Genomic DNA, 225,775 nt, shown 5'->3' on the forward strand with positions numbered 1-225,775 from the left:
CGTCACCTCGGCGATCGGCGCCGCCATGATCGGCATGTTCGGCACCGCCATGCTCTGCTACGTCACCCCGAAGGAGCACCTCGGCCTGCCCGACCGCGACGACGTGAAGGCGGGCGTGATCGCGTACAAGATCGCGGCCCACGCGGCGGACCTGGCCAAGGGGCACCCGGGCGCGCAGGCGTGGGACGACGCGCTGTCCAAGGCGCGGTTCGAGTTCCGCTGGGAGGACCAGTTCAACCTCTCGCTGGACCCGGAGACGGCGCGGTCGTACCACGACGCGACGCTGCCCGCCGAGCCCGCGAAGACGGCGCACTTCTGCTCGATGTGCGGCCCGAAGTTCTGCTCGATGAAGATCACGCAAGAGCTCAAGGAGTACGCGGCCCGCGGCATGAAGGACAAGTCGGCGGAGTTCGTCTCCGGCGGCGGGAAGGTCTATCTGCCGCTCGCCTGACCGGGCCGGCATGATCGACTCGGGTTCACTGAAATCGGGGTGTCCCAGCGCGGTGGACAGCCCGGATTCAGCGAACCCGAGTCGATCATCCTGGGTCGGCGTACCGACCTGACGTCAGGCGGTCAGTCGCGGTGGTGACGGCCGGTGGAGCGCAGCGAACGACGCCCGTTCTCCTGCTCCGGCTCGTTGTCCGCGATCGGCTTGCCGAGCCCGGCGACCCAGTCGACGAACTCCTCGTCCTGCGTGGCCAGCGGCTCCGTCGCATCCGCCGCGGACCGCTTCTCCTCGTCGGCCCGGGCCCGGTTGCGCCGGAACAGGCCACCGAGCCGTCCCCGCCGGGAGGGCTGCTCCGCGTCGTCGATGGACGTCGGCACGGCCCGCCGGGCGTCGCTGTCCGGCCCGTCACTGCCGGCGGTGCCGGACGCGTCACTGCCGGCGGTGCCGGACGTGCCGCCCTGCCCGGGTATGCCCGGGCCGGTCGACGGCGGCGCGACAGATCCCGCCGACGTGGGCGTACCGGTAGCCTCGCCGGCCCGGCCGCGCCTGCCGACGGCCCGGTCCGTCGTGCCGCCGCGCTGGTCCGTCGTGCCGCCGGGCTGGTCTGTCGTGCTGTTGGCCTGGCCCGTGGTGCTGGCAGCGCGGCCTGTCGGCAGGCCCCCGTCGAGCGTGGCGGCGGTCGGGCCGTCCTGGTCCGGGATGCTGGCGGTCGGGCTGCCCTGGCCGGGTGCGCCGGCGCTCTGGTCGGCCGTGCTGGTGGTCCGGTCCGACGCGGCGGTGCGTCGAGTGGTGTTGAAGGCGTCCCAGGTGCTGGCGCGGCTCAAATCCGGCAGCGGCGCCCGGTGCCGGAAGCGGGGCGTCCAGTCGGTCGACTCCTCCGCCGGGACGGGAGCATCCGAAGCGGACGGTTCGGGGTCGGCCGTCCCCGGTGCGGCGGTCCACGCCGAGGTGACCGGCCAGGCCGGTGCCGTCGGGGTCCACCGGTCGGCCTCCGGGCCGTCGGCGGTCGCCTCGCCGAACAACGAAGCGCCGCCGTCACCCTGCGCCGCGGACCGTTCGGCGCGACCCGTCGCGGACTCCTCAACGGGTGCGGGATCCCCAACCGGGGCGGTGGTGACCGTCGAATCGGTGCCGGCGGCCCGGTCGCGCCGGCTCTCTCCACCGGTCCCGTCGGTCTGCTCCCGCGAACCCTTTCCGCCGGTCAGACTCGCCTGGGCGGGCTCGATGTCGCCGGGCAGGGGAGCGTCCCGGTCGGGCCGGGGAGCGTCCTGGTCGGGCACGGGAGCAGCGTGGTCGACCGGCCCTGCGGAGTCGGTGCCGCTCACGTCGGTGGCCTTGCCGGACCGGGCCGGCCGCCTGGTACGCCCACCTGTCGACCCAGCGGCTGCCGCCGTGTCCTCGGCGGTCGTGCCCGGAGTGACCTCGGTCGGGGTGGACTTCGGCTTGCGCGTACGACGCGGCTTGGGTGCGGGTGCGTCGGCCGTGCCGTCGCCCGCGCTGCCCGCGCTCGGCGTGGCCGCGTTGCCCGCGCTCGGGGTTCCCGCGCTCGGGGTGGTCGCGTTGCTCGCGCTCGGGGTTCCCGCGCTCGTCGTGGCTGCGTTGCCCGCGACCGGCGTGGCCGCGTTGTCCGCGCTCGGCGTGCCCGCGTTGCCGGCGACCGTCGTGCCTGCGCCGTCCGCGACCGGCGTGGCTGCGTTGCCCGCGCTCGGCGTGCCTGCGTCGTCCGCCCTCGGTGTGCCCGTGACCGGCGGGACCGGGATGGCCGGGTCGCTGGTCGTCGTGTCGTCGCTGCTTCGCTCGTCCCCGGCGGTCGTGGCCGTCGTCGTCTTCCCGGTCGGGTCGTCGGCGTCCGCGCGGGGCGTCGGGCCGGCAGCCCCTGTGTCGCCGACCGCAGCGGTGGACGCCGGGACGGCGGGCATCGGGACGGCGACGCCGGTGGCGTCCCCGTCCCGGCCCGACGGGGTCGACTGTCGCCCGGCGGTGAACTCGCCGGTCGGGTCGGTCAGCCACGAGGCGGGGGCCGGCGGGTTGGTCGCGCGGTCGTGCTGCCCGCCCGTGGGAGGCGCGTCCTGGTTCGGGGTGCCCGCCGTCGCCGCGTCCGGGGTGGTGTCGGCGTGCTGGCGGCGGCCAACCGGTCGGGGCGCCGGCCCCGGGGGCGTCGCGTCGGCGGGGACGGTGCCGTGCTGGCCGCTCGCCGTGGTCGCCGGCCAGTCCCAGTGGGCGGGGACGGTGCGTACGCCTGCGGTGTCGTCGGCGGCGCGCGGACCCGGACCGGTGGTCGCCAGGTCCCCACCGCTGGGGGTCGCGTCGTCGGCCGGACCCGTCGACCTCGCCGCTTCGGCGCCCGGCAGGGACGGGCCGGCGGGCAGCGGGCGCAGGATGTCGGTCGGCGCGATCGCCTGGGGATCGGCGGTACGGGCGCCGATGGGCCAGCGCAGCAGTGCCGCGGCCGCGGCACCGAGGGCGCCGGCGAGGATCGCGATCAGCGCGCCGTAGTAGGGGGTGGTCTGGTAGCGGTCCACCGCGTCGCCGGGGCCAGCGGTCAGGTACGCGAATGCCACAAGCACCGGACCGGCCACCCCGGTCGCCCCGCTCACCAGCGGAACCTGGCCGCGCCAGCGGGCCAACCCGGCGGTGGCGGCGCCCGCGAGCAGCGCAACCACTGGCAGCAGGAGCAGCGCCAGACGCTGCGCGGCGGCGTCGTTCAGCCAGTTCGGTTCGAGGACGCCGAGTCGGACCGTGGGCAGCGGGCCGGCCGTGCCGAGCGACGGCAGGACGGAGATCAGCGCCAGCAGCCAGACCGCCCCGGCCACGGCCGCCATGTTCCAGCCCAGTTCGGGTCGGAACAGCACGGCGACGGCCGCGCCCGCTCCGATGACCGCCCCGAGGATGGCGCAGATGCCGACCGCCCAGACCGGGTCCACCGAGATCAACTCGGCGGCTCGGGCGGGCTGCATGCAGAGCGGGGCCACGGCGGTGGCGCCGAGGGCGGCCGCGCCGCCGATGGCCAGTTGCCGGCCGGTGCTGGCCGCCGGGGTGTCCCGGCGGGCCAGACGACCGGTCAGGACGGCGCCGGCGACAGCGGCGTTCGCGGCGAACCAGCCCACCCAGACGAGCTGGGCGGGCCACTGGTTGACGGTCGTGCCGGTGAAGGCACCGGTGAGTCGGACGATGCCGAAGCCGTACGCGACGCCGAGCTGGCCGGCTCCGGCCAGCACGCTCACCCCGAGCGCCGTGAGCAGTAGTCTGCCCCAGGTCCGAAAGGCCATGTCCGGCACGTTACGCACCTGGTACACCGGATCGCCACCGGCACGCCGCGCGGCGCGGCGAGGCACGCCCGGCGGGTCTACTTGAGTTCGACCAGTCGGGCCAGGTATGTCGTGTCCCCGACATTGGTGAGCATGTGTACCGCACCCGGGTCCCGGTAGACGACCCCGCCGGTGGGCTCGTCGGCGTCGATCCGGGTGCCGTCGATGGTCTGTACGACGTTCTTCGCGCCCTGGATCGCCACCACCAGGTAGGGGTGGTCGTGCCGGTGCAGGGGCTGCCGCTCGCCCGGTTCGAGGCGGATGTGCCAGACCCGGACCCGGTCGTTCTCGTACACGACCTCCTGGCCCACCGGCCCGAGTTCGGTGCCGTCGGTCACGTCCGTCATCGTCCACCGTCCAGTTGGGGGAGCACCTCGGCGGCGATCAGCTCGAGGTGGTCGAGGTCGTCGAGGTCGGTCATGCGCAGGTGCACCCGGGTGGCGCCGATCTCGGCGAACTCGCCGATCCGCTCCACGAGCTGCGCGGGCGAGCCGACCACCGGGTCCTCCGGCGGCAGCGCGCTCTTCTCGTGCAGTGGCGCGGCCCGCCGGGCGGCCTCCGCGTCGGTGCGGCCGATGGCCACCACGATCCCGGCCGAGAGGACCAGCGGGGCCCGGCCGGCCTCGGCCCGACCCACGCGGTCGCACGCCTCCCGAACGCGGTCGTACGCCCCGGCGGTCTCGGCCACGGACTTGAACGGCATGTTGAACTCGTCGGCGTAGCGGGCCGCCAGTTCGGGGGTGCGCTTCGGGCCGCGCCCGCCCACGATGATCGGCGGGCCGGGCACCTGCACCGGTTTCGGCAGCGCGGGCGCGTCCACCAGCCGGTAGTGGTCGCCGGTGAAGCTGTACGTCTCGCCCACCGGGGTGGCCCACAGCCCGGTGATCACCTCAAGCTGCTCGGCGAGCCGGTCGAAGCGCTCGCCGACGGCCGGGAACGGGATGCCGTACGAGATGTGTTCGCGCTCGTACCAGCCGGCGCCGATGCCGAGGTCGACCCGACCGCCACTCATCTGATCGACCTGGGCGACCAGCACGGCGAGAGGGCCGGGCAGCCGGAAGGTCGCCGACGTGACAAGGGTGCCGAGCCGGATCCGCTGGGTCTCGCGGGCCAGCGCGGCGAGGGTCAGCCAGGCGTCCGTCGGGCCGGGCAGGCCCGGGTCGGCGCCCATCGACTGGTAGTGGTCGGCGCGGAGGAAACCCTCGTAGCCGCCGGCCTCGACCAGCCGGGCGAACCGGAGCTGGGTGTCGTAGTCGGCGCCGCGGTGGGGCTCGGTGAAGACCGACACCCGCATGTTCATCGTCCCTCCACGCCGGCGGCGGCCGGCTGGTCGCGTTCCATCAACAGCTCGTGCAGGTCGGCGCTGACCCGGGCGACGTCGGCGAGATGGGCGTTGCGGCCCAGGGTGCGGGGTCGGGGGATGGCCACCTCGACCACCTTGCGGATCCGGCCGGGACGGGGGCTCAGCACCACCACCCGGTCGGCGAGCAGCACCGCCTCGTCGATCGAGTGGGTGACGAAGACGATGCTCGGCTTGTTCTCCATGTGCACGCGCTGGAGTTCGCCGGAGAGTTCCTCGCGGGTGAGCGCGTCGAGCGCGGAGAACGGCTCGTCCATCAGCATCACCCGGGGTTCGCCGATGAGCGACCGGCACAGCGACACCCGCTGCTGCATGCCACCGGAGAGTTCGTGCGGCAGCCGCTTCTCGAACCCGGAAAGCCCGGCCACGTCGAGCAGTTGCCGGGCCCGTTCGCGGTGCTTGGCGCGGCTCCAGCCGAAGATCTCCACCGGCAGCAGGACGTTGTCCAGCACGCTGCGCCACGGCAGGAGCGCCGGCTTCTGGAAGAGCATGGCGATGTCGCGGCGGGGCCGGGTGATCGGCGTACCGGCCACGGTGATCTCGCCGGAGGTCAGCGGGAGCAGCCCGGCGATCAGCCGCAGCAGGGTGGACTTCCCGCAGCCGGAGCGCCCGAGCACGGCCACGAACTCGCCCTCGGCCACGTCGAGGTCGATGCCGCGAAGGGCTTCGACCCGGCCGGATCGGCCCTCGAAGGTACGCGACACCCCGGACAGTCGGATCATCTGCGGCGTACCTCCGCTGAGTGGACGGTCAGGAATCCGACAAAGGCTAGCTGCCCCGTTGACATCTCGCACCGTCCGGGGTGGTCGTCATGTTGTATCCGTTCCGCAACCCGATACGCCTGGCGTCGCAACTGTGGGTTTCTCGTACGCTGTGCCCGCGAAGAGTCCCCTCACGATGGCGGTGCCCGGCTTCTACCCCTCCCGCCGGTACCGTCGCGACAACCCCCTCCGGTGGCCTGCGGCCCCGGTCGGAAAGGACATGGTGCACTGATGAGAAGGCTGACCCGTACGGTCGCTGCGGCCGCGCTGGCCACCGCCCTTGCCCTTGTTTCCGCCTGCAGCAGCGGGTCGGACTCGTCCGACGACGCCAAGGGCGGCAAGGACGGAGAGCTGACGAAGGTGACGTACCTCACCTCCTTCGGCAACTTCGGCCGTGACTCCTACGCCTGGGTGGCGAAGGACAAGGGCTTCTTCAAGGAGGCCGGCTTCGACGTCGACATCAAGGCCGGTCAGGGCACCGGTGGCGTGATCCAGACCGTCGTCGGTGGCCAGGCGGACTTCGGACCGATCGACCTCACCGGTGGTCTGCTCCAGCTCGGCAACGGACAGGCCAAGGACTTCACGGCGGTGGCCGCGATCCAGCAGCGCACGATGGCCGGCATCGCCACCGTCGAGGGCAAGAACATCAACTCGCCCAAGGACCTGGAGGGCAAGAAGCTCGCCGACACCCCCGGCTCCGTGGTCCGCAACCTGTTCCCGACGTACGCCCGGCTCGCCGGTGTGGACGCCAGCAAGGTGACCTGGGTCAACGGTGAGGCCCAGGCGCTGATCGGCACCCTGGCCAGTGGGTCGGTGGACGGCATCGGCCAGTTCGTCGTCGGCCAGCCGACGATCGAGGCGGTGGCCAAGAAGAAGGCAGTCATGCTGCCGTACAGCAACGTGATGCAGGACCTCTACGGCAACGTGCTGATCACCTCCTCGAAGATCGCCAAGGAGAAGCCGGAGATGGTGAAGAAGTTCACCGCGGCGCTGCTCAAGGGCCTGGAGTACAGCCTGGCGAACTCCAAGGAGGCCGGCGAGATCCTGAAGAAGAACGTCGACGCCGCCAACCCGGCCGCCGCCGCCGCCGAGCTGGACCTGATGGCCGCGTACGTGCGTTCCGGCAACTCCGGCACCGCGATCGGCACGTTGGACAGCGGCCGGGTCGCGAAGAGCATCGCGATCCTGCAGGGCGCGGGCGCGCTCAAGCAGAACATCACCCCCGAGCAGATCATCGACTTCAGCCTCGCGCCGAAGGCCTGATCGTCCGGTCGTCACCAGGGGGTACGTCCCACCGGATCCGGTGGGACGTACCCCCGTCGCTCGTCGGTCCCCGCGGCCGGCGAATTACGAGGAGGACAAGATGACCGACGTCCGCTCAGCCGAGTCGGCGGTGACGGTGCCCCCACCCCCGGGCACCGGACCGGAGGCACGTCGGGCGGGTCGGGGCGCCGGCCTGCGCGCGGGGACCGGGGCGGCGCTGCTGCCCGCGGCCGGTCTCGTGGTCGCCCTGGCCGCCTGGTGGCTGATCGCCCGGCTGGAACTGGTCCACCCGGCCGCCCTGCCGCCGCCGGGGGACGTGCTCAGCGCGTTCGTCGACAAGCCCGCCCAGATGCTGGAGCACACCGGGACCACCCTGCTGGAGATCCTGATCGGCTTCGTCCTGTCAGCCGCCGCGGGTGTCCTGATCGGACTGTCCCTGGCCAGCTCGCACACTGTCGAGCGGATGTTCACCCCGCTGCTGGTCGCGGTGAACGCCGTGCCGAAGATCACCCTCGGGCCACTGCTGGTGGTGGCGCTGGGCTGGGGCCAGAAGCCGATCCTGACCATGGTGTTCCTGCTCTGCTTCTTCCCCATCGTGCTGTCCACCGCGACGGGGTTGACCACCACGCCGGCCGACCTGGCCGAGCTGGTGCGGTCGTGGAACGCCTCCCGCTGGCAGGCGTTCCGCAAGGTGCGGTTCCCGGCGGCGCTGCCACAGATCTTCGTCGGGCTCAAGGTGGCCATGCCGCTGGCGGCCATCGGCGCGGTGATCGGTGAGTTCCAGGCCGGGGAGAGCGGCCTGGGCTACGTGATCACCCAGTACGCGGGCGTCGGCGACACCGCCACCGCCTGGGCGGCGATCATGCTCGTGGCGCTGGTCAGCATCCTGCTCTACTCCGCGCTCGTGCTCATCGAGCGGTTCGCGCTGCCCTGGGTACGGGAAACCACCAGCAGCCGCTGACCCCAAAGGCAAGACAAGACCAACAAGGAAACACGAAGGGCCGGCCCCGACAAGGAGGCCGGCCCTTTGCAGTAACCGTGACGCGGGAGGGTTGTGGCCTACCGTGCCCGGCGGAGGGATCAAGCCTGACGGCCCGGAGCCGGGGACGGTAGGCCACAACCCCAACGCCGAGCACGATGCACCAGGCACCGGCGGGCCCGAGCGTTACCCCGCCAGACGCCAGCGCCCGTTGCGGGCGACAAGCGTGGTGAGCGCCTGCGGCATGAGGCCGGAGTGGTTGTCGGGCGTCATGCGGATCGGGCCGGAGAGGCCGTCGATCTGGGACGTCTCCAGCACGTCGCGGATGCCGTCCCGGTCGACCTTCCCGGCCGGGCCGCCGGCCCGCAGTTCGGCGTCGGCGATCAGTTGGATCGCGTCGGCGGCGAAGGACGAGGACCCGTTGTAGCCGCCGAAGCGGGCCGTGTAGTCCTGGAACCACTGCCGCCGGGCCGCCTTCGCCGGAGTGGTGGCGATCACGTCGTCGATCACCATGGTCTGGGTGAAGATCAGCGTGGCTCGCTCGGTGGCTCGGGCCGCAGTGCCGAGGAAGAGATCGCCGGCCGCTCCCGCGTCGAAGAACAGCGACCCCCGGAACGCGGCCTGTTGGGCGCTTGTCGCGGCCAGCGCGGCCTGCTCCGGCGGGGTCCAGACGACAAGTGCGTCGGGCTTGAGCTTGGTGAGCTTGGTGACCTGCTGGCCGACCTCGGTGTCGGTGGTCTTCACCGACTCCTCACCGGCGACCTTGATGCTGGCCTTGGTCAGTTCGCGGCGTAGCGCGAGCACGCCCTCCCGGCCGTAGTCGTCGTTGCTGGCGAGCAGGCCCACCTTGCGGACGTTCTTGCGCCGCAGTTCGGTGGTGAGCGCCGCGGCGCTGTCCGCCGCGTTCGGACCGAGTTTGAACACGTAGCGCCGCTCGGCGACCGGGCTGGCGATCGCTCCGGAAGCGGCGAGCGCAATGGTGGGAATCCGCTTGTCGTTGATGACGCCGACCGCGCCGACCGCGCATTCGTTACAGCCGCCCATGACGATGGCGCTGACTTGGGAATCACTGCTGAAGTCGGCGATGTTGCGCAGTGACTCGGCGGCGTCGGAACGGTTGTCCTTGACCTTCAGATCGATCTTCCGGCCGTTGAGTGCTCCGGAGGAGTTCAACTGCTCGACCTTGAGTTTCAGGGCCCGCTGGTATGTCTGACCGATCGGGGCCGCAGCCCCGGAGAGTTCGAGATCGGCAGCGATCACGATCGGACTCGTGTCCTGCTCCGTTCCACCGAACTGGCAGCCGGTGAGCGTGGTGGCCACTACGGCCGATGCGAGCGCCGCGATGGTCGCGGAGCGGATGGGGCTCAACTCAGTCCTCCAGGTGCGGGCGCGGGCGCTGCCCGGTCACCGCCGCTAATCCGTCCTCAGTGGAGGACGGGATCTCCTCTGCCGTACGGTGTGCGCGAAGCCTGCAAAACCTTGCCAATGGCCGGCGCTGTGGTCAAGCGCGGACCCCGGTTGCATTTTCGGGACGGCCATCCCACATGCTGGGGTAACGCAATGTTTGCAAAAGCTCACTTTGCATACACGCGTGACCACTCTGGAGTTACATGCCCTGTTCAGGGGCTTGCGGAAATGAAGGTATCAGTTGACCGGATCACGGGTTCCGCGCCGTCCGACCGTTTCCTGCCTCACTGCGGCTTCCCAAACACGATCTTCTCTGATGAAATCGCGGCCGTGCCGCGCGTGGTCCCCTCCGCCCACGGCACGGTTCGGCGGGCCAGGCGGGGAAGAAACGACGGAGGCGATGTCGTGAGCACCGGACCGACGACCCTGCCCGCGCTCGGCGAGAATGCTCGTCGTACGCGCCGGCGCCTGCCGAGGCTGCGGGACGCCCGGATCCGGTCCAAGCTGGCGCTGATTCTGGTCGTTCCGGTGGCCGCCGTCATCGCGCTGGCCACCGTCCGGCTCATCTCGGTGGGCGAGGGCGCCTACGACGCCACCCGGGCCCGGTCCCTCACCGCGCTCTCCATCGACGTCAGCGCGCTCACCCAGGATCTCCAGGCCGAGCGGATGGCCGCCGCGGCCTACCTGGCCGCTCCCCGACAGTCCGCCGACGCGTACAACCTGCGGGTGCGCGAGACGCAGCAGCGCGTGGACCAGTACAACGCCGAGCGGGGCCGCATCGGCGACGTGCCGGCGGCGCTGCGGGACCGGCTGGCGGCTATCGACGACCACCTGTCCACCCTGGACGGCACCCGCCAGGAGGTGCTGGACCGCCGGCAGGATGACGCCATGGCGGTCGCCGAGGCGGTTCTGCGCTACGGCGTCATCCTCACCGACCTGGTCGCCTACGGCGACGGGCTGGCCCAGCTGCCCGGCGAGGAGAGCCTGTCGGACAGCCGCCGTGCGGTCGCCGCGTTCGCCCGCGCCAAGGCGGCCGTCGCCGAGGAGGAGGCGGTCGCCTTCACGGCGCTGACCGCCGGCCAGCTCGACCCGGAGCAGTTCTCCTCCTTCGTGGCCACGCTGACCAGCCAGCAGGAGTCCCTGGTCGCCTTCTCGCTCGCCGCTGACCCGGTGCAGCGGGCCCTCGTCGACAGCACCGTCTCCGGCGACGCCGTCGGCCTCTCCGACCGGGTCGCCACGGACATCACCCGCTCCGTCGGGCAGCGCCCGCTGGTCACCGCGCAGGACGCCACCGCCGCCATCGGCGCGGTCAACGACCTGATGCGCTGGGCCGAGGTTCAACTGCAGAACCGGCTGCTCGACCAGGCCGACCAGGCGCGTTCGGACGTCATCCGGCAGGCCGTGGTCGAGTCGATCCTGGTGCTGCTCACCCTGATCATCGCGGTGTCGCTGGCCGTGGTGCTGGCCCGGTCGCTGAACCACTCGCTGCGCCGACTGCGCGAGGGCGCGCTCTCGGTGGCCAACCACGACCTGCCGGACGCCGTGCAGCGCCTGCAGAACATGGGCAGCGTGGGCGACGGTGGCGTGGACGAGATCGTCCGCCAGGTCCGCGACCCGATCCAGCTGAACAGCCGGGACGAGGTCGGTCAGGTGGCGTTGGCCTTCAACGTCGTCCACCGGGAGGCGGTGCGGGTCGCCGCCGAGCAGGCAGCACTGCGCACCAGCGTCTCGGCGATGTTCCTCAACCTGGCCCGCCGTAGTCAGACCCTGGTCGACCGGATGATCGGCGAGCTGGACGCGATCGAGCGCGGCGAGGAGGACCCGAAGCGGCTGGCCCAGCTCTTCGAGTTGGACCACCTGGCCACCCGAATGCGCCGCAACGACGAGAACCTGCTGGTCCTCGCCGGCGCCGACTCGGCCGTACCGCGCCGCGACGACGCGCTGGTCGTGGACGTGCTGCGCGCCGCGCAGTCCGAGGTGGAGCTCTACAACCGCATCGAGTTCGGCACCGTCGACACCGACATCTCGGTTGCCGCGCACGCCGTCAACGACGTCGTACGCCTCGTCGCCGAGCTGCTGGACAACGCCACCCGGTTCTCGCCGCCGAACACGACCGTCGTCGCCGACGGTCGCCGCATCCGCGACTACGTCCTGATCCAGATCGAGGACCGCGGGCTCGGCCTCACCGACGAGCAGCTCGATTCGCTCAACCGCCGGCTGGCCGCCCCGCCGAGCGTGGACGTCGCCGCGTTCCGGCTGATGGGTCTGGCAGTGGTGAGCCGGCTCGCCTCCCGCTACGGCATCCGGGTGGAGCTGCGCCGCAACGTGGAGGGCGGCACCGTCGCCCAGGTGACGCTGCCCGCCGCCACCGTGGTCCTGCCGAGCAACCGGGGCCGCGAGCAGGTGCTCACCCGTCCGCGCCAGCCGATGGCTGTCGAGCAGACGCCGCTCACCCCGGTCAACCACGCCGAGTCGTACGCCGGGGCCAGCACCGCGGCGGCGACGCTGCCCGACCAGTGGCGGACCAACGCCCCGACGCCCGAGCAGTGGCAGTCTCCGGTCGACGCGCGGGACACCGCCCCGGCCGTGCAGGCCGGCGGCTACACCGGGGCCCGCCCGACGGTGCCGCCCGCCACCGCGCCGGCCACCCCGGTCCCGCCCGCCCGGCCGGCGTACAGCAACGGTGGGGGCACCTCGGTGGGCAGCCCGACCGTGGCGTACCCGACCATCGGCGCGCTGCCCCGACGCGGCTCGACGGCCGACACCACTGACGCTCGGAGCGCGCCGGGGCTGCCCGTCGGGCCGGTCGCCGGTCCCGGAGCGGTCGCCCCGCCCGCGACGCCGGCCCCGCCCGTGCAGCCCGCCGCGCCGGCCACGCCGCCGGCGCCCGCCGCACCGGTCAGCACCCGGCCGGAGTTCCCGGCCGAGGCGCCGATCTTCCGGGAGATGGAGGCGGTCTGGTTCCGGTCGCACGGCGACGACGCCACCGCGATCTTCACCCGGCCCCAGTTCGACACACCGCCCGCGCCCGCCGACGCCGGCCCGCGGGCGGCCAACGGCGGTCAAGCGGCCACCGCGTCGGCGCCGGCGGCCGCGCCGGCCCGACCGCCACTGCCCACCCGCACCCCGGGCAGTTCCGAGGGCACGGGAGCGCAGAGCGTGGGAAGCATGGACGGATTCGGTGGTGCGAGCACCGGTCGTGGCGGTGCGAGCACCGGCGGTCGTGGGGCCTCGACGCCGAAACCGCCGCCGTCGTACACCCCGCCGCCGGCCGCCCGGACGGCGCCGGCAGCGGCCCCGGCCCCCGCTGCCCCGCCGAGCACGCCCCCGCCGGCCACGGACCCGGACGCCTGGCGGACGGCGGCCGACGAGGGCTGGTCGCTGGCCAGCCGGGCCGCCGAGCCGGCCGCCGCCGGCACCACCCGCTCGGGTCTGCCCAAGCGGGTGCCGCAGGCGCAGCTCGTGCCGGGTGGCATCGAACCGAAGGGTGGCCGGGACCGCAGCCGGCGGACCCCCGATGAAGTACGCGGCCTGTTGTCGGCCTACCACCGCGGCGTGCAGCGTGGTCGGACGGCCGGCACGGACCTGAACAGCACCTCGACCAAGGAGAGCCGATGAACAGGCCAGCTGCCATGCAGGACATGGGTTGGCTGCTCACCAACTTCGCCGACAGCGTGGCGGGTATCGCCCACGTGGTGGCGGTGTCCGCCGACGGGCTGCTGCTCGCGTCCTCCCGGGACCTGCCGGGGGACCGGGCGGACCAGCTCGCCGCGATCACCTCCGGTGTGGTGAGCCTGACCGAGGGCGCGGCCCGGATGTTCAGCGCGGGCGGGGTGTTGCAGACAGTCATCGAGATGGACAGCGGATACCTCTTCCTCATGTCGATCAGCGACGGCTCGTCGATGGCCGTGCTGGCCGCGCGGAGCTGCGACGTGGGCCAGGTGGGCTACGAGATGGCACTGCTGGTGGAGCGGGTCGGCGCCGCGCTGGTGCCGCTGCCGAGGGACGCGGTGCGTTCGTAGCGCCGGAAGACCCGGCGCGGACCGCGCGCCGGAACAGGGATGGGAGGCGGTGTGGGCCGGCTCCGCTGGGGACGAGGAGGTGATCGTGGATGGACCAACGGCGCGCTGACCCGCGCGGCGCTCTGGTGCGTCCGTACGCGGTCACCCGTGGTCGTACCGAGCCCCGGCAGGACATCGCCCTGGAGGCGGTCCTCACGGCCTCTCCCACCCAGGTTGCCGAGTCCCGTTTCGCGGGGCACGACAAGCACCGCATCGCCACGGTCTGCGAGGGCCGTGCACAGTCGCTGGCGGAGATCGCCGCGTACACCCGGATGCCGCTGGGCGTCGCCCGGGTGCTGGTCGCCGACATGGTGGCCGAGAGCCTGCTGACGTTACACACTGCTGCTCCCGCCGAGGGGTTCGAGGAGCGGATGGAACTGCTTGGAAGGGTGCTAAGTGGACTTCGCAGGCTATGACCCCGCTGGGGGGCGGCCGAGCCGGGGAATCGTCTCCGCGAAGATCGTCGTCGCGGGCGGCTTCGGCGTCGGTAAGACGACCCTGGTCGGCTCGATCTCCGAGATCACGCCGCTGACGACCGAGGCGGTGATGACCGCCGCGGGTGTCGGTATCGACGATCCGTCCAAGGTGCCGGGCAAGGAGACCACCACGGTCGCCATGGACTTCGGCCGGATCACCATGGCCCAGGACCTGATCCTGTACCTGTTCGGTACACCGGGTCAGACCCGTTTCTGGTTCATGTGGGACGAGATCATCCGAGGTGCGGTGGGTGCCGCCGTCCTGGTGGACACCCGCCGGATCACCGACGCGTTCGCCCCGCTGGACTACTTCGAGAACCGCAACCTGCCGTACGTGGTGGCGCTCAACAACTTCGACGGCGCTCCCCAGTACGAGTTGGAGGAGATCCGCGAGGCGCTGGCCATCTCGCCGCAGGTGCCGCTGGTGATGACCGACGCCCGGCACCGGGATTCGGTCAAGCAGGTGCTGGTGACGGTGGTCGAGCACGCCATGCTCCGGCTCCAGGCCGAGCACGGTAGGGGCTTCCCCACGCCGGTCGGCTGAACCGCCGCGTCGTGGCCGGCACACCAGGGCCGGCCGCGACGCGTCAGTCGACCCGGAGCCGGTAGCCGCGCTTGACCACGGTCTGCACCACGCGCGGCGCGCGTAGGCCGGCCCGCAGGCGGGCCACCGCCATCTCCACCGCGTGCTCGTCGGCGCCCCGGGGGAGGGTCCGCAGCAGCGCCGTGCGCGACAGCACCCGGCCGGGGGCCTGGGCCAGCGCCCGCAGCACCGCCATCGGGGCGGGGGCGAGCGGGCGCAGCTCGCCGTCGATCACCGCCGCGTGTCCGCGCAGGGTGAGCAGGTGCCCGGCGGCCTTGAACGTCACGGTCCGGCGGGGCAGCTCGTCGACGATGGTCCGCACCAACGCGCCCAGCCGGGCCCGCCCGGGCGCACTCACCGGCACCCCGTGCCGCAGCAGCGGCTCGGCGGTCACCGCTCCGACGCAGCTGGCCAGCACGTCGCTGCGGAACGCGGACACCACCGCGTCGGTACGGTCCCCGGCGGCCCGCAGCAGCGCCTCGGCCGCCGGTGCCGAGGTGAACGTCACCGCGTCCACCAGCCGGCCGGCGATCAGGTCGATCAACCGGTGCAGCGGCGCCGGGTCGGTCGGCGGCGCCCAGCGGTAGACCGGCACCTCGATCACCGTGGCGCCGGCCGCCTCCAGCGCGAGCGTGCACTCGGGCTGCCGCTCACCGTGCAGCTGCATGGCGATCACCTGCCCGGCCACGCCACGGCGGCGCAGGTGATCGACCACCTCGTCGCAGCTCTCCGACGCCGGTGACCACTGGTCGTGCAGCCCGGCCGCACGGATCGCGCCGCGTGCCTTCGGGCCCCGGGCGACGACGTACGAGCTGGCGAGCACCGAACGCAGTGGTTCGGCCAGCCCCCAGCCCTCGGCCGCCTCCAGCCACCCGCGCATCCCGATGCCGGTGTTGGCCATCAGGATGTCGGGTGGCTGGTCCAGGCAGGCGCGGGTCGCCTCGCGCAGTTCCGTGTCGTCGGACAGCGGCACGATCCGCAGCGCCGGGGCGAGCACCACGCGGGCGCCCCGGCGTTCGAGCAGCGCGGCCAACTCGTCGCGCCGCCGGTCGGCGGTCACCCCGATGGTGAAGCCGGCCAGTTCTTCCCGCATCAGCCCTCCCGTCGCAACCGCACTTCGACGATCCCGTCGTGGCAGCGCGTGTCGTGCCGGGCCACGGCCATCCCGGGCAGGTCCAGGCACTCCCCGGTGCGCAGGTCGTACACCTGCTTGTGCAGCGGGGAGGCGACCGTCGGCACTCCGCCGCGGCTGCCCACGATGCCCCGCGACAGCACGTACGCCCCGGAGACCGGGTCGCGGTTGTCGATCGCGAACAGCCCGTCCACGGTGTGGAAGAGGGCGACCTGCACGCCGTCGACCAGGGCGGCGGCACCCCGGTTCGGTTCCAGCCGGTCGAGGGGGCAGACAGCGGTCCAGTCGAGCGTGCTCGTGTGGCTCATCGCCGTACCTCCGGAAGGCCGAGTGAGACGGGCTGCCGGCGGGTGTCGGCCGGCTCGGGACGGGTGGTCGTCAGGGCGCGTGCCGGCACCGGCTGGCCGCGTTCCACGGCGAAGGTGATCGACGGGTCGGGCACGTCGGGGGCGTTGACGAAGGAGGTGTAGCGGCGCAGCCGCTCCGGGTCGTCCAGCACGTCGCGCCACTCATCGGAGTACGACGCCACGTGCCGGGCCATCGCCGCGTCCAGGTCGGCGCAGAGCCCCAGCGAGTCGTCCACGATCACCGCGCGCAGGTGGTCCAGGCCGCCGTCCATGGCCTCGATCCACCCGGCCGTGCGTTGCAGCCGGTCGGCGGTGCGGATGTAATACATCAAGAATCTGTCGATCAGTCGAATCAGTGCTTCGGTCGACAGATCAGTGGCGAACAGGTCGGCGTGGCGGGGCCGGAAGCCGCCGTTGCCGCCGACGTAGAGGTTCCAGCCGGTCTCGGTGGCGATGATGCCGAAGTCCTTGCTGCGGGCCTCGGCGCACTCCCGGGCACAGCCGGAGACCGCCGACTTGAGCTTGTGCGGCGCGCGCAGCCCGCGGTAGCGCAGCTCCAGCGCCACGGCCAGCCCCACCGAGTCCTGCACCCCGTACCGGCACCAGGTCTCGCCGACGCAGGACTTCACCGTGCGCAGCGCCTTGCCGTACGCGTGGCCGGACTCGAAGCCGGCGTCCACCAGGCGTCGCCAGATCTGTGGCAGCTGCTCCACCCGGGCCCCGAACAGGTCGATCCGCTGCCCGCCGGTGATCTTGGTGTAGAGCTGGAAGTCGCGGGCGACCTCGCCGATGACGATCAGCTTCTCCGGGGTGATCTCGCCGCCGGGGATCCGGGGCACCACCGAGTAGCTGCCGTCGCGTTGCAGGTTGGCCAGGAAGTGGTCGTTGGTGTCCTGCAACGACGCCTGCTCACCGTCGAGCACGTGCCCGCTGCCCAGCGAGGCGAGGATCGACGCCACCACCGGCTTGCAGATGTCGCAGCCGCGCCCCCGCCCGTGCTCGGCGACCAGCCGGGAGAACGTGCGGATCCCGCGCACGCGGACGATCTCGAACAGCTCCCGCCGGCCGACGTCGAAGTGCTCGCAGAGCGCACTGGACTGCGCGACCCCGGCCGCGTCGAGGAGCTGCTTGAGCATCGGGACGCACGAGCCGCAGCTGGTGCCCGCCCGCGTGCACGCCTTCAACGCCGGCACGTCCGCGCAGCCGCCCGCGATGGCGTCGTCCACGTCGCCGCGGGTCACCGCGTTGCAGGAGCAGACCTGCGCGGTGGCGGGCAGTGCCCCGGCGTCCGCGCCGCCGCCGTCCGGCGCGAGCAGCGCCAGCGGCGCGGCCGGCAGCGGACCGCCCACACTGGCCCGCAACGTCGGGTACGCGCTGGCGTCGCCCACCAGCACCCCGCCGAGCAGGGTCTGCGCGTCGTCGGAGAGGACCAGCTTCGCGTAGACCCGGGTGGCCGGGTCGGTGAACGTGACGTCCAGGCAGCCCTCGGTGGTGCCGTGCGCGTCGCCGAACGACGCCACGTCGACACCGAGCAGTTTCAGCTTGGTGGCGGTGTCCGCGCCCGGGAAGGTCGCCGCGCCGCCGACCAGCCGGTCGGCCACCACCTCGGCCGTCGCGTACCCGGGGGCGACCAGGCCGTGGCAGGTGCCGTCGACCGCCGCGCACTCGCCGACGGCCCAGACGTGCTCGTCGGCGCTGCGGCAGGTCTCGTCGACCAGCACCCCGCCGCGCGGACCCAGCGGCAGGCCGGCAGCCCGCGCCAACTCGTCGCGGGGCCGGATGCCGGCGGCCACCACGACCAGCTCGGCGTCGACCACGCGGCCGTCGGACAGCTCCAGGGCGTCGACAGCGCCGTCGGCGCCGGCGCGGATCGCGGTGGTGGCCACCCCGAGGTGGGTACGCACACCCAGCTCCTCGACGTAGCGGCGCAGCATCGCGCCGCCGGCCTGGTCCACCTGCACCGGCATCAGCCGGGGCGCGAACTCCACCACGTCGGTGCTCAGGCCGAGCAGGCGCAGGGCGTTCGCCGCCTCCAGCCCGAGCAACCCGCCGCCGATCACCGCGCCGACCCGCCGTCCCCGCGCGTACGCCCGGATCGCCGCCAGGTCGTCCAGGGTCCGGTAGACGAACACGCCGGGCAGGTCGGCGCCGGGCACCGGCGGCACGAAGGGGTACGACCCGGTGGCCAGCACCAGCGCGTCGTAGCCGTACTCGCCGACGGCGGTGGTCACCACCCGCCGGGCGCGGTCGATGGCGGTGGCCGGCTCACCGAGGCGCAGCCGCACGCCGTCGTGCGGGGTGTGCACGTTGAGCTCGTCCTCGCTCACCCCGTCGAAGTACGCCGAGAGCCGCACCCGGTCGTACGCGGGACGCCCCTCCTCGGCCAGCACTGTCACCCGCCAGCGGCCCTGCGGGTCGCGGGCGCGCAGCGCGTCGACGAAGCGCTGCCCCACCATGCCGTTGCCGATGACGACCAGGTCCTGACCGCTCATCGCGTCACCTCCACCGATTCCGCTTCGGACAGCCAGTCGACGATGCCGCCGACCGCATCCCGGCATCCGCCGCATCCGGTGCCGGCCCGGGTCCCCGCCACCACCGCGTCGAGCGTTCGTGCACCGGAGCGCCAGCACCGCACCAGCGCTCCCTTGGTCACCGTGTTGCACTGGCAGACGACTGCCGCGTCCGGCATCAGCGCCGGTGACGCGCTCGGCGCCGCGCCGGCCCCGCCGAGCGCCCGGCCCAGCAGCAGGGCCCGCCGGTCGGCCGGCACCGGGTGACCCCGGTCGAAGAGTTGGATCACCGTGCCGACCGCCGGGTTGTCGCCGAGCAGGATCGCGCCGACCAGCCGTTCGTCGCGGATCCGCAGGCGCGCGTACGTGCCCCGGGCGGGGTCGGCGAAGGTCAGCTCCTCGCCCGGCCCGCCGCCGGCGGCGTCGCCCATCGCGGCCAGGTCGATCCCGGCCGCCTTGAGCCGGGTCACCACGGGTCGAGGTCGGTAGCGGGCCAGCGGGTCGGTGCCGGTCAGCACGTCGGCGAGCACCCGGGCCTGGGCCCAGGCGGGTGCGACAAGTCCGGTGAGCGCGCCGTCGTGCTCGGCGCAGTCGCCGATCGCCGAGATGCTCCGGTCGCTGGTGCGCAGCCGGTCGTCGACCACCACGCCGCGCCGCACGGTCAGCCCGGCGGCCTGCGCGAGGGCGGTGTCGGGGCGTACGCCGCAGGAGAGCACCAGCAGGTCGGCGTGCAGCGACCGCCCGTCGGCCAGGTCGAGGCGGACGCCGGTGTCGTCGGCGACGACTCCGGTCGCCGGGACCGCGAGCTGGATGGTGACGCCGAGCCCGGCGAGCGTGCCGGCGAGCACCGCGCTGGCCGCGGGGTCGAGCTGCCGCTCCATGAGGTGCCCGGTGTGGTGCACGACAGTGGTGGCGAGCCCGCGGGTGGCCAGACCGCGGGCGGCCTCCAGGCCGAGCAGCCCACCGCCGAGCACTATCGCGCTGCGGGCCCGGTCGGCGACGGCGAGGATCCGGCGGCAGTCGTCAAGGGTCCGGAAGGGAACGACCCGCTGCGGCAGGTCGGTCGGGTCGAGTCCGGGCAGCGGCGGCACCACCGCCCGCGCGCCGGTGGCCAGCACCAGGTGGTCGTAGGAGATCCGTTCGCCGTCGCCGGTACGGACCTCGCGGGCGGACCGGTCCACAGCGGTCACCGGTACGCCGGGGCGCAGATCGATGCCGTGCCCGGCGGCCTCGGTCAGCTCCACGTCCGGTTCGGCGATCCGGCCGGTCAGCAGCGTGGAGAGCATGATCCGGTTGTACGCGCGGTGCGGCTCCGCCCCGAGCACGGTGACCTTCCGGTCTCCCTCGCGGGCGTGCAGTTCGGCCGCGAGCCGGGCACCGGCCATCCCGTTGCCGACGATCACCACCCGGGCCGTCATGCCTTCTCCACCCGGACCGCGCAGATCTTGAACTCGGGCATCCCGGAGATCGGGTCCACCGCGTCGTTGGTCACCGAGTTGGCCCGGCCGGCGCCGGACCAGTGGAACGGTGCGAAGACCGTGTCCGGTCGGATGCCCGAACTGAGGCGGGCCGGCGCGCGCAGCTCGCCCCGGCGGGAGGTGACCCGCACCGGGTCGCCGTCGTCGATGCCCAGCCGGGCCGCCAGGTCGGGGTGCAGCTCGACGAACGCCTCGGGCGCGGCGCGGCGCAGCGCGGCCACCCGGCGGGTCTGGGTGCCGGACTGGTACTGGGCGAGCACCCGGCCGGTGGTGAAGTGCAGGGGATAGGTGGCGCAGACCTCCTCGGCCGCCGGCCGATGGTCCACGGCGTGGAACCGGGCCCGGCCGTCCGGGGTGCCGAACCGGTCGGCGAAGAGCCGTGGCGTGTCCGGCCCGTCCGAGCTGGGGCAGGGCCAGAAGACACCGTCGGCGTCGTCGATCCGGGCCCAGTCGATGCCCGCGTAGTCGGCGACCCCGCCGGCGGAGGCTCGGCGCAGCTCGGCGAACACGGTGGCCGGGTCGGTCGGGAACCGCGCCGCAGCCGTCTCGGCGTCGCCCAACCTCGCCGCCAGGTCGGCGAGGATGGCCAGGTCGGTCCGGACGCCCGGCGGAGGCGGGCGCAGGGCCCGTCGGCGCAGCACGCGGCCCTCCAGATTGGTCATCGAGCCGTCCTCCTCGGCCCACTGCGCGGTGGGCAGCACCACGTCGGCCAGCGCCGCCGTCTCGGAGAGCAGCAGGTCGGCGACGACCAGCAGGTCGAGGTCGCGCAGCCGGCCCTCGATCCGGGCCGCCCGGGGAGCGGAGACCACCGGGTTCGAGCCGAACACCAGCAACGCGCGGGGGCCGTCGGGGGTGCCGAGCGAGTCGAGCAGCTGGTAGGCCGGCACGCCCGGGCCGGGCAGGTCGTCGGCCGGCACACCCCAGACACCGGCGACGTGTTCCCGGGCCGCCGGGTCGTCGATCCTGCGGTAGCCGGGGAGCTGGTCGGCCTTCTGCCCGTGCTCCCGCCCGCCCTGACCGTTGCCCTGGCCGGTGAGGCAGCCGTACCCCGAGCCCGCGCGGCCGGGCAGGCCCAGAGCGAGAGCGAGATTGACGTACGCGGTGACGGTGTCGACGCCCTTGGCGTGCTGCTCGGCGCCGCGCGCGGTCAGGATGATCACGCGGCCGCCGGTGCCCAGCGCTCGGGCGGTCGCCTCCAGGTCGGCCACCGGCACGCCGGAGAGCTGCTCGGCGCGGGCCGGCCACCACGCGGCGACGCTGCGGCGGACCACGTCGAAGCCGCTGGTCCGCTCGGCCACGTACGCCTGGTCGACCCACCCTTCGGTGAGCGCGATGTGCAGCAACGCGTTGGCCACGGCGAGGTCGGTGCCGGGCAGCGGTTGCAGGTGCAGGTCGGCCTGGCGGGCGGTGGCGGTGACGCGGGGGTCGACGACGATGAGCCGGCCGCCACCCCGGCGCTGCTCGGTGAGCCAGCGCACCAGCGGCGGCATGGTCTCGGCCGGGTTGGCGCCGACCAGCAGCAGGGTGTCGGCCCGGCCGAGGTCGGCCAGCGGAAACGGCAGTCCCCGGTCGACACCGAAGGCGCGCAGGCCGGCGGCGGCCGCCGACGACATGCAGAACCGTCCGTTGTAGTCGATGTTGCGGGTGCGCAGCGCGACCCGGGCGAACTTCCCCAGCGCGTACGCCTTCTCGTTGGTCAGCCCGCCGCCGCCGAAGACGGCGACCGCGTCCCGACCTGAGCTGCCCTGGATGGCGCGCAGGCCGGTGGCGATCCGGTCCAGTGCGGCGTCCCAGGTCGCCGGGCGCAGCTTGCCGCTGACCGGGTCGCGCAGCAGCGGGGTGGTCAGCCGGTCCGGGTGGTCGAGCAGCTCGGCGGACGTCCAGCCCTTCTGGCAGAGCCCGCCCCGGTTGGTGGGGAACTGGCGGGGGAGCACGCTCACCCCGGTGTCGTCCTCGCGCAGCGTCATCCCGCACTGGAGGGCGCAGTACGGGCAGTGCGTCGCCACCTCCCGGGGGGTTCGCCCCGGTCGAGTTGCCGGCCGTGCACCGTCTGTCATGTCCCGAAAGCGTGCCGGCGGGCGGTTTCCGGTCCGGGTCTCTTCTGTTTCGGTCCTGTCAAGTGGGGCTCACACCGCACAGGGGCAGCGGACGTGACGGGTGGGTCGGTCCGCCGACCTGCCGTCCGCCGCCCGTGGCGAGCGCCGCCCGCGTCCCATCCAGCGGTCGGTGCTGTGCCGACCCCACGTCCGTCGCTTAACATGTGGGAAAGTTGTCTCATTAAATGGGAGTGGCGATGAGCGTGACGGACGTCTTCGACGCGGTGGCCGGCACCTACGACGAGGCGCGTCGGCGGCTGATTCCCTGCTTCGACACCTTCTACGGAGCAGCGGTCGAGGTGGCGGCGCCACCACTGCGCGCCGCGCTGGCCGCCGGTCGTACACCTGAGGTGTTGGATCTGGGCGCGGGCACCGGCCTGCTCTCGCTGCTGCTCGCCGCGGCGGTGCCCGGGGTCCGGCTGACCCTGGTGGACGGTGCGCCGGCCATGCTCGCCCGCGCCACCGAACAGTTGCGCGACCGGGGCGTGCCGCACCGGAGCGTGCGGGCCGACCTGTCCGACGAGCTGCCGCCCGGGCGGTACGACGCGGTGGTCAGCGCGCTGGCGATCCACCACCTGGACGACGACGGCAAGCGGGCGCTCTACCGGCGGGCCGCCGCCGCGCTGGCGCCGGGCGGGGTGTTCGTCAACGCCGAGCAGGTGGCCGGTCCGACGCCGGCTCTGGACCGGCGCTACGACGAGGTGTGGCTGGCGCGGATCACCGAGCTGGGCGCGTCCCCCGACGAGATCGCGGCCTCCCGGGAGCGGATGCGGCACGACCTGCCGGCGACAGTCGCCGACCAGTGCCGGTGGCTCGGCGAGGCCGGCCTGGTGGACGTCGACTGCTACGTCAAGGAGTGGCGCTTCGCCGTGTTCGGCGGCCGGGCCCGGTGACGGTATGTGCGTTTCGGCGGCCGGGGACGAGCCGGCCGGCGCGTGGATGACTGATGGTCATACCGCTGGGTAGTCTCAGCGGCATGACTGCCAAGGTGACGCTGTCGTTCACGGACGAGACGATCGAGGAGGCCCGACGCTTCGCCAAGCGCGAAGGGCTGTCCCTCTCGGCGTGGATGGACCAGGCCGCCCGCGAGAAGGCGCTGCGCGAGGTCTTCACCGCGCACGCCGCCGCCGTGGGCCGTGCCGGCCTCGACCTGGAGTCCGCCGCCCTCGCCGACGCCCGCGAGGTCGGCATGGTCAACGACCTCTTCTCCGGCGGACGGCCAAGTGCTGCGTAGGGGTGAGGTCTGGCGCATCGAGGGCGCCCGGGAACGCCTCGGGCTCGTGATCAGCTCGGACGTCTACAACTCCACCGACGTGCCCATCGTGATCGTCGTCGAGGTGGTCGAGGAGTCGCTCCTGCGCGACTCGCCCCTCGCCGTGCCGATGGGCCGGTACGTGGTGATGCCCGACCGGATCTCCGCACCGATGAAGAAGTGGTTCACCGACTGCGTGGACGTCGCCGACACCGACACCATGCTCCGGGTCGGCCGCGCCCTGCGCATCCTCCAGCAGCTCTGAGCCACCGGACCTCACCACCGCCGCCGGCCCGTGGTGCGGTAGGCGTATCCGGGCCGACCCGTGACGGGCACTGCCAGGTAACCCCGCCTTCCTAGCGTTCCTCCTCGTCGCATCGACGAGGAGGAGCCGCCGTGAGCACGCTCACCAGCACCGCAGTCACCGCCGAGCCACCTGCCGTCGCCGGGCGTCGGCGCCCGCTGGACGACTGGCGACCCGAGGACCCCGACTTCTGGCGTACGACAGGCGCACCCATCGCCCGCCGCAACCTCTGGGTGTCGATCTTCGCCGAGCACGTGGGTTTCTCCGTGTGGAGCCTCTGGTCGGTGACCGTGCTCTTCCTCGGCCCCGCGTACGGCATCGACCCGGCCGGGAAGTTCCTGCTCACCGCCGTGCCGGCCGCGCTGGGGGCGGTGCTACGGCTGCCGTACACCCTGGCGGTGGCCCGCTTCGGCGGGCGGCGCTGGACGACAATCAGCGCGCTGCTGCTGCTGGTCCCGACGGTGCCGATGACTGTGCTGCTGGAACCGGGGGTGTCCTACTCCACGCTGATGGTGCTCGCCTGCCTCACCGGCGTCGGCGGCGGCAACTTCGCCTCGTCGATGGCGAACATCAACCTGTTCTACCCGTCCCGGCTCAAGGGGCGGGCCCTCGGGCTCAACGCCGGTGGCGGCAATCTCGGGGTGCCCGCGGTGCAGCTGGTGGGGCTGGCGGTCCTGGCCACCGCCGGGGCCGCGTACCCCCGGCTGGTGCCCGCGGTCTACCTGCCGCTGATCGTGCTGGCCGCGCTGGCGGCGGCCCGCTGGCTGGACACCGTGCCCGGCGCGCGCAACGAGCCCGGGGCGCTGCGCGAGGCTGCCCGGGACCCGCACACCTGGGTCATGTCGCTGCTCTACATCGGCACCTTCGGCTCGTTCATCGGGTTCGGCTTCGCGTTCGGCCAGGTGCTCCAGCTCCAGTTCGCCGAGCGGTTCCCCACAGCCGTCGACGCCGCCTGGCTGACCTTCCTGGGGCCACTGGTGGGCTCGCTGATCCGGCCGCTGGGTGGCCATCTCGCCGACCGGCTCGGCGGGGCCCGGGTGACCTTCTGGAACTTCGTGGCGATGGCGATCGGCGCCGGCACGGTGCTGTACGCGGCCCGGGAGCGCTCGTTCGGGCTCTACCTGACCGGGTTCCTCGCCCTCTTCGTCTTCTCCGGCGTCGGCAACGGCTCCACGTACAAGATGATCCCGGCGATCTTCCGGGCCCGGGCGGCCGACGCCGTGGCCGCCGGCACGCGTGACCCGGAGGCCGCCGCGCGGTGGGCCCGGCGGATGACCGGCGCGTTGATCGGCATCGCCGGGGCGATCGGCGCCTCCGGCGGAGTGCTGGTCAACATCGCCTTCCGCCAGTCGTTCCTCGGCTCCGGCAACGCCGATGCCGCCTACCTGGCGTTCATCGGCTGGTACGCGCTGTGCTTCGCGGTGACCTGGTTCGTCTACCGTCGTCCGGGGTCCCACCGGCTCGCCGGGGTGTGATCCGGGTCATGGTCGGCGCGTCGCCGCACGGCATCCCACCCCCGTTTTGACCTGCCGATGGGGCGCCGGGTATCGTTGCCTGCTGTTGTACGACATCCAGAGGCGTGCCCTATCAGGTACGCTTGGTCGTTCGTGCGCGCTGGTCCGGCCTGCTAGATCTGGTCACCTCGGCGCGCGACCCCAGACCGACGACGAGACAAGGTAGACCTGTGCGTACGTACAGCCCGAAGCCGGGTGAGATCGAGCGTCAGTGGCACGTCATCGACGCCTCTGATGTCGTGCTGGGCCGCCTGGCCACCCACGCCGCCACGTTGCTGCGTGGTAAGCACAAGCCGACTTTCGCGCCGCACGTCGACACGGGCGACTTCGTCGTCATCGTGAACGCGGGCAAGGTTGCGCTGACCGGCAACAAGCGCCAGACCAAGGTCGCTTACCGCCACTCGGGTTACCCGGGTGGTCTGAAGCAGGTCGGCTACGACGAGCTGCTGACCAAGCGTCCCGAGCGGGCCATCGAGCTGGCCGTGAAGGGGATGCTCCCGCACAACAAGCTCGGCCGTCAGCTGATCAAGAAGCTGAAGGTCTACGCCGGTGCCGAGCACCCGCACCTCGCGCAGCAGCCGGTGCCGTTCGAGATCAAGCAGATCGCGCAGTGAGCGCGGGCGAAGGAAGCAGCATGACCGACATCACCACCGAGACCGAGGTTGCCCCGGAGGTTCCCGAGGCCACCGAGGCGCCGGCGCCCGTCGCCCGCGCGCCTCGTGGTGACCGGCCGATCCAGACCGTGGGCCGCCGCAAGGAGGCCATCGTCCGGGTCCGCATCGTCCCGGGCACCGGCAAGATCACCTGCAACGGCCAGGACCTCGAGGCCTACTTCCCGAGCAAGGTGCACCAGCAGCTCATCAAGGACCCGCTGGTCACCGCCGAGAAGCTCGAGCAGTTCGACGTCATCGCCAACCTGCGTGGCGGCGGCACCACCGGCCAGGCCGGTGCGCTCCGGCTGGGCATCGCCCGCGCGCTGATCATCAACGAGCCGGACGACCGCCCGGCCCTCAAGAAGGCCGGCTTCCTCACCCGGGACGCCCGGGTCAAGGAGAGCAAGAAGTACGGCCTCAAGAAGGCCCGTAAGGCTCCCCAGTACTCGAAGCGCTGATCTTTCCCAGCGCGTTGTACTTCTGACGGACGGCCGGTCCGCCTCCCCTCGACCGGGGAGGTGGTCCGGCCGTTCCGCTTTCTCCTTCTCGGTAGTGCTCATCGGAGGTTGGCGGGTATGGGTCGGTTGTTCGGCACGGACGGCGTACGCGGGCGGGCGAACGCGGATCTCACACCCGAATTGGCGCTCGCACTCGCCGTGGCCGCCGCGCACACACTCGCCGAGACGGACCGCAGCCACCCGCCGCTCGCCGTTGTCGGCAGGGACACCCGGGCCAGCGGCGAGATGCTGGAGGCCGCCGTCGTGGCCGGGCTCACCAGCGCGGGCGCCAACGTGGTCCGCGTCGGCGTGCTGCCCACCCCCGCCGTGGCGTTCCTCACCGCCGAGTCGAAGGCCGACCTCGGGGTGATGCTCTCCGCGTCGCACAACCCCATGCCGGACAACGGCATCAAGCTCTTCGCCGCCGGCGGCCACAAGCTGCCCGACGAGATCGAGATGCGGATCGAGGCGGCCGTCGAGACGAACGCCACCACTGCCTGGGACCGGCCGGTCGGCGCCGGCGTCGGCCGGGTGCACGACCTGCTCGACGGGGCGGACCACTACGTCCAGCACCTCGTCGGCACCGTGCCGCACCGGCTCGACGGGATCAAGGTCGTCGTCGACTGCGCCAACGGCGCCGCCGCCGAGGTCGCCCCCGTCGCGTACCGGGAGGCCGGGGCCGAGGTCATCGCGATCCACGCCGAGCCCGACGGGCTGAACATCAACGACGAGTGCGGCTCCAACCACATCGAGGCGCTGCGCGAGGCCGTCGTCGAGCACGGCGCCCACCTGGGCATCGCCCACGACGGTGACGCCGACCGCTGCCTGGCGGTCACCGCCGACGGCGACGAGGTCGACGGCGACCAGGTGATGGCGATCCTCGCGCTGGCCATGCGCGACGCCGGCACGCTCACCCAGGACACCCTGGTGGCCACCGTGATGAGCAACCTCGGCCTGCGGTTGGCGATGTCCGCGCAGGGCATCCGGCTGATCGAGACCAAGGTCGGCGACCGGTACGTGCTGGAGGAGCTGCGCGCCTCGGAGTTGGCGCTCGGCGGCGAGCAGAGCGGCCACATCGTCATGCCCGCGCACGCCACCACCGGCGACGGGGTCCTCACCGGCCTGCACCTGATGGCCCGGATGGCCGCGACCGGCAAGACCCTCGCCGAGCTGGCCTCGGTGGTCACCAAGCTGCCGCAGGTGCTGATCAACGTGCCGGTCGGCGACCGTACCGTCGGGGCGAACGCGCCGGCCGTCCGCGCCGAGGTCGAGCGGGCCGAGGCGGAGCTGGGCGAGACCGGCCGGGTGCTGCTGCGCCCGTCGGGCACCGAGCCCCTGGTCCGGGTGATGGTCGAGGCCGCCACCGAGGCGACCGCCCGCGAGGTCGCCGAGCGGATCGCCGCCCTGGTGCGTACGGCCAGCCCCGTCGGGTCGTAGTCGAGTGGACCGGGGCTCGCGCCCGGCGCGTCAGCGGGTCAGGGCGCGCAACCGGGTGACCGCCTCGGTCAACACCTCCGGGCGCTTGCAGAACGCGAACCGGACCAGTCGTCGGCCGGCCTCGGCATCGTCGTAGAAGACCTGGGTCGGCACGGCCACCACGCCGCAGCGCTCCGGCAGCGACCGGCAGAACTCGACCCCGTCGGAGCCGCCGAGCGGCGTGATGTCGGCGGTGACGAAGTACGTCGCCTCCGACGTCAGCACCTCGAACCCGGCGTCGGTGAGGCCGCCCACGAGCTGGTCGCGACGTTGCTGGAGCCCGTCGCGGAAACCCGTGTAGTAGTCGTCGGGCAGGGCCAGCGCCACGGCGACCGCCGGTTGCAGCGGGGCGGCGTTGACGTAGGTGAGGAACTGCTTCACGCGCAGCACCGCCGAGACCAGCGCCGCCGGGCCGCTCACCCAGCCGACCTTCCAGCCCGTGCAGGAGAACGTCTTGCCGGCCGACGAGATGCGCAGCGTCCGCTCCCGCATCCCGGGCAACGCGGCCAGCGGCACGTGTGGACCGGACGCGTCCGTGAACACCAGGTGCTCGTAGACCTCGTCGGTGACCGCGTACGCGCCGTACTCCTGGCACAGCTCGGCCACCAGCGCCAGCTCGGCCGGCGTGAACACCTTGCCCGTTGGATTGTGCGGTGAGTTGAGCAGCACCAGCCGGGTGCGCGGCCCGAACGCCGCCCGCAGCGCCGCCGGGTCGAACGCGTACCGACCGTCCGCGGCGGGACGCAGCGTGACCGGCCGCCGGACCGCGCCGGCAAGCGCGATCGAGGCGGCGTACGAGTCGTAGTACGGCTCGAAGCAGACCACCTCGTCGCCCGGCTCGCACAGCGCGAGGATGCTGGCCGCCACCGCCTCCGTCGCGCCCGCCGTGATCACGATCTCGCCGTCCGGGTCGTACGACAGGTCGTGGAACCGCCGCTGATGGGCCGCGACGGCCGCGCGCAGGGCGGGTATCCCCGGGCCGGGCGGGTACTGGTTGTGCCCGCCGCGCAGCGCCTCGGCGGCGGCGGCGAGCATCTCCGGCGGGCCGTCCGTGTCCGGGAAGCCCTGGCCCAGGTTGACCGCCCCGGTCCGGACGGCGAGGGCGGACATCTCGGCGAAGATCGTCGTGCCGAAGGGCCGCATCCGGGCCACCAGCGGGTCGACATCGGTGCTCGTCGTCACCTGCGCCAGCCTACGGGCACCCGGCGGCGCAACCCCAGCCTCACTCGGGCTCACAGCGGGTCATCCAGTACCCCTGGCTCTTGTCGATCACCGGCTTTCCGACGCCGGTGATCGTGATCGTGCAGTCGAGGGGCTTCTCGGCCACGCCGTCGGGCCAGGTCGCCTCCACCATGATCCGGCTCTGGCCGTTGGTGCGGATTGTCGTACGCCAGGGCAGCTTCGCGCTGTCGACGTGGATGAGGTCACTCTCGGCGTCGTAGTAGGCGATGTCCGCCTCACCCGCGCCTGACACCTGGTAGACCACTGTCACCGGCGCGGGCCCCGACGTGGGGCGCGTGATCGGTTTCTTGGTGGGCGTCGCGGTGGTGGTCTCGGGATCGGTGGGCGCGGTGGGCTCCGGCGCGGCGCTCGGCGGCCAGCCGTCGTCGTCGAAGGGGCCGGTGTCGTACGGGTCCTCGGCCACCGTGTCCGGGAGCAGTTGGCCGAGCAGGGGTCCGCCCACGCAGAAGCAGCCGCAGGCGCCGAGGACGAGCGCCGCGACGACAGCGGCGACGATCCCGACCACCCGACCGTTGCCGGAGGGCCGGCCGGGCGGCGGATAGCCCGGGTAGAGATAGCCCGGCGGCGGGTAGCCCGGCGGCGGATAGCCGGGGTAGAGATAGCCCGGCGGCGGGTAACCCGGCTGCGGATAGCCGGGCTGCGGATAGCCGGCCGGCGTGGGCTCCGGTGACGGGGGTGGTGGCCAGGGGGTCGCCGCGGTGGGCGTCCACCCGGTTCCGGCGGGATCGGGTGTCCACGGCGCCGAGGGCGACGCGGGTGTCCACGGCGCCGGCGGCGCCCAGGGCTGGCCCGGAGCCAGTGGATCGGGCATCGGGAAGGAGCCCGGCGCGGCCCACTCGGACGGCGGCGTCGGCGGCTGTCCCGCAGTCGGATCCGGCGGCGTAGGGGTTGGTTCCGGGGGTGGCGTCGGGGACGCCTCGGGCGGCGGCGCGTCGGACATGGCTGCTCCGGGCGGGAGTGGGTATGGGCCAACGGGCCGGGGGAGCGCGCGCCGAGCCCGCCGGAAGACTGTCGTACCCGCTGGCCGTCCGCAACCCCGTCGGGTCGGTGGCACCGCGACCGGTCCCGTGACACTCGTCCCATTACTGTCCGCCAGCCACCGATCGCTCAAATTCGGTGCTTGTTTAGCCGACTTTCGAGCACCCACACTGAGCGAAACTGGGTTAGGCTGCGGGCCATGTGTGGAATCGTGGGATACGCGGGCGCGCGCCCGGCACTGGGCATCGTGCTCGACGGGCTGCGGCGGCTGGAATACCGGGGCTACGACTCGGCGGGCGTGGCGATCGTCTGCGACGGCCAACTGCTGACCGAGAAGAAGGCCGGCAAGCTCTCCAACCTGGAGAAGGTGCTCTCCGAGCGCGCCGCCGACGACCCGACCTCCTGCGCGGCCAGCCCCATCGGCATCGGTGACGGCACCACCGGCATCGGGCACACCCGGTGGGCCACCCACGGCGGCCCGACCGACCGCAACGCGCACCCGCACCTGGCCCCCGACGGTCGCGTCGCGGTGATCCACAACGGCATCATCGAGAACTTCGCCAAGCTCCGCGCCGAGCTGGAGGCCGACGGCGTCCAGTTCACCAGCGACACCGACACCGAGTGCGCCGCGCACCTGCTCTCCGCCGCGCTCGCCGACCTGCGCGCCGCCGGCCAGCCGGACGGTCCGCAGCTGCTCGCCGCCGGCATGCGCGTCGTGTGCCAGCGGCTGGAGGGCGCGTTCACCCTGCTCGCGGTCGACGCCGGGGTGCCCGGTGCGGTCGTCGGCGCCCGGCGCAACTCGCCGCTGGTCGTCGGCCGTGGCGAGGGGGAGAACTACCTGGCCAGCGACGTGGCCGCGTTCATCGAGCACACCCGCGAGGCCGTGGAGCTGGGTCAGGACCAGATCGTCCTGATCACCGGCGACAGCATCGAGATCACCGACTTCGACGGTCAGCCCGCCAGCGGCAAGGACTTCCACATCGACTGGGACTCGTCGGCAGCCGAGAAGGGTGGCTACGACTGGTTCATGCTCAAGGAGATCGAGGAGCAGCCGCAGGCCATCGCCGACACGCTGCTCGGCCGGCTCACCGAGACCGGTGAGATCGCCCTCGACGAGGTCCGCCTCAGCGACCAGGATCTGCGCGACGTCGACAAGATCTTCATCGTGGCCTGCGGCACCGCGTACCACGCGGGCATGGTCGCCAAGTACGCCATCGAGCACTGGACGCGGATCCCCTGCGAGGTGGAGCTGGCCAGCGAGTTCCGCTACCGCGACCCGGTGCTCGACAGGTCCACGCTGATCGTGGTGATCTCGCAGTCCGGCGAGACGATGGACACGCTGATGGCGCTGCGCCACGCCAAGGAGCAGAAGGCCCGGGTGCTGGCGATCTGCAACACCAACGGCTCGACCATCCCCCGCGAGTCCGACGCCGTGCTCTACACCCACGGCGGGCCGGAGATCGCCGTCGCGTCCACCAAGGCGTTCCTCACCCAGGTCGTCGCCTGCTACCTGATCGGCCTGCACCTGGCGCAGGTGCGCGGGATCAAGTTCGCCGACGAGGTCGGCGCGGTCGTGGCCCAGCTCCAGGAGATCCCGGGCAAGCTGCGTGAGCTGCTGGACCGCATCGAGGGAGTCCGCGAGCTGGCCCGGGACCTGAAGTCCGAGCCGACAGTGCTGTTCATCGGCCGGCACGTCGGCTACCCGGTGGCCCTGGAGGGCGCGCTGAAGCTGAAGGAACTGGCGTACATGCACGCCGAGGGCTTCGCCGCCGGTGAGCTGAAGCACGGCCCGATCGCCCTGATCGACAAGGGCACTCCGGTGATCTGCGTGGTGCCGTCGCCGGTGGGCCGCGGCATGCTGCACGACAAGGTCGTCTCCAACATCCAGGAGGTCCGGGCTCGTGGCGCGCGGACCATCGTGATCGCCGAGGAGGGCGACGAGGCAGTCGTCCGGTACGCCGACCACCTGATCTACGTGCCGCGTACGCCGACCCTGCTGGCCCCCCTGGTCACCACGGTGCCGCTGCAGGTGCTCGCCGCCGAGATCGCCGCCGCCCGGGGGCACGACGTGGACCAGCCCCGCAACCTGGCCAAGTCGGTAACCGTCGAGTAGTCGCCGCCCACGTCCGGGGCCCCGGCGCACCGCACCCGCGGTGCCCGGGGCCCCGTCGTGTGCGCGGTGCCGACCCGGCGCGGCCCAGCGGTGTCCGGGGCTCCATGGTGTGAGCGGTGCCGAGCCGGCGCGGCCGAGCGTCGACGGCGCGTCGTCAGCGGCCCAGCACCACACGGGCCATCCCGTCGAGCGCCGGGTTGCCCGGCTCCCAGTAGCCGGTGTGCCCGCCACGACCGCTCGGGAACACCCGGCCGCCGAACCCGGAGTCCGCCGGGTCGTGACCGAACCACAGCTCGTGGTCCGTCCGATCCGGCCACCCCGGCACGGCCGCGAGCGGAGCGGCGCTCAGCAGGGCCCGGCGGCCCAGCTCGTCCACCGGCCGGGCCAGGCGGATCACGTCGTCCGGGGCGCTGCTGGCCCACACCTCGGTGGCCGGGACGCCAAGCTCGACCGCGTGCTCCGCACCGACCCCCGGTGAGCCGACGAACATCAACGCGTCGGCCGCCAACCCGTGCTCCCGGGCGGCGATGCCCACCACCAGCGACCCGTAGCTGTGCCCGAGCACGGTCTGCCGCGCCGGCGGCCCCTCGTGGGTGGCGCGCAGCCCCTCCTGGAAGCGGTGCAGCGCCCCGCCAGCGTCCCGGGCCTGGTCGGCCGACGCCGCCTCGGTCAGGAAGTCCGGTGCGTCGTAGTCCAGCCACAGCACCGCCGCGCTGCGTTCACCCGGCGCGAGCGTCGCGCAGCGCTCCAGCACCCGGGCCGCTCGCCCCAGCTCGCCGGGGGCGTCGTCCAGGCCGGCGGTCATTCCCGGCACGTACGTCAGCACCCGGTCGGCATGGTCCGGGTCGCCGAGCGCCACCACCACCCGACCCTCACCGGCCGGGTTCAGCCCCAGCAGGTACGCCCGCGGCTCCCCGGTCGCCAGGCGCTCGGCCAGCGCGTCCAGGCCGGCCAGCCGCGCCGCCACCCCGCGCAGCCGCAGCGAGGCGAGCGGCCCCGGCGGCACCCGGGCCAGCAGCCGTCGACGTTCGGCCAGCAACTCCGCGCGTCGCGCGCCGAGGAGCAGGCGGTTGGCCTGGTCGCGGGCGGCCACCGGCACCCCGTCCAGGCCGCCGACGAGGGACGGTTCGTGCCCGACCAGCCACCGTCGCTGTGCCGGGGTCAACCCGGACCACCAGGCTCGCACCAGCGCCGGCGTCGCTCCGGCGGCCGGTCGGCCGGGCGGCGGTGGGGACGCCCAACCGGTGCCGGCGGCCCCGGCCAGCTCGTCCAACCGGTCGGCGGCCTGCCGGTCCGCCGCGTCGGCCAACTCCAGCGCTCTCCGCAGAGCCGCCCCCGCGCCCGCTTGGGCCGCGCCGGCCCGCTCGGTCGGTCGCAGGCGAGTCGGATCGACGTGCACAGCACCGGACCGGTCCACCACCAGGCCGGCCGCGTCGGCCCGGGCGACCGCCTCGGCGAGCCGCGCCTTCGCCACCAGGAGGCACCCGGCCAGCTCGGACAGCACCTGATCGGCCTCGATCAGCGCGGGCGCCACCGAGGTCACCTCGCCTCGCAGACCGCCCAGCCGAGCATCTGCCGCCACCGCGGCCGCGCCGGACCAGCCGCCCCGCAACCGCCCGGCGGAACCGGTTAGCGCGTCGGCATGCCGCTCGACCGGACCTGTCAACCCGGCCCAGGCCGCCCCGGCCACCCGCCAGCCGCCCGGATCGGCGGCCCAGAGCTGGCGGTAGCCGACGCCGCTCACCGGGGCAGGACGGCGAACCGGCCGGCGGCCCGGTCGTCCACCGTCTCGTACGCCTCGGCGGCGGCCCGGACCCCACCGGCGGTCAGCGCCACGTCCGCCCCCAGCCGGCAGAACCACGCGTGCGCGGCCGATTCCAGCCCCGCGAGGGCCGTGGCGGCCCGCCAACCCGGCGCCGGCACCAGCAGGCCGGCCGCCCGGGCCAGGCCCCACGCCAACCGGTACGCCTCGTCGTCGAGCGCACCGGCCACGGCGCGCAGCTCCTGCGGCCGGACGGCGAACGGCTCCTCGGTCATGACCCCACCCCCGTGCACGATCGGCATCCACGCGCTGACGCTAGGCAGGGCCGGGCCGTGCCGGAGTGCCCTGTGGACAGCCGGCTGCTGTCGTACTCCGGTGTGTCCACAGGCGTTGCCCACGGCGGGCCCGACGGCTAATCTGCCGCCCCGGCCGCCGGTAGGGTGGTCTGGTGATCGTCGCTGTCGGCATCGACGTCGTCCTGGTCGACCGGTTCACCCGGTCCCTGGCGCGGACGCCGCTGCTTGCCGACCGGCTCTTCACCGCGGCCGAGCGGGCCACCCGCTCCGGCACCCCACGCTCGCCCGAGTCGCTCGCCGCCCGGTTCGCCGCGAAGGAGGCCGTCGCCAAGGCGCTCGGCGCCCCGGCCGGGCTGAGCTGGCACGACTGCGAGATCGTGCCCGATGACACCGGTCGACCCTGGCTGACCGTCTCGGGCACCGTCGCGACGGCGGCCGTCGAGCGGGGCATCAACCACTGGCACCTCTCGCTGTCGCACGACGGCGGGATCGCGTCGGCGATGGTGGTCGCGGAACGGTGACGTCGGCCGGGTGGCCGTGACGGCCCACTCGCGAGCGGAATGGGGCACGGTGACATGAGAGCGGTGTGGCGGGCGGCTGACGTACGGGCGGCCGAGGCGGGGCTGAAGGGCACCCTGCCGGAGGGCACGCTGATGCAGCGGGCCGCCGCCGGGTTGGCCCGCCGGGCCGCCCTGCTGCTCGCCGAGCGGGGCGGGGTGTACGGCGGCCGGGTGCTGCTGCTCGTCGGCTCGGGCGACAACGGCGGTGACGCCCTCTACGCCGGGGAACGGCTGGCCCGCCGGGGCGTCGAGGTGTCCGCCCTGCTGATCTCCCCGGGACGGGCGCACGCCGCGGGCCTGGCCGCGCTGCGCGCCGCCGGGGGCCGGGTCGTCGACCGCCCGACCGGCCCGGTCGACCTGGTCCTCGACGGCATCGTCGGCATCGGCGGCACGGGCGGACTGCGGGCGAACGCCGACGGGATGGTTCAGCGCCTCGACGACCTGCGCGGGCGCGACGGCGCTCGGGCCACCGTGCTGGCCGTGGACGTGCCGAGCGGGGTGGCGGTGGACACCGGGCACGTGCCGCTGGCCGCGTCCGGCCGGCCCACCGCGGTCCGCGCCGACGTGACGGTGGCCTTCGGCGCGTTGAAGCCCGCCCTGGTCGTCGGACCGGCAGCCGCCCTGGCCGGGCAGGTGGAGCTGGTCGACATCGGGCTGCGGCCCTGGCTGCGGGGCACCCCCGCGCTCCAGGTCACCGAGTGGTCCGACATCGTGCAGTGGTGGCCGGAGCTGGGCGCGGCGTCGGAGAAGTACACCCGGGGCGTGGTCGGGGTGGCGACCGGCTCGGCGACGTACCCGGGCGCGGCGGTGCTCTCCGTCGGTGGGGCGCTCGCCGGGCCGACGGGGCTGGTCCGCTACGCCGGTGGCGCACGGGCCGAGGTGCTGCACCAGCACCCCTCGGTGATCGCCACGCCGCGGGTCGCCGACGCCGGCCGGGTGCAGGCCTGGGTGTGCGGCTCGGGGCTGGGCACCGGCGACGACGCGGCTGCCGAACTGCGGGCCGTCCTGGCCGCCCCGGTGCCGGTGGTGCTCGACGCGGACGCGCTGACCCTGCTGGTGGACGGCTCGCTCGCCGACCGGCTGCGCGGCCGGGACGCGCCGATCGTGGTCACCCCGCACGACCGGGAGTTCACCCGGCTGTGCGGGGAGGAGCCCGGCGCCGATCGGGTCGGGGCCGCGCTGCGGCTGGCCGCCTGGATGAACGCGGTGGTGCTGCTCAAGGGGGACCGCACGGTGATCGGCACGCCGGACGGCCGGGCGTACGTCAACCCGACCGGGACCCCGGCGCTGGCCACCGGCGGCACCGGCGACGTGCTGGCCGGACTGCTCGGCTCGCTCCTGGCGGCCGGGGTGCCGGCGGACCGGGCGGCGGCCTCGGCCGCGTACCTGCACGGGCTCGCCGGTCGGGAGGCGGCCCGCGGCGGTCCGGTGACCGCGCCCGACGTGGCGACCGCGCTGCGCCCGGTCATCGCCCGGCTGGGCTGATCGTTGCTGTTCGGTGCCGGTTGGCCGGCTCGGCGGGCCGGGCCGTGCGTCGCCGCCCAACCGGATCGGGGCGGAAAGTAGGCTGGGCGTATGTGGCAGGCCGAGGTACGCGTCGATCTTGACGCGATCCGCGAGAACGTGAGCCGGCTCCGCTCCGGCACCACCGCCGAGCTGATGGCGGTGGTCAAGGGTGACGGGTACGGCCACGGCATGCTCCCGTCCGCCCGCGCGGCACTGGACGCGGGGGCCGACTGGCTCGGCGTGTGCACCCTCGACGAGGCGCTCACGCTGCGCCGGGCCGGGATCACCGCGCCGGTGCTGGCGTGGTTGCTCGCGCCGGGGTTGCCGTTGCACGAGGGGGTCGGCGCCGGGGTGGACCTCGCCGCCGCCAGCCTGCCGCAACTGGACGAGATGATCGAGGCGAGCCGGCGTGCCGGACGCCCGGCCCGACTGCACCTGAAGATCGACACGGGGTTGTCCCGGGGTGGCGCGACCGTCGACGAGTGGCCGGAGCTGCTCGACGCCGCCGCGAAGGCGCAGGCCGACGGCCTGGTCGAGGTGGTCGGTGTGTGGAGCCACTTCGTGTACGCGGACATGCCCGGCCACCCGACCACCGACCGGCAGCTCGCCGCCTTCCACGAGGGGCTGGCCATGGTCGAGCGGGCCGGGCTGCGCCCCCGCTGGCGGCACCTGGCCAACTCGGCGGCCACCCTGACCCGCCCGGACACCCACTTCGACCTGGTCCGCCCCGGGCTGGCCGTCTACGGCCTGTCCCCGGTGGCCGGCGACACCTACGGGCTGCGGCCGGCGATGACCGCGCGGGCCCGGGTGATGCTCACCAAACGGGTGCCCGCCGGCACCGGCGTCTCCTACGGGCACACCTACACGACCGAGGCCGACGCCAACCTGGCCGTGGTGCCCCTCGGGTACGCCGACGGTGTGCCCCGGCACGCGTCCAACACCGGGCCGGTGCAGCTCGCCGGTGCACGGCGGACGATCTCCGGGCGCGTCTGCATGGACCAGTTCGTGATCGACTGTGGCGACGACCCGGTGGCCGACGGCGACGTGGCGACCCTGTTCGGCAGCGGTGCCGACGGCGAGCCGACGGCCGACGACTGGGCCGAGGCGGTCGGCACGATCAACTACGAGATCGTCACCCGGTTCGGCAGCACGCGGGTGCCGCGCGTCTACGACGGCGAGCGCCCCTCGTGACGTACCGCATCCCGCGTCCGCGGACCGCCGTCGGCCGGGTCGCCGGCCTGGTCGGCGCCGCGGTCGGAGTGGCGGCGGCCGGCCTGGCCGCCGGCGTCGCGACCGAACGCACCCTGGTCCGCCGGCTCAAGGCCGACCCGGCCGACCCCTACGCGCACGAGAGGTTCGGCGAGCAGCGGTACGACGAGGCGTTCCGGCTGGAGCTGCCGGACGGCACCGACATCCACGTCGAGGTGGTCGAGCCGACCCGCCCGGTGCAGGGGCACCCGACGGTGGTGCTGGTGCACGGCTTCTGCCTGGACATGGGCACCTTCCACTTCCAGCGCCGGATGCTCGCCGCGCGCGGCGACTACCGTGTCGTCGCGTACGACCAGCCCGGTCACGGCCGGTCCGGCCGGTTGGAGACCGGGGAGTACGACCTGGCGGTGCTCGGCCGGACGCTGCGCCAAGTCATCGACCGGACCGCCCCCGAGGGGCCGCTGGTGCTGGTCGGCCACTCGATGGGCGGCATGACCATCATGGCGTTCGCCGAGCTGTTTCCCGAGCTGTTCGGTGACCGGGTGGTGGGCACGGTGCTGATGGCCACCTCGGGCGGGTTGATCGCGGAGACCAAGCTGGTCGCGCCGGCGCTGCTCGGCCGGGTCGGTGGCCCGATGCTCTTCATGGTCAGCAACGCCACCCGGTACGGCGGCCCGGTGATCGACAAGGCCCGCAAGTCCACGTCCAACGTGGCCTGGTTGCTGACCCGCAAATACGGCTTCGGCACCCGCAAGCCCAGCCCGGCGCTGGTGTCGTACGTGGAGACGATGAACTCCCGGACCTCCGCCGACACGGTGACCCGCTACCTGCGGACGCTGGCCACGCACTCGCGTTTCCCGGCGCTGGCCGCCTTGGCGAACGCGCCGGTGCTGGTGGTCGTCGGCGACAAGGACATGATCACTCCGGTGACACACTCGGAGGAGATCGTCCGGCGGTTGCCGCACGCCGAGTTCATCAAGATCAAAGACAGTGGTCACGTGGTGATGCTGGAGCACGCCGACGAGGTCAACGCCGCGCTGGCGCGGTTCCTCGAGTCACTGGAGAGCATGGAGGACCGGTGAGTTTCGTCGTCAAACTGCCGACCGTCGAGGACACTCGGGAGTTCGGCCGCCGGCTGGCCGGGCTGCTGCGGGCCGGTGACCTGGTGCTGTTGACCGGTCCGCTGGGGGCCGGCAAGACCGCGCTCACCCAGGGCGTCGGCGCGGGTCTCGGTGTTTCCGGTGACGTCACCTCGCCGACGTTCGTGATCGCCCGTGTGCATCGGCCCGACCCGGCGCGGGGTGGTCGGGTGGCCCTGGTGCACGCCGACGCGTACCGGCTGGGCGCCGCCAGCGACCCGCGTGCCGAGATCGACGACCTGGACCTGGACGCCTCGGTGGACGAGTCGGTGACCGTGGTGGAGTGGGGCGAGGGTCTGGTGGAGCAGTTGGTCGACGCGCATCTGCGGGTCCGTATCGACCGCCGCGACGACGACACCCGGATCGTCGAGCTGGACCCGGTCGGTGGCGACTGGGCCCGACGGATCGCCGAGCTGGGTTGAGGCCTGTCGGCGCGGGAGCTGTCGGACCCGGTGCCTAGAGTGCGGGGGACCGACCCGCGCTGGAAGAGGTTCCTGATGCCCGACGACGCCCCCGCCCTGGATCTGCTGGCCCTGCTGCCGGAGCAGTGGCGTGCCGTGCTCACCCCGCACCTCGATCCGGCTCGCACCGCCGCGCTTGCCGAGTTCGTCGCCCGGGAGTACGCGACGCAGACCGTCTTCCCGCCGTTGGAGGATCTCTTCTCGGCGTACCGGCTCTGCCCGCCGCAGAGCACCCGGGTGCTGATCCTCGGGCAGGATCCCTACCACCGCGCCGGACAGGCCCACGGGTTGAGCTTCAGCGTCCGCGAGGGGGTGGCGGTGCCGCCGTCGCTGCGCAACGTCTTCAAGGAGCTGGGCGAGGACGTGGGCGTGGCCAAGCCGCGCAGCGGCAACCTCGACGGCTGGGCCGCGCAGGGCGTCCTGCTGCTCAACGCGGTGCTGACGGTGCGCCAGGCCACGCCGGGTTCGCACGCCAACTCGGGCTGGGAGGAGTTCACCGACGCCACGATCCGGGCTCTGGACGCCGCGCCGGAGCGGGTGGTCTTCCTGCTCTGGGGCGGCTACGCGCGCAAGAAGGCGGCCCTGGTCACCAACCCGCAACACGTGGTCTTGGAGGCCGGTCACCCGAGCCCGATGAACCCGCGCGGCTTTCTCGGCAGTCGCCCGTTCAGCGCGGCCAACAAGGCGCTCGCCGACGCCGGCCGCCCCACCATCGACTGGGAACGCACCGCCGGCTGACCCTGCGGCGCAGGCCCTGGCCGACCGCTCATTGGCGTGGCCGTGCGGTCGGCTTGTTGTGGTGCGGGCCCTGGCCGCCGGCTTGTTGTTGTGGCGGGGGCGGTGCCGCCCGGCGGGACCGCGCGACCCTTAGCCACGCGGCGCGGTCAGCCTTCGGCAGCGAGTTGCCGCGCCCGGTAGCGGCGCAGCAGCTCGGCGGCCCGCGGCTCGGTCAGCTCCAGCTCGACCAGCGGCACCACCCGATAGTCGCGCCCACCGTGACGCACCTCGATCGTCTCGGGCAGCTCGTCGCACATGGTCGCCCTGATCTCGCCGTACCGGGTCGACCAACGGTGCTCGCCCGGCTCCTCCGGCTCCAGCCACACCCCGCCGAACTCGCCCCACCGGGCGTTCCACCGCTGGCCGTAGTTCGCCTCGAGCCAGCGGGTGAACCGTTTCGAGTCGTGCCAGCGCAGGGCGATCTCCACGGCGTCCACCGGGACCGGTGCGCCCTGCAACAGAGCCGCCGTGCTGCCGGTCAGCACCTGCGGAAAGTCGGTGAGTCGGTCCAGCGTCTCATCCAGGCTCAGCGCGTCGATGCGTTCCGCGATCGGCCGGGCAGCCAGTTCGTCAATGCGGGCGTCGAGGTGCGCGTCCAGCGGCTCGACCTCGACCACCATCTGCACGTCCATCGCTGCGAACAAGCGCTCCAGCACGGGAAAACTCGCGGCGCGGCTGCCGCTCTCGATCCGGGCAACAGCCGCCTGGGTGATCCCCGCCGCCTCGGCCAGCTGGGACTGGGTCAGGTCGCGCAGGTGCCGTTGCTGGCGGACAGCCCTGCCGAGCAGGGTGGCGAGGCGCGTGGGCGGCATGTCGACATGGTGGACCGCGAGCGGCCAAGGAGAAACCGCTCAGCCGAATTCACGACTGAGTGGCCTAGGTCCGAGATCCCGTCGAACCGGCCACCCCGCCACCCTGTCGACCGGCCGATCCGCCGCCCCGGCCCGGCGCGGCCGGGACGTCATTCCCTGAAAAGCGGTATACCTGTGAGTCATAAATATGACTCACAGGTATACCGCTCATCACGGCAAGTGGCCTCCGGCCGGTTGAGTGACGTCCCGCAAAGGTCGACTGAGAACAGCCGACGGGAGGATGGCCAAGACGGCCGAGGGGCCGGCCAGGGCAGCCGAGACGGCGATGCGGGTGATAGCGACCAGTCCCGCTCGATGGACTGGACGACCAGGACGGCCATGACGACGCCGTGGGAACGGCCAGGACGGCCCGGTCTAGAGCGGCCCAGGCAGCCGGGCCTGCGGCTGGGTCTGCTCAGCCGGGCTTGAGCGGCGGGGCTTGTGCGGCCGGGCCTGCAACTGCCAGCGCCCCGGGCATCAGGACGGTCAGGAGTGAGTGGCTGACCTGGGCGCAGGCAAGGGGACGGCCGCAGGCAAGGGGACGGGCGTAGGCAGGGGGACGGCCGCAGGCAAGGAGGGCGGGGCGCAGGCAGGGGGCGGGGCGTGGCCGGGCGGCGGTGGCGGGGCCGCTAGGCTGGCTAACCGTGCTCGTACTCGTGGTGGACAGCTCGACCCCCGCGGTGACCGCAGCGTTGGTGGAGATCTCGGCGGACGGCGTGACGTCCCGGGCGTACCGGTGCACGGTCGACGCCCGCGCGCACGGTGAACTGCTCGCGCCCCAGGTTGACGCGGTCCTCGCCGACGCCGGAGCGCGCCCGCGTGACCTGGGCGCCATCGTCGCCGGGCTCGGCCCGGGGCCGTTCACCGGGCTGCGGGTCGGCCTGGTCACCGCCGCCACGATGGGGCAGGTGCTCGGCGTCCCGACGTACGGTGTCTGTTCCCTGGACGGCATCGGCTACCCGGCGGTGGCCGGCGAGCCGGTGCTGGCCGCGAGCGACGCCCGCCGCAAGGAGCTGTACTGGGCCGTCTACGACGGCGCCGGTCAGCGAATCGTCGGGCCCGAGGTGTCCACCCCGGCGGTGGCCGCCGCGCGCGCCCGGGAACTGGGGGCGACGGTCGCTGTCGGCGACGGGGCGCACCGCTACGCCGAAGCCCTGGACCTGCCGGTCCGGGTCGAGCCGCGCTACCCGGAGGCCACCGTGCTGGCGCAACTCGCCGCCGAGCGGATCCGGGCGGGCGCACCCAGCGAGCGGCTCACCCCGCTCTACCTGCGCAGGCCGGACGCCGTGGCGGCGATCGGTCGCAAACCGGTCCTGCCGTGAGCACGACGGTACGGCTGGACCCGTTCCGCTGGTGGCACATCGATGAGGCGATGCCCATCGAGAAGGACCTCTTCGGCGCGGATCACTGGTCGCCGGCGATGTTCTGGAACGAGCTGGCCAACGGGCACCACTACCGGGTCGCCACCGACGCCGACGGCGCCCTGCTCGGCTACGCCGGGCTCGCCGGAGCCCCACCGGACGAGGTGTGGGTGCAGGTCATCGCGGTCCGCCGGGACGTCCAGCGCCGCGGCGTCGGGCGTGTCCTGTTGGAGGAACTGCTCGCCGAGGCGGCCCGGCGTCACGCCCGCAGCACCCTGCTGGAGGTCGCCGTGGACAACGTCGCCGCCCAGCGGCTCTACGCGATGTACGGGTTCGAACCGATCGGGGTGCGTCGCGGCTACTACCAATCGAGCAACACCGACGCGCTGGTCATGCGGCGCGACGCCGAGCCGACCGGGGACGGACCACACGACCATGGCTGACGAACCGCTGATCCTGGGCATCGAGACCTCGTGCGACGAGACCGGCGTCGGCATCGTACGCGGGCACACCCTGCTGGCCGACGCGCTCGCGTCCAGCGTCGAGGAGCACGCCCGCTTCGGGGGCGTGGTGCCCGAGGTGGCCAGCCGGGCCCACCTGGAAGCCATCGTGCCGACCATGCAGCGCGCGCTGACCGAGGCCGGTGTCACCCTGGCCGACATCGACGCCATCGCGGTCACCTCCGGGCCCGGTCTGGCCGGCGCGCTGCTCGTCGGCGTCGCCGCCGCCAAGGGGTACGCGCTGGCGGCCGAGAAGCCGGTGTACGGCGTCAACCACCTCGCCGCGCACGTCGCGGTGGACACCCTGGAGCACGGCCCGCTCCCGGAACCCGCGATCGCGCTGCTGGTCTCCGGCGGGCACTCGTCGCTGCTGCTGGTCGATGACCTGGCCCGGGGCGTCACCCCGCTCGGCGCCACCATCGACGACGCGGCAGGTGAGGCGTTCGACAAGGTCGCCCGACTGCTGGGTCTGCCGTTCCCGGGCGGCCCGCCCATCGATCGGGAGGCCCGCGCCGGGGACGCCGCCTCGATCGCGTTCCCGCGTGGCCTCACCGCCGCCAAGGATCTCGCCGCCCACCGGTACGACTTCTCGTTCTCCGGACTGAAGACGGCTGTGGCCCGCTGGGTCGAGGCGCGGCAGCGCGCCGGCGAGCCGGTGCCGGTCGCCGACGTGGCCGCGTCCTTCCAGGAGGCGGTCTGTGACGTGCTGACCAACAAGGCGATCGCCGCCTGCCGGGCGCAGGGGATCGAGACGCTGGTGATCGGTGGGGGAGTGGCCGCGAACTCCCGGCTGCGGGCGCTGGCCGAGCAGCGGGCCGAGAAGTACGGCATCCGGGTGCGGGTGCCCCGGCCGAAGCTGTGCACCGACAACGGGGCGATGGTGGCCGCGCTCGGATCGCACCTGGTCGCCGCCGGGGTCGCGCCGAGCCGGCTGGACCTGCCGGCCGACTCGGCGCTGCCGCTGACAACTGTCAGCGTGTGACGGGGGCACCGGAGATGATCGTGCGGATGTGGGAGGCGCGCGCCGAGGCGTACGGCGTCGCCGACCTGATCACCTGGGTGTGCGACACCGCCCTGCCGGAGTTGGAGCACGACCCTCTGCACGTTTCCAGCGAGGTCTTTTCCTCCACCGACCACCGTGTCGTGGTCATCTCCAAGTGGCGCAGCAGCCCGCGTCCGTTGCCCGATCCGCCCGCCCTGCTGGTGGCCCGCGCCCCGCACTCCTGGGACTTCACCCAGGTGGATCGCTGACGGGGCCACCAGAGGCGGTGGTTCAGCTGCGGCGCAGCATCCGGTAGGTGGCGATCCCGCCGGTGCCGAGCGCGGCGAGGAAGACCAGCCAGACGACTGTGCTGCTGACCCCGACCTGCGGGCCGGTGTTCGCCGCGGCGGCGGCCAGCAACCCGTCCTGGCCGGGGGCGGGCAGCGCCGCCGGGGGCAGCTCCGGCCAGCGGACCAGCCCGGTGGACTCCAGCATCTGCATGTGGTGCTGCACGAAGGCGTTGGCGTCCTCGCACAGCTTGCGGACGGTCGCGTCGCGGGTGCTGGCCCGGACCGCGCCGATCACCGGAAAGATCTTGCCGTGGGCCACCCGGAGCCGGGTGACGAAGATCTGGTCGAACCGGGCGCCGGAGGCCTTCTGCATCTCGGCCAGCCAGCCCTTCTGCTCGGCGGTCGGCTCGGTGGGGATGGTCGCGCCGAGCTTGTTGGCGGCGTCCACGACGAGCTGGTCGAGCTTCTGGTGCTCGTTGGCGATGCCCGCACCGATCTCCCGGACCTTCGCCGACTGCCCCTTCTCGGCGGCCATCTGACCGGCCGGCATCTCCCACAGCCCGGCCAACCGCACACCGTTGAGCAGTGTCATGTCGGCGGCGTTGAGCTGCTGTCCGCCGGCGGGGGCGGCGATGGCCACTCCGGGCAGGACACCGACCCCCGCGATGATCGCGATGAGCAACATCGCCGCGCGGTGCATCCGGTTGCCCGGCCGACGACGGGCGGATCTGAGCGGTGCCATGTCTGCGGTGCCTCCTCGGTCCGGACCGAAACGCGTTCGGACCGGGCAGCCGCATCCTGCCGACCGCCCGTCCGCCCACTGGTACGGACTGATCGCCCGATCAGTTCATCGGTACGTCCCGTGGAAATGCGTGCTGTGGACGAGCCGGAGCCCTCCGCGCGACGCCGGTCAGCGGGTGACGGCGAGGAAACCGCCGAGCAGCAGCAGGGTGAGTGCGGCCACGGCGAAGAGCACCAGCAGCTCCCGGCGGCCGTGCCCGATCTGGTCACCGGCGTCGGCCGTCGCGGCGGCGGGGTCGGGCAGGGCCGGCAGGTCCCGGGTCAGCGCGGCCAGGTCGCCGAGGGTGCGGGAGGCCCACACCGCGCCGGCCCGCTCGTCGAACTCGTCAAGCGTGAGCCGGCCCTCGGTGGTGTGCCGGTGCAGCTCGGCGACCACCCGGTGGCGGTCGTCGTCGGAGGCGCGCAGCTCGACATCCACGCCGGACAGGGTACGCGGATCAGCCCACGTCGAGGGGGTCGGCGAGGAGCCGTTCGAAGGCCAGTTCGGCGGCGCCGATCAGGGGCGCGTCCTCGCCCAGTTTGGGTGTGCGCAACCGGACGTGTTCCAGGCAGGCGCCGAGGGCGTTGGAGTTGAGTCGACTGCGGATCTGGGCGGCCGCGGCGAGGTAGAGGTCCCGCATGGTGCCGCCGAAGATGACCATTTCGGGGTTGAAGACGTTCACCAGGTTGGCCACCCCGAAGCCCAGCCAGTCACCGGCCTTGCGGACCGCCGTCTGGGCGCGGGCGTCCCCCCGGTCGGCGGCGTCGAAGACAGCAAGCAACGCGTCGCGGCCGCGGGCGTCGGACCGTCCGGCCGCGCGGAGCAGGCCGTGCTCACCGATCTCGGTCTCCCAGCAACCCCGGGCGCCGCACTCGCAGGGCATGCCGTCACGGACCACCTTCATGTGGCCGACCTCGCCGCCGTACCCGCCGTGTCCGGTGAGTCGCCGCCCACCGGCGATGATGCCGGCGCCGACGCCGACGTCCCCGTACAGGTAGATGACGTTGTCGCAGCCGGCCGCGACTCCCCGGGCGTGCTCGGCGAACGCCGCCACGTCGGCCACGTTGCCGACCGTCACCGGCACGTCGAGGCCCAGTTCGGCGCCGAGCGCGGCGCCGATCGGCTCGTCCACCCAACCCGTGGTGGGGCCGAGCCGGACGAGGCCGTCCTCGCGGCGGACCATCCCGCAGACCGCGACGCCAGTGCCGACGCAGATCGCGTCGGCGGGTACCGCCTGCTGCATCTCCTTGACCGCGCCGGCCAGCATCGGCGCGGCCTCCGCAGCCAGCAGCCCGCGTGGGCGGTCCAGCTCCCGGCGGTCCAGCACCGCGCCGCCCAGGCCGACCCTCGCGGCGCGCAGCCGGTCCACCTCGACGGAGTACGCGTACGCGTACACCCGGGCCGACTCGGGCCGGACGACAATGGACGGTCGTCCGGCCCGGCCGGTCTCCTTCGGCGTTCCCTCGCTGACCAGTCCGACGCTGGCCAGGTCGACGGTGAGCGCGCCGATGGTGCTCCGGTTCAGTCCCAGCGCGGTGGTGAGTTCGGCCCGGGTGGTCGCCCCGTGGACGTGCACGTGCCGCAGCAGGGCCCCGAGGTTCTGCCTCCGGACCTCCTCCTGGCTGGGTGCCGGGCGCATGCTGGTGCTACCTTCCGCGCGGTCAGCGGGTGCCGGTGGCTGCCGCGCGGCGACGGGAGAGCGCGTCGACGCTGGCGGCGAGCAGCAGCACGACGCCGGTGACCACGTACTTGACTCCCGCGCTGTACCCCATCAGGCCCATTCCGTTTTCGATGACCGCGACCACCGCGCCGCCGAGGATGGCGTCGAGGACGCGGCCCTTGCCGCCGAAGAGGCTGGTGCCGCCGATGACTGCCGCGCCGACCGCGTAGAGCAGTACGTTACTGCCCCCCGTGTTCGGGTCGACCGAGTTGGCCCGGCTGGCCGCCACGATGCCTCCGACGGCGGCCATCGACGAGCAGATCATGAAGACCGAGATCCGGATGCGGTCGACCCCGATGCCGGCCCGGCGGGCCGCTTCCCGGTTGCCGCCCACGGCGTAGATGTGCCGGCCGTAGCTGGTGCGCTGCAGGACGAAGGCCCAGATGACCAGCAGCACCGCGATGATCGGCACCACGATCGGCACGCCCTTGAGCGAGCTGATCAGGACGTTGCGGCTGCGCTCCAGGTTGAGGACGTACACGGCGGTGCCGAGGATGATGGCGAGCCCGGCGATCCGGAGCGCCACCACGGCGATCGGGTCGGTGATCAGGCCGCGGGCCACCCGGTTGCGGTGCCGCAGCAGTTGCACCGCCGCGTAGCCGGCGACCGCGAGGATGGCGAACGCCCAGCCCAGGGCGGGGCTGAGGTTGCGGTTCGCGATGGCGACCAGCACGTTGTCGCGGACGGAGATGTTGGTGCCCTCCTTCACCAGCAGCAGCACGATGCCCTGGAAGGCGAGGAAGCCGGCGAGGGTGACCACGAAGGACGGGATACCGACCTTCGCGACGAGCATGCCGAGGGTGGTGCCGATGACCAGGCCGGTGGCGATCGCGGCGAGCACCGCAACCCACCAGGGGTAGCCGAGCACGGTGACCACGTTGGCCAGTACCGCCGCGCAGACGCCGCTGGCGAAGCCGGCGGAGAGGTCGATCTCGCCGAGCAGCAGCACGAAGACCAGACCCATCGCGATGAGCGTGACCGCGGCGCCCTGGGTGAAGAGGTTGGCGAAGTTGCCGGCCGACAGGAACGACGACGGCCGCATGACCGCGAACACGGTGCAGAGCACGATCAGGCCGAGCACGGCCGGCAACGCGCCGACGTCGCCACCGCGTACCCGACTGATGTAGTTGCGGGCGTGTCTCCCGACGGTCGGCGGCGGTGTGACGGCCGCCGGGCCGTCCTTGCGCACGGCGGTGGTGGTCATCGGACGCCTCCTGAGATCGAGTCGGCCGCCTGCGGGCCGTCGCCGTTGCCGCCCGGGTCGGTGGCGAGGCCGAGCCCGCCCGAGCGGCCGGCGGTGATCAGCTCAACCACCTGGGCGTGAGTGATGTCGGTGGTCTTCACCTGGGCGACCATCTGGCCGAGGTACAGCGCGGCGATCCGGTCGGAGACGGCGAAGACGTCGTTCATGTTGTGCGAGATGAGGACCACGGCCAGGCCGTTGTCGGCGAGGCGGCGGACCAGTTCGAGGACCTGCGCGGTCTGTGCCACACCGAGCGCCGCGGTCGGCTCGTCCAGGATGACGAGCTTGCTGTTCCACAGCACCGCCTTGGCGATGGCCACGGTCTGGCGCTGACCGCCGGAGAGGCTGGACACGTGCTGGCGAAGCGAGGTGACGGTACGGATGGAGAGCCCCGCAAGGGTCTCGGCGGCAAGCTGTTCCATGGTCGGCTCGTCCAGGACGATGCCGCTGTGCTTCTCCCGGCCGAGGAACATGTTCTGCACGATGTCCAGGTTGTCGCAGAGCGCGAGGTCCTGGTAGACGACCTCGATGCCGAGGGCTGCGGCGTCGCGGGGGCTGCCGATGTGCACCTGTTCGCCGTTGAACAGGACCTCACCGGCGTCGGTGGGGTAGATGCCGCTGATGCACTTCACCAGGGTCGACTTGCCGGCGCCGTTGTCGCCGACCAGAGCGGTCACTTCGCCCGGGTGGACGGTCAGGGCGACGTCGCGGAGCACCTGGACGGGACCGAAACTCTTGTCGATCCCGCGGAGCTCCAGCAGGGGGGTCGCGGACACGGGGGTCTCCTTCTTAAGGGAGGGTCGGGGCCCGTCCGGCGGGCGCCGCCCGGCACGGGAGGGGTGCTCCCGTGCCGGGCGGCGGTGGTCGTCCCGGCGGGTACTGCGGCGTCGGTCAGCTGATGCCGGCGTCGGCGCAGGCCTTGGCGTACGCCGCGGTGCAGACCGTTTCCTTGGTCACGTAGCCGTCGGCGATGACGTCCTTGATGTTGTCCTTGTAGATGGCCTTCGGGGTGAGCAGCACCGAGGGGACGTCACGGCCACCCTCCGGGTCCTTCACCGTCTGGCCGGTGTCCTTCTTCTCGCCCTTGGCGAGCGCGATGGCCAGGTCGGAGGCGGCCTTCGCCTCTTCACGGACGGCCTTGTAGACGGTCATGCACTGGTCACCGGCGAGGATGTTCTGCAGGCCCTCGGTGCTGGCGTCCTGGCCGGTCACCGGCACCTTGCCGTTGAGCTTGTTCTTCTTGAGGATCGAGATGGCCGCGTTGCCGAGACCGTCGTTGGCGGCCAGCACGCCGTCGATCTTGCCGTTGGCCTTGGTGAGCTGCTGCTCGAAGATCGTCGTGGCCTGCGCGTTGTCCCAGGCCGGCACGGCGTCCTCGGGGCCCTTGACGTACTCCTTGGAGTCGAACTTCGGCTTGAGCACCGAGTCGTAGCCGGCCTTGAACAGGGTGGCGTTGTTGTCGGTGGGGGAGCCGTTCAGGTACGCCACGACGGGGTTCTTGACGTTCTTCTCAGTCAGGCACTTCGACAGGCCCTCGCCCTGGAGCTTGCCGACGGTCTCGTTGTCGAAGCTGACGTAGTACTGGGCGGAGCCGCCCAGGGTGAGCCGGTCGTAGTCGATGGTGGCGACGCCCTGCGACTTGGCCTTGTCGAGCACTGCCTTACCGGTGCCGGAGTCCAGGTTGACGATCATCAGGGCGGTGACGCCGCTGGTGATCATCTGGTCGGCGATGGTCTGGAAGGCGGTCTTATCGTTCTGGGCGTTCTGAATGTCGTACTTGACGCCGGCGGCCTTGAACGCCTCTTCCAGGAACCTGCGGTCCGCGGTCTCCCACCGGGCGGAGGACTTGCTGTCCGGGAGGATGACGCCGATCTTGGGGGTCTTGGCGGAGCTGGGCTTGTCGGAGCCGGAGTCGTCGCCGCAGGCGGTCAAACCGCCGGTCGCGAGCAGGCCCACGGCGGCGATGGTGAGGATCCCCTTACGCATGTGCAGGGTCCTTTCGGAGGTGGGGGAGGTGTTGTTTTGTTGTGTCCGGCAACGTATTTCGCGTCACACTGGTCCCACAAGACCGCGCAGGTGCCAAGTTTGTTGGAAGCGATAACAATTCAGCAACGCGACTGTTACTCCCCGGGTATCCCACGGGGAGCCGACGTAACGACTGTCGTCAGCGGGTCTGCAACGGCGCGGTGCGGGCCTCGGTCAGCGCCACCAGATCCGCCGCGGCCAGTTCGAGTTGCAGGCCGCGTCGACCAGCCGAGACGTAGATCGTCGGCAGATCCAGCGCGGATTCGTCAAGCACGGTGGGCAGGCGTCGGCGCTGCCCGAGCGGACTGATCCCGCCCCGTACGTAGCCGGTGGCCCGCTCGGCGACCGCCCGGTCGGCCATCGTCGCCCGCTTGCCGCCGACCGCCGCCGCGAGCGCCTTGAGGTCCAGCTCGCCGGTAACCGGGACGACCGCCACGGTCAGCGCGCCGTCGACCTCGGTCACCAGCGACTTGAACACCCGCTCGGGCGCCACGCCGAGCGCCTCGGCGACCAGCGCGCCGTAGTTCGGCGCGTCCGGGGAGACCCGGTACGGATGGGTGCGATACGCGATCCCACGCTTGCCCAGCAGCGCCGTCGCCGGAGTGCCCTGTCCCGCCACACCGACGACGCTAGTGGACCGGGTGGCCGACCAGCACGGTCGGTGCCCCGGCGGTCCGGGTGAGCACCAGGCTCGCCGCCTGGTCGCCGGCCAGCCGCAGATCCCGCCGCAACTGCTCCGGCGTGAGCGCGGAGCCCCGCTTGAGGATCTCCACCCGGCCCACCCGCCGCTCGCGCAGCAACGCCCGCAGGCGCTTGAGCGAGAACGGCAGCACGTCGGTGATCTCCAGACACCTGGCGTACGGGGTGCGGGTCGGCCGGTCGGCGTAGAGGTAGGCGATGCTCGGGTCGGCCAGCGTGGCGTCCAGCTGGTCGGCCAGCTCGGCGACGAGATGCGCGCGGACCACCGCCGGGTCCGGGTCGTACAGGTAGCGGCGCGGTGGCCCGACCGACGCCTCGGTGGCGCCCGAGCCGGTGAGCTGGAAACGGTGCGTCTCGGCGCCCACCTGTCGGTAGAGGGTCGCGCGGCGGGGCACCTGGGCCAGGTCGCCGCACCAGAGCGCGGCCTCGACCAGGTCGCCGTCCACGCCTACCCACTCCGCCTCCGCGCCCGCCGGGATGAGCGCGTGGTCCAGGCCCGGCGCCACCTTCACCACCGTGCGCGGCACTCGCTCGGCCAGCCCGGTGACGAAGTCCCACGGCGGCGAGTAGGCGCGCGGGTCGAAGATCCGCCGACCGGTGCCGCTCGTGCGTCGGGCCGGGTCACAGAAGACGCCGTCGACCCGCGAGACGTCGAACGCCGTGGCGTCGCCGCACTCGACAGTGAACAGCTCGGCCAGCCCCGCGGCGGCGGCGTTGGCGGCGGCCATCGCGGCGGTCACCGGGTCGGCCTCCACCCCGTACACCCGGATGCCGGAGCGGGCGGCGGCGAGCGCGTCGGCGCCGAGGCCGCAGCCGAGGTCGGCCAGCGTGCGTACGCCCGCCGCGCGCAGGCGCTCGGCGCGACGCTCGGCGACGACCCGGCGGGTGGCCTGCTCCAGCCCGGCCCGGGTGAGGAACATCCCGGCGGCGGCCGGGCCGAACTTGCCGACCGCCCGGTGACGCAGCTCGGCCTGGGTGAGCGCCGCCGCGGCCAGCGCGGGCGGCACCCCGGCGGCGCGCAACGCCGACGCCGCCGCCAGTGGATCACCGCCGGCCAGCCCGGCCGCCGCCGTGAGGGCGGCCGACCCCTCAGGGGTACGCAGCGCCGCCAGCTGTTCGAGATCCACCCGGCCATTGTCCCGGCCGAGGCGGAAATACCGGCTGGCGGGGCGCGACTCGCTGGCACTCTCCTTGACGGAGTGCTAGCCACGGAATAACCTGCGATTAGCACTCTCACCCTGAGGGTGCCAGCTTCCGGGTCTCGCGACCCGGGTGCGCACGCCAGGCGGACCGGCACCCGCGACGACGGCCCCGCCCGGTGGCATGAGGCAGATTGACGCTGGTCAGCCCCGCTGGCCGGCAACGAAACCAGTACCCCAGGAGGGTATGCCCGTGACTACCGCGACCAAGGTTGCGATCAAGCCGCTCGAGGACCGCATCGTGGTCCAGGCGAACGAGGCTGAGACCACCACGGCGTCGGGCATCGTGATCCCCGACACCGCCAAGGAGAAGCCGCAGGAGGGCACCGTCCTCGCTGTCGGCCCGGGGCGCGTCGACGACAACGGCAACCGGGTTCCGGTTGACGTGCAGGTCGGCGACACCGTCCTCTACTCGAAGTACGGCGGCACCGAGGTCAAGTACGCCGGCGAGGAGTACCTGGTGCTCTCCGCCCGCGACGTCCTCGCGGTCATCGAGAAGTAAGCAACCGATCAGTGTCGCTGCCCCGGTCCGGCTCGCCGGGCCGGGGCAGCGTCGCTTCGAAGGGACATTCATGGCGAAGATCCTGAGCTTCTCGGACGACGCCCGGCACCTGCTGGAGCACGGTGTCAACGCCCTCGCAGACGCGGTCAAGGTCACCCTCGGCCCGCGCGGGCGCAACGTCGTCCTGGACAAGAAATTCGGTGCGCCGACGATCACCAACGATGGTGTGACCATCGCCAAGGAGATCGAGCTCACCAACCCCTACGAGAACCTCGGCGCGCAGCTGGTCAAGGAGGTGGCGACCAAGACCAACGACGTCGCCGGCGACGGGACCACCACCGCGACCGTGCTGGCGCAGGCGATGGTCCGCGAGGGCCTGCGCAACGTGACCGCCGGGACCAACCCGGCCGGCCTCAAGCGGGGCATCGACGCGGCGGCCGCCAAGGTCTCCGAGGCGCTGCTCGGCCGGGCCGTCGAGGTCGCCGGCAAGGAGTCGATCGCGAACGTGGCGACGATCTCCGCGCAGGACGCCACCATCGGCGAGCTGATCGCCGAGGCGATGGAGCGGGTCGGCCGCGACGGTGTCATCACCGTCGAGGAGGGCTCGATGCTCACCACCGAGCTGGAAGTGACCGAGGGTCTCCAGTTCGACAAGGGCTTCATCTCGCCGAACTTCGTCACCGACCTGGAGGGTCAGGAGTCCGTCCTGGAGGACGCGTACATCCTGGTCACCACCCAGAAGATCTCGGCGATCGAGGAGCTGCTGCCGCTGCTGGAGAAGGTCCTGCAGAACAGCAAGCCCCTGCTGATCATCGCCGAGGACGTGGACGGTCAGGCGCTCTCCACCCTGGTGGTCAACTCGCTGCGCAAGACCCTCAAGGTCTGCGCGGTCAAGGCCCCGGGCTTCGGCGACCGGCGCAAGGCCATGCTCCAGGACATCGCGATCTCCACCGGCGCGGAGCTGGTCGCCCCGGAGCTGGGCTACAAGCTCGACCAGGTCGGCCTGGAGGTGCTCGGCAGCGCCCGGCGCGTCGTGGTCGACAAGGAGAACACCACGATCGTCGACGGCGGCGGCCAGAAGGCCGATGTCGACGACCGGGTCTCGCAGATCCGCAAGGAGATCGAGGCCTCCGACTCCGACTGGGACCGGGAGAAGCTGGCCGAGCGGCTGGCGAAGCTCTCCGGCGGCATCGCCGTGATCAAGGTGGGTGCGGCGACCGAGGTCGAGATGAAGGAGCGCAAGCACCGCATCGAGGACGCCATCGCGGCGACCAAGGCCGCGGTCGAGGAGGGCACCGTGCCCGGCGGTGGCGCCGCCCTGGTGCAGATCCTTCCGGTGCTCGACGACGACCTGGGCTTCACCGGTGACGAGAAGGTCGGCGTCTCGATCGTGCGCAAGTCGCTGGTCGAGCCGCTGCGCTGGATCGCGCAGAACGCCGGTCACGACGGTTACGTCGTGACGCAGAAGGTCGCCGGCATGGAGTGGGGCAACGGTCTCGACGCCGCCAAGGGCGAGTACGTCGACCTGGCCAAGTCCGGCATCATCGACCCGGTGAAGGTGACCCGCAACGCGGTCACCAACGCCGCCTCGATCGCCGGTCTGCTGCTCACCACCGAGAGCCTCGTGGTGGAGAAGCCGGAGCAGGCCGAGCCGGCCGCCGCCGGTGGGCACGGCCACGGCCACGGCCACCAGCACGGCCCGGGCTTCTGATCCGGTAGCGACACCCGTTGCGGGGCACACCGTCGTACGGCGGTGTGCCCCGGTTCGTCTCCGCGATCATTACCAAGCGCTGACGTGGTTGGCGACCCGGCGAGACGAACGCGCACACTGGGCCGATGAGCACCACGTCGCGGCGGTACGCCGCGCTGGCCGGAGTGACCGCCGCCGCCGTCGCGATCGGGATCGCGGAGCCGGTGGCGGTGCTGACCGGCCCCCGGTCGGCGCCACTGGTCGCGGTCGGCGGGGTGGTGGTCGACGCCGTCCCCGAGCCGCTCAAGCAGTTCGCCATCGACGTCTTCGGCACCGCCGACAAGATCGCCCTGCTGACCGGAACGGCACTGCTGCTGGGTGCCTTCGCCGCGCTGCTCGGGATGCTGGCGGTCCGCCGGCTGGCCCTGGGCCTGGCCGGCATCGCGGCGTTCGGCGTCGTCGGTGTGGCCGCCGCGCTGACCCGCTCCGGCGCGGACGTCTTCGACGCCCTGCCGTCGTTGGTCGGTGGCACGCTCGGCGCCCTGGTGCTCTGGCTGTTCATCGCCGGCCCGTTCGAGCTGGACCCCTGGCCCTGGGCACCACCCGCCGACCCCCGCTCGGCAACCACGCCGGTGTCGCCCGCCGGGCCGACTGAGAGCCTGCCGATCCCAGTGACCCCCGCCGCCCCGCCGGTGCCGGTGACCCCCGCCGCGCCGGCCCCGGCTGTCGATCCGGAGTCGCGCCGACGGTTCCTGACCGGCACCGGCGTACTGCTCGGCACGGCGGCCGTGGCCGGTCTCGGCGGGCGCTGGCTGTCCGGTCGACGCGGTGTGTCCGCCGCCCGGGACGCGATCCGGCTGCCCGCGCCGATCGCCCCGGCACCGGCGGTGCCGGCGGGCGCGGACCTGTCGCTGGCCCAGCTCGCGCCGTACGTCAGCCCGAATTCCGGGTTCTACCGGATCGACACCGCCCTGGTGGTGCCGCAGGTGAACCCGGACACCTGGCGGCTGCGCATCCACGGCCGGGTGGGCACCGAGCGCACCTACAGCTACGCCGATCTGCTGGCCCGGCCGTTGGTCGAGCGGTACGTCACACTGGCCTGCGTCTCGAACGAGGTCGGTGGCGATCTGATCGGCAACGCCCGCTGGCTGGGCGTACCCCTGCGGGAACTGCTGGACGAGGTGCAGCCGGAGCAGGACGCCGACCAGGTCGTCGGCCGCTCGGTCGACGGTTGGACCTGTGGCACCCCCACCGCAGCGCTCCGCGACGGACGGGACGCGCTGCTGGCGATCGGCATGAACGGCGAGCCGTTGCCGGTCGAGCACGGGTTCCCGGTCCGGATGGTGGTGCCGGGCCTCTACGGCTACGTGTCGGCCTGCAAGTGGGTGACCGAGCTGGAGCTGACCCGGTTCGCCGACTTCGACGCGTACTGGGTGCCGCGCGGTTGGTCCGCCCAGGGCCCGATCAAGACCCAGTCGCGCATCGACGCCCCGCGTCGGCGCAACCGGTTGACCGCCGGTCCGGTGACGGTGGCCGGTGTGGCCTGGGCGCAGCACCGGGGCATCAGCCGGGTCGAGGTACGCGTCGACGACGGCCCCTGGCAGGAGGCGGAGCTGGCCCCGACGGTCTCGGTGGACACCTGGGTGCAGTGGTCCTGGCGCTGGGACGCCACGCCTGGCGACCACCGGCTCCAGGTCCGGGCAACCGACGCGACGGGCGAAACCCAGACCGAGCGTACGCAGAGCGTCGCCCCGGACGGCGCTACCGGCTGGCACACAGTCCCCGTCAACGTCCGCTGATCTGGCTCACGCCGTGCACTGAGCCGGTCGGGGCCGCGCGCTGAGCCCGTCGGCGGCCAAGGGAGGACCTGCACCTTCGTTCTTCCTTTGCTCTGCTTCAACCCAGGAAACACGCCGTGTCCGTTATTCGGACAGGGGGTGTTTCCTCCGCTGAAGCAGAGCAAAGGACCGCAGGCATACCGCCGGCATCGCACCGGCAGAGCAAAGGACCGCAGGCAGAGCACCGGCAGAGCAAAGGACCGCCGGCATACCGCCGGCAGAGCAAAGGACCGCCGGCATACCGCCGGCATCGCAAAGGACGGCAGGCCTACCGGTGGGTGGGCAGAGCGAAAACGTTCAGCGCACGGCTGCGTGGGCCTGGCATGGCGGCGGAGCGAGCGGCGGCGCCGGTCCGCCGTCCGTCAGAAGTTGCCTCGCGGTCGTGGTGCCGTGACGCGAAACCGCGCTCCCCATCGGGAGCGCGGTTTCGGAGAGTGCTGGTGTGTCGGGTCAGGCGACGTTGCGCTGGGCCGGGACCGTCGACTTGTGCGGGCGGCCCAGTCGCGCCTCCAGGCGGGCGACGTCGACCCGGATCTGCCGCCGGTCGGCCAGGTCCTCCCAGCCGACGGCGAGCAGGCGCAGCCGCTCCGACTCGCTGAAGCCCCCCCAGACGCCGTACGGCTCGCGGACCGACAGGGCGTGCGCGGCGCATTCGGCGCGGACCGGGCAGGCGCGGCAGACCGACTTGGCGGCGGACTCCCTGCGCAGCCGGGAGGAGCCCCGCTCCCCGTCCGGGTGGAAGAACTGGGCGCTGTCCCGGCCCCGGCAGGCACCGAGCCGCTGCCAGTCCCAGAGATCGACGATGGGTCCGGGCAGTCTACGTACGTTCGACATCAGCACCCCTCCTCCCGCGCGGCACCGCGAGAATTCTTGTGGCCGGCTTCCGGGCGGCGGGCCGCGCAGGCGCACCGTTCCCGGCCTGGACCTCCCGGTACCCGGGCTGTCGTCGGCTCACACGTGTGTGATCCAAAACGTCTGACAACTTGCGGCTTTTGCCCCATCTGTCGGAAAAGTTCAGATGATTGCCGGGAACCCCCTCCCCAGCCGACGCCGTCATGGTCTGCTCGTGTGCGGAGAGGAGACCACCACAGTGCGTACCGTTCTTGTGTGCGTTCGGACACCGCTCGCGGCTCAGCACCTCACTTCTGCTGCCGCCCGGCTGGGGTTGTCCGCGATCGTCCGTACCGCCGTCTCCGATCCCGAGGTGATGCTGCGACTCGCCGAGCGGCCAGCCGACGTGGTCCTGGCCGACACGGCACTCACCCGGCCGGACAGCGCGGGCTTCGTCCGTCGGGTGCTGGCCCGCGCGCCGCAGGCCGCGGTCCTGCTGCTCGGCGCCGAGGAGTCCGAGGCCGCCGCCGCCACCATCAGCGCCGGCGCCCGGGGTCTCATCCAGAACGCCGACCATGACCTGACCAGCGCGGTCGCCAAGGCCCTGCTGCTGCTCACCGCGCCCGGACGGGCCTCCCGGCAGCGGGTCACCGACCCGGCGCGGGACACCGCGGCGGTCGGCGGCTCGGGCCGCTCCGCGCCATCGGTCCGCGGCTCTGCCGAACCCGGCTGGACGGCCGCGCCCGGCGACGGGTCGCCGGGCATGCCGTCGGTGCCGGTGCAGCGGGGCGACGACGAGGTCGAATCGGCGACCGACGGGTCGGCCGCCGGCCCGACCGACCCGAACCGGCCCGCCCCGAGCGCCCGCCCCAACCGGGCGGCGATCGGGCTCACCGAACGGGAACTCCAGGTGCTGCTCGGCATGGCCGAGGGCAAGAGCAACGCGGAGATCGGCCGGGAGCTGTTCGTGTCCGAGGACACCGTCAAGACACACGCGCGACGGCTGTTCCGCAAGCTCGGCGCCCGGGACCGTGCCCACGCCGTCGCCGCCGGTTTCCGCGCCGGCCTGGTCTCCTGACCCGCGCACCGGGGTCAGCCAGCGATCAGTCGGCCGTGGTGGCGGTGCCCGGTTCGTCCTCGGTGCCCTCGGTCAGGGTGTCGTGCACCCCGTCGGCGTATCCACGGGCGTAGTCCCAGGTCACGTAGTGGTCCGGGTCCGGGTCGTACGCCGGCTCGTGTACCCGGGGCCGCCCCGAGTTGAGCAGGTGCCGCAGGTTGCCCCGCAGCAGGTCCCAGTCGAAGTAGTGCGGTTCCCGGCAGTCCTCGCATTCGATGACCAGCCCGCGCACCCCGATGGGCGCCAGCAGGGCCTGGTAGATCTCCAGGTCGGCGAGGTCCTCCAGCACATCCTGCCGCTCGACGTCGGTCAGCGGATCCGGCGTCGCGTCGTCGCCCGGATCGTCCAGGCCCGCGGTCGGGTCGGCCGGGTCGCCGTTGAACGGGTCGATGGGCTCGTCGTGCACCCCCTCACCGTAGACCCAACGCGGCGCGAACGTCCGCCCCCCGGCACGGTGCCGACGCGGCCGCCGCCGACGGAGGTCGCCCAGGTCACTGGGTACGATAGGACGACGTGCCGGCACCGTGGCGTGTTCCGGTGCCCGCCCGCGCCACCTCGCTGAAGCCCATCCGAGCAGCTCAGGGGAGCAATCGTGGAAAATTCGCCCAGCACCGATCTTCCGGCCGGCGTCGAGCACGCCGACCTGGGCGGCCACCTGCCCGAGCTGCCCGCCGGCTCGGCCCGGGTCGTTCCGCTCGGGCTCACCTTCGATGACGTGCTGCTCCAGCCGGGCGAGTCGGACGTCGTCCCCAGCCGGGTCAACACCCGGACGAAGCTCACCCGCGGCATCGAACTGACCGTTCCGCTGCTCTCCAGCGCCATGGACACGGTCACCGAGGCGCGGATGGCGATCGCCATGGCCCGCCAGGGTGGCATCGGCGTGCTGCACCGCAACCTGAGCGTGGAGGACCAGGCCCTCCAGGTCGACCTGGTCAAGCGCTCCGAGTCCGGCATGATCACCAACCCGGTGACGGCCAGCCCGGACGACACCCTGCGCGAGGTCGATGAGCTGTGCGGGCGCTACCGCATCTCGGGTGTGCCGGTGGTGGACGGCGAAGGTCAGCTGGTCGGCATCGTCACCAACCGCGACATGCGTTTCGTCTCCGAACCGGAGACCCCGGTCCACGAGATCATGACCCGGACGCCGCTGGTCACCGCCACCGTCGGCGTGAGCAAGGACGACGCGCTGGCGCTGCTGCGTCGCCACAAGGTCGAGAAGCTGCCGATCGTGGACGACTCGGGTCGGCTGCGCGGGCTGATCACCGTGAAGGACTTCACCAAGAGCGAGCAGTACCCGAACGCCACCAAGGACGACGCGGGCCGGCTGCGCGTGGCCGCCGCCGTCGGCGTCGGCGAGGACTCGTACAAGCGGGCCCGCACGCTGGTCGACGCCGGCGTCGACGTGCTGATCGTGGACACGGCGCACGGGCACCAGCGGGCCGTGCTGGACATGGTCCGCCGGCTCAAGAAGGACGTCACGATCGACATCGTGGGCGGCAACGTGGCCACGTACGCAGGTGCGCGGGCGCTGGTCGAGGCCGGCGCCGACGGGATCAAGGTGGGTGTCGGCCCCGGCGCGATCTGCACGACCCGGATCGTCGCCGGAGTCGGCGTCCCGCAGATCACGGCGATCATGGAGGCGGCCCGTGCCGCCCGCCCGGCCGGCGTCCCGGTGATCGGCGACGGCGGTATCCAGTATTCGGGCGACATCGCCAAGGCCCTGGTCGCCGGCGCCGACACGGTGATGCTCGGCAGCCTGCTGGCCGGCTGCGAGGAGAGCCCCGGCGAGCTGATCTTCATCAACGGCAAGCAGTACAAGGCGTACCGCGGGATGGGCTCGCTCGGCGCGATGCAGTCCCGGGGGCAGGCCAAGTCGTACTCGAAGGATCGGTACTTCCAGCAGGACGTGCTCGCCGAGGACAAGCTGGTCCCCGAGGGTGTCGAGGGGCAGGTGCCCTACCGGGGCCCGCTGTCCGCGGTCGCCCACCAGCTCACCGGCGGGCTGCGGGCCGCGATGGGGTACGTCGGCGCGGAGAGCATCCCCGAGCTGCACCGGCGTGGCCAGCTGATCCGGATCACGGCGGCGGGGCTCAAGGAGAGCCACCCGCACGACATCCAGATGACCGTCGAGGCGCCCAACTACCACTCCCGCTGACCATCCCCCAACAACCTGGAGTCCCCCATGCGTGACGTGGTCGAGATCGGGCTGGGCAAGACCGCGCAGCGCGGTTACCACCTGGACGACATCGCCATCGTGCCGAGCCGCCGGACCCGGGACGTCGACGACGTCTCGACCGCGTGGCAGCTCGACGCGTACCCGTTCGGCATCCCCTGTGTCGGGCACCCCTCGGACGCCACGATGAGCCCGTCCTCGGCGGTCCGGCTCGGTCAGCTCGGCGGTCTCGGCGTGCTCAACGTCGAGGGGCTGTGGACCCGCTACGAGAACCCGACGAAGGTGCTGGAGGAGCTGGCCGGCCTCGACGAGGACGCCCGCGCCACCAAGCGGCTCCAGGAGGTGTACGCCGAGCCGATTCGCCCGGATCTGATCGCCGAGCGGGTCCGCGAGCTGCGCGCCGGCGGCGGCACGGTGGCGGTGCGGGTGTCCCCGCAGCACACCCTGGCGCTGGCCCCGGTCATCCTGGACGCCGGCGTGGACATCCTGGTCATCCAGGGCACCATCGTGTCGGCCGAGCACGTGTCGACTACCGACGAGCCGCTGAACCTCAAGGAGTTCATCGCCGACCTCGACCTGCCGGTCATCGTCGGCGGTTGCACCGACTACAAGACGGCGCTGCACCTGATGCGCACCGGCGCGGCCGGCGTGATCGTGGGCATCGGCGGCGACGACTGGTCGACGACCGAGTCGGTGCTGGGCATCCGGGTGCCGATGGCCACCGCGATCGCCGACGCCGCGGCGGCCCGTCGGGACTACCTCGACGAGACCGGCGGCCGGTACGTGCACCTGATCGCCGACGGCGACATCCAGACCTCCGGTGACATCGCCAAGGCCCTCGGCTGTGGCGCGGACGCGGTGATGCTCGGCGAGCCGTTGTCGCTCTGCGACGAGGCGCCCGCCGGCGGCGCCTGGTGGCACTCGGCGGCCAGCCACCCGTCGCTGCCCCGCGGCGCGTTCGAGGTCGCCGGTGAGCCGCTCGGGTCGATGGAGCAGCTGCTCTTCGGCCCGGCGGACGAGGCCGACGGTCAGCTCAACCTGTTCGGCGGGCTGCGCCGGGCGATGGCCAAGTGCGGCTACCGCGACCTCAAGGAGTTCCAGAAGGTCGGCCTGGTCCTCGACCGCTGACGATTCGACGCTGGAAGGCCGGCCCGCGATCGCGCGGAGCCGGCCTTCCGTCGTCTGCCGGTAGGGCTGTCGCCCTCGATACGGCCATCGGACGACGTGTTGCTGGCTACGCTCGTTCCTGACCGGGGATGGCGGAGAAGGAGTCGTGCATGGTCCTGAGCGGACGCTCACCGTCCCGCCGCCGGCTGACCGCCGCCCTCACGGCGCTGAGCTGCGCCGTCACGCTGACCGCCGCCTGCACGGGCGACGACGACGGCGGGTTCCGACCCGGTGCCGCGGACATCGGCGACCCGTACGTGCCGGGCCGCGGCAACGGCGGCTACGACGTCACGCACTACGGGCTGGACGTCCGCTACGACCCGAAGACCGACCGGCTCACCGGTCGGGCGACAATCACGGCGACTGCCACCCAAAATCTGTCCCGGTTCAACCTGGACCTGGTCGGCCTGAACGTCGGCGCGGTCACCGTCGCCGACGAGCGCGCCGAGCACCGCCGCGACGACGGTGAGCTGGTGGTGACCCCGCGCGACCGGCTTGCGCGCGGCCGGGCCTTCACCGTGGTGGTCGACTACGCGGGGGTGCCGACCGCCGTGACCGATGGTGAGCTGGGCAGCGGCGGCTTCCTGCACACCGACGACGGGGCGATAGCTCTCGGCCAGCCCGACTCCGCGGCCACCTGGTTCCCGGTCAACGACCACCCGTCGGACAAGGCCAGCTACGACATCGCGGTGACCGTCCCGGACGGACTGTCCGCGTTGAGCAACGGGGTGCCCGGGCCCAGGAGCAGCGCCGACGGGTGGACCACCTGGCGCTGGTCGGAGCGCACCCCGATGGCGAGCTACTTGAGCACCCTCGTGATCGGAAACTATCGGGTGGTCACTGGCGAGCACGCGGGGCGCCCGCTGGTCACCGCCGTGGCGGCGAGCCTGCCGGCGAACGGTGGGGCTGCCGGTTCACTGGCCCGCACCGGCGAGATCGTGGACTTTCTGGCCAGCCGTTTCGGCCCGTACCCGTTCGACGCGTACGGCGGGATCGTGGTCGCCGACGACCGGGTCGGGTACGCGTTGGAGACCCAGTCGCGGCCGGTCTACGGGCCCGCCTTCTTCACCGACGACCGTCCCAATCCCGGCGTGGTGGCGCACGAGCTGGCCCACCAGTGGTTCGGCGACAGCGTGTCCCTGCACCGGTGGAGCGACATCTGGCTCAACGAGGGCTTCGCCAGCTACGCCGAGTGGCTGTGGGAGGAGCACGACGGCGGCCGGACCGCGCAGCGCAACTTCGAGGTGCAGTACGCGTCGACCGACTGGTCCCAGCCGTCGGTCGAGCCGGGACGGGAGCGGATGTTCGGCACCGCCGTCTACAAGCGTGGCGCGCTCGCCGTGCACGCGCTGCGCCGGACGGTCGGTGACGACATCTTCTTCCGCATCCTGCGCACCTGGACCACGGAGCGGGCGTCCGGCACCGCCACCACCTCGGACTTCGTGGCGCTGGCCGAGCGGGTGGCCGGCCGGCAGCTTCGGCCGCTCTTCGACGCGTGGCTGGTGGGCGGAGCGGCACCGACCCTGCCGTGACGGCCCCGTGATCATCTGTCGATAGGCTGCCGCCTGCGATCGGGCAGGAGCGCCGGTCGCGCGGGGTGGCGAGGCCCCCCGCACCGGGCGTACGGGGAGGGTTCGTGATGCGGGGAACGCGGCGCAGGCTGCGGGTGGGTGCCGGTCTGCTGGTGACCGGGGCGCTCGTGCTGTCCGGATGCGACTCGTCCACCAAGGAGGCCGCGGCCCCGACGCCGAGCGCGTCCCCGACGCCGTCGCGGACCTTCACCGCCGGGGCGGCCGGGGTCGGCGACGCGTACTTCCCGACCTACGGCAACGGCGGGTACGACGTCGGGAAGTACACCGTGAAGGTGCGCTACGACCCGGCGAAGGACCAGTTGACCGGTACGACGACGGTGCAGGCCACGGCGACGGCGGACCTGTCGACGTTCAACCTCGACCTGGCCGGTCTGACGGTCAAGACGGTCACCGTGGACGGCACGCCGGCCACCCACAGCCGGGAGAAGAACGAGCTGGTGATCAAGCCGGCGGCCGGCCTGATCACGGGCAACGGGTTCGTCGCGGAGATCGTGTACGAGGGCGTGCCGAAGCCGCTGAAGAACGAGGTGCTCGGCGAGGGCGGCTTCCTGCACACCGCCGACGGCGCGATCGCGCTGGGCCAGCCGGAGTCGGCGAGCACCTGGTTCCCGGTCAACGACCACCCGTCCGACAAGGCCGCGTACGACTTCGAGATCACCGTCCCGCAGGGCGTCACCGCAGTCAGCAACGGCGTGCCGGGCGGCAACACCACCAAGGACGGCTGGACCACCTGGAAGTGGTCGGAGAAGTCGCCCATGGCCAGCTACCTGAGCACCGTGGTGATTGGCAAGTTCCGGATCACCACCGGCCAGCACAAGGGCAAGCCGGTCTACAGTGCCGTCACCACGAAGGTGGCCAAGGGCGCGTCGGACGCGTCGATCGCGCAGACCGTCAAGGTGGCCGACTACCTGGAGAGCGTCTTCGGGCCGTATCCGTTCGACGCGTACGGCGGCGTGGTCGTCTCGGACAGCCGCATCTCGTACGCGCTGGAGACGCAGAGCCGCCCGGTCTACTCCGCCGGCTTCTTCCGGCGGGGCGAGAACACCGAGGTGGTCGCCCACGAGCTGGCCCACCAGTGGTTCGGCGACAGCGTGGCGCTGGCCAAGTGGGAGGACATCTGGCTCAACGAGGGCTTCGCGACGTACGCGGAGTGGCTGTGGGCCGAGCACACCAAGCAGTACACCGCCAAGCAGGCGTTCGACATCCGCTACGAGCGGGTCCCGGCCGCGGTGTGGAAGACCCCGCCGGGCAAGCCGGGGATGAAGGACCTGTTCAGCGAGTCGGTCTACCAGCGTGGCGGGATGACCCTGCACGCGCTGCGGGTGGCCGTCGGCGACAAGGCGTTCTTCCAGATCGTCAAGACCTGGGCGGCGGAGAAGCGCAACGGGACCGCGACCACGGCCGAGTTCGTGGCCCTCGCCGAGCGCATCTCCGGCAAGCAGCTCGACGCCCTGTTCGAGGCGTGGCTCAACGGCACCAAGAAGCCCGCCCAGCCCAAGAAGCTCTAGGGCCAGCCCCCGCGATCTTGCACTTTCTGCCCCGGCGAAAGGGGCAAGTGCGGCGCAATCGTCGACCGAAAGTGCAAGATCGCGGGGCTGGGGGCTGGCGGGGTCAGGTCTTGACGACCAGCTTGGGGTGGGCCGCGAGGTACGCGTCCGCGCGGCCGGCCCGGAGTTCGGTGATGAACGTCCGGCCCTCGCTGGTGAGTTGTTCGCCCCGGTAGGCGCTGCCCTTGCCGACACCCGCGCCGGGCAGGCCGACCAGCACGAACTTGTTCTCCGGCACCCCGCTGAGCGCGTACGCCAGGTCGACGATCCGGTTGCCGCCCACGTAGATCAGGGTGTCGCCCAGCGCGGCGACCACCTGGTCGACGCGCTCCGGCTGCCGGGCCAGGCCCTCATCGAGGATCTTGCGGGTCAGTGCTCGGACGAGCTGCTGCTGGTGGCGCTGGCGGGCGTAGTCGCCGCCGGTGATGTAGCGCTGCCGCGCGTAGTCCAGCGCCTGCCACCCGTTGAGGTGCCGCTCGCCCTTTTCGTAGACCTGCTGCGGCCCGGTGTACCCGCCGGGGGCGCTGTCCCGGTACTTGCCGTCGGGCTTGCGGTGCAGCGAGGCGACCCGCTGGTCGACGTAGATGTCCACCCCGCCGAGGGCGTTCACCAGCCGGTCGAACCCGGTGAAGGTGAGCACCGCCCCGGCGTCGATCCGCAGGCCGGTGTAGCCGCTCACCGTGCTGCGCAGCAGCTCGTACCCCTGGGCGGTGCTCGGCTGCTTGGGCTTGCCCGGCACCCTGCTGCCGAAGCTCATCGAGTGGGTGAGCTTGGTCCTGCCACCCTTGTAGCCGGCCTTCGGAAACGCCGGAATGTCCACCAGCAGGTCGCGGGGGAGCGAGAAGAGGTACGCCCGGCCCAGCCCCTTCGGCACGTGCAGCACCAGCACGGCGTCGGAGTGCGGTTCCCAGCCGGGAACGCTGACCCGGGTGTCCACCCCGACGAGCAAGAGCGTCAGCGGGCCGGTGATGTTCGCGCCCGGAGGCGGGCCGGTCGGGCTGGGCGTGGCCGTGGGCGTGCCGACCGGCGACGGGCTCGGCGAGCCGGCCACCGGAGTGCCGGCGGGCGAGTCGCCCCCGGTCAGCCGGGTGATCACCACCGTGCCGCCAGCGATCAGCGCGACGACGGCGAGGGCGGCCAGCCCGAGCACCAGCCACCGTCGCCGCGGCTCCATCGACCCCAGGTTCATCGTGTTTTCCTTCCACCCGTATCCGGCACAACGCTCCGACAGGTGCTCCGGGTTGCGGCCGGAAGGCGCCGGGTCGGTCGGCCGGTGCATGATCGCGCGAAAACGGGCGCTGGCGCGAGCGCTACTGACGAGTAATGATGCCTTCATGCGGTACGACGTGGTCGTCATCGGGTCCGGCTTCGGCGGCAGCGTCACGGCGCTGCGCCTGGCCGAAAAGGGTTACTCGGTAGGCGTCCTGGAGGCCGGCCGCCGCTTCGCCGACGACGAGTTCCCGCAGACGTCCTGGCGGGCCCGCCGGTTCCTCTGGGCGCCGAAGCTGGGCTGCTACGGCATCCAGCGGCTCACCCTGCTCCGCCCCGCCGAGCGGCGATCCGGCGGCGGCGTGCTCGTGCTCTCCGGCGCGGGAGTGGGCGGCGGCTCGCTGGTCTACGCCAACACCCTCTACGAGCCGCTGCCGGCGTTCTACACCGACCCGCAGTGGCGGGACATCACCGACTGGCGCGACGAGCTGGCCCGCCACTTCGACCAGGCGAAGCGGATGCTCGGCGTCACCACGTACCCGATGGACACCGGCGCGGACCGCGCCATGCGGGCGGTGGCCGACCGGATGGGGGTGGGCCACACCTTCCACGCCACCCCCGTCGGCGTGCACATCGGCCGCCCCGGCGAGCGCGTCGCCGACCCGTACTTCGGTGGCGTCGGTCCGGAGCGCACCGGCTGCCTGCACTGCGGCTCGTGCATGACCGGCTGCCGGCACGGGGCCAAGAACACGCTGGTCAAGAACTACCTGTGGCTCGCCGAGCGGCTGGGCGTCACAGTGCACCCGCTGACCACTGTGACGGCCGTCCGTCCGGCCGCCGACGGCGGGTACGAGGTGCACACCGAGCGCACCGGCGCCTGGCTGCGCCGACGGCGGCAGGTGATCCACGCCGAGCAGGTGGTCTTCGCCGCCGGGGCGCTGGGCACCCAACGGCTGCTGCACGGCATGAAGACCGACGGCGCCCTGCCCCGGCTCTCACCCCGCCTGGGTGAGCTGACCCGGACCAACTCGGAGGCGATCCTGGGCGCGTCGATCTCCCGACAGGAGGCCCGGCAGCGGCGGACCGACTTCACCGAGGGGGTGGCGATCACCAGCTCGTTCCACCCCGACCCGCAGACCCACATCGAGCCGGTCCGCTACGGGCGCGGCTCCAACGCCATGGGGCTGCTCCAGTCGCTGCTTGTCGACGGCGGCCCGCACCGCGTTCGGCGCTGGCTGGGCAGCATCGTCCGGCAGCCGGGGCTGGCCGCCCGGATGCTGTCCGTGCGCGGCTGGTCGGAGCGGACGGTGATCGCCCTGGTGATGCAGTCGGTGGACAACTCGCTGTCCACCCGCTGGCGGCGCGGCGTGTTCGGTCGCCGGCTGGTCACCGGGCCCGGTCACGGCACCCCGAGCCCGACCTGGATCCCGGCCGGCAACACCGCCACCCGGCTGCTCGCCGAGGAGATCGGCGGCACGCCCGGCGGCTCGCTCACCGAGCCGTTCGACATTCCGATCACCGCGCACATCCTGGGCGGGGCGGTGATCGGCGCCACCGAGGCCGACGGGGTGATCGACCCCTGGCACCGGGTGTACGGCCATCCGGGGCTGCACGTCGTGGACGGCGCGGCGGTGTCGGCGAACCTGGGCGTCAACCCGTCTCTGACGATCACCGCGCAGGCGGAACGGGCGATGTCCTTCTGGCCGAACAGGGGCGAGGAGGACCCCCGCCCGGCGCTCGGGGATCCGTACCGGCGACTCGACGCGGTGGCGCCCCGGCAGCCGGCGGTGCCGGCGGACGCTCCGGCCGCGCTACGCCCCTGACAGCGGGCGGCGCAGGATGTGGTTGATGCCGAACACGGTGTCGGTGACCCGTACGTCGGTGTAGCCGATCCGCCGGTAGAAGCCGTGCCCGGTGAGGCTGGCGCCGGTCTCCATGAACTCGTGCCCCTCGGCGCGGGCCAGCTCCTCGACGTGTCGCATCAACCGGCGGCCGACGCCCCGGCCGTGCGCGTCCGGGTCGACGAACATGGTGTAGACCTTGTTGCCGTCGCGGGACACCGTGCCGACCGGCCGCCCGTCCTCTTCGGCGACGTAGATCCGACGCTCGACGCCGAGCTCGCGGAACCGGTCGGCGGTGAAGTGGGCGCACATCTCATCGATCAGCTCGGCCGGGTAGTCGCGGCTGTTCACCTCGCGAAGACAGCGGACGACCAGGGCCGACAGCGCCTCGCCGTCCTCGGGACGGAACTGTCGTACGGTCACCTCGGTCATCGGCGTGCCTCCGTCCGGTCCGCGCTCGGGTCGCTGAGCACGGTATCGCCGCGCGTGGCGCCGGTGCGGTCCCGCGGAACGTTGTGGGTCGTACCGGATGAGGTGGGCGACGCGCCGCGCCGAGTGCGTGGGGCGCGGCTCGGGGCGGCCGTGACTGTCGGTAGGCTTTGTGCACATGAGCCTGCCTCGCCCTGTCCTCGTGGTGGACTTCGGAGCCCAGTACGCCCAGCTCATCGCGCGCCGGGTCCGCGAGGCGAAGGTCTACTCCGAGATCGTGCCGCACTCGATGCCGGTCGCCGAGATGCTGGCGAAGAACCCGGCCGCGATCATCCTCTCCGGTGGCCCGGCCAGCGTGTACGCGCCGGACGCCCCGCAGATCGACGCCGGCGTGTTCAGCACCGACGTGCCGCTCTTCGGCATCTGCTACGGCTTCCAGGCGATGGCCCAGGCGCTCGGCGGCACCGTCGCGCACACGGGCAACCGCGAGTACGGCGGCACGCCGCTGCGCCCCCGCCTCCTCGAGCCGGGCGTGCTGCTGCGCGACCTGCCGGCGGACCTGCCGGTCTGGATGAGCCACGGCGACTGCGTCACCGAGGCCCCCGAGGGCTTCACGGTCACCGCCGAGTCGGCGGGCGCCCCGGTGGCGGCCTTCGAGGACGTGGCCGGGCGTCGAGCCGGCGTGCAGTTCCACCCGGAGGTCGGGCACACGGCGCACGGCCAGGAGATGCTCCAGCGCTTCCTGTACGACATCGCCGGCATCGAGCCGACCTGGACGCCCGAGAACATCATCGACGAGCAGGTGGCCCGGATCCGCGCCCAGGTCGGTGACAAGGAGGTCATCTGTGGCCTGTCCGGCGGGGTGGACTCCGCGGTCGCCGCGGCGCTCGTGCACAGGGCGGTCGGTGACCAGCTCACCTGCGTGTTCGTCGACCACGGCCTGCTGCGTGCGGGTGAGGCCGAGCAGGTCGAGAAGGACTACGTGGCGGCCACCGGCATCAAGCTGAAGGTCGTCGACGCCGCCGACCGGTTCCTCGGCGCGCTGGCCGGGGTGACCGATCCGGAGCAGAAGCGCAAGATCATTGGCCGGGAGTTCATCCGGGTCTTCGAGGCCGCCGCCCGCGAGATCGCCTCGCACGGCGATGTGGAGTTCCTCGTCCAGGGCACCCTCTACCCGGACGTGGTGGAGTCCGGCGGTGGCTCCGGCACCGCCAACATCAAGAGTCACCACAACGTCGGCGGCCTGCCCGAGGACCTGAAGTTCGCCCTGGTCGAGCCGCTGCGCACCCTGTTCAAGGACGAGGTCCGGGCGCTCGGCCTCCAGCTCGGCCTGCCCGAGGCGATGGTCTGGCGGCACCCGTTCCCCGGCCCCGGCCTGGCCATCCGGATCATCGGCGCGGTCGATCAGGAGCGCCTCGACCTGCTGCGCCGCGCCGATCTGATCGCCCGCGAGGAGTTGACCGCGGCAGGTCTGGACCGGGGCGTCTGGCAGTTCCCGGTGGTGCTCCTCGCCGACGTGCGCAGCGTCGGCGTGCAGGGAGACGGGCGCAGCTACGGGCATCCCGTGGTGCTGCGCCCGGTCTCCAGCGAGGACGCGATGACCGCCGACTGGTCCCGGCTGCCCTACGACGTGGTGGCCCGGATCTCCACCCGGATCACCAACGAGGTCGCCGAGGTCAACCGGGTGGTCCTGGACGTGACCAGCAAGCCGCCGGGCACCATCGAGTGGGAGTGACAGTGGCTCACGCGGCGGGCGGCGTGTGGGGCGGGGTCGTCGGCGGGTAGGGCGGCGTCGGCGCGTACCCCTGCTGCGGTCCGCCGGGCGCGGGCCCGGCGGTGGGCTGCGGCGCGGCGCCCGCCGGGTGCGGCCAGGCGGGCGCGCTGGTGGGCTCCTCGGGCATCAGGAACCACATGATGGGGTACGCGAAAAGCGCGAGCCCGCCGGTGAGCAGGCCGGTGACCGCGAAGGCCACGCGGACCAGTGTGGGGTCGACGTTGAAGTAGCGGCCGAGGCCGCTGGCGACCCCCGCCACCATGCGGTCGGTGGTGGGTCGCCGGAGCTGCTTGTACGGGGCCTGGGGAGCGGCGGTGGATGTCATGTCTCCACGGTCCGCGCCGGTGCCCGGCCCGCCCTCGGTGACCGCCCGGATCCTTACCCTGACCGATCCCTGAGCGGGTAGCAAAGAGTCAGGAATCCGACTCTTTTCCGTCCCGGTAACGCCATCCGGGGAGAATTTGGTCCCGTGACCACCTTGCTGGAGCCGCTTCGCAGGATCGCGGCATACGCAGTTTGTGCTGATTCAGACGGCCGAGTGTTGCTGGTCCGCGCATCGGAGCGCTCCGGCACCCCCGGCACCTGGTCGCTGCCTGGCGGGGCGGTCGACCACGGTGAGGACCCGAACCACACAGTCGTCCGCGAGACCGCCGCCGAGACGGGCCTCTCGGTCGCCGTCTCCGGCCTGGCCGACGTGCTCGCCGACATGCGGGCGCTGCCCGAGCGGGGCATCACCATCCACACCGACCGGCTGATCTACCGGGTGGCGGTGCGTGGCGGCACCCTCGCCGACCGGGTCGGCGAACGCCCCACCGACCTGGCCCGGTGGTACACGCTCGACGAGGCCCGCGAGTTGCCGCTGCGCTCGTTCACCGCCCGTGCCCTCGGTCTGCCCGCCTCCTCGGCCGACGTGGTGCCCGACGAGGTGCCCGAGTTCCCCTCCTTCTACGCGGTGCCCGGCCCGGACGGGCTGCACCGGGCGCAGCGCTTCGCCGCGTACGCCGTGTGCACCGACCCGGCCGGCCGGGTGCTGCTCACGCGGATCTCCGACGGCTACCCGGGCGCCGGCTGCTGGCACCTGCCCGGGGGCGGCACCGACTACGGCGAGCAGCCCGGCGCGGCGCTCATCCGGGAGTTGGTGGAGGAGACCGGCCAGGCGGGCCGCCTCGTCGAGCTGCTGGGTGTGGCGAGCCACCGGGACGCCGCCTCGCTCGGCCCGGAGGGTTACCCGATCGACTGGCACGGCGTCCGCGCCTTCTACCGGGTCGTGGTCGACGAGCCCAACGCGCCGACGATCACCGACGTCGGTGGCTCCACCTGCGAGGCCCGGTGGTTCGCCCGCGAGGAGCTGGGCGCCCTCGGAACCGACCGCCTGACCGAAGTGACGGCAGAAGCAGTCCAGGCAGCCCAACTAACCTGACCCCCACCCCCACCCCCACCCCCACCCCCCGGGCTGCGCCCGGGTTCCCTCCTTGCGGCGATCATGAAGTTATTGTCGGGACACGCCGAGATGGACGGCGATAACTTCATGATCACCGGCCGGAGGGCGGGTGCGGGGGATCGGGGGCTGGTTGTGGAGCTGGTGCGGCGGGTTGCGGTTTATGGTTTGTTGTCGGCTTCCGGGCGGGTTCTGGTTGTTCGGGAGCCGGCGGGGGGCCTCTGGTCGCTGCCCGGGGGGTCGGTCGCGCACGCCGAGCACCCTGAGCGTGCGGTCGTGCGCACGGTGGGCGAGCAGACCGGGCTGACCGTGTCGGTGGGGCGGTTGCGGGCCGTGGTCGCGGACGTCAGCCCTCCCACGCAGGACGGTGTCTCGCTGCACACCGACCGGTTGCTGTTCGAGATGACAGTCGACGGCGACGTGTCGGGCGACACCGGAGGCGGCACGATCGAGGCCCGCTGGGTCGGCCCGGAGGACGCGGCCCGGCTGCCGTTGACGCCGTTCAGCGCCGAACTGCTCGGACTGCCGGTCACCCCGCTCCCCGCCGACGCGCCCCCGTCCGCCGAGCCGCTCCCGCCGCTGCACCCGGATCGGCGGCTGCGCTTCGGGGCGTACGGGCTGGTCACCGACCCGGCCGGGCGGATCCTGCTCACCCAGATCGCGGACGGCTATCCCGGTGCCGGCAAGTGGCACCTGCCCGGCGGTGGCACCGATCACGGCGAGCAGCCGACCACCGGGCTGCTCCGTGAGCTGGTGGAGGAGGGCGGTCAGGTGGGCCGGGTGGTCGAACTGCTCGGCGTGGACAATCTGCACAACCCGGCCGCGCTCGGCCCGGAGGGGCGTCCGCTGGACTGGCACGGCGTCCGGGTGATCTATCGGGTCCTGGTGGACGTACCCACCGGCGCGGTGGTGACCGAGTCGGCCGGTGGCTCGACCGCCCGGGCGGGCTGGTTCACCATCGCCGAGACCGCTGACCTGCCGCTGACCGGTATCGCTGCCTCGGCAATCGGACAGCTGGGTCGATAGCACCCGGCTCAGCGAGCCGAGATGGTGGCCCTCCGGTACAGTCGGAGGCGGGAATGGTGGAGGAAACGGGCGATCAAGCCCCGGATGGGAATAACTAGGCGGTTCGCGCGGTTTGCACCAGATATAAGTACCGCCGGCAGCTATCGCCAAGCCACGTTCCCCTATGCGATGGTGTACTCCGCAAAACGGCTGCCGGGCCACGCAAGGTCCGGCACGAGACAGCCGGACACCCGCCCCAAACGGCGGCAAGCCGATCCGGTGATGGAGGAAACGTGCCGAGAGCCCCATGGCGCCGGCGTCGTACGACTGACAGTCCGCGCCCCGCAGGGCGTCGCTGGGCGGGCCCGTTGCGCCGCAGCAGCACGTTCGCCCGCCAGGTGCTGCTGGTCCGGGTGGGTCGCCGTGACGGCGACCTGCGGACCACCGACGTGACACTGCCCGAGCACCGGTACGCCGACCGCCAGCGCCGCCGTTACGGCCTGGACCGGCTCAGCCGCCCGTCGCTCGGCGTCAACCGGGCCGAGATCGAGGCGGTCATGCCGGTCAGCCCGGCGCTGCCGCCGATGGCGCACGCCGACGAGGCGTCGTCCCGGTCGATCCCACTGCTGCCCGGCGAGCGCACCGTCGCCCGCCGGATGAAGTTCGGCCTGGTCAACGCCTGCACCCTGGCCAGCCTCATGCTCGGCATGCTGGCCATCTTCCTCGCCATGCAGGGCGAGGTGCGCATCGCCGCTCTCTGCCTGATCGCCTGCGTCGGCTTCGACGGCCTCGACGGCGCGTTGGCCCGCCGGCTCGGCGTGGCCAGCCCGTTCGGCGCTCAGATGGACTCGCTGGCCGACATGTGCTCGTTCGGCCTCGCCGCGCCGGTGGTGGTCTACGCCTCGCTCGCCGGCTCGGTGTCGACGGCTGCGGCCGCGGTCGCCTGCGCCCTGGTCGCGGCGTGTGCGGCGATCCGGCTGGCCCGCTTCAACGTCTCGCCGAAGGACGGCCGCTTCTTCTGCGGTGTCCCCACCACCATGGCCGCGGCCGTGCTCGCCGTGACGGTGGCGATCGGCCTGCCGGTGCCCGGCCTGGTGCTCGTCGCCGGAGTGGCGCTGCTCGCCTTCGCGATGGTGTCCAGCTTCCCGTACGCCAAGCTCGCGCGCCTGGTGAAGCTGCCGCCGTGGCTCTGGCTGGCCCCGGTGGTCGGCGCGCTCGTCGACATCCGGCTCACGTTCGCCCTGATCGTGGTGGGCTACCTGGTCAGCGGGCCGGTGCTCTGGCTGCGCCAGCGTCGTACCGCCTGATCCGACACACGAAAAAGGGGCGCCGCGGACAGCGGCGCCCCTTTTTCGCGTCTCGACGTCAGCGCCAGCGGGCGATGACCGTGGAGCCGCCGACCACCTTGTCACCCGGCCCCACCAGCGGGTCCGCGGCCTCGGCCGGCAGGTAGACGTCGGTCCGCGAGCCGAACCGGATGAGCCCGAAGCGCTCCCCCTTGGCCAGCAGCGCGCCGATCGGCGCCCGCTGCACGATGCGGCGGGCGATCAGGCCGGTCCGCTGCGCGACCACCACCGTGCCACGGCTGGTGTCCAGAACGGTGTACGCGGCGACGTTGTGCTCGGCGTCCGGCTTCATCGCGTTGACGAAGCCGCCGTCGGCGACGAAGTAGTCCACCACCTTGCCGGCGACCGGAGCCCGGTTGACGTGCACGTCCAGCACGGAGAGGAACACCGCGACCCGCAGCCACTCGCCGTCGCCGAAGCGCTCGTCGTGCAGGCGCTGCACCGACAGGACCTTGCCGTCAGCGCTGGCCACCACGGCGTTCGGGTCCTCCGGGACGTCCCGCTGGGGATCGCGGAAGAACGCGGCTACCGGCCCGGCGGCCAGCGCCGGCAGCAGCCACAACCTGCTCGACGGCCGCGCCACCCGGGCCAGCGCCGCCAGACCCAGCGTGATGCCCGCCGCGGCCACCCCGTTGGAGTCGATGTGCATTCCCCGGGTCAGCGGCACGCTCGACGGCCGGTACGCCGGGGCCAACCGGTCGGCCGCGGCCGGGCTGGCCGGGGTGAACCGGAGTCGGTAGACGCGTACCGGCGGCGTGTTCCGCAGCACCAGGTCCCCGCCGACGCCGTAGAGGGCGTCGTGGCGGGCCAGCTCGGTGGCCGCGCCGGTCGTCCGGCCCGGCGTCGCGGTCGTCGCCACGCTCAGCACGCCGCCGTCGGTCAGGTACTTGGACAACCCGTCGATGCCGCTCCGGGTCTCCTCGGCGGTGCCGATGAACGCCTCGCCGGCGATGACCACGGCGGCGGCCTCGGCGTCGGCGAGCGAGTCGACCACCCGGACACGGTCGGCGACCCATCGGCCCTGAGCGGTGACGTGCTCGCGGAGCACGGAGGTGCCGGACGAGTCGGCGGGCACCACGGTGAGCTGGTCACCGGGGAGCAACGCCTCGATGGCCGCGGCCAGCACCGCGGACTCCGGGCTCGCGCCGACCAGCAGGGCGGCCTTCGGGTCGTTCATCCGGGCCAGCTCGGCGACGAGGGTACGGGCGGCTCGCTCGCCGATGCGGACCGGACCGGACCGGCCGGTGGTACGCACGGCGGGGGACTGCGTCATGTCGGGCGGGCTCCTGACGGGGTAGAGACGGGAATCGCGGCGGGGCGCCATGGCGGGGACGGGCCGGCCGGCGGAGGCGAGATCTCCACCGGTCAGCATATGCGCCCGCCCGCGCCGGCCGCACCGCCGTGGAGGTGGTGCGGGCCGCCGCGGGCGGGGAGCAGGGTCAGGATTCCCGCCGTCGGCTCTCCCGCTCGTCCGCCGGATCGTCGCCGGTCGTCGTGCTGAGGTGATCGGGTCGGGTCGGCTGGTCACTCCCGTCAACGGGCTGGCCGGAGACCGGCGACGTCGGCGGCTCCGACGCGCCGTGGGCCAGCCAGGCCGGGTGGATGGCGTCCGCCGACGCCTCCGGTGCCCGCATCTCGGCGGTCGGGGCCTCCGGCAGACGCATCTCGGCGGTCGGCGCCTCCGGTGCCCGCGTCGCCACGGTCGGGGCCTCGGGCGGCAGGGGAGTGTCCCAGGTGGAGTGTTCGGCGGTCCACGCCGGAACACCCGCTCCGGAGGTCGGGGTGGGTGCCCCGGAGGTCGGCACGCCGGGCTCGACGGCGGTGACCGGCCCGAACGCCGAGGTCGACGTGCCGGGTTGCGGGGCCGCGATCGTGGCCGGCTCGGCGACGTCGTTCGGCTCCGGGCGGCCGGATCGGCCGGAGCGCAACGCGCCGACCAGACCGAAGATCCCGATCAGGATCAGCGCGCCGGCCAGGAACCAGCCGACCGGCGGGAGTGCGAGCCCGAGCAGCTGGGCGAGCAGCCACCAGGCCGACAACGCCAGGAACACCAGCCCGAAGGCGAACGAGAGCAGGTCCGTACGGTGAGCCTTCACCGGGTCACCTCCAGGTTGCCGGCATTGACGTGGATGTACAGGCGCAGCTTCCCGCCGCCGGGGCCGTCCGCGCCCAGGTCGGTGGACTCCCGCTGGCGGCCGTCGATCCCGCCGGAACGGTTGCCGAAGATGGTGGCGTCGCCGGCATTGACGTCGGCCACGGTGGTGACGTCCACGTTCGGCGGTACGACAACTGTCGCCTTACCGAAATTGATCGCGACGGTCACCTGGCTGTCCTGCTTCGAGAAGTCGAGGCCCCGCAGGTCGAGCACGGCGTCACCGAAGCTGTTCTCGTACCGGTCGGCGAGGTCGCGGTAGTCGGTGGGCGCCCAGGTGACCGCGCCGTCCACGCCGCGGATGCGGTCGTAGGACTCGGCGACCGTGGCGGTCCCCAGAGCCGCGGCGGTCACCAGGCCGAGCGCGATCAGCCAGCGGGCCCGACCGAACCAGGTGCCGACCAGCAGCCCCAGCCCGATCGTCGCCAACGCGGCCGCGAAGTACGCCGAAGCGCTGACGGCGAAGACGTCCAGCAGGTCGAGCAGGGCGACGACGCCGAGGGCCAGGAAGATCAGCGAGAAGGTCACCGCGCCGAGCGGCGAACGCTCCCGCGGCCGCTTCGGCGGCTTCGGTGGTTTGGGCGGCGGGTACGCGGCCGGTGCCGGCGCGGCGTACGGGCCGTGCGGCGCGAACGGTGGGCGGTACCCGCCCGGCGTCGCCGAGACCGGGTAACCCGACGGACCGGCGGGCACGGCGGTCACCGGCGCCGACGGCCAGCCGGCGGTGGAGGTGACCTCGGCGGCCGTGTCGCTGCCCGGCCAGCTCTGCCCGGGCGCCGGCCAGGCGGCCTCCTGCGGTCCCGTGGTGGCGCCGGCCGGCTGCCCGGAGACCGGCCCGGTCCCGGACGACAGCGCCGCCCCGGACACCTGCTGCGCGCCGGCGAACGGCTGCGTGGCGGTGGCCGGCCGGGTGCCGTGCACGGGTGCGCTCGGCGGCTCACCCGGCGCCGCGGCGGCGTACGCCGGAGCACCACCCGCCAACGGCGCGGTCGCCAGCGGCCCGGTGGACGGCACCGTGCCGTGCGTCGGGGCGGGCCAGGCGACCGGCGGGACCGGCCCGGGTGGCGTACCTGTCGGAGTGGGCGGCACCGGCCCACCCGGGGCGCCGGGCTGTGGCCCACGGCTGTCCCGGTTGAGCAGCAACGCGCCGCCGATCAGGATGGCCGCGCCGAGCAGCACGGCGCGGAAGGCGTCGGTGACGATGTAGCCGAAGCTGGCCGCCACCAGGATGCCCAGCACGATCACGGTCACCGGGGACATGCTGGAACGGCCGCGCCCCAGCATCGACTCCACCGGGGATGCCGTGTCGCCCTCGTTCGGGATGATCAGCCAGGCGGCGACGTACACCAGGATGCCGATGCCGCCGAAGAACCCGAGCACCGCGAGCAGCACCCGCCAGAGCACCGGGTCGGTGTTGGTGGCTCGTCCGATCGCGGCGCAGACCCCGGCCAGGTAACGACCGTCGCGCGGCCGGACCAGCCCGTACCGCGAGGTGAAGCCGGTGCCGCCCAGCGGCCCCACGGACGGCCCCGGCCCACCGGGCCCTCCAGGCGTACCCGCGCCGCCGCCGGCCCCGTAGCCGGCACCTGTCGTACCGCCGCCGGGCCCGTAGCCCGCGCCGGGCGCGAAGCCGGCGTCGGGCCCCTGGCCCGGGCCGGGCGCGTAGCCGGCGCCGGGCGGGTAGCTCGGTGGCTCGTACGCGCCGGGTGTCGGTTCGGCGGCCGGGCCGGTGCCGGCGGGCGGGCCGAACGTGGTGGGCTCGGTCCAGCCGGCGGGTGTTCCGGCTGGGGCGGGCGGTACTGAACCGCCCGGCTGTGCCGACCCGGGGCGGGGCGGCGGGGCAGCTTCCTCGGTCATGCCTCGATCCTGCTGCCCGCTTCGCCCGAACGACCTCAGGACCCGACCCTGACCCCACCCTGAGATCCGAGCGGCCGGAATGTCGGGGGCGTCCCCGTGGTCGGGGGACGCCGCAGCGTGTGACGATCGGACTCACCGACATCCGGACAGCCCACCACCGTGACCAGGGAGCCTGCGATCAGCACCGTGACCCCGCCTCCGCGCCTCTACCGCGCCCCCGAGCACCGGATGGCCGCTGGCGTCGCCGCCGGTATCGCCGACCACCTCGGCATCTCGGTGCTGCGCGTGCGGGTCGCGTTCATGGTGCTGCTCGGGCTGAGCGGGCTCGGACTGCTGCTCTACGCGGCCTTCTGGGCGGTGGTGCCGCTGCGCCCCGGCGACACCGCCGTGCCGCCCCGGCGCGACGTGGCCCAGCTCCTGCCGTTCGTCGGGATCGGGCTCGGTGTCCTGCTGATCCAGGTGATGGTCTTCGACTCGGTAGGCGCGGCGGGCACCGCCGGTTGGCTGGTGGCCATCATCGCGGTCGGCGCCGGGGTCATCTGGCACCAGTCGGCGCCCGAGCGGCGACGGCGCTGGGGCGACACGATGCCGGTCCCGTGGCTCGGGGCGGTCGTCGAGGAGAGTGACCGGCGGGCCTTCGTGCTCCGGTTCATCGGCGGCGGGGTGCTGGTCGCGGTCGGCATCATCGGTGTCGCGGCGGTCTACTCGCCGGCACAGAACTTCGACGCGGTGATCAACGGGGTGATCTTCGCGCTGGTCGGGTTGGCCGGGGTCGGCGTGGTCGCCGCGCCGGTGCTCTGGCGGACGTACAGCCAGCTCCGCGCGGAGCGCGAGGGCCGCATCCGCGAGCAGGAGCGGGCCGAGCTGGCCGCGATGGTGCACGACCAGGTGCTGCACACGCTGGCGCTGATCCAGCGCAACGCCGGCGACGTCAAGACGGTTCAGCGGTTGGCCCGGGGGCAGGAGCGTTCGCTGCGCAACTGGCTCTACAAGCCCACGGCGTCACCGAGCGAGCGCTTCGCGGCCGCCCTGGAGCAGGCCGCCGCCGAGGTCGAGGACACCTTCGCGATCACTGTGGAGACCGTGGTGGTGGGCGACCGGGAGACTGACGAGAAGGTCGGCGCGCTGGTCGCCGCCGCGCGCGAGGCGCTGGTGAACGCGGCCCGGCACGCAGGTGTGCAGACCGTGTCGCTCTACGCCGAGGTGGAGCCCGAACAGGTCAGCGTCTTCGTCCGGGACCGGGGCAAGGGCTTCGATCCGGATACGGTGGAGGACCACCGGCACGGCGTACGCGGTTCGATCATCGGACGGATGAAGCGGCACGGCGGACGGGCCGAGATCCGGTCCGGCCCGGGGGAGGGGACCGAGGTCCGGTTGATCCTGCCGATCTCCCGGGACTCGTCCGCAGCGGAGAGGAACAAATGACCATGGCCGAGCAGCCGATGGAGCACCTCGACCCGGCGACCAGCCGCCCGGAACGCCTGCGGGTGTTCCTGGTGGACGACCACGCGATGTTCCGCGCCGGGGTGCGTGCCGAGCTGGGCGCCCATGTCGAGGTGGTGGGTGAGGCGAGCACGGTGGCCGAGGCGGTCACCCGGATCGCCGCCACCGGCCCGGACGTGGTGCTGCTCGACGTCCACATGCCCGACGGCGGTGGCCGTGCCGTGCTGGAGGCGATGCGGCGCAGCCATCCGCAGGTCAAGTTCCTGGCGCTGAGCGTCTCCGACGCGGCGGAGGACGTGATCGGGTTGATCCGGGCCGGCGCCCGGGGTTATGTCACCAAGACCATCTCCCCGGACGAGCTGGCCGCGGCGATCCGTCGGGTCGCCGACGGTGACGCGGTGTTCAGCCCCCGGCTCGCCGGGTTCGTGCTGGACGCCTTCGCGGCCCGGCCGGACGCCCCGGTGGCCGACCCGGAGCTGGACCAGCTCACCAACCGGGAGCGGGAGGTGCTGCGCCTACTCGCCCGGGGGTACGCGTACAAGGAGATCGCCAAGGAGCTGTTCATCTCCATCAAGACGGTGGAGACGCACGTGTCGAACGTGCTGCGCAAGCTCCAGATGTCCAACCGGTACGAGCTTTCGCGCTGGGCGGCGGACCGCCGGCTCGTGTGATCTATTCCTCCGCCCCGGCATTTCGGGCAGATGCCACGGATGCCGCTGGGCGGGGCTGACAAACGATCAGCCGTCGTCCCATACTGCCCCGGTCCCGTTTCCGCGCGTGGGTGTCGCATCCCGCGGAAACGACGGCTCACGCGCGTGCCCGCGATGGCGGGTCACCCCTGGGGAAGAGGTACCACTTCGATGTTGGGACAACGAGGACGACACTGGGCGCGGGTCGCCCTGGCGGCTGTCGCCGGCGGCGCCCTGGCGCTCGGCGTGGCGGGCGCCGCCGCCGCGGCCCCGGCCACCGGTGTGGCCAAGGCGGTCGAGGGCAGCCAGGTCACCCTGAAGCTCGACGGCAAGACGCGCACCACGTCTGCGCTCGCTCTGAAGATCGACGGCAAGCTGGTGCCGGCGTTCTGCATCGACTACCACACCAGCGTGAAGCTCGACGGCAAGTACGAGGAGGGCACCTGGGACGAGTCCCAGGTGAAGAACCTCGCCAAGGTGCAGTGGGTGCTGACCCACGGTTACCCGAACGCCGATTCCACCAAGCTCCTCGCCGCCGCCGGCGTGGACACCAAGATCGGCAAGAAGCAGCTCGACAACCTGCTCTACTTCGGCACCCAGACCGCCGTCTGGCACTTCAGTGACGGCATCGAGCTGGGCGCCTGGGAGAAGGGCCTGCAGGCCCCCAACCAGTACGAGGTGATCACGAAGGTCCGTGACTACCTCATCAAGAACGCCACCGACCAGCCGGAGCCGCGTGCCGAGCTGTCGGTCAGCCCGGCCAGCGCCACCGCGACGGTCGGCGGCAAGGCCGGTCCGTTCACGGTCAGTGGTCCGGCGGGTGCCATCACCGTCGCGGCCACCGGCGGCACCGCCGTCGACGCCGAGGGCAAGCCGGTCACCACGACCACCAACGGCGGGCAGTTCTGGCTGGCCGCCGAGGCCGCCGGCACGGTCGACGTGACGCTGACCGCGCAGGACGCCGTCTCCTTCGGCCGGGTGTTCCTGTTCACCGGCCCGAAGAAGGCGCAGAAGCTGATCCTCGGCGGCAGCACCGGCGCCACCGTCACCACCCGGGTCTCGGCCACCTTCACCGCCGTTCCCACGACGCCGCCGGCCACCCCGTCGGCGACCCCGAGCGCGTCGGCCTCGCCGACCACCCCGTCGGCCACGCCGTCGGACTCGGCGCCGCCGGCCAGCCCGGCCCCGTCCACCTCGCCGGCGAGCAACGGTGGCGGCCTGCCGCTGACCGGTTCGCCGATCGCGGCGGCGGCGACCGCCGGTCTGCTGCTGCTCGCCGCGGGTGCGGTCGCCGTCCTTGTGGTGCGTCGTCGCAAGGTCCGCTTCACCGCCTGATCCATCCCCGCCACACCACCGGCCCCGGCCCCGCCTCCAGGCGGCGCCGGGGCCGGTGTCGTCGTAGCCGCCGTGGTCGCCACTTTGATGATCAGAAAAACGCCCGCGGCACCCTCGGCCACCCAGCCGACCATGGTGCCCGTGCAGCCGACGTCGACCTCGTCCGGACGGGCAAAGAAAGTCGAGCCCGCGACAGACGCCGGAACGCGTGGTCGTCAAGCGAAAAACCTCACAGAAGCCGAGCCTGAGCGGGGCGCGAGCGTCCGAGCAGGTCATGTACTTCCAGGTCGGAGACACCCACCCCGACCGTTTTATGATCATTTTTCAAGTATCGGCAACGTGGCGGGCAACTAACGGCTTGATAACGGCACCTTCACGGAAGAGGCCAGTGGGTGTCACAGTGGCAGCACCTCACCCTCGGTGTGTGGCACTCCGTACGGCCCACGACCACGACCTCCGCTGTTCCCGGCGGGTTCGTGGCTGTGTCGCCTGCGTAGGGTCGTGCCTCGTCGGGTGAGGGAGCCCGGCGGATCGGAACATCAGGGGTGTCCCCAAACTTCCCTGTGGTCCCGGCGACCCCCGCCCCGGGGTGGTCGGGCGGTGTCACCCCCAAAACGTGCGTGAAACCCACGACGGAACCAGGTTAGAAAGAGGAGGCCCCTCGGAATGAGAGTCTCGAAGCGGGCGACGAGCGCGATCGCGCTCAGCGCGGCTGCCGCGCTTGTCGCGAGCGGTTGCTCGAGCGGTGACGGCGACGGCGACGCCGCCGCCAGCAAGGATGGCGCGATCGTCATCCACGGCGTCCAGCCGGAGAACCCGCTGGTTCCGTCGAACACCACGGAGACCGGCGGTGGCAAGGTCATCGACTGGCTGTTCACCGGCCTGGTCGAGTACCCCAACGACGGTGGGGCCCCGCGCAACGCGCTGGCCGAGTCCATCGACACCAAGGACTCCAAGGTCTTCACGATCAAGATCAAGAAGGGTACCAAGTTCCACGACGGTACCGAGGTGAAGGCGAAGAACTTCGTCGACGCCTGGAACTGGGCCGCTTACTCGCCGAACGGCGCGCAGAACGGCTCCTTCTTCTCGGACATCGCGGGCTTCGACAAGACCTACACCGAGGACCCGGACGGCCCGGACGGCCCGCAGAAGGCCCCGGCCCCGTCGGCCAAGGAGCTCTCCGGCCTGAAGGTCATCGACGAGCAGACCTTCGAGGTCACCCTCGCCGCGCCGACCGCGGTCTTCCCGACCAAGCTCGGCTACAGCGCCTTCATGCCGCTGCCGGACGCGTTCTTCACCATGAAGCCCGAGGAGTTCGGCAAGAAGCCGATCGGCAACGGCCCGGTCAAGTTCGTGTCGTGGCAGGACAACGTCCTCATCAAGCTGACTCGTTTCGACGACTACAGCCTGCGCGACAAGATGAAGATCAAGGACGTCGACGTCAAGCTGTACCAGGACGAGACGGCGGCCTACGCCGACCTGCTCGCCAACAACCTTGACTTCATGGAGGTCGTCCCCACCTCGGCGCTCGCCGGCGACAAGTGGAAGACCGACCTCGGCGACCGTGGCCTGAACACCGTCACGCCGTCGACCGCGCTGATCGCGTTCCCGATCTACGACAAGCGCTTCCAGAACCCGAAGCTGCGTCGTGCGGTCTCGCTGTCGATCAACCGGCAGGAGATCTCGGACAAGATCTTCTTCGGCACCCGCAAGCCGGCCGACAGCTGGGCGAACCCGCTGACCCCGGGCGCCAAGCCGGGTAACTGCACCGCCTGCAAGTTCGACCCGACCACGGCCAAGCAGCTGCTGACCGAGGCCGGTGGCTTCACGGGCGAGATGGTCTTCTACTACAACTCGGACTCCAGCCACAAGGACTGGATGGACGCGGTTGCGCAGCAGGTCAAGACCAACCTCGGCATCGAGGCTCGCGCCGAGGGCATCCCGACCTTCGCGGTGTTCCGTCAGAACATCAACGCCCACAAGATGACCGGCCCGTACCGTGCCGCCTGGCAGCAGGACTACCCGGACGTGGAGAACTGGGTCAACCCGCTCTACGTCAAGGGTGGCTCGTCCAACGACGGCCTGTACAGCAACCCGGAGGTCGACACCCTGGCCAAGCAGGCCAGCGCTGCTCCGAGCCTGGAGGCTTCGCACGAGGCCTTCGCCAAGGTTCTCGAGAAGGTCGACCAGGACGTCCCGAGCATCCCGATCTACTTCTACGGCCAGCAGTCCGGCCACTCGGAGAAGATCAAGAAGCTCGAGCTGAACAACGTCGGCGAACTCGACATCACCTCGGTCGAGCTCTGATCCGAACGGTCTGACCCCGGGTCGGGCTCGCCACATCCGGTGAGCCCGACCCGGGGCCGTTCCGCGAGTGGATGCCACAGCACTCCACTCGCCACGTTGTCACCACCGTGTCGGCCGTCCGACGCGCCCCCTGTCTGGAGGACCACCCCATGGGCCGTTATCTGTTGAGACGGCTGCTCCAACTCGTGCCCGTCTTCATCGGCTCGACCTTCCTGATCTACTGGCTCGTCTGGTCCGTCCCGGGCGACCCGTTCGCCGGCAAGTGCGGCGAGCGCCGCTGCCCGGACCAGTACGTCGCGTACATGACCGAGAAGTACCACCTGGACCAGAACGTCTTCGTGCAGTACGGCAACTACATGAAGAACCTGCTCCAGGGCGACTTCGGCCAGACGTTCTCCCAGCGCGACATCGGCGACATCATCGCCACGGCGTACCCGAACACCCTGAAGCTGGCCCTGGTCGCGCTCGCCATCGAGGCTGTCATCGGCCTCGGCGCCGGCATCCTGACCGGTCTGCGCCGCAACGGCTTCCTGGACAACCTGGTCCTCGTCTCGACCCTCTTCCTGCTCGCGCTGCCGGTGTTCGTCGTCGGCTTCGTGCTGCAGTGGCTGCTGGGTGTGCAGTGGGGCATCGTCAAGCCGACCGTCTCGTCCGAGATGCGGTTCTCCGAGCTGATCGTGCCGGGCTTCGTGCTCGGTAGCGCATCGGTGGCGTACATCGCCCGGGTGGCCCGAACGAGCATCGCGGAGAACCGCCGTGCCGACTACGTGCGCACCGCCATCGCCAAGGGCCTGCCGATGCGCCGGGTCGTGGGTGTGCACCTGCTGCGCAACTCGCTCATTCCGGTCGTCACCCTGCTCGGCACCGACCTCGGCGCCCTGATGGGCGGCGCGATCGTCACCGAGGGCATCTTCGGCATCAACGGAATCGGGCGCGAGGTCTACCGCGCGATCGTCACCAAGGAAAGCGCTACCGTGGTTGGCATCGTGGTCGTACTGGTGGTCGTCTATCTGTTGATGAACCTGTTGGTCGACCTGCTCTACGCCGCCCTGGACCCGAGGATCCGTTATGAGTGACCCGAGTACCGCTTCGATTGTCAGCACCCCTGCTGCGCAGCCGACCGACACCCCCGCCGCCCCCGGGCCGCAGAGCAACGAGAAGCCCCGTGGTCTGCTCGGTGACGCCTGGCGGGACCTGCGCCGTAAGCCGCTGTTCTGGATCTCGGCGACGATCATCGTCATCTTCCTGTTGATGGCGGCCTTCCCGTCGCTGTTCGCCCCGGGCGACCCGGTCAACGGAGCGCTCTCGCGCAGCCTCAACAAGGCGTCCGGCGACGCGTGGTTCGGGTACGACCTGCAGGGCCGGGACGTCTACGCCCGGGTCATCTACGGCGCGCGTGCCTCCATCGTGGTCGCCGTGCTCTCCGTGGTCGGCACCCTGCTGGTCGGCGGCGCCATGGGCATCATCTCCGGATACCTCGGTGGCTGGGTCGACACGATTCTCAGCCGGGTCGCGGACGTGTTCTTCGGAGTGCCGTTCGTGCTCGGCGCGATCGTCATCCTGACCACGTTCAACGGTTCGGGCAGCAGCAACAGCAAGGCCGAGATCATGGGCCTGGTGATCATCTCGCTGATCGTGCTGAGCTGGCCGGTCGTCATGCGGTTGATGCGCTCCTCGGTGCTCGCCACCAAGGAGGCCGACTACATCGTGGCGGCGCGCGCGCTGGGTGCCGGCAGTGGCCGGATCATCCTCAAGCACCTGCTGCCGAACTGCCTGGCCCCGCTGCTGGTCTACGGCACGATCATGGTCGGCTCGTTCATCGGCGCCGAGGCCACCCTGTCCTTCCTGGGTGTCGGCCTGAAGTCGCCGGTGGTGTCCTGGGGCATCATGATCAGCGAGGGTAAGGATTTCATCCGGGTCGCGCCGGGGCTGGTGTTCTTCCCTGCCGCATTCCTCGTCGCCGCGGTGCTGAGCTTCGTGATGCTCGGTGAAGCGGTCCGCGAGGCCCTCGATCCGAAACTCCGCTAGGGGAGATCCAGTGTCCGACATTCTCGTGTCTGAGCAGTCCGCGCCGGGATCCGGCGGGTCCGGGCGCCCCTCCGGCCGGCTGCTCGAGGTCGACGACCTGCGGGTGGAGTTCCGTACCCGGGACGGCGTCGCAAAGGTCATCAACGGGGTCACGTACCACGTCGACGCGGGGGAGACCCTCGCCGTGCTCGGCGAGTCCGGCTCCGGTAAGAGCGTCACGGCGCAGACGATCATGGGCATCCTCGACACGCCCCCCGGCTTCGTCACCGGTGGGCACGTCCGCTTCCACGGCAAGGACATGCTCCGCATGTCCGCCGAGGAGCGCCGCCGCATCCGCGGTGAGGGCATCGCGATGATCTTCCAGGACGCGCTCTCCGCCCTGAACCCGGTCTTCACCGTCGGGTTCCAGATCGCCGAGCAGTTCCGGGTTCGGCGGGGTCTGGGTCGCGCGGAGGCCAAGAAGCGCGCGATCGAGATGCTCGACCAGGTCAAGATCCCGAACGCCAAGGGCCGGTTCAACAACTATCCGCACCAGTTCTCCGGCGGTATGCGGCAGCGCGCGATGATCGCGATGTCGCTGGCGCTCGACCCCGAGGTGCTGATCGCGGACGAGCCGACCACCGCGCTCGACGTGACGGTGCAGGCCCAGATCATGGACCTGCTCGCGGAGCTCCAGCGTGAGCGGCAGATGGGCATGATCCTGATCACCCACGACCTCGGTGTGGTCGCCGACGTCGCCGATCGGATCGCCGTCATGTACGCGGGCCGGATCGTCGAGGAAGCCGACGTGTACGACCTGTACGCCAAGCCGGCGCACCCGTACACGATGGGTCTGATCGACTCGATCCCGCGTCTGGACGAGAAGGGGCAGCAGCTCCGGACGATCAAGGGCCTCCCGCCGAACCTGATGAACATCCCGCCGGGCTGCCCGTTCAACCCGCGCTGCCCGATGGCGCAGCCGGTGTGCCGGGAGAAGGTCCCCCCGCTGCTCCAGGTGGGCCCCGCCCGGGCCAGCGCCTGCCACTTCGCCGAGGAGCTGGTGAACCGTGTCTGAGAACATCCTCGAGGTCCGTGACCTGGTCAAGCACTACCCCGTCACCCAGGGTGTGGTGTTCAAGAAGACCGTCGGTCAGGTCAAGGCCGTCGACGGGGTCTCGTTCGGTCTGCGGGCCGGCGAGACGCTCGGTGTCGTCGGCGAGTCCGGCTGCGGCAAGTCGACCCTCGCCCGGGTTCTGATGAACCTGGAGAAGCCGACCGCCGGCAGCGTGGTCTACAAGGGCCAGGACATCTCCAAGCTCTCCGGTGGGGCGCTGCGTCGGCTGCGTCGGCAGATCCAGCTGGTCATGCAGGACCCGTACACCTCGCTGAACCCGCGGATGACGGTCGGTGATCTGATCGGGGAGCCGTTCGAGATCCACCCGGAGGTGGCGCCCCGGGGTAGCCGTCGGGCCAAGGTCCGCGAGTTGCTCGACCTGGTCGGGCTCAACCCGGAGCACATCAACCGGTACCCGCACCAGTTCTCCGGCGGTCAGCGTCAGCGCATCGGCATCGCCCGCGCGCTGGCGCTGCGGCCTGAGGTGATCGTCTGCGACGAGCCGGTCTCGGCGCTGGACGTCTCCATCCAGGCCCAGGTGATGAACCTGCTGGAGAAGCTGCAGAGCGAGCTGGGGCTGTCGTACATCTTCATCGCCCACGACCTGTCGGTGGTTCGCCACCTGTCGGACCGGGTGGCGGTGATGTACCTCGGCAAGATCGTTGAAATCGGCACCGAGGACGAGATCTACGAGCGGCCGACCCACCCGTACACCCAGGCGCTGCTCTCGGCGGTGCCGGTGCCGGACCCGACCCAGCGGAACAACAAGACGATCATCCGGCTCACGGGTGACGTGCCGTCGCCGATCAGCCCGCCCTCGGGCTGCCGGTTCCGGACCCGCTGCTGGAAGGCGCAGGAGGTCTGCGCCGAGCAGGTCCCGCTGCTGGAGATCCGGCGCGACTCGGACCACCCGAGCGCCTGCCACTTCGCGGAGCGTCGCGAGATCGTCGCCACCCACGAGGTGTGAGTCACCGGAACCGCCTGCCGACGTCACCACGACGACGGCAGGCGGTTTCGTCTGTCCGGGGTCCGCTGAGCGGGCCGCCGGTGGGGTCACCGACCGGCGGCTCGCCGAGGCGCCTCAGAGCGGCCCGCGGCCCGCGCGCAGCAGCAGCAGCGCCAGTTGGGTGCCGTCGGCGCCGAGCGCGAGCCGGAAGCGCTCCAGGATGTCCCGTTCGCGCGAGAGCACCAGGCGGGTGCCTCCGGAGGCCATCCGGGTCGCCCCGACCTCCTGGGACAGCGCGGCCCGCTCCTGCCAGAGCGCGATCAACGCGTGGTCGATCTCGTCGATCCGTTCTCTGATCTGCACGATCCGCGCAGCGGCGGTCGGCTCCACGGTGCCGGTCCGTGCGTCGGACGGGTCGCCGCCGCGCACCGAAGGCACCACCTCCGGCACGCTCCCGCTCGCCGGGGGCTGTCCCGCCTCCGGCCCGGCCGGGCCACCGTTCTGCTCCACCACGTCTGTCATCATCGGGTACCTCTCGTGCTGTGGTGCCCGGTGCCCGGAACCCGGGACGGAAAAAGCCCCGGACTCCAGGAGCCCGGGGCTTTTCGCAGGTCTGTCGATCAGGCGCGACCTACGGCAGCCGGACTCCCGGTGCCGTAGTAAAAGTAGTAGCGCGCAGCGATCACGCCGTCGAGTATGCCCACGCCGGTGGCCGGCGCGCAAGGATTCCGGCGCAAAAGGGCGGCCCCGCTCGGGTGCTTCCGGCGCCGGCACGGCGGCCCGGCCCGACGGACGGCGCGGTCGGGAAGTGTCCGGCTGGCGGCATAGACTTGGCGCGCGATGCATCCTCTCTTCGACATTCCCGCGTCCCCGCCCGCGCCGGAGTCCGCGCCGGCCCGTCCGCACCGGCCCGGGTCGGCCCCCGTCCGCCTCGATCCGCAGCAGCTCCTCGCCGGGCTGAACGGGCCGCAGCGCGACGCCGTCAGCCACGCCGGTTCGCCGTTGCTGATCGTGGCCGGCGCCGGGTCCGGCAAGACCCGGGTGCTCACCCACCGGATCGCCTACCTGCTCGCCGCACGGGACGTGCATCCCGGTGAGATCATCGCCATCACCTTCACCAACAAGGCGGCCGGCGAGATGAAGGAGCGGGTCGCCGCGCTGGTCGGCCCGCGGGCCCGACTGATGTGGGTGTCGACGTTCCACTCGGCGTGCGTCCGCATCCTGCGCGCCGAACACGAGCACGCAGGCCTCAAATCGACGTTCTCGATCTACGACGCGGACGACTCCCGCCGCCTGATGCAGCTGGTCACCCGCGAGCTGGATCTCGACCCGAAGCGCTACCCGGCGCGTGGTCTGGCCGCCCAGGTCTCCAACCTCAAGAACGAGCTGGTCGACCCGGAGCAGTTCGCCGCACGGGCCAGCGGGCCCAACGAGCGGGCGCTCGCCGAGGCGTACACGCTGTACCAGCGCCGGCTGCGCGAGGCGCACGCGCTGGACTTCGACGACCTGATCATGACGACGGTGCACCTGCTCCAGTCCCACCCGCACGTCGCGGAGAGCTACCGGCGGCGGTTCCGGCACGTGCTCGTCGACGAGTACCAGGACACCAACCACGCCCAGTACGTCCTGATCAAGGAGCTGGTCTCCGGCACCGACGGGCTGGAGCCGGCCGAGCTGTGCGTGGTCGGTGACGCCGACCAGTCGATCTACGCCTTCCGGGGCGCGACGATCCGCAACATCCTGGAGTTCGAGCGGGACTTCACCGACGCGCGGACGATCCTGCTGGAGCAGAACTACCGCTCCACCCAGACCATCCTCAACGCGGCCAACGCGGTGATCGACCGGAACACCTCCCGCAAGCCGAAGCGGCTGTGGAGCGAGGCAGGTGACGGCGAGCGGATCGTCGGCTACGTGGCCGACACCGAGCACGCCGAGGCGGACTGGGTGGGCCGGGAGATCGACCGGCTGGTCGACGCCGACGAGACCCGCCCCGGTGACGTCGCGGTCTTCTACCGCACCAACGCCCAGTCCCGCGTCTTCGAGGAGGTGTTCATCCGCGCCGGCCTGCCGTACAAGGTGGTCGGCGGGGTGCGCTTCTACGAGCGCAAGGAGGTCCGCGACGCCCTCGCGTACCTGCGCTCGGTGGTCAACGACGACGACACGGTGAGTCTGCGGCGGGTGCTGAACACCCCCCGCCGGGGCATCGGCGACCGCGCGGAGGCGTGCGTCGAGGCGCTGTCCAGCCGTGATCGGATCTCCTTCGGCGCGGCGCTGCGCCGGGCCCGGGAGGCGCCCGGCATCTCCACCCGGGCGGCCAACGGCATCGCCGACTTCGTGGCGCTGCTCGACGGCGCTCGGGAGCTGGCCGAGACCGGCACCCCGGAGGAGGTGCTGGAGGCCCTGCTGACCCGCTCGGGCTACCTCACCGAGCTGGAGGAGAGCCTGGACCCGCAGGACGCGGGCCGGGTGGACAACCTCCAGGAACTGGTCAGCGTCGCCCGGGAGTACACCGAGCGGATCGAGGCGACCGGCGCCGACGGGGACCGGGCCACCCTGGCGGGCTTCCTGGAGCAGGTCGCGCTGGTGGCCGACGCCGACCAGATCCCCTCCGACGACCCCGACCACCAGGGCGTCGTCACCCTCATGACGCTGCACACCGCCAAGGGCCTGGAGTTCCCGGTGGTCTTTCTGACCGGGCTGGAGGACGGCGTGTTCCCGCACCTGCGCTCGCTGGGCGACACCCGCGAGCTGGAGGAGGAGCGCCGACTGGCGTACGTGGGCATCACCCGCGCTCGGCAGCGGCTCTACCTCTCCCGGGCGGTGACCCGTTCGGCCTGGGGGCAGCCGTCCTACAACCCGCCGTCGCGGTTCCTGGAGGAGCTGCCACCGGAGCTGGTGCGCTGGGAGCGCACCGAGGGGTCGTACACCTCGTGGGCCGGCGGGGGCGGCGGCGTCGGCGGTCGTGCCGATCGTGCGCCCGGCGGCCGCGGCACCTTCACCGGGGGTACGCCGAAGGCGGCGCAGCTGGCCCAGCGGCTCGGCGTGGACGCCAGTCGCCTCACCACGGCCAGCGAGCTGCCGCAGGGGCCGAAGGTGGCCGCCGGCGACCGGGTCAACCACCAGCGCTACGGGCTGGGGCGCGTGCTCGCCGTGGAGGGGCACGGCCCGGGCGCCCGCGCTCAGATCGACTTCGGCGACCAGACCATGTGGCTGGTCCTCCGCCATGCCCCGGTAGACAAGCTGTAACCCGCGCCGATCTTGCAGTTCCGGTCGTCGACATGGGCGGTTGTGCCCTTGATGTCGGGACAGAAAGTGCAAGATCGGCGCGGTGGGGGCGGGGACGGGGAGCTAGCAGCCCAGGTTGACGCCGTGGGCGCGCATGTACGGCGCGGGGTCGATCTGGTTCCACATGCCCTGGTGCACCTCGAAGTGCAGGTGCGGGCCCGTGGCGTCGCCCGTGGCGCCCTCGTAGCCGATCACCTGACCGGCCTTGACCTTCTGCCCGACGGTGACCGCGATGCGGCTCTGGTGGGCGTAGTGGGTCAGGTAGCCGTTGCCGTGGTCGATGAAGACGGAGTTGCCGTACCCGTCCGCGGCGTCGCCGGCCTGGGTGACCGTGCCGGCGGCCGCGGCGTGGATGGGGGTCCCCGAGGGCAGCGCCAGGTCGATCCCGGCGTGCAGGGTGCCCCAGCGCTGGCCGTAGCAGGAGGTGACCGAGGCGCCCGGCATCGGGTCGACCCAGGCGGCCGTCGGCCGGGTGGTCTTCTTCGGCTTCGGCTTCGGCTTGGCGGTGGCCGTCCTCGTCGGTGTCGGGCTGGCGCTTGCCGTCGACGGGCTCACGGTCGGGCTGGCCGACGGAGACGCCGGCGCGCTCGACTCACGGGCCGAGCGGTCGGCCCGGCTGGCGGCCTCGGCGCGGGACTGGGCGTCGAGCGAGACGGCGGTGGGTGCCGGCCGGTCGGGGCCGGAGGTGGCTACGGCGACCCCGCCCAGGCCGAGGGCGACCAGCGCGGCCGCGCCGACCACGATGAGGCGGTTCCGCCGGCGGGCACGTCCCGGCTGCTCGACGGTGGTGTCGGGGGTGTTCTCGTTCTGGACGGGGCTGTCTTCCTGCACGGCGGACCTTCACAGTCGAGGGGCACTTGACCTCGAAATACTGGTGTCGGGCCGAGCTGGACGACCGTCCGGGACCGCGCGTCCGAACCGGGGGCGGCCGGCCGGCTGACCTGCTATGCGCCGGTCTGACGCGGTCCGTCCGGAAAAGTGATCATGCCGTGCCGTGCTGTCGGTCACAGTCCGTCCTGTGATCCAGCAGACATCAACCGTGGACCGAGCCGAAAAAACCGCCCGGATCAGCAGATCCGGGCGGTCAACGGGCGGTACGCAGCGTCAGGAACCCGCTACCTCGCTGTAGATTGCCTCGACTTGCAGCTTGATGTCCACTCCGCGCTCCTGCAGGTACGGAACGGGGTCGATCGGGGCGCCCTTGACATGAAGCTCAAGGTGCAGGTGCGTGCCGTAGGCGTGGCCGGTCTGGCCCACCAGGCCAAGCTGGTCGCCGGCCTTGACCTGCTGGCCCTCCTTGACACTGAGCGCGGAGGAGTGACCGTAGATGGCCTCGCTGCCGTCGGCGTGCTGGACGATCACCGCGTAGCCGTAGCCGCCGAACCAGCCGGCCTTGGTGACCAGGCCATCGTGGACCGCCACGTACGGGGTGCCCTCGGGGACGACCAGGTCGACGCCGGTGTGCAGCTTGCCCCACCGCATGCCGTACGGGGAGTTGAAGTCGTAGCCCTGCAGCGGCAGCATCCAGACCTCGGGCTCGGCCGCTTCCTTCGTGCGGCTGTCCCGGGAGGCGCGCTCGGCGTTGTCCGCACGGGCCGCGACGTCCTGACTGGTGATCGACGCCTGCTTGAGCTCGTCGAGCACGGTCGGGCTGACGTCCTTGGCGTCGGGCAGCGCCGACGCGCCCAGCGCGACGATGCCCGCGCCGACGAAGGCGGTGGTGACGACTGCCGCGTAACGGCTACGCGGGGGGGTGGGTACGCGGCGGCGACCGCGATATCGATCGGGCTCAGACGACAGGCGCTGGCGCACGCACACCCTCCGTTGTCGGGGTTCCGAGGCGGCCGGTGGGACGTCCGTGAAGCTCAGATGAACGTCTGTCGACCGCGTCGTCACCCGTCCATGGACCTGATGACAACCGTGGACACGTTAGCCAACCACCAGGCGACCCACAAGCCGAAGCGCCGAATTGGCGTGTCGATCTGTCCGTTTGCGTCCAAGATTGTCACGCATCGTGCCGTCGAACGGTGCCCCCGTAACCACCCGTTCGTCGCCGAGCGTGACCGATCCGGCGGAGTCGTCCGGCTTGACGCCGGGGCCCGGGCGGGACGGCCTCGATCGACGGTGCCGACGGCGGTGCCCGGGCGCGGCAGAATGTCGGACGGGTTTCCAGCCCCGATTTCCCGGGCCCGGCCGGGCGGGTTACCGTTCGTTCAGGTGAAGGCCGTGGAGCCGGTGAAAGGTGTGCGCTGATGAGCTCTCGTATTCGGGTCGTCGTCGCGAAGCCAGGTCTGGACGGCCACGACCGCGGCGCGAAGGTCGTCGCCCGCGCCCTGCGCGACGCGGGGATGGAGGTCGTCTACACCGGCCTGCACCAGACGCCCGAGCAGATCGTGGAAACGGCCATCCAGGAGGACGCCGACGCGGTGGGTCTCTCCGTACTCTCCGGTGCGCACATGACGCTCTTCCGTAGGGTGCTGGAGCTGTTGACCGAGCGCGACGCCCGGGACATCGTCGTGTTCGGTGGCGGCATCATTCCCAACGGCGACCTCCCCGAGCTGGAGAAGCTGGGCGTCGCGAAGATCTTCACGCCGGGCGCCACCACGCAGGCGATCGTGGAGTGGGTCCGGGAGAACGTCGCGCAGCCGGTCGCCTGAGACAGCGGTCCGCTGCGCCGAGCCGACCACGTCGGTCCACCGCGTCGATTGCGTCGGTCTGCTGCGCCGACCGGATCTGGGCACGGGGGAGGGGCCGGACGCACCCCTCACACGTCCGGCCCCTCTATGCACGATGCCCCGCCGCCACCCCTCGACCGACAGGGCATCGGCCGTATCCCGTCTTTGCGCTGCTCAGCGCGCCGACACCTGACTCAACGACGCCCCGACGGGCGGGTTACGGACCCCCGGCAACATCGTCCGGACGATTGACGCCGCGCACGGCGCGGCCGGAATCCGCCCCACTCGACACGGAGTTGTGCATTACCGCACACCGTGCACCCGCTCGGTTGCCGGCCGTGCCCACCTCGCTAGGCTGCCGCCAATGGCCTGTTTCAACTGATGACAGGCGTCAAACTGTTTTCTGAACGCTGGTGGCGGCGCGACGGCGCGCCGCGGAGACGGGACGGGACGCGCAATCGTGGACCTGTACGAGTACCAGGGGCGGGACCTGTTCGAGCGGCACGGCTTGCCCGTGCTGGCCGGCGGCGTCGCCACTACCCCGGAAGAGGCCCGCGCGATCGCCGAACGTCTTGGCGGCCGTGTGGTCGTCAAGGCGCAGGTAAAGGTCGGCGGCCGAGGTAAGGCCGGCGGCGTCAAGCTGGCCGAGGGCCCGGATGAGGCGGTGGCTCGGGCCACCGACATCCTCGGCATGGACATCAAGGGTCACACCGTCCACAAGGTCATGATCACGGTGACCGCGGACGTGGCCGAGGAGTACTACTTCTCGTACCTGCTCGACCGGGCGAACCGCACCTTCCTCTGCATCGCCAGCGTCGCCGGCGGCATGGACATCGAGCAGGTCGCCGCCGAGACGCCCGACAAGGTCGTCAAGGCCCCGATCGACGCCGTGAAGGGCGTGGACGAGGCCAAGGCCCGCGAGATCGTGACCGCCGCCGGCTTCCCGGCCGAGGTCGCCGACCAGGTGGTCGAGATCGCCGTCGGCCTCTGGCAGGCGTTCGTCGCCGAGGACGCCACGCTGGTCGAGGTCAACCCGCTCGCCAAGAACGGCGACGGCCGGATGCTCCTGCTCGACGCCAAGATCAGCCTGGACGAGAACGCCGCGTTCCGGCACCCGGACCACGAGGCCCTGGTCGACCAGGCTGCCGTGGACCCGCTGGAGCAGGCCGCCAAGGCCAAGGACCTCAACTACGTCAAGCTCGACGGCGAGGTCGGCATCATCGGCAACGGCGCGGGTCTGGTCATGTCGACCCTCGACGTGGTCGCGTACGCCGGTGAGCGGCACGGCAACGTCAAGCCGGCCAACTTCCTCGACATCGGCGGCGGCGCGAGCGCCGCGGTCATGGCGAACGGTCTGGAGATCGTCCTCTCCGACCCGGCCGTGAAGAGCGTCTTCGTCAACGTCTTCGGCGGCATCACCGCCTGCGACGAGGTCGCCAACGGCATCATCCAGGCGCTGGCCCTGCTGGAGCAGCGCGGCGAGCAGGTCACCAAGCCGCTCGTCGTCCGGCTCGACGGCAACAACGCCGAGGCCGGCCGGGCGATCCTGGACGGCGCGAACAACCCGCTCGTGCAGCGGGTGGACACCATGGACGGCGCGGCCGAGCGGGCCGCCGAGCTGGCAGCTGCGGGGGTCTGATCATGGCTATCTGGCTGACCAAGGACTCGAAGGTCATCGTTCAGGGGATGACCGGTTCCGAGGGTTCCAAGCACACCCGGCGGATGCTCGCCGCCGGCACCAACGTGGTGGGCGGCGTCAACCCGCGCAAGGCGGGCCAGAAGGTCGACTTCGACGGCACCGAGCTGCCGGTCTTCGCGTCCGTGGCGGACGCCATGGCCGAGACCGGGGCCGACGTCACCGTCATCTTCGTGCCGCCGCAGTTCACCAAGGCCGCCGTGGTCGAGGCGATCGACGCCGCGATTCCGCTGGCCGTGGTGATCACCGAGGGCGTGCCGGTGCACGATACCGCCGCGTTCTGGGCGTACAACCTCGCGCAGGGCGAGCGGACCCGGATCATCGGGCCGAACTGCCCCGGCATCGCCTCGCCGGGCGCCTCCAACGCCGGCATCATCCCGGCCGACATCACCGGCTCCGGCCGCATCGGCCTGGTCAGCAAGAGCGGCACGCTGACCTACCAGATGATGTACGAGCTGCGCGACATCGGCTTCTCCACCTGCGTCGGCATCGGCGGTGACCCGATCATCGGCACCACGCACATCGACGCCCTCAAGGCGTTCGAGGCCGACCCGGAGACCGACGCCATCGTGATGATCGGTGAGATCGGTGGCGACGCCGAGGAGCGGGCCGCCGAGTTCATCAAGGACAACGTCACCAAGCCGGTGGTCGGCTACATCGCCGGCTTCACCGCGCCTCCCGGCAAGACCATGGGTCACGCCGGGGCGATCATCTCCGGCTCGGCCGGTACCGCCGAGGCGAAGCAGGCGGCGCTCGAAGCCGTCGGCGTCAAGGTCGGCAAGACGCCGACCGAGACCGCGAAGCTGATGCGGGAGATCATGTCCGGCAACTGAGCCGGGACGGCAACACCGAAGGGGTCGACCGGAACCGGTCGACCCCTTCGTCGTACCGCCGGGTCAGTCGTTGTTCCAGAACGGGTAGTTGCCGGTGAGACGCAGGATCGCGCCGCCGATGATGTTGATCACGCCGAACACGATGGCGAGGTAGCCGAGAACCGGCGACTGGCCGTTGCGCCGGGCGTCGCGCAGGGACAGGTAGCCGAAGATGATGCCGAGGATGCCGCAACAGATCAGGCCGAGGACGATGCCCAGCACGCCCCAGAGCGTGGTGCGGTCGCGTCCCCTGGCCGGCGGTGGTGGGGGCGGTGGGTATGCGGTCGTCACGGCTACCTCCGGGCGGTCGTGGGCGGCGGACCCCGGGCCGCGACCGGCGAGCCGGACCCGGTTGGCGGCGACGGCCACCCCCTCTGGCCCGACGCTAGACCCGACCGGGCGGATCCGGCCCCGGTTCGCCCAACTCGCCGCCCTCCGGGGCGGGTTAACGGACTGCCACCGCCCGCGCGACGTGCCAGAGTAGAGCGGATGCCCCCCGTCACCCCTGACCCACCCAGCCGTGCCGGCGGTGTACGCGCCGACGACCGGCCGGTCGACCGCGCCGCGCCCCGTCGGCGGGTTCCCGCGCCGCGCGCCGGTGGGTCGCCGCGTGGGCGTGCGCCGCTGGCCGTCGCCGCACTGGTGGCCGCGGTCGGGGCGGCTCTCACCTCGTACCTGCCGGTCGCCATCGTGCTCGGCCTGGTCCAGCTCGGCGCTGACTCCACCACGCTGGGCGGCACCCTGCGTACGGCGCTGGCCGGTTGGCTGGTGGGGCACGGGGTTCCGCTGCACACCGAGGCGGGCCCGTTCGGGCTCGCCCCGCTGGCGCTCACCGTGCTCGCGCTCTGGCGACTGACCCGGGCCGGCGTGCACGTGAGCCGCGCGATCGGCGCCCGCGACACCCGCTCACCGCGCCGCGCGCTGATCGCCGCCGCAGCTGTCGGTCTGGCGTACGCGCTGCTCGGCGCGCTCGCCGCGGTGCTGATCGGTGCGGGCGGGCCGCAGGTCTCCCTGGTGCGGGCGGCGGCCACGTTCGCGGTGGTCGGCACGCTCGGCGCGCTGGTCGGCGCGATCCGGATCACCGCCGTGACCCGGCTGCTCGTCACCCGGATACCCGGCCCGCTGCGCGACGGCGTACGCGCCGGGCTGGTGGCCGCGATCCTCCTGCTCGGAGCGGGCGCCGGCGCTGCCGGCCTGGCCGTGGCCATGGGCGGCGGTGACGCCGCGGACATGATCGGCGCGTACCGGACCGGGGTGGCCGGGCAGGCCGGGATCACCCTGGTCAGCATGGCGTACGCGCCGAACGCAGCGGTCTGGTCGACCAGCTATCTGCTCGGGCCGGGCTTCGCCGTCGGCGTCGACACGGCCGTACGCACCAGTGAGGTGTCGGTCGGCGCGCTGCCGGCCGTACCGTTGCTCGCTGGCCTGCCGCGCGGCCCGGTGGACGGCCTCGGCGCCCTGCTGCTCGCGGTGCCGGTGCTGGCCGGGATGGTCGCCGGCTGGTTGCTCGCCCGTCGGTTGGCCCGGTCAGCCGGGCCGGAGCGGCCGCCGCGGCGCTGGGCCGAACTGTTGGCGCCGGCGGCGCTGGCCGGGCCGGTGGCCGGCGTGCTGCTCGGCGTCGCCGCCGCGGCCTCCGGTGGGCCGCTCGGGGCGGGGCGCCTGGCGCAGCTCGGGCCGGTGGCCTGGCAGGTGGGCGCGGTGGCGGCAGGTGTCGTCGCGGTCGGGGCGCTGCTCGGCGCGGCTGCCACCCGGGTGCTCGCCCGGAGCCCGCGCGCCGCTCAGACCCCGCCGGTGCGCCCCGGAGCCTGACCGGCCGCTGCCGCTGCCGACGCTCGGCACGGCCTATGCGGGGCACGGCCGACGGTGGAGACGACCCACGGGGTGCGGAGACGGCGCGGGGCGCCCCGGACGGATCCGGGGCGCCCCGTCGGGAGCAGGGGTCTGCTCAGGGCTCGGTCGGCAGGTTGACGTTCGCCACGATGCTGATGATGAGCACCAGGATGCCGAGGCCGACGCCGACCGCGCCGCAGATCAGGCCGGTCTTGGCCTGGCCGGCGTTGTTGGCCTGGCCCTGGGCGACCTTCTGCTTCGCGAGGTAACCGGTCACCACGCCCGCGATACCCACCGGGATGCCCAGGTAGAGGCAGCAGACCAGCGGGATCGACGCGATGCCGAGGATCATCGACACCAGGCCGAGGGTGTTGTTCTGGCCCTGCTGCTGGGGGTAACCGGCGTTCGGGTACGTCGGGGCGCCACCGTAGGGCTGCTGCTGGCCGTACGGGGCCTGCGATGCGCCGTACGGGTCCTGCGGCTGCTGGCCGTACGGGGCGCCGGGCTGCTGGCCGTACGGAGCCGCCGGCGGCTGGCCGTACGGCTGGCCCGAGGTGGGCTGGCCGTAGGGCTGACCCGAGGTGGGCTGCTGGCCGTACGGGGCGGCCGGCGGCGGGGCGTACGGGTCGTGCGGCGGCTGGGGCGCGGTCGGATCCTGGTTGGGCTGCTGGCCGTACGGGTCCTGACCGGGGTTGCCGGGCTGCATTCGAGAAGCTCCTTGGACTGGTTCCGTCAGTTGCTGCTGTTGTTCCCATCCATGATCGCGGTCAGACCACCTCAGGCACAGCACAGCAGCGCGACGACATACCGCGTATTACCCCCGATAATGGTTCATTCCGCTCGGCGCGCACTGTCACAGATCGGCGAACCGCCCAACCGAGGGGCATCCTGACCTGCCCGATAGGGTGGCCCGGTGACCGAGCCCGCGTCCGCCGCCCGCATCGTCGTCCTCATCTCCGGCTCCGGGAGCAACCTTCAGGCCCTGCTGGACGCCGCCGCCGATCCCGCGTACGGCGCAGAGGTCGTCGCCGTCGGCGCGGACCGCGACGGCATCGCGGGCCTGGAGCGCGCCGAGGCCGCGGGGGTGCCGACCTTCGTCGAGCGGGTCCGCGACCACGACAGCCGCCAGGACTGGGACCGCGCGCTCACCGCGCACGTCGCCAAGCACGAGCCCGACCTGGTCATCTCCGCCGGCTTCCTCAAGTTGGTCGGCCCGCACTTCCTCGCCGCCTTCGGCGACCGCTACCTGAACACCCACAACACCCTGCTGCCGGCGTTCCCCGGCATCCACGGCCCGCGCGACGCCCTCGCCTACGGCGTGAAGCTCACCGGGGCCACGCTCTTCTTCGTCGACGCCGGCATGGACACCGGGCCGATCGTGGCGCAGGTCGCGGTGCCGGTGCTCGACGACGACGACGTGGACGCGCTCACCGAGCGCATCAAGGAAGCCGAGCGGCGTCAGCTCGTCGAGCAGGTCGGCCGTCTGGTCCGCGAAGGCTGGACCATCACCGGAAGGAAGGTCACGGTTCCGTGAGTCCCACTCAGGACGGGCGTCGCCCGATTCGGCGGGCGCTGGTCAGCGTCTACGACAAGACCGGGTTGGTCGAGCTGGCCCAGGCCCTGCACGCGGCCGGTGTGGAGATCGTGTCCACCGGCAGCACGGCGGGCACCATCGCCGCCGCCGGGGTGCCGGTGACGCCGGTGGAGACGGTGACCGGGTTCCCCGAGGTGCTCGACGGCCGGGTGAAGACCCTGCACCCGAAGGTGCACGCCGGTCTCCTCGCCGACCTGCGCAAGGACACGCACGTCGCACAGCTCGACGAGCTGGGAGTGGCCGCGTTCGACCTGCTGGTCTCCAACCTCTACCCGTTCCAGGCGACAGTCGCATCCGGAGCCGGTGTCGAGGAGTGCGTGGAGCAGATCGACATCGGTGGCCCGGCCATGGTGCGGGCCGCCGCCAAGAACCACGCCTCGGTGGCGGTGCTCACCGACCCGGCCGGCTATCCGGCGCTGCTCGGCGCGCTCGACGAGGGCGGGTTCACGCTGGCCCAGCGTCGCGCGCTCGCCGCCCGCGCGTACGCCGACATCGCCGAGTACGACGTGGCAGTGGCCCAGTGGTGTGCCCGCGAGCTGGCCCCGGCCGACGACTCCTGGCCGGCGTTCGCCGGGTCGGCGCTGCGCAAGTCGACTGTGCTGCGCTACGGGGAGAACCCGCACCAGCCCGCCGCGCTCTACACCGACCCGGACGCCCCGGCGGGGCTGGCCCAGGCCGAGCAGTTGCACGGCAAGGAGATGTCGTACAACAACTACGTCGACGCGGACGCCGCCTGGCGGGCCGCCAACGACTTCGCCGACCAGCCGGCCGTGGCGATCATCAAGCACGCCAACCCGTGCGGTATCGCGGTGGGCGTGGACGTGGCCGAGGCGCACCGCCTGGCGCACGCCTGTGACCCGGTGTCGGCGTTCGGCGGCGTGATCGCTGTCAACCGGCCGGTCTCGGTCGAGCTGGCCCGGCAGGTCGCCGACATCTTCACCGAGGTGGTGGTCGCCCCCGGCTTCGACGAGGGCGCGGTCGAGGTGTTGCAGGGCAAGAAGAACATCCGGCTGCTTCGCGCGCCGGCCTGGAGCCCGGCGAAGCTCGAGTGGCGGCCGGTGACCGGTGGCGTGCTGTCCCAGGTCGCCGACCGGGTGGACGCTCCCGGCGACGACCCGGCCAACTGGCAGTTGGCGACCGGCGAGGCCGCCGACGAGGAGCTGCTGCGCGATCTCGCGTTCGCCTGGCGGGCGGTCCGCGCGGTGAAGAGCAACGCGATCCTGCTCGCCAAGGACGGCGCCACCGTCGGTGTCGGCATGGGTCAGGTCAACCGGGTCGACTCGGCGCAGCTCGCGGTCCAGCGCGCCGGCGCCGACCGGGCGCGGGGCTCGGTGGCCGCCTCGGACGCGTTCTTCCCGTTCGCCGACGGCCCGCAGATCCTCATCGACGCAGGCGTCCGCGCCATCGTCCAGCCCGGTGGCTCGATCCGCGACGAAGAAGTCATCGAAGCGGCCAAAAAAGCCAACGTGACGATGTACCTAACGGGAACCCGCCACTTCTTCCACTGACCGCAAGACCCGTCGATCATGAAGTTGTTGCCCTGACACGCCGATGTGCAGGGCAATAACTTCATGATCAACCACCCGGGCCGGGTGGGGGATCAGGCCGCCGGGGTTGCCGGGCGGAGTTCGGCGAAGTGGCAGGCGGACGGGTGGGGGTCGGCCGCCCTGGGCACGGTCGCCGGGTCCTCTACCGCGCAGATGTCCTGGGCCTTCCAGCAGCGCGTGCGGAAGTGGCAACCGCTCGGCGGGTCGGCCGGGCTGGGCACGTCGCCGACCAGCCGGATCATGTTGCGCTGGTCGCGTACCTCCGGGTCCGGCACCGGCACGGCCGAGAGCAACGCCTGGGTGTACGGGTGGGTGGCGCGCTCGTAGATCTCGTCCTCGGTGCCGATCTCGACGATCCGACCGAGGTACATGACCGCCACCCGGTCGGCGATGTGCCGCACCACGGACAGGTCGTGCGCGATGAAGATGTACGACAGCCCGAACTCGTCCTGGAGCTGCTCCAGCAGGTTGATCACCTGGGCCTGGATGGAGACGTCCAGCGCGGAGACCGGTTCGTCGCAGACGATCACCTCGGGGCGCAGGGCGAGCGCGCGGGCGATGCCGATGCGCTGACGCTGGCCGCCGGAGAACTGGTGCGGGTACCGGTTGATGTGCTCCGGATTGAGCCCGACGACGTCCAGCAGCTCCTGGACCCGCTTCTGCTTGCTGCCCTTCGGCGCCGCGTCCCGGTGGATCTCGAACGGCTCACCGATGATGTCGCCGACAGTCATCCGCGGGTTCAGCGAGGTGTACGGGTCCTGCATGACCATCTGCATGTTGCGGCGCAGCCGGCGCAGCTCGCCACCGGAAGCCTTGAACAGGTCCCTGCCCTCCAGGGTGGCCCGCCCGGACGTGGGTGTCTCCAGCCGCATGAGCAGCCGGGCGAGGGTGGACTTGCCGCAGCCGGATTCGCCGACCACGCCCAGCGTCTCGCCCCGGCGCAGCTCGAAGCTCACGCCGTCGACGGCCTTGACCGCGCCGATCTGCCGCTGGAACAGCACACCCTGACTGATCGGGAAGTGCTTCACCAGGTTGTCGACGGAGAGGATGGTCTCGCCCCGGACCTTGGTGGAGCTAGCGGGCGCTGTCATCACGAACCTCCTGCGCGAAGTGGCAAGCGCTGGTCCGGCCGTCGCCGAGGACCAGGTCGTGCGGCACCACGTCCACGCAGACCTGCTGGACGTACGGGCACCGGGGGTGGAACGGGCAGCCGGAGGGGATGCGCATCAGGTTCGGTGGCAACCCCTTGATCGTCGACAGTTCCTGGCCGCGGACGTCCATCCGCGGAATCGACTCCAACAAACCCTTGGTGTACGGGTGTGCCGGCGCCTTGTAGAGGGCGCGGACGTCGGCGTGTTCGACGATCCGACCCGCGTACATGACCGCGATCCGGTCCGCGACGCCGGCGACCACACCCAGGTCGTGGGTGATCAGGATCATCGCCATGTTGAGGTCGCGGCGCAGGTCGGCCAGCAGGTCCATGATCTGGGCCTGCACGGTGACGTCGAGCGCGGTGGTGGGCTCGTCGGCGATCAGCACCTTCGGGTCCAGCGCCAGCGCCATCGCGATCATGACGCGTTGCCGCATGCCGCCGGAGAACTGGTGCGGGTAGTCGCCGATCCGCTTGGCGGCACCCGGGATCTTGACCAGGTCCATCAGCTCGACGGCCCGGCGGCGGGCGTCGCCCCGGGACATGCCGGAGCGCTGGCGCAGCGTCTCGCCGATCTGCCAGCCGACCGGGAAGACCGGGTTCAGCGCGGAGAGCGCGTCCTGGAAGATCATCGCGATCTCCTTGCCGCGGACCTGCCGGCGCTGCTCCTCGGATGCCGTGAGCAGGTCCTGACCCCGGTAGAGGATCTGGCCGGAGCGGACGAACGCGGGCGGGGTGTCCAGGATGCCCATGATCGCCTGCGCGGTGACCGACTTGCCCGAGCCGGATTCGCCGAGCACCGCGAGGGTCTCCCCGGCGTCCAGGTGGTACGACACGCCGTTGATGACCTGGGCCACGCCCTCGTTGGTCCGGAACTCGACGTGCAGGTCCTTCAGTTCCAGCAGGTGGCCGCCCTCAGGCGTGGCGGAGGCGGGCGTGGGTTCGACTGTTGCGTGGGTCATGAGGGTGTCACCGCAGCTTCGGGTCGAAGGCGTCACGGATCGCGTCGCCGAGCATGATGAACGCCAGCACGGTCAGCGCGAGGAAGGCCGACGGGACGATCAGCGGCGTCGCCGCCTCCCGCATGTGGATGCGGCCGGTGTCGATGTCCTGGCCCCACGAGATGGTCGGCGCCTTGAGGCCGATGCCCAGGAAGGAGAGCGTCGCCTCGGCGGCGATGAACGAGCCGAGCGCGATGGTCAGCACGACGATGGCCGGGGCCAGCGAGTTCGGCAGGATGTGCCGCCACATGATCCGGCCGTTGCCGGCGCCGAGCATCCGGGCCGCCGCCACGTAGTCCTGCTCCTTGGCGGTGATCACCGAGGAGCGCACCACCCGGGCGGCGGTGGTCCAACCCAGGATGGCCAGCACGAAGATCACCGCGGCGATACGCGCGTTGTCGCTCTCGCTGGACACCCGCTTGAGCAGCACGATCGCGGCCAGCAGCAGCGGGATGCCGAGCACCACGTCGATCACCCGGGAGAGCACGGCGTCGACCCAGCGGCCGAAGTACCCGGCCAGCATGCCGATGACCAGCGCGATGATGCCGGTGCCGAGCGCGGCGAGCGCGCCGACCAGCAGCGAGGCCCGCGTGCCGTAGACCGCCCGGGAGTACGTGTCGCAGCCCTGGAAGTCGTACCCGAAGATGGCCCCGCCGGACGGCCCGGCGTGCTGTCGGGACAGCAGGCAGTCGTTCGGGCTGTTGGCGGTGAACACGCCGGGGGCCAGCGCCATCAGGGTGAAGATGACGACCAGCGCCAGCGAGATCCAGAAGATCGGGTTGCGGCGCAGGTCGCGCCACGCGTCTCCGGCCAGGCTGCGGGGCTTGTTCGGGGCCCCGACCTGGTTGGGCGTGCCCGGCTCGCCCGAGGGGCCACGTCGTGCGGCCTGGTTCTCGGTGGCCGCCACAGTCTCGAAGTCACTCATGCCGGCACCTCGCTGCGCTCACTCGTGCCGCCGCCTCGCTGCGCTCGGCGCCGGCACGAGAGGCCAAGCACGCTGCGCTGATGATTCGTTCGCTGCGCTCACTCATAGCGGATCCTCGGGTCGAGTACGGCGTACAGGACGTCCACCACCAGGTTCGAGACCAGGTAGACCACGACGAGCACGCTGACGATGCCCACCACCAGGGGGCCGTCCTCGGTGCGGATGCCGCGGAAGAGGTTGAAGCCCACGCCGGGGATGTTGAAGACGCCCTCGGTGATGATCGCGCCGCTCATCAGGTTGCCCAGTTCCACACCGAGGAAGGTGACCACCGGGATGAGCGAGTTGCGCAGCACGTGGACGGTGACGATGCGGCGCTTGACCAGGCCCTTGGACCGGGCGGTCCGGACGTAGTCGGCGCGCAGGTTCTCGGCCACCGAGGTGCGGGTCAGCCGCAGCGCGGTTGCCAGCGACAGTGAGCCGAGCACGATGCCCGGCAGCAGCAGCGCGTAGAACGTCGGCTGGGAGCCGGCGGTGGGCGGGAAGAGCTGCCACTTGACGCCCAGGAAGTACTGGGCGATCGGCGCCAGCACGATGGTCGGGATGCCGAGCACGAGCAGGGTCAGCACCAGCGTCGAGTTGTCGAAGATGCTGGCCCGGCGGATACCGGCGACCACGCCGGCGCTGACTCCGAAGATGATCGCCACGGCGAGCGCGATGAGCGCGAGCTTGAGGGTGACCGGCCAGGCCGCCTGCAGGATGTCACCGATCTGGCGGCCGGTCAGGGACTGGCCGAGGTCACCCTGGAGCAGGCTCTTGACGTAGTCGAAGTAGCGGTAGAAGAAACCGCCGACGCCTGTCGCGTCGAGGTGGTACTTCTCCGTCAGGTAGGCCCGTTGGGCCGGCGTCACCGGGCGTTCGCCCGCGAGGGCCTGGATGGGGTCGCCCTGGCCGGCGAACATCAGCGCGTAGACGATCAGGGTGGTCCCGAAGAACGCCAGGACCATCTGCAGTAGGCGCCGCAAGATGTAGCGGAACATGCTTAGCAGTCTCTCCGGAAATGTGCGAAAGGGTCGCAGGACGGCATCTCTGGTCGTACCCGAAATATCTCCAGACGTGCCGTCCGGCCCGGGGGAGGCCGGCGCCACCGACTCCGGGCCCGCGTGCGGCCCGCGCCGGATAGCGCGGTCCGGGCCACCCGGGCGTCGCCGCCCGGATGGCCCGCAACCGTTGGTCAGCTCAGCTGGCCGCTTCGATCTTGACGAGGTTGACCCGCTGGAACAGGTCCATCTCGACGTTCTTGACCTTGGACGAGTGGCCGAACACGTTCTCGCCGAAGCGGAGCGGGATCACCGGCATGTCCTTGGCCAGGATGTCCTCCGCCTGCTGGTACTTGGCGATCGCCTCGTCCTGCGTCTTGGCGGCGGAGCCCTCCTTGACGAGCTTGTCGAACTCCGGGTTGCTGTAGCCGTAGTAGTTCGACGAGCCGTTCGTGCTGTACAGCGGGCCGAGGTAGTCCTCCATGGTCGGGTAGTCCATGACCCAACCCATCCGGAAGGCGCCCACCGGCTCCTTCTTCTCGACCTTGGTCAGCAGGTCGGCGAACTTCGGCTCGGCCACGCCGACGGCGTCGACACCCAGGTTGGCCTTGAGCTGGTTGACCGTGGCGTCGACCCAGTCCTTGTGACCGCCGTCGCCGTTGTAGGAGATGACGATCTTCGACGGGCCGCCGGCGGCCTGGTAGAGCTTCTTGGCCTCGGTCGGGTTGAACTCGCCCGCCGCGCCCGCGGTGTTCTCCCGGTAGCCCGGCAGGACCGGCGAGACGAAGGAGCGTGCCGACTGCTGCGAGCCCTTGAAGACCGACTTGGTGATCTCGTCACGGTCGATCGCCATCGAGATGGCCTTACGCACGTCCGGCTTGCTGTAGTCCTTGTCGAACGTCGGGAACGCCAGGAACTGGAACGAGGACATCGGGCTGGTCTGGTACCGGTCGCCCAGGTCGGACGGCGCGGTGCTCAGGCTCTCGGTCGGGATCGTCGGCAGCACGTCCAGGTTGTCCGCCTGGACGTCCGCGTAGGCCGCGGTGAGCTGCTGGTAGATCCGGAACTCGATGTTCTGCACCTTGGGCTTCTCGCCCGGGTACGCGTCGTAGCGCTCGACGTCGATCTTACTGTCGTGCTGCCAGGTGCCCTTCATCTTGAAGGGGCCCTGCCCGATCGGAGCCTGCTCGTAGGAGTCCTTGACCACGCCCGGCGCCGAGAACGCGGCGTCCGGCATCGGGTAGAACGCGGTGTAACCGAGCATCGTGCGGAAGTCGATGTACGGCTCGGAGAGCGTCACGGTGAAGGTCAGGTCGTCGACCTTCTTCAGCCCGGACATCTCCTTGGCCTTCGGCTCCTTGCCCTGCAGGTCCGCGTAACCAGCGATCTTCTCGAAGAAGAAGTTGCTGTCCTGACCGTTGGGGGCGTACGCGCCGTAGTTCCACGCGTTGATGTAGTCCTCGGACGTGACCTTCTCACCGTTGTGGAAGGTGTAGCCGTCCTTGAGCTTGATCGTCCAGACCTTGTTGTCGGACGAAGTCACCGACTGCGCGGCGACCTCGTACGGCTTGTTCTGGGCGTCGTAGTCGACGAGCGGGCTGAACAGGCCGGTGAGGACCTGCGCGCCGGACGTCTCGGTGGTGTTGGTGGGAACCAGGTGCTTCGGCTCGCCGATCTGGATGCTGACGGCCGAGGTGCTGCTGCCACCGGATCCACCGTCTCCGCCGCTGCCGCAGGCCGCGAGGCCCAGCGTCACCGCGAGCGGGAGGGCGGTCCAGGCGGCGAGTCTACGAACTCGCATAGAGCCTCCTCATCTCCTCACGCTGCGCAGTCAGGCCCGACGCTGGGTTTACGCTGCGCAACAAGCGGTAACGGTAGGTCGCGTACCGGCCGTCGACAACGGCAAGGTTGCGGGCGCGTAACGGTCCGAGGACGCATTCCTTGCGGGGTGCGGCCATGCGTGCTACCCCAAACCGGACGCACGTTGCTGAGCTGAGCATTCGTCCATGAGGACGGAGGGTTCTGTCGCCTCCTGCAACGGACTCGACCGCCTTCGGCGGCTTGTCCGGTCCCGGCCCGCGTCCCGGGTTCCGGCCATTTCGCGGTGACGGGTTGCACAAAGCGTCACTCACAGTGATGAGCGACACGTAACTCATCGTTACCGTTGGCGGAGTGGCGGGGGCCTCGGTGGCCGGCCACGGTGAGGTCTCCGGAACGGCAGGTGCCGGACATGAGACGATCTGGTGGTGACGGCGATGCTTCTGGACGGCAAGGCGACCGCAGCGGAGATCAAGGACGAGCTGCGGATCCGGGTGAAGGCTCTCGCGGAGCGCGGCATCACCCCCGGGCTCGGCACGGTCCTGGTCGGGGCCGACCCGGGCAGCCAGGCGTACGTCAACGGCAAGCACCGTGACTGCGCCGAGGTGGGTATCGCCTCGATCCGCCGGGAGCTGCCGGCCGACGCCACCCAGCAGCAGGTCGACGACGTCCTGGCCGAGCTGAACGCCGACCCGGCGTGCCACGGCTACATCGTCCAGCTGCCGCTGCCCGCCCACCTGGACACCCAGCGCGTGCTGGAGCTGATCGACCCGGACAAGGACGCCGACGGCCTGCACCCGGTCAACCTGGGTCGTCTCGTCCTCGGCTACGACGGCCCGCTGCCCTGCACCCCGCGCGGCATCGTCGAGCTGCTCCGCCGCCACGACGTCGCGCTGCGCGGCGCCACCGTGGCGGTCGTCGGCCGGGGCAACACCGTCGGCCGTCCGCTCGGGCTGCTGCTCACCCGTCGCAGCGAGAACGCCACAGTCACCCTGTGCCACACCGGCACCCTCGACCTCGCCTCGCACACCCGGGCCGCCGACATCGTCATCGTCGCGGCCGGCGTACCGGGGCTGCTGACCGCCGACATGATCAACCCGGGCGCGGTGGTCGTGGACGTCGGCATCACCCGGGTGATCGGCCCGGACGGCAAGGGCCGCTACACCGGCGACGTCGACCCGGAGGTGGCCGAGACGGCCGGCGCGCTCGTTCCGATGCCCGGCGGCGTCGGTCCGATGACCCGCGCCATGCTGCTGACCAACGTCGTGGAGCGCGCCGAGCGCGGCTGACGCGTCGACGGTGTCCCACGAGTGCCGTTCGCGTCTGTCCGGTCATAACTGTCCGCCCCTGGCCGGATCGGTGCCAGGATGGCTGATACGGTCCGGAAAACCGACTGGTATCAGGGAGTGGGACGACCATGGGTAAGAAGGTCACTGTCGTCGGGGCTGGCTTCTACGGCTCCACCACCGCACAGCGCCTGGCCGAGTACGACGTCTTCGACACCGTTGTGATCACCGACATCGTGGAGGGCAAGCCCGCGGGCCTCGCGCTCGACCTCAACCAGTCGCGGGCCATCGAGGGCTTCGAGACCAAGGTCGTCGGCGTGACCACCGGCCCGAACGGCGAGGGCTACGAGGCCATCGAGGGCTCCGACGTCGTCGTCATCACCGCTGGCCTGCCCCGCAAGCCGGGCATGAGCCGGATGGACCTGCTGGAGACCAACGCCAAGATCGTGCGGCAGGTCGCCGAGAACGTGGCCAAGTACGCCCCCAGCGCCGTCGTCATCGTCGTCTCCAACCCGCTTGACGAGATGACCGCCCTGGCGCAGATCGCCACCCAGTTCCCCAAGAACCGGGTGCTCGGCCAGGCCGGCATGCTCGACACCGCCCGGTTCAGCAACTTCGTCGCCGAGGCGCTCAACGTGCCGGTGGCGTCGGTGAAGACGCTGACCCTGGGCTCGCACGGCGACACCATGGTCCCGGTGCCGTCCAAGAGCACCGTCAACGGCAAGCCGCTGCGTGAGGCGATGCCGGCCGAGCAGATCGAGGAGCTGGTCGTCAAGACCCGCAACGGTGGCGCCGAGGTGGTCGCGCTGCTCAAGACCGGTTCGGCGTACTACGCCCCGTCCGCCGCGGCGGCTCGGATGGCGAAGGCCGTGGCCGAGGACTCCGGCGACGTCATGCCGGTCTGCGCCTGGGTCGACGGCGAGTACGGCATCTCCGGCGTCTACCTGGGTGTCGAGGCCGAGATCGGGGCCGAGGGTGTCCGTCGGGTCGTCGAGACCGACCTGGACGCCGACGAGCGGGCCAGCCTCCTGGCCGCCGCCGAGGCCGTCCGCGCCAAGCAGGGCGACATCTCCAGCATGTGAAACACCAGAGCAACCCGAGGGGGCGCGTCGGCTTCGCCAACGCGCCCCCTCGCCTATCCCCACCCCCCATCCCCGGTGATCAAGAGCTTTGCGTCACCACGACCGCGATCCCCGACCCAAACCTCTTGATCAACACGGCTCACCGGCCCGGCGGGGCGGGGGCGGGGGCGGGGTGGGGGTGGGGGTGAACGGGGTCGAGAGGTGGGGGGTGGCCAGGACGGTGGGGGAGTGGGTGTGCAGGACCGCCAGGCGGGAGGCGCGCGCCTCGTCGGGGTCCACCTCGTGGGCGTACGCCAGGGTGGGGTCGATCAGCTGCACCAGGTGCACCAGGAGGTCGCCGGTGAGCAGCATCCGTTCGTCGGCAGCCGTCAGGAGCACCGACTGGTGGCCGGGGGTGTGCCCGGGAGTGGGCAGCAGTCGTACCGCAGGGGTCAGGGTTGCCTCGCCGTCGACCACCCGGAGCTGGCCGGCGGCGCGCAACGGCGCGAGCAGCCCGGCCGGCAGCCCCGGGTTGATCGTCTCCGCCGCCTCCAGTTCGGTGCGCTGGAGCAGGTAGCTGGCGTTCGGGAAGTACGGGCGGCCAGGTGTGCCGGTGACCGCCCAGCCGATGTGGTCGCTGTGCAGGTGGGTCAGGACGACCGTGTCGACGTCGGCGGGGTCGATGCCGGCGGCGGCCAGTTCGGCGGGCAGCCGGCCAGGCACCGGCGCCCAGCTCGCGGCGGGCGCGTCGGTCGGGCCGATCCCGGCGTCGACGAGGGTGACCGGCCCGTCGCCGGAGCGGATCGCGAAGCTGCGAAACGGTAGCCACCACCGCCCGTCGGCGGTGACCGAGGCGGGGTCGCGGCGGTCGGCCTCCTCCCACTGGGCCGCCGTGGCGTGCGGAAACGCCTCTTCGCGGGGCTGGAAGAAGGCACCCTCGCCATCGGTGAGCGCGGTAACCGTGATAGACCCGAGGGTGCGGCTAAATGGCATCGAGCGATGGTGTCAGGGAACTGCTGTGCCGTGCAGCCCGGATTCCACCGGTCGGTCGAGGCCGGTCGAGGGCTGCCGGCCCAATTGCAGTACGCTCGTACTGCTTGAGCACGTGTCCCCCGAGAGGAGCGCCGGCCGATGGCGAAGATCAAGGTAAACAACCCGGTCGTGGAGCTCGACGGCGACGAGATGACCCGGATCATCTGGAAGCAGATCCGGGAGCAGCTGATCCTGCCCTACCTCGACGTCGACCTGCACTACTACGACCTGTCGATCCAGTACCGCGACGAGACCGACGACCAGGTCACCATTGACGCCGCCAACGCCATCAAGGAGCACGGCGTCGGCGTCAAGTGCGCGACCATCACCCCGGACGAGGCCCGGGTCGAGGAGTTCGGCCTGAAGAAGATGTGGCGGTCGCCCAACGGCACCATCCGCAACATCCTCGGCGGCGTCGTCTTCCGTGAGCCGATCATCATGTCCAACGTGCCGCGGCTGGTCCCCGGCTGGACCAAGCCGATCATCATCGGCCGGCACGCCCACGGTGACCAGTACAAGGCCACCGACTTCGTCGTCCCCGGCCCGGGCACGGTGACCATCACCTACACCCCGGCCGACGGCGGCACGCCGATGGAGATGGAGGTCGCCAACTTCACCGGCGGCGGCATCGCCATGGGCATGTACAACTACGACGAGTCGATCCGGGACTTCGCCCGGGCCTCGTTCCGGTACGGCCTGGACCGCAACTACCCGGTCTACATGTCGACCAAGAACACCATCCTCAAGGCGTACGACGGCCGGTTCAAGGACATCTTCGCCGAGGTGTTCGAGACCGAGTTCAAGGCGGAGTTCGACGCCGCCGGCCTCACCTACGAGCACCGGCTCATCGACGACATGGTCGCCGCCGCGCTCAAGTGGGAGGGCGGGTACGTCTGGGCCTGCAAGAACTACGACGGTGACGTGCAGTCCGACACCGTGGCGCAGGGCTTCGGCTCGCTGGGTCTGATGACCTCGGTCCTGCTCTCCCCGGACGGCCGTACCGTCGAGGCCGAGGCCGCGCACGGCACTGTCACCCGGCACTACCGGCAGTACCAGAAGGGCGAGAAGACCTCGACCAACCCGATCGCGTCGATCTACGCCTGGACCCGGGGCCTGGCCCACCGGGGCAAGCTGGACGGCACGCCGGCGGTGACCGAGTTCGCCAACACCCTGGAGCAGGTCATCATCGACACCGTCGAGGGTGGCCAGATGACCAAGGACCTCGCGCTGCTCATCTCGCGCGACGCCCCGTGGCTGACCACCGACGAGTTCATGAACGCGCTCGACGAGAACCTGGCCCGCAGGCTCGCCGCCTGATTCGACCGCACCGCACCGGAGCCCGTCGGCACCCGCCGGCGGGCTCCGGCGTGTCTGCCGGCTGACACACCCGCGGCGTCACCCCGGCCTGGCACGCCTCGTTGACCAGGGTGGACGAGATGCCAGTCGCGTCCAAGGAAGGTTGACCGCGGTCGACCGCGGATGCGTGCCGATCAGCCAGCCTTCCCGGCTGTGACGTGCACAGCCAGCCGTCCCTTCCCTGCGGGGGGCCCTGTCCCGGGCCCCCCGCGCCCTGTTCCCCCGTCAGGCCCCGCCGCTGGTCCTGCCCGTCCGCCGGGCTCAGGCGGCCCGGAGCAGCTCGGCGGCGCGCTCGGGCGAGATGTCGTTGATGAAGACGCCCATCCCCGACTCGGAACCGGCCAGGTACTTCAACTTGTCCTTCGCCCGCCGGATGCTGAACAGCTGAAGGTGCAGGTGGCCCAGCTCGCGGTCGATCCGTACCGGCGCCTGGTGCCACGCCGCGATGTAGGGCATCGGCATGTCGAACAGGCCGTCGAAGCGGCGCAGCAGATCCAGGTAGAGCGGCCCGAAGGCGTCCCGCTCGCTGTCGTCGAGCGCCGGGATGTCCGGCACCACGCGCCGCGGCGCGACATGCACCTCGAACGGCCAGCGGGCCGCCGCCGGGACGAACGCCGTCCAGTGGTCGTTCTCGGTGACCACCCGCTCGCCGGTCTTGCGTTCGGCGGCCAGCACGTCCGCGTACAGGTTGCCTCCGCCGGTCCGCTCGGCGTGCCGGCGGGCCGCGGCCAGCAGCGCCCGGGTGCGCGGCGTCACGAAGGGGTACGCGTAGATCTGCCCGTGCGGGTGGTGCAGGGTGACGCCGATCTCGACGCCACGGTTCTCGAAGCAGAACACCTGCTCCACCCCGGGCAGCTCGCCGAGCACCTCGGTGCGGTCGGCGAGCGCGTCCAGAACGGTACGGACGCGACGCGGCGGGAGGCTGGCGAAGGAGGCGTTGTGGTCAGAGGTGAAGCAGACCACCTCGCACCGCCCGAGGCCCGGCCGGACCGGCGTGAAGGGGGTGATCTCCCCGGGCTCGTCGGCGACCCGGCCGCTCAGCGAGGGGAACCGGTTCTCGAAGACCACCACGTCGTAGTCCGGCGCGGGGATCTCGGTCAGCCGGTCGCCCACCGACGGGTCGAGGGGGCACTCGTTCGCCGGCGGCAGGAAGATGCGGGTCTGCCTGTGCACGGCCACGGCCACCCACTCGTCGGTCAGCGGGTCGTAGCGCAGTTGCGACGCGGGTGGCGGTGGCGGCAGGTCCCGGCGGTCCGGCTGGTCGCGGACGGCGTCGTCGTTCTCGTCGAAGTAGATCAGCTCCCGGCCGTCGGCCAGGTCGATCGCGGTGCGCTTCACGTCGCCGTCTCCTCACTCGTCGGCGTGCGCGTCGCGCGGCCCGCCCTTGTTGCCTTCACCATGATCAGTTCGCCCACCTGTTCGCCGAGTACCCGTCGTGCGGGCGGAGGCAACGCCTCGTCGCTGACCAGCACGTGGGCTGCTGCCAGCTCGACGATCGAGGAGATGCCCACGGTGCCCCACTTCGTGTGGTCGGCGAGCACCACCAGCCGGTCCGCCGCGGCCACGAGCGCCCGGTCGATCTCCGCCTCCATGAGGTTCGGGGTGGTGAAGCCGGCCCGCTCGGTGATCCCGTGGACGCCGAGGAAGAGCAGGTCCAGGTGCAGCCGCCGGACGGCGCCGACCGCGAGCGGGCCGACCAGCGCGTCCGACGGTGTCCGTACGCCGCCGGTGAGCACCACCGTCTGGTCGGGCCGGCCTCCGCCGTGCAGGATCTCGGCCACCGGCAGCGAGTTGGTCACCACGGTCAGGCCGGGAACGTCCACCAGGCGGCGGGCCAGTTCGGCGGTGGTGGTGCCGGCGGAGAGGGCGACCGCGGCGCCGGGTCGGACGAGTTGCGCCGCCCGGTCCGCGATCGCGGCCTTCTCCGGCAGTTGACGAACCGACTTGGCGTGGAAGCCCGGCTCGTCGGTCGAGCTGGGGCCGGCCGCGGTGGCGCCGCCGTGCACCTTGGCCAGCAGGCCGCGCTCCTGCAGGGCCTCCAGGTCGCGGCGGATGGTCATGTCGGAGACGCCGAACTCGGTAGCCAGGTCGGTCACCCGGACGCCACCGGAGGACCGGACCCGATCCAGGATCGCCGACTGCCGCTGCTGAGCGAGCATCCGCCGTGCCTCCCAGGGGTCCACGTACTCTCACGCGGTCGAACGTGTTCCAACAAAGATGAACACTAGCGCGTGCCTGGAACCGGCGGAAGGAAAGGGGTGGACCGACGCGTCAGGCCGACTGGATCTTCAACTCCACCCAGCCGCTCTCGGTCAGGTGGTGCAGCACGGCCTGCACCGCGTCCGCGACGCTCAGGTGGGTGGTGTCGAGCACCAGGTCCGCGTCCGTCGGCTCCTCGTACGGGTCGTCGATGCCTGTCATGCCGGTGAGCAGACCGGCGCGGGCGCGGGCGTACAGGCCCTTGCGGTCCCGCTGCTCGCACACCTCCAGCGGCGTCGCCACGTGCACCAGCACGAAGCCCGCCCCGGCGGACAGGGCCATCTCCCGTGCCGTCGCCCGGGCCGCCGCGTACGGGGCGATCGGGCAACAGATGCCCACACCGTGGTGCCGGGCTATCTCGGCCGCCACCCAGCCGATGCGGCGGACGTTGAGATCCCGGTCGGCCTTGCTGAAGCCCAGCCCGGCGGAGAGCTCCCGGCGTACCACGTCACCGTCGAGCAGGGTCACCGTCCGGTCACCGCTCTCGCGCAGCGCGTCGGCCAGCCCTCGGGCGATTGTGGACTTGCCGGAGCCGGAGAGGCCGGTCAGGAAGACCACCAGCCCTCGGTGCCGGCGCGGTGGCCGGGAGCGGGCCAACTCCTTCGCCACCGCCGGAGGCGTGTGCCACTCGGGCAGCGGGAAACCCCGGTCGAGCAGGTCGTCGATCTCGTCCTGGGTGAGCGCGAGGCGCCGGTTACGCGGCGGGATGTCCTCCCGCCAGCGCCACTGCCCGTCCCGGTTGTCGTACGCCAGCTCGCGCGGCACCAGCACCCGCAGCCCCGAGCCGGAGAGCATGTCCCCGGTCGAGAGCAGGTGGGTGACCCCGTACGCGGCGGAGACGCGCGCACGCAGCAGAGCGTCGCTGATCTCCTCCCGGCGGTGCGACAGCGGCACGGCCACCAGGGTGGCCGGGGGCATCCGGTCCCGGGCGGCGAAGATCGTACGCACCAGCGCCTCCGGCGCGAGCCCGCCGACACCACCCTCACCGACCGGGATCATCACCAGCAGGTGCGCGGCCAGGGTGCGGGCGGCGTGCGCGATCTGGGCGAGCTGCGGTCGGTGCAGCGGACGGTCGGCGATGACCCCGAGCACCCGGCCCGGGGGCAGCAGCGCGCGGACCTCCTCGGGGCTGCGCCGCAACCGCTGGAACGGGCCGTGACCGGCCTCGCCGAGCCGGCGGAGCTGGCCACCCAGCCCTGCCACGCCCTCGCGTACCGGCCAGACGTCCGCGACGTCCAGAGCGGCGACCGGGGCCCCCTCGCCGTCGGTCAGGACCAGGGCCCGGCGGGCCGGATCGCGCGGGTCGAAGCCCTGCGCCAGCGCGGCCGGCACCTGCAGGGTCACCGGAACCTGCCACGGCGTGCCGTCGGCCAGCCGGCCGCGTCGGCTCACCGACACCAGGTCGGCACGGGTCATGAAGCCGGTCAGGGGGGCGTACGCGCCGGTCAGCAGCAGCTCCAGATCCGCGAGCTCACCGGGACGCGGCGTGTACGCCGGCGCGTCCCGGAGCACCTCGTCGGGCAGCACCCAGCCGTTGCTCATCCACACCCCCCACTCGCTGACCGGCACACAGTTTCGCAGCCGACCGCCGATCGGTCGAGGCCGCCACTCCACGATCCGGACGGTCGGGTCAGCGGCGGACCCCGGCGACCCACCGCCGACCGCAGCCAGTTCCGGAGTTTGCGCTCGTCGCGGATCCGCGGAGGTTCGTCGTTGCCGTCGGCGGACCTTAGGGGTGGGCCGCCGCGAGGATCAGGGGAGGGCCGGGGGCGTGCCGGTGTCGTTGGGGGGCATCGACTCCCTACGCTGGCGTCGTGACACTGATCGCGACCCAGTCGCTCACCAAGACGTACGGAGGTCGGGTCACCGCGCTCACCGACCTCACCGTCGCCGTCGAGCCCGGGATCATCGGCCTGGTGGGCGCGAACGGCGCCGGCAAATCCACCTTGATCAAGATTCTGCTCGGCCTGATCGCCCCGACCAGCGGTCAGGTCTCGGTGCTCGACATCGACCCGACCACCGAACCGGCGGCGGTCCGTGCCCGCGTCGGCTACATGCCCGAGCACGACTGCCTCCCACCGGACCTGTCCGCCGCCGAGCTGGTGACCCACCTCGGCCGGATGAGTGGCCTGCCGCGTACCGCGGCCCGCGAGCGCGCCTCGGAGGCGCTGCGCCACGTCGGGCTCTACGAGGAGCGCTACCGCCCGGTCGGCGGCTACTCCACCGGCATGAAGCAGCGGGTCAAGCTGGCCCAGGCGCTGGTGCACGACCCGGACCTGCTGCTGCTCGACGAGCCGACCAACGGGCTGGACCCGGCCGGCCGCGACGCCATGCTGGCCCTGGTGCACCGGATCGGCACCGAGTTCGGCATCTCCGTGCTGGTCTGTTCGCACCTGCTCGGCGAGGTGGAGCGGATCTGCGACACGCTGATCGCCATCGACGGCGGCCGGCTGCTGCGCGCCGACAACATCTCCGCGATGACCTCCGCCACCGACGTGCTCGCCGTCGAGGTCAGCGAGGGCACCGAGGAGCTCGCCGCCCGACTCGCCGAGCTGAAACTGCCTGTCGCGCGGGACGGGCGACTGCTCCTCGTGCCGCTCGCCGACGACGGCACCTACGACCTGATCCTCGGCGCGGTCGCCGAACTGGACCTGCCACTGCACCGACTGGACCAGCGCCGGCACCGGGTGGCCGAACTCTTCGCGACGAGGGAGCTCTCCCATGCCTGAGCCGACCGCAGCCGCCGTGCGCCAAGCGCCGACAGGCGTCATCCACGACATCGGCTACCAGCGCTACCAGGGCCCGAGGCTGGGCCGCCGCCAGGTCTTCGGCGCCCTCTACCTGCACGGGCTGCGCACCGCGTTCGGGTTAGGGCGCAGCGCCAAGGCCAAGATCTTCCCGTGGCTGGTGGTCGGCATCGTCTCCCTGGTCGCGGTGGCCCTGGCCGCGGTACGCAGCCAGATCGGCGAGCCGGTCGCCACGTACGCCCAGTTCGCCGACGCGATGAGCTGGCTGGTCATCTTCTTCGTCGCGGTGGTCGCTCCGGAGCTGGTCTCCCGCGACCTGCGCAGCGGTGTGCTGCCGCTGTACTTCTCCCGGCCGCTGCCGCGCTCCGACTACGCGCTGGCCAAGCTGCTGGCGCTGGTCACCGCCCTCTGGCTGCTGCTCGGCGGGCCGCAGCTGCTGATGTTCCTGGGTGCCGCGTTCACCACCAAGCAGGGCATGCGCGGGGTGTGGAACGAGCTGCTCGACCTGCTGCCCGGGCTGCTCTACGCCGGGCTGTGGGCGCTGGTCTTCGCCTCGGTCGGTCTGCTGGTCGCCTCGCTGACCGGTAAGCGCGCCTTCGCCGCCGGTGGGGTGGTGGCGGTCTTCCTGATGACCACCCCGATCGTCGGGGTGCTGAGCATCCTGCCGTCGCGCGCCGCCAACGAGCTGGCCGGGCTCGCCTCGCCCTCCACGCTGGTGCAGGGGGTGGGCATCTGGTCGCTGGGTGACCTGCTGGTCGAGGGCGATCCGGGCGAGATGATGATCGGCGGGTTCGGCCCGGTCTACGCGCTGGCCGCGGTGCTGTTGGTCGCCGGCGCGACAGCCCTCCTGCTCGCCCGCTACCGGAAGGTCGCCTCCTGATGAGCACGCTGAGCCTGACCGGGGTGTCCCGGTGGTACGGCAACGTGGTGGCCGTCAACGACATCAGCATGGCCCTGGGGCCGGGCGTGACCGGCCTGCTCGGCCCGAACGGCGCCGGCAAGACCACGCTGCTGCACATGATGGCCGGGTTCCTCGCCCCGTCGCGCGGCACAGTGACCCTCGACGACGAGCCGACCTGGCGCAACCCCGACGTCTACCGGCGGCTGGGGCTGGTCAGCGAGCGGGAGGCGGTGCAGGGCTTCCTCACCGCGTACGAGTTCGTGCTCGCCAGCGCGAAGCTGCACCGGCTGCCCGATCCGGCGGCGGCGGCACGACGGGCGATCGACCTGGTGGAGCTGGAGTCGGCGCAGGACCGCCGGATCGGCACGTACTCCAAGGGCATGCGCCAGCGGGCCCGGGTGGCCGCGGCGCTGGTGCACGACCCGCAGGTGCTGCTGCTCGACGAGCCGTTCAACGGCATGGACCCGCGCCAGCGGCTGCACATGATGCAGCTGCTGCACACCCTGGGTGACGCCGGCCGGACGATCCTGTTCAGCTCGCACATCCTGGAGGAGGTCGAGCAGGTCTCCGGAACGGTGCAGGTGATGGTGGCCGGGCGGTTGGCGGCCTCCGGCGACTTCCGGACCATCCGTCGGTTGATGACCAACCGCCCGCACGTCTTCGCGGTGCGGTCGACCAACGACCGGGCGCTGGCCGTCGCGCTGATCGCCGAGCCGTCGGTAAGTGGGGTCGAGTTGGACCCCACCGGCCTGACCGTGCGGGCCGGTGACTACGGCGCCTTCACCCGGGCGCTGCCCCGGATCGCGCTCAAGCAAGGCATCCGGGTGCGCCAGCTGGTGCCGTCCGACGAGTCCCTGGAGAGCGTCTTCTCCTACCTGGTGGAGGCCTGACATGTCGACAGTTACCTGGATCACCGCGCGCGGGCTGTTCGGCCGGCGTCGGTTCCTGCTGCTGCTCCCGCTGCCGTTGGTGCTGCTCGGGCTGGCCATCCTCTGCCGGTCGCTGGGCGTGGACCCGGGCGAGTGGGGGCCGCCGGTGCTTGTCGGTCTCGGGCTGGCAGTGGTGCTGCCGGTGGTGGCGCTGATCATCGGCACGGGCGTGCTGGGCGCCGAGATCGACGACGGCACCGTCGTGCACATCCTGACCAAGCCGCTGCCGCGCTGGCAGATCGTGCTGCCGAAGCTCGCGGTGGCCGCCGGGGTCACCGCGGTCACCGTCGCGGTGCCGCTCTACGTCGCGGGCGTGCTCGCCGATTCGGTACGCCTCGGACTGGCCCTGGCGTTCGCGGCGGCGCTCGGGGCGCTGGCGTACTCGGCGCTGTTCCTCGCGCTCAGCCTCGTCACCCGGCGTCCGGTGCTGCTCGGCCTCGTCTACGTGCTCATCTGGGAGGGGCTGCTGGGCAACTTCGTCAGCGGCACGAAGGTGCTCTCCATCCAGCAGTACGTGATCGCCCTCGCCGACCGGCTCGCCCCCAGCGGGCTGCTGGAGACCAGCGTGTCGGTGCCGGTCGCCTCCGTGATGACCGCTCTGGTCAGTGTCGGCTTCACCGTGCTGGCGATCGACCGCCTGCGCTCGTTCAGCGTGGCCGGCGAGACGAGCTGAGGTAGGTGCGGGGTACGGTTCCGGCCAGCCCCCCACGACGGGTAGGGCTGGCCGGATGGACCCGACGGGGTGCCGAAGCCCAGGCTAATTGGTGTGAGCGTCGAAGCGGAGTGGACATCGTTGGCTGAGCCGTACTCCCGGAGCAGCCGGCCGTGGCTCACCAGCCTGGCGGTCGCCGGCCTGGCGTGCGCGACTGTCGCGACGGCCGCCCAGGGCAGCGGCCGGTTCCACTGGTGGGCCGTCTTCATCCTGATCCCGGCTGCGCTGATCGCGGCCAGCGGCGGGCCGTTGCTGGCCCGGGGTGGCGGCCGGGCCTTCGCCGGGTACGTCATCGCCTGCGTCGGCACGCTGGTGTTCGTGGTGGGCGCGTTGCTGATGTTCGGGGCGATGGGGAAGGGCTGGCCGCTGCTGGTGGTGCTGCCCTGCCTGTCGGTCGCCGGCACGTACGGCTGGCGGGCCGCCCACCCGCTGGCCCGTGGCCTGCACCGCGCGGTGGGGCTGCTCGCGCTCACCGGCGCGCTGCTCGGTGTGACCCTGCAACTGATCCACATCCGTCTCGTCCACCTGGAGACGGGCTGGTGGGGCGTGTTCCTGATGCTGGCCGGGGCGATCGTGCTGGGTAACGCGGGCGAGCTGACCCGGCATCGGATGCCGTACCGGCTCCAGGCGATCACCCTGCTGGTCGGCCCTGCCGTGGCGGCCATCCTGCTCGGCCTGCGCTTCCTGCGCGGCTGGTGAGGACCCCGGCCGGCCCGGTGCGCCAGCGGCACACCGGGCCAGCCCGGTCAGGCGGTCACGGACACGGTGACCGTGCCGATGACGATCCGGTGATCGGAACAGGGGCCACCGCAGGTGGCTGAGATGGCAAGCGAGTCGCCGCTGTACGCCCCGACGATCCGGTCATCGCGTACGAAGATCAGGTCGATCTTCTTGCCCTGGCCGCAGAGACCTTCGGTGTTGCCGTCGTACACGGTGGTTTCGCCGTACCCCAAGCAGCGGGTGTCGGTGTCGTCGAGTTCCCGGTAGGCACCGGTGTTGGCGTCGTTGTTCGACGTGTTCAGGCTGGACGAGTACCAGGAGTCGAGCCGTCCGTAGTGCGGCTGGGCGTTGAAGTCACCCGCGATCAGGACGGTGTCACCGCTGGCGGCGAAGCTGTCGATCCTGCTGCGCACCTCGTCCAACTGGGTCACGTTGATGTTCTTGCCGTTGATCACCGCGTTCGACGGGGTGATGTGCGTGGTGCAGAACCGCAGGTGCGGGCGTGCCTCGAGCGGCGCACAGAGCAGCTTGCGACGCTCGCTGGTGCCGTCCGCGGCCAACGCGTAGCGGTTGGCTGCTCCGAGCGGCGCGCGGCTGAAGAGGGCCACACCGAACGGCTCCCCGCCGCACGCGGTCTCGCTGTGCGCCTCGAACCGGGAGAAATTGCTGGCGTCCTGTGGCCAACCCGACCCCAGCAGGTTCGCCTGTACGGCCTTGTACTGGCCCCAACAGAGCTCGTTGAGGGCGGCGAAGTTGGCGGCCCGGTTCCGGATGGAGTCCGAGAGGGCCGGGATGAGGCCGTCGTTGGTGGCGCCTCGGTGGATGGTCCATCCGGCGACGTTCCACGTCCAACCGGTGTAGGTGGCGGTGACCGTCGCCGCCTGGGCGGGTCCGGCCAGTCCGACGGCGACGAGTAGCCCGGCTGTGAGCCCGGCGACGAGTGTACGAATGCGCATGATCCCCGTATTCATCGTGCTGGATGCTGATGGATGATCATCGCATCGGTCGGGATGACCGTCCAGCACGCACACCGGGTCAGAAGGCGCAGGCGATCACCAGCTCCGGGGTGCGGTCCGGGAGCAGATCGAGTTTGCCGATCCGGCCCGCCGCCCGTAGGTCGTCGGCGACCAGGGTGAGCTGCTCCAGCAGCGCCGCCGGGCCCAGCGCCTCGGCCAGCGGCACCTCCGCCTTCATGGACAGCTTCCGCTCCGACTTGGCCCGCCGCACCTGGCCCAGCGCGTCACCCGCGAGCCGCAGCAGCGCCGGATCTCCCGTCCCCTCGATCGTCCGGGCCACCTCGTGGGTGGTGGGCCAGGGCGCCCGGTGCACCGACCCGTACCGCCACCACGACCAGATCTCCTCGGTGACGTACGGCAGCACCGGGGCGAACAGTCGGAGCTGCACCGACAGCGCCGAGGCCAGCGCGGCCCGCGCCGAGTCGGCCGCCGCCCCCGTGCCGTACGCCCGCTCCTTGACCAACTCGATGTAGTCGTCGCAGAAGCGCCAGAAGAACGCCTCGGTGGCCTGCAACGCGGCCGTGTGGTCGTACGAGTCGAAGGCGGTGCTCGCGGCGCTGACCACGGTGCCCAGTTCGGCGAGCATGGCCCGGTCCAGCGGGGCGGTCGCCACCGCCCGCAACGCGTCCCCCGCGCCCAGGCCGAGCGCGAACTTCGACGCGTTGAGCAGCTTCGTGGCCAGCCGCCGGCCCACCTTGATCTGCGCCGGGTCGAAGGCCAGGTCCATGCCGGGCTTGCCGCTGGCCGCCCAGTAGCGCACCGCGTCCGAGCCGTGCTGCTCCAGCAGCGCCAGCGGGGTGACCACGTTGCCCTTGGACTTGGCCATCTTCTTGTGGTCCGGGTCGAGGATCCAGCCCGACAGCACGGTGTCCCGCCAGGGCAGCACCCCGTGCTCGAAGTGCGATCGGACCACGCTGTCGAACAGCCAGGTCCGGATGATCTCCTGACCCTGGGGGCGCAGGTCCATCGGAAAGACCTGCGCGAACAGGGCCGGGTCGGTCTCCCAGCCACCGACGATCTGCGGGGTCAGCGACGAGGTGGCCCAGGTGTCCAGCACGTCCGGGTCACCGAGGAAACCACCCGGCTGGCCGCGCTGCGACTCCTCGTAGCCGGGCGCCGGATCGCTGGACGGGTCGACTGGCAGCGCCGACTCGTCGGGCGTGAGAGGGTGGGACCAGTCCGGCTCGCCAGCGTCGTCGAGCCGGTACCACACCGGCACCGGCACCCCGAAGAAGCGCTGCCGGCTGACCAGCCAGTCCCCGGTCAGGCCGCCCACCCAGTTGTCGTAGCGGTGCTTCATGTGCGCCGGCACCCAGTGCAGCTCCGCGCCCCGGGCCAGCAGCGTCGCCCGCAGGTCGGCGTCCCGCCCGCCGTTGCGCAGATACCACTGGCGGGTCGAGACGATCTCCAGTGGCCGGTCGCCGCGTTCGTAGAACTTCACCGGGTGGGTGATCGGGCGCGGCTCGCCGATCAGGTCACCGGCGTCGGCGAGCATCCCGACGATCTCCCGGCGGGCGCCGTTGACGGTCTGCCCGGCCAGCGCCGCGTACGGCGCAGCGGGCACCCCGACCGGCGGCTCCGGCAGCAGGCGGCCGTCGCGGCCGATGACCACCCGGGTGTCGAGGTCGAGATCCCGCCACCAGGTCACGTCGGCGAGGTCGCCGAACGTGCAGACCATGGCGATGCCGGTGCCCTTCGCGGGGTCGGCGAGCGGATGGGCGCGCACCGGCACCTCGACGTCGAACAGCGGGCTGCGCACCGTCTGACCCACCAGGTCGGCGTACCGCTCGTCGTCGGGGTGGCAGACCAGCGCGACGCAGGCCGGCAACAGCTCCGGCCGGGTGGTGTCGATGAGCACCTCGCGTCCGCCCGGCCCGGTGAACCGCAGCCGGTGGTAGGCGCCGGGGCGCTCCCGGTCCTCCAACTCAGCCTGGGCGACAGCTGTGGCGTAGCCGACATCCCACAGCGTCGGCGCCTCCGCCTGGTACGCCTCACCCCGGCGCAGGTTGCGCACGAACGCCCGCTGGCTGGTGGCGCGGGCCACCCGACCGATCGTCGTGTACGTCAGGGACCAGTCCACCGAGAGCCCGAGCCGCCGCCAGAGGGCCTCGAAGACCTGCTCGTCGGCGACCGTCAGCCGCTCGCACAGCTCGATGAAGTTGCGCCGCGAGATCGGGGTGGGGTTGCGGCGCGCGGCTTCGTCGACAGGGGTGGCCGGGGGCCGCCACACCGGGTCGTACGCCAGGGCCGGGTCGCAGCGCACCCCGTACACGTTCTGCACCCGACGCTCGGTGGGCAGGCCGTTGTCGTCCCAGCCCATCGGGTAGAACACGGCCTTGCCGCGCATCCGCTGGTAGCGGGCGACGGTGTCGGTGTGCGTGTACGAGAAGACGTGCCCCATGTGCAGCTCGCCCGATACGGTCGGCGGCGGGGTGTCGATGGAGTACACGTCCTTCCGCTCCCGGGAGCTGTCGAACGCGTACGTGCCCTCCTCCTGCCAGCGACGCGCCCAGCTCTCCTCGAGCCCGTCCAGGGTCGGACGCTCGGGGACGCCGGCGCGGGCGGTCCTCGCCGTATCGGTCATCTGCCGATCGTAGGCATCAGCAGGGTGTCGAGCCACGGACTTGCGCATCGCCGGTTCTACACGAGCGAGTCGCGCCACTGCCGGTGCAGGGCCGCGTAGCGGCCGTCGGTGGCGACCAGCACCGCGGGTGGGCCGTCCTCGACGACCTGCCCGCCGTCGATGACGAGCACCCGATCGGCCGTCTCCACAGTGGAGAGCCGGTGTGCGATCACCAGCGCGGTCCGGTCCCGCAGGATGGTGCCGAGCGCCCGCTGCACGAGCCGTTCGGTCGGCACGTCAAGTGACGACGTCGCCTCGTCGAGGATCAGCACTGTCGGGTCGGCCAGGAACGCCCGGGCGAACGCGACAAGTTGCCGCTGCCCGGCGGAGAGCCGGCCGCCGCGCCGGTGCACCTGCGTGGCGTACCCGTCGGGGAGCGCGGCGATGAAGTCGTGCGCGCCGATCGCCTCGGCGGCGGCCCGCACGGCGGCGTCGTCGGCGTCCGGCCGGCCGAACCGGATGTTCTCCGCCACCGTGCCGCTGAAGAGGTGGTTCTCCTGGGTCACCAGCACGACCGCGCGGCGCAGGTCGGCGTCGGCCGCGTCGCGCAGGTCGATCCCGTCCAGCAGTACCGCGCCGGCGTCCGGGTCGTGGAACCGGGCGACCAGCTTGGCGATCGTCGACTTGCCCGCGCCGGTCGGCCCGATCAGCGCCACCGTCTGCCCGGCCGGCACGGTCAGGTCCAGCCCGGCGAGGATGGGCGTGCCGGCGCGGTAGCCGAAGGAGACGCCCCGGAAGGTCAGCGCGCCGTGACCGGGGCCGGTCGGCAGCGGCACCGGCCGGGCGGGTTCGGCCACGGCCGGCCGCTCGTCGAGCACCCCGGCCAGCTTCTCCAGCGCCGCCGTCGCCGACTGCAACGAGTTGTAGAACTGGCTCAGCTCCTGCATCGGCTCGAAGAAGCGGCGCAGGTAGAGCAGGAACGCGGCGAGCACTCCGACCTCGGTCCGACCGCCGAGCACCCGCCATCCGCCGTAGCAGAGCACGACCGCGACCGTGACGTTGCCGATCAGCTTGATCGCCGGCGAGTACGTGGCGATCAGCCGGAACGCGTGCAGGCTCGTGCGCCGGTAGTCGTCCCCGAGCGCCACGAAGATCCGCTGGTTGCGGGGCTCCCGGCGGAACGTCTGCACCGCGCGGATGCCCCGCATCGACTCGACGAAGTGCACGATGACCAGGGCCACGGCCTCCCGGGTCCGCCGGTACGCGCCGGCCGAGGCCCGCGCGAACCAGCGGGAGAGGTAGAAGAGGAACGGGAACGCGAACAGCGTCACCGCCGCCAGTGGCAGGTCCAGCCAGAGCAGGATGGCGGCCACCGACAGGATCGACAGCGCGGCCAGCACCAGGCTGTCGATCCCGCCGTCGACCAGTTCGGCGATCGAGTCCAGGTCGCTGGTGAGTCGGGACACCATCCGGCCCGACGTGTACCGCTCGTGAAAGCCCACCGACAGTCGCAGGAAGTGCCCGAACACCCGCTGTCGCAGGTCGAAAAGGACCGCCTGGCCGATCCGGGCGGAGAGGGTGAGGAAACCGCGGCGGGCCGCGTACTCGGTCACGGCGGCGGCGGCGAACGCGCCGGCGACGGCGGCCAGCGGGGCCGCGTTCCCGGCGCGCAGCGGCGCGATGGCCCGGTCGATACCGACCATGACCAGGTAGGGACCGGCCATCGCGGCCGCGTTCTGCGCCAGCAGCAGGCCGACCGCCGCGGTGAGCCGCCCCCGGTGCGGGCGGAGCAGGTCGGCCAGCAGGGCCCGGCTGTGCCGGCGCAGCCGGGCCACCGCCTCCGGGGTGGCCTTTTCGGCCCGGCTCCGGTCGGCCTCCGGGTCGGTGGCCGTCCCCCGCCAGCGGGTCAGCTCCGGCTCCTCGGCGGGAGGCGGGTCGACCTGCTGGGGGGAGTTCACGAGCGCACCAGCCCCCAACCGTCCGGGGTGGACGCGCCCGGCCCGCCCGGCCCGGTACGCCCCGGTTCCGGGCCGGTGGCCGTCTGCGTGGGCGGCGGCTCGGCGGCGAGCAACGCCCGGTAGGCGGGCACGCCGGCCAGCAGTTCCGAGTGCCGACCGATCGCGGTTATCCGTCCACCGTCGAGCAGGGCGACGCGGTCGGCCAGCGCGATGGTCGACGGCCGGTGCACCACCAGGAGCGCGGTGCTGGCCCGCAGTACCTGCCGTAGCGCCGCCTCCACCAGCGCCTCGGTGTGCACGTCGAGGGCGGACAGGGGGTCGTCGAGCACCAGCAGCGCCGGTCGGCCGAGGACCGCCCGCGCCAACGCCAACCGCTGCCGCTGCCCGCCGGAGAGGGACAGCCCCTGCTCACCCACCCGCGTGGCCAGACCCCACGGCAGGTCGTACGCGAAATCGGCCTGGGCCAGCGCGAGGGCCGCCCGGACCTCGTCGGCGTCGGCGTCCGGGCGACCCAGGGTGAGGTTCTCCCACACCGACATGGAAAAGAGCGTGGGCTCCTCGAACGCCACCCCGACCAGTCGGCGCAGCGAGGCGAGCCGCAGCTCGCGCAGGTCGTGCCCGTCCAGGGTGATCCGGCCGCCGGTCACCTCGTGCAGCCGGGGCACCAGGGACAGCAGCGTGCTCTTGCCGCAGCCGGTGGCCCCGACCAGGGCCACCGTCTCGCCCGGCTCGATGGTCAGGTCGATCCCGTGCAGTACGGCTGTGGTGGCGCCCGGGTAGCGGAAGTCGACCCGTTCGAAGCGGAGCCGGCCGTGGACGGCGTCGCGGGCCAGCGTGCGCGCGTCCGGAGCGTCCACGATCTGCGGCGGAGTGTCCAGCACCTCCTGGATACGGTCCGCGGCGGTCGCCGCCTCCTGACCGTTGGCGATGATCCAGCCCAGCGACTGCACCGGCCAGATGAGCATCAGCTGGAGGCTGGCGAACGCCACCAGCTCGCCGATGGTGAGCACGCCCCGCGCGGCGGCGGCGGCCCCGGCCACCAGCACCACGCCCAGGGTCACGTTGGGCACCAGGTCGAGCAGCGCCGCGGTGTTCGCCAGCAGCCGGCCCTTGCCCACGCCGGTGTCGTGCAGCGTCCGGGTCCCGGCGGCGAAGCGGGCCGCCAGCTCGGGCCCCCGGCCGTACGCCTTCATGGTGCGCAGACCCTGCGCGGTCTCCTCGACCAGGGTCGCCACGTCGCCCTGCTGGTCCTGCATCCGGCGGGACGCGGTGTGGTAGTGCCTGCCGAAACGACGGGTGATCAGCAGCAGTGGCACCGCGCTGGCGGCGACCAGCAGCCCGAGCGCCGCGTGCAGGTGGATCAGCAGCAGCACCACCACCACGTAGGTGGTCAGGTTGAGCACCAGGAAGAAGACACCGAACGAGAGGAACCGGCGGATCACCGACAGGTCGCTGGTGATCCGGGAGAGCAGTTGGCCGGACTGCCAGCGGTCGTGGAAGCTGGCCGGGAGCCGTTGCAGGTGCGCGTAGACATCGGCGCGCAGCGCCGCCTCCATGCCCACCGCCGAGGAGGACTGCACCCACCGCCTGATGAAGATGAGCACCGCCTCGACCACGCCGAGCAGCAACGCCAGGCCACCGAGCTGGAGCAGGCCGGCGGGCTCGTGCCGGGCCACCGGCCCGTCCACCACCCGCTGCACCACGAGCGGTACGGCGATCCCGGCGGCCGTGCCGGCGAGGCCCGCGACCAGCAGCCAGGCGAATTCGGCGGCGTACGGGCGCAGGTAGCGGCGCAGCCGCCAGAGGTTGTGCACGGGGTGGCGGCCCGCGGCGACCGGGGCGGCCCGGTCGCCGTCGCTCTCCACAGGCACTACCCGACGGTAGCGTCAATAGGTGTCGATGCTCCTGTCAGCTTGCCGTCACCCGCCGCTCGTGACCGAGAAGCCACTTCTTCACGTCGAGCCCCCAGCGGTAGCCGCCGAGCGTGCCGTCGGTGCGCAGCACCCGGTGGCAGGGTACGAAGAGCGCCGCCGCGTTGCGGGCGCAGGCCGCCGCAGCGGCGCGCACCGCCGGTGGCCGGCCGGCCAGCGCCGCGTACCCGGTGTAGGTCACCGGGGTCCCCGGCGGAACCTCCCGCAGCACCTGCCAGGCGTGCGCCATGAACTCGCCGCCGGTGTGCTGCCGTACCGGCACCGAGTCGATGGCGGTGAGGTCGCCGTCCAGGTAGGACCGGACGGCCACGGTCGCCGGTCCGAGGTCGGCGCGTTGCCGCAGCGGCGCCCGCAGGGTCGGGTGGATCAGGGGCAGCAGCGCCGCCGGGTCCGGGGTGAAACCGGCCGCCAGGACCTCGCCGTCGGCGCCGGCGAGGATGCTCAGCGGGCCGGTCGGGGTGGTCAGCACGGTGCTGTCGATGCTCATGCCGCTCTCCAGAGTCTGATCGTGGCGTAGGAACGCCAGGGGCGCCACCGTTCGGCGTGCGCCGTGAGGGTCGTGTCGGGCAGGCCGAGCGCTGCTGCGCCGCGGCGGATCGCGAGGTCGGTGTCGAGGAGGACGTCCGGGTCGCCGAGGGCGCGCATGGCGAGGTACCTGGCGGTCCACGGGCCGATGCCGGGCAGCGCGAGCAGCCGCCGTACGGTCTCCTCCCGGTCACCACCCGGCGCCAGGTCCACCGTCCCGTCCGCCACGGCGAGGGCGAGCCCCCGAATGGTCTCCCGCCGCCGAAGAGGCATCCCGAACGCGCCGTCCGGCAGTGCCAGAACCTCCTCAGGGCTGAGGAAACCCCGCAGGTCGGTCCGTTGATCATGAAGTTGTTGCCGCGACACGGCGTCGTCGGGAGCTTCATGATCAACACGGGCGGCCAGGAGGCGGGTGAGGGTCGTTCTCGCCGAGGTGACCGAGACCTGCTGGCCGATGATCGCGCGGACGGCCATCTCGAAACCGTCGACCGCGCGCGGGACGCGGATGCCGGGCTCGGCGGCCACCACCGGGGCCAGCGCCGGGTCCGCCGCGAGCGTGGCGTCGACCGCGACCGGGTCCGCGTCCAGATCGAGCAGGCGTCGGCAGCGGGCCACCGCCGGCGCGAGGTCGCGCAGGTCGGCCAGGCGCAGCGTCGCCGCCACGTGCCCGTCCGCCGGGGTCAGCGCCACCTGGCCGGGGCCGTGCGGCAACCGCAACCCCCGGTGGTACGTCCCGTCGCGAACCTCCTCCACCCCGGGCAGCGCGCGCACCGCGAGGAAGTCCAGCAGCGCCCGGGCGTGCAGCGGCGGACGGTACGCCAGCCGGAGCGTGATGGTTCCCGCCCCGACCGCCGCCAGGTGCCGACCACGGGCCGTCCGCAGCTCGGACGGCGCGCTCGCGTACACCTCGCGGACCGTGTCGTTGAACTGCCGCACGCTGCCGAACCCGGCGGCGAACGCGATCTCGGCCATGCCGAGGCCGGTCGTCTCGATCAGGATCCGGGCGGTCTGCGCCCGCTGGGCCCGGGCCAGCGCGAGCGGCCCGGCACCCATCTCGGCGCGCAACATCCGGTGCAGGTGCCGTTCGGTGTAGCCCAGACGGGCGGCCAGCCCCGGCACACCGTCCCGGTCGACCACCCCGTCGGCGATCAGACGCATCGCCCGACCGACCACGTCGGCGCGGACGTCCCACTGGGGCGAGCCGGGTGCGGCGTCCGGCCGGCAGCGGCGGCAGGCGCGCAACCCGGCGCCCTGCGCGGCGGCTGCCGACGGAAAGAACCGGACGTTCTGCCGCTTGGGGGTGGTCGCCGGGCAGGACGGCCGGCAGTAGATCCCGGTCGACGTCACGCCGGTGTAGAACCAGCCGTCGAATCGCTGGTCACGGCTGTCCACCGCCCGGTAGCACCGCTCGAAGTCCATCTCCACGTCACCCATGGTGCCCCGCTGGTCGGGCCCTCGGCTGGCGGGAATCGGACCTGGGTGTGCGCGGCTGGCCGGGGACCCTCAGCGGCGGCGGCGGTGCGGCTGCCCGGACCGCTGCCCGGAGCGGGTGGGTTGGCCGGACCGGTTCGACTGCCCCGACCGGGTGGCCTGGCCGGTGAGCAGGGGTGAGCGGAACACGCCGTCCGGGTCGTACCGCTTCCACAGCCGGCGCACCCGGGCGCCGGTCTCGCCCGGGTAGGTCCGGGCGAACGCGGCCGGGTTCGGTCGGCTCTCGAAGTTGACGTACTCGCCGTCGGCCCGCGCGCCGACGGGCCGCCAGGCGGCGTCCAACGCCGCGCCGCCCTGCGGTGGGAACGTCGAGGCGATGACCAGGGTGTTCTGGTGCCGGTGCGGGTAGGCCGTCGCGTCGGCGGCGACGTCGTTGACCGCCCCGCCGACCGAGCGCAGCTGGATGACCGCCCGGCCCGGACCGGTGGTCGCCCGCGTGACCGCTCGCGCCACGCCCGCGTCCAGCTCGGTGAACAGGCCGTTGGTGGTCGTACCCCGTTGCTGCCCGACGTTCGGGTGCAGGTGCGCGGTCGGCACCAGCGTCGGGTAGGGCAGCAGGTCGCTGCGGTGTTCGAGCACCTTCCCGATGGCCAGCAGCGGCTCCACGACGGGCCGGACCCGGCGCAGGCTCTCCGCGGCCACCACCGCGGTGACGGACATGAGCGTCGAGCGGCCGTCGGCGAACAGCACGGCGGCGGCGGACAGCTCCCGAGGGGCCTGCGCCAGACAGCTCGCCCACTCGCGCACGGTACGGCCGTCCGGGTGCGCCTCGACGACCAGCTGCGCCACGCCGGCGTTGCGCTGCTCGGCGGCCTCGATCTCGAACGCCACCACGACACCGGCCCCCGCGCCGGCACCCCGGACCAGCCAGAACAGCTCCGGTTCGTGCTCGGCGTCGGCGCGTACCAGCGTTCCGTCCGCGAGCACGACCTCCACCGCGCGGACGCGGTCGATGGTGAGGCCGTGGGCGCGTACCAGCCAGCCGACACCGCCGCCGGTGGCCAACCCGCCGACGCCGACACCGCCGTAGTCGCCCGAGCTGACCACCAGGCCGTACGGGGCGAGCGCCGTCGCGACGTTCGCCCAGCGGGCACCGGCCTCCACCCGGACCAGCCCGGCCCGTTCGTCGAGCACGCGCACCCGGTTGAGCATGGACAGGTCGATCACCACGCCGCCGTTGTTGGAGGAGGCTCCGGACAGGCCGTGCCCGCCGCTGCGCACCGCGATCGGCAGTCGCTGCTCCCGCGCGTACCGGATCGCGTCGATCACCTGCGCGGTGGTCTTGGGCAGCAGGACGGCGGCCGGTGAGGCTGTCGTCGTGTACGTCGAGCGCAGCTGCGCGTACCGGCGGTCGCCCGGCGTGACGATCTGCCCCCGCAGGGAGTCGGGCACCCGAGCCATGGCGGTGGTCATCGCTGGCCCTAAGCCGCGCGGCAGTCGTGGTCGGTCATGGCCCAAGAGTGGGGCGGTGGCGTCGGCGTTGGCAAACCTCGGGTCGGCCACCAACCATTGGTAAGTGGGCAATCAGCGCCCGGCGGTGACAAGTGTCCGGTCGTAGTGACCGGAATCTCCGCCGGCGAGGGCGCTCGGGCCGGTCCGACCGAGGCGTGGAGATCACCTCGGTCGGACCGGACCCGGTCACCTCGCGGGGCTGGGCACCGCGATCGGCCCGGACGGGGACGGCTTGATCGTCGGGGAGGTCGGCGGAGCCGGAACCCCCGGAGCGCCACCCGTGTTCGGCCCCGGCTGGCCCGGCTGGCCCGGCTGGCCCGGCTGGCCCGGCTGGCCCGGCTCGCCCGGCTGGCCCGGGACACCCGGTGGGGCGGGCTGGTCCGGCCGGCCCGGCACGCCGGGTGGTCCCGGCTCGTTCGAGGTCGCCGGCAACGGTCCCGTAGCCGGTGGGTTGGGCCGGCTCGGCACGCCGGGTGGCGCCCCGGACGGGTCGGGTACGGCCGCCGGGCCCGCTGGGCTCGGCACGGCCGGCGGAGGCCCGTCCGAGCCGCTGGCCGCCAGGGCGATCGGAGCCGCGATCAGGATCGCCGCGAGCGTGCCCACCGCCCCCATCGTCACCGTGGCGCGGCGTCTGTTGCGGACCCGCCGTTCCGCTCGGTTCAACTGGTCATGCACGATCGGTGCCTCCTCGGCCAGGTCGGTGAGGGTGGATCGGATGAGGCTCTCGAGGGGATCGGTCATCGCCGTACCTCCAGCAACTCGACCTCCGGCAGCAGCTCGCGCAGACGCTGGACCGCCCGGTGCGTACGACTGCGGACGGTGCCCACCGAACAGCCGAGCAGCTCGGCGACCCGGGCTTCGGGCAGGTCCTCGTAGTAGCGCAGGACCACCACCGTCCGCTGTGCCGGTGGCAGCTGGCGCAGCGCGGCACGCATCGCCAGCCGTACGTCGGAGCCACCGCTCGGGTCCGCGCCGACCGGCTCGTCGGCCGGGTGGAGCGGTGTCTCCCGCCGTCGGCGGAGTCGCCGCCACCAGCTGACCTGCTCGCGGTACATCACCACGCGGAGATACCCCTCGGGGTCGGCGTGCCGGATGGTCTCCCACTTCGGGATGGTCCGCGCCAACGCCGATTGGAACAGGTCCTCGGCGGCGTTGCGGTCCCCGGTCAGCAGGTACGCGACCCGCATCAGCGCCGGTGTCCGGCTGCCGACGAACTCGGCCAGCCGAGCGCGTTCGTCCTCGTCCACCCATCACCCCCGTTTCGTTGTCACAGATACAGACGCCCCGGGCCATCGTCGCTATCCACGATCCTGGGTGTTTTCCGACCGGAAGTGTCGGTCGTGACGTGTACCGTCCGGCCACCAACTGAAGAAGGGGATGGGGGACATGACGAGCGTGGCGGGTTGGGCGGCGGCGTCGACACCTGGCGCGTTCCCGCCGCTGCCCCGTGCGGTGGCGCAGTCCTTCTACCGCCGGATGCGGGCCGTCGCGCCGGCCGCCGTCGGCGCCATCGAACGGGACCGGGCGGCCGACCCCGAGCAGGCCTTCGCCGACACCGCCTGCGGCCGGTTGGTCGGCTCACTCGACGACGCGGGCGTGCGCGCACTCGGGATGTGGACCCACCACTGGTGCATGCGTTTCTACGACGACGACACCCGCGTCGGTCGGCGGTTGGTGCGCGAGATCGCCGCGCGGGCCGGGTTGGGCTGGACTGCCGACGAGGTGCGTTGGATGCTGCGCGAGTCGTTCTCGGCCGGCCCGGCCGCCGCCGACCGGTTCACCCTGCCCCGGGCCGCCGCGGCGCAACTGCCCCCGGCCGACCGGCCGCCCGCGGACGACTGGCCCGAGGTCGAGGTGCCCCGCCAGCGCAGCGGCCGACACCTGGGGGCGTGACCGGCCGCCCCGTGGCTGCGGCAGGATGAGGCGGTACCGCCCCGACGGAAGGATGTCCGATGCCCGCCAGCGAGCCGACCATCATCGCCACCAGCATGGGCTTCTTCCGGGGCGGCCGCGGGCCGTACGACATGCGTCCCAGCCCTGTCTTCGAGCTGGCGGCGGAGCTGGCCGAGGCCGGTCCGCAGCCGCGCATCTGCTACCTCGGGCAGGCCGTCGGCGACCAGCCCACCACGCTGGCCGCCGTCTACGGCGCGTTTGCAGCCACCCGGTTCCGACTGTCGCACCTTGCCCTCTTTCCGATGCCCAACGTCGACGACGTCCGCGCTCACCTGCTCGCCCAGGACGTGATCTGGGTCGACGGCGGCAGCGTGGCCAACCTCGTCGCGGTCTGGCGGGTGCACGGGCTCGACGAGATCCTGCACGAGTGCTGGCAGGCCGGCGTGGTGCTGGCCGGCGTCTCGGCCGGCTCGATCTGCTGGCACGTGGGCGGCGCCACCGACAGCTTCGGACCCCGCCTGCGCGGGTTCACCGAGGCGTTGGGCTGGCTGCCGTACGGCAACGGCGTGCACTACGACAGCGAGGGCCAGCGTCGACCGCTGATGCACGAGCTGGTCGGCGACGGCACGTTGCCGACCAGCCACTGCACCGACGACGGCGTCGGCCTGGTCTACCGGGGGACCGAGCTGGTCGAGGCGGTAGCCGACCGCGAGGGCGTCTCGGCGTACGAGGTGAGCCGCGCCGCGGACGGCAGTGTGCGGGAGGCGGTCATCGCGCCCCGGCTGCTCGGTTGAGCGTCGGTCAGACCCGATCCTCGAACGCGGCGCACACGGTCGCCCGCACCTGCGGCCCTTCGATCGATCGCAGCAGCTCCCGGGCGAGGGCGATCTGGTGCGACTCGTCGACAGTCCGGTCCATCGGGGTCAGCTCCACCCGCCACCGGAAGTAGAGGTAGTCGTCCTCGTCGGTGGCGGCGAGCCGCGGGTCGGCGTCCTCGTTGGGGTTGATCTCCAGCAGGTTGCCCCGGACGTCCACCGAGTCCCGGCGGTAGGGCACCGCGTCGGGCAGCCGGGTGCGGATCAGGTCGAGCAGCTCCGCCGCCGTCAGCGGGCCGTCGACCATGATGAGGAACTGCAACGTCGTCTGCACGTCTGCCACCTTGCCAGATGCGGAGCCGCTCAATCGAGCGGGAGGAACGGGCCGTTGTCGAACTTGCCGCCCCGGCGCAGCACGGAGAACTGCACCTTGTGCGGCACGTGCGTGTCCATGAGTTCACGGCGCAGGTGGGTGAAATCGGTGCCCAGGTCGAAGCTGGCGAGCTGACCGTTCTCGTTGATCCGGCGCAGCATCGTCTTGCGCAGCCGGGTCCCGTCCGGCGCCCGGGACAGGGAGCGTTCGGCCAGGTCGAAGAAGGTTTTGTCGTCGACGATGAGCGCCACGTCGATGTCGGAGTCCGGGCGGGCGGTGCCCTTCACCCGGCTGCCGTGAGCCACCAGGTCCCCGTCGGGCAGCCCGGCCTGCCGTTGGGTCTGCCGGGCACCCCGGGCGAACCGGGTCCACTGCCGTTCGGTGAACCCCTGCGGGATCTGCCGGGCGGCCCGGGTGGTCGCCGCCTGGGCCGTCTCGCCCGCCACGTCGTCGGCCCGTCGCATCATGCTCCGGGCGGCCTGCGCCACGATGCCCCGGGCTGCCGTCGTGGCGCCGTCCGGCAGGTCCCGTCGACGGCCGGTCATTCCAGCCCGCCGGACTGGCGGCGGCGCAGCACGGCGTCGAAGACCTGCGCCAGTTCGGCGGCGTCCTCGCCGGCGTGGTGGGTGTGCGGTACGTCGTGCAGACCCAGCTCGTGCTTGATCTTGCCCTTGCGGGTCTGGACCCACTCGCTGCCGGTCAGCCCCATCCAGTAGCTGCGCAGGTCGACGCCGGAACCGGTGGCGCCGAACGGGCTGTGACCGACGAAGCGCACGAAGTACCAGTGCACGAACATGCCGTCCCAGACAGCGGGAGCGGCGAGGAAGACCGGGCGGCCGATCCGGCGCAGCCCGTTGACCCATGCCGCCGCCGCTGCCATCGCCTCCGACGCGGTGGGCGCCTCGCGGAGCAGACGGTCCCGGTCCAGACCCGACACGGCCAGCGCGGCCGGCACGAACTCGTCGGAGATGGGCCGCAGCTCGGTGTAGAAGGTCAGATCCGGGCGACCGGCCACGGCCATCCCCAACGAGATCATGCTGTTCGGCCCGGGGATCGGCCCGTCCGCCTCCACGTCGACGCCGACGTACAACTCGGGCAGGGGAGCGCTCATCCCAGCACCACCCCGATGGCCTGGTCGATCAGCATGTTCAGGACGATGTCGGTGAGCTTCTTGAAGACGGGGATCTCCAGCAGCGAGGCCCCGAACGTCGGAGCGGCAGTCGCGATCGCCTGGATGATCTGCACCAGCAGGATGACCAGCTGGACGATCACGTTGATCTTCAGGGCGAGGACGATCAGCGCGCACACGAAGAGCGTCGCCGCCACCATCTGTGCGCCGGTGCCGCCGTCCCGCAGCACCGACATCGCCGAACCGTCGGACTCCCAGCGCTCCTGGAACGCGGTCAACGCATCGCCCTGGTTGCCGGTCAGCACCCGCTGCGCGGCCGCCGTACCCTCCGCCGCCGCGTTGTGCAGCGAGTCGGCCATCTCCATCCACATCTGACCCAGCTCGAACATCTTTGTCTCGTCCGACTTGGGCCAGGTGTAACCCAGCTCGTTCAACAGGCCGGCGAGCTCACCGGGCAGCATGATCCCCATCGACCCGCCTACCAGCTCATCGTCGTGAACTGGGCGTCGTTGTCCTGCTCGACCGAGTCGTACTGGTCGGCCATCAGGCCCAACCCGGCACCGAAGCCGCGCAGCCCGTCCACGACCGACCCGAGGCACTCCGCCGTGATCTCCTCGGCCACCTGGTACGACATGCCAATCAGGCCGCCCACGTCGTCGTCCCCGAAGATGTCGCCCATCGAGGCCGTCCGCGCGCGCAGCGCCTCCCACTGCGCGGCCAGTTGCTCGGCCACAGTCGTCAGGTGGCCGCCGCCCTGTCGCAGCGCGGGCGGGTGCACCTGAAGGTCCTCGCGCATGACATCACCTCGCTGCCTGCTGGATGCGCCGCACCGCGTCGGTGAGCGCATCGGTCATCGCCGCCATGCTGCGCACCGATTCGTTCTGCAACTCGTCGAGCTGCTGGCCCAGCGCCACCGGGTCGACCGCTGGCGCGTCCGCGGCCTCGCCGGCCGCGAGGCGCAGGTCATCCAGCGCGGCGTTGACCGCCATGGTGATCTGCTCGCCCAGCATCTCGGCGCCCATCCGAAGCGCGCGCGGATCCACGGTCACCGACTGGACATGCTGGCCGACCGCCACGACCTCGACCTGACCGCCCGCCGCAGACCCGGTGCCCCGTGCCGGCTCGGCGTCCAGGCCGTCGGGGGCCTGCCCGGTCGAACGCATCGACGCCAGTGCCTGTCGGGTCTTCTGGAACAGCCTGTCGAATTCGGTCACCTGGTCCACAACGCCCCCTCACGCCGCACCCGACATCGAGAGGGTAGCAACGGGACACCAGCGCCCGGACCCGCCGATGCGCGAGGGGACGCAGCGTCCGACCCGGTGGAATCGGAGCCGCCTGGACCCGCACGTCCGGCACCGGCGTAAGCTGGCCCGTCGTGAGTCTCACCATCGGCATCGTCGGCCTGCCCAACGTCGGCAAGAGCACGCTTTTCAACGCGTTGACCAAGAACGACGTGCTGGCGGCGAACTACCCGTTCGCCACCATCGAGCCCAACGTCGGCGTGGTCGGGTTGCCCGACGAGCGGCTGGGCAAGCTGGCCGAGATCTTCTCCTCGCAGAAGGTGCTCCCCGCCCCGGTGTCGTTCGTCGACATCGCCGGGCTGGTCCGTGGGGCGTCGAAGGGGCAGGGCCGGGGCAACGCCTTCCTGGCCAACATCCGGGACGCCTCGGCGATCTGCCAGGTCGTCCGGGCCTTCTCCGACCCGAACGTGGTGCACGTCGACGGCAAGGTCTCCCCGGCCGACGACATCGAGACGATCAACACCGAGCTGATCCTCGCCGACCTGCAGACCCTGGACAAGGCGCTGCCCCGGTTGGAGAAGGAGGCCAAGCTCCGCAAGGACCGCCTCGCCGCGGTCGCCGCCGCGAAGGCCGCGATCGAGGTGCTCGACGGCGGCACCACGCTCTACTCCGGGGCCGCCGCGGCCAAGATCGAGCTGGAGCACCTGCGCGAGCTGCACCTGCTCACCACCAAGCCCTTCCTGTACGTCTTCAACGTCGACGAGGCCGAGCTGGCCAACGAGACGTTCCTCGACGAACTGCGCGCCCTGGTCGCGCCCGCCGAGGCCGTCTTCATGGACGCCAAGATCGAATCTGAGCTGGTGGACCTGCCCGAGGAGGAGGCCCGCGAGCTGCTGGAGTCGATCGGGCAGAACGAGCCCGGCCTCAACCAGCTCGTCCGCGTCGGCTTCCGCACGCTCGGGCTCCAGACGTACCTCACGGCCGGCCCCAAGGAAGCGCGCGCCTGGACCGTCCCGGTCGGCGCCACCGCGCCGGAGGCCGCGGGTGTCATCCACTCGGACTTCCAGCGCGGCTTCATCAAGGCCGAGGTGGTCTCCTACAACGACCTGGTCGAGCACGGATCGATGGCGGCGGCCAAGGCGGCGGGCAAGGTCCGCATCGAGGGCAAGGAGTACGTCATGCAGGACGGCGACGTGGTGGAGTTCCGCTTCAACGTCTGAATCTGTCCTGTTCCCGCAGGTCACGCCGTTGAGTCGTCACCCGGGGTGCGCATCGGGGGCACAACCCCACGCGTCATCGACGGCGCACCGGCGGGTGCGTTCTTCCGAGTCCGGCATCAGGTGCCCGTACGTCGACAGGACCAAGGTCGCGTTCTCGTACCCCAGCCGCTCGGCAACCATGATGACCGACTCGCCCTGCATCAGCAGAACCGAGGCGTAGTGGTGCCGCAGGTCGTGACTCGTGGTGCCCTTCGGTAGCCCGGCCCGCTTAACGGCCGCCGAGCATCCACGGCTCTCAACGCTCGCAGGTCGCCGCAAACTTGGATTTGCGCCGGCCGGGCCGCAAGGCAGGGGTTAGGGGTTCGCTCCACGAGGCGTGCCCTACCCGTGCCCGATGGAGCGGTCAGCAGGGGTCAACAGCGGCCTGTCTCACGACATCGACCGGTCCCCCTCCATGCTCCGCAGCCAGGCGGGACGACCACTCATCACCGTGAGCAATCCGATTCCCAAGCTGACAGTCGTCCTGCATGATGGCCGCGTGGACGCTTGGCAGTCGATCGACGACCTCATCGTGCAAGGGCGGCACGTCCTGGCGGTCAAGGCGATTCGCCAGGCCAAGGTGTGCAGCCTCCAACGAGCGTTCGACATCTTCGCCGAGCGGTGCGAGCTTCTACGGCGGACGAGGCCCGATGCCTTCGAGGCCGCCGTGAACAGTGCTGATGTGGATGAGTGACTAGCTGGTTGACGACCGGCACACACATGGGTGGACGAGCGTGGACTCTCGGGGATCGTCATAGCAGCTCACGAGCCAGAGAGCGGCAGGTCACGGCTCTGTGTTGGTTGCCTGGGGGTCAAGGAGTCAAATCATCTGCTGGATGGTTGCAAAGGAACGACTGCGCCGCTGCCTTCATGGCCGCTACCGCTTCCTCTGCCTGGTCATTCGTTGCACCCCACCCGGCGTACAGCTCTAAGAAGCGATCGCCCACCGCTCGAAGCTCCGGCACTCCGGTGTAGCACGCCTGCCAGTAAATCTCGTGGGCCAGGTCCTCGGGGTCGCCCTTTCCGGCAACTATGTTCGCTGCTGCCTCACGCATGAGGTGTAGCCGGGCGCCGCTCTTGTCCGGGACCGGACAGCCGAGCTCGTCCATCGCTTGGCGGAACAGGTCAACGGCTTCCCGTGACTGGCCCTTCGAAAGACCCGCGAGCTCACGCAAGCTCGGAGAGTCAACGCTTCGGGTTAGTGCGTGAGCAGCCGCCATCGGCAGGTCATCGCCGACCGGCTCATCCACGGCCAGCCGGACGGCAAGGTCGCGTAGCTGCTCCATGCCGGAGAGGCTAAGCGGTGCACGGATCACAGACCAAGGCGTTTACGACGGTGAGCAAGCTCGGGGACGCGGGCAAGGGTGGGTATCCATTCGACGGCGGTTCTGGGGCACAGACGGGGCACAAGACACCGCGAAACGTCGTCAAGCAGTGTTGAGCGGTGGCAGCCCCGAGACTCCGCACGAGCAGGCGTCGAAGGCTGATCGCGTTGGCAGCGGTACAGCGGCCCTTAGTTCCGCTTCAACGTCTGAACCCGGCCGTCCCTTCCGCGGCCGTTGTCCACAGCGGGCCTGATCGACTCGGATTCCTGGAAGCCGGGGTATCCGGACGGCTCGGACACCCCGACATCCAGAAGTTGGGGGAGGATGTGGGTCCGGCGTGGACAGGTAGAAGGACGGTGCCCGGTGGGAGAACGGACGTTGCTCAGTTCGTCGTTCGGGTCGGCGGCGTCCGCGTACGCCGAGCACCGCCCGGATTACGCGCAGGCCGCGGTGCGGTGGGCGCTTGAGTTCGCGCCCGGCCCGCGAGTGCTCGACCTCGGCGCCGGCACCGGCAAGCTGGCCCACACGCTGGTGGCCGTTGGCGCGGACGTCGTCGCTGTCGAACCCGACCCGGCGATGCTCGCCGAGCTGCGCCGTGTGATGCCTGCCGTTCGTGCCCTGCCGGGTAGCGCCGAGGCGATCCCGTTGCCGGACGCGTCGGTCGACGCCGTGCTGGCCGGCAACGCCCTGCACTGGTTCGACATGGCCGTCGCGGGGCCGGAGATCGCCCGGGTCCTCGCACCCGGAGGCGTGCTGGCGGGCCTGTGGAACATCATGGACGACCGGATCGACTGGGTCGCCGAGCTCGAAGGGGTCAGCGGGAGTGCGGCGATCGGCCCGCGCGACACGCTCACCAGTTGGCGCGCGGCGACCGCTGCCATGCTCGTTCCGAGCACCGGCCTGGCCTCCCGGTTCGATTCGTCGGAGCAGGCCGAGTTTCCGCATGGTCAGCGCCGTACCGCCGATTCCCTCGTCGCGACACTCGGGACCCGGGCCGGAATGCTGGTCATGCCGGAACCGGACCGGGAGGCCACGCTCGGCCGGATCCGCGACTTCCTCGGGAGCAGGCCGGAGACCGCCGAGGGCGAGTTCGACCTGCCGATGCTGACCGGCGTGCTGCGCGCCCGCCGGCGCTGACGGGCTCAGTCGGCCACCGAGACTCCGCCGTCGCCGGCCCCGAGCCGCCCGGCGCGCTACTGCTCGGCCCAGACGCCCAACTCGTTGCCGCTGGGGTCGGTGAAGTGGAACCGGCGGCCCCCAGGGAACTCGTACGGTCCGTTGACCACCTGACCCCCGGCCTCCTTCACCGCCTGCACGGACCGGTCCAGGTCACCTGAGTAGAGCAGCACCAGCGGGCCGCCCGTCCGCACCTCCTCGTCCAGGCGGAGGCCACCCACCTCCGGTGCGGAGTCACCGTGCGGGCTGCGGATGCCCGCGTACCCCGGCCCGTAGTCGGTGAACTGCCAGCCGAACGCGTCGGCGTAGAACCGCTTGGCCTCGGCGAGGTCGGTCACGGTGAACTCGATGTAGTCGATGGTGTGGTGCCGCTGCGGCGCTGACTCAGACATGCACCGCATTGTGTGCCTCGGGTACGACGGGATCGTGAGGCGCAACAAAAGGTTGCACGACGGTGGGCGGTCGTCGTATGGTGACGCAACCAAAGGTTGCAGGTAGTTGAGGCGAAGGAGTCTGAAGTGGTGGACATTCTGCATCAGGTCGGCGTGGTCGCCCCGCTCGGCGACGTCTACCAAGCGGTGGCGACTCCCGAGGGCGTCGCGGGCTGGTGGTCGATCGACACGACCGGAAAGGACGAGGTCGGCGGGCAGTTGGCCGTCCGGTTCGGTGCCGACGGCGGGTTCGATCTGGAGATCATCGAGCTGGACCCGGCCGGACGGGTGCGGTGGCGGGTCACCGGTGGCCCCGACGAGTGGATCGGCACCGAGGTGAACTGGCGCTTCAACCAGCGTGGGAGGTACACGATCGTTGATTTCACGCACACGGGTTGGCGCGAGCCGACCGAACTCATGCACGAGTGCAGTACCAAGTGGGCGATCTTCCTGATGAGTCTCAAGGAGCTGGTGGAGACGGGGCGCGGCCGGCCGGCGCCGGACGACGTCCAGATCGGCGACGGGCACTGACCTCAGTGGCGCCCGAACCCGTCCCATCCCGCCGTGCCAGGCTGAACCCGGCAGCCACCAGGCCGAGGACGACGATCGCCACGGCGCAGAGCAGCAGCGTCGGACGTGCGCCGACGGCGCCGACCAGCGGGCCGCCGAGCATCGTGCCGAGCGGCACCGCGAGCACGAGGACGGCGCCGTTCGCGGCGAGCACCGCGGGCAGCTGCTCGGTGGACGCGCTGCGCTGGAACAACGCCATCGACGTGGACATGTACGGCGCCCAGATCAGGCCCGCCAGGGCGAACGCCGGCAGGGACAGGCCGATGGGCATGCCCAGGCCGAGGGGCAGCATGGCGACGCCGAACCCGATGACGATGCCGATGGTGGTGGCCCGTAGCGGCCAGTGGCGAAGGTGCCCGGCCACCACGCCGCCGACGAGGCCACCGGCGCCGAAGGCGGTGTAGTACGCACCGAGCAGCGTCGCGGACGCGTGCAGGTCGTCGGTGACGTGCAGCGGCATGGCGACGTACACCGGGCCGAAGAGGAAGAAGAACGCGACGCTCAGCACCAGCAGGCCCAGCAGCGCCGGCTGACGGCGGATGACCGCGAGGCCGGCGGTACGTGAGGCGCCGCGCTCGTACGAATGGATCGTCCCGGTGGCGGGAAGGGCGAGGCGATAGGTGAGCGCCAGCACGGCGAACGTCGCGGCGTCGACGGCGATGACCCACACCGGGCCCGCCCAGCCGATCAGGATGCCCGCCAGCGGAGGACCGACGATGGTGGCGAACCCGGAGATGGTGGTGAGCACCGCGTTGGCGGGCAGGTGGTGGCGCTGGGGCAGCAGCTCGGCGATCAGCGTGAACCGTCCGGCGGAGCCCCACGAGTGCAGTAGTGCGGACGCGGCGAGCAGGACGACGTACAGCCCGATGGTGAGCATGCCGGCGAGGTGGGCGATCGGGATCGCCGCGAGCGCGGCGGCCCGCAGGATCGCGTCCCAACCGGCGAGCTGAGCGCCGCTGCGCCCGCGCAGCAACCGACCGAAGATGACCGTCCCGGCCGCGCTGGGCAGGGTGTACGCGGCCACCGCGACCGCGATCCACGGGCCGTGCTGGCCCTGCGGCGCGAGCTGGATGGCAAGCCAGGTCACCGCGACCAGCGCCATGCCGTCGCCGAGAGCGGACACGGCCAGACCGGGCAGGATCCGTCTGAGCAGTGGGTGACTCACCACCGGCCGGTAGGGCGAGGCGCGCAGGAGGCGGGCGGGCTGTAGTGGCATGGTGCCAGCTGACCCTGTGGTGGCCGCGCAGACCAGCGGGGACTGCTGCCAGCAGAATCCGCTTGAAGCGGAACGTGGCCGGATCTCAGCCAGACTTCCGGTCTGGGCTGTCGCCGTCGCGGGAGGCCCGGAAGGACGAGCCGACGGCCGCCACGATCGAACCCACCGAGGCGAGCGACACCGCCCAGGCGCCGGCGGTGTCGGCGCCGCCGTCCCCGGTCACCTTCAGGATGATGCCGGTGGCCATCAGGACGACCGACAGGGCCAGGACTGCCTGGATGGCCCGTCTGCTCATGGCGGCGTCTCCCTTTCCGCGGGCGGAGATCGACTCCGGCTCCTTGACGTCGGGGGATCAAGGGCCTCGATGCCCTGGATTCCCGGAACCGGAGTCGACCAACCGCCGTTACTCCGTCCGGTAGACGGAGATGTGTGACGGGCTGTCGGCCTGGAACGGCCGCCGGTGCCAGTCGGCGTACCGCTCGGTGAGCCGGAGCCCGGCCTGCCGCGCCATCTCGTCGATCTGGTGCGGCCAGGCGTAGCGCATGGCGAACGGCTTCAGGTGCACACCGTCACCGTCGAAGGTGATCGTCTGCCGGATGAACCGCTGCGCCGGCCGGTCGTACCGGTGCAGTCGGATCGTCGCGGAGTCCTCGGTCACCTCGCGGACCTGCACCTGCTCGTCGGCGTCGAAGCTGCGCGGGTCGGGTACGAACGTCTCGATGACGAACGCGCCGCCCGGCGACAGCACCCGGGCGACGTTGCGGAAACAGTCCGCCTGCCGCTCGGCGTCCACCAGGTTGAACAGGGTGTTGAAGACCAGGTACGCCAAGCGGAACGGGCCCTGCACTGCCACGTCGGCCATGTCGCCGACGACCGCGGGGATCTGGTCGCCGCCGGGCTTGGCCCGCATCTGCGCCAGCATCTCCGCGGACCCCTCGATGCCGTGCACGGTGAGGCCACGCTCGGCCAGTGGCAGCGCGACGCGGCCGGTGCCGATCGCCAGTTCGAGGACCGGTCCGCCATCGGCCAGCTCGGCCAGGAAGTCCACAGCCGGCAGCGGGTCAGGGTTACCGGGGCCGTCGTAGTCGGCGGCCCACAGCCGGCCGAAGAGGCCGGGATCGTCGAAGACCGACATCAGCGGCCTCCGGGGTCGGTGTCAATGGCGCGCGACGGCGCCGAGGTCAGGGGAGCAGTTCTGCTCACGAAGTCTCGATTCCTCGGATCGGATGAGGTCGGGTCGGAGGGACTTCGTCGAGTGGGGCATGTCGGCTGCTCCTTTCGCGCGGCGGTGGACCGAGGACACCAGAGACGCCACGGGCCCGGCAAGGCAATTACGCCGGCCGGGCCCGTGGCGGGACTTCGGGTCAGGAGATGTGGTGCAGGATCACGTTGTGTACGTGGTGGCTCTTCTGCGCACCACGGAACTCGACCTCGTAGGTGTGCGTGCCGACGTGGATGGCGATCGCTCCGGTGGAGAAGAACGAGCCGCCCCAGGACTTGTTGCTGACCACACTCACGCTGGTGATCTTCGAGTACGGGATGCTGGTGATCGCGAACCGCTTCCCGACGAAGGAACGGTCCTGGATGATCACCCGGCGGTCGGTCAGCCCGATGAACCCGGTGCCGGTGCCGACGGCGTCGTAGACGGCGATGATCTGCTCGCCGTCGAGGAGGCCGCTCTCGATCTGCTGGACCTGCTCTTTGCGGTCGTACGCGATGTTCGCCATGCGTTCCAGGCTAGAAAACCGGTGCCAACCCGCCGGCCCGGGCGATGACCACGAACTCACCGTCGCCGTGGCCGACGGGCTCGTAGACAGCGACCAGGCGGGATGTTGGAACTCGCCGTGCCTCACGACGCGTTCGCGTCGGTAGCGGCGCGCACGAACTCGCGTACCCGGGTGGTGGTGTTGCTGGGCAGCCAGACCGGCCCGCGTTCGATCGGTGGCGCGTCGTGGATGGGCACGTACGCCACGTCGGGGCGTGGGTAGTAGCGCAGCGTGTGCTCACCCACCGGCAGTACGCCCCGGCCCAGCGCTACCAACGACAGCATCTCCGAGAAAGTGTTCCCGATCGGGCCCTTCGGAACCGGGCGGCCGGTCGGGGTGCGCTCCGGGGTGCGGTCCCGCTTGAACTCCGCCGAGGTCACCGCCGGGTACTGCACCACCGGGTGATCGGCGAGCACCTCCAGCGACACCGAGCCCTCCCGGCTGAGCGGGTGACCCGCCGCCACCGCCAGCGCCCGGCCCTCGGAGAGCAGCGCCGGGCCGGTGGCCATCCCGTCGAACGGGAACGAGGCGATCAACACGTCGGTCGAGCCGTCGAGCAGCCCGGACCGGGTGTTGGACAGCTGCGCCTCGTGCATCTCCACCCGGCAGTCGGGATGCCGTTCGCCGAACAGGGCCACGGCCCGTAGCAGCACGGGAGCGGTCCACTCGCCGAGGAACGCCACCCGGAGTGTCCCGGTGACGCCCCGGCCGGCGTCGACAGCCCGCCGGACGGCCTCGTCCATGCCGGCGACCAGGGGGGCCAGTTCGTCGGCGAGTTGCCGGCCGATCGGAGTGAGTCGGACGACCCGACTGGTGCGGGCGAACAGCGGCGCACCGATCCGACGCTCCAGCTTCTTGATCACGTGGCTCACCCGCCCGGTGCTGACCGTCAGCCGCTCGGCGGTCCGGCCGAAGTGCAGTTCCTCGGCGAGCGTCAGGAACGTTTCGACCTCGTACCGCTCCAGCACGTCGCTCCCACCGTTGACCTGTGGGCAACGATCGTAGCGGCATCGGGTCTTGGTCGGCGTCCGCCGTGCGGGGATCGTGAACGCGGCAGGGAACACCTGACAGAAGGGCTGCGACATGAGCATCGAGGACTACCTGGCCGGCCTGGCCGACCCACTGCGCGAGACAGGGGAGAAACTGACGCCGATCATCACGGCGGCCCTGCCCGGTGCGACAGGCGGGATCTGGCACGGCCACCCGGTCTGGGGGTTGGGCGCCCGGGTCGGCCAGCGGCCGGTCTGCCTGCTCAAGGCGTACGGGTCGTACGTCGCGTTCGGGCTGTGGCGCGGGCAGGAGATCGCCGACCCGGCTGGGCGGCTGGTTCCCGGTGCGGGGACGATGGCGGCGGTGAAACTGCGCACTGTGGCCGACATCGACCCGGCCCTGTTCACCGACTGGCTGCGCGCGGCAGCCGAGCTGGAAAAGAGGTGAGCGCGGTGCGGGTGACCGGCTTCGACCACCTGGTGCTGACCGTCGCCGACGTGGAACGGGCACTGGGCTTCTACTGCGGTCAACTCGGCCTGGCGCCGGTACGGGTCGACGAGTGGCGCGCGGCCACCGCGCCGTTCCCGTCCGTGCGGGTCAGCCGCGACAGCATCATCGACCTCGTCCAGGGCGGCCGGCACGGCACCAACGTCGACCACTTCTGCCTGGTGGTGGCACCGCTGGACTGGGCGCGGGTGGTCGAATCGGGTGCCTTCACGGTGCTGACCGGGCCGGTCGACCGGTTCGGTGCACGCGGCTCGGCGACCTCGATCTACGTCAGCGACCCGGACGGCAACGTGGTGGAGTTGCGCTGGTATCCGCAGGACGTGGAGGTGGCCGCCGAGTCGGGCGTCAGGACTCGGTGACCGCCCGGTAGGCGTCCTCGATGCGGGCGGCCAGCAGGACCTCGCCCTCGGTCAGCGGCTCGTCGTTGCCGTGCCCGACCCGGATCTGGGTGCTGTCGGACCGGCGGCTGATCTCGGGACGCAGGTGCAGAGCGTCGGCGACGACCTTGACCCGTTCAGTCAGCGCCGCGTGTTGGGTATCGTCGATCACGAGCGTCCGCCGGATCTGTTCACCCTCCCGCGTCCAACCGGTTAGCAAGGTCAACGCGTCGGACAGGTAGTCGTGCTTGGCTCGGCTGTTGAACAGCACGCGCATCACCGCACCCCCCAAGCGCCGTTGCCGGCTTGTGGCCAAATCGTCGCCATCCCGTGTCTTGTCGGTGCCTTCTAGTCTGTCGTCGCTCGGTAAAGGTGTCCACGCCCACACTTCCGTGTTCTATTGGCCTAGCGGACGGCGTCGGTACCCAAACCGCCGATTGATCTGGCACCCTGGACGCCCGTGCAGACCGAACGGGCTAATGGCGGCGGGCAGGCCGAACGACGGGACCCGAAGGTGATCGTGGGAGCCGCGATCATCCGGGACGGACGGGTGCTCGCCTGTGCGCGTTCCGCCCCACCAGAGGTGGCCGGAATGTGGGAGTTCCCCGGCGGGAAGGTCGAGCCGGGTGAGGCCGAGACCGACGCGTTGATCCGGGAGTGCGCCGAGGAGCTGGCCGTACGCGTGGAGATCGGCGACCGGGTCGGCCGCGACGTCCGGATGGCGCACGGCCGCTCGGTGCTCAAGGTGTACGCGGCCAGCCTCCTGCACGACGACGAGCCGCAGGCGCTGGAGCACCAGGCGCTGCGCTGGCTGGCCGCCGACGAGCTGGACGAGGTCACCTGGCTCCCCGCCGACGCACCGATAGTCGCCGCCCTGCGCCCCCGCCTCCGCACTTGTTGATCATGAAGTTATTGCCGCGACACGCCGGTCGCCCAGGGCAATAACTTCATGATCAACGGCGTCAGCCGGGGGTTGGGGGGAATGGGACGGGGGCCCCGGCTATTGCCGGGGCCCCCGTTCGGGTGGTCTTGCTCAGTGCTTGTCGTCCTGATCCGGGTGCGCGAAGTTGAGGTGCTCCGGAGGCAGCGGGAAGCTCACGTCGTCGCCGAACGGCGACGGCGCGGCGGCCCGGTCGAAGGTGAGCTCGGTCAGCGGCAGCCGGCCCCGGTCGTCGACCGCCGGCGCGGTCGGGTGGGGCACCTCCCGGTCCCAGTTGACGCCGGCCTGCGCCTGCGCCTCGGCCCGCTGGTCGTGCGAGCCACCCGCGTGCGAGTGCAACCCGCCCCGGGTCGCACCCGACGACGTCGCCGAGCCCTGACGGGCGGTGGTCACGCTGGTCTGGGGCGTCTCGCCCCGACGGAAGATCTTGCTACCAAGCCACACAAGGGGATCGTACCTGCGGTCGACGACGCGTTCCTTCATGGGGATGATCCCGTTGTCGGTGATCTTGATGTGCTCGGGGCAGACCTCGGTGCAGCACTTGGTGATGTTGCAGAAACCGAGGCCCTGTTCGGCCTGCGCGTACTCCTTGCGGTCGGTCCGGGCGTCCAGCGGGTGCATGTCCAGCTCGGCCGCCCGGATGAAGTACCGCGGGCCGGAGAACGCCTGCTTGTTCTCCTCGTGGTCGCGGATCACGTGGCAGACGTTCTGGCACAGGAAGCACTCGATGCACTTGCGGAACTCCTGCGAGCGCTCGACATCGACCTGCTGCATCCGGTAGTCGCCCGGGGCGACGTCCGCCGGAGGGGCGAACGCCGGGGTCTCCCGCGCCTTCTCGTAGTTGAACGAGACGTCGGTGACCAGGTCCCGGATGACGGGGAAGGTCCGCAGCGGCGTGACCGTGACGGTCTCGTCGTCGCCGAAGGTCGACATCCGGGTCATGCAGCCCAGTCGCGGCTTGCCGTTGATCTCCATCGAGCAGGAGCCGCACTTGCCGGCCTTGCAGTTCCACCGGCAGGCCAGATCGGGCGCGTCGGTGGCCTGCAGGCGGTGGATGACGTCGAGGACGACCTCGCCCTCGTTCACCTCGACCATGTAATCCTGCAGGTCGCCGCCGGTCTCGTCGCCCCGCCAGATCCGGAACTGACGCTTCGCGCTCATCGGTTGTCCGCCTCTCCAGCGTCGGCGACGGAAGCGTCGAAGTCGGCGAGCTCCTCGTCGGTGAGGTACTTGGCCAGCTCGGCCCGGTCGAAGAGGCCGATCAGCTCCGCCCGCATCTTCGGCAGCGGCTTGCGGGTCAGCCGTACGCTGTCGCCGTCCAGCGAGCAGACCAGGTTGACCTGCCGCCACTTCGGCTCCATCGCCGGATAGTCCTCCCGGGTATGCCCGCCGCGCGACTCCTGCCGCTCCAGCGCCGCCTTCGCGGTGCACTCCGAGACCACAAGCATGTTGCGCAGGTCCAGGGCCAGGTGCCACCCCGGGTTGTAACGCCGGCCGCCGGCGGCGCTCACCTTGGCCACCCGCTCGCGCAGCTCGGCCAGTCGCACCAGCGCGTCGGCCAGCTCGCCCTCGCGTCGGATGATGCCGACCAGATCTCCCATGACCGCCTGGAGGTCCTGCTGGAGGGTGTACGGGCTCTCGCCGGTGTCCCGTTGCAGCGGCGCCAGGGCGGTCTCCACGGCCGCCTCGACCGCGTCCACGGCCACCTTCGGCCGGGCGGACAGCCCGTCGGCGTAGCTGGCCGCGTGCCCGCCCGCCCGCTTGCCGAACACCAGCAGGTCGGACAGGGAGTTGCCGCCGAGGCGGTTGGAGCCGTGCATGCCGCCGGAGACCTCACCGGCGGCGAACAGACCGCGTACGTGGCCGAAGGCGGCACCCGAGTCCGGGTCGACCTCCACGCCACCCATCACGTAGTGGCAGGTCGGCCCGACCTCCATCGGCTCGGCCGTGATGTCGACGTCGGCCAGCTCCTTGAACTGGTGGTACATCGAGGGCAGCCGGCGGCGGATCTCGTCGGCCGAGCGCCGGCTCGCGATGTCCAGGAAGACACCGCCCGCGGGGGAGCCCCGGCCGGCCTTGACCTCGCTGTTGATCGCGCGGGCCACCTCGTCGCGGGGCAGCAGCTCCGGCGGGCGGCGGTTGTTGTCCGGGTCGGTGTACCAGCGGTCCGCCTCCTCCTCGGTCTCCGCGTACTGCTTGCGGAAGACGTCGGGGACGTAGTCGAACATGAACCGCTTGCCCTCGGAGTTTTTCAGGACCCCACCGTCACCACGCACCGACTCGGTGACCAGGATGCCCTTCACCGAGGGCGGCCAGACCATGCCGGTCGGGTGGAACTGGAGGAACTCCATGTTGATCAGGGTCGCCCCGGCGCGCAGCGCCAACGCGTGCCCGTCCCCGGTGTACTCCCACGAGTTCGAGGTGACCTTGTAGGAGCGTCCGACACCGCCGGTGGCCAGCACCACGGCCGGCGCCTCGAAGAGGATGAACTCGCCGGACTCGCGGTAGTAGCCGAAGGCGCCCGCGACCCGGTCGCCGTCGAGCAGCAGCTCGGTGATTGTCGTCTCGGAGAACACCCGGATCCGGGCGTCGTACGAGCCGAACTCGCGCTTGTCCTCCTGCTGGAGCGAGACGATCTTCTGCTGGAGGGTGCGGATCAGCTCCAGGCCCGTCCGGTCGCCCACGTGCGCGAGGCGCGGGTACTCGTGCCCGCCGAAGTTGCGCTGGGAGATCTTGCCGTCCTTGGTGCGGTCGAAGAGCGCGCCGTACGTCTCCAGCTCCCAGATCCGCTGCGGCGACTCCTTCGCGTGCAGCTCGGCCATCCGGAAGTTGTTGAGGAACTTGCCGCCGCGCATGGTGTCGCGGAAGTGCACCTGCCAGCTGTCCCGGCTGTTCACGTTGCCCATCGCGGCGGCGGCGCCGCCCTCGGCCATCACCGTGTGCGCCTTGCCGAACAGCGACTTCGAGATGATCGCTGTCTTCTTGCCGGCGAGCCGGGCCTCGATGGCCGCGCGCAGACCGGCGCCGCCGGCCCCGATGACGACGACGTCGTAGTGGTGTCGTTCGATGCGAGTGGTAGTGGTCATGTCAGGGGCCCTTTAGTTGATGAACCGCAGGTCGTTGAACCAGCCGGCCGCGAGCGCCATCACGTAGAAGTCGGTAAGCGCGAGGGTGCCGAGGGTGATCCAGGCGAGCTGCATGTGCCGGACGTTCAACGCCGAGACGAAGGTCCAGGCCCGGTAGCGCACCGGGTGCTTGGAGAAGTGCTTGAGCCGCCCGCCGATGATGTGCCGGCAGGAGTGGCAGGAGATGGTGTACGCCCAGAGCATCACCACGTTGAGCAGCAGGACGAGGTTGCCCAGGCCGAAGCCGAAACCCTTCGGCGAATGGAAGGCGAGGATCGCGTCCCACGTGTTGATCAGCGAGATGATCGCGGCGGCGTAGAAGAAGTAGCGGTGCAGGTTCTGGCCGAGCAGCGGGAAGCGGGTCTCACCGCCGTACTCCTTGTGCCCGTCCGGGACGGCGCAGGCCGGCGGCGACAGCCAGAACGACCGGTAGTACGCCTTGCGATAGTAGTAGCAGGTGAGCCGGAACAGCAGCAGGAACGGCAGGGTCAGCGCCGCGTCCGGGATGATCCACCAGCCGGGCAGGAACCGGCCGAAGTGCGAGGCTTGCTCGACGCACCGGTCCGTCACGCACGGGGAGTAGAACGGGGTCAGGTAGTGGAACTGGTCCACCCAGTACCACTTGTGCATGAAGACCCGGACCGTCGCGTACGCCACCCAGGCGCTGAGACCGATCACGGTGATCAGCGGGGCGAACCACCAGCGGTCGGTACGCAACGTCTTCGCCGCGATGGCGGCGCGCGCCCGCGCTCCCCGCGGCCTCGTTGCCGTTGAAGTCATTCGAGTCGTCTCCTCGACGGGCCCGTACGGGCGGGCTGGTCTCTCTCCGGTCGGCACGCGGACCGGCGAACCCGCACCCGCTGCCACGTCATGCGCACACCAACGACCACGCCGGATCGACCGACGCAGCTAAGTGACACACGTTACGCCGATCTCTGCGGGCCGTCCGCGCAAGGGAGTGTCCCGTGTGTCTGGCCTGCGGAAAAGCCCTCAGTGCGCGGGTTGTGCGGCGCGTCGTCGGGAACGTCAGCCGGAGGCGCCGCCGGTGAAGTGCCAGGACGCGAGCCGCACCGACGGCGCCGCCCACCAGGCGCCGTCCACCCGGTCCGGTTGACGCACCGCCCGCGAGCCCAGCCCGAGCACCGCGCCCGGCCCCAGCGCCCGGGGGTACGACTCGGTGAACCGCAGGTCGCGGACCGCCCGGACGACAGTGCCGTCCTCGATCAGCCAGACCCCGTTGCGGGTCAACCCAGTAACGACGAGGCTCTTCGGGTCGAGCACCCGCGTGTACCACAGATCGGTGACCAGCAGCCCGCGTCGCACTCCGGCGACCAGGGCGGCGGTGTCCGTGTCCACCACCGCGCCGGCCGCCGCGCCAGTGGTGCTCCGGCCCACCGCGCTGGCCGGGCCCGCCGCCGCGGGAGAGAGCCGCAGGTTGCGGGCCATCGGACCCCAGGTGGCACCGCCGGCGATCGCGTGCCCGGTGGACTGCGCGCCCGCCTCGGCGGCGGTCCTGCGGTCGTGCGCGACCGCCAGCGTGGTGCCCGCCTCGACCAGGGTCACCGCCCGCCGGCCGGTGCCCTCGGCATCGAACGGCAGACCCGACGCGCCGAGCGGATCGTCCACCAGGGTCACCTGCCGGTCGAACTGGGCCGCGCCCGGCTCGGCGAAGGACTGCCGCTCCGCGTACCGCTTGCCGTTGAAGCCGAACCAGGAGAGGTTCTGCAGCAGGTCCGCCACGGCGGCCGGCTCGAACACCACCTCGTAGCGCCCCGGCGGCAGCTCGACCGGATCGGCCGCCGCCTGTGCCTTCGCGGCGGCGTGCGCGCCCAGCTCCGCACCGTCGAGGTCGGACAGCCGGTCGACGCAGCGTCGGGCCACCCCGTCCGCACCGTCGCGCCGGGCGATGCCGTCCATCGCCGCCTCCGCCGAGCGACCGTACGCGGTGTGCCCGGCCGAGTTGGCGAACGCCGACGAGCGGTGCGCGGTGCGGCAGTAGCCCGCCGTGGTGAGGCCACCTGCGGCGGCCACGAACGCGCCGACCCGGTCGGCCCGCTGGTCCGGCTCGGCGTGGGCGGTGGCCTCGTCGACGGGCGGGGCGTCCGGCGCGGGCGTCGGCGGGGTCAGCCCCGGCCAGCCCGGGTCGGGCGGGCAGAGCCGCGCCGCCGCCAGGGTGCGCTCCACCAGCGCACCCAACCCGTCGGTGGTGACCACGCTGCCGCTGCCGGTGGCGGTGCGCCCGTCGACGTGCACCCGCAGCCGGACCCCGACGGTGGACTCGGCGACGTTCTGATGGATGGCCGAGTTGGCGAACCGGGTCAGTGCCAGATCCGCCCGGGTCACCACGGCCTCGGCCTGCGCGGCCGGCCCGCCGAGGCGCCGAACCAGCTCGATGACCTGCCCGGCCAGCTCCAGCTCACTCCTCGCGCTCACGCTGAACCACCTTCTGTTCGCGACTGCGGGGCTCGCAAAACCGGCTCACTCCTCGCGCTCACGCGGAACCGCCTTCTGTTCGCGACTGCGGGGCTCGCAAAACCGGCTCACTCCTCGCGCTCACGCTGACACCCCCACGCGGACGTTGCGGAAGCGGGCCGGCGCGGCCGGATGGCCGGTGTGCCCGATCTGGCCCGGCTGGCCCTTTCCGCAGTTGGGCGTCCCCCACGGCACCGTCTCGCCGGAGAGCATGTCCATCGAGCGCCAGAACAACGGGCCGATCCCGGTGTACGTGGGATTGCGCAGCATCCGCCCCCGGCGACCCTTCTTGATCTCCCAACCGACCTCGCAGCCGAACTGGAAGTTGAGTCGCTTGTCGTCGATCGACCAGGACCGGTTGAGGTCCATCAGCACGCCGTCGTCGGTCGCCGCGATGATCTCCTCCAGGGTGTGCGGGCCCGGTTCCAGGCCGACGTTGGTCATCCGCACCATCGGCAGTCGGGCCCACCCGTCGGCGCGGACGCTGCCGCCGTAGTCGAGGCCGGCCACTGCGGCCGAGTCCCGGCCGGCGAGCACTCCCACCCAGCGACCGTCGCGCACCGCGTCCCGCTTGACCGCGGGGGAACCCTCGTCGTCGAAGCCGAAACTGCCCAGCGCGCCGGGGATCGTCGGGTCGATGGTGATGTTCATCAGCTCGGAGCCGTAGCGCAGCGAGCCGAGCTGGGCCAGGTCCAGCCAGGACGTGCCGGCGAACGCGGCCTCCCAGCCGAGGATCCGGTCCAGTTCGATGGCGTGCCCGACCGACTCGTGGATCTGCAGGGCCAACTGCTCGCCGCCGAGGATCAGATCCGTCTCGCCGGCCGGGCACTGCGGCGCGGTGAGCAGCGCCCGGGACTCCTCGGCGATCTGCGCGGCGTGCGCGGCCAGGTCGAGCGACTCGACCAGCTCCCAGCCGGTGGTGCCGTACTGCCCCCGGTAGCTGGGCCAGGAGCGCCGCTGCGTCTCGCCGTCACCGATCGAGGTGGCCGAGATGCCGCCGCCGCACTCACGGATCCGTTGGTCGATCCGGTGGCCCTCGCTGGAGACGAACCACTTCGCGGTGTCCCAGATCTGGTAGAGCCCCTCGGCCAGGTCGGCTCCGTGCTCGGCCATCGTGCGGGTCGCGGCGACCAGCAGGTCGCCCTTGTCCGACAGGGGCACCCCGAGCGGGTCGATCCGGCAGTCCGAGGCCCAGCTCGCCGCGACCGCCTCGACCGCGACCAGGTCGACCGGCGGGCCCGGCACCCGCGCGCTCGCCATCGCGGTCCGGGCCGCGCGCCGGCCGGCGTCGCGGGCGGCGGCGTCCGACAGATCGGGTACGGCGTGAAAGCCCCAGCTCGCGCCGACCAACGCCCGGACGCCCAGCCCGATGCTCTCGTCCTGGGTCAGTTCCTCCACGTCGCCGTTGCGCGCGGTCATCGACTCGTAGCGGCGGTGCATCACCCGCGCGTCGGCGTACCGCGCTCCCGCGTCGAGGGCGGCCTGGACGGCGGCGCTGGCCGCGTCGAACTCGGTCATGGACCGACCCTAGGCCAGTCGACCGACACCCGTCAGGGGAGCAGATCCTCCGGCCGGATGGTGGCCTTCACCGGCTCGGTGAGCATCAACAGGTCGCCCGGTCGGGTTACGGACTGCTCGGTGTAGTGGCCGCCCCGCCGCCGGTACAGGTGCATGGTGCCGCTGTCCTGCTCGACCAGCAGATACCACTCGATGCCGGCGGCTGCGTAGTAGTGCATCTTGAGCACCTTGTCAGTCGACGCGTTGCTCGGCGAGATGATCTCGCAGACCAGCCGCACGTCCCCCGCCTCGACATTGAGTTCGTCGAAGTCGATCGGGCCGGTGATGACAAGATCGGGGATCGGAATCCGGCCGGGCCGGAGGCGGACGTTCACAGCTTCCAGGACGTGCAGGCCGGCTTCGCGAACCGGGACTCGTAGCACCGCGCGTAGCTCGCCGGAGATGTTCTGGTGTCGGGGGGTGGGGGCTGGGGTCACGTGGAGGCTCCCGTCGAAGAGTTCGACGCGTTGCTGCGTCTCGCCGAGGGCGAGGTATTCCTCTTCGCTCCACGGGCCTTCGTGGTTGAACACCGCCGCGGTCATCGTCACCTCCACCTCGTGTCACGGGCATCCTCTACCGAAAGCTCGGCCAATGATCGCACCTGACGTGCGCTGAAAACCATGAATGCCCGAGGTGAGGGCTGTTCAGGGCCGATGCGGACTCGTTACGCTCGGGCCCGCTGACACGTGCCGACTTTGTAGCTTATTTTCACCCTCGGGACTTTGTTGTAAGTTCTCTTCGTCACTGAGGGAGGTGGCCGTGGACAGCTCGGAACCGTCGCCGTCCGGGGACCCGGACGACCGTCCCGCCGTGCCGGCGCAGCGCTCCGACCAGGACGCCTACCTGCGGGTGAGTGACCTGCGGGTCCGGTTCGACACCTCCGACGGCGTGGTGCGCGCGGTCGACGGGGTGTCGTTCGCCGTCGAGCGGGGCCGCACTCTCGGCATCGTCGGCGAGTCCGGCTCCGGCAAGAGCGTCACGTCGCTGGCCATCCTCGGCCTGCACGACCCCAAGCGGGCCACGATCACCGGCGAGATCTCCGTCGGCGGCCGGCAGCTGGTCGGCCTGTCCGACGAGGAGGTACGCCGGCTGCGCGGCCGGGACATGGCGATGATCTTCCAGGATCCGCTGTCCGCGCTGCACCCGTACTACAGCGTCGGCCGGCAGATCGCCGAGGCGTACCGGGTGCACCACCCGAAGGCCAACCGCCGCGAGGCCCGCCAGCGCGCGGTGGACATGCTGGACCGGGTCGGCATCCCGCAGGCGGCCCGCCGCTTCGAGGCGTACCCGCACGAGTTCTCCGGCGGGATGCGCCAACGGGCGATGATCGCGATGTCCCTGGTCAACGACCCCGCGCTGCTGATCGCCGACGAGCCGACCACCGCGCTGGACGTCACCGTGCAGGCGCAGATCCTGGACCTGCTCGCCGACCTCCAGGCCGAGTTCCACTCCGCGATCATCCTGATCACCCACGACCTCGGCGTCGTCGGCCAGGTCGCCGACGAGGTGCTGGTGATGTACGGCGGACGCGCCGTCGAGCACGGCAGCGTCGAGCAGGTGCTCCGCTCGCCGCAGCATCCGTACACCTGGGGGTTGCTCTCCAGCGTGCCGTCGCTGCACGGCGACGCGGACGCGGACCTGGTGCCCATTCCCGGCAACCCGCCCAGCCTGATCAACCTGCCGACCGGCTGCGCCTTCCACCCGCGCTGCCGCTACGACGACCGCGCCGGCGACCGGTCCCGCACCCAGGTGCCCGAGCTGCGCGCGGCCGGGGCGGACGGCCACCTGGTGGCCTGCCACCTGAGCGCCGAGGAACGGACCGCGATCTACGCCGAGAACGTGGCATCAGTGGGGGTGGCCCGATGACCGACGAACCACTGCTGCGCGTGCGCGGGCTGACCAAGCACTTCCCGGTCCGTCAGGGGCTGCGCGGCACCGGCCTGGTGCGTGCGGTCGACGGTCTCGACTTCGACGTGCGCCCCGGCGAGACGCTCGGCCTGGTGGGGGAGTCCGGCTGCGGCAAGACGACCACCGGCCGGATGCTGGTGCGGCTGCTGGAGCCGACCGCCGGCAGCATCGAGTTCGAGGGGCGGGACATCACCCACGCCGGGCGACGGGAGCTGCGCCCGCTGCGCCAGGAACTCCAGATCATCTTCCAGGACCCGTACGCGTCGCTGAACCCCCGCCACACCGTGGGCCGGATCGTGGCGATGCCGTTGCAGGTCAACGGGATCAAGCCGCCGGGCGGGATCAAGGCGCGGGTGCAGGAGCTGCTGGAACTGGTCGGGCTGAACCCGGAGCACTACAACAGGTATCCGCACGAGTTCTCCGGCGGCCAGCGCCAGCGCATCGGCATCGCCCGCGCGCTGGCCCTGCGGCCCAAGCTGATCGTCGCCGACGAGCCGGTGTCCGCCCTGGACGTCTCGATCCAGGCGCAGGTCGTCAACCTGCTGCGCGACCTGCAACGGGAGCTGGGCCTGGCGTTCGTGTTCATCGCGCACGACCTCGCCGTGGTCCGGCACTTCTGCCAGCGGGTGGCGGTCATGTACCTGGGGCGGATCGTCGAGCTCGGCGACCGGGCGGACATCTACGAGCGCCCGCAGCATCCGTACACCCGGGCTCTGCTCTCGGCCATCCCGGACGTCACGCAGCTCGGCCCGGCGGGCCGGATCCGGCTGACCGGCGACGTGCCCACCCCGCTGGACCCGCCGTCGGGCTGCCGGTTCCGCACCCGGTGCTGGAAGGCGCAGGACATCTGCGCCACCGAGGCGCCGGCGCTGGTGCCGCGCGACGGCGGCCGGCAGGCCACCGCGTGTCACTTCCCCGAAGGGGAAGCGGCCAGCCCGAGCCCGGAAGGGGACGTGGCCAGCCCGAGCCCCGCAGGGGAAACGGCCGGCAAGAGCCCGGAGGGTGCGGCAGCCGTCGCGGCCGGGCCGGCCGCCCAGGTCGACGAGGAGGTGTCGTCGTGAGCCTTTCCCCGGTGGAGGGTGTGGCGCTGGCCGAGATCGAGTCCAGCGCGGACGCGGGCGGGCCCGGGATCAAGGGTGTCGTCGGGCGTTCACCCGGTCAGCTCGCCTGGCTGCGGCTACGCCGCGACCGGACGGCGGTGGTCAGCGGCGTACTCCTGGTGTTCTTCATGGTGTTGGGGTTGGCTGCCCCGCTGGTCGAGATGGTGTACGGGATCGGGCCGCGCGAGCAGTTCCAGAACCTGCTGGACGGCTTCGGCATGCCGCTGGGTTACGTCGGCGGTGTCACCGGGGACCACTGGTTCGGGCTGGAGCCCGGGTTGGGCCGGGACATCTTCATCCGGTTGATCTACGGGCTGCGGACGTCGCTGTTCATCGCGTTCGCCGCGGCGCTGATCACCGCCACGATCGGCATCGTGCTCGGTGCGCTCGCGGGTTACCTGGGCGGCTGGCTCGACGCGGTGATCAACTGGATCACCGACCTGACCCTCGCCATGCCGTTCCTGATCATCGCGCTGGCGCTCACCCCCACCATCACGCTGCGCTTCTACGGCGAGCGGGGGCAGGTGTCGTCCGCCTTCGGGGTGGGTGTGCTGATCGCCGTGTTCGCCATCTTCGGCTGGACCAGCACGGCCCGGCTGGTACGCGGGCAGGTGATCGCCCTGCGCGAGCGGGAGTTCGTGGAGGCGGCCAAGGCCAGCGGCGCCGGGTTGGGGCACATCATCTTCCGGCAGCTCCTGCCGAACATCTGGGCGCCGATCCTGGTCTCGTTCTCCCTCGCGGTGCCGCAGTTCATCACCAGTGAGGCCGCGCTGTCGTTCATCGGCGTCGGGCTCAGCGACGAGACGCCGAGCTTCGGCCGGATGATCTACGACAGTCTGGACTTCCTCCAGACCGACCCGGCGTACGTGTTCTTCCCGGGCATCACGATCTTCGCGCTGGTGTTCGCCTTCAACCTCTTCGGCGACGCGTTGCGGGACGCGCTCGACCCGAAGTCGTCCCGGTAGGGGTGGACTCATGTCACGGTTTCTGATCAAGCGGCTGCTCTCCGCGACGCTGACCCTGTTCGCGGTGAGCGTGCTGACCTTCCTGATGTTCTTCGCCCTGCCGCGTGACCCCGTGACCGGCATGTGCCCGAAGAACTGCAACCCGGAGCGGCTCGAGCGCGTCCGCGACGACCTGGGCCTCAACGACCCGCTGATCAGCCAGTACGCCGGTTACATGAAGGGCATCGTCACCGGTCGTGACCTGGGCAGCGCCCAGGGCGGCCGGTGCGACGCCCCCTGCCTGGGCTGGTCGTACGTCTCCAACGAGGCGGTCTCGGACACCATCGCCCGGGTGCTGCCGGTGACGCTGAGCATCGTGATCCCCGCGGCGATCCTCTGGCTGCTGCTCGGGGTGGGGCTGGGCATGATCTCGGCGCTGCGCCGGGGCACCTGGCTGGACCGCCTGGCCATCGGCTTCTCACTGACCGGCGCGTCGTTGCAGCTCTACTTCGTGGGCGCGGTGCTGCTGCTGGTGTTCGTCTACAACCTGCGGCTGCTGCCGGTGCCCAGCTACACCTCCCTGTTCGACAATCCGGCGAAGTGGGCCAGTGGGCTGGTGCTCGCCTGGGTGGCGCTGGCCTTCCTCTTCTCGGCCATCTACGCCCGGTTGTCGCGGGCGCAGATGCTGGAGACGCTGTCGGAGGACTTCGTCCGGACCGCACGGGCCAAGGGCCTGGCCAAACCCACCGTGTACGGGCGGCACGCGCTGCGCGCGGCGATCACCCCGGTGGTGACCATCGCCGGCCTGGACGTGGGCGGGGCGCTGGGCGGCACGGTGATCACCGAGACGACGTTCGGCATCCAGGGGCTGGGGCGTACGGCAGTGGACGCGGTGCGCTCCGGCGACCTGCCCACCATCATGGCCACCGTGCTGATCGCGGCCGTCTTCGTGGTGCTGGCGAACGTCCTGGTGGACCTGCTCTACGCGGCCATCGACCCCCGGGTCCGGCTGCGCTGACGTGTTGGACGGTCACCGCACGGCTGGTGGCGAAATTTATCGACAACTGTTACACAACTCGTAGGTTTTCTTCCTTACGATCCTCGGGACGTCGGCGGTTCTCGCCCCGGCGAAACCGCACGGCACATGGGTGAAGGGGGTACTTCATGAGACCACGCGTGGTGGCTGCCGCAGGCGGCGCGATCGCTCTGGTGGTGGCATTGGGTGCGTGCTCGAAGAACACGGGCGAGGGCACCACCGTGGACACCGAACGGCAGCAGACCGGGGTCATCGCGACCGACCCGAAGGACTCGCAGGGCCCGGCTGCGGAGGTGAGCGGCGCCGCGAAGGGCGGCACCTTCACCATCATCCGGGAGTCGCCGATCTCCCACCTGGACCCGCAGCGGACGTACTCGTTCGCCGGTCTGATGACCAACCCGCTCTTCGCCCGCTACCTGACCACCTGGAAGGACGACGGCAAGGGCGGCCTCGTCCTCGTCGGTGACCTGGCCGAGACGCCGGGCAAGAACGTCAACAACGACTGCAAGGTCTGGGAATTCACCGTCAAGGACGGGGTGAAGTTCGAGGACGGCCGGCCGATCACCGCCAAGGAGATCGCGTACGGCATCGCCCGCTCCTTCGACCCGGACCTGTCCGGCGGCCCCACCTACATCCAGGAGTGGCTGGCCGACACCCCGCAGTTCGACACCAAGTGGGACTTCAAGAAGAACAAGACGTCGCTGCCGCCGGGCCTGAGCACGCCGGACGCCAAGACTCTGCGCTTCGAGTTCTCCAAGCCCCGCTGTGACCTGCCGTTCGCGGTCTCGCTGCCGACCACCGCGCCGCTGCCGGCGGACAAGGACACCGGCGTCGACCTGGACAAGCAGCCGTTCTCGTCCGGCCCGTACAAGGTCGCCAAGAACCAGGTCGGCGTGCAGATCACCCTCGACCGCAACCCCAACTGGGACCCGAAGACCGACCCGGTCCGGCACCAGTACCCGGACCAGTTCGTGTGGACCTTCGGCCCGACCGCGGACGCCGCCAACAACCGGGTGATCGCCGACAACGGCGCCGACCAGAGCGCGCTCGCCTTCAACACCGTGCCCGCCTCGCTGGTCGCCAAGGTGGCCGGGGACGCCGCGCTCAAGTCGCGCACCATCCTCTCCCCGACGCCGAGCGCCAACCAGCTCGTCATCAACAACCAGCGGGTCACCGACCTGACGGTGCGTCAGGCGCTCAACTACGCCATCGACCGCGAGGGCCTCATCAAGGCCATGGGCGGGCAGACCGTCGCCGCGCCGATGACCACGCTGATGCCGTCGGCCACCATCGGCTACAAGGCGTACGACGCGTACCCGGCGGGCGCCAACGGCAACGTCGACAAGGCCAAGGAACTGCTCGGCGGCAAGACGCCCGAGCTGGTCCTCGGTGTCGCCGACAACTCGACCGAGCAGCAGCAGGGCGCGCAGCTCAAGGCCAACCTGGAGCGCGCCGGCTTCAAGATCACGCTGCGGAACATCTCGGACGACGCCAAGCTCGACGAGATCAAGAAGAAGGACAACCCCTGGGACCTGTACATCGGTAACTGGGCGGCGGACTGGCCCAGCGGGGCGTCGATCCTGCCGGTGCTCTACGACGGCCGCACCATCAAGGCCGAGGGCAACAGCAACCAGTCCTACTTCAACGACCCGGCGGTCAACGCCGAGATGGACCGCATCTCGGCCATGCCGGCCGCCGAGCAGGGCCCGGAGTGGGCCAAGCTGGACGAGCGGATCATGAAGGAGCACGCGCCGGTGGTGCCGCTCTTCGTCGACGTGGCCTACAACGTGCACGGGTCCAAAACCGGCGGGGTCTTCATCTCCAGCGTCTTCGGCTACCCGTCGTTCGTCAACGCGTACGTCAAGCCGTAGGCATCTCGCAGGCAGGCAGGGCCCCCTTCCGACAGCGTCGTCGGGAGGGGGTCCTCGCCGTTTCGCCGGCAGGTGGTCTTTGCCGCGCGATGATGGCCATGTGAAGCCCAGCTACCCCGATGACGGCGATGTCGATCGGAACGCCGTACCCGGCCTGCGGCCGGTACCTACGGACGACGCGACGTCGGTCACGGTTGACGTCGACGGGGAGACGTTCGTTCTCCGCCCGAACGAGTGCGACGGCACCGACTACACGTGGCTCAGCGGGCCGAGGCCCGGCTACGGATTCGGTGTCGGTCCGACTCGCGGCCTGTCGCTCGACGAGCACCGGAAAAACATCCGTGACTACCTGGCCATGGTCGATCCTACGACCGGGCGCGTCGAGGACGACTGAGATGAAGCCCTAGCCGCAGATCTTGGACAGTTTCCGTTACGTCCTAACGGAAACTGTCCAAGATTGCGAGTCTCGATTAGCGAGAAGCGGCCGCCAGGGCGGGTGACGACCGAATGGCCTGTCGCCTGCCGGACGAGGCCGCCGAGCTGGGCGACGGGCACGACCACTATCGGACGGCGTTCGGGCCGGCGGCTGTCGAGGTGGCGCGGTCGCCGCCGCGGTGGAGTTGGGCGACGGGCCGGAAGCGGCCACTCGGCACGAGAAGGCGATCGCGAGGGATGGGTGGCGTTGGCTGCCGGTCGAGCACCGCGGCGCGCACCTGATCGACGCGGCGCGCGCGTACCTCCAAATGGACGACCCAGCCCACGCGGCCCGGGTCCTGGTAGGGGCCGAGCGCATCGCCCCCCGCCGAGATCAGCTACCGGCCAGCCGTCCGGCACGTGGTCGCCCAGGTAGCCCGCGATCCGGCGCCGACAGTGGCGGATCGGTGCGGCGGGCCGGCAGTTCCACGAAGATGGGCACATGGCGGAGAGCTACCCAGATGACGGCATCGGCGACCGGGACACCCCCGCGCAGGCCGTTCCCGGCCTGCGTCCCGAGACCGAAGGCACCGCCGACGCCGCATCGCGCACGCTCGACGTCGATGGCGAGACGTTCGCTCTTCGCCCGAACGACTGCGATGGCACCGACTACACGTGGCTCAGCGGGCCGAACCCCGGCTACGGCTTCGGCATGAGTCCCACCGCCGGCCTGTCGGTCGAGGAGCACCGGGAGAACATTCGCGACTTCCTGGCCATGGTCGACCCCACGACCGGCCGCATCGAGGACGACTGACACGACCGCGACGCCGCCGGCTGCCGGCTCGCGCTGCGTCCGAGGGTCACGGGGATCGCCGAGGCGCTCTCCCGACGGAAGCGGGTGATGATGACTCCAACGCTGTTTCTGACGGTGGGCCTGCCGTGCACCGGGAAGACCACAGCTGCCCGGCGTATGGAGGTCGAGTGCAGGGCCCTTCGCCTGACGAAGGACGAGTGGGTGAAGGCGCTCTACGGTCCCGAGAATCCGCCAGCGGCTCAGGACGTGATCGAGGGACGGCTCATCGAGATCGGGCTGCGCGCTCTCGAACTCGGCAACAATGTGGTGATCGACTACGGTCTGTGGAGTCGCGACGAGCGCTCCGCCCTACGGCAGGCCGCTGCGGACCTGGGCGCGACGGTGCAGATGCGCTACTTCGAACTCGCCCCTGCCGAGCAGCGCAGACGAATCGATGAGCGCCAGGCTGAAGCGCCACACACGACATGGCCCATGTCCGACGAGGAACTCGCCGAGTGGACTGCCAGCATCGACATCCCCACGCCAGGTGAGCTGGACGGCAGCGAACCCATTGACGACCCGCCGGCTGGATTCGCGACCTGGAACGAGTGGCGCACACATCGCTGGCCACCGTCGGTCTCCCTGCGGGCCTGATACCGCAGCGACCACACCGCCGCCTACGAAGCCACCGCGACCCACTCGGTACCGGCCCGGTGGGTAGCCTGACACCACCGCGCCCCTGTCCCGGTCGGTCTCGCAAAGAACACTGGGGTTCCGTGGCCAAGGGCTACTGGGTCAGTGCCTACCGCACCATTCCCGACCCGGAGAAGCTGGCTGCCTACAACAAGCTGGCCGCTTCAGCGGTCGCGGCCGGGGGCGGGCGGACCCTTGCCCGCGGTGGTCGGGTCGTCGCACATGACGCCGGAATCGCCGAGCGCACCATCCTGGTCGAGTTCGACAGCTTCGAACAGGCCGTCGCGGCACACGAGAGTGAGGCCTACCAGGAGGCGCTGGCCGCCCTCTCCGACGGCGTGGAGCGCGACTTCCGCATCATCGAAGGCATCGACTGACCGGGTCGACCGCGCCGATTCCTGCGCCGCGAAGAGCGGCGACCGGCCGGCGGCACGAGCCGTAGGTGCGGATCAGCCAGTGGCCGCCTCCGGGCCGACGGAGCGCGGCAGCACCACCGCCTGGGCGGCGATGACGCGTTCGCCGTCGAAGGTCAGCGCCGGCGAGCCGTGCAGCCGATAGCCCTGATCGAGGAGCGCGCTGACGCGGGCGCAGAATTCGGCGTCATCTCGTCCGGTGATGAGGCGGTAGCCGAGTGGCTTCGTGAGGTCCGACATCGTCGCATTGTCCCTGCCCGGCGGCCGAAGCCGCGCCTCGGCTGGTTTTGTGGGCGCTGCGGCTACTGCGCCTCGGCCGCTCGGCCGTTGACCCCGTCACATCGATCTGTTTGGCTGCCTTCGCGATGACCTTGAAAGCCCCTCGCAAACGGGAGATAGTCATGTCATTCGGTGCCGCCATCAAATCGGTCTTCAGTCAGTACGTCGGTTTCACGGGTCGGGCCCGCCGGTCTGAGTACTGGTGGTTCGCTCTGTTCTCCATCCTCGTCGGTATTGTCGCGGCCATTCTGGACAGCGCTCTCGGATTGACCTTCGTGGACGGTTCGACGAGCGGTGTCATCGGTCTTATCGCCTCCCTGGTGCTGCTGCTGCCGACGCTCGCTGTCGCGGTGCGGCGCCTGCACGACACCGACCGGACGGGGTGGTGGGTGCTGATCGGCCTGGTGCCGCTCGTGGGCGCCATCGTCCTGATCGTGTTCTTCGTGCAGGACGGCACGCCCGGAGCCAACCGTTTCGGCCCCAGCCCCAAGGGCTGACCGCTTTCCGCGCCACACCGCGCGCGGATCCGAGACCGGGCAGGAAGGTCCCCTTCCGACAGGGCTGTCGGAAGGGGACCTTCGTCGTCGAGGTGCCCGCGGCGCACGCCGATGAGGACGACGCCTGCGCCCAGAAGCCGCAGACGGTCAGCCGACCGGGTTGCCGATCTTGTCGCGTTCGAGGGCGGTCCGCAGCATCCGCAGCGCGTCCGCCGCGGCGTCGAACTGTGCGGGTCCGAGTGCTGCCTGGATGAGTTCGGTGATGGTCGCGAAGGTGCTCTCCGCGTCGTCGACGAGGGCGCGGCCGGCGTCGGTAAGTTCCAGCAGCGAGGAGCGTCGGTCCGCGGGGTTGGGGATGCGCCTGACCCACCCCCGTCCCTCCAGGCGGTCGACACCTTTGCTTGTCGCGCCGACGCCGATGGCGAAGAACTCGGCGAGGTCGGCGACGCGTGCGCCCGGGTGCGCGCGTAGATGGCGCAGGAACTCGAACTGCGATGCCGCGATCCCGTGTCGGCTCCGCTGCAGGTCGTTCAGCATGTTGTAGAGGCGGGTCTCGCACCGGACCAGATCACTGAAGAACGTCGCAGTTGCCGCCGTCGCAGGGTCATTGCATGCCGTGGCAGGTAAATTATCTTCCACGGCATGTAGATTACGGCAGGGCCTCGAAGGAGTACCACCATGAGCAAGGCACAGCGCGCAACCATCGACGCCATGCTGCGGCGCGGCTCGCAGGGCTTCACCCCACTCCCGATCGAGCAGATGCGCCGCGACTTCGCGGAGCTGATGGCGATGTTCCCGGTACCGAAGGTGCGCACGTCCGACACGACGCTCGGCGAACGGGCCGCGGTGCTCGTGGAACCGGAGGGCGAGACACGTCCGGGCACCATCCTGTACTTCCACGGCGGCTCGTTCTCCGTCGGCTCTCCGCGGACGGCGATGGGGCTGACCGCCAGCCTGGTCCTCCGGACCGGATTCCGCGCGCTGTCACTGGACTACCGGCTCGCGCCGGAACACCCGTTCCCCGCCGCGATCGAGGACTGCCTCGACGCGTACCAGGCGCTGCTGGACGCCGGGGTGAACCCACAGTCCATCGCCTTCGCCGGCGACTCGGCAGGTGGTGGCCTGTCCGTGACGACCACGCTCGCCGCGAGAAGGGCCGGACTGCCGATGCCCGGCGCCATCGTCGCGTTCTCACCCGGTCTCGACCACACCCGCACGGGCGCGAGCATGACGACCAAGGCCGGTGTCGACCCCCTCTTCACCAGCGAGAGCATGGCTCACACGGGCGCGCTGTACCTCGGCGGGCAGGATCCGAACCAGGAACTGCTCGCCCCGGCGGTCCTGGCCGATCTGACCGGCTTCCCGCCGCTGCTGCTGCAGGTGGGAACCAACGAACTGCTGCTCGACGATTCGGTACGGCTCGCCGAACGCGCCCGTGACGCCGAGGTCGACGTCATCCTCGACATCACGGCCGGGGTACCGCACGTGTTCCAGTCCTTCGTCGGTCAACTCGACGAGGCGGACCATGCGCTCGACCGCGCCGCCCTGTTCCTCAGCCAGCAGCTGAGCGCCTGAGGCGACGACCTCGTTGCGGCGGACCCGACCTCACAGGTGGGTGCGGAGGAAGTCGAGCTCCAGCGGCAGCAGCCGCTCGGCGGTGCCGTTCGCGGCCATGTGGGTGGCGCCGGTCAGCGGCAGCACGGCGTGCGGGCGGCCGGTGCTCAGCAGGGCCGCGGAGAGCCGGAGCGTGTGCGCGGCCACCACGTTGTCGTCGGCCAGGCCGTGCACCAGCAGCAACGGGCGGGCCTGGTCCGGCCCGGTGACCGGCTCCGCCGCCAACTCGATCAGCGAGTGGTGCGCGTACACGTCCATGCCGTCCTCCGGCAGGCCGAGATAACGCTCGGTGTACGCGGTGTCGTACAGCGCCCAGTCGGTCACCGGTGCGCCTGCGATCCCGCACTTGAACAGCTCCGGGTGGCGCAACACCGCCAACCCGGCCAGCCATCCGCCGAACGACCAGCCGCGCACCCCCACCCGGCCCAGGTCCAGGTCCGGATGCTTGCCGGCGAGCGCGGTCAGCGCGTCGATCTGGTCAGTCAGGATCACGTCGGCGACCCGCCGGTGGATCGCCTTCTCGAACGACGGCGCCACGCCCGGCGTACCCCGGTTGTCGATCGTGACCACCGCGAACCCGGCGTCGGCCCACCACTGCCGCTCCAGCCACGCGGCCCGGGCCGCCACCACCTCCTGGTGTCCCGGACCGCCGTAGATGTCCAGCAGCACCGGCAGCCGCCGGCCCGTCACATGGTTGTCGGGGTAGAGCACCGCCGCCGGCAGCCGCCGGTCGGTCACCCGCTCCAGCAGGGGCAGCGGAGAGTACGGCGGGTTGGCGGCCAGTGACCGCAGCTCGGCCAGCTCCTGCCCGCCGCGCGACACCGTCCACCGCACCCCGGCATGGTCCAGCGAGGCGGTCCCCACCACCAGGACGTCCCCGCCGACGGCAGCGGTGTGCCAGCCCGAGTCGGTGGTGAGCCGCCGGGCGTCCACCCCGCCCCCGATTGTCGTACGGACCCGGAACAGGTGCCGCTCGCTCGGCTCGCCGTCACTCGCCTCGACCAGCAGGTCGGCGGGACCGCTGACGGCCGGCAGCCGGCCCACCACCCGCCGCACGTACAGCGACGGGGGTGTGAGCAGGGTGCCGTCGGCGAACAGGCAGCGGGCGTCGTACCCGTCGTGGGCCAGTTCGCCGCCGACCAGCACCCGGCCGTCGGGCAGGTGGGCAGGTGTGCCGGCGATCGGCTCCACCCAGCGCGGATCGGCCAGCTCGGCGTGCACCTGCGTCTCACCGGTGCGCGGGTCCACCGCGAGCACCAGGCCGTGCTGCTGCGAGCGGCGCAGCACGGTGATCAGCGGGCTGCCCTCGCCCCAGCTCACCCCGGTCAGGTACGGGTAGGTCTCGCGGTCCCAGTGCACGTCGACCCAGCCGTCGTCCAGGTCCAGCAGGTGCAGGCTGACCTCGGCGTTCGGGCCGCCGGCCCGGGGATACGCGACGGCCGTCGGCGGGCTGGCCGGCTCGGCCGGGTCGTGCAGGTGCCAGCGGTCCAGCCGAGACTCGTCCACCCGGGCGGCGAGCACCATCCGCCCGTCCGGGGCCCACCAGTAGCCCCGGTACCTGCCGAACTCCTCAGCCGCGATGTGCTCGGCCAGACCCCAGCTCACTCCGGCGTCCTCGCCGGCCAGCAGGGTGTCCGTGCCATCGGCCTCGATGACGCGCAGCTCACCCCGGCGCACGCCACCGGCCGCGTCGGTCACGTACGCCAGGCGTTCCCCGGTCGGATCCGGTCGAGGATCCAGCACCGGACCGACGGCGGCCACCTCCACCACGTCACCGTGCACCAGATCGGCCCGGAACAGCCGACCGGCCAGCGCGAACACCGCGATCCGGCCGGCGGCGTCCAACGCGTACGAGCCGATGCCGGCGGCGGTGAGCCGCAGCCGTTCCCGCAGCGCCCGCTCACCCGGGGAGAGCGCCCGCACGTCACCCTCGGCGCCCAGCAGGGTCGCCGGGTCGGCCACCAGGCGTTCCTCGCCGGTCGCCACGTCCAGCAGCCAGAGCGCGTCCGCCGGATCCTCCGGGCCGGCGGAGCGCAGGAAGATCACCCGGGAGCCGTCTTCGGCCACGGAGACGGCGCGCGGCGCACCGTGGCTGAACCGGCGGGTGCGGGCGGCCAGCTCCGGAAAGTCCACAGGCCAAATCGTAGAGCCGCGCCGGGCGTGATGTGGCCGACCTGGGCGGACGCGTCGACGACCCGGGGAGAGAACCGCCAGTTAGAGTGACCGTCGTGACGACGTTGCCCGACCGCCGCCTGCTGCTGGTCCACGCGCACCCCGACGACGAGTCGATCGGCACCGGCTCGACCATGGCCCACTACGCCGCCGCCGGCGCACACGTCACGCTGGTGACCTGCACCCTCGGCGAGGAGGGCGAGATCCACGTACCGGCCCTCGCGCAGCTCGCCGCCGCGGAGGCCGACCAGCTCGGCGGGTACCGGATCGCCGAGCTGGCCGCCGCCTGCGCCGCGCTCGGCGTCAGCGACCACCGTTTCCTCGGTGGCGCCGGCCGTTACCGCGACTCGGGGATGATGGGCCTCGCGACGAACGACCACCCCCGCGCCTTCTGGCAGGCCGACCTCGACGAGGCCGCCGGGCACCTGGTGGAGGTCATGCGGGAGGTACGCCCCCAGGTGCTCATCACGTACGACCCGAACGGCTTCTACGGCCACCCCGACCACATCCAGGCGCACCGGGTGGCGATGCGCGCCGTCGAGCTGGCCGCCGTCGAGGGCTGCGCCCCGGCGAAGGTCTACTGGACGGCGATGCCGCTCAGCGTGCTGGAGGCCGGCATGGCGCACTTCGCCGAATCCTCGGACAACCCGTTCGCCGGCATCCGAGACCTGGCCGAGCTGCCCTTCGGCACCCCGGACGACCAGATCGCCGCCCGGATCGACGGCACCGACCAGCACGCGGCCAAGGAGGCGGCGATGCGGGCGCACGCCACCCAGATCCCGGCCACCTCCTGGCTCTACTCGATCGCCGGCAACTTCGGGGGCGAGTTCATGGGCGTGGAGTTCTTCACCCTCGCGGTCGGCGCGAAGGGCCCGGGCGTCGGCCCGTACGGCTGGGAGGACGACCTCTTCGCCGGGCTGCCCTCGGAGGTTCCCGTGGACCGGTCCCCGGTCGCGGCGGCCGGTCTCCGGTGACGCTCCCCGCCGCGCCGATGTCGGTAGTGAACGACCAGGACACCCCGCCCGAGGCGGGGCCACCGCCGCGACTGCTGGACCTGGGTCTGCGGCTGGCCGGCGCGGTCGTCGTGATGGTGGCGGGGGTCGTGACCGGTGTGCTGGAGCTGCTGCTCGCCACCCTCCGGGTCGGTGGGCAGCTCATCGGGGTCTCGGCACTGCTCGCCGTCGGCGCCAACATCGTGCTGAGCTGGTTCGCGCACGAGGCGGTCGGCCGTCGCTGGGCGGTGGCGCTGCCGGCGGTGCCGTGGTTCGCCCTGATGGCGGTGGCCGCCATCCGCACCACCGAGGGCGATCTGCTGCTGGCCGGTGACAACTGGGTCGGCCTGGCGATGATCGTGGCCGGCGCGATGACGTTCGCCGTGATGGGTTTCCGGCAGATCCTCGCCCCGCCGCCCACGCTCGGTCGTTGGTGACGCCACACAGCTACGGGTGGTAGATATTCCTGCCAGGGATGTGGCCCCGCAGACGGGGCGTACGGCAGGAGGTCGTGCGATGGACAGACGGTGGCGGACCATCGGGGTGCTCGCGGGAGGGCTGTTCGCGGTCAACCTGGTCGCCCGGCTGGTCACCCGGTTCGCTTTCGACGGTGACGACGCCGCGGCCGACCGGGTGTCGCTGGCGATGTTCGTGGTGATCGGATTGACCATGGCCGCGATCGCCTTCCGCTGGGGACGCGCGCGGCCGCTGGCCTTGTGGGCGGGCGACGTGGCGGTCGTGGTGCTGGTGGCCATGGCCCTGACCGTGCTGGTCGGCCCGCTGGTTGTCGGTCACAACCCGTTCGCCGACGGCGCGGGCACGTTCTTCGCCCAGATCTGGCTCTACCTGCTCGCCACCGGCCTCGGGACCATGATCGGATACCTGGTCGCGACCGCCCTCGGTCTCGACCACCGCTCTCAGCAGCTCAAGCGGTACGCCGAGGTCAAGGCGGCCAAGCCCCGCCGCGTGGTCCGCCGCTGACGCCCCCCGCCGATCTTGCACTTTCGGTCGTCGATACGGGCGGAATGCCCTAGTGCGCCGCGGCAGAAAGTGCAAGATCGGCGAACGGGGAGGGTGCGGGTCGGTCAGGCTGGGGCTACCCGGGTCAGGTAGGTGTGGTGGGTGGTGAAGCCGAGCGTCCGGTAGAGCGCCACCGCAGCGGCGTTGTGCTGCTCCACCTGGAGAAACGCGTGTGTCGCGCCGGCAGCGGCGCCCCAGGCGGCCAGCTCGCCGATCACGCGGCGGGCCAGCCCCTGCCGACGTAGCGCCGGCAGCACCTCGATCAGGCTGAGGCCCAACCAGCGGCCCTCGCCGGTCACCGTGCCCCGGCCGATCGCCACCAGCGTGCCGTCGACGTACGCGTGGGCGAACCGGACCTGGTCCACCGCGGTGAGCACGTGCCGGGCGGCGTCCGGCAGACCACCCTTGCGGCCGGCGGCGACCGCGAGCCAGTCCGCGCTCGGCGCGGTCACCACCTCGACGACCGCACCGCCCGGCTCGCCGACCGCGATGCCCGGCCGGCCGAGCTCGGAACGCTGCGCACCGACGCCAACGCGCGGCCCGCCGACGGTCCCGCCCGGCTCGGGCGTCGACACGCCCGGGATACGGGCGGCGGGCGTCGCCAGGGGGAGCGGCGCGGTCTGTACGAGTGTCGGTGGGCGGCTGTCCCAGCCGCGTTCGTCCAGCTCGGCGCCGACCGGCGCGGCGAGCGGCAACGGCGTGTTGATCATCGCCGGCCGGCCCCGGTCGGCGTACCAGCGCTCGACCGCGTCCACTGCCGCCGGCAGCGGTCGGTCCGGATCGCCGATCGGCAGTGCCGAGTTGGCCCGGCCGGTCCAACCCTCGGCCGAGCGCAGCAGCCAGTCGCCGAGCCGGCCGCGCGTCGGCGCCGGCCAGGCCTCGTCGGCGGCCCGTTCGAGCGCCACCACCGCGGCGGCGGTCGGCCGGCGGGTCGGCGGCACCCGCTTGGCCCGGTGCACCTGCGCCACCGGAACGCGCAGCGGGCCCTGCGCCGTGGCGAGGGTGAGATGAGTCTCGCTCAACTCCACCAGCTCGCCGAGGGCGTCAGAAAACAGCGGGCGGCCTTCGCGAATCCCCACAATCCGGCGGACCACGATCCGGTGTCCCACATCCTGCTGTCGGAGCACGATCGACCCCCTCCCCGGCGAGATACTAGGCTCTTACCGTCGCGGGAGATCGCGGCGCGTCTTGCGGAGGAGAAGACCGGTGACCTACATCATCGCCGAGCCGTGCGTGGATGTGCTCGACAAGGCATGCATCGAGGAGTGCCCGGTCGACTGCATTTACGAGGGCAATCGGATGCTCTACATCCACCCCGACGAGTGCGTCGACTGTGGTGCCTGTGAGCCGGTCTGCCCGGTGGAGGCGATCTTCTACGAGGACGACGTCCCCGAGCAGTGGAAGGACTACACCGGCGCGAACTACGAGTTCTTCGAGGAGCTCGGCTCGCCCGGCGGCGCCTCGAAGATCGGCAAGGTGGAGAAGGACGCCACCTTCGTCGCCGCGCAGCCGCCGCGCGGCGAGGGCCACTGAACCGGCCCGCGCCGGTTTCGGCACGGCTGCCCGAGTTCACCTGGGACACCCTGGACGCCGCGGCCACGCTGGCCGCGGCGCATCCGGAGGGCCTGATCAACCTCTCCATGGGCACGCCTGTCGACCCGGTTCCGGCGGTGATCCGGCAGGCGTTGGCGGACGCGTCCAACGCCCCGGGTTACCCGCTGACCGCCGGCACCCCGGCGCTGCGCGACGCGATAGCGGCGTGGGTCGCCCGGGCCTGTGGTGCTGGCGTCGACGGTCTCGGCGTCCTGCCGACCATCGGCTCCAAGGAGCTGGTCGCCTGGCTGCCGACCCTGCTCGGCATCGGTCCCGGCGACGTGGTGGTCGTGCCGTCGATCGCCTACCCGACGTACGAGGACGGGGCCCGGCTGGCCGGCGCGACAGTGGTCCGCGCCGACTCGCTCACCGCTGTCGGGCCGACCTCGCGCGTCCGGCTGGTCTGGGTCAACTCGCCAGGTAACCCGACCGGGCGGGTGCTGCCCGCGGCGCATCTGCGCAAGGTCGTCGACTGGGCCCGGGAGCGCGGCGCGGTGGTCGCCAGCGACGAGTGCTACCTGCCGCTGGGCTGGTCGGCCGAGCCGGTGTCGGTGCTGTCGCCGCAGGTCTGCGGCGGCGACCACACCGGAGTGCTCGCCGTGCACTCGCTGTCCAAGCGGTCCAACCTCGCCGGCTACCGGGCCGGGTTCGTGGCCGGCGATCCGGCTCTCGTCGCCGAGCTGTTGAAGGTGCGCAAGCACGCCGGCATGATCGTGCCCGCGCCGGTGCAGGCCGCGATGGTGGCCGCCCTGCAGGACGAGGAGCACGCCGTCGAGCAGCGGGAGCGCTACCGCGCCCGGCGCGAGGTGCTGTCCGCCGCCTTCACCGGCGCCGGCTTCACGATCGAGCACTCGGAGGCGGGTCTCTACCTCTGGCTCACCCGCGACGAGGACTGCTGGGAGACTGTCGACTGGCTGGCCCGGCGCGGCATCCTGGTCGCTGCCGGTGTCTTCTACGGCCCCTCCGCCCAGCGGTACGTCCGGGTGGCGCTGACCGAGTCCGACGAGCACGGCGCAGCGGTCGCCGGCCGGCTGCGGGCCTGACCCCGGGCGGCCGGCCATGACCGACGGCGGCACCGGACGGTACGCCAACGTGCGGGCGGCGGTGCTCGGCACCGGTCTGATCGGTGGTTCGCTGCTGCTGCGTCTCGCCGACGCCGGCCTGGACGTCGCCGGGTGGGATCCGGACCCGGTGACGCGGGAACGGGCCCGGGAGCGCGGTGTGACGGCTCCGGCCACCATCGAGCAGGCCGTCGCCGGCCGGGACGTGGTCTTCCTCTGCGGTCCGCTGCCCACCCTGCCCCGGACGCTGGCCCAGGTGGCCGACCTGACCGCGCCGGGTTGTGTGCTCACCGACGTCGGCAGCACCAAGGTCGAGGTGGCCGCGGCCGCCGACCGGCTGGGGCTCACCGACCGTTTCGTACCCGGGCACCCGATGGCGGGCGCGGAGTCCGCAGGCCTGACGGCGGCCTCCCCGGCGCTGCTCACCGGTGCGGCCTGGGTGCTCTGCCCGGCGACGGGTGCCGCGACGCTCGCCTTCCGCTGGCTGACCGGCCTGCTGGTCGAGCTGTTCGAGGCCCGGGTGGTGCCGATGTCCGCGCCGGCGCACGACTCGGTGGCCGCGCTCGCGTCGCACGTGCCGCACCTGTTGGCCGGCGCGCTGGCCGGGGCGGTGCAGCGGTCGCCGCTGCGCGACGCCGTGCTGGCGCTGGCCGCGGGCAGCTTCTCCGACGGCACCCGGGTCGCCGGCACACCTGCCGAGCGGACGGCGAACATGCTGCTCGGCAACCGCGAACGGGTCCTGCGCGAGCTGGCCGAGGTCCGGGTGCTGCTGGACGAGTTGGCCGGCGCGCTGAGTGCCGGCGACGCGCCCGCGCTCACCGCCGGGTACGCGCAGGCCGGGGCGGCGCGGTCGGCGTTGCGGGGCCGCCGGTTCGCCCCGGCGGACCGCGAGTTCCCGGCCGGCGGCGACCATGCCGTCGAGGTGGCCTGGCTGCGCGGGTTGGGCGACGCCGGCGGCCACCTGACGGGCTGCCGGATCGGCTCGGACGTCGTCTCCTACCCGGCGTGGCTGCCGGTGCCTGACTAGGCTGGCAGGCATGGCGACGGACGGCCCGGTTGTGCAGGTGCGTGGCGAGGCGACCCGGGAGGTGCCGCCCGAGTTGGCGCGGTTCGCGGTCACCGTGACGGCGCGCGCCCGGGATCGGGAGGCGACGCTGACGCAGCTCGCCGAGCGGGCGGCCGCCGTCCGGGTGCTGCTGGACGCCTCGGAGCCGGCGGTGGCCCGGCGGGAGGCCGGCGACCTGTGGGTCCGGCCGCAGACCAAGCGCTCGGGTGAGCGTGTCGTGGGCTGGCTCGGCAGCGTCACCACGACGGTCACCGTCACCGACTTCACCGCTCTGGGCGAGCTGATGCTCCGGCTGGCCGACCAGGACCAGGTCGAGGTGGCCGGCCCCTGGTGGGAGCTGCGTCCGGACAGCCCGGCGTACCGCGAGGCGCGGCACGCGGCGATCAGCGACGCGCTGCTGCGCGCCCGGGAGTACGCCGAGGCGCTCGGCGCCCGCGTCACCGCGTTGATCGAGCTGGCCGACTCCGGCCCGGGGGACCGGCCGATGTTCGCCCGGGCGGCCTTCGACGTGGGGGGTGCCGGCGGCGGGGCACCCGAGCTGGAGCTGGATCCGCGGCCGCAGACCGTGCAGGCGGCGGTGCAGGCCCGGTTCACGATCAGCGATCCGGTGCTGGGCTGATGCCGCCGGCCCGGGTGCTGGCCGTCGAGGAGCTGGTGGCGCGGGCGCGGTCACTTGCCGACGTCGGCCCGCGGCAGCTGCTCGGCATCACCGGGGCGCCCGGCGCCGGCAAGTCCACCCTGGCCGAGCGGATCGTCGCCGAGGTCGGGCCGAGCGCCCGGCTGGTGCCGATGGACGGCTTCCACCTGGCCCAGTCGGAGCTGCTCCGGTTGGGCCGCGCCGACCGCAAGGGCGCGGTCGACACCTTCGACGCCAACGGGTACGTGTCACTGCTGCGCCGGTTGCGCCGGCTGGAGCCGACCTCGGTGTACGCGCCGGAGTTCCGCCGCGAGATCGAGGAGCCGGTGGCCGGGGCGATCGAGGTGCCGCCGTCGGTGCGCCTGGTGGTGACCGAGGGCAACTACCTGCTGGTGCCGGACTTTCCGTGGCAGGAGGTCCGGACGCTGCTGCACGAGGCGTGGTTCCTCGACCTGGACGTCGAGCTGCGCCAGTGCCGGTTGACCGCTCGGCACGAGGCGTACGGGCGGTCACCGGAGCAGGCGCGCGCCTGGGCGTTGGGCAGCGACGAGGCCAACGCGACCCGCGTCGTCCCCACTGCCGACCGGGCCGACCTGGTGGTCCGCCTGCCCGACCCGCCGGTGACCTGAACGGCAGTCGTCACTGCTCGCCGCGGTCGTCGCGGGTCATGTCCCCGGTGGTGGGCGTTCCCTCATCGAGCCGGTACCGCAGGAGCACCGCGCCCTTGGCGGAGGTGGCGGGCGGCTCGACGAGGGTCAGGTTGGCCGGTACGGCCCCGCCGTCGAACACCTTCTTGCCGACGCCCAGCACGATCGGGAAGATCCACAGGTTGAGCCGGTCGAAGAGGCGTTCGCGCAGGAGCGTCTGGACCAGGTTCAGGCTCCCGATCACGTGGATCTTCTCGTGCCTGTCCCGCAGCTCGCGTACGGCGCTGCCCAGGTCGGGGCCCAGCTGGGTCGAGCCGGCCCAGCCCAGATCCGGGTTGCCCCGCGAGGCGACGTACTTCGGGATGCGGTTGAACAGGGTGGCGATGTCGCCGTCGACCCCCTCGCCCTGCTTCGGCCAGTAGCCGGCGAAGATGTCGTACGTCCGGCGGCCCAGCAGCAGCGCGTCCATGCCCTGCATGCCCTCCATGACCTGCTGGCCGCCCGTCTCGTCGAACAGCGGCGCCTGCCAGCCTCCGTACGGGAAGCCCTCCGGGTCCTCGTCGGGACCACCCGGTGCCTGACCGACCAGGTCGAGTGTCGCGAACAGGTCGATGTGGATCGTTCCCATGCTGGTCTCCTAGTCGAGGTCGCGGACCGGTCGGGCCGGGTTGCCGACCGCGACCACGTTGGCGGGCAGGTCGCGGGTCACCACCGCTCCGGCGCCGACGACGGTGTTCGCGCCGATCGTCACTCCCGCGAGCACTATCGCGCCGCCGCCGAGCCACACATTGTCGCCGATGGTGATCGGTTTGGCGGCCTCCCACTTGTCGCGGCGCGGGTCGGGTTCCACCGGGTGGGTCGGGGTGAGGAGCTGCACGTTCGGTCCGACCTGGACGTCCGCGCCGAGGGTGATCGCCGCGACGTCGAGGAAGACCGCGTTGTAGTTGACGAAGCTGCGGGGGCCGATCCGGATCTGCCGGCCGTAGTCGCAGTAGAACGGTGGACGGACCCAGGTGCCCTCACCGAGCTCGCCGAGCAGGTCGCGCAGGGCCGCGAGCCGCTGCGCCGGATCCGCCGCGGGGCTGGTGTTGAAGCGTTCCATCAACCGGGCGGCCCGGTCCAGGTCGGCGATGAGCTCGGGATCGTCGGCGAGGTAGGGCTCACCCGCGAGCATCTTGTCCTTCATGGAGGTCACCCGGTCGATGATGCCCGCTGACCTGCCATCCGTTGGCAGGTCCGTCATATTCTGGCCCTCTTTTATGCATACTCGGTATGTAATACTGTCGGTGGTCAATGCGTCTCTTCTGGTTACAACGCTCCACCAAGGAGGATCCGTTGCATCGACGCAGCAGAATGACCGCAGCCATCGCCGCCGCAGCCCTCGTGCTGGGCACTCCGGTGATCGCCGCGGCTCAACCACCCGCCAGCGCCACCAAGGCCACCAAGGCCACCAACGCCACTACGGGCGCCGCGCCGCGCGCCGCGTCCACCACCACAGTCACCCTGCTCACCGGAGACCGGGTCACCGTCACCGACTCCGGGTCCGCCTCCGTACGCCCCGGTCCGGGGCGTACGCACCAGCGGTTCATCACCACCCGTGACCGTGGCCACCTCACGGTGCTGCCGCAGGACGCCCTGCCCCTGGTTCGCGCCGGCCGGGTCGACAGGCGGTTGTTCGACGTGACCGGGCTGATCGACGCCGGCTACGACGACGCCCGCCGCAACGCTCTGCCGGTGCTGGTCACCGGCGACGCGGGCGCCCGGAAACGCTCCGCGGCACCGGCCGGGCTGACCGTCACGGCGGAGTTGCCGGCCATCGGCGGGTTCGCCGCGACCGCCGACAAGCAGCAGGCCACCACGGTCTGGGCGGCGCTGACCGGCGCCGGTGCCCGGGTCGGCACGGCGGGGGGCGCCGACCGGATCTGGCTCGACGGCCGTCGTCAGGTCACCCTCGACCACAGCGTGCCGCAGATCGGCGCCCCGGCCGCGTACGAGGCCGGCTTCACCGGTCGGGGCGTCCGCGTGGCGGTGCTGGACACCGGGATCGACGCCAGCCACCCCGACCTGAGCGGTCGGATCGCCGAGGCGCGGAACTTCACCGAGGCCACCGACACCGACGACACCGTCGGCCACGGCACGCACGTCGCCTCGATCATCGCGGGTAGTGGCGCCGCCTCCGGTGGCAAGTACCACGGTGTCGCTCCGGACGCCACGCTGCTCAACGGCAAGGTCTGCGAGGAGGGCGGCTGCATGGAGTCGGCGATCCTGGCCGGCATGCAGTGGGCGGCCGCCGACCAGCACGCCGATGTGATCAACATGAGCCTGGGCGGCACCGACACACCCGACGTCGACCCGTTGGAGGCGGCCGTCGAGTCGCTGACCGCGCAGACCGGCGCGCTCTTCGTCCTCTCCGCCGGCAACGACGGCACGGACGGCTCGGTCGGCTCGCCGGGCAGCGCCGAAGCGGCGCTCACCGTCGGCGCGGTGGACCGCGACGACGCCCTCGCCGACTTCTCCAGCCGTGGCCCGAGGGTGGGCGACGGCGGGCTGAAGCCGGACCTGACCGCCCCGGGGGTCGACATCGTCGCCGCCCGTGCCAAGGGCGCGCAGATCGGCGAGCCGGTGGGGGAGGGATACCTCGCGCTCTCCGGCACCTCGATGGCCGCGCCGCACGTCACCGGCGCGGTGGCGCTGCTCGCCCAGCAGCACACGGGTTGGGCGGCGGCCCAGCTCAAGGCGACCCTGATGGCCTCGGCCAAGCCGCACCCGGAGCAGACCGCCTTCCAGCAGGGCGCCGGCCGGGTCGACGTGGCCCATGCGATCACCGAGCGGGTGACCAGCACCCCGGTCAGCGTCTCGTTCGGTCAGCCGGCCTGGCCGCACGACGACGACACCCCGGTCGCCCGGCAGGTCGACTGGCACAACGACGGTCCGGCCCCCCTCACCCTCGACCTGACCCTGGAGGTGATCGGCCCGGACGGCCAACCGGCTCCGGCCGGCATGTTCTCCCTCGGGGCGGGCCAGGTCACCGTGCCCGCCGGCGGCACGGCGGGCACCACTGTCACAGTGGACACCCGCATCGGGACGGACGGCTACTGGACCGGCCGCATCGTGGCCCGATCCGGCACCGCCGTGGCGGTCACCCCGATAGCGGTGAACCGGGAGGTGGAGAGCTACCAGCTCACCGTCCGGCACCTCGATGCCAGCGGTGCGGCAGCCAGCGACCACGTCACCACGCTGATCGACCTGGACACCCTCGGCAGTCGCAACCTGTACGACCCGGACGGCACCGTCGAGGTCCGCGTGCCGAAGGGTCGCTACGCGCTGGCCAGCATCGTCTTCGGAGACGACGTCGCTGCCCAACTGGTCCAGCCGGAGCTGGTGCTCGACGGGGACACCACAGTCACCGTCGACGCCCGCACGGCACGGCCGGTGCGGACGACCATCCCGGAGCGGACGGCAGTCCCGGATCTGGTGGACATCGGCGCGAACTTCATCGGCGCGGACGACAGCTCCTACGGCTTCGGCCTGCTCGGGTTGGACTTCACCGGGCTAGCCACCGGGCACCTCGGCCGGGTGGTCTCCGGCGCACGGTTCTTCGGCACGGTGAGCAGCCAGTGGCGCAAGCCGGAGGTGGCCAGCAGCCCCTACCTGTACGCGCTCAGCGAGAAGATCCCCGGGAGGATGCCGACTGGTTTCGACAAGACCTACCGCGCTCGGGACCTGGCCACGGTCACCCACGAGTTCCGGGGTGGCTACCCCGGCATGCTCTCCGAGCGGGTGGTCTTCCCGCACCTCGAACCGGACCTGGGTGGCTGGGCTACGGTCCTGCCCACCGCCGTGCCCGGGCAACGCGTCGAGCACTACAACACCAACGGGCTGCGCTGGTCCTCCGAGCTGACGTTCGGCGTACCCACCGACGAGGGGTGGCTCGACACGAAGGCGGTGCTGGAGGCCGAACCGAAGGCGTACCGGGCCGGCCGGCACGTCCGGGAGACCTGGAACAGCGCGCCGTACGGGCCGTCCTTCCCCGCGCCGCGCTGGCCGGGCCAGGGCGTCACCCGCCTCGGTGACGAGATCCTGGTGAGCCTTCCGCTGCACAGCGACGCCGACGGCCACGCCGGCGGGTCGATCACGGACGCCGGCCGGACCGCCCTCTACCGCGACGGCGTCCTGGTCGACGAGCTGACCGAGCCGGGTTACGGCCAGTTCACGGTGCCGCCCGGCGTCGCGAACTACCGGCTGGAGGTGTCGGCGAAGCGCAGCTTCACCGACCTGAGCACCGAGGTCGGGGCGACGTGGACGTTCCGGTCCGGGCACGTGCCCGGCGACGACTACCGGCCACTACAGGTGTCGGCGATCCGGTTCGCGCCTCCGCTGGACGGGAACAACGCCGCAGCGGCCGGTCGGAGTCTGGTCATCCCGGTGCAGGTGCAGCCGCAGCCCGGTGTCCCCGGATCGCGCGTGACCGGGCTGCGGGTGGACGTCTCCTACGACGGCGGGCGTACCTGGCAACCCGCCCGGGTCCGGCACGGCGGCCACGGTTGGACGGCCACCGTCCGGCATCGGGCGGCACCCGGCCACGTGTCCCTGCGGGCCACCGCCCGGGACGCCGCCGGCAACACGGTGACCGAACGGATCATCCAGGCGTACCGGTTGCGCTGAGGCGTACCCCCGCCGGGTCCGCGGCGCAGCGCCGCGGACCCGGCGGGGACGTCAGTCGTTGGCGTGCAGGGCGGCGTTCAGTTCGATGCCCCGGCCGGTGCGCGGGCGGGCCTCCAGCGCGCCGGTCACCGAGTTGCGCCAGAACAGCAGGCCGTCGACGCCGGACAGGTCGCGGGCCTTGACCACGCGACCGTCCGGGAGGGTGATCTTCGACGCGGCGGTGATGTAGCAGCCGGCCTCGACCACGCAGTCGTCGCCGAGCGAGATGCCGACACCGGCGTTCGCGCCGATCAGGCTCCGCTCGCCGATGCTCACCTTCTCGGTGCCGCCACCGGAGAGCGTGCCCATGATCGAGGCGCCGCCGCCGATGTCGGAGCCGTCGCCGACCAGCACGCCCTGCACGATCCGCCCCTCGACCATCGAGGTGCCGACGGTGCCGGCGTTGTAGTTGACGAAGCCCTCGTGCATCACTGTGGTGCCGGCGGCCAGGTGCGCGCCCAGGCGGACCCGGTCGGCGTCGGCGATCCGCACACCGGAGGGCACCACGTAGTCGGTCATCCGGGGGAACTTGTCCACCCCGTACACCGCCAGGTGCCGGCCGGCGGCCCGCTCGATCACCCGCAGCTCGTCCACCCGCTCCGGCGGGCACGGCCCGGCGGACGTCCAGGCCACGTTGGCCAGCTTGCCGAAGATGCCGTCGAGGTTGAGCTGGTTGGGCCGCACCAGGCGGTGCGACAGCAGGTGCAACCGGAGGTACGCGTCGGACGCGTCCTTGATCGGGTCGTCCAGCGAGCCGATCACGGTGACCACCTGCTCGGTACGCAGACCGGGCAGCGCCCGGTCGCCCAGCGCGCCCGGCGGCAGGTCCAGCACGTCCGACTCGCCCTCGCCGGCTACCAGCGGCAGCTCACCCAGGCCCAGCTTCCCGGTCGGATACCAGGTGTCGAGCACCTGCCCGTCGGCGGTGACGGTGGCCAGGCCGATGCCCCAGGCGGAATCTGCGGACGTCACTGTTACACCTCTCGGTCGCGGCCAGGCCGGCCTCGGCTCGCTCCTCGCACTGACAGACCTGAAGGTACCGTGCGAACCATGGAGAACCCGCTGACCCCCGAGGTCCTCGCCGATCCGGTGCAGCTGACCCGCGTACTGGTCGACATAGAGTCCGTGTCCCTCAACGAGAAGGCCATCGCCGACTTCGTCGAGGAGGTGCTGCGGGGCGTACCGCACCTGTCCACCCACCGGCACGGCAACACCGTGATGGCGCGCACCGACCTCGGCCGGTCGCAGCGCGTCGTGCTCGCCGGTCACCTGGACACGGTGCCGTTGAACAACAACTTCCCGTCGACAATGCGCGGCGACCTGATGTACGGCTGCGGAACCTCCGACATGAAGTCCGGCGTCGCGTACGCCCTGCACCTGGCCGTGACGCTGCCCAACCCGCGCTACGACGTGACGTACTTCTTCTACGAGGCCGAGGAGATCGAGTCGCGCTACAACGGGCTCAACCTCGTCGCGCAGGCGTTCCCGGAGTGGCTGGAAGCGGACTTCGCGGTGCTGCTGGAGCCGACGTACGGCATCGTCGAGGCGGGCTGCCAGGGCACCATGCGGTCGGTGGTCACCACGACCGGCGTACGCGCCCACTCGGCGCGCTCCTGGCACGGCGTGAACGCGATCCACGCGGCCGGGGAGGTGCTGCGTCGTCTCCAGACGTACGAGGCACGCCGGGTCACCATCGACGGCTGCGACTACCGCGAGGGCATGAACGCGGTACGGATCAACGGTGGTGTGGCCGGCAACGTGGTCCCGGACCACTGCGAGATCGAGGTCAACTACCGGTTCGCTCCGGACCGCACCCCCGCTGAGGCGGAGGCGCACCTGCGTGAGGTGTTCGACGGCTTCGAGGTGCGGGTGACCGACACCGCGGCGGGTGCCGCCCCGGGGCTGGAGGCGGCCCCGGCGAAGGAGTTCCTGGCGGCGGTCGGCGCCGCGCCGATCGGCAAGCTGGGCTGGACGGATGTGGCCCGGTTCGCGGCGATGGGGATCCCCGCGCTGAACTTCGGCCCGGGCGACCCGAACCTCGCCCACCACCCCAACGAGCACGTCGAGATCAGCAAGATCCGGGACGGCGCGGCGACGCTGCACCGCTGGCTCGCCCCGGCCTGACCTGGTCGGGCCCGTTGCGGGCCGGCCGGTCGGCAGTGTTTCCGGCGATCAAGAGGTTCGCGTCAGCCGGGCCCGTTGTCGGCGGCGCGAACCTCTTGATCGGCTCCGGATCCGGAGGCGGCGGGCGACAGGGCGGGGTCGAGGTCACGGGCGCGGCGGCGCTCGGCCACCACGTCGTGGATCCGTCGCTGCATCTGTCGACGGATCCGGATCATCTCGCTGTTGCTGATCACGCTGTCTCCTCCCCCGAAGGCGCGCGCCCGGGCATACCCGGTATGTGAATAGTAAGACGTACGGGGAAGCCAAATAGTTGCCCATGATCGCGAACTATTTCTCGGCGTCCCCGCCCCGCACACCCGGCGTGTGCGGCTCCACTACGGTTGCCTCATGAGCCAGAACAACGGGCGGGAGGCCGGCCGCGGCCCGGGGCAGGAGCGGCACCGGGGCGCCGTCACGCTGCGCCGGGGGGCGATCCCGAGCAGCACCGCCGACCAGCGGCTGCTCGACTCGCGTGGGCGCGGGGACTGGAAGACCAGGGACGCCTGGCGGGCGCTGCGCATCCTCTCCGAGTTCGTCGAGGGCTTCGACACCCTCGCCGACCTGCCGCCGGCGGTCAGCGTCTTCGGCTCGGCCCGCAGCGGCCCGGACACGGCCGAGTGCCGGCTCGCCGAGGAGATGGGTGGCGCGCTCGCGCGGGCCGGTTACGCGGTCATCACCGGGGGTGGCCCGGGAGTGATGGAGGCCGCCAACCGGGGCGCCACCGAGGCCGGCGGGCTCTCCGTCGGGCTCGGCATCGAGCTGCCGTTCGAGCAGGGCATCAACGACTGGGTCGACCTGGCCATCGACTTCCGCTACTTCTTCGCCCGCAAGACCATGTTCGTCAAGTACGCGCAGGCGTTCGTGGTGCTGCCCGGTGGCTTCGGCACCATGGACGAGCTGTTCGAGGCGCTCACCCTCGTGCAGACCGGCAAGGTCACCCGGTTCCCGGTCGTGCTGATGGGCGTCGCCTACTGGCAGGGACTGCTGGACTGGCTGCGCGACACCATGGCCGCCAGCGGCAAGATCGGCCCGGTCGACCTGGACCTGATCTGCCTCACCGACGACGTCAACGCGGCCGTCCGCCACATCGTCGAGGCCGAGGCGGCGCTCTCCGTCGAGCAGGAGGCGGTCCGCGACGAGGCAGTGGCGCGTACCGGCGCCGACCAGCAGGCCGCCGCCGAGCAGGCCCCCGACCGGCCCCGGGAGAGCTGATGGCGGCCGTCTGCGTCTTCTGCGCCTCGTCCCGCACCCTCGACCAACGCTGGCTCGACCTCGCCACCGAGACCGGCGCGGAGCTGGCGCGACGCGGTCACACGCTGGTCAGCGGCGGCGGTTGCGTCGGCATGATGGGCGCGGTGGTCGACGGCGCGCGGGCCGCCGGCGGGCGCACCGTGGGCGTCATCCCGCAGGCGCTCGTCGATCTGGAGGTCGCCGACCTGGCCTCGGACGAGCTGCTGGTCACCGACTCGATGGCCAGCCGCAAGACCCTGATGATCGACAGGTCGGACGCGTTCCTCGCCCTGCCGGGCGGGCTGGGCACGCTGGACGAGCTGTTCGAGGTCTGGACCACCGCCACCCTCGCCCTGCACACCAAGCCGATGGTGCTGATCGACGCGGACGGCTTCTACCGGCCGCTGCTGGACTGGCTGGCCACCATCACCGACCAGAATTTCCTCAAACCCGCCGGGCGCAATCTGCTGACCGTGGTCGCCACGGTCCCCGAAGCGGTCAAAGCTCTGGAGTCCCACCTACCCTGACTCCGGGTCCCACCCGGTCGGTCATGAGAGGTGGCGGCAGGGCCGTCGGCGTGTCGTGCCGCCACCTCCCATGACCAGCGCGGCTGGGGTGGGTTGGTGTCGTAGGGGGGTGATGGGATTTGGTGATGCAGGCGTACCGGTTGGTGCGGCGGTCCGAGGGGCCGGCGCGAGGGGACGGGGCCGCGCCGGACGGCGGCGTCGCCCTGCCGAGTGGCGACGGTGCCGTCGCCGATGCGGTCGAGGCCGCCGGCACACCCGGGCCGGCGAGCCTCCGCTGGCGTGTCGATCCCGTCCAGCAGGAGGTCGTCGCGCACACCGACGGGCCGATGCTGGTGCTCGGCGGTCCCGGCACCGGCAAGACCAGCACCCTCGTCGAGTCGGTCGCCGCCCGGGTCGCCGAGGGGGTCGATCCCGAACGGATCCTCGTGCTGACCTTCGGTCGCCGCGGCGCCACCGCGCTGCGCCAACGCATCGAGGCCCGGGTCGCGCAGGACGGCTACCGGGTGCTGCGCGAGCCGCTGGTGCGCACCTTCCCGGCGTACGCCTTCGGTCTGCTGCGCCGGGCCGCCGCCGAACGCGGCGAGCCGTCGCCCCGGCTGCTCACCGGCCCCGAGCAGGATCTGATCATCCGCGAGCTGCTGGACGTGGTGGGCGAGGAGCCCGAGGACGACCCGGTCGGTTGGCCGGACGACCTGCGCCCGGCACTGCGGACCCGGGCCTTCGCCGGCCAGTTGCGCGACCTGCTCATGCGCGCCGCCGAGCGCGGGGTCGGCCCGGCCGACCTGGCCCGGCTGGGCGAGAAGCTCGGCCGCGCCGACTGGCCGGCCGCCGCCCGCTTCCTGCGGGAGTACGTCTCGGTGCTCGCGTTGCGCGACGTCAGCAACCGGGGCTCGATCGCGTACGACCCGGCCGAGTTGGTCCGGGCCGCCACCGGTCTGCTGCGCGACGACGAGGAGCTGCTGGCCGCCGAGCGCCGCCGCCTCGCCCACGTGTACGTCGACGAACTGGCCGACACCGATCCCGCCCAGCTCGAACTGCTCTCGGTCATCGCCGGCGGGGGCAAGTCGCTCGTCGCGTTCGCCGACCCCGATTCCTCCACGTACGCCTTCCGTGGTGCGGACCCGGCCGGGGTGACCACGTTCGGGCACCGTTTCCGGACGGCCTCCGGCGCACCGGCCGCACAGGTGCTGCTGAGCACGTCGTACCGGGCCGGCCCGGTCCTGCTTTCCGCGATGGCCCAGCTGGGTCGCCGGCTGCGCGGTCCGATGGCGCACCGCCGGCTGCGCCCACTGCCGGACGCCCCGGCCGGTGTGGTCGAGGTGCACACGTTCCGGTCGGCGACCAGCGAGGCCGCCTGGCTGGCCCACGCGCTGCGCGCCGCGCACCTGCTCGACGGCGTCCCGTGGTCGCGGATGGCGGTCCTGGTGCGGTCCACGGCGTTGCAGTTGCCCACCCTGCAACGCGCGCTGCACGGCGCCGGCGTGCCGACCGTGGTGCACGGCGAGGACCTGCCCCTGCACCTGCAACCAGCGGTGGCCCCGCTGCTGCTCCTGCTGCGCTGCGCACTGGAACCGGCCCGGCTCGACGAGGAGGCGGCCGTCGCGCTGCTGCACTCGCCGCTGGGCGGAGCGGATCCGCTCGCCGAACGGCGACTGCGTCAGGGCCTGCGCGCCCTGGCGCTGGCCGGGGGTGACCGCCGCCCGTCCGGGGAGCTGATCGTCGAGGCGCTGCGCGACCCGACGGACCTGGCCGGCATCGACCGGCGGTGGGCGGAGCCGGCGCAGGCGGTGGCCGGGCTGCTCGCCACCGCCCGGGACGCCGCGGCCCAACCCGGCGCGACCGCCGAGACCGTGCTGTGGGAGGTCTGGGACGCCAGTGGGCTGGCGGAACGCTGGGCCGGCGCGATCGCCCAGGGACGGCCGGCGGCCGGGGAGGGCGACCTGGCCCGACGCCGGCGAGCCGAGGCCGCCGACCGGGACCTGGACGCCGTGCTGGTGCTCTTCGACGCGGCGGCCCGCTTCACCGACCGGCTGCCCGGCGCGCGTACCGAGGTCTTCCTCGACCACGTGCTCGCCCAGGACCTGCCGGCGGACACCATAGCGCCGACCGCCGACCGGGGCGCTGCCGTACGACTGCTCACCGCGCACGCCGCGAAGGGCCTGGAGTGGGACCTGGTCGCGATCGCCGGGGTGCAGGAGGGCATCTGGCCGGACCTGCGCCTGCGTGGCAGCCTGCTCGGGTCCGAACGGCTGGTAGACGTGCTCGCCGGCCGGTCCGTCGGCGGAGCCCGGGCGGCGAACGTGGTGGGCCAGACCTCGGCTCTGCTGGACGAGGAGCGCCGGCTCTTCCACGTCGCCATCAGCCGTGCCCGCCACCGCCTGCTGGTCAGCGCCGTGGCGTCGGCGGCGGTCGGCGGCGACGACCACGAGGAGCAGCCCAGCCGCTTCCTGCACGAACTGGGCCCGAGTACGCCGCCCGGCCCGCCGAGCACGCCGCCGGGCACACCCGGCCCGCGCACCGGCCCGCCGAGCGGTGGCCCGATCGCCGGCGCACCTGACGACACCCCGTCCGCCGACACCCCGTCCGCCGGCGGCGCGACCGGTGGCGGCGCGACCGGCGGCGGCACTGGTGGCGGCGCGACCGGTGGCGGCACTGGTGACGGCGCGACAGGTGGCGGCGTGGTCGGTAACGGCGGACCGGCTCGGGTGGCAGCGCCGGCGGCCGGCAACGACGCCGCCGATGGCGCGGACGACGACGAGCCGGACCAGCCCGGCGCGCTGCCGGTCACCCGGCCGCCGCGGGCGCTCACTCTGCCGGCGCTGGTCGCCGAACTGCGTACCGCCATCACCGACCCGGCCGCACCGGCGGCCCGGCGGCGCGCGGCGGCGGCCGAGCTGGCGCGGCTCGCCGCCGCAGGGGTTCCCGGCGCGCACCCCGACGACTGGTGGGGGTTGCGCGGCCTCTCCGACGACCGGCCGCTGGTCGACGAGGGGGCGCCGGTGCGGGTCACGCCGTCGGCGATGGAGAGCGCGCTGCGGTGCAGCCTGCGCTGGCTGCTGGAACGGCACGGGGGCAGCGGCCCGACCAGCACCGCGCAGGGCGTGGGCAACCTGGTGCACGCCGCCGCGATGCTCGCCGAGGACGCCAGCGCCGACCGGGGCGCGCTGCTCGACTACGTGGCCGCCCGGTTCGACGCGATCGAGCTGGCGGCCCGGTGGATGGCCGGCCCGGAGCGGGAGCGCGCCGAGGCGATGGTCGACAAGCTGCTGCGCTGGCTGGCCACCAACCCGCGCCGGCTGCTCGCCATCGAACACGAGTTCGCGGTCCGCCTGGACGATCCGCAGCGACCGGTGGACCTGACCGGGCGGGTCGACCGGCTGGAGGTCGACGACGCCGGCCGGCTGGTGGTGATCGACCTCAAGACCGGCAAGTCGACGGCGGTGACCGGCTCCGAACTGGCCGAGCATCCGCAACTCGGCGCGTACCAGGCGGCGGTGGAGGCGGGCGCGTTCGCCGAGTTCGGCGACGAGTCCGGCGGCGCGGCGCTGGTGCAGCTCGGCACGTCCGCGAAGGACGCCCGGGAGCAGAATCAGCCGGCGGCCGGCGAAGGGCCCGCGGCCGGCTGGGCGACCGCGCTGGTCCGGCGGACCGCCGATACGATGGCAGCCGCCACGTTCGCCGCGGTGGCCAACTCGAAGTGCCGGGTCTGCCCGGTGCGCACCAGCTGCCCGGTCTCCGGGCAGGGGCGCCAGGTGGTCGAGCCGCCGACCGTCCGACGTCCGGAGAATCCATGACCCAGCCCACCCTGTTCGGCGCGGGCCCCGCGCCGGCGCCCCGGCTGGCGGACTCCGGGCCCCGGTACACCCCGGTGGAGCTGGCCAAGCTGCTGCGGCTGCCGGCGCCCACCCGGGAGCAGGCCGCGATCATCGCCGCTCCGGTGGAGCCGCTGCTGGTGGTGGCGGGGGCCGGGTCCGGCAAGACCGAGACGATGGCCGCGCGGGTGGTCTGGTTGGTGGCCAACTCGTACGTGCGCCCCGAGCAGATCCTCGGGCTGACCTTCACCCGCAAGGCGGCCGGCGAACTGGCCCACCGGGTCCGCACCCGGCTCGACCAGCTGATCCGCCGGCTCGGCCGGCAGGGCCGCGACCCGCTGGACGACCCGCTCGCGGGTGAGCCCACCGTCTCCACCTACCACTCGTACGCCGGGCGGATCGTCACCGAGCACGGTCTGCGGGCCGGCTACGAGCCGTCCACCCGGCTGCTCACCGAGGCGTCCCGGTGGCAGTTGGTGGACCTGCTGGTGCGCAACTACGACGGCGACATGTCCGAGGTGGACCGGATGCCGAGCACCATCACCGACGCGGTGCTGGCGCTCGCCGGTGAGCTGGACGAGCACCTGGTCGCGCCGGACCAGCTGGCCGCCTGGACCGGCCGGTTCTTCGCCGAGGTGCAGTCGCGGCCGGGCCGGGTGTACGCCGACGTGCGCAAGGCGCTCGCCCTGCAACAGACCCGGCTGCGCCTGCTGCCGCTGGTGCGGGCGTACGCGCGGCGCAAGGAGGACTTCGAGGCGATGGACTTCGCCGACCAGCTCGCCCGGGCGGCGCGGGTGGCCCGGGATCACCCGGGGGTCGGCGAGATCGAGCGGGACCGCTTCCGAGTGGTGCTGCTCGACGAGTACCAGGACACGAGCCACGCGCAGGTGGTGCTGCTCAACGCGCTGTTCGGTGGCGGGCACCCGGTGACGGCGGTGGGTGACCCGTGCCAGTCCATCTACGGCTGGCGGGGCGCCAGCGCGGGCACCCTGGACCGGTTCCCCACCGAGTTCGCCCGCGCTGACGGTGAGCCGGCCCCGGCGCTCGGGCTCACCACCAGCTGGCGTAACCGGCCGGAGATCCTCCGGGTGGCGAACGCCCTGTCCACGCCGTTGCGCGCGGCCGGTGCCCGGGTGCCGGAGCTGCGCTCGGCGCTGACCGTCCGCGACCCGATCCCGCACCGCAGCCCCGGCGGCGCGGCCGGTGGCACTGTGCACTGCGCGCTGCTGCCCACGTACGCCGACGAGGCGGCGTGGATCGCCGACAGTGTGCTCGCCGCCTGGCGCGGCGCGGCCCGGATGCCCGGCGCGGCGCCGGAGCACATCCCGGTGGCGCAGCGCCCGACGACAGCGGTGCTGGTCCGGGTCCGCAGCCAGATCCCGGCGATCGAGTCGGCGTTGCGCGAGCGCGGCCTGCCGGTGGAGGTGGTGGGCCTCGGCGGTCTGCTGGACACTCCCGAGGTCCGCGACGTGGTGTGCACGCTGCGCGTGCTGGCCGACCCGACCGACGGGGCCGCGCTGCTGCGGCTGCTCACCGGCGCCCGCTGGCGGATCGGGCCGCGTGACCTGGTGGCGCTGCACCGGCGGGCCCGGGCCATCGCCAACGCGCGACGGCAGGTGGCCGCCGACGACACCTCGGACATCACCCCCGACCTGCTGGACGAGGCGACCCTGGTGGAGGCGTTGGCCGACCTCGGCCCGGCGCAGGCGTACTCGGCGGAGGGGTTCGCGCGGCTGCGGGCGTACGGCATGGAGTTGGCGCTGTTGCGCTACCGCCTGGACCAGGCCCTGCCGGATCTGATCGCGGACATCGAGCGGACCATCGGCCTGGACGTGGAGGTCGCGGTGCGTGCCGGCCGCGACGGCGCTGGCGACGCCGGCCTGGCCCGGGGGCACCTGGACGCCCTCGGCGACGTGGCGGCCCGTTTCAGCGGAGAGACGCCCGGCGCGACGCTTTCCGGCTTCCTGTCCTACCTGGCCGCCGCCGAGGACGAGGAGCGCGGTCTCGCCCCGGGCGAGGTCGAGGTCGTGGAGGGCGCGGTGCAGGTGGTCACCGCGCACGCCGCCAAGGGTCTGGAGTGGGACGTGGTGGCGGTGGCCGGGCTGTGCCGTGGGTCGTGGCCCGGGCCGGTGCGCAACTCCGACCACTGGCTGGGCGGGCTCGGCGTGCTGCCGTTCCCGCTGCGCGGCGACGCCGACGGGTTGCCGGAGCTGGCGCTCGACGACGCCGCCGACCAGCGGGCCGTGGCCCGGGCGGTGGCCGACTTCACCGACGCCTGGCGGGCCCACGACGAGCGGGAGGAGCGCCGGCTGACGTACGTGGCGGTCACTCGCCCGCGCCGGCTGTTGCTGTGCTCCGGCTACTGGTGGGGGGAGGGCACGAAGCGGCCGCGGGGTCCGTCGGTCTTCCTTCGCGAGGTGTACGACGCCTGCCTGGACGGCGGCCCGGGGCACCTGGTCGACGCGTGGGCGCCGGAGCCCACCCCGGACGCCACGAACCCGACGGCCGAGGTGGTGCTGCGCGCGGAGTGGCCGGCCGACCCGCTGGGTGGTCGCCGGCCGGCGTTGGCCGAGGCGGCCGGGCTGGTGCGCCGCCTGATGACGGACGGTCCGGCGTCGGTGGCTGTCGGGCCGGTGGGACCGGTGGTCGCCACGCCGACCGGGCCGGCGGCCGATCCGGAGCCCGATCCGGAGGTGGCGCGCTGGCGGCGTGAGGCGGATCTGCTGCTGGCCGAGCGGGCCGAGCTGACCAGGCTGTCCGGCGCGGTCGAGGTGGCCCTGCCCGGGCAGTTGAGCGTCACCCAGCTGGTGGCGTTGCGGCGTGACCCGGCCGGGCTGGCCCGTACGCTGCGCCGTCCGGTGCCGACCGAGCCGAATCCGTACGCCCGTCGCGGCACCGCGTTCCATGCCTGGTTGGAGCAGCGCTTCGGGGCCGACCGTCTGCTCGACCTGGACGAGCTGCCCGGTGCGGCCGACGCGGACGCCGCGCCGGACGAGGCGCTTGTCGAGTTGCAGGAGCGGTTCCTGGCCAGCGAGTGGGCCGACCGGTCACCGGTGGAGGTGGAGGTGCCGTTCGCCACGGTCATCGCCGGAGTGGTGGTGCGGGGTCGGATGGACGCGGTCTTCGCCCGGCCGGGTGGGCGGTTCGACGTGGTCGACTGGAAGACCGGCGCGCAGCCGACCGGGCCGGCGGCGGAGGTGGCCGCCGTGCAGTTGGCCGTGTACCGGTTGGCCTGGGCGGAGCTGGCTGGCGTGCCGGTCGACCGGGTGGGCGCGGCCTTCCACTACGTCCGCCACGGCACGACCGTTCGGCCCGCTGACCTGCTGGATGTGACCGGGCTCACGGCCATGATCGGCCAGTTGCCCGAAGATTCCGCCCAAGATTGACCGCTCGCGGGAAAACCATGATACGTTGACCGGGTTGCAGTTTTGGTTACCAGAGACTCTGTGTGCGCCTGGCGGGATTGTGGCCCCAGGCGCTCTTTGTTGTGTCCGGAGTTCTCCGGGCGGGGCGACCAGAAGCGACAGGCGATTCGCGCATCCCCGCGCGGAGCGCTCCTCTTCGGGCACGCAACAAGTGCGAGTCCGACGTTCCGTCAAGGAGACGAAACACATGGCTATTGGCACCGTGAAGTGGTTCAACGCTGACAAGGGCTTCGGCTTCATCACCCCGGACGGCGGCGGCGCTGACGTCTTCGCCCACTTCTCGGCGATCCAGTCCTCCGGCTACCGGAGCCTGGACGAGAACCAGCGGGTCGAGTTCGAGGTGACCCAGGGCCAGAAGGGCCCGCAGGCGGAGAACATCCGCCCGCTCTGATCTTCGGATCGGTCAGCATTACCTGTCGCGCCCTCCGGGTGTGACGGTGACGGGACCGGCCCGCCTCGCCGTCGCCTGCCTCCGCAGGCGGCGGCCCGGCGGCGGGCCGGCCCGTACTCCAATCGGTTCGTGCTTGTGAGTCCTGGCTGCCCTGCGCCGCCGGTTGACAGCGCCGACTTCGGCGCCCTCCCTCGACACGTGCCGCGTCGAGGAAGGCTTCTGCGTGACCACAGTTATTCCGTCTTTCGCCCATACCGGTCTGGCGCCGGCGCTGCTGAGCGCGCTGACCGCACAGGGCATCACCGAGCCGTTCCCGATCCAGTCGGCCACTCTTCCGGACTCGCTCGCGGGCCGGGACGTGCTCGGCCGGGGTCGTACCGGCTCGGGTAAGACGCTCGCCTTCGGGCTTCCCCTGCTCTCGCGCACCGCCGGCCGTAAGGCCCGGCCGGGTCGCCCGCTGGCCCTGGTGCTGGTGCCGACCCGCGAGTTGGCGCAGCAGGTGACCACCGCACTGGCTCCGTACGCCCGCGCCGTCGGCCTGCGCTGCGCCACAGTCGTCGGCGGCTTGTCGTTGCAGCGCCAGGCGGACGCGCTGCGCGCCGGCGCCGAGGTGGTCGTGGCGACTCCCGGCCGGCTGCACGACCTGATCAACCGTGGCGACGCCCGGCTCGACCAGGTCGAGATCACCGTGCTGGACGAGGCCGACCAGATGGCCGACATGGGCTTCCTGCCGCAGGTGACCAAGCTGCTGGAGCAGGTCGCCCCGCAGGGTCAGCGGATGCTCTTCTCCGCCACCCTGGACGGCGGCGTGGACCGGCTGGTCCGCCGCTTCCTCAGCAGCCCGGTCACCCACTCGGTCGACCCGGGCACCGCCACGGTCACCGCGATGACCCACCACGTGCTGCACGTCGACGCGCTCGACAAGCCCGACGCGCTGACCCGGATCGCCGCCCGCGAGGGTCGCACCATCCTCTTCATGGGCACCAAGCACCGCGCGGACCGGCTCGCGCGCCAGTTGCTCTCCAAGGGTGTACGCGCCGCCGCGCTGCACGGTGGCAAGTCGCAGCCGCAGCGCACCCGCATCCTGGAGCAGTTCCGCAACGGCCAGGTGACCGCCCTGGTCGCCACGGACGTGGCGGCCCGGGGCATCCACGTCGACGGCCTCGACATGGTCGTCAACGTGGACCCGCCGACCGAGGCGAAGGACTACCTGCACCGGGGCGGTCGGACGGCCCGCGCCGGCGAGTCCGGCTCCGTGGTCACCCTCGTCCTGCCCGAGCAGCGCCGGGACGTGTCCCGGCTGATGGCCACCGCCGGCATCCGGCCGCAGTCGGTCCAGGTGCGCCCGGGTGACGAGGCGCTGGTCCGGGTCACCGGGGCGCGTGAGCCGTCCGGTGTGCCGGTGACGATCGCCGCCCCGCCGGTGGCTGTCAGTCGGGGACGCGCAGCCGGTGGCTCGGCCACCGACGGCGGCGCCCGCCCGGCGCACCGCGCGTCGGGTCGGTCCCGTCGCCCGCGCCGCCCGCGTACCGTCTGACGCTCCACGCACGTCACCGACCCGCCCCGCTTCGGCTGGGCGGGTCGGTTTGTGTGCGGGGTGGTCCGGGTCGCGCCCCGGATCGGCCTCCTCGACTGTCGTGGCGGTCGATGAACCGCGCCGCCCGGCCACCGGACGAGTCGAATATCAGCCGCGGCTTGGTCGGCTGGCCGACTGTGCCCCGGCCGGGTGTGGTCGAAGCTGGCCACCGGGGGAAGCCGGGCGGGGGGCCCGGTGTGGGAGGGGTGACCATGGCGGGCGAAGCCGGCTCGGGGGCGCTGCGCGAACTGATCCTGGTAGCCGCGGTCGGGCTCGCCGGGTTGCTGCTCGCGATGGTCGCGGCGTTCGCGCCCTGGCATGCCACCGCGGGGGGCAATGCCCCCGCCGGTCTGGTGGAGCTGCACAGTCCCGACGACCCGGGCTCCGGCCCGACGGTCGAGCACCGGGGCTGAGCAGCGACCGGCCGACCGGTGCCGGCCCAGGGGCAGGCCCGGTCAGGATCGGTACGAGGTGTGGTCGGGTCGGCGGGGCACCGACCCGACCACACCGCCCACGAGCCACACCGCCACGACCCCCCGCGCGGCTACGACCGCGCGGCCAGGACCGCGCCGATCTTGCATTTTCTGTCGTTGATTCGTTGCGATACATCCCCTTTGTCGCGACAGAAAGTGCAAGATCGCGGGGTCGGGGTCGGGGTCTGGGGTGCGGGGCCTGGGTGGTTAGGGGGTGGGGGTCTGGTTGTGGGTCAGCAGGTTTGCCAGGGTGGTGCTGTCGACGACTGTGGCGATCGCCCCGTGCACGGCCAGCCAGACGTCGGTGAGCCCGGCGGCCACCCCGTGGTAGCCGGCGCGTTCGGCCGGCAGCCCGCGTACCGTGGTCAGCGAGCCACCGACCGCGCGCAGCACATCGCCGACGGTGATCTCCTCGGCTGGCCGGGTCAGCGTGTATCCGCCCTCGGCGCCCCGGTGGCTGTGCAGCAGGCCGGCCCGGCGCAGGTCGAGCAGGATGCCCTGCAGGAAGCTGAGCGGGATCTCCTGCACCTCGGCGAGGCTGCCCGCCTTCACCAACTCGGCCGCGCCACCACCGCCAGCGCCACCCCCGGCAGCGCCACCCCCGGCAGCGCCACCACCGCGTACGGCGGCGGCGACGGCGAGCATCGCCCGGAGCGCGTAGTCGCTGCGCGCGGAGACGTACACGTCACTGACCAGCCTGGTCCAGTACGCCCCAGCGACGGCGGATCGCCTTGTCGGCCGCGCCGAAGGCCGCGTCCACGACGAGGCCCAGCACCAGGATGACGATCATTGTGGATAGCAGCCACGGCGCGTCGGACAGCTCCCGCGAGTAGGTGAGCTGGGCGCCCAGCGACGTCTGCGAGATGCCGACGACGATCAGCTCGCCGGCCATCAGACTCCGCCAGGAGAACGCCCAACCCTGCTTGAGGCCCGCGACGATCGCCGGCAGGGCGGCCGGTGCGATCACGTACCGGTAGAGGTTGAGCCCCCGCGCGCCCAGGTTGCGTCCGGCGCGCAGCAGCAGCGGCGGTACGTAGTCCACACCGGAGATCACGCCGTTGGCGATGGACGGCGCGGCGCCGAGCACCACCACGAAGAAGATCGCCTTCTCGCTCAGCTCGAACAGCAGGATGGCCAGCGGGAACCAGGCGATCGACGGCATGGTCTGCAACGCGGTGATCATCGAGCCGATGGCGGCGCGCAGCACCCGGGAGCGGGCCACCGCGAGGCCCAGCAGCAGGCCGACAGCTACCGAGAAGACGTACCCGACGGCCGCGCGGCGCAGCGTGGTGGCCAGGCCCTCCCAGAGCTGCGGACCCTGGGCCTGGGTCGCCAGCTCGCGACCGACGACCAGCGGGCCCGGCAGGGAGTACGGCGGTTTCCAGCCCGACCAGACCACCACCTGCCAGGCCAGGAGCACGATGGCCAGCGCGGCGAGCTTGGGCCAGGTGGCCGCCCAGAGCCGGGTGCCGCGGGATACCTCCTTCTCCCGTCCGGCGATCTCCAGCGCGTCCAGGCCGGAGATCTCCGCGTCGCTGCGTGCCGTGCTGGTGAGGGTGTCACTGGCCATGGCGGCCTACCTCCGTGCGGAGCCGTTCGGTGACCTCGGCGGCGATCGCGGCGACCTCGGGCGAGTCGATCCGCCGTGGCCGTGGGATGTCCACTTCGGTGGAGTAGATGATCCGGCCGGGCCGGCTGGAGAGCAGGATGATCCGGTCGGCCAGGCGGGCGGCCTCGCGGACGTTGTGCGTGACGAAGAGCACCGAGAGCCGGCGCTCGGACCAGATCCGTTCCAGTTCGTCGTGCAGGATGTCGCGGGTCATGGCGTCCAGCGCGCCGAACGGCTCGTCCATCAGCAGCACCGGCGTGTCCAGGGCCAGCGTGCGGGCCAGCGCGACCCGCTGCCGCATCCCGCCGGACAGTTCGTGCGGACGCTTGCGACCGAACTCGGCCAGGTGCACCGTGCGCAGCAGCTCGGCGACCCGCTCGCGGCGCTCGGCGCGGGGCAGCCCGCGCAGCTTCAGCGGCACCTCGACGTTGGCGTCGACGGTCAGCCAGGGGAAGAGCGCCGGCTCCTGGAACATCAGCCCCGGATTGGCGTCGCCGGCGATGCCGATCTGCCCGCCGCTGGGCCGGTCCAGGCCGGCGACCAGGTTGAGCAGGGTGCTCTTGCCGCAGCCGGACGCGCCGACGAGGCACACGAACTCACCAGGCGCCACGTCCAGGGAGACCCCGTCCAGGGCCAGCACCGCGCTCGGCCCGCGTCCGTACACCTTGGTCACACCGGAGAGCGCGACAGCTGTGGTCGCGCTCCGCGGCGGCGTCGTGGTCGACGTCATGGCTGGACGACCTCGGGCTTGCCCTGCGCCTTGAGCGCCTTGTTGAGGTACGTCAGGTCGTACAGGCCCTTGAGGTCCACCGGCTCGGTCAGCTTGACCTCGACGGCGTGGTCGAGACCGGCCTTGAGCGAGGTGGGGATCGGGTCGTTGGTGAACTCCAACGTCGGCCACGCCTGCTTGATCAGCTTGAGGTCCAGCGGCTTGCCGGTGATCTTGCCGATGGCGTCGGAGATGGCCTGCTGGGCCTCGTCCGGCTTGGTGTTGACGAACTCGTTCGCGGCCACCTGGCCGTCGACCAGCTTCTGCACCACGTCCGGGTGTGCCTTGAGGAACTTCGTGCTGACCAGCAGGTTGGTGATGACGAACTTCTTGTCCGGCCACAGGTCGCGCTCGTCGACGAGCACCTTGCCGCCGGCGTTGACCAGCCGGGAGACGAACGGCTCGGGCACCCAGGCCGCGTCGATCGCGCCGCTGGTGAAGGTCTCCACCGTCTGGGCGTTCTCCTGCGGCACGATCTTGACGTCGCCGCCGCCCTCCTTGGTGGTGGTCAGCCCCTGCTGCTTGAGCCAGTAGCGGACCGCCACGTCCTGGGTGTTGCCGAGCTGCGGGGTGGCGACCTTCTTGCCCTTGAGGTCCTGCGGGCCGTTGATGCCGGGCTTGACGACAAGCGCCACGCCGCCGGAGGCGGCGCCGGAGATGACCCGGACGGCCTCGCCCTTGGACTTGGAGAACGCGTTCACGGTGGGGTTCGGGCCGATGTACGTCGCGTCCAGCGCGCCGGAGAAGACGGCCTCGATGGCGGCCGGGCCGGCGTTGAAGGTCTTCGGGTCCAGCTTGACGTCGGCGCCGAGCTTCTCGGCGAAGATGCCCTTCTCCACGCCGACGACGGCCGGCGCGTGGGTGATGTTGGGGAAGTAGCCGAGCCGCAGGGTCACCGGGCCGGAACCGCCCCCCGCGCCCTCGCTGTCGTCGCCGCACGCTGCGGTGCTGCCCAGGGTCGCCGCGCCGAGGGCGGCGAGGGTGGCCAGGGTGACCAACCGGCGCAGGGGGAGCCGTCTCATCGTCCATCCAATCCGCAGTATTCCTACTTACTTGGTAGGAAGAGTGGGCCAGGCCGCGTGCAGCGTCAAGACCCATCCACATGGCGGGATGGTGCGTCTCAGATATGTCGGCATTTCCTACCAGCTTGCTAGGCCAAGCAGGCCTCGCGCGTCAGGCGCGGACGCTTGCGGCAGCCACGTCGAGGTGGTGGACGCATCGACGAGTACGCGCCGACGTCGTCCGTGTGCCGACCCCTGTCATCCCTCGGAGGCGGGTCGGTTGCGGACCACCAGCTCGTCGATCTCCAGCCGACCGACGCGCAGCTCCCGCACCACCGCCCGGCGGATCGTCAGCCGCCCGATTGTCAGCGCCCCGACGGCCACGGCCCCGACGGCCAGCGCGCCCACGGCGAGGGCGCCGAGCGCAACCGCGCCGGTGGCCGCCGCGCCTGTCGCCCGCGCGCCGGTGGTCGCCGCCCCCGTCGCCGCTGCGCCGTTCGCGCGCGCCCCGGTCAACCGCATCAGGCGTACGTCTCGCTTCATCCCCCCATTGTCGCCGTACCGCAGGCCGTCCGCTCCCCACCGGCCCGGGACGCGGCCGTCACGGCCGAGCCGGTCGCAGTCCCGTACGCGGCGCACGCCCTCTCCCGGTCGCTGTGGCCGCGGCTCCGGGAGGTCGCCGGTGGCGGGGGTGCCGACGCGCTAGGGTCGATCCCGTGGCGGCGCGGAGATCCAGAATTCCAGCGACGAAGTACCCGGTCGAGCGGTTCACCCTCGACAACGGCCTGCGGGTGGTCCTGACCCCCGATCGCAGTGCCCCGGTGATCGGGGTGGCGGTGGTCTACGACGTCGGCATCCGCTCCGAGCCGGAGGGGCGCACCGGCTTCGCCCACCTCTTCGAGCACCTGATGTTCCAGGGCTCGGAGAACCTGGAGAAACTGGCCCACTTCCGGCACGTGCAGGGTGCCGGCGGCACGTTCAACGGCTCCACCCACCTGGACTACACCGACTACTTCGAGACGCTGCCGAGCAACGCGCTGGAGCGCGCGCTGTTCCTGGAGGCGGACCGGATGCGCGGGCCCCGACTGACCGAGGAGACCCTGCGCAACCAGGTCGACGTGGTCAAGGAGGAGATCCGGGTCAACGTCCTCAACCGGCCGTACGGCGGCTTTCCCTGGCTGACCCTGCCGCCGGTCATGTTCGACACGTTCCCGAACGCGCACGACGGCTACGGCTCGTTCGACGACCTGGAGTCGGCCACCGTCGCCGACGCCGCCGACTTCTTCCGCCGCTACTACGCCAGTGGCAACGCGGTGCTGGCCGTCAGCGGCGACATCGACGTGGCCGAGGCAACCGAGCTGGTCACCCGGCACTTCGGCGACGTCCCGTCCCGTCCCGCACCGCGGCGGCCCGACTTCACCGAGCCCGACCTGACCGCCGAGCGGCGCAGCTCGTACACCGACGCCCTGGCGCCGCTGCCGGCGGTGGCCGGCGCGTGGCGGGTGCCCGACCCGGTCGGCGACTTCGCCGGCTACCTGCCGTACGTCGTGCTGGCCGAGGTGCTCACCGACGGCGACGCGTCCCGGCTGGTCGAACGACTGGTCCAGCGCGACCGCACGGTGACCAGCCTCGGCGGCTACCTCGGCTTCATGGGCGACCCGTTCGACGTCCGCGACCCCACCGCGCTGCTGCTCCAGGCGCACCTGCCGCCCGGCGGCGACGTGGACAAGGTGTTGCGCACCGTCGACGAGGAGTTGGACCGGCTGGCCACCGACGGGCTGACCGACGGCGAGCTGGCCCGCACCCAGGCCCGGATGGCCACCCACCTGCTGCGCGACACCGACGCGGTGCTCGGCCGGGCGCTGCGGATGGCCGTTCTGGAACAGCAACGCTGCGAGCCGGGCCTGCTCAACGACCTGCCCCGACTGGTCGGCGACGTCACCGAGGAGCAGGTCCGGGCCGCCGCGGCCACCCTGCGCCCGGAGCGCCGCGCCGCCGTCGAGGTCATCCCCGGAGGCGCCCGGTGAGCGCGAGGAGTGAGCCGGTTCTGCGAGCCCCGCAGTCGCGAACGAAGGTGACACAGTGACCACCACCGCCAGCACCGCCCCGCGTACGCTGCCCCCGCTCGGCCCCACCCGCAAACTCAAGGTGCCCAAGCAGGCCGAACGCACGCTGCGCAACGGGCTCACCGTGATCGCCGTACGCCGGCCGGCGGTGCCCCTGGTCGAGCTGCGGCTCTGGGTGCCGTTCGGCCGCGCCCACCTCGCGCGCGGCGCGATGCTCTCACAGACCATGCTCTCCGGCACCGAGTCGATGACCAGCGTGCAGTTGGCCGCCGAGCTGCAGAAGGTGGGCGGCGGACTGTCCGCGGGCGTCGACCCGGACCGGCTGATGCTCTCCGGCGCCGGCCTGGTCACCGGCCTGGACCGGATGCTGGAGCTGCTGGCCGAGGTGCTGACCGGTGCCAGTTACCCCAGCGACGAGGTCGCCGCCGAGCGGGACCGGCTGATCGATCGGATCCAGGTCGCCCAGAGCCAGCCGGCGCACCTGGCCCGGGAGGCGCTGCTGAAGCGGATCTACGGGCGACACCCGTACGCGACGCAGACCCCCGAGCCGGACCAGATCCGCGCCGTCCGGCCGGCGGCCCTGCGCGGCCTGCACGCCGAGCGGGTGCACCCCGCCGGGGCGCAGCTGGTGGTGGTCGGCGACGTACAGCCGGAGAAGGCGCTGGACGCGGCCGAGCGGGCGCTCGGTGGGTGGGCCGGCGCCGGGCGTACGGCCACCCTGCCGGCCACCCCGCCGCTGGAGCCGGGGCCGCTGCTGCTTGTCGACCGGCCCGGCTCGGTGCAGTCCTCGCTGCGGGTCGCGCTGCCCGCCGTGCCGCGCATCGACCCGGACCACGCGCCGCTACAACTCGCCAACCTGATCTTCGGGGGCTACTTCTCGTCCCGCTGGGTGGAGAACATCCGCGAGGACAAGGGCTACACGTACGGCCCGCACTCGGTGATCGAGCACTCGGTGGCCGGGTCGGTTCTGGTCGCCGGCGCCGAGGTGGCCACCGAGGTCACCGGCCCGGCGCTGCTGGAGACGACGTACGAGCTGGGCCGGCTGGCGTCGCTGCCGCCGAAGCCGGAGGAGCTGGAGCAGGCCCGCCAGTACGCCCTGGGCACCCTCCAGCTCGGCATGTCCACCCAGGCCGGTCTGGCCGCGCTGACCAGCGCGTACGCCGGGAACGGCCTGCGGCTGGAGTTCCTCGCGGAGTACGCGGCCCGCCTGGCGAAAGCGACGGTCGACGACGTGGCGCGGGCTGCCGCCCACTATCTGGCGCCCGCTCGTGCGGCGGTGGTCGTGCTCGGCGACGCCGAGCGGATCACCCCGGGGCTGGCCGCGCTGACGCCGGTCCACACCGAACCGGTGCAGCCGTGAGGCACCGCCACGGCCCGCCGGTCCGGGTGTCTGCCTGCGGCGGAGCGCTGACGTGAGCGGGGAGACGGCGCCGCCGCTGGCGCGGTCCACGCTGGATCGCGCCGCCCATCGGCGGGGCGACGCGCAGTGGCTGACCGAGGCGTGGCTGCGCGGCCGGATCCTGCTGCTCGACTCGACCGACGGCGGGCGGACGCTCGCCCGTACCGACGTGTCGCCTCCCGCGCTGGTGCTGTTCGGCGCGGCCGACGTGCCGACCGGCGCCGAGTCGACGGCGATGTTCCTCGGTGTCGAGCCGGACGGGGTGCCGGTCTTCGCGCTCGATGCGCCGCTGCCGACGGTGCCGGGCACCCGGCCGGTCAACCTGCGCGAGGTGGGCCACCTGCTCGGCGACCGGGAGGCGGGCATCTTCACCACGGCGCTCGCGCTGCTCAACTGGCACACCCGGCACGGCTACTCGACGGCGACCGGAGCGCCGACAGTGATGGACGAGGCCGGCTGGTCCCGGGTGGATCGTGACGGCGGGCGGATCTGGCCGCGTACCGACCCGGCGATGATCGTGCTGGTGCACGACGGCGTCGACGGCCCCGAGGGCCGCTGCCTGCTCGGCAACAACGCCGGCTGGCCGGGCACCCCGGGTGGTCGGCGCTACTCCTGCCTGGCCGGGTACGTCGAGCCGGGGGAGTCCGCCGAGGCCGCCGTGCTGCGCGAGGTCCGTGAGGAGGTGGGCATCTCCGTCGAGCGGATCAGGTACGTCGGCAGCCAGGCCTGGCCGTTCCCGGGCTCACTGATGCTGGGCTTCCTGGCCAGCGCGGACCCGGCGGATCCGGTGCAGGTCGACCCGTCCGAGATCGCGTACGCCAGGTGGTTCAGCCGCGCGGAGATCGGGGCCGCGGGTGCGGGGAGGACCGTGGACGTGGGGGACGGGGCGCGGCTGATCCTGCCGCCACCGTCGTCGATCGCGTTGTTCCTCATCCACCGCTGGCTGGATGGCTGGGTGGACGCCGACCATTGAGCACGGTCCCGGCCCGTGGCCACCGTTGCCGCGGCGGTCACGGGCCGGGAACACGGGCCGTCGTGGTCGGCGGGAGCGATTGACGCGGCGGGGGAGCCGAGCCGACCACGACGGACGTCCGGGGTCAGGTGCCGGTGCGCCCGGGTCTGCGCCGGAAGGCGGGCCGCGGCTCGCCGAGTGGCAGGACCTTGACCCGTTGCTTGCCGGCGCGCACCGCGCCGACCGTCGACAGGGCTCGGGCCAGCAGCAACGCGGCGTCCCGGTCCTCGGCGTGCACGGTCTGCCGGCGCGGTTCCGGCGTGGTCGTCTCGTCGCGGAGGCGATGGCCGTCCGCCCAGGCGGCGGCGATGTCCCCGTCGGCGACGGTGCGGATGTCGGTGCGAACGATCAGGAACCGCATAAGGGTCTCCGGATGAACCGCGACGAATGAGCCAGTGTGGAAGTTCCACGTTCCCGTGGGCCATGTTACGCCCCGTGTTCATCCCAGCAAGTGAAACGCGCCTATTGGTTTCGAGCCTCGTCCGATCGGCGGATGCCTGGTCAGCGGGGTTGCCACCGAAAGGGCGACGGGGCCGCCGGCATCATGCCAACGGCCCCGCCCCGGTCGGGAGGATCAGTTCAGATCGAACTGGCCCGTCTTTGCTCCGCCGATGAAACCGAGCCACCCGGCCCGGTTGAAGAGCAGCACCGGACCGCCCCGGTCCTTGCTGTCGCGCAGCGCGACAGCCGACGGGCCGGTGCCCAGAGGGGCGACCTCCACGCAGTTGGAGGTCTGGCTGCGGGTGCTTTTACGCCACGGGGCGTCCGCCAACGAGCTGGCGGAGACGGACGGCGTGTTGTGGATGTCGTTCATGGCTCTGCTCCTGATGTGAACCGATCCGATGGGACGAGTGGTGCCGCACGCCCCGACGGAGGGTCCCCCGTGGATCACCGATCCGTCAGTCGCCCCGAGGCCCGGCGGCGTTGGGTCGGCGCCGTTGCCGGCCCGAACGCCACTGTGGATGGGGGCGTCGCCCCGGTCAGCCGTCCCGTCGCCTCGATCAGCCAGGAGAGGGTGTCCGAGGCGTCTAGTGCCGCCGTGCATAGCCACTCGAACACCACTTTATAGCGATTTAGCGTGATTGCCTCGGTCGACATGACGTCGGTGAACCCCCCTTCGATGGCCAATGTCTCCGGATCGAGCGGATCGGCGAACCGATAGAGGGAGAAGGCGGTCGGCGGAAGGTACCAATCGCCGATCTGGGTGTCCCGTGGAAGCAGATGCAGCGTCACGTTGGGCAGCAGGGCAAGGTCGCACAGCTGGTGCAGCTGCTCGTGCAGCACCTCGGGTGGGCCGGCGCGGCGGCCGAGGGCCGCCTCCTCCAGCACTGCGGTGTAGCTCGGCGCGTGCGGTTCGCGGGTCAGCAGCGTCTGCCGGGCCAACCGGGCCTGCACCTCGGTCTCCGGCTCGTCGGCCGGCTCCGGTTCGCCGGCGCCCTCGCTCACCTGGCGGGCCGAGACGATCCGGACCTTCGCGTACCCGGCGGTCTGCAGGAGACCCGGCACCAGGACCGGGTTGTACTCGGAGATCTCCGCGCAGCCCGCCTCCAGTTCAGCCCAACTGCGCTGCTGCTGCGTCATCACCGGAAAGTTCTTCAACCAACCGCGCATGTCACCGGCCTCGCCGGCGATCCCGAGCAACTCCTCGCGCGACGCGGTGTCGGCCCCGTAGAGGTCGAGCAGAACGCCGACATCCTGCGGGTCCGGTCGGCTGCGGCCGTTCTCCAGGCGGGACAGTTTGGACGCGGACGCCCAACCGATCCGTTCGATAACCTGGTCACCGGTGAGGCCCGCGGCTTCGCGCAGACTGCGCAGTTCGATGCCCAACCGTCGGCGACGCATGATCGGGCTGGGTGCGGCAGGAGGCACAGTGTCCTCTTTCCCGTCGACCGCCGCAGACGCGACGGTAACTGTATGAAATTCGCCCCCCACGGTCAGTATGGACGGCGCGACCGGCGTCGGAGGTTCCGGCGGGGGCGTGTCTTGTCGAAAAATGGACCACGGATACGCCGGACGACGACGGACCCCTGGTCCCAGCCCCGTCGAACGCGCCCAGCCGGGCACGCCACCCCGCCGGAGGGACCCCATGCGCACCGTCCTGCGCCGACCCGACTTCCGCCTGCTGTTCGGCGGCCTGCTGGCCAGCATGACCGCCGAGTCGATCCTGCTGCTCGCACTCGCCATCTGGGTCAAGGACCTGACCGGCTCCAACGGGCTCGCCGGCGGCATCATCTTCGCCGTCATCGCCCCGATGACGTTGGCGCCGCTGGTCGGTTGGTTCGTCGACAGGTACCCGCGGCGGCCCTTCTTCGTGACCGCGAACGTGGTCACCGCGCTGCTGCTGGTCCCGTTGTTCACCGTCCGCGACGCCGGCGACGTCTGGCTCGTCTACCTGGTGGCGGCCCTCTACGGGCTGTCGTCCATCACGCTCGGCGCGGCACTCAGCGGGTTGATCCGGCAGTTGGTGCCGGTGGAGCTGCTCGCCGAGGCGAACGGCGTGCTGCAGACCGTACGCCAGGGGCTGCGGCTGGTCGGCCCGCTGGTCGGCGCGGCGCTCTACGCGGCGCTCGGCGGGTGGGCGCTGGCCGGGATCGGCATGGTCGGCTTCGTGATCGCGGCCCTGGTGGTGACCGCGGTGCCGAGCCCGGCGCTGACGCCGCCGAGCGCGCGGCTGCGGTGGCCCGCCGAGCTGGGCGCCGGCCTGCGGCACCTGACCGGCGAGCCGGCGCTGCGCCGGGCCCTGCTCGGCTACGGGCTCGGGTCGCTGGTGATGGGTTTCAGCGAGTCGCTGATCTTCGCCTATGTCGACCAGGGTCTGGATCGGGACGCCGCGTTCGTGGGCGTGCTGGTCATGGTGCAGGGCGTCGGCGGGCTGTTCGGTGGGATCTGCTCACCGGCGCTGGTCCGCCGACTCGGCGAGATCGGCACGCTGGCCGCCGGGGTGGCCTTCTTCTCCCCGGCCGCGCTCGCGCTCGCGTACCCCGATCTGCGGCTGGGGGTCGTGGCGGTGCTGCTGGCCGGTGTCTCGCTGCCGTTGACGATGGTGGGCCTGCAGACGCTGATCCAGCGACGTACGCCCGCCGGGCTGGTCGGACGGGTCGCGGCGGCCACCCAGGCGCTGGTCAGCGGCCCGCAGGCGCTCTCCATCGGCGCCGGCGCCCTACTGGTCGGCGTCCTCGACTACCGGGCCCTGTTCCTGCTGGTCGGGGTGGCCACGCTCGCCGCTGGCGTCTACCTCTGGCGGGGCCGGCACCTGAGCGCGCCGGCCGACGGCCGTGGGCCCACACCGCCGACCCGTCCGAGCCTCCCCGCGCCGCGCCGCCCGGTCGACGCCGACATCGACGCGCCGGTGGCCACCGGGCCCCGGCGACCGCCCCGACGGTGACGGATGCCGGACACGACGAACGGCCGCCCGGAGGTGGGCGGCCGTTCGTCCAGAGGTGACCCGGGCCGGGTCAGGCGCTGAGGGTCGCCAGGTGCTGCTTGACCTGGGTGATCGAGGGGTTGGTCAGGGCGCTGCCGTCGGTGAAGCGCAGCGTCGGCACCGTCTGGTTGCCGCCGTTGACGCTCATCACGAACTCCGCGGCCTCCGGATCCCGCTCGATGTCGACCACCTCGTACCCGATGTCCTCCCGGTCGAGCTGCGACTTCAACCGGTGGCAGTAGCCGCACCAGGGGGTGGAATACATCGTCAGCATGGTCGGATCCTCCAACTCCTCTGACCACCGGCTTGCGGATCAAGCCGAGGCTGTCCGCTACAACGTCCGGAGGAGCTGAGATGATTCCTGGTTGTGGTGGTTCACTCAGCGTCGGAAGGCGTCCTTGCCGGGCTGGACCCGGAGCAGCGCTCCGCGGTGACCGCACCCGCCGGCCCTGTCTGCATCCTCGCCGGCGCCGGCACCGGCAAGACCCGCGCGATCACCTCCCGGATCGCCCACCGGGCGCTGTCCGGGGAGATCTCCCCGCGGCATGTGCTCGCCGTCACCTTCACCGCCCGCGCAGCCGCCGAGATGCGACACCGGCTCACAGTCCTCGGGGCGCACGGTGTCCAGGCGCGGACGTTTCACTCCGCCGCGCTGCGCCAGGTGCGGTACTTCGCCCCCCGCCTGCTGGCTGGCCGGGCCATGCCCGAGCTGCTGGACAGCAAGGTGCGCCTGGTCACCCTCGCCGCCGCCCGGGTCGGCCTGCGTACCGACCGGGCCGCCGCACGGGACCTGGCTGGCGAGATCGAGTGGGCCAAGTCGTCGCTGGTGGAGCCGGGGGACTACGTCGTGTCGGCGGCCCGGGCGCTGCGGGACACGCCGCACGAGCCGGCGAAGGTCGCCGAGGTGTTCACCGCGTACGAGCAGCTCAAGCGCTCCAACGGGGTGATCGACTTCGAGGACATGCTGCGCGCCGCCGTGTGGGGCATCGAGGAGCACCGGGACGTCGGCGAGCAGGTCCGCAGCCAGTACCGGCACTTCGTGGTCGACGAGTACCAGGACGTCAACCCGCTCCAGCAGCGGTTGCTGGACGCCTGGCTGGGCGGCCGCGACGACCTGACAGTGGTCGGCGACGCCAGCCAGACGATCTACTCGTTCACCGGGGCGACCTCGTCGTACCTTGTCGACTTCCCGCGCCGGCACCGCAACGCCACCGTGGTCCGGCTGGTCCGCGACTACCGCTCCACCCCGCAGGTCGTCGGGCTGGCCAACGCGGTGATCTCCCAGGCCCGCGGCGTCGAGGCGCGGCTGCGACTGGAGTTGAGCGGACAGCGCCCCCCGGGACCGGAACCTGACCTGCGGATCTTCACCGACGAGCCGGCCGAGGCGAACGCGGTGGCCGCGCGCTGCCGGTCGCTGATCGACGCGGGCACCCCGGCGAAGGAGATCGCCGTGCTGTTCCGCGTCAACGCGCAGTCCGAGGCGTACGAGAAGGCGCTCACCGAGGCCGCCGTGCCGTACGTGGTGCAGGGCGCGGAGCGGTTCTTCGAGCGGACCGAGGTGCGTCAGGCGATGGTCGCCCTGCGGTCGGCCACCCGCTCGATCCCCGGGGAGACCCCGTTGCCGACCGCGGTGGTCGAGGCGCTCACCGCGGTCGGCTGGGCCCCGGACGCGCCCCCGGCCGGTGGCGCCGCCCGCGAGCGCTGGGAGGCCCTGTCCGCGCTGGTGCAGCTCGCCGAGGAGTACGCGGCCACCCCCGAGGTGGTGCCGATCGGCGAGGCGGCGTCGGTGGAGCGTCCGGTCACCCTCACCGACTTCACCGAGGAACTGGCCCGCCGGGCCGCCCAGCAGCACGTGCCGACGGTGGACGGGGTCACCCTGGCGTCGCTGCACTCGGCCAAGGGCCTGGAGTGGGACGCGGTCTTCCTGATCGGCCTCGCCGAGGGAACCCTGCCCACCACGTACGCCAAGACCGTCGAACAGGTCGAGGAGGAACGCCGGCTGCTCTACGTCGGCATCACCCGCGCGCGGCAGTGGCTCTGGCTGTCGTACGCCGCCGCACGCTCGCCGGGCGGGCGTGCCCGGCGGCCGTCGCGGTTCCTGCCCCAACTGGACCGCTCCGGCGGCACCGAGCGGGCCGGCGCCTCCACCGGTCCCGCGCGCCGTCCCGAACGGCGCCGGACGCAGATCGTGTCCTGCCGGATCTGCGGCGCCACCCTGCTCGCCGGCCCCGACCGCAAGCTGGGTCGGTGCCCCACCTGTCCGTCTGACATCGACGATGAGCTGCACGAACGCCTACGCGAGTGGCGGCAGCGGGTGGCCGGCGCGCAGAAGGTCCCGGCGTACGTGGTGTTCACCGACGCCACGTTGACCGCGCTGGCCGAGCGGCGTCCCGGCCGGCCGGAAGAGTTGATCGCCATCGCCGGCATCGGCCCCCGCAAACTGGGCCTCTACGGGGAGTCGGTGCTGGCGCTCGTGCAGGGCGCGGGGGTGGACGACGTCTGCCCGGAGAAAACTTTCGAAATCTCGTCGTAAATTCGTTTGCCCTCGCCCCCGGGCGAGGAATAGCCTCAGAACACACCACGCGAGCGGCGCCATTCCGGCTGCTCACGGGGGTTGGTCCGGTCGATTCGAGGAACGTGAGGGAGGTGGCCACCGTGGAGATCTTCACCTATGAGCGTCTGACGGCGATGCCGTCTGTCCACGCTCCGCTGTCGGCTGTCCGGGTGGCCCTTGCGGCCGCACGACCGTCGGTTCCGCAGGTGCACCAGGTTCAGGCCGAGCTGAATCTGACCGTTGCGCCGATCGCCGGAGTCGAGGGGACCAGTGGCTTCACGGGCATGGACATCGATGGCGCCAAGAAGCGCACGGATGTCCGCGGCGTTCCACCTCGAGGTAGACCGGTCTGATCTTCAGACACCGGCTCACCTCGAGGCCGCGGAACCCGCTACCGGGATCCGCGGCCTCAGTTTTTTGCCCCGCCGAAGTACGTCGGAATGCGATCCACGAGATCGAAGTGAGAGAGAGGTGACCGGGAGATGAGTCTGGCGTTGGCCCCCCTCGATGTGAGCGTCGAGCTGGAGGCGAACCTGCCCTGCCGGAAGTTCGACCCCGACCTGTGGTTCTCCGACTCGCCTGCCGAGCTCGAGCTGGCCAAGTCGCTCTGCGGGGACTGCCCGCTGCGCGTCGAGTGCCTGGCCGGGGCGGTGGAGCGAGCGGAGCCGTGGGGCGTCTGGGGCGGCGAGATCTTCGAGCGTGGCGCGGTCGTTCCGCGCAAGCGGCCCCGTGGCCGTCCGCGCAAGGAGGACGTCGCTCGTGACGCCGAGCTCCGGGTCGAGGCCGAGGCGCGCTTGGCGGCCAGTGGGCTGTCCGAGGTGCGTGGCGCGGTCCGGCTGGCAGCCTGACATGTTCCCGACCCGTACCAACTACGCCGGTGGCACACCGGCAGTGAGTGAGAAAACGATGTTGAACGTTCCGAGTGGAGCCTTCGAGATGCAACTACTCCACGAAGCGTTGACCAGGGCTCGAATGCGCCGGCCTCAGGCCGGTCGTACCACCACGAGCACTGAGGCAACCCGATCCGCCCGTACCGTCGCCATGAACAGCCGCAACCAGTCGGCGCGCGACCTGGGCGTTCTCTAGTACCACCCCACACAGAAGGGCGGGTGCCGACCGGCACCCGCCCTTCCGCACATCCTCAGGCGACCGGCGCGAAGCCCGGCAGCCAGCGTTCCAGGATGCTGCGGTACGGCGCCTTGGCCTCCAACTGGCAGAGCACCCCGATCGAGCCGAGCGTCACCCGGTGGATGAGCAGGTACGACGGGGGCAGGTTGAGCTGCCTGCTCAGCTGGTACGTGGGGGAGCGAGGGCTGGCCAGCCGGCCCGCCTCGGCCCGCAGCCACGCCCGGGTGAAGCGGAACCCGTCGGCCGCGATGGGTTCCAGCATCGGACGGAGGAAGTCGAGGACCCCCTCGGCGTCGATCTCGTCGGTGGGGCCGATGAAACCCTCGTCCCGCAGTCCCGCCACCACCCCGTCCGCGTCGCCGCGCAGGGCCCGCCCGGCGATGAGGCCGATCGGCTCCGGCGTGCCCTCGGGCATCCGGGCCACCGCACCGAAGTCGATTACCCCGAGTCGTCCGTCGGGCAGCAGCCGGAAGTTTCCCGGGTGCGGGTCGGCGTGCAGAAGACCGGCCCGCTGGGGCGCGGAGAGGTGCAATGTGGCCATCAGGCGGCCGGCCTCGTCCCGCTGTTCCTCGGTGCCCTCGCGGATGATGTCCGCCAGCGGGGTGCCCGTCACCCACTCGGTGACCAGCACCCGGGGTGAGGCGGAGACCACCTCCGGGATGAAGATCTCCGGATCGTCGGCGTACGCGGCGGCGAAGGTGCGCTGCGACTCGGCCTCGAGCTCGTAGTCCAACTCCTCGGTGATCCGCTCGCGCAGCTCGACCAGCAGCGGCTTGACGTCGAGGCCGGGCTGGATCGCCCGGAACATGCCGCCCAGCCGGGAGAGCTGCTTGAGGTCGGCGAGCAGCGCGTCGCCGGCACCCGGATACTGGATCTTGACTGCCACGTCGCGGCTGTTCGGCTCGCCGGACGGGCCGTATCCCGGCTCACGCCACCGGGCCCGGTGCACCTGACCGATGCTCGCCGCAGCAGCCGGGGTGTCGTTGAACTCGACGAACCTGTCGCGCCAGTCGGGGCCGAGCTGCTCGGCCAGCACCTTGTGCACGCTCGCGGCCGGCAGCGGCGGCGCGGCCTCCTGAAGTTTGGTCAGGGCCTGCCGGTACGGCGCAGCGATCTCCTCCGGAAGGGCCGCCTCGAAGACCGACAACGCCTGGCCGAACTTCATCGCCCCGCCCTTGAGCTGGCCCAACACGCTGAACAACTGCTCGGCGGTGCGCTGCTGGATCTCCGCGGAGATCACGTCGGAGGCGAGCCCGGTGACGCGCTTACCCATGCCGAGGACGGTCCGGCCGGCGAAGCCGAGCGGCAGAGCGGCGAGCTTGGCGGTCCGGGACACGGCCCGGCGCGGGATGTCGGTCACTTCGCCATTGTTACCGACCGGAGGGGTCCGCTGCTGCTGTGCGGCCGGGCTGGTGCGTACACCCGGCTCGACGAACACCCGCACGCCGGGTGCGGCGGCCATCCCCGGCGGCGGAACCGGCCCGCCCCGGTGATCTCCATGGCGCCACCCAGTGTCTCGGGGTGGCCGCCGTCGAGGTGCGCCAGGACCTCCGCGACCGCGTACCCGATGGCAGCGAGCAGGGTGCCGGTCGCGCCGGCGGCCATCGGCTCAGCCGCGGCGAGCTGGGCGGCGAGCCCGGGCCAGGCCGGGTCGCGGTCGGCGCGATGCAGCTCGACGCAGCGCAGACAGGGTCCGGCGGGTGGTCGGACCAACGGCCCGATCACCGGTACGCCTTCGCGCAGGGTCACCAGCAGGTGCGGTTGACGGCGCTGGGCGAGACCGGCGGCGAGCAGCGCGGGCGGACGGTCCGTGCCGAGCTGGATCACCAGATCCACCCGGGCGGCCCGGACCGGATGGGTGCCGGTGCCCGGCGCGACACGGTCGACCGCCGCCCGGATGGCCGGAGTCAGTGGCCGGCCCAGCTCGGTGGCGGGGACGCCCGTCCCGACCAGGTCGATCGGCCGCACCGGGCCGGTGAGGTGCGGGATCACCTGCCCGACGCCGGCCTGGGCCAGCGCCACCGCCAGCGGTCCGCCGAGCGCACCGGCGCCGGTGAGCAGCACCCGGGCCGCCCGCCGACGACGCAGAACCTGTGCGGGAGTGCCGGGCAGCCGGGCCGCGGCCAGGGCCAGCGCACCGGCCTCGGCGGCGAGCCGGGCCCGGACCGGTCCCGCCAGGTCGCGGGGGAGCAGGCTGTGCGCCGGCACCAACAGGCCCGCCGCGCGCAGGGCGTCCAGCAACGTACGCGCGTCGTCGGTGCCGACCTGGGCCGCAAGCGCCTGGGTCAGCACGTCCCGTTCGCTGCGCGTGCCGTCGAGCAGGTCGAGCAGGGCGGCGGTACGCGGGTTGGCCAGCTCCACCAGCACGGCGGGCCCCGGGCCGACACCGATCTGGAGGGTGTGCCGATCCCGCCAGAGCCGGCTGAGGCCGGGAAGAAGCGTGGGGCGGGGCAGCGGGGTACGACTCATGGTGACGAATCGTGACCGCATCCCTGCGCTCGGTCGATCGTTGTCCACAGGCGGCCGGGGCGGTATCCAGCCTTGTCCACAGGATCTGGCGGGTTATCCACAGTCCACCGGGCGTGTTGTCCGCCACCCGACAGCCTGGCCGGCGTCCGCAGTGGCCCTCTTCAGAACCGCAACGGGGGCGGGACGGCCACCACGGCCGTCCCGCCCCCGTCGATCCGTACGGTCAGACCTTCGCCTTGCCGAGAATCCGGTTCACTGTTGTGCCGCAAACCGGACACTTGCCCTTGGCCATGTTCATTCCGGTCTTCGAGACCTCCACGTGCCCCTCGAAGTCCCGCTTCTCCTTGCACTTCACGCAGTAACCGTTGTAGGTCTGGGCCTGGTCGGCCACGGTGCCCTCCTCGTCTCGTCCGCCGGTCAATACGGTCCCGGCGGGGTGCCCGGCGGCGGGCCACACGGGGCGCCGGCGCTGGGTCTCACTCCACGGTCACCTTCGTGACCGCTGGTCCGCGGACCCTACCCAGGTCTGGGCAGTTCCATGTCAGCTGTGCATCGGCCTGTGAGCAAGTCGACGTCGAGAGTGTGCATGGCGAATTAGGTCGGATAAGTCAGTTTGGCGGGGACACGCCGACCAAACCCTCACAGCCACCCGTGCGAGTGCCCCCGAGGCAGCGCGGAGCACAGTGATCACCTACGGTGGAGGGGAGCCCGCGCGGTGCCGCGCCGACGACGTACACGGTGGGTGACGAGACGTCCCGGCGGCGTCCCGGCGACGACCGGCCCAAGAAATTTTCGGGACGCTGGGCGACCAAACACCATTTTTTGGGCGCGTGTCGTGCGGTTGACTCTTGCGGACCCCTGGTCAGTACGCATTAGCTTTCCTTCGTGACACGTAGCCGAGGCTGCGCGGGCCAGTGATGGCGGGGACGCGTAAGCCGGTCGTCGAGGTGCGGCGCAGCCAGCGTCGGCGACGCACGGTGTCTGCGTACCGTGACGGTGAGCGGGTGGTCGTCCTCATCCCGGACCAGTTCTCCCGGGCCGAGGAGAGCGAGTGGGTCGACCGCATGTTGGCGCGACTCGCCGCCCGTGAGGGCCGGCTCGCCCGCTCGGACGACGAGCTGGTCGCCCGGGCCAACCGGCTGATCGATCTCTACCTCGGCGGGTACGGCGCGAAGGCGGTGCCGGCCAGCGTCCGCTGGGTCACCAACCAGAACGGTCGCTGGGGCTCCTGCACCCCCGCCGACCGCAGCATCCGCATCTCGCACCGCGTCCAGGACATGCCCGACTGGGTGATCGACTACGTGCTGCTGCACGAGTTGACGCACCTCATCGTGCCCAGCCACAACGCCCGCTTCTGGGCGCTGGTCGGCCGCTACCCCAAGTCGGAGCGCGCCCGCGGCTACCTCGAGGGCGTCGCCGCCGCCTCCTGCGCCCCCGTCCCCACCTGATCGACAGACGCCCCCGAGCACCCCGCCTGCGTACGCCCTGGTCGCGCGCTCTGGCTGCGCGCCGCTCTGCGCGTGCGTCGGGCCGTTTGTGCGGCGGGCCGTGCGGGCGCAGCCGTGCGCGCTGCAGCGCGCCGTGATTGGCAATCTTGGACAGTTTCCGTCAGCTTCGAACGGAAACTGTCCAAGATTCGGCCGGGGCGAGGGCTGGCCGACGTTGATCGACTCGGGTTTCTGGAAATCGGGGCATCCGGGCCACCGGGACACCCCGACTTCCGGGGGACCCGATCAGGTGGTCGTGCGGCGGGATCGAGTCGGCCGAGGCGGGGCGCTAGGGTCGGGTCATGGCGCGGCGGGTGGTGGTGGTGATGCTCGGGCGGGTGCACTGGTCGCCCCCCGGCATCGACCGGGCGGAGTGGCGGGCGGCGCTCGCCGAGGACGTCATTGACCTGGTCGCCACCCTCAACGAGGTGGACGTCGCCGTCGCGGTGACCCCGGCCGACCGTCCGCTGGCGGACGCGCTGGTCTGGCCCGGCACCGCTGTCCACGAGGTGGCCGAGCCGACGCCGAACGCCGTGTTCGCCGCGTTGGACGGCTACGACCAGGTTGCCGTGCTCTCCGCTGACGTGCCCGACCTGCCCGCGCTGACCGTCGGCAAGCTGCTGCGCCCGCTCACCACCCGGTCGGTCGCCGTGGCGCCGGTGGAGGGCGGCGGCCCCGGTCTGCTCGGAGTGGCCGTACGACTGCCCGTGCCGGTGTGGTTGCCTCCGCTGGACCTGGACACGTCGATGCCGGCGGACGCCCGGGCCGGTGCTCCCGCGCCCGGGGACGTCGCAGTCACGGCCGGTTGGCGGCGGCAGCGCGGCCCGGCCGACCTCGCCAGCCTGGACCCGGCCTTCGAGGGCTGGGAGGCCACCCGCGCGTTGCTGTCCGGCTCGGGCCGTCCGGCCTGACCAGGCAACCGGGCACCCCGCCCGATCAGCCGCCTTGCGGACCGGGCAACCCGGCGCGGACATGGGCCGGGTGCCCGCCACCGCGTGGCGTGGGCACCCGGGCTCGCGCGTCAGGCCTTGCTGTCGCCGTCGGTGCTGCTGTCGCCGTCGGTGTTGGTGTCGCCCTCGGTGTCGTCGGGCTGGCCCGGCGCCTTCTCCTTTGCGCCACCGGGCGCGGTGAAGTCGAAGCTGTCCAGCTCGCTCAGGTCCATGTCGTTCATCGCGAAGGCCACCGGGTCGGCGAAGTCGTCGTCCGACGGGAGCAGGTCCGGGTGACCCCAGACGGCGTCCCGGCCTTCGATGCCGCGGTGCTGGGTGAGCGCCGCCCACAGGGCAGCCGCCTCGCGCAGCCGGCGGGGGCGCAGCTCCAGGCCGACGAGCGCGGCGAAGGTCTGCTCGGCGGGGCCGCCGGCGGCCCGGCGGCGACGGAACGCCTCGCCCAACCGGACGACGTTGGGCAGACGGTCACTGGCCGCGCTGTCCACCACGTGGCACACCCAGCCCTCAACCAGGGCCAACGCGGTCTCCAACCGGGCCAGAGAGGCCTTCTGCGCCGGGCTGTCCTCCGGGGTGAAGATGCCTTCCAGGGCGATCGCCTGCATCGACTCCGGGTCGGTCGGGTCGACGCGGCCCATCGCCTCCTCGATCGCCTCGCGGTTGACCCGGATGCCCGAGGCGTACATCTCCACGGCGCTGAGAACGTGCCCGCGCAACCACGGGACGTGCTGGAACAGCCGCTGGTGGGCGGCCTCGCGCAGCGCCACGTAGAGACGGACCTCGTCCTCGGGCAGCTCCAGGCCCTCGCCGTACGCGCGGATGTTGGCCGGGATCAGCGCGGCCGTGCCGGCCGGGCCGAGCGGCAGCCCGATGTCACCGGCGGAGAGCACCTCCGCGGCGAGCGAGCCGAGGGCCTGCCCCAGCTGACCGCCGAAGAGCGCGCCACCGAGGGTCGCCACCATCGACTGCATCGGGCCGAGCTGGGCGCGCGCCTCCGGCGGCACCAGGTCGCCCATCGCGCCGACCATGCGGCTGGCCACCGGGTCGCAGAGCTTGCGCCACACGTCGAGCGTCTTGAAGATCCACTCATTGCGGTTCCAGGCGACCGGGGACTGGATGCCCGACGGCCAGGACGACGCCGGCTCCAACCACAGGTCGGCCAGGCGCAACGCCTCCTCCACCGCGTTGCGCTCGTACGGCGACACCGCCGGGTCGCCAGCGGCGGCGAGCTGGCTGGCCGCCACCTGCCGGGCCAGGTCCCAGTTGACCGGCCCGCTGCCCGGCGCGGAGAGCAGGTGCTGCAACTGCGACATGAACTGCTGCATCTGCGCGGGATCGTTGGGGTCTGGTGGTTGCCCACCCGGGAGCGCGAAACCGAACGGAATATCAGGCACGACGTCTACGGTACGCGGGCCGCGCCCCAGGTAGCCGCCGCTGGCGTTGCGCTGAGGGCGAAGTCGCGCGGCGCATCCGTCGGGTGGGCCCGACGCAATCGGTACGCTCTGGCGCATGAGACGTCGCGGCCTGACGGTCCTGCTCGGTGCCCTGCTCACCGCCCTGCTCAGCATCGGGGTGCTCCGGGTGCCGATCCCGTACGTGGTGCTCGGCCCGGGCCCGACGGTCAACACCCTCGGCACGGCCGACGGTAAGGAGGTCATCCAGGTCACCGGCCGGGAGACCTCCACCTCCGCCGGCCAGCTCCGGCTGACGACGGTGGGCGTGCAGCCGACGGTGCGGCTCCGCTCGGCGATCGCCGGCTGGTTCTCCGACGACGAGGCCGTGGTGCCGCGCGAGCTGGTCTACCCGCCGGGGGAGTCGACGGAGCAGGTCGAGCAGCGCAACGCCGAGGACTTCAAGGTGTCGCAGACCAGCGCCGAGACCGCCGCGCTGCGCGAGCTGGGCTTCCCCGTGCAGGTGGTGATCAAGACCGTCGCCGCGGACGGCCCGTCCGCCGGGGTGCTCAAGGTCGGCGACGTGGTCACCTCGGTCGACGGCAAGCCGGTGCCGGTGGCCGCCAAGGTCACCGAGCTGATCCGCGCCAAGCCGGCCGGTACGGCCCTGAGCATCGGTTACACGCGCGACGGCGCGGCGGCCACCGCGACGGTGACGAGCCGCGAGCAGGACGGTCGGCCGCGGATCGGCGTCGAGATCGACCAGCAGCAGCCGCACCCGTTCACGCTCGGCATCGACCTGGGGGACATCGGCGGCCCGAGCGCCGGCCTGATGTTCGCCCTGGGCATCGTGGACAAGCTGACCCCGGCCGACCTCACCGGCGGAAAGGTCATCGCGGGCACCGGCACCATCGACGACGAGGGCACTGTCGGCCCGATCGGCGGGATCGCCCAGAAGCTGGTCGGCGCGAAGCAAGCGGGGGCCAAGGTCTTCCTGGTGCCGGCGGACAACTGCGCCGAGGCGGTCCGCAACCCGCAGCCCGACCTGCCGTTGCTGAAGGTGGGCTCGCTGGACGAGGCGCTCACCGCTCTGGAGACGTTGCGCGCCGGTGGTCAGCCGACCCGCTGCTGACCGGTGTGACCGTGCCCCGACACGCTCAGGAACACCCCGTACTCTGGGTGCCTGATCGGAGCCGATCACATCGAGCGTGCGGAGCCAACAGTGGTAATGCGTAGCAGCAGCCCCCTGCCGAGGATGAGCCGGCGCGGCCGCGTCACCATCGCTGTCCTGGTCGGGGTGTTCGTGCTCTTCACCCTGCTCGGCTGGGGTGTCCAGGCCTGGACGGACTGGCTCTGGTTCGACGAGGTCCGCTACACCGAGGTCTTCACCGGTGTGCTGCTCACCCGGCTGACGCTGTTCCTCGTCATCGGGCTCGCCATGGCGGTGATCGTCGGCGGCAACCTGTGGCTGGCGCACCGGCTGCGTCCGCGGCTGCGGCCGCACTCGGTGGAGCAGGCCACGCTGGAGCGTTACCGGATGGCGCTCAGCCCGCGCCTCGGCACCTGGATCGCGCTCACCGCCGCCGTGGTCGGGCTCTTCGCCGGCCTGTCCGCGCAGAGCCGGTGGAACCAGTGGCTGCTCTTCCGCAACGGCGGTGACTTCGGGGTCAAGGACCCGGAGTTCGGGGTCGACATCGGCTTCTACGTCTTCCAGCTGCCGTTCTGGCGCTACCTGCTCGGTGTCGGCTTCACCGCCGTGGTGCTGGCCCTGATCGGCGCGCTGGCGGTGCACTACCTCTTCGGCGGGGTCCGCCTCCAGGGCATCGGCGACCGGATGAGCAACGCGGCCCGCGCTCACCTGAGCACCCTCGTCGCGGTGTTCGTGCTGCTCAAGGCCCTGGCGTACGTGCTGGACCGCCGGGCGATGCTGCTGGAGTACAACGAGGGCGCCAAGCTGTACGGCGCCGGCTACGCCGACGTCAACGCGCTGCTGCCGGCGAAGGAGATCCTGGCGTACATCTCGATCGTCGTGGCGATCGCGATCATCGTGTTCTCCAACGCCTGGATGCGGAACCTGGTGTGGCCGGGCATCTCGCTCGCTCTGCTCGGCGTCTCCGCCGTGGCGATCGGCGGCATCTACCCCTGGGCGGTGCAGACCTTCGAGGTGAAGCCGAGCGCCAAGGACAAGGAGGCGCCGTACATCCAGCGCAGCATCGACGCGACGCGCGCGGCGTTCGGGTTGGGCGCCACCGAGACCACCCCGTACGCGGCGAGCAACCTCACCCCACCGGCGAACCTGGCCACCGACACGTCAGTCGTGTCGAACGTGCGGCTGCTCGACCCGCAGCTGGTCAGCGAGACGTACACCCAGCTCCAGCAGGTGCGCGGCTTCTACGACTTCGGCCCCAAGCTGGACATCGACAGGTACGGGGTGAACGGCAAGACCTCCGACTACGTCGTCGGCGTCCGGGAGATCAACTACGGCGAGCTGACCGACCAGCAGAACACCTGGATCAACCGGCACACCGTCTACACCCACGGGTACGGCCTGGTGGCCGCCCCGGCGAACCAGGTGGTGTGCGGCGGGCAGCCGTTCTTCGTCTCGGGTTTCCTCGGCGAGCGGACCCAGGAGGCGTGCTCCTCGCAGACCGAGCAGATCCCGGCCAAGCAGCCCCGCATCTACTACGGCGAGCGGATGGCGCCCGACGACTACGCGATCGTCGGCCAGTCCGACCCGAACAAGAAGGCCGAGTTCGACAGGCCGGTCGGCGAGGGCGGCGGCGAGTCCTACACCTACACCGGCGAGGGCGGCGTCAAGATCGGCTCCTTCACCCGGCGGCTGCTGTACGCCATCAAGGAGCAGGAGTCGAACTTCCTGCTCTCCGAGGCGGTCAACAAGGACTCCAAGCTGCTGTACGTGCGTAACCCGCGGGACCGGGTGGAGAAGGTCGCGCCGTTCCTCACCCTGGACGGCGACCCGTACCCGGCGGTGGTCGACGGCCGGGTGCAGTGGATCGTCGACGGCTACACGACGGCGGCGACCTACCCGTACGCCGAGCGGGTCAACCTCCAGGTCGAGACGACCGACGAGCTGACCAACCGGGGCACCTTCCAGCTGGCCCGGGAGAACGTCAACTACATGCGCAACTCGGTGAAGGCCACCGTCGACGCGTACGACGGCACCGTGACGCTCTACGAGTACGACGACACCGACCCGGTGCTCAAGGCATGGAACAAGGCGTTCGGCGGGGACCTGATCAAGCCGAAGGCGGACATCCCGGTCGAGCTGACCGAGCACCTGCGCTACCCGGCCGACATGTTCAAGGTGCAGCGCAACCTGCTCACCAAGTTCCACGTGACCAACCCGGGTGACTTCTACTCGGCGCAGGACTTCTGGCAGGTGCCGAATGTGCCGGACGCGCCGGACAGCGGCCAGAAGCAGCCGCCGTACTACCTGTTCACCCAGTTCCCGGGCCAGGAGGGCCCGCGCTTCCAGTTGACCTCGGCGGTCACCCCGAACGGCCGGCAGAACCTGGCCGCGCTGATCTCCGGGTCGTACGTCGACGGGAAGCCGCGGCTGGAGGTGCTGGAGCTGCCGGACCAGACCCGGATCTCCGGTCCGGTGCAGGTGCACCAGCAGATGACCAACAACGCGAACATCCGCCAGCAGCTCAACCTGCTCTCCAGCAACCAGGCGCAGGTGCAGTACGGCAACCTGCTCTCGCTGCCGTTCGCCGACGGCATGCTCTACGTCGAGCCGGTCTACGTGAAGAGCAACCAGCAGGACGCGTACCCGCTGCTGCAGAAGGTGCTGCTCTCCTACGGTGACGGCGGCTCGTTCGTGGCGCTCGCCGACAACATCAACGACGGCATCAAGCAGTTGGTGGAGCAGGGTAAGCGCGCCGGGCAGGGCACGTCGCCGCCGCCGACCACGGGCGGCAACCCGACCAGCCCGTCGCCGACCGCGACCCCGACGCCGGGTGGCACCAACCCGCCGCCGACCGGCGAGCTGGCCACCGCCGCGGACCGGGTGCAGGCCGCCATCACCGAGGTCCGCGCCGCGCAGGCGTCCGGCGACTTCGAGCGGTACGGGCGCGCGCTCAAGGCGCTGGACGAGGCGCTCACCGCGTTCCAGCAGGCGCAGCAGGCGAACAACCCGAGCGGCGGTGCGCCGTCGGCGCCGAGCGCCACCCCGAGCGCCGGCACGGGCGGCTGACCAGCGCCCGAGGAGCACCACGGAGCCCTCGTCGTCGGACCTGACCGGTCCTGGCGTCGGGGGCTCCGTCGCGTCCGTACGTTATGCCGGCCTGTCGCCTCTCCGACATGCTTTGTCCGGCTGAACCGCAACCCGCGACCGCCTCCCGCCGTCAGTGATGCAACGGGGCGCGGACAAGGGGGCAGGCGTGAGGGACGCAGAGAGCTTCGACGAGTTCTACCGCAGCACCGCCCGGCGGATGATGCGCTACGGCTACGCGGTGACCGGTGACCACACCGAGGCGCAGGACCTCGTTCAGGAGGCGTTCGCGCGGGCCTGGCGGCAGTGGGGGCGACTGTCGGAGCATCCGGCGCCCGAGGCGTGGCTGCGGTTGGTGGTGTCCCGGCTGGCGAACGACCGCTGGCGGCGCCTGCACCGCTCGCGGGCGATGGTGAGCCGCAGCGGGCCGCCACCGACCGCGCCCCCACCGAGCGAAGACGGGGTGCTGCTCGTGCACGCGCTTCGCCAACTGCCGGCGGCGCAGCGACAGGCGCTGGCCCTGCACTACCTCTTCGACCTGCCGGTCGAGGAGATCGCCCGGGAGGCCGGCGTACCCCTCGGCACCGTCAAGTCCTGGTTGGCCCGCGGCCGGTCCCGGCTGGCCGTGCTGCTGCCCGACGTCCACATCGAGGAGCTGGAGGCGAACGATGTCAGCTGAACTCTCCGACCTGTACCGGTCGCTCACCGTCGTGGCCGATGGGGTGGAGGTGGCCCACCCCGAGCTGGTCCGGAGGCACGCCGACCGGCGGGCGCGGGTCCGGGTGGCCGGCAGTGCGCTGGCGGTGGCGGTGCTGCTCGGCGGGGTGGCCGTCGGGGGGCGGCTGGCGTTCTCCGCCGACGGGCCCGCGCCGCTGCCACCACCGGCCGCCACGCCGGTCTCCCCACTGCCGACGGGGTCGGCGCGGGCGCCCTCACCGTCCCCGTCCGCCTCGCCCTCGTCCCCGACGCCGTCGCGCGCGACCCCGAGCGGTACGCGGTCGGCCGAGCCCACCGGCGGGGCGACCGCCCACCCACCGACCTCGATCCCGGACCGCGCCTTCTTCGTCCTGGCGGCCGCCAACCGGACCGGCCAGGAGTCGACCGCGCCGGGCCCGGTCCTGCCGCCGCTGTGCGGGACCCGCTATCGGAGCGAATCGGCAGTGGTGCAGCGCCGCGCCCGGTCGATCGCCTACAAGCGACCGGACACCCCGCAGGGGAACGTGCCGGACGGCAGTTACCGGCACAGCATCGCGATCTACCGTCCCGGTCGCGCCGACGACGCGCTGCGCGAGCTGCGGCAGGCCGTCCGCGCCTGCCCGCAGCAGACGATGCCCGACGACACCAGGATCTGGCGGCAGCGACTGCTGGACCCGGGGGCGTACGGCGACGAGTCGGTGCTGTTCGAGCTGCGAGCCCCGTACCCGCAGGGCATGGGCGACCCGGGCGCGTACGAGGTGCGACTGGTCCGTGCGGTCCGGGTCGACGACGTGGTGACGGTGCTCTGGGAGCAGGGTTGGGAGTACACCGCCGCCGAGCGCGCGCAGGTCGACGCGGACAGCCGGCGGGCGGTGGCGGCGATCGAGAAATGGCTGGGCTGACGGCGGTATCGGAGTCGTTTTGCGGTGCCCCGGGTCGGTGCGCTACGGTTAACGAGCCGACGCGGGGTGGAGCAGCTCGGTAGCTCGCTGGGCTCATAACCCAGAGGTCGCAGGTTCAAATCCTGTCCCCGCTACGACTGAAAGCCCGTCTCCGGAGATCCGGGGGCGGGCTTTCGCCATGTCCGGAGCCCGTGTCCGGAGCCCGTGTCCGGGCCGCCGAGGCCCCCGCTGATCATCGTCGGGGCGGATGGGTTAGGGTTAACCAGTCGACGCGGGGTGGAGCAGCTCGGTAGCTCGCTGGGCTCATAACCCAGAGGTCGCAGGTTCAAATCCTGTCCCCGCTACCACGGAAAGTGCACACCGGAACCCGGCCCCAGATCGTGGGGCCGGGTCTTCTGTTTCCGGCCGAAGGCCGCCCACCACCGGCGCGATGGGTGCGAGGTGCTCGCCGAATCCGATCACCTCTGTGGATGGCGATCTGCTCCGTCCGTCCGAACGGCGTGAATTCGGCGTGGACCGTCGTGCCGAGGTTGCATCCTTCGGCGAGGATGGGCGCATGTCTTCATTCGGGAAGTGGTGGGGCCGGCTCAGCGCGGTCCTCGGTGCGGTCGTCCTGGCGGTCTTCGTGCCGGTCGCGGCCTGGGCGTCCACGGGGACCGGCGAGTTGGTGGTGGAGGCCGCCCGGCGGCGCTCCCGTGGCGGCGGCTTCGGTTTTCTCGGTCTGCTCTGCTGCCTCGTGGTGGTGGCGATCATCGTGTTCCTGGTGCTGCGTCTGACGCGCAACCGGCGAGGTGGCCCCCCGCGCTGACCGTCGCCCATCCGGCCGGCCGCCGACGACCACCTGTCGACGACGGCCGGCCGGGCCGGTCGGCAGGCGTGGCGGGCGGCGGTGGTCCGCCGGTGGGTCAGGCTGCCAGGGCGGCGTTGGCCTGGGCGAGGAAACGTGAGGTCGCCGCCCGCGTGCCGGTACGCCGGGCGCGGAGGCTCTCCGCCGCGGTGACCAGCAGGGAACGCACCTTGGGGTGGCCCTTCGGCGGTGGCGCGGGAGCCGGCCCCAGCTGGTCGGCGATGCTGGCGCCGAACGCGGCGGCGCGCTTCTGAGCAGGGTCGGTGATGCTGCCCTCGGTGTAGCGGCGTACGGCGAGACTGGCGTTGAGACCACGCTCGTGGCCGAGGATGGTGCCCGCCTCCCCGTTCGTGGTCAGGAAGTTGATCACGTCGGCCACCGCGTCCGGGTGGCGGGTGCCCCGGAACCCCGCCCAGTACATCGACGCCCGCGCCCACTGGGCGCCCGGCGGGCCGGGGAAGCCCACGACACCCAACTCGGAATCGCTGAGTCGTTGCATCTCCGGCAGTTGGTGGGACCAGGCGAAGGACGCGGCGGTCAACCCGGTGACCACCAACTGCCGGGCCGGTTCCCCGCTGTCGGCCTGCTCGACGAGGGCCGCGCCCGGCGTGGCGCGTCCGGTTCGGGCGCGCTGCCACAGCTCGAACCAGGCGATCAGCTCCTCGGCGCCGAAGCCGAGCTGCCGTCCGCGGTAGAACTCGCCGCCCTGGGACCGCAGCCAGAGCCAGAGGGCGCGGTAGTCGCCGGACGCGTCCATCGTGCCGGCCACCTGGCCGTTGCTCGCCTCGGTGACCTGCTGCGCCCAGGCGATGTAGTCCACCCAGGGCATCCCGCCGCGCGGCTCCGGCACCCGCAGCTCGCGCAGCAGGTCACGGTTGAAGACCACGGCCGCGAGAGTCTGCCCGGCGGCCACCGCCATCGTCCGCCCGTCCACGGTGCCGTAGCGGATCAGACCCTCCGGCAGGCCACGCAGGTCCAGTCGGTTGTCGGCGGTCGCTTCGGTGAGGTCGAGGGCGATCTGGCGTTCGCTGTACTCGGTCAGCATGGCGTCGTCGAGCTGGATCAGGTCCGGAACGTTGCCGCCGGCCGCCTGGGTGGCCAACCGCTCGTAGTAGCCGTCGGCGCCCTGCCAGGTGACCCGGAAGCTGACCTGCGGGTTGCGCTGCGAGTACAGCCGGAGGGCCTTCTCCGTCAACTCGGCCCGCCTCGCCCCGCCCCACCAGAAGACCGACAGCTCGATCGGCCCGTCCTGGGTCGAGGTGTCGGCGCCATCGCTGCATCCGGCCAGCCCACCGGTGGCCAGCAGGGGTGCGCCGAGCAGCGCGGTGAGCACTCGGCGTCGGCCCGGGTCGGCGCCGAAGCGGACGATCGGTGGACGGGCAACGGGCACGAGGTCTCCTGGCACGTACGGACGGGTCGGACCATTCACGCAGGCGGCGCAGGAGGGTGTCAACGTCCGTCCGGTCACCCCGGCAGCCCGCGGGCGGTATGGGTGGCCGGAACGGGCCTGTCGTCGTCGCGTGGTGTACTAGGGCGCGTGGAACTTCTGCACTCGGGCAAGGTTCGGGACGTGTACGCCGACGGCGACGACCTGATTCTGGTCGCCTCGGACCGCATCTCGATCTACGACGTGCCCCTCCCGACACCGATTCCGGACAAGGGCCGGCTGCTCACTGCCCTCTCGCTGTGGTGGTTCGAGCAGCTCGCCGACCTGGTGCCGAACCACGTCATCTCGGCCACCGACGTGCCGGCCGAGTTCGCCGGGCGGGCCATCCGCTGCCAGCGGCTGGACATGGTCCCGGTCGAGTGCGTCGCCCGGGGTTACCTCACCGGCGGCGGCCTGCGGGAGTACGAGCGCACCGGCGCGGTCTCCGGCGTACCGCTGCCGCGCGGGCTCGTCGAGGCGTCGATCCTGCCCGAGCCGATCTTCACGCCGTCGAGCAAGGCGCCGGCCGGCGAGCACGACGAGCCGATCACGTACGCCGACGTGGTGGACAAGGTGGGCGACGAGACCGCCGAACGGCTGCGACAGATCACCATCGACGTCTACCGGCGCGGTGCCGAGCTGGCCGCCGACCGGGGCATCCTGATCGCCGACACCAAGATCGAGCTGGGCTGGGCGCCGGACGGCACCCTGGTGCTCGCCGACGAGCTGCTCACCTCCGACTCGTCGCGGTTCTGGCCGGCCGAGTCGTACCAGCCGGGCCGGGTGCAGTTCTCCTACGACAAGCAGTACGTGCGGGACTGGGCCACCGGCAGCGGTTGGAACAAGCTGCCTCCGGCGCCGGACGTGCCCGCCGAGGTCGTCGAGGCGACGCGCGCCCGCTACGTCGAGGTCTACGAGAAGCTCACCGGCAACCGCTGGAGCTGAGCGGGCCGCCAGGCCCCTCGGTCCGCCAGGTCTCTCGGTCCGCCAGGTCGCCCGCTGCGCCGGGTTGCGCGCTGGGCCGGGTTGCGCGCTGGGCCGGGTCGCCCGCTGCGCCGGGTTGCGCGCTGTGCCGGGTTGCTCGTTTCGCCGGGTCGCTCGCTGGGCCGGGTCGCTCGCTGGGCCGGGGCACCACTGTGCGTCCTTTGCTCTGCTTCAACCGGCGCAACACTCACGGCACCTTTCTGTTGCCTCCGCTGAAGCAGAGCAAAGGACGCGCACGTGGGTGCTTGACCGGGCACGCTTGGCTGGGACGGTTGGCCGGTCTGGCACCGGGCCTACGGCACTCCAGTCGGGCGTCCGCGTGGCACTCCAGTCGGGCTTCCGCGCGCCGCTTCGTCCGGGCGTCCGCGCGCCGCTTCGTCCGGGCGTCCGCGCGCCGCTTCGTCCGGACGCCTGCGCGGCGCTTCACCTGGTCGCCTCTGTCACTCCACCCAGTCGAGCGTGCGCTGCACGGCCTTGCGCCACTGGCGCAGCTCGCTGTCGCGTAGCTCCGGTGCCATCGTCGACTCCCACTGCGCGTCCGAGCGCCACTGCGCGCGCAACGTAGCCAGGTCCGGCCAGAAGCCCACCGCCAGGCCGGCCGCGTACGCCGCGCCGAGGCAGGTGGTCTCGGTGATCCGGGAGCGGACCACCGGCACGTCGAGCACGTCGGCGAGGAACTGCATGAGCAGGCCGTTGGCGGTCATCCCGCCGTCCACCCGGAGTCGGCGCAGCGCCACGTCGGAATCGGCGTTCATCGCGTCGACCACCTCGCGGGTCTGCCACGCCGACGCCTCCAGCACCGCCCGGGCCAGGTGCCCCTTGGTGATGTAGCCGGTCAGCCCGGCGATCACGCCGCGCGCGTCGCTGCGCCAGTGCGGGGCGAAGAGCCCGGAGAACGCCGGCACCACGTAACAGCCGCCGTTGTCGTCCACGGTGCGGGCCAGGTCCTCCACCTCCGCGGCGCTGGAGATCAGCCCGAGGTTGTCGCGCAGCCACTGCACCAGCGAGCCGGTGACGGCGATGGCGCCCTCCAGGGCGTACGCCGGAGGTTGGCCCTTGATCTGGTACGCGACGGTGGTGAGCAGGCCGTGGGTGGAGGGCACCGGGCTGGCGCCCGTGTTGAGCAGCAGGAAGCTGCCGGTGCCGTAGGTGCACTTCGCCTCGCCCGGCTGGAAGCAGGTCTGCCCGAACAGGGCGGCCTGCTGGTCGCCGAGTGCGCTGGCCACCGGCACGCCGGCGAGCACGCCGGTGGCGGTGCCGTACACCTCGGCGGAGCAGCGGATCTCCGGGAGCATCGCCGCCGGCACGCCCAGCGCGTCCAGCAGTTCCGGATCCCAGTCGAGGGTGGCGAGGTCCATCAGCATGGTCCGGCTGGCGTTGGTCACGTCGGTGACGTGCTCGCCGGTGAGTTTCCAGATCAGCCAGCTGTCCATCGTGCCGAAGAGCACCTCGCCACGCTCGGCGCGCTCGCGCAGGCCGTCGACCTCGTCGAGCAGCCAGCGCAGCTTCGGGCCGGCGAAGTAGGTGGCCGGCGGCAGGCCGGTGCGGGCCCGCAAGCGCTCCTCGCCGTACGCCGAGGCCAGCTCGCGCAGCAGCGGCCCGGTGCGGGTGTCCTGCCAGACGATGGCGTTGGCCACCGGGCGGCCGGTGGCCCGGTCCCAGACGACTGTGGTCTCCCGCTGGTTGGTGATGCCCACGGCGGCGAGCCCGGCCGCGTCGGTGCCGGCGGCCTGCAGCGCCTCGGCGACCACCTGCTGGACGTTGTCCCAGATCTCCTCGGCGTCGTGCTCCACCCAGCCGGGCCGGGGGAAGATCTGCCGGTGCTCGCGCTGGGCCGAGGCGACGATGTCCCCGGCGGAGTCGAAGACGATGCACCGCGAGGAGGTGGTGCCCTGGTCGATGGCGGCGACGTACTCGGTCCTCACGGCAGCACCGTACCCAAACCGGCGGCGCGGAGCGACAGACGTCACGTTGGCCGGGGCTTCGCCTACGATGTGCGAACGTGCGCGACATCGCCGTTTTCAGTGGAACCGCCCATCCCGACCTGGCTGCCGAGATCTGCGCCCACCTGGGGGTGCCGCTGCATCCGGTGCGGGTCTCCCGGTTCGCCAACGACTGCCTGGAAGTGCAGTTGCAGGCCAACTGCCGGGAGCGGGACGTCTTCCTGATCCAGCCGCTGGTCCCCCCGGTGCAGGAGAACCTCGTCGAGCTGCTGCTGATGATCGACGCGGCGCGGGGCGCGTCCGCCGGCCGGATCACCGTGGTGCTGCCGCACTACGCGTACGCCCGCTCGGACAAGAAGGACGCGCCGCGCATCTCGATCGGGGCTCGGCTCGTCGCCGACCTGCTCACCTCGGCGGGTGCGGACCGGGTGCTCGCGATGACCCTGCACTCGCCGCAGGTGCACGGCTTCTTCAGCGTCCCGGTGGATCATCTGCACGCGCTGCGCGAGCTGGCCACCCACTTCCGGCGCTACGACCTGAGCGACACAGTGGTGGTCTCGCCGGACCTGGGCAACGCCAAGGAGGCCGCCGCCTTCGCCCGGCTGCTCGGCACGCCGGTGGCGGCCGGTGCGAAGCAGCGGTTCAGCGACGACCTGGTCAAGATCAGTGCCGTGATCGGCGAGGTCGCCGACCGGGACGTCATCGTGCTGGACGACGAGATCGCCAAGGGCAGCACCGTGGTCGAGCTGATGGAGCATCTGCGCGGCCTGAAGGTGCGCTCGATCCGGCTGGCCTGCACGCACGGCCTGTTCTCCGGCGACGCGCTGCGGCGGCTCAGTGACCAGGACGGCGTGTTGGAGATCGTCTGCACCAACACCGTCCCCATCCCGGCCGAGAAGCGGGTCGGGAAACTCCAGGTCCTCTCGGTGGCTCCCGCCCTGGCCGAGGCCATGCGCC

211 protein-coding genes, 2 tRNA genes and 1 pseudogene (2 of these 214 cut by a window edge) are annotated in these 225,775 nt (G+C 72.0%); 116 read left to right on the forward strand and 98 right to left on the reverse strand.

Annotated features, from left to right (window positions below):
• Window positions 1–451, forward strand: the end of a protein-coding gene (thiC, locus tag AB0B39_RS15185; protein WP_357574588.1) for a phosphomethylpyrimidine synthase ThiC. 1,142 nt of this gene lie to the left of the window's left edge; only the last 451 of its 1,593 coding nucleotides appear in the window; the start codon falls outside the window, past its left edge; the stop codon is at window positions 449–451.
• Window positions 452–573: 122 nt separating this feature from the next.
• Here thiC and AB0B39_RS15190 read toward each other — a convergent pair whose 3' ends face one another.
• The 4 genes from AB0B39_RS15190 to AB0B39_RS15205 form a co-directional block, all read right to left on the reverse strand.
• Entirely contained in the window at window positions 574–3,717 is a 3,144-nt protein-coding gene (locus AB0B39_RS15190; protein ID WP_357574589.1) for a hypothetical protein, read from the reverse strand.
• A gap of 77 nt (window positions 3,718–3,794) precedes the next feature.
• The gene (locus AB0B39_RS15195) at window positions 3,795–4,103 is read right to left on the reverse strand and encodes a cupin (protein WP_357574590.1); all 309 of its coding nucleotides are present in this window, start codon (window positions 4,101–4,103) and stop codon (window positions 3,795–3,797) included.
• Window positions 4,100–5,050, reverse strand: a complete 951-nt coding sequence (locus tag AB0B39_RS15200) for an LLM class F420-dependent oxidoreductase (protein ID WP_357574734.1) — start codon at window positions 5,048–5,050, stop codon at window positions 4,100–4,102. Before AB0B39_RS15200 ends, AB0B39_RS15195 begins: the two co-directional genes overlap by 4 nt.
• Before the next feature lie 2 nt (window positions 5,051–5,052).
• Window positions 5,053–5,838, reverse strand: a complete 786-nt coding sequence (locus AB0B39_RS15205) for an ABC transporter ATP-binding protein (RefSeq protein ID WP_234583414.1) — start codon at window positions 5,836–5,838, stop codon at window positions 5,053–5,055.
• Window positions 5,839–6,108: 270 nt separating this feature from the next.
• On the opposite strand from AB0B39_RS15205, the gene AB0B39_RS15210 reads away from it, so the two are divergent.
• Together AB0B39_RS15210 and AB0B39_RS15215 are read left to right on the forward strand one after the other, a co-directional pair.
• On the forward strand, window positions 6,109–7,140 hold the full coding sequence (locus AB0B39_RS15210; RefSeq protein WP_234583413.1) for an ABC transporter substrate-binding protein: 1,032 nt from the start codon (window positions 6,109–6,111) through the stop codon (window positions 7,138–7,140).
• A 100-nt stretch (window positions 7,141–7,240) separates the two neighbouring features.
• Complete coding sequence (locus tag AB0B39_RS15215) at window positions 7,241–8,101, forward strand: ABC transporter permease (RefSeq protein WP_357494461.1); 861 nt, start codon at window positions 7,241–7,243, stop codon at window positions 8,099–8,101.
• A 204-nt stretch (window positions 8,102–8,305) separates the two neighbouring features.
• On the opposite strand, the gene AB0B39_RS15220 is transcribed toward AB0B39_RS15215, so the two are convergent.
• Window positions 8,306–9,487 carry an ABC transporter substrate-binding protein gene (locus tag AB0B39_RS15220; protein ID WP_357574591.1) on the reverse strand — a complete coding sequence of 394 codons (1,182 nt, stop codon included), beginning with the start codon at window positions 9,485–9,487 and terminating at the stop codon, window positions 8,306–8,308.
• A 444-nt stretch (window positions 9,488–9,931) separates the two neighbouring features.
• Here AB0B39_RS15220 and AB0B39_RS15225 point away from each other — a divergent pair, with 444 nt between their 5' ends.
• The 4 genes from AB0B39_RS15225 to AB0B39_RS15240 all read left to right on the forward strand — a co-directional run bounded on the left by AB0B39_RS15225 (window position 9,932) and on the right by AB0B39_RS15240 (window position 14,607).
• The gene (locus AB0B39_RS15225) at window positions 9,932–13,144 is read left to right on the forward strand and encodes a nitrate- and nitrite sensing domain-containing protein (RefSeq protein ID WP_357574592.1); all 3,213 of its coding nucleotides are present in this window, start codon (window positions 9,932–9,934) and stop codon (window positions 13,142–13,144) included.
• The gene (locus AB0B39_RS15230) at window positions 13,141–13,548 is read left to right on the forward strand and encodes a roadblock/LC7 domain-containing protein (protein ID WP_007465177.1); all 408 of its coding nucleotides are present in this window, start codon (window positions 13,141–13,143) and stop codon (window positions 13,546–13,548) included. The genes AB0B39_RS15225 and AB0B39_RS15230 overlap by 4 nt, the downstream gene beginning before the upstream one ends.
• Before the next feature lie 89 nt (window positions 13,549–13,637).
• Window positions 13,638–14,003 (forward strand): DUF742 domain-containing protein, encoded by a 366-nt coding sequence (locus tag AB0B39_RS15235; protein WP_007465174.1) that lies wholly within the window; start codon window positions 13,638–13,640, stop codon window positions 14,001–14,003.
• Window positions 13,984–14,607, forward strand: coding sequence for an ATP/GTP-binding protein (locus tag AB0B39_RS15240; protein ID WP_234589279.1), 624 nt, complete (start codon window positions 13,984–13,986; stop codon window positions 14,605–14,607). Before AB0B39_RS15235 ends, AB0B39_RS15240 begins: the two co-directional genes overlap by 20 nt.
• A gap of 43 nt (window positions 14,608–14,650) precedes the next feature.
• On the opposite strand, the gene AB0B39_RS15245 is transcribed toward AB0B39_RS15240, so the two are convergent.
• Genes AB0B39_RS15245 through AB0B39_RS15265 form a run of 5 tightly spaced genes read right to left on the reverse strand, consistent with a single transcriptional unit; the run spans window position 14,651 to window position 22,170 of the window.
• Entirely contained in the window at window positions 14,651–15,739 is a 1,089-nt protein-coding gene (locus AB0B39_RS15245; RefSeq protein ID WP_234589280.1) for a uroporphyrinogen-III synthase, read from the reverse strand.
• The gene (nirD, locus tag AB0B39_RS15250; protein WP_357494457.1) at window positions 15,739–16,086 is read right to left on the reverse strand and encodes a nitrite reductase small subunit NirD; all 348 of its coding nucleotides are present in this window, start codon (window positions 16,084–16,086) and stop codon (window positions 15,739–15,741) included. The genes AB0B39_RS15245 and nirD overlap by 1 nt, the downstream gene beginning before the upstream one ends.
• Entirely contained in the window at window positions 16,083–18,617 is a 2,535-nt protein-coding gene (gene nirB, locus AB0B39_RS15255; RefSeq protein ID WP_357494455.1) for a nitrite reductase large subunit NirB, read from the reverse strand. Before nirB ends, nirD begins: the two co-directional genes overlap by 4 nt.
• Entirely contained in the window at window positions 18,614–20,053 is a 1,440-nt protein-coding gene (locus AB0B39_RS15260; RefSeq protein ID WP_357574593.1) for an FAD-dependent oxidoreductase, read from the reverse strand. The genes nirB and AB0B39_RS15260 overlap by 4 nt, the downstream gene beginning before the upstream one ends.
• Window positions 20,050–22,170 (reverse strand): molybdopterin oxidoreductase family protein, encoded by a 2,121-nt coding sequence (locus AB0B39_RS15265; protein WP_357574594.1) that lies wholly within the window; start codon window positions 22,168–22,170, stop codon window positions 20,050–20,052. The genes AB0B39_RS15260 and AB0B39_RS15265 overlap by 4 nt, the downstream gene beginning before the upstream one ends.
• A gap of 236 nt (window positions 22,171–22,406) precedes the next feature.
• On the opposite strand from AB0B39_RS15265, the gene AB0B39_RS15270 reads away from it, so the two are divergent.
• The 7 genes from AB0B39_RS15270 (at window position 22,407) to glmM (ending at window position 27,866) form a co-directional block, all read left to right on the forward strand.
• Window positions 22,407–23,102 (forward strand): methyltransferase domain-containing protein, encoded by a 696-nt coding sequence (locus AB0B39_RS15270; RefSeq protein ID WP_357494449.1) that lies wholly within the window; start codon window positions 22,407–22,409, stop codon window positions 23,100–23,102.
• Window positions 23,103–23,155: 53 nt separating this feature from the next.
• Window positions 23,156–23,443 (forward strand): DUF6364 family protein, encoded by a 288-nt coding sequence (locus AB0B39_RS15275; RefSeq protein WP_234589286.1) that lies wholly within the window; start codon window positions 23,156–23,158, stop codon window positions 23,441–23,443.
• Window positions 23,433–23,726 carry a hypothetical protein gene (locus AB0B39_RS15280; RefSeq protein ID WP_234589287.1) on the forward strand — a complete coding sequence of 98 codons (294 nt, stop codon included), beginning with the start codon at window positions 23,433–23,435 and terminating at the stop codon, window positions 23,724–23,726. Before AB0B39_RS15275 ends, AB0B39_RS15280 begins: the two co-directional genes overlap by 11 nt.
• A 131-nt stretch (window positions 23,727–23,857) precedes the next feature.
• Window positions 23,858–25,240 (forward strand): nitrate/nitrite transporter, encoded by a 1,383-nt coding sequence (locus AB0B39_RS15285; protein WP_357494446.1) that lies wholly within the window; start codon window positions 23,858–23,860, stop codon window positions 25,238–25,240.
• 209 nt (window positions 25,241–25,449) lie between these two features.
• Window positions 25,450–25,893, forward strand: a complete 444-nt coding sequence (rplM, locus tag AB0B39_RS15290) for a 50S ribosomal protein L13 (RefSeq protein ID WP_007465158.1) — start codon at window positions 25,450–25,452, stop codon at window positions 25,891–25,893.
• Window positions 25,894–25,913: 20 nt separating this feature from the next.
• On the forward strand, window positions 25,914–26,390 hold the full coding sequence (gene rpsI, locus AB0B39_RS15295; protein ID WP_355390971.1) for a 30S ribosomal protein S9: 477 nt from the start codon (window positions 25,914–25,916) through the stop codon (window positions 26,388–26,390).
• Window positions 26,391–26,507: 117 nt separating this feature from the next.
• Window positions 26,508–27,866, forward strand: coding sequence for a phosphoglucosamine mutase (glmM, locus tag AB0B39_RS15300; protein ID WP_357494444.1), 1,359 nt, complete (start codon window positions 26,508–26,510; stop codon window positions 27,864–27,866).
• 30 nt (window positions 27,867–27,896) lie between these two features.
• On the opposite strand, the gene AB0B39_RS15305 is transcribed toward glmM, so the two are convergent.
• Together AB0B39_RS15305 and AB0B39_RS15310 are read right to left on the reverse strand one after the other, a co-directional pair.
• Window positions 27,897–29,087, reverse strand: coding sequence for a pyridoxal phosphate-dependent aminotransferase (locus AB0B39_RS15305; RefSeq protein ID WP_357574595.1), 1,191 nt, complete (start codon window positions 29,085–29,087; stop codon window positions 27,897–27,899).
• 40 nt (window positions 29,088–29,127) lie between these two features.
• Entirely contained in the window at window positions 29,128–29,958 is an 831-nt protein-coding gene (locus AB0B39_RS15310) for an MmpS family transport accessory protein (RefSeq protein WP_357574596.1), read from the reverse strand.
• A gap of 366 nt (window positions 29,959–30,324) precedes the next feature.
• On the opposite strand from AB0B39_RS15310, the gene glmS reads away from it, so the two are divergent.
• On the forward strand, window positions 30,325–32,238 hold the full coding sequence (glmS, locus tag AB0B39_RS15315; protein ID WP_234589296.1) for a glutamine--fructose-6-phosphate transaminase (isomerizing): 1,914 nt from the start codon (window positions 30,325–30,327) through the stop codon (window positions 32,236–32,238).
• A gap of 154 nt (window positions 32,239–32,392) precedes the next feature.
• On the opposite strand, the gene AB0B39_RS15320 is transcribed toward glmS, so the two are convergent.
• Window positions 32,393–33,982 (reverse strand): alpha/beta hydrolase, encoded by a 1,590-nt coding sequence (locus AB0B39_RS15320; protein ID WP_357574597.1) that lies wholly within the window; start codon window positions 33,980–33,982, stop codon window positions 32,393–32,395.
• Window positions 33,979–34,275 carry a hypothetical protein gene (locus AB0B39_RS15325; RefSeq protein ID WP_357494436.1) on the reverse strand — a complete coding sequence of 99 codons (297 nt, stop codon included), beginning with the start codon at window positions 34,273–34,275 and terminating at the stop codon, window positions 33,979–33,981. Before AB0B39_RS15325 ends, AB0B39_RS15320 begins: the two co-directional genes overlap by 4 nt.
• Before the next feature lie 173 nt (window positions 34,276–34,448).
• Between AB0B39_RS15325 and AB0B39_RS15330 the strand changes: the two genes are divergently transcribed.
• The 6 genes from AB0B39_RS15330 to ung all read left to right on the forward strand — a co-directional run bounded on the left by AB0B39_RS15330 (window position 34,449) and on the right by ung (window position 39,909).
• The gene (locus AB0B39_RS15330; protein ID WP_234591615.1) at window positions 34,449–34,817 is read left to right on the forward strand and encodes a holo-ACP synthase; all 369 of its coding nucleotides are present in this window, start codon (window positions 34,449–34,451) and stop codon (window positions 34,815–34,817) included.
• 54 nt (window positions 34,818–34,871) lie between these two features.
• On the forward strand, window positions 34,872–36,341 hold the full coding sequence (locus tag AB0B39_RS15335; protein ID WP_357494434.1) for an NAD(P)H-hydrate dehydratase: 1,470 nt from the start codon (window positions 34,872–34,874) through the stop codon (window positions 36,339–36,341).
• A gap of 90 nt (window positions 36,342–36,431) precedes the next feature.
• Window positions 36,432–37,553, forward strand: coding sequence for an alanine racemase (alr, locus tag AB0B39_RS15340; protein WP_234591121.1), 1,122 nt, complete (start codon window positions 36,432–36,434; stop codon window positions 37,551–37,553).
• Window positions 37,550–38,653: an alpha/beta hydrolase gene (locus AB0B39_RS15345; protein ID WP_357494432.1), complete on the forward strand. Its 1,104-nt coding sequence runs from the start codon at window positions 37,550–37,552 to the stop codon at window positions 38,651–38,653. The genes alr and AB0B39_RS15345 overlap by 4 nt, the downstream gene beginning before the upstream one ends.
• A complete protein-coding gene (tsaE, locus tag AB0B39_RS15350) occupies window positions 38,650–39,132 on the forward strand; it encodes a tRNA (adenosine(37)-N6)-threonylcarbamoyltransferase complex ATPase subunit type 1 TsaE (protein WP_357574598.1) in 483 nt (160 codons plus the stop codon). Before AB0B39_RS15345 ends, tsaE begins: the two co-directional genes overlap by 4 nt.
• Before the next feature lie 75 nt (window positions 39,133–39,207).
• Complete coding sequence (gene ung / locus AB0B39_RS15355; protein WP_357494428.1) at window positions 39,208–39,909, forward strand: uracil-DNA glycosylase; 702 nt, start codon at window positions 39,208–39,210, stop codon at window positions 39,907–39,909.
• A gap of 146 nt (window positions 39,910–40,055) precedes the next feature.
• On the opposite strand, the gene AB0B39_RS15360 is transcribed toward ung, so the two are convergent.
• On the reverse strand, window positions 40,056–40,760 hold the full coding sequence (locus AB0B39_RS15360; protein WP_357494426.1) for a helix-turn-helix transcriptional regulator: 705 nt from the start codon (window positions 40,758–40,760) through the stop codon (window positions 40,056–40,058).
• A 683-nt stretch (window positions 40,761–41,443) separates the two neighbouring features.
• On the opposite strand from AB0B39_RS15360, the gene tsaB reads away from it, so the two are divergent.
• Genes tsaB through AB0B39_RS15380 form a run of 4 tightly spaced genes read left to right on the forward strand, consistent with a single transcriptional unit; the run spans window position 41,444 to window position 43,911 of the window.
• Window positions 41,444–42,121, forward strand: coding sequence for a tRNA (adenosine(37)-N6)-threonylcarbamoyltransferase complex dimerization subunit type 1 TsaB (tsaB, locus tag AB0B39_RS15365; RefSeq protein WP_357494424.1), 678 nt, complete (start codon window positions 41,444–41,446; stop codon window positions 42,119–42,121).
• On the forward strand, window positions 42,118–42,603 hold the full coding sequence (gene rimI / locus AB0B39_RS15370) for a ribosomal protein S18-alanine N-acetyltransferase (protein ID WP_357574599.1): 486 nt from the start codon (window positions 42,118–42,120) through the stop codon (window positions 42,601–42,603). The genes tsaB and rimI overlap by 4 nt, the downstream gene beginning before the upstream one ends.
• Window positions 42,596–43,642, forward strand: coding sequence for a tRNA (adenosine(37)-N6)-threonylcarbamoyltransferase complex transferase subunit TsaD (gene tsaD, locus AB0B39_RS15375; protein ID WP_357494420.1), 1,047 nt, complete (start codon window positions 42,596–42,598; stop codon window positions 43,640–43,642). The genes rimI and tsaD overlap by 8 nt, the downstream gene beginning before the upstream one ends.
• 14 nt (window positions 43,643–43,656) lie before the next feature.
• Window positions 43,657–43,911, forward strand: coding sequence for a hypothetical protein (locus tag AB0B39_RS15380; protein ID WP_039906914.1), 255 nt, complete (start codon window positions 43,657–43,659; stop codon window positions 43,909–43,911).
• Between the two features lie 22 nt (window positions 43,912–43,933).
• Here the strand turns inward: AB0B39_RS15380 and AB0B39_RS15385 are convergent, their stop codons facing one another.
• From AB0B39_RS15385 to AB0B39_RS15420, 8 genes are all read right to left on the reverse strand, one after another.
• A complete protein-coding gene (locus tag AB0B39_RS15385; protein WP_234591094.1) occupies window positions 43,934–44,674 on the reverse strand; it encodes a DUF4142 domain-containing protein in 741 nt (246 codons plus the stop codon).
• A 168-nt stretch (window positions 44,675–44,842) separates the two neighbouring features.
• Complete coding sequence (locus AB0B39_RS15390) at window positions 44,843–45,151, reverse strand: DUF1707 domain-containing protein (RefSeq protein WP_234591092.1); 309 nt, start codon at window positions 45,149–45,151, stop codon at window positions 44,843–44,845.
• Between the two features lie 19 nt (window positions 45,152–45,170).
• The gene (locus AB0B39_RS15395; protein ID WP_234591089.1) at window positions 45,171–46,352 is read right to left on the reverse strand and encodes an ROK family protein; all 1,182 of its coding nucleotides are present in this window, start codon (window positions 46,350–46,352) and stop codon (window positions 45,171–45,173) included.
• 22 nt (window positions 46,353–46,374) lie between these two features.
• Window positions 46,375–47,637 carry an ABC transporter permease gene (locus tag AB0B39_RS15400; protein ID WP_357574600.1) on the reverse strand — a complete coding sequence of 421 codons (1,263 nt, stop codon included), beginning with the start codon at window positions 47,635–47,637 and terminating at the stop codon, window positions 46,375–46,377.
• Window positions 47,634–48,452, reverse strand: coding sequence for an ATP-binding cassette domain-containing protein (locus tag AB0B39_RS15405; protein WP_234591084.1), 819 nt, complete (start codon window positions 48,450–48,452; stop codon window positions 47,634–47,636). Before AB0B39_RS15405 ends, AB0B39_RS15400 begins: the two co-directional genes overlap by 4 nt.
• Before the next feature lie 115 nt (window positions 48,453–48,567).
• The gene (locus AB0B39_RS15410) at window positions 48,568–49,662 is read right to left on the reverse strand and encodes a substrate-binding domain-containing protein (RefSeq protein WP_234591082.1); all 1,095 of its coding nucleotides are present in this window, start codon (window positions 49,660–49,662) and stop codon (window positions 48,568–48,570) included.
• A 178-nt stretch (window positions 49,663–49,840) separates the two neighbouring features.
• Window positions 49,841–50,320 (reverse strand): Cys-tRNA(Pro) deacylase, encoded by a 480-nt coding sequence (gene ybaK / locus AB0B39_RS15415; RefSeq protein WP_357494415.1) that lies wholly within the window; start codon window positions 50,318–50,320, stop codon window positions 49,841–49,843.
• A gap of 10 nt (window positions 50,321–50,330) precedes the next feature.
• Entirely contained in the window at window positions 50,331–51,527 is a 1,197-nt protein-coding gene (locus AB0B39_RS15420; protein ID WP_357574601.1) for a methyltransferase domain-containing protein, read from the reverse strand.
• Window positions 51,528–51,786: 259 nt separating this feature from the next.
• Between AB0B39_RS15420 and groES the strand changes: the two genes are divergently transcribed.
• From groES to AB0B39_RS15435, 3 genes are all read left to right on the forward strand, one after another.
• Window positions 51,787–52,101 carry a co-chaperone GroES gene (gene groES, locus AB0B39_RS15425; protein ID WP_030330046.1) on the forward strand — a complete coding sequence of 105 codons (315 nt, stop codon included), beginning with the start codon at window positions 51,787–51,789 and terminating at the stop codon, window positions 52,099–52,101.
• A 70-nt stretch (window positions 52,102–52,171) separates the two neighbouring features.
• Complete coding sequence (groL, locus tag AB0B39_RS15430; RefSeq protein WP_357494411.1) at window positions 52,172–53,812, forward strand: chaperonin GroEL; 1,641 nt, start codon at window positions 52,172–52,174, stop codon at window positions 53,810–53,812.
• A 125-nt stretch (window positions 53,813–53,937) separates the two neighbouring features.
• Entirely contained in the window at window positions 53,938–55,590 is a 1,653-nt protein-coding gene (locus tag AB0B39_RS15435; protein WP_357574602.1) for a molybdopterin-dependent oxidoreductase, read from the forward strand.
• Between the two features lie 489 nt (window positions 55,591–56,079).
• On the opposite strand, the gene AB0B39_RS15440 is transcribed toward AB0B39_RS15435, so the two are convergent.
• Entirely contained in the window at window positions 56,080–56,463 is a 384-nt protein-coding gene (locus tag AB0B39_RS15440; RefSeq protein WP_234589302.1) for a WhiB family transcriptional regulator, read from the reverse strand.
• A gap of 256 nt (window positions 56,464–56,719) precedes the next feature.
• On the opposite strand from AB0B39_RS15440, the gene AB0B39_RS15445 reads away from it, so the two are divergent.
• The gene (locus tag AB0B39_RS15445) at window positions 56,720–57,538 is read left to right on the forward strand and encodes a response regulator transcription factor (protein ID WP_357574603.1); all 819 of its coding nucleotides are present in this window, start codon (window positions 56,720–56,722) and stop codon (window positions 57,536–57,538) included.
• A gap of 25 nt (window positions 57,539–57,563) precedes the next feature.
• Here AB0B39_RS15445 and AB0B39_RS15450 read toward each other — a convergent pair whose 3' ends face one another.
• The gene (locus AB0B39_RS15450) at window positions 57,564–57,983 is read right to left on the reverse strand and encodes a DUF5319 domain-containing protein (RefSeq protein WP_234589304.1); all 420 of its coding nucleotides are present in this window, start codon (window positions 57,981–57,983) and stop codon (window positions 57,564–57,566) included.
• Between the two features lie 186 nt (window positions 57,984–58,169).
• On the opposite strand from AB0B39_RS15450, the gene guaB reads away from it, so the two are divergent.
• The 4 genes from guaB to AB0B39_RS15470 all read left to right on the forward strand — a co-directional run bounded on the left by guaB (window position 58,170) and on the right by AB0B39_RS15470 (window position 64,017).
• Complete coding sequence (guaB, locus tag AB0B39_RS15455) at window positions 58,170–59,732, forward strand: IMP dehydrogenase (protein ID WP_234589309.1); 1,563 nt, start codon at window positions 58,170–58,172, stop codon at window positions 59,730–59,732.
• A 27-nt stretch (window positions 59,733–59,759) separates the two neighbouring features.
• The gene (locus tag AB0B39_RS15460) at window positions 59,760–60,878 is read left to right on the forward strand and encodes a GuaB3 family IMP dehydrogenase-related protein (RefSeq protein WP_234589311.1); all 1,119 of its coding nucleotides are present in this window, start codon (window positions 59,760–59,762) and stop codon (window positions 60,876–60,878) included.
• A gap of 149 nt (window positions 60,879–61,027) precedes the next feature.
• Window positions 61,028–62,449, forward strand: a complete 1,422-nt coding sequence (locus AB0B39_RS15465; RefSeq protein ID WP_357574604.1) for a M1 family metallopeptidase — start codon at window positions 61,028–61,030, stop codon at window positions 62,447–62,449.
• Window positions 62,450–62,556: 107 nt separating this feature from the next.
• Complete coding sequence (locus AB0B39_RS15470) at window positions 62,557–64,017, forward strand: M1 family metallopeptidase (protein WP_357494402.1); 1,461 nt, start codon at window positions 62,557–62,559, stop codon at window positions 64,015–64,017.
• Between the two features lie 103 nt (window positions 64,018–64,120).
• On the opposite strand, the gene AB0B39_RS15475 is transcribed toward AB0B39_RS15470, so the two are convergent.
• Complete coding sequence (locus AB0B39_RS15475) at window positions 64,121–65,245, reverse strand: LCP family protein (protein WP_357574605.1); 1,125 nt, start codon at window positions 65,243–65,245, stop codon at window positions 64,121–64,123.
• Between the two features lie 145 nt (window positions 65,246–65,390).
• Between AB0B39_RS15475 and AB0B39_RS15480 the strand changes: the two genes are divergently transcribed.
• Complete coding sequence (locus tag AB0B39_RS15480; protein WP_357574606.1) at window positions 65,391–67,088, forward strand: GMC family oxidoreductase; 1,698 nt, start codon at window positions 65,391–65,393, stop codon at window positions 67,086–67,088.
• Here AB0B39_RS15480 and AB0B39_RS15485 read toward each other — a convergent pair.
• Window positions 67,077–67,538 (reverse strand): GNAT family N-acetyltransferase, encoded by a 462-nt coding sequence (locus AB0B39_RS15485; RefSeq protein WP_357494396.1) that lies wholly within the window; start codon window positions 67,536–67,538, stop codon window positions 67,077–67,079. The genes AB0B39_RS15480 and AB0B39_RS15485 overlap by 12 nt on opposite strands.
• Before the next feature lie 175 nt (window positions 67,539–67,713).
• Here AB0B39_RS15485 and guaA point away from each other — a divergent pair, with 175 nt between their 5' ends.
• A complete protein-coding gene (guaA, locus tag AB0B39_RS15490) occupies window positions 67,714–69,270 on the forward strand; it encodes a glutamine-hydrolyzing GMP synthase (protein ID WP_357494394.1) in 1,557 nt (518 codons plus the stop codon).
• A 7-nt stretch (window positions 69,271–69,277) separates the two neighbouring features.
• On the opposite strand, the gene AB0B39_RS15495 is transcribed toward guaA, so the two are convergent.
• A complete protein-coding gene (locus AB0B39_RS15495) occupies window positions 69,278–69,634 on the reverse strand; it encodes a PspC domain-containing protein (RefSeq protein WP_234589327.1) in 357 nt (118 codons plus the stop codon).
• 144 nt (window positions 69,635–69,778) lie between these two features.
• Between AB0B39_RS15495 and AB0B39_RS15500 the strand changes: the two genes are divergently transcribed.
• From AB0B39_RS15500 to AB0B39_RS15510, 3 genes are all read left to right on the forward strand, one after another.
• On the forward strand, window positions 69,779–70,729 hold the full coding sequence (locus tag AB0B39_RS15500; RefSeq protein WP_357494390.1) for an NUDIX domain-containing protein: 951 nt from the start codon (window positions 69,779–69,781) through the stop codon (window positions 70,727–70,729).
• Between the two features lie 153 nt (window positions 70,730–70,882).
• Window positions 70,883–71,773: an NUDIX domain-containing protein gene (locus AB0B39_RS15505; RefSeq protein ID WP_357574735.1), complete on the forward strand. Its 891-nt coding sequence runs from the start codon at window positions 70,883–70,885 to the stop codon at window positions 71,771–71,773.
• A 347-nt stretch (window positions 71,774–72,120) separates the two neighbouring features.
• Window positions 72,121–73,059 (forward strand): CDP-alcohol phosphatidyltransferase family protein, encoded by a 939-nt coding sequence (locus AB0B39_RS15510; protein ID WP_234589336.1) that lies wholly within the window; start codon window positions 72,121–72,123, stop codon window positions 73,057–73,059.
• 58 nt (window positions 73,060–73,117) lie between these two features.
• Here the strand turns inward: AB0B39_RS15510 and AB0B39_RS15515 are convergent, their stop codons facing one another.
• From AB0B39_RS15515 to AB0B39_RS15525, 3 genes and pseudogenes are all read right to left on the reverse strand, one after another.
• Window positions 73,118–74,371: a phosphatidylserine decarboxylase gene (locus AB0B39_RS15515; protein ID WP_357494388.1), complete on the reverse strand. Its 1,254-nt coding sequence runs from the start codon at window positions 74,369–74,371 to the stop codon at window positions 73,118–73,120.
• Between the two features lie 637 nt (window positions 74,372–75,008).
• Window positions 75,009–75,194, reverse strand: a pseudogene (locus AB0B39_RS15520) (hypothetical protein); the annotation flags it as partial.
• Window positions 75,191–77,107, reverse strand: a complete 1,917-nt coding sequence (locus AB0B39_RS15525; protein WP_357574607.1) for a PspC domain-containing protein — start codon at window positions 77,105–77,107, stop codon at window positions 75,191–75,193. The gene AB0B39_RS15525 and the pseudogene AB0B39_RS15520, both read right to left, overlap by 4 nt.
• Window positions 77,108–77,266: 159 nt before the next feature.
• Between AB0B39_RS15525 and AB0B39_RS15530 the strand changes: the two genes are divergently transcribed.
• The 8 genes from AB0B39_RS15530 to AB0B39_RS15565 all read left to right on the forward strand — a co-directional run bounded on the left by AB0B39_RS15530 (window position 77,267) and on the right by AB0B39_RS15565 (window position 86,969).
• The gene (locus AB0B39_RS15530) at window positions 77,267–78,532 is read left to right on the forward strand and encodes an ATP-binding protein (protein WP_234590204.1); all 1,266 of its coding nucleotides are present in this window, start codon (window positions 77,267–77,269) and stop codon (window positions 78,530–78,532) included.
• A gap of 2 nt (window positions 78,533–78,534) precedes the next feature.
• The gene (locus tag AB0B39_RS15535) at window positions 78,535–79,221 is read left to right on the forward strand and encodes a response regulator transcription factor (protein WP_039906898.1); all 687 of its coding nucleotides are present in this window, start codon (window positions 78,535–78,537) and stop codon (window positions 79,219–79,221) included.
• A 189-nt stretch (window positions 79,222–79,410) separates the two neighbouring features.
• Complete coding sequence (locus tag AB0B39_RS15540) at window positions 79,411–80,574, forward strand: thioester domain-containing protein (protein WP_357494384.1); 1,164 nt, start codon at window positions 79,411–79,413, stop codon at window positions 80,572–80,574.
• 666 nt (window positions 80,575–81,240) lie between these two features.
• The gene (locus AB0B39_RS15545) at window positions 81,241–82,881 is read left to right on the forward strand and encodes an ABC transporter substrate-binding protein (RefSeq protein WP_357494382.1); all 1,641 of its coding nucleotides are present in this window, start codon (window positions 81,241–81,243) and stop codon (window positions 82,879–82,881) included.
• Window positions 82,882–83,030: 149 nt separating this feature from the next.
• Entirely contained in the window at window positions 83,031–83,957 is a 927-nt protein-coding gene (locus tag AB0B39_RS15550) for an ABC transporter permease (protein ID WP_007465043.1), read from the forward strand.
• Window positions 83,950–84,909, forward strand: coding sequence for an ABC transporter permease (locus AB0B39_RS15555; protein WP_234590197.1), 960 nt, complete (start codon window positions 83,950–83,952; stop codon window positions 84,907–84,909). The genes AB0B39_RS15550 and AB0B39_RS15555 overlap by 8 nt, the downstream gene beginning before the upstream one ends.
• Window positions 84,910–84,934: 25 nt before the next feature.
• Window positions 84,935–85,963, forward strand: coding sequence for an ABC transporter ATP-binding protein (locus tag AB0B39_RS15560; RefSeq protein WP_234590213.1), 1,029 nt, complete (start codon window positions 84,935–84,937; stop codon window positions 85,961–85,963).
• On the forward strand, window positions 85,956–86,969 hold the full coding sequence (locus AB0B39_RS15565) for a dipeptide ABC transporter ATP-binding protein (protein WP_308195420.1): 1,014 nt from the start codon (window positions 85,956–85,958) through the stop codon (window positions 86,967–86,969). Before AB0B39_RS15560 ends, AB0B39_RS15565 begins: the two co-directional genes overlap by 8 nt.
• A 114-nt stretch (window positions 86,970–87,083) precedes the next feature.
• Here AB0B39_RS15565 and AB0B39_RS15570 read toward each other — a convergent pair whose 3' ends face one another.
• The gene (locus AB0B39_RS15570; RefSeq protein ID WP_357494379.1) at window positions 87,084–87,473 is read right to left on the reverse strand and encodes a chorismate mutase; all 390 of its coding nucleotides are present in this window, start codon (window positions 87,471–87,473) and stop codon (window positions 87,084–87,086) included.
• Window positions 87,474–87,788: 315 nt separating this feature from the next.
• Between AB0B39_RS15570 and pcrA the strand changes: the two genes are divergently transcribed.
• Window positions 87,789–90,194 carry a DNA helicase PcrA gene (gene pcrA, locus AB0B39_RS15575; RefSeq protein WP_234590194.1) on the forward strand — a complete coding sequence of 802 codons (2,406 nt, stop codon included), beginning with the start codon at window positions 87,789–87,791 and terminating at the stop codon, window positions 90,192–90,194.
• A gap of 102 nt (window positions 90,195–90,296) precedes the next feature.
• Here pcrA and AB0B39_RS15580 read toward each other — a convergent pair whose 3' ends face one another.
• Together AB0B39_RS15580 and AB0B39_RS15585 are read right to left on the reverse strand one after the other, a co-directional pair.
• A complete protein-coding gene (locus tag AB0B39_RS15580; RefSeq protein ID WP_357574608.1) occupies window positions 90,297–91,064 on the reverse strand; it encodes a M23 family metallopeptidase in 768 nt (255 codons plus the stop codon).
• A 273-nt stretch (window positions 91,065–91,337) separates the two neighbouring features.
• A complete protein-coding gene (locus AB0B39_RS15585) occupies window positions 91,338–92,045 on the reverse strand; it encodes a M23 family metallopeptidase (RefSeq protein WP_234590189.1) in 708 nt (235 codons plus the stop codon).
• A 440-nt stretch (window positions 92,046–92,485) separates the two neighbouring features.
• On the opposite strand from AB0B39_RS15585, the gene AB0B39_RS15590 reads away from it, so the two are divergent.
• The 3 genes from AB0B39_RS15590 to sucD all read left to right on the forward strand — a co-directional run bounded on the left by AB0B39_RS15590 (window position 92,486) and on the right by sucD (window position 95,437).
• Entirely contained in the window at window positions 92,486–92,890 is a 405-nt protein-coding gene (locus tag AB0B39_RS15590; RefSeq protein WP_234590185.1) for a cobalamin B12-binding domain-containing protein, read from the forward strand.
• 478 nt (window positions 92,891–93,368) lie between these two features.
• Window positions 93,369–94,547 carry an ADP-forming succinate--CoA ligase subunit beta gene (gene sucC / locus AB0B39_RS15595; RefSeq protein ID WP_234590183.1) on the forward strand — a complete coding sequence of 393 codons (1,179 nt, stop codon included), beginning with the start codon at window positions 93,369–93,371 and terminating at the stop codon, window positions 94,545–94,547.
• A gap of 2 nt (window positions 94,548–94,549) precedes the next feature.
• On the forward strand, window positions 94,550–95,437 hold the full coding sequence (sucD, locus tag AB0B39_RS15600) for a succinate--CoA ligase subunit alpha (RefSeq protein ID WP_357574609.1): 888 nt from the start codon (window positions 94,550–94,552) through the stop codon (window positions 95,435–95,437).
• Between the two features lie 63 nt (window positions 95,438–95,500).
• On the opposite strand, the gene AB0B39_RS15605 is transcribed toward sucD, so the two are convergent.
• A complete protein-coding gene (locus AB0B39_RS15605) occupies window positions 95,501–95,767 on the reverse strand; it encodes a DUF4190 domain-containing protein (RefSeq protein WP_234590178.1) in 267 nt (88 codons plus the stop codon).
• A 198-nt stretch (window positions 95,768–95,965) separates the two neighbouring features.
• On the opposite strand from AB0B39_RS15605, the gene AB0B39_RS15610 reads away from it, so the two are divergent.
• Window positions 95,966–97,285, forward strand: coding sequence for a DUF6350 family protein (locus AB0B39_RS15610; protein ID WP_357494370.1), 1,320 nt, complete (start codon window positions 95,966–95,968; stop codon window positions 97,283–97,285).
• A 136-nt stretch (window positions 97,286–97,421) separates the two neighbouring features.
• Here AB0B39_RS15610 and AB0B39_RS15615 read toward each other — a convergent pair whose 3' ends face one another.
• Window positions 97,422–98,012, reverse strand: coding sequence for a DUF4190 domain-containing protein (locus AB0B39_RS15615; RefSeq protein ID WP_357574610.1), 591 nt, complete (start codon window positions 98,010–98,012; stop codon window positions 97,422–97,424).
• A gap of 207 nt (window positions 98,013–98,219) precedes the next feature.
• Between AB0B39_RS15615 and purN the strand changes: the two genes are divergently transcribed.
• Together purN and purH are read left to right on the forward strand one after the other, a co-directional pair.
• Entirely contained in the window at window positions 98,220–98,840 is a 621-nt protein-coding gene (purN, locus tag AB0B39_RS15620; protein ID WP_357494366.1) for a phosphoribosylglycinamide formyltransferase, read from the forward strand.
• Window positions 98,837–100,408, forward strand: coding sequence for a bifunctional phosphoribosylaminoimidazolecarboxamide formyltransferase/IMP cyclohydrolase (gene purH / locus AB0B39_RS15625; protein WP_357494364.1), 1,572 nt, complete (start codon window positions 98,837–98,839; stop codon window positions 100,406–100,408). The genes purN and purH overlap by 4 nt, the downstream gene beginning before the upstream one ends.
• Window positions 100,409–100,500: 92 nt before the next feature.
• Here the strand turns inward: purH and AB0B39_RS15630 are convergent, their stop codons facing one another.
• The 5 genes from AB0B39_RS15630 to AB0B39_RS15650 form a co-directional block, all read right to left on the reverse strand.
• Window positions 100,501–101,538, reverse strand: a complete 1,038-nt coding sequence (locus AB0B39_RS15630) for a dipeptide ABC transporter ATP-binding protein (protein WP_357574611.1) — start codon at window positions 101,536–101,538, stop codon at window positions 100,501–100,503.
• On the reverse strand, window positions 101,522–102,559 hold the full coding sequence (locus AB0B39_RS15635; RefSeq protein WP_357574612.1) for an ABC transporter ATP-binding protein: 1,038 nt from the start codon (window positions 102,557–102,559) through the stop codon (window positions 101,522–101,524). The genes AB0B39_RS15630 and AB0B39_RS15635 overlap by 17 nt, the downstream gene beginning before the upstream one ends.
• 7 nt (window positions 102,560–102,566) lie before the next feature.
• A complete protein-coding gene (locus AB0B39_RS15640; protein ID WP_234583898.1) occupies window positions 102,567–103,523 on the reverse strand; it encodes an ABC transporter permease in 957 nt (318 codons plus the stop codon).
• Window positions 103,524–103,621: 98 nt separating this feature from the next.
• Complete coding sequence (locus tag AB0B39_RS15645; protein WP_234583897.1) at window positions 103,622–104,560, reverse strand: ABC transporter permease; 939 nt, start codon at window positions 104,558–104,560, stop codon at window positions 103,622–103,624.
• A gap of 199 nt (window positions 104,561–104,759) precedes the next feature.
• Entirely contained in the window at window positions 104,760–106,361 is a 1,602-nt protein-coding gene (locus tag AB0B39_RS15650) for an ABC transporter substrate-binding protein (protein ID WP_234583895.1), read from the reverse strand.
• A 445-nt stretch (window positions 106,362–106,806) separates the two neighbouring features.
• Here AB0B39_RS15650 and AB0B39_RS15655 point away from each other — a divergent pair, with 445 nt between their 5' ends.
• Together AB0B39_RS15655 and AB0B39_RS15660 are read left to right on the forward strand one after the other, a co-directional pair.
• Window positions 106,807–107,667 (forward strand): bifunctional methylenetetrahydrofolate dehydrogenase/methenyltetrahydrofolate cyclohydrolase, encoded by an 861-nt coding sequence (locus AB0B39_RS15655; protein WP_357494358.1) that lies wholly within the window; start codon window positions 106,807–106,809, stop codon window positions 107,665–107,667.
• Window positions 107,668–107,795: 128 nt separating this feature from the next.
• On the forward strand, window positions 107,796–108,746 hold the full coding sequence (locus AB0B39_RS15660) for a malate dehydrogenase (RefSeq protein ID WP_234583893.1): 951 nt from the start codon (window positions 107,796–107,798) through the stop codon (window positions 108,744–108,746).
• Between the two features lie 129 nt (window positions 108,747–108,875).
• Here AB0B39_RS15660 and AB0B39_RS15665 read toward each other — a convergent pair whose 3' ends face one another.
• The gene (locus AB0B39_RS15665) at window positions 108,876–109,718 is read right to left on the reverse strand and encodes an MBL fold metallo-hydrolase (RefSeq protein ID WP_357574613.1); all 843 of its coding nucleotides are present in this window, start codon (window positions 109,716–109,718) and stop codon (window positions 108,876–108,878) included.
• Window positions 109,719–109,856: 138 nt separating this feature from the next.
• Here AB0B39_RS15665 and AB0B39_RS15670 point away from each other — a divergent pair, with 138 nt between their 5' ends.
• Entirely contained in the window at window positions 109,857–111,074 is a 1,218-nt protein-coding gene (locus tag AB0B39_RS15670) for an NADP-dependent isocitrate dehydrogenase (protein WP_234583889.1), read from the forward strand.
• Window positions 111,075–111,374: 300 nt separating this feature from the next.
• Here the strand turns inward: AB0B39_RS15670 and galT are convergent, their stop codons facing one another.
• The 3 genes from galT to cysC all read right to left on the reverse strand — a co-directional run bounded on the left by galT (window position 111,375) and on the right by cysC (window position 114,914).
• Complete coding sequence (gene galT, locus AB0B39_RS15675) at window positions 111,375–112,451, reverse strand: galactose-1-phosphate uridylyltransferase (RefSeq protein WP_357574614.1); 1,077 nt, start codon at window positions 112,449–112,451, stop codon at window positions 111,375–111,377.
• Complete coding sequence (locus AB0B39_RS15680; protein ID WP_357574615.1) at window positions 112,448–113,272, reverse strand: DeoR/GlpR family DNA-binding transcription regulator; 825 nt, start codon at window positions 113,270–113,272, stop codon at window positions 112,448–112,450. Before AB0B39_RS15680 ends, galT begins: the two co-directional genes overlap by 4 nt.
• Window positions 113,273–113,384: 112 nt before the next feature.
• The gene (cysC, locus tag AB0B39_RS15685; RefSeq protein WP_357494351.1) at window positions 113,385–114,914 is read right to left on the reverse strand and encodes an adenylyl-sulfate kinase; all 1,530 of its coding nucleotides are present in this window, start codon (window positions 114,912–114,914) and stop codon (window positions 113,385–113,387) included.
• A gap of 272 nt (window positions 114,915–115,186) precedes the next feature.
• On the opposite strand from cysC, the gene AB0B39_RS15690 reads away from it, so the two are divergent.
• From AB0B39_RS15690 to AB0B39_RS15710, 5 genes are all read left to right on the forward strand, one after another.
• A complete protein-coding gene (locus tag AB0B39_RS15690) occupies window positions 115,187–116,101 on the forward strand; it encodes an ABC transporter ATP-binding protein (protein WP_234583884.1) in 915 nt (304 codons plus the stop codon).
• Window positions 116,094–116,999 carry an ABC transporter permease gene (locus AB0B39_RS15695; protein WP_357574616.1) on the forward strand — a complete coding sequence of 302 codons (906 nt, stop codon included), beginning with the start codon at window positions 116,094–116,096 and terminating at the stop codon, window positions 116,997–116,999. Before AB0B39_RS15690 ends, AB0B39_RS15695 begins: the two co-directional genes overlap by 8 nt.
• Window positions 116,999–117,910: an ABC transporter ATP-binding protein gene (locus AB0B39_RS15700; RefSeq protein WP_234583881.1), complete on the forward strand. Its 912-nt coding sequence runs from the start codon at window positions 116,999–117,001 to the stop codon at window positions 117,908–117,910. The genes AB0B39_RS15695 and AB0B39_RS15700 overlap by 1 nt, the downstream gene beginning before the upstream one ends.
• Before the next feature lies 1 nt (window position 117,911).
• Window positions 117,912–118,622: an ABC transporter permease subunit gene (locus AB0B39_RS15705; RefSeq protein ID WP_234583880.1), complete on the forward strand. Its 711-nt coding sequence runs from the start codon at window positions 117,912–117,914 to the stop codon at window positions 118,620–118,622.
• Between the two features lie 93 nt (window positions 118,623–118,715).
• The gene (locus AB0B39_RS15710) at window positions 118,716–119,360 is read left to right on the forward strand and encodes a hypothetical protein (protein WP_357574617.1); all 645 of its coding nucleotides are present in this window, start codon (window positions 118,716–118,718) and stop codon (window positions 119,358–119,360) included.
• A gap of 47 nt (window positions 119,361–119,407) precedes the next feature.
• Here the strand turns inward: AB0B39_RS15710 and AB0B39_RS15715 are convergent, their stop codons facing one another.
• The 9 genes from AB0B39_RS15715 to AB0B39_RS15755 form a co-directional block, all read right to left on the reverse strand.
• On the reverse strand, window positions 119,408–120,337 hold the full coding sequence (locus AB0B39_RS15715; protein ID WP_357574618.1) for an endonuclease/exonuclease/phosphatase family protein: 930 nt from the start codon (window positions 120,335–120,337) through the stop codon (window positions 119,408–119,410).
• A 79-nt stretch (window positions 120,338–120,416) separates the two neighbouring features.
• Window positions 120,417–122,981, reverse strand: a complete 2,565-nt coding sequence (gene valS, locus AB0B39_RS15720) for a valine--tRNA ligase (RefSeq protein ID WP_357574619.1) — start codon at window positions 122,979–122,981, stop codon at window positions 120,417–120,419.
• A 56-nt stretch (window positions 122,982–123,037) separates the two neighbouring features.
• The gene (locus AB0B39_RS15725) at window positions 123,038–124,918 is read right to left on the reverse strand and encodes an ABC transporter ATP-binding protein (RefSeq protein ID WP_357574620.1); all 1,881 of its coding nucleotides are present in this window, start codon (window positions 124,916–124,918) and stop codon (window positions 123,038–123,040) included.
• Entirely contained in the window at window positions 124,915–126,789 is a 1,875-nt protein-coding gene (locus AB0B39_RS15730) for an ABC transporter ATP-binding protein (RefSeq protein ID WP_357494344.1), read from the reverse strand. The genes AB0B39_RS15725 and AB0B39_RS15730 overlap by 4 nt, the downstream gene beginning before the upstream one ends.
• A 37-nt stretch (window positions 126,790–126,826) precedes the next feature.
• On the reverse strand, window positions 126,827–127,336 hold the full coding sequence (locus AB0B39_RS15735) for a methylated-DNA--[protein]-cysteine S-methyltransferase (protein ID WP_357494342.1): 510 nt from the start codon (window positions 127,334–127,336) through the stop codon (window positions 126,827–126,829).
• Window positions 127,333–128,799: an AlkA N-terminal domain-containing protein gene (locus AB0B39_RS15740; RefSeq protein ID WP_357494340.1), complete on the reverse strand. Its 1,467-nt coding sequence runs from the start codon at window positions 128,797–128,799 to the stop codon at window positions 127,333–127,335. Before AB0B39_RS15740 ends, AB0B39_RS15735 begins: the two co-directional genes overlap by 4 nt.
• Window positions 128,800–128,877: 78 nt before the next feature.
• A complete protein-coding gene (locus AB0B39_RS15745) occupies window positions 128,878–130,278 on the reverse strand; it encodes an FAD-dependent oxidoreductase (protein WP_357574621.1) in 1,401 nt (466 codons plus the stop codon).
• A 225-nt stretch (window positions 130,279–130,503) separates the two neighbouring features.
• A complete protein-coding gene (locus AB0B39_RS15750; RefSeq protein ID WP_357574622.1) occupies window positions 130,504–131,058 on the reverse strand; it encodes a hypothetical protein in 555 nt (184 codons plus the stop codon).
• Entirely contained in the window at window positions 131,055–131,564 is a 510-nt protein-coding gene (locus tag AB0B39_RS15755) for a SigE family RNA polymerase sigma factor (RefSeq protein ID WP_357574623.1), read from the reverse strand. The genes AB0B39_RS15750 and AB0B39_RS15755 overlap by 4 nt, the downstream gene beginning before the upstream one ends.
• Before the next feature lie 139 nt (window positions 131,565–131,703).
• On the opposite strand from AB0B39_RS15755, the gene AB0B39_RS15760 reads away from it, so the two are divergent.
• The gene (locus tag AB0B39_RS15760) at window positions 131,704–132,210 is read left to right on the forward strand and encodes a hypothetical protein (protein WP_234583869.1); all 507 of its coding nucleotides are present in this window, start codon (window positions 131,704–131,706) and stop codon (window positions 132,208–132,210) included.
• A gap of 59 nt (window positions 132,211–132,269) precedes the next feature.
• The gene (locus AB0B39_RS15765; protein ID WP_357574624.1) at window positions 132,270–133,004 is read left to right on the forward strand and encodes a peptidase E; all 735 of its coding nucleotides are present in this window, start codon (window positions 132,270–132,272) and stop codon (window positions 133,002–133,004) included.
• A gap of 7 nt (window positions 133,005–133,011) precedes the next feature.
• Here the strand turns inward: AB0B39_RS15765 and AB0B39_RS15770 are convergent, their stop codons facing one another.
• The 6 genes from AB0B39_RS15770 to AB0B39_RS15795 are packed head-to-tail and all read right to left on the reverse strand — an operon-like array spanning window position 133,012 to window position 135,750.
• Window positions 133,012–133,359, reverse strand: a complete 348-nt coding sequence (locus AB0B39_RS15770; RefSeq protein WP_357574625.1) for a hypothetical protein — start codon at window positions 133,357–133,359, stop codon at window positions 133,012–133,014.
• Between the two features lie 29 nt (window positions 133,360–133,388).
• A complete protein-coding gene (locus tag AB0B39_RS15775; protein WP_234583866.1) occupies window positions 133,389–133,943 on the reverse strand; it encodes a nucleotidyltransferase domain-containing protein in 555 nt (184 codons plus the stop codon).
• Entirely contained in the window at window positions 133,940–134,509 is a 570-nt protein-coding gene (locus AB0B39_RS15780) for an exonuclease (protein WP_357574626.1), read from the reverse strand. The genes AB0B39_RS15775 and AB0B39_RS15780 overlap by 4 nt, the downstream gene beginning before the upstream one ends.
• Window positions 134,506–134,997, reverse strand: a complete 492-nt coding sequence (locus AB0B39_RS15785) for a hypothetical protein (protein WP_357494326.1) — start codon at window positions 134,995–134,997, stop codon at window positions 134,506–134,508. The genes AB0B39_RS15780 and AB0B39_RS15785 overlap by 4 nt, the downstream gene beginning before the upstream one ends.
• A gap of 8 nt (window positions 134,998–135,005) precedes the next feature.
• Window positions 135,006–135,323: a hypothetical protein gene (locus AB0B39_RS15790; RefSeq protein ID WP_357574627.1), complete on the reverse strand. Its 318-nt coding sequence runs from the start codon at window positions 135,321–135,323 to the stop codon at window positions 135,006–135,008.
• A gap of 4 nt (window positions 135,324–135,327) precedes the next feature.
• The gene (locus AB0B39_RS15795; protein WP_357574628.1) at window positions 135,328–135,750 is read right to left on the reverse strand and encodes a YbaB/EbfC family nucleoid-associated protein; all 423 of its coding nucleotides are present in this window, start codon (window positions 135,748–135,750) and stop codon (window positions 135,328–135,330) included.
• Window positions 135,751–135,902: 152 nt separating this feature from the next.
• Here AB0B39_RS15795 and ychF point away from each other — a divergent pair, with 152 nt between their 5' ends.
• Window positions 135,903–136,988: a redox-regulated ATPase YchF gene (gene ychF / locus AB0B39_RS15800; RefSeq protein WP_234583858.1), complete on the forward strand. Its 1,086-nt coding sequence runs from the start codon at window positions 135,903–135,905 to the stop codon at window positions 136,986–136,988.
• A 36-nt stretch (window positions 136,989–137,024) separates the two neighbouring features.
• Here ychF and AB0B39_RS15805 read toward each other — a convergent pair whose 3' ends face one another.
• On the reverse strand, window positions 137,025–137,306 hold the full coding sequence (locus AB0B39_RS15805; RefSeq protein WP_357574629.1) for a tyrosine-type recombinase/integrase: 282 nt from the start codon (window positions 137,304–137,306) through the stop codon (window positions 137,025–137,027).
• A 172-nt stretch (window positions 137,307–137,478) separates the two neighbouring features.
• Between AB0B39_RS15805 and AB0B39_RS15810 the strand changes: the two genes are divergently transcribed.
• Window positions 137,479–137,721: a hypothetical protein gene (locus AB0B39_RS15810; protein ID WP_357574630.1), complete on the forward strand. Its 243-nt coding sequence runs from the start codon at window positions 137,479–137,481 to the stop codon at window positions 137,719–137,721.
• A 118-nt stretch (window positions 137,722–137,839) separates the two neighbouring features.
• Here AB0B39_RS15810 and AB0B39_RS15815 read toward each other — a convergent pair whose 3' ends face one another.
• Complete coding sequence (locus AB0B39_RS15815) at window positions 137,840–138,313, reverse strand: hypothetical protein (protein ID WP_357574631.1); 474 nt, start codon at window positions 138,311–138,313, stop codon at window positions 137,840–137,842.
• Between the two features lie 363 nt (window positions 138,314–138,676).
• Here AB0B39_RS15815 and AB0B39_RS15820 point away from each other — a divergent pair, with 363 nt between their 5' ends.
• Window positions 138,677–139,489, forward strand: a complete 813-nt coding sequence (locus AB0B39_RS15820) for a class I SAM-dependent methyltransferase (RefSeq protein ID WP_357574632.1) — start codon at window positions 138,677–138,679, stop codon at window positions 139,487–139,489.
• 56 nt (window positions 139,490–139,545) lie between these two features.
• Here the strand turns inward: AB0B39_RS15820 and AB0B39_RS15825 are convergent, their stop codons facing one another.
• Window positions 139,546–139,920: a VOC family protein gene (locus AB0B39_RS15825; RefSeq protein WP_357574633.1), complete on the reverse strand. Its 375-nt coding sequence runs from the start codon at window positions 139,918–139,920 to the stop codon at window positions 139,546–139,548.
• A gap of 126 nt (window positions 139,921–140,046) precedes the next feature.
• Here AB0B39_RS15825 and AB0B39_RS15830 point away from each other — a divergent pair, with 126 nt between their 5' ends.
• Window positions 140,047–140,490 carry an SRPBCC domain-containing protein gene (locus AB0B39_RS15830; RefSeq protein WP_357574634.1) on the forward strand — a complete coding sequence of 148 codons (444 nt, stop codon included), beginning with the start codon at window positions 140,047–140,049 and terminating at the stop codon, window positions 140,488–140,490.
• Here AB0B39_RS15830 and AB0B39_RS15835 read toward each other — a convergent pair.
• From AB0B39_RS15835 to AB0B39_RS15855, 5 genes are all read right to left on the reverse strand, one after another.
• Window positions 140,420–141,745, reverse strand: coding sequence for an MFS transporter (locus AB0B39_RS15835; RefSeq protein WP_357574635.1), 1,326 nt, complete (start codon window positions 141,743–141,745; stop codon window positions 140,420–140,422). The genes AB0B39_RS15830 and AB0B39_RS15835 overlap by 71 nt on opposite strands.
• An 85-nt stretch (window positions 141,746–141,830) precedes the next feature.
• Window positions 141,831–142,040, reverse strand: coding sequence for a hypothetical protein (locus tag AB0B39_RS15840; RefSeq protein ID WP_357574636.1), 210 nt, complete (start codon window positions 142,038–142,040; stop codon window positions 141,831–141,833).
• Window positions 142,041–142,148: 108 nt separating this feature from the next.
• Window positions 142,149–142,880 (reverse strand): class I SAM-dependent methyltransferase, encoded by a 732-nt coding sequence (locus AB0B39_RS15845; RefSeq protein ID WP_357494315.1) that lies wholly within the window; start codon window positions 142,878–142,880, stop codon window positions 142,149–142,151.
• A 229-nt stretch (window positions 142,881–143,109) separates the two neighbouring features.
• Complete coding sequence (locus AB0B39_RS15850; RefSeq protein ID WP_203147864.1) at window positions 143,110–143,472, reverse strand: PH domain-containing protein; 363 nt, start codon at window positions 143,470–143,472, stop codon at window positions 143,110–143,112.
• A gap of 122 nt (window positions 143,473–143,594) precedes the next feature.
• A complete protein-coding gene (locus tag AB0B39_RS15855) occupies window positions 143,595–144,479 on the reverse strand; it encodes a LysR family transcriptional regulator (RefSeq protein WP_357494313.1) in 885 nt (294 codons plus the stop codon).
• Window positions 144,480–144,594: 115 nt separating this feature from the next.
• On the opposite strand from AB0B39_RS15855, the gene AB0B39_RS15860 reads away from it, so the two are divergent.
• Together AB0B39_RS15860 and AB0B39_RS15865 are read left to right on the forward strand one after the other, a co-directional pair.
• Window positions 144,595–144,948: a DUF1801 domain-containing protein gene (locus tag AB0B39_RS15860; protein ID WP_357494311.1), complete on the forward strand. Its 354-nt coding sequence runs from the start codon at window positions 144,595–144,597 to the stop codon at window positions 144,946–144,948.
• A complete protein-coding gene (locus tag AB0B39_RS15865; RefSeq protein ID WP_357494309.1) occupies window positions 144,945–145,367 on the forward strand; it encodes a VOC family protein in 423 nt (140 codons plus the stop codon). The genes AB0B39_RS15860 and AB0B39_RS15865 overlap by 4 nt, the downstream gene beginning before the upstream one ends.
• Here AB0B39_RS15865 and AB0B39_RS15870 read toward each other — a convergent pair.
• A complete protein-coding gene (locus AB0B39_RS15870; protein ID WP_007464924.1) occupies window positions 145,354–145,662 on the reverse strand; it encodes a 4a-hydroxytetrahydrobiopterin dehydratase in 309 nt (102 codons plus the stop codon). The two genes, AB0B39_RS15865 and AB0B39_RS15870, sit on opposite strands and share 14 nt — an antisense overlap.
• A gap of 183 nt (window positions 145,663–145,845) precedes the next feature.
• On the opposite strand from AB0B39_RS15870, the gene AB0B39_RS15875 reads away from it, so the two are divergent.
• A complete protein-coding gene (locus tag AB0B39_RS15875; protein WP_357574637.1) occupies window positions 145,846–146,286 on the forward strand; it encodes a (deoxy)nucleoside triphosphate pyrophosphohydrolase in 441 nt (146 codons plus the stop codon).
• A gap of 132 nt (window positions 146,287–146,418) precedes the next feature.
• On the opposite strand, the gene AB0B39_RS15880 is transcribed toward AB0B39_RS15875, so the two are convergent.
• From AB0B39_RS15880 to AB0B39_RS15905, 6 genes are all read right to left on the reverse strand, one after another.
• Window positions 146,419–147,486 carry a succinate dehydrogenase/fumarate reductase iron-sulfur subunit gene (locus tag AB0B39_RS15880; protein WP_357494305.1) on the reverse strand — a complete coding sequence of 356 codons (1,068 nt, stop codon included), beginning with the start codon at window positions 147,484–147,486 and terminating at the stop codon, window positions 146,419–146,421.
• Complete coding sequence (locus AB0B39_RS15885; protein WP_234583843.1) at window positions 147,483–149,411, reverse strand: fumarate reductase/succinate dehydrogenase flavoprotein subunit; 1,929 nt, start codon at window positions 149,409–149,411, stop codon at window positions 147,483–147,485. Before AB0B39_RS15885 ends, AB0B39_RS15880 begins: the two co-directional genes overlap by 4 nt.
• 12 nt (window positions 149,412–149,423) lie before the next feature.
• Entirely contained in the window at window positions 149,424–150,230 is an 807-nt protein-coding gene (locus AB0B39_RS15890) for a hypothetical protein (protein ID WP_234583842.1), read from the reverse strand.
• A gap of 246 nt (window positions 150,231–150,476) precedes the next feature.
• Window positions 150,477–151,859, reverse strand: a complete 1,383-nt coding sequence (locus AB0B39_RS15895; protein WP_357574736.1) for a metallopeptidase TldD-related protein — start codon at window positions 151,857–151,859, stop codon at window positions 150,477–150,479.
• 144 nt (window positions 151,860–152,003) lie between these two features.
• Window positions 152,004–153,440 carry a TldD/PmbA family protein gene (locus AB0B39_RS15900; RefSeq protein WP_234583841.1) on the reverse strand — a complete coding sequence of 479 codons (1,437 nt, stop codon included), beginning with the start codon at window positions 153,438–153,440 and terminating at the stop codon, window positions 152,004–152,006.
• A 32-nt stretch (window positions 153,441–153,472) separates the two neighbouring features.
• Complete coding sequence (locus AB0B39_RS15905; RefSeq protein WP_357494300.1) at window positions 153,473–154,021, reverse strand: Uma2 family endonuclease; 549 nt, start codon at window positions 154,019–154,021, stop codon at window positions 153,473–153,475.
• Window positions 154,022–154,289: 268 nt separating this feature from the next.
• Here AB0B39_RS15905 and AB0B39_RS15910 point away from each other — a divergent pair, with 268 nt between their 5' ends.
• From AB0B39_RS15910 to AB0B39_RS15950, 9 genes are all read left to right on the forward strand, one after another.
• On the forward strand, window positions 154,290–155,345 hold the full coding sequence (locus AB0B39_RS15910) for an ABC transporter ATP-binding protein (RefSeq protein ID WP_357574737.1): 1,056 nt from the start codon (window positions 154,290–154,292) through the stop codon (window positions 155,343–155,345).
• Window positions 155,342–156,448: a dipeptide ABC transporter ATP-binding protein gene (locus tag AB0B39_RS15915; RefSeq protein WP_357574638.1), complete on the forward strand. Its 1,107-nt coding sequence runs from the start codon at window positions 155,342–155,344 to the stop codon at window positions 156,446–156,448. Before AB0B39_RS15910 ends, AB0B39_RS15915 begins: the two co-directional genes overlap by 4 nt.
• Window positions 156,445–157,452, forward strand: a complete 1,008-nt coding sequence (locus tag AB0B39_RS15920) for an ABC transporter permease (RefSeq protein WP_357494296.1) — start codon at window positions 156,445–156,447, stop codon at window positions 157,450–157,452. Before AB0B39_RS15915 ends, AB0B39_RS15920 begins: the two co-directional genes overlap by 4 nt.
• Before the next feature lie 10 nt (window positions 157,453–157,462).
• Entirely contained in the window at window positions 157,463–158,449 is a 987-nt protein-coding gene (locus tag AB0B39_RS15925) for an ABC transporter permease (RefSeq protein ID WP_234583837.1), read from the forward strand.
• Window positions 158,450–158,595: 146 nt separating this feature from the next.
• Window positions 158,596–160,338, forward strand: coding sequence for an ABC transporter substrate-binding protein (locus AB0B39_RS15930; RefSeq protein WP_357494295.1), 1,743 nt, complete (start codon window positions 158,596–158,598; stop codon window positions 160,336–160,338).
• Window positions 160,339–160,438: 100 nt separating this feature from the next.
• Window positions 160,439–160,732 carry a hypothetical protein gene (locus AB0B39_RS15935; protein WP_357574639.1) on the forward strand — a complete coding sequence of 98 codons (294 nt, stop codon included), beginning with the start codon at window positions 160,439–160,441 and terminating at the stop codon, window positions 160,730–160,732.
• Between the two features lie 522 nt (window positions 160,733–161,254).
• On the forward strand, window positions 161,255–161,566 hold the full coding sequence (locus AB0B39_RS15940) for a hypothetical protein (RefSeq protein WP_357574640.1): 312 nt from the start codon (window positions 161,255–161,257) through the stop codon (window positions 161,564–161,566).
• A gap of 90 nt (window positions 161,567–161,656) precedes the next feature.
• A complete protein-coding gene (locus tag AB0B39_RS15945; RefSeq protein ID WP_357574641.1) occupies window positions 161,657–162,199 on the forward strand; it encodes an ATP-binding protein in 543 nt (180 codons plus the stop codon).
• A gap of 122 nt (window positions 162,200–162,321) precedes the next feature.
• Complete coding sequence (locus AB0B39_RS15950) at window positions 162,322–162,615, forward strand: DUF1330 domain-containing protein (RefSeq protein ID WP_357495731.1); 294 nt, start codon at window positions 162,322–162,324, stop codon at window positions 162,613–162,615.
• 72 nt (window positions 162,616–162,687) lie between these two features.
• Here the strand turns inward: AB0B39_RS15950 and AB0B39_RS15955 are convergent, their stop codons facing one another.
• Window positions 162,688–162,891, reverse strand: a complete 204-nt coding sequence (locus AB0B39_RS15955) for a DUF1737 domain-containing protein (RefSeq protein ID WP_357495733.1) — start codon at window positions 162,889–162,891, stop codon at window positions 162,688–162,690.
• 161 nt (window positions 162,892–163,052) lie between these two features.
• On the opposite strand from AB0B39_RS15955, the gene AB0B39_RS15960 reads away from it, so the two are divergent.
• Window positions 163,053–163,427: a DUF805 domain-containing protein gene (locus AB0B39_RS15960; RefSeq protein WP_357495735.1), complete on the forward strand. Its 375-nt coding sequence runs from the start codon at window positions 163,053–163,055 to the stop codon at window positions 163,425–163,427.
• A gap of 147 nt (window positions 163,428–163,574) precedes the next feature.
• On the opposite strand, the gene AB0B39_RS15965 is transcribed toward AB0B39_RS15960, so the two are convergent.
• Window positions 163,575–163,964: a MarR family transcriptional regulator gene (locus AB0B39_RS15965; protein ID WP_357495737.1), complete on the reverse strand. Its 390-nt coding sequence runs from the start codon at window positions 163,962–163,964 to the stop codon at window positions 163,575–163,577.
• 141 nt (window positions 163,965–164,105) lie between these two features.
• Between AB0B39_RS15965 and AB0B39_RS15970 the strand changes: the two genes are divergently transcribed.
• Entirely contained in the window at window positions 164,106–165,002 is an 897-nt protein-coding gene (locus tag AB0B39_RS15970) for an alpha/beta hydrolase (RefSeq protein ID WP_357574642.1), read from the forward strand.
• Between the two features lie 30 nt (window positions 165,003–165,032).
• Here AB0B39_RS15970 and AB0B39_RS15975 read toward each other — a convergent pair whose 3' ends face one another.
• Window positions 165,033–167,174 carry a prolyl oligopeptidase family serine peptidase gene (locus tag AB0B39_RS15975; protein WP_357574643.1) on the reverse strand — a complete coding sequence of 714 codons (2,142 nt, stop codon included), beginning with the start codon at window positions 167,172–167,174 and terminating at the stop codon, window positions 165,033–165,035.
• Window positions 167,175–167,260: 86 nt separating this feature from the next.
• On the opposite strand from AB0B39_RS15975, the gene mshB reads away from it, so the two are divergent.
• From mshB to AB0B39_RS15990, 3 genes are all read left to right on the forward strand, one after another.
• Complete coding sequence (mshB, locus tag AB0B39_RS15980) at window positions 167,261–168,187, forward strand: N-acetyl-1-D-myo-inositol-2-amino-2-deoxy-alpha-D-glucopyranoside deacetylase (RefSeq protein ID WP_357495743.1); 927 nt, start codon at window positions 167,261–167,263, stop codon at window positions 168,185–168,187.
• Window positions 168,188–168,204: 17 nt separating this feature from the next.
• Window positions 168,205–168,642, forward strand: a complete 438-nt coding sequence (locus tag AB0B39_RS15985; protein ID WP_234583822.1) for a hypothetical protein — start codon at window positions 168,205–168,207, stop codon at window positions 168,640–168,642.
• 79 nt (window positions 168,643–168,721) lie between these two features.
• Window positions 168,722–169,186: a hypothetical protein gene (locus AB0B39_RS15990; protein ID WP_357574644.1), complete on the forward strand. Its 465-nt coding sequence runs from the start codon at window positions 168,722–168,724 to the stop codon at window positions 169,184–169,186.
• Between the two features lie 104 nt (window positions 169,187–169,290).
• Here the strand turns inward: AB0B39_RS15990 and AB0B39_RS15995 are convergent, their stop codons facing one another.
• Window positions 169,291–170,352: a GNAT family N-acetyltransferase gene (locus AB0B39_RS15995; protein WP_357574645.1), complete on the reverse strand. Its 1,062-nt coding sequence runs from the start codon at window positions 170,350–170,352 to the stop codon at window positions 169,291–169,293.
• A 79-nt stretch (window positions 170,353–170,431) separates the two neighbouring features.
• Between AB0B39_RS15995 and fdxA the strand changes: the two genes are divergently transcribed.
• The 5 genes from fdxA to AB0B39_RS16020 are packed head-to-tail and all read left to right on the forward strand — an operon-like array spanning window position 170,432 to window position 174,211.
• Entirely contained in the window at window positions 170,432–170,758 is a 327-nt protein-coding gene (gene fdxA / locus AB0B39_RS16000; RefSeq protein ID WP_091422126.1) for a ferredoxin, read from the forward strand.
• Window positions 170,755–171,861 (forward strand): succinyldiaminopimelate transaminase, encoded by a 1,107-nt coding sequence (gene dapC, locus AB0B39_RS16005; protein WP_357574738.1) that lies wholly within the window; start codon window positions 170,755–170,757, stop codon window positions 171,859–171,861. Before fdxA ends, dapC begins: the two co-directional genes overlap by 4 nt.
• A 16-nt stretch (window positions 171,862–171,877) precedes the next feature.
• Window positions 171,878–172,906, forward strand: a complete 1,029-nt coding sequence (locus tag AB0B39_RS16010; protein WP_357495749.1) for a prephenate dehydrogenase/arogenate dehydrogenase family protein — start codon at window positions 171,878–171,880, stop codon at window positions 172,904–172,906.
• A 10-nt stretch (window positions 172,907–172,916) separates the two neighbouring features.
• Window positions 172,917–173,564: an SIMPL domain-containing protein gene (locus AB0B39_RS16015; protein WP_357574646.1), complete on the forward strand. Its 648-nt coding sequence runs from the start codon at window positions 172,917–172,919 to the stop codon at window positions 173,562–173,564.
• The gene (locus tag AB0B39_RS16020; protein WP_357574647.1) at window positions 173,564–174,211 is read left to right on the forward strand and encodes a nucleoside/nucleotide kinase family protein; all 648 of its coding nucleotides are present in this window, start codon (window positions 173,564–173,566) and stop codon (window positions 174,209–174,211) included. Before AB0B39_RS16015 ends, AB0B39_RS16020 begins: the two co-directional genes overlap by 1 nt.
• 10 nt (window positions 174,212–174,221) lie before the next feature.
• On the opposite strand, the gene AB0B39_RS16025 is transcribed toward AB0B39_RS16020, so the two are convergent.
• Window positions 174,222–174,857 carry a dihydrofolate reductase family protein gene (locus tag AB0B39_RS16025; protein WP_357495755.1) on the reverse strand — a complete coding sequence of 212 codons (636 nt, stop codon included), beginning with the start codon at window positions 174,855–174,857 and terminating at the stop codon, window positions 174,222–174,224.
• A gap of 9 nt (window positions 174,858–174,866) precedes the next feature.
• Complete coding sequence (locus AB0B39_RS16030; RefSeq protein WP_357495757.1) at window positions 174,867–175,424, reverse strand: sugar O-acetyltransferase; 558 nt, start codon at window positions 175,422–175,424, stop codon at window positions 174,867–174,869.
• A 158-nt stretch (window positions 175,425–175,582) separates the two neighbouring features.
• On the opposite strand from AB0B39_RS16030, the gene AB0B39_RS16035 reads away from it, so the two are divergent.
• Window positions 175,583–178,894 (forward strand): S8 family serine peptidase, encoded by a 3,312-nt coding sequence (locus tag AB0B39_RS16035; RefSeq protein ID WP_357574648.1) that lies wholly within the window; start codon window positions 175,583–175,585, stop codon window positions 178,892–178,894.
• 51 nt (window positions 178,895–178,945) lie between these two features.
• Here the strand turns inward: AB0B39_RS16035 and dapD are convergent, their stop codons facing one another.
• Window positions 178,946–179,905 carry a 2,3,4,5-tetrahydropyridine-2,6-dicarboxylate N-succinyltransferase gene (dapD, locus tag AB0B39_RS16040; RefSeq protein ID WP_357495761.1) on the reverse strand — a complete coding sequence of 320 codons (960 nt, stop codon included), beginning with the start codon at window positions 179,903–179,905 and terminating at the stop codon, window positions 178,946–178,948.
• Between the two features lie 78 nt (window positions 179,906–179,983).
• On the opposite strand from dapD, the gene dapE reads away from it, so the two are divergent.
• Window positions 179,984–181,057, forward strand: coding sequence for a succinyl-diaminopimelate desuccinylase (gene dapE / locus AB0B39_RS16045; protein WP_357574649.1), 1,074 nt, complete (start codon window positions 179,984–179,986; stop codon window positions 181,055–181,057).
• A 62-nt stretch (window positions 181,058–181,119) separates the two neighbouring features.
• Here the strand turns inward: dapE and AB0B39_RS16050 are convergent, their stop codons facing one another.
• On the reverse strand, window positions 181,120–181,290 hold the full coding sequence (locus AB0B39_RS16050; protein ID WP_357495763.1) for a hypothetical protein: 171 nt from the start codon (window positions 181,288–181,290) through the stop codon (window positions 181,120–181,122).
• A 154-nt stretch (window positions 181,291–181,444) separates the two neighbouring features.
• Between AB0B39_RS16050 and AB0B39_RS16055 the strand changes: the two genes are divergently transcribed.
• The 7 genes from AB0B39_RS16055 (at window position 181,445) to AB0B39_RS16085 (ending at window position 192,470) form a co-directional block, all read left to right on the forward strand.
• Complete coding sequence (locus AB0B39_RS16055; RefSeq protein ID WP_357495765.1) at window positions 181,445–182,308, forward strand: TIGR00730 family Rossman fold protein; 864 nt, start codon at window positions 181,445–181,447, stop codon at window positions 182,306–182,308.
• Window positions 182,308–182,853 (forward strand): TIGR00730 family Rossman fold protein, encoded by a 546-nt coding sequence (locus tag AB0B39_RS16060; RefSeq protein ID WP_234583807.1) that lies wholly within the window; start codon window positions 182,308–182,310, stop codon window positions 182,851–182,853. Before AB0B39_RS16055 ends, AB0B39_RS16060 begins: the two co-directional genes overlap by 1 nt.
• Before the next feature lie 125 nt (window positions 182,854–182,978).
• On the forward strand, window positions 182,979–186,647 hold the full coding sequence (locus AB0B39_RS16065; protein WP_357574650.1) for an ATP-dependent DNA helicase: 3,669 nt from the start codon (window positions 182,979–182,981) through the stop codon (window positions 186,645–186,647).
• Window positions 186,644–190,051, forward strand: coding sequence for an ATP-dependent DNA helicase (locus AB0B39_RS16070; RefSeq protein WP_357574651.1), 3,408 nt, complete (start codon window positions 186,644–186,646; stop codon window positions 190,049–190,051). Before AB0B39_RS16065 ends, AB0B39_RS16070 begins: the two co-directional genes overlap by 4 nt.
• 226 nt (window positions 190,052–190,277) lie before the next feature.
• Complete coding sequence (locus tag AB0B39_RS16075) at window positions 190,278–190,481, forward strand: cold-shock protein (protein WP_007464836.1); 204 nt, start codon at window positions 190,278–190,280, stop codon at window positions 190,479–190,481.
• 223 nt (window positions 190,482–190,704) lie between these two features.
• A complete protein-coding gene (locus tag AB0B39_RS16080; protein ID WP_234587689.1) occupies window positions 190,705–192,018 on the forward strand; it encodes a DEAD/DEAH box helicase in 1,314 nt (437 codons plus the stop codon).
• A 251-nt stretch (window positions 192,019–192,269) separates the two neighbouring features.
• Complete coding sequence (locus AB0B39_RS16085; RefSeq protein WP_234587687.1) at window positions 192,270–192,470, forward strand: hypothetical protein; 201 nt, start codon at window positions 192,270–192,272, stop codon at window positions 192,468–192,470.
• 267 nt (window positions 192,471–192,737) lie between these two features.
• On the opposite strand, the gene AB0B39_RS16090 is transcribed toward AB0B39_RS16085, so the two are convergent.
• From AB0B39_RS16090 to AB0B39_RS16110, 5 genes are all read right to left on the reverse strand, one after another.
• Window positions 192,738–193,214 (reverse strand): Rrf2 family transcriptional regulator, encoded by a 477-nt coding sequence (locus tag AB0B39_RS16090; RefSeq protein ID WP_357574652.1) that lies wholly within the window; start codon window positions 193,212–193,214, stop codon window positions 192,738–192,740.
• Between the two features lies 1 nt (window position 193,215).
• Window positions 193,216–194,100 carry an ABC transporter permease gene (locus AB0B39_RS16095; protein ID WP_234587683.1) on the reverse strand — a complete coding sequence of 295 codons (885 nt, stop codon included), beginning with the start codon at window positions 194,098–194,100 and terminating at the stop codon, window positions 193,216–193,218.
• Window positions 194,090–194,869, reverse strand: coding sequence for an ABC transporter ATP-binding protein (locus AB0B39_RS16100; protein WP_357574653.1), 780 nt, complete (start codon window positions 194,867–194,869; stop codon window positions 194,090–194,092). The genes AB0B39_RS16095 and AB0B39_RS16100 overlap by 11 nt, the downstream gene beginning before the upstream one ends.
• Window positions 194,866–195,930, reverse strand: a complete 1,065-nt coding sequence (locus AB0B39_RS16105; RefSeq protein ID WP_357574654.1) for an ABC transporter substrate-binding protein — start codon at window positions 195,928–195,930, stop codon at window positions 194,866–194,868. Before AB0B39_RS16105 ends, AB0B39_RS16100 begins: the two co-directional genes overlap by 4 nt.
• Window positions 195,931–196,167: 237 nt before the next feature.
• Complete coding sequence (locus AB0B39_RS16110; protein WP_234587677.1) at window positions 196,168–196,452, reverse strand: hypothetical protein; 285 nt, start codon at window positions 196,450–196,452, stop codon at window positions 196,168–196,170.
• Between the two features lie 173 nt (window positions 196,453–196,625).
• On the opposite strand from AB0B39_RS16110, the gene AB0B39_RS16115 reads away from it, so the two are divergent.
• From AB0B39_RS16115 to nudC, 3 genes are read left to right on the forward strand one after another with little or no spacing between them, the layout of a single operon-like run.
• Window positions 196,626–197,936, forward strand: a complete 1,311-nt coding sequence (locus AB0B39_RS16115; RefSeq protein ID WP_357574655.1) for a pitrilysin family protein — start codon at window positions 196,626–196,628, stop codon at window positions 197,934–197,936.
• Window positions 197,937–197,991: 55 nt separating this feature from the next.
• Entirely contained in the window at window positions 197,992–199,335 is a 1,344-nt protein-coding gene (locus AB0B39_RS16120) for a pitrilysin family protein (RefSeq protein ID WP_357574656.1), read from the forward strand.
• 52 nt (window positions 199,336–199,387) lie between these two features.
• Entirely contained in the window at window positions 199,388–200,347 is a 960-nt protein-coding gene (gene nudC / locus AB0B39_RS16125) for an NAD(+) diphosphatase (protein WP_357495788.1), read from the forward strand.
• 124 nt (window positions 200,348–200,471) lie between these two features.
• On the opposite strand, the gene AB0B39_RS16130 is transcribed toward nudC, so the two are convergent.
• The 3 genes from AB0B39_RS16130 to AB0B39_RS16140 all read right to left on the reverse strand — a co-directional run bounded on the left by AB0B39_RS16130 (window position 200,472) and on the right by AB0B39_RS16140 (window position 202,255).
• A complete protein-coding gene (locus AB0B39_RS16130; RefSeq protein ID WP_234587668.1) occupies window positions 200,472–200,747 on the reverse strand; it encodes a hypothetical protein in 276 nt (91 codons plus the stop codon).
• 213 nt (window positions 200,748–200,960) lie between these two features.
• On the reverse strand, window positions 200,961–201,200 hold the full coding sequence (locus AB0B39_RS16135) for a DUF397 domain-containing protein (RefSeq protein ID WP_234587666.1): 240 nt from the start codon (window positions 201,198–201,200) through the stop codon (window positions 200,961–200,963).
• A gap of 74 nt (window positions 201,201–201,274) precedes the next feature.
• Window positions 201,275–202,255, reverse strand: coding sequence for a helix-turn-helix transcriptional regulator (locus AB0B39_RS16140; protein WP_234587664.1), 981 nt, complete (start codon window positions 202,253–202,255; stop codon window positions 201,275–201,277).
• 217 nt (window positions 202,256–202,472) lie between these two features.
• On the opposite strand from AB0B39_RS16140, the gene AB0B39_RS16145 reads away from it, so the two are divergent.
• The gene (locus AB0B39_RS16145) at window positions 202,473–203,771 is read left to right on the forward strand and encodes an MFS transporter (RefSeq protein WP_357574657.1); all 1,299 of its coding nucleotides are present in this window, start codon (window positions 202,473–202,475) and stop codon (window positions 203,769–203,771) included.
• Window positions 203,772–203,841: 70 nt separating this feature from the next.
• Here AB0B39_RS16145 and AB0B39_RS16150 read toward each other — a convergent pair whose 3' ends face one another.
• The gene (locus AB0B39_RS16150) at window positions 203,842–204,084 is read right to left on the reverse strand and encodes a mycoredoxin (RefSeq protein WP_357574658.1); all 243 of its coding nucleotides are present in this window, start codon (window positions 204,082–204,084) and stop codon (window positions 203,842–203,844) included.
• A gap of 93 nt (window positions 204,085–204,177) precedes the next feature.
• Between AB0B39_RS16150 and AB0B39_RS16155 the strand changes: the two genes are divergently transcribed.
• From AB0B39_RS16155 to AB0B39_RS16165, 3 genes are all read left to right on the forward strand, one after another.
• Window positions 204,178–206,343 (forward strand): ATP-dependent DNA helicase UvrD2, encoded by a 2,166-nt coding sequence (locus AB0B39_RS16155; protein WP_357495793.1) that lies wholly within the window; start codon window positions 204,178–204,180, stop codon window positions 206,341–206,343.
• A gap of 122 nt (window positions 206,344–206,465) precedes the next feature.
• Window positions 206,466–206,717 carry a hypothetical protein gene (locus AB0B39_RS16160; RefSeq protein WP_357495795.1) on the forward strand — a complete coding sequence of 84 codons (252 nt, stop codon included), beginning with the start codon at window positions 206,466–206,468 and terminating at the stop codon, window positions 206,715–206,717.
• Window positions 206,718–206,846: 129 nt separating this feature from the next.
• Window positions 206,847–207,212, forward strand: a complete 366-nt coding sequence (locus tag AB0B39_RS16165; protein WP_007464802.1) for a WhiB family transcriptional regulator — start codon at window positions 206,847–206,849, stop codon at window positions 207,210–207,212.
• 293 nt (window positions 207,213–207,505) lie between these two features.
• Here AB0B39_RS16165 and AB0B39_RS16170 read toward each other — a convergent pair whose 3' ends face one another.
• The 3 genes from AB0B39_RS16170 to AB0B39_RS16180 all read right to left on the reverse strand — a co-directional run bounded on the left by AB0B39_RS16170 (window position 207,506) and on the right by AB0B39_RS16180 (window position 210,352).
• A complete protein-coding gene (locus AB0B39_RS16170; protein ID WP_234587657.1) occupies window positions 207,506–208,852 on the reverse strand; it encodes an AarF/ABC1/UbiB kinase family protein in 1,347 nt (448 codons plus the stop codon).
• Window positions 208,849–209,961, reverse strand: coding sequence for a hypothetical protein (locus AB0B39_RS16175; RefSeq protein ID WP_357574659.1), 1,113 nt, complete (start codon window positions 209,959–209,961; stop codon window positions 208,849–208,851). The genes AB0B39_RS16170 and AB0B39_RS16175 overlap by 4 nt, the downstream gene beginning before the upstream one ends.
• A 223-nt stretch (window positions 209,962–210,184) precedes the next feature.
• Window positions 210,185–210,352: a DUF5679 domain-containing protein gene (locus tag AB0B39_RS16180; protein ID WP_007464795.1), complete on the reverse strand. Its 168-nt coding sequence runs from the start codon at window positions 210,350–210,352 to the stop codon at window positions 210,185–210,187.
• A 526-nt stretch (window positions 210,353–210,878) separates the two neighbouring features.
• Between AB0B39_RS16180 and AB0B39_RS16185 the strand changes: the two genes are divergently transcribed.
• Window positions 210,879–211,409: a M48 family metallopeptidase gene (locus AB0B39_RS16185; RefSeq protein WP_234587656.1), complete on the forward strand. Its 531-nt coding sequence runs from the start codon at window positions 210,879–210,881 to the stop codon at window positions 211,407–211,409.
• Window positions 211,410–211,750: 341 nt separating this feature from the next.
• Entirely contained in the window at window positions 211,751–212,359 is a 609-nt protein-coding gene (locus AB0B39_RS16190; RefSeq protein ID WP_357574660.1) for a hypothetical protein, read from the forward strand.
• Window positions 212,360–212,469: 110 nt separating this feature from the next.
• Here the strand turns inward: AB0B39_RS16190 and AB0B39_RS16195 are convergent, their stop codons facing one another.
• Window positions 212,470–213,789, reverse strand: coding sequence for a zinc-dependent metalloprotease (locus AB0B39_RS16195; RefSeq protein WP_357574661.1), 1,320 nt, complete (start codon window positions 213,787–213,789; stop codon window positions 212,470–212,472).
• A gap of 115 nt (window positions 213,790–213,904) precedes the next feature.
• Between AB0B39_RS16195 and AB0B39_RS16200 the strand changes: the two genes are divergently transcribed.
• From AB0B39_RS16200 to AB0B39_RS16230, 7 genes are all read left to right on the forward strand, one after another.
• Entirely contained in the window at window positions 213,905–214,918 is a 1,014-nt protein-coding gene (locus tag AB0B39_RS16200; RefSeq protein ID WP_357574662.1) for a PDZ domain-containing protein, read from the forward strand.
• A 96-nt stretch (window positions 214,919–215,014) separates the two neighbouring features.
• On the forward strand, window positions 215,015–218,002 hold the full coding sequence (locus AB0B39_RS16205; protein ID WP_357574663.1) for a UPF0182 family protein: 2,988 nt from the start codon (window positions 215,015–215,017) through the stop codon (window positions 218,000–218,002).
• Between the two features lie 187 nt (window positions 218,003–218,189).
• Window positions 218,190–218,699 carry a SigE family RNA polymerase sigma factor gene (locus tag AB0B39_RS16210; protein ID WP_357574664.1) on the forward strand — a complete coding sequence of 170 codons (510 nt, stop codon included), beginning with the start codon at window positions 218,190–218,192 and terminating at the stop codon, window positions 218,697–218,699.
• A complete protein-coding gene (locus AB0B39_RS16215) occupies window positions 218,689–219,618 on the forward strand; it encodes a hypothetical protein (protein WP_357574665.1) in 930 nt (309 codons plus the stop codon). The genes AB0B39_RS16210 and AB0B39_RS16215 overlap by 11 nt, the downstream gene beginning before the upstream one ends.
• Window positions 219,619–219,678: 60 nt before the next feature.
• Window positions 219,679–219,752 (forward strand) — tRNA-Met (locus tag AB0B39_RS16220).
• Between the two features lie 136 nt (window positions 219,753–219,888).
• A tRNA-Met gene (locus AB0B39_RS16225) sits at window positions 219,889–219,965 on the forward strand.
• Between the two features lie 209 nt (window positions 219,966–220,174).
• Window positions 220,175–220,426, forward strand: coding sequence for a hypothetical protein (locus AB0B39_RS16230; protein ID WP_089019121.1), 252 nt, complete (start codon window positions 220,175–220,177; stop codon window positions 220,424–220,426).
• 97 nt (window positions 220,427–220,523) lie between these two features.
• Here AB0B39_RS16230 and AB0B39_RS16235 read toward each other — a convergent pair whose 3' ends face one another.
• Window positions 220,524–221,855 carry an extracellular solute-binding protein gene (locus tag AB0B39_RS16235; protein WP_357574666.1) on the reverse strand — a complete coding sequence of 444 codons (1,332 nt, stop codon included), beginning with the start codon at window positions 221,853–221,855 and terminating at the stop codon, window positions 220,524–220,526.
• Window positions 221,856–222,002: 147 nt separating this feature from the next.
• Between AB0B39_RS16235 and AB0B39_RS16240 the strand changes: the two genes are divergently transcribed.
• On the forward strand, window positions 222,003–222,836 hold the full coding sequence (locus tag AB0B39_RS16240; protein WP_234587642.1) for a phosphoribosylaminoimidazolesuccinocarboxamide synthase: 834 nt from the start codon (window positions 222,003–222,005) through the stop codon (window positions 222,834–222,836).
• A 479-nt stretch (window positions 222,837–223,315) separates the two neighbouring features.
• Here the strand turns inward: AB0B39_RS16240 and glpK are convergent, their stop codons facing one another.
• Window positions 223,316–224,800 (reverse strand): glycerol kinase GlpK, encoded by a 1,485-nt coding sequence (gene glpK / locus AB0B39_RS16245; RefSeq protein WP_357574667.1) that lies wholly within the window; start codon window positions 224,798–224,800, stop codon window positions 223,316–223,318.
• Window positions 224,801–224,877: 77 nt separating this feature from the next.
• On the opposite strand from glpK, the gene AB0B39_RS16250 reads away from it, so the two are divergent.
• A protein-coding gene (locus AB0B39_RS16250) for a ribose-phosphate pyrophosphokinase (protein ID WP_357495817.1) crosses the window boundary here: on the forward strand, window positions 224,878–225,775 show its 5' portion. It continues 41 nt past the right edge of the window; the window shows 898 of its 939 coding nt (coding positions 1–898); it begins with the start codon at window positions 224,878–224,880; its stop codon lies beyond the right edge, outside the window.

Source organism: Micromonospora sp. NPDC049114 (genome assembly GCF_040648635.1).
Taxonomy (GTDB): Bacteria; Actinomycetota; Actinomycetes; order Mycobacteriales; family Micromonosporaceae; genus Micromonospora.

Excerpts from the sequence above, each read along its gene's own strand:
- AB0B39_RS15190 (WP_357574589.1), bottom strand. The coding sequence starts at position 3,717 with ATGGCCTTTCGGACCTGGGGCAGACTACTGCTCACGGCGCTCGGGGTG.
- AB0B39_RS15195 (WP_357574590.1), bottom strand. The coding sequence starts at position 4,103 with ATGACGGACGTGACCGACGGCACCGAACTCGGGCCGGTGGGCCAGGAG.
- AB0B39_RS15200 (WP_357574734.1), bottom strand. The coding sequence starts at position 5,050 with ATGCGGGTGTCGGTCTTCACCGAGCCCCACCGCGGCGCCGACTACGAC.
- AB0B39_RS15205 (WP_234583414.1), bottom strand. The coding sequence starts at position 5,838 with ATGATCCGACTGTCCGGGGTGTCGCGTACCTTCGAGGGCCGATCCGGC.
- AB0B39_RS15210 (WP_234583413.1), top strand. The coding sequence starts at position 6,109 with ATGAGAAGGCTGACCCGTACGGTCGCTGCGGCCGCGCTGGCCACCGCC.
- AB0B39_RS15215 (WP_357494461.1), top strand. The coding sequence starts at position 7,241 with ATGACCGACGTCCGCTCAGCCGAGTCGGCGGTGACGGTGCCCCCACCC.
- AB0B39_RS15230 (WP_007465177.1), top strand. The coding sequence starts at position 13,141 with ATGAACAGGCCAGCTGCCATGCAGGACATGGGTTGGCTGCTCACCAAC.
- AB0B39_RS15235 (WP_007465174.1), top strand. The coding sequence starts at position 13,638 with ATGGACCAACGGCGCGCTGACCCGCGCGGCGCTCTGGTGCGTCCGTAC.
- AB0B39_RS15245 (WP_234589280.1), bottom strand. The coding sequence starts at position 15,739 with ATGCGGGAAGAACTGGCCGGCTTCACCATCGGGGTGACCGCCGACCGG.
- nirD (WP_357494457.1), bottom strand. The coding sequence starts at position 16,086 with ATGAGCCACACGAGCACGCTCGACTGGACCGCTGTCTGCCCCCTCGAC.
- nirB (WP_357494455.1), bottom strand. The coding sequence starts at position 18,617 with ATGAGCGGTCAGGACCTGGTCGTCATCGGCAACGGCATGGTGGGGCAG.
- AB0B39_RS15260 (WP_357574593.1), bottom strand. The coding sequence starts at position 20,053 with ATGACGGCCCGGGTGGTGATCGTCGGCAACGGGATGGCCGGTGCCCGG.
- AB0B39_RS15265 (WP_357574594.1), bottom strand. The coding sequence starts at position 22,170 with ATGACAGACGGTGCACGGCCGGCAACTCGACCGGGGCGAACCCCCCGG.
- AB0B39_RS15270 (WP_357494449.1), top strand. The coding sequence starts at position 22,407 with ATGAGCGTGACGGACGTCTTCGACGCGGTGGCCGGCACCTACGACGAG.
- AB0B39_RS15275 (WP_234589286.1), top strand. The coding sequence starts at position 23,156 with ATGGTCATACCGCTGGGTAGTCTCAGCGGCATGACTGCCAAGGTGACG.
- rpsI (WP_355390971.1), top strand. The coding sequence starts at position 25,914 with ATGACCGACATCACCACCGAGACCGAGGTTGCCCCGGAGGTTCCCGAG.
- glmM (WP_357494444.1), top strand. The coding sequence starts at position 26,508 with ATGGGTCGGTTGTTCGGCACGGACGGCGTACGCGGGCGGGCGAACGCG.
- AB0B39_RS15310 (WP_357574596.1), bottom strand. The coding sequence starts at position 29,958 with ATGCCCGATCCACTGGCTCCGGGCCAGCCCTGGGCGCCGCCGGCGCCG.
- glmS (WP_234589296.1), top strand. The coding sequence starts at position 30,325 with ATGTGTGGAATCGTGGGATACGCGGGCGCGCGCCCGGCACTGGGCATC.
- AB0B39_RS15325 (WP_357494436.1), bottom strand. The coding sequence starts at position 34,275 with ATGACCGAGGAGCCGTTCGCCGTCCGGCCGCAGGAGCTGCGCGCCGTG.
- AB0B39_RS15335 (WP_357494434.1), top strand. The coding sequence starts at position 34,872 with ATGAGAGCGGTGTGGCGGGCGGCTGACGTACGGGCGGCCGAGGCGGGG.
- alr (WP_234591121.1), top strand. The coding sequence starts at position 36,432 with ATGTGGCAGGCCGAGGTACGCGTCGATCTTGACGCGATCCGCGAGAAC.
- ung (WP_357494428.1), top strand. The coding sequence starts at position 39,208 with ATGCCCGACGACGCCCCCGCCCTGGATCTGCTGGCCCTGCTGCCGGAG.
- AB0B39_RS15360 (WP_357494426.1), bottom strand. The coding sequence starts at position 40,760 with ATGCCGCCCACGCGCCTCGCCACCCTGCTCGGCAGGGCTGTCCGCCAG.
- tsaD (WP_357494420.1), top strand. The coding sequence starts at position 42,596 with ATGGCTGACGAACCGCTGATCCTGGGCATCGAGACCTCGTGCGACGAG.
- AB0B39_RS15380 (WP_039906914.1), top strand. The coding sequence starts at position 43,657 with ATGATCGTGCGGATGTGGGAGGCGCGCGCCGAGGCGTACGGCGTCGCC.
- AB0B39_RS15385 (WP_234591094.1), bottom strand. The coding sequence starts at position 44,674 with ATGGCACCGCTCAGATCCGCCCGTCGTCGGCCGGGCAACCGGATGCAC.
- AB0B39_RS15395 (WP_234591089.1), bottom strand. The coding sequence starts at position 46,352 with ATGCGCCCGGCACCCAGCCAGGAGGAGGTCCGGAGGCAGAACCTCGGG.
- AB0B39_RS15400 (WP_357574600.1), bottom strand. The coding sequence starts at position 47,637 with ATGACCACCACCGCCGTGCGCAAGGACGGCCCGGCGGCCGTCACACCG.
- AB0B39_RS15410 (WP_234591082.1), bottom strand. The coding sequence starts at position 49,662 with ATGCGTAAGGGGATCCTCACCATCGCCGCCGTGGGCCTGCTCGCGACC.
- groES (WP_030330046.1), top strand. The coding sequence starts at position 51,787 with ATGCCCGTGACTACCGCGACCAAGGTTGCGATCAAGCCGCTCGAGGAC.
- groL (WP_357494411.1), top strand. The coding sequence starts at position 52,172 with ATGGCGAAGATCCTGAGCTTCTCGGACGACGCCCGGCACCTGCTGGAG.
- AB0B39_RS15435 (WP_357574602.1), top strand. The coding sequence starts at position 53,938 with ATGAGCACCACGTCGCGGCGGTACGCCGCGCTGGCCGGAGTGACCGCC.
- AB0B39_RS15440 (WP_234589302.1), bottom strand. The coding sequence starts at position 56,463 with ATGTCGAACGTACGTAGACTGCCCGGACCCATCGTCGATCTCTGGGAC.
- AB0B39_RS15460 (WP_234589311.1), top strand. The coding sequence starts at position 59,760 with ATGCGTGACGTGGTCGAGATCGGGCTGGGCAAGACCGCGCAGCGCGGT.
- AB0B39_RS15465 (WP_357574604.1), top strand. The coding sequence starts at position 61,028 with ATGGTCCTGAGCGGACGCTCACCGTCCCGCCGCCGGCTGACCGCCGCC.
- AB0B39_RS15470 (WP_357494402.1), top strand. The coding sequence starts at position 62,557 with ATGCGGGGAACGCGGCGCAGGCTGCGGGTGGGTGCCGGTCTGCTGGTG.
- AB0B39_RS15475 (WP_357574605.1), bottom strand. The coding sequence starts at position 65,245 with ATGAACCTGGGGTCGATGGAGCCGCGGCGACGGTGGCTGGTGCTCGGG.
- AB0B39_RS15480 (WP_357574606.1), top strand. The coding sequence starts at position 65,391 with ATGCGGTACGACGTGGTCGTCATCGGGTCCGGCTTCGGCGGCAGCGTC.
- AB0B39_RS15485 (WP_357494396.1), bottom strand. The coding sequence starts at position 67,538 with ATGACCGAGGTGACCGTACGACAGTTCCGTCCCGAGGACGGCGAGGCG.
- guaA (WP_357494394.1), top strand. The coding sequence starts at position 67,714 with ATGAGCCTGCCTCGCCCTGTCCTCGTGGTGGACTTCGGAGCCCAGTAC.
- AB0B39_RS15495 (WP_234589327.1), bottom strand. The coding sequence starts at position 69,634 with ATGACATCCACCGCCGCTCCCCAGGCCCCGTACAAGCAGCTCCGGCGA.
- AB0B39_RS15515 (WP_357494388.1), bottom strand. The coding sequence starts at position 74,371 with ATGACGCAGTCCCCCGCCGTGCGTACCACCGGCCGGTCCGGTCCGGTC.
- AB0B39_RS15525 (WP_357574607.1), bottom strand. The coding sequence starts at position 77,107 with ATGACCGAGGAAGCTGCCCCGCCGCCCCGCCCCGGGTCGGCACAGCCG.
- AB0B39_RS15535 (WP_039906898.1), top strand. The coding sequence starts at position 78,535 with ATGGCCGAGCAGCCGATGGAGCACCTCGACCCGGCGACCAGCCGCCCG.
- AB0B39_RS15540 (WP_357494384.1), top strand. The coding sequence starts at position 79,411 with ATGTTGGGACAACGAGGACGACACTGGGCGCGGGTCGCCCTGGCGGCT.
- AB0B39_RS15545 (WP_357494382.1), top strand. The coding sequence starts at position 81,241 with ATGAGAGTCTCGAAGCGGGCGACGAGCGCGATCGCGCTCAGCGCGGCT.
- AB0B39_RS15550 (WP_007465043.1), top strand. The coding sequence starts at position 83,031 with ATGGGCCGTTATCTGTTGAGACGGCTGCTCCAACTCGTGCCCGTCTTC.
- AB0B39_RS15555 (WP_234590197.1), top strand. The coding sequence starts at position 83,950 with ATGAGTGACCCGAGTACCGCTTCGATTGTCAGCACCCCTGCTGCGCAG.
- AB0B39_RS15570 (WP_357494379.1), bottom strand. The coding sequence starts at position 87,473 with ATGATGACAGACGTGGTGGAGCAGAACGGTGGCCCGGCCGGGCCGGAG.
- pcrA (WP_234590194.1), top strand. The coding sequence starts at position 87,789 with ATGCATCCTCTCTTCGACATTCCCGCGTCCCCGCCCGCGCCGGAGTCC.
- AB0B39_RS15590 (WP_234590185.1), top strand. The coding sequence starts at position 92,486 with ATGAGCTCTCGTATTCGGGTCGTCGTCGCGAAGCCAGGTCTGGACGGC.
- sucD (WP_357574609.1), top strand. The coding sequence starts at position 94,550 with ATGGCTATCTGGCTGACCAAGGACTCGAAGGTCATCGTTCAGGGGATG.
- AB0B39_RS15610 (WP_357494370.1), top strand. The coding sequence starts at position 95,966 with ATGCCCCCCGTCACCCCTGACCCACCCAGCCGTGCCGGCGGTGTACGC.
- AB0B39_RS15615 (WP_357574610.1), bottom strand. The coding sequence starts at position 98,012 with ATGCAGCCCGGCAACCCCGGTCAGGACCCGTACGGCCAGCAGCCCAAC.
- AB0B39_RS15630 (WP_357574611.1), bottom strand. The coding sequence starts at position 101,538 with ATGACAGCGCCCGCTAGCTCCACCAAGGTCCGGGGCGAGACCATCCTC.
- AB0B39_RS15635 (WP_357574612.1), bottom strand. The coding sequence starts at position 102,559 with ATGACCCACGCAACAGTCGAACCCACGCCCGCCTCCGCCACGCCTGAG.
- AB0B39_RS15640 (WP_234583898.1), bottom strand. The coding sequence starts at position 103,523 with ATGAGTGACTTCGAGACTGTGGCGGCCACCGAGAACCAGGCCGCACGA.
- AB0B39_RS15645 (WP_234583897.1), bottom strand. The coding sequence starts at position 104,560 with ATGTTCCGCTACATCTTGCGGCGCCTACTGCAGATGGTCCTGGCGTTC.
- AB0B39_RS15650 (WP_234583895.1), bottom strand. The coding sequence starts at position 106,361 with ATGCGAGTTCGTAGACTCGCCGCCTGGACCGCCCTCCCGCTCGCGGTG.
- AB0B39_RS15660 (WP_234583893.1), top strand. The coding sequence starts at position 107,796 with ATGGGTAAGAAGGTCACTGTCGTCGGGGCTGGCTTCTACGGCTCCACC.
- AB0B39_RS15665 (WP_357574613.1), bottom strand. The coding sequence starts at position 109,718 with ATGCCATTTAGCCGCACCCTCGGGTCTATCACGGTTACCGCGCTCACC.
- AB0B39_RS15670 (WP_234583889.1), top strand. The coding sequence starts at position 109,857 with ATGGCGAAGATCAAGGTAAACAACCCGGTCGTGGAGCTCGACGGCGAC.
- AB0B39_RS15680 (WP_357574615.1), bottom strand. The coding sequence starts at position 113,272 with ATGCTCGCTCAGCAGCGGCAGTCGGCGATCCTGGATCGGGTCCGGTCC.
- cysC (WP_357494351.1), bottom strand. The coding sequence starts at position 114,914 with ATGAGCAACGGCTGGGTGCTGCCCGACGAGGTGCTCCGGGACGCGCCG.
- AB0B39_RS15695 (WP_357574616.1), top strand. The coding sequence starts at position 116,094 with ATGCCTGAGCCGACCGCAGCCGCCGTGCGCCAAGCGCCGACAGGCGTC.
- AB0B39_RS15700 (WP_234583881.1), top strand. The coding sequence starts at position 116,999 with ATGAGCACGCTGAGCCTGACCGGGGTGTCCCGGTGGTACGGCAACGTG.
- AB0B39_RS15705 (WP_234583880.1), top strand. The coding sequence starts at position 117,912 with ATGTCGACAGTTACCTGGATCACCGCGCGCGGGCTGTTCGGCCGGCGT.
- AB0B39_RS15715 (WP_357574618.1), bottom strand. The coding sequence starts at position 120,337 with ATGCGCATTCGTACACTCGTCGCCGGGCTCACAGCCGGGCTACTCGTC.
- valS (WP_357574619.1), bottom strand. The coding sequence starts at position 122,981 with ATGACCGATACGGCGAGGACCGCCCGCGCCGGCGTCCCCGAGCGTCCG.
- AB0B39_RS15735 (WP_357494342.1), bottom strand. The coding sequence starts at position 127,336 with ATGAGCATCGACAGCACCGTGCTGACCACCCCGACCGGCCCGCTGAGC.
- AB0B39_RS15745 (WP_357574621.1), bottom strand. The coding sequence starts at position 130,278 with ATGACCACCGCCATGGCTCGGGTGCCCGACTCCCTGCGGGGGCAGATC.
- AB0B39_RS15750 (WP_357574622.1), bottom strand. The coding sequence starts at position 131,058 with ATGACCGATCCCCTCGAGAGCCTCATCCGATCCACCCTCACCGACCTG.
- AB0B39_RS15760 (WP_234583869.1), top strand. The coding sequence starts at position 131,704 with ATGACGAGCGTGGCGGGTTGGGCGGCGGCGTCGACACCTGGCGCGTTC.
- AB0B39_RS15765 (WP_357574624.1), top strand. The coding sequence starts at position 132,270 with ATGCCCGCCAGCGAGCCGACCATCATCGCCACCAGCATGGGCTTCTTC.
- AB0B39_RS15775 (WP_234583866.1), bottom strand. The coding sequence starts at position 133,943 with ATGACCGGCCGTCGACGGGACCTGCCGGACGGCGCCACGACGGCAGCC.
- AB0B39_RS15780 (WP_357574626.1), bottom strand. The coding sequence starts at position 134,509 with ATGAGCGCTCCCCTGCCCGAGTTGTACGTCGGCGTCGACGTGGAGGCG.
- AB0B39_RS15785 (WP_357494326.1), bottom strand. The coding sequence starts at position 134,997 with ATGGGGATCATGCTGCCCGGTGAGCTCGCCGGCCTGTTGAACGAGCTG.
- AB0B39_RS15790 (WP_357574627.1), bottom strand. The coding sequence starts at position 135,323 with ATGCGCGAGGACCTTCAGGTGCACCCGCCCGCGCTGCGACAGGGCGGC.
- AB0B39_RS15815 (WP_357574631.1), bottom strand. The coding sequence starts at position 138,313 with ATGGAGCAGCTACGCGACCTTGCCGTCCGGCTGGCCGTGGATGAGCCG.
- AB0B39_RS15820 (WP_357574632.1), top strand. The coding sequence starts at position 138,677 with ATGTGGGTCCGGCGTGGACAGGTAGAAGGACGGTGCCCGGTGGGAGAA.
- AB0B39_RS15825 (WP_357574633.1), bottom strand. The coding sequence starts at position 139,920 with ATGTCTGAGTCAGCGCCGCAGCGGCACCACACCATCGACTACATCGAG.
- AB0B39_RS15835 (WP_357574635.1), bottom strand. The coding sequence starts at position 141,745 with ATGCCACTACAGCCCGCCCGCCTCCTGCGCGCCTCGCCCTACCGGCCG.
- AB0B39_RS15840 (WP_357574636.1), bottom strand. The coding sequence starts at position 142,040 with ATGAGCAGACGGGCCATCCAGGCAGTCCTGGCCCTGTCGGTCGTCCTG.
- AB0B39_RS15845 (WP_357494315.1), bottom strand. The coding sequence starts at position 142,880 with ATGTCGGTCTTCGACGATCCCGGCCTCTTCGGCCGGCTGTGGGCCGCC.
- AB0B39_RS15850 (WP_203147864.1), bottom strand. The coding sequence starts at position 143,472 with ATGGCGAACATCGCGTACGACCGCAAAGAGCAGGTCCAGCAGATCGAG.
- AB0B39_RS15860 (WP_357494311.1), top strand. The coding sequence starts at position 144,595 with ATGAGCATCGAGGACTACCTGGCCGGCCTGGCCGACCCACTGCGCGAG.
- AB0B39_RS15870 (WP_007464924.1), bottom strand. The coding sequence starts at position 145,662 with ATGCGCGTGCTGTTCAACAGCCGAGCCAAGCACGACTACCTGTCCGAC.
- AB0B39_RS15880 (WP_357494305.1), bottom strand. The coding sequence starts at position 147,486 with ATGAGCGCGAAGCGTCAGTTCCGGATCTGGCGGGGCGACGAGACCGGC.
- AB0B39_RS15885 (WP_234583843.1), bottom strand. The coding sequence starts at position 149,411 with ATGACCACTACCACTCGCATCGAACGACACCACTACGACGTCGTCGTC.
- AB0B39_RS15890 (WP_234583842.1), bottom strand. The coding sequence starts at position 150,230 with ATGACTTCAACGGCAACGAGGCCGCGGGGAGCGCGGGCGCGCGCCGCC.
- AB0B39_RS15900 (WP_234583841.1), bottom strand. The coding sequence starts at position 153,440 with ATGACCGAGTTCGACGCGGCCAGCGCCGCCGTCCAGGCCGCCCTCGAC.
- AB0B39_RS15905 (WP_357494300.1), bottom strand. The coding sequence starts at position 154,021 with ATGACCGCGGCGGTGTTCAACCACGAAGGCCCGTGGAGCGAAGAGGAA.
- AB0B39_RS15915 (WP_357574638.1), top strand. The coding sequence starts at position 155,342 with ATGACCGACGAACCACTGCTGCGCGTGCGCGGGCTGACCAAGCACTTC.
- AB0B39_RS15925 (WP_234583837.1), top strand. The coding sequence starts at position 157,463 with ATGTCACGGTTTCTGATCAAGCGGCTGCTCTCCGCGACGCTGACCCTG.
- AB0B39_RS15930 (WP_357494295.1), top strand. The coding sequence starts at position 158,596 with ATGAGACCACGCGTGGTGGCTGCCGCAGGCGGCGCGATCGCTCTGGTG.
- AB0B39_RS15940 (WP_357574640.1), top strand. The coding sequence starts at position 161,255 with ATGGCGGAGAGCTACCCAGATGACGGCATCGGCGACCGGGACACCCCC.
- AB0B39_RS15945 (WP_357574641.1), top strand. The coding sequence starts at position 161,657 with ATGACTCCAACGCTGTTTCTGACGGTGGGCCTGCCGTGCACCGGGAAG.
- AB0B39_RS15955 (WP_357495733.1), bottom strand. The coding sequence starts at position 162,891 with ATGTCGGACCTCACGAAGCCACTCGGCTACCGCCTCATCACCGGACGA.
- AB0B39_RS15960 (WP_357495735.1), top strand. The coding sequence starts at position 163,053 with ATGTCATTCGGTGCCGCCATCAAATCGGTCTTCAGTCAGTACGTCGGT.
- AB0B39_RS15965 (WP_357495737.1), bottom strand. The coding sequence starts at position 163,964 with ATGCTGAACGACCTGCAGCGGAGCCGACACGGGATCGCGGCATCGCAG.
- AB0B39_RS15970 (WP_357574642.1), top strand. The coding sequence starts at position 164,106 with ATGAGCAAGGCACAGCGCGCAACCATCGACGCCATGCTGCGGCGCGGC.
- AB0B39_RS15985 (WP_234583822.1), top strand. The coding sequence starts at position 168,205 with ATGTCGGTAGTGAACGACCAGGACACCCCGCCCGAGGCGGGGCCACCG.
- AB0B39_RS15990 (WP_357574644.1), top strand. The coding sequence starts at position 168,722 with ATGGACAGACGGTGGCGGACCATCGGGGTGCTCGCGGGAGGGCTGTTC.
- AB0B39_RS16010 (WP_357495749.1), top strand. The coding sequence starts at position 171,878 with ATGACCGACGGCGGCACCGGACGGTACGCCAACGTGCGGGCGGCGGTG.
- AB0B39_RS16015 (WP_357574646.1), top strand. The coding sequence starts at position 172,917 with ATGGCGACGGACGGCCCGGTTGTGCAGGTGCGTGGCGAGGCGACCCGG.
- AB0B39_RS16020 (WP_357574647.1), top strand. The coding sequence starts at position 173,564 with ATGCCGCCGGCCCGGGTGCTGGCCGTCGAGGAGCTGGTGGCGCGGGCG.
- AB0B39_RS16025 (WP_357495755.1), bottom strand. The coding sequence starts at position 174,857 with ATGGGAACGATCCACATCGACCTGTTCGCGACACTCGACCTGGTCGGT.
- AB0B39_RS16035 (WP_357574648.1), top strand. The coding sequence starts at position 175,583 with ATGACCGCAGCCATCGCCGCCGCAGCCCTCGTGCTGGGCACTCCGGTG.
- dapE (WP_357574649.1), top strand. The coding sequence starts at position 179,984 with ATGGAGAACCCGCTGACCCCCGAGGTCCTCGCCGATCCGGTGCAGCTG.
- AB0B39_RS16055 (WP_357495765.1), top strand. The coding sequence starts at position 181,445 with ATGAGCCAGAACAACGGGCGGGAGGCCGGCCGCGGCCCGGGGCAGGAG.
- AB0B39_RS16060 (WP_234583807.1), top strand. The coding sequence starts at position 182,308 with ATGGCGGCCGTCTGCGTCTTCTGCGCCTCGTCCCGCACCCTCGACCAA.
- AB0B39_RS16065 (WP_357574650.1), top strand. The coding sequence starts at position 182,979 with ATGCAGGCGTACCGGTTGGTGCGGCGGTCCGAGGGGCCGGCGCGAGGG.
- AB0B39_RS16070 (WP_357574651.1), top strand. The coding sequence starts at position 186,644 with ATGACCCAGCCCACCCTGTTCGGCGCGGGCCCCGCGCCGGCGCCCCGG.
- AB0B39_RS16075 (WP_007464836.1), top strand. The coding sequence starts at position 190,278 with ATGGCTATTGGCACCGTGAAGTGGTTCAACGCTGACAAGGGCTTCGGC.
- AB0B39_RS16085 (WP_234587687.1), top strand. The coding sequence starts at position 192,270 with ATGGCGGGCGAAGCCGGCTCGGGGGCGCTGCGCGAACTGATCCTGGTA.
- AB0B39_RS16095 (WP_234587683.1), bottom strand. The coding sequence starts at position 194,100 with ATGGCCAGTGACACCCTCACCAGCACGGCACGCAGCGACGCGGAGATC.
- AB0B39_RS16100 (WP_357574653.1), bottom strand. The coding sequence starts at position 194,869 with ATGACGTCGACCACGACGCCGCCGCGGAGCGCGACCACAGCTGTCGCG.
- AB0B39_RS16105 (WP_357574654.1), bottom strand. The coding sequence starts at position 195,930 with ATGAGACGGCTCCCCCTGCGCCGGTTGGTCACCCTGGCCACCCTCGCC.
- AB0B39_RS16110 (WP_234587677.1), bottom strand. The coding sequence starts at position 196,452 with ATGAAGCGAGACGTACGCCTGATGCGGTTGACCGGGGCGCGCGCGAAC.
- AB0B39_RS16130 (WP_234587668.1), bottom strand. The coding sequence starts at position 200,747 with ATGCGGTTCCTGATCGTTCGCACCGACATCCGCACCGTCGCCGACGGG.
- AB0B39_RS16135 (WP_234587666.1), bottom strand. The coding sequence starts at position 201,200 with ATGAACGACATCCACAACACGCCGTCCGTCTCCGCCAGCTCGTTGGCG.
- AB0B39_RS16145 (WP_357574657.1), top strand. The coding sequence starts at position 202,473 with ATGCGCACCGTCCTGCGCCGACCCGACTTCCGCCTGCTGTTCGGCGGC.
- AB0B39_RS16150 (WP_357574658.1), bottom strand. The coding sequence starts at position 204,084 with ATGCTGACGATGTATTCCACCCCCTGGTGCGGCTACTGCCACCGGTTG.
- AB0B39_RS16165 (WP_007464802.1), top strand. The coding sequence starts at position 206,847 with ATGAGTCTGGCGTTGGCCCCCCTCGATGTGAGCGTCGAGCTGGAGGCG.
- AB0B39_RS16175 (WP_357574659.1), bottom strand. The coding sequence starts at position 209,961 with ATGAGTCGTACCCCGCTGCCCCGCCCCACGCTTCTTCCCGGCCTCAGC.
- AB0B39_RS16185 (WP_234587656.1), top strand. The coding sequence starts at position 210,879 with ATGGCGGGGACGCGTAAGCCGGTCGTCGAGGTGCGGCGCAGCCAGCGT.
- AB0B39_RS16190 (WP_357574660.1), top strand. The coding sequence starts at position 211,751 with ATGGCGCGGCGGGTGGTGGTGGTGATGCTCGGGCGGGTGCACTGGTCG.
- AB0B39_RS16200 (WP_357574662.1), top strand. The coding sequence starts at position 213,905 with ATGAGACGTCGCGGCCTGACGGTCCTGCTCGGTGCCCTGCTCACCGCC.
- AB0B39_RS16205 (WP_357574663.1), top strand. The coding sequence starts at position 215,015 with ATGCGTAGCAGCAGCCCCCTGCCGAGGATGAGCCGGCGCGGCCGCGTC.
- AB0B39_RS16215 (WP_357574665.1), top strand. The coding sequence starts at position 218,689 with ATGTCAGCTGAACTCTCCGACCTGTACCGGTCGCTCACCGTCGTGGCC.
- AB0B39_RS16230 (WP_089019121.1), top strand. The coding sequence starts at position 220,175 with ATGTCTTCATTCGGGAAGTGGTGGGGCCGGCTCAGCGCGGTCCTCGGT.